The organism is Janthinobacterium sp. SUN137, assembly GCF_030587265.1.
Classification (GTDB): Bacteria; Pseudomonadota; Gammaproteobacteria; order Burkholderiales; family Burkholderiaceae_D; genus Janthinobacterium; species Janthinobacterium kumbetense.
In genome coordinates, this window is sequence record NZ_JAPWHZ010000005.1 from 171,751 (window position 1) to 402,436 (window position 230,686).

212 protein-coding genes, 2 tRNA genes, 1 other RNA gene and 1 pseudogene (2 of these 216 running past the window's edge) are annotated in these 230,686 nt (G+C 61.6%); 89 read left to right on the forward strand and 127 right to left on the reverse strand.

What is annotated here, in order from left to right:
- The 4 genes from O3298_RS24790 to O3298_RS24805 form a co-directional block, all read left to right on the forward strand.
- Nucleotides 1-1,142 carry the 3' portion of an FAD-dependent oxidoreductase gene (locus tag O3298_RS24790; protein ID WP_305060779.1) on the forward strand. The gene continues 628 nt to the left of window position 1, outside the view, so 1,142 of the gene's 1,770 nt are visible here — the last part of the coding sequence; its start codon lies beyond the left edge, outside the window; it ends in the stop codon at nt 1,140-1,142.
- Nucleotides 1,143-1,267: 125 nt separating this feature from the next.
- Nucleotides 1,268-2,833, forward strand: a complete 1,566-nt coding sequence (locus O3298_RS24795) for a phospholipase D family protein (protein ID WP_305060780.1) — start codon at nt 1,268-1,270, stop codon at nt 2,831-2,833.
- Nucleotides 2,834-3,063: 230 nt separating this feature from the next.
- Entirely contained in the window at nt 3,064-3,822 is a 759-nt protein-coding gene (locus O3298_RS24800) for a PEPxxWA-CTERM sorting domain-containing protein (RefSeq protein ID WP_305060781.1), read from the forward strand.
- Nucleotides 3,823-3,899: 77 nt separating this feature from the next.
- Nucleotides 3,900-4,745, forward strand: a complete 846-nt coding sequence (locus O3298_RS24805; protein WP_305060782.1) for a sterol desaturase family protein — start codon at nt 3,900-3,902, stop codon at nt 4,743-4,745.
- A gap of 85 nt (nt 4,746-4,830) precedes the next feature.
- Here the strand turns inward: O3298_RS24805 and O3298_RS24810 are convergent, their stop codons facing one another.
- The 15 genes from O3298_RS24810 to gyrA form a co-directional block, all read right to left on the reverse strand.
- Entirely contained in the window at nt 4,831-5,538 is a 708-nt protein-coding gene (locus O3298_RS24810; RefSeq protein WP_099665143.1) for a helix-hairpin-helix domain-containing protein, read from the reverse strand.
- A 164-nt stretch (nt 5,539-5,702) separates the two neighbouring features.
- Complete coding sequence (gene rfaE1 / locus O3298_RS24815) at nt 5,703-6,656, reverse strand: D-glycero-beta-D-manno-heptose-7-phosphate kinase (RefSeq protein WP_077400769.1); 954 nt, start codon at nt 6,654-6,656, stop codon at nt 5,703-5,705.
- Entirely contained in the window at nt 6,653-8,020 is a 1,368-nt protein-coding gene (locus O3298_RS24820; RefSeq protein WP_305060783.1) for a UDP-glucose/GDP-mannose dehydrogenase family protein, read from the reverse strand. Before O3298_RS24820 ends, rfaE1 begins: the two co-directional genes overlap by 4 nt.
- Nucleotides 8,021-8,159: 139 nt before the next feature.
- Nucleotides 8,160-9,335 (reverse strand): lipopolysaccharide assembly protein LapB, encoded by a 1,176-nt coding sequence (gene lapB / locus O3298_RS24825; protein ID WP_077400762.1) that lies wholly within the window; start codon nt 9,333-9,335, stop codon nt 8,160-8,162.
- Nucleotides 9,336-9,381: 46 nt separating this feature from the next.
- The gene (locus tag O3298_RS24830; RefSeq protein ID WP_077400759.1) at nt 9,382-9,684 is read right to left on the reverse strand and encodes a lipopolysaccharide assembly LapA domain-containing protein; all 303 of its coding nucleotides are present in this window, start codon (nt 9,682-9,684) and stop codon (nt 9,382-9,384) included.
- Nucleotides 9,685-9,808: 124 nt separating this feature from the next.
- Nucleotides 9,809-10,114, reverse strand: coding sequence for an integration host factor subunit beta (locus O3298_RS24835; protein WP_008446215.1), 306 nt, complete (start codon nt 10,112-10,114; stop codon nt 9,809-9,811).
- A gap of 17 nt (nt 10,115-10,131) precedes the next feature.
- Nucleotides 10,132-11,844: a 30S ribosomal protein S1 gene (gene rpsA, locus O3298_RS24840; RefSeq protein WP_071650172.1), complete on the reverse strand. Its 1,713-nt coding sequence runs from the start codon at nt 11,842-11,844 to the stop codon at nt 10,132-10,134.
- Between the two features lie 141 nt (nt 11,845-11,985).
- The gene (gene cmk / locus O3298_RS24845; RefSeq protein WP_305060784.1) at nt 11,986-12,654 is read right to left on the reverse strand and encodes a (d)CMP kinase; all 669 of its coding nucleotides are present in this window, start codon (nt 12,652-12,654) and stop codon (nt 11,986-11,988) included.
- Nucleotides 12,655-12,669: 15 nt separating this feature from the next.
- Complete coding sequence (aroA, locus tag O3298_RS24850; RefSeq protein WP_099665146.1) at nt 12,670-14,025, reverse strand: 3-phosphoshikimate 1-carboxyvinyltransferase; 1,356 nt, start codon at nt 14,023-14,025, stop codon at nt 12,670-12,672.
- Nucleotides 14,026-14,043: 18 nt separating this feature from the next.
- Nucleotides 14,044-14,949, reverse strand: coding sequence for a prephenate dehydrogenase/arogenate dehydrogenase family protein (locus tag O3298_RS24855; protein WP_305060785.1), 906 nt, complete (start codon nt 14,947-14,949; stop codon nt 14,044-14,046).
- 4 nt (nt 14,950-14,953) lie between these two features.
- Nucleotides 14,954-16,060: a histidinol-phosphate transaminase gene (gene hisC, locus O3298_RS24860; RefSeq protein ID WP_289906213.1), complete on the reverse strand. Its 1,107-nt coding sequence runs from the start codon at nt 16,058-16,060 to the stop codon at nt 14,954-14,956.
- 44 nt (nt 16,061-16,104) lie between these two features.
- Nucleotides 16,105-17,175: a prephenate dehydratase gene (gene pheA / locus O3298_RS24865; RefSeq protein WP_092612019.1), complete on the reverse strand. Its 1,071-nt coding sequence runs from the start codon at nt 17,173-17,175 to the stop codon at nt 16,105-16,107.
- A gap of 83 nt (nt 17,176-17,258) precedes the next feature.
- Nucleotides 17,259-18,350 (reverse strand): 3-phosphoserine/phosphohydroxythreonine transaminase, encoded by a 1,092-nt coding sequence (gene serC / locus O3298_RS24870; RefSeq protein WP_305060786.1) that lies wholly within the window; start codon nt 18,348-18,350, stop codon nt 17,259-17,261.
- A gap of 27 nt (nt 18,351-18,377) precedes the next feature.
- A complete protein-coding gene (locus O3298_RS24875) occupies nt 18,378-18,962 on the reverse strand; it encodes a DUF2059 domain-containing protein (RefSeq protein WP_289906215.1) in 585 nt (194 codons plus the stop codon).
- Nucleotides 18,963-19,069: 107 nt separating this feature from the next.
- Entirely contained in the window at nt 19,070-21,754 is a 2,685-nt protein-coding gene (gene gyrA / locus O3298_RS24880; RefSeq protein ID WP_251349945.1) for a DNA gyrase subunit A, read from the reverse strand.
- Between the two features lie 656 nt (nt 21,755-22,410).
- Here gyrA and ompA point away from each other — a divergent pair.
- The 7 genes from ompA (at nt 22,411) to O3298_RS24915 (ending at nt 27,301) form a co-directional block, all read left to right on the forward strand.
- Nucleotides 22,411-23,121: an outer membrane protein OmpA gene (gene ompA, locus O3298_RS24885; RefSeq protein WP_034782001.1), complete on the forward strand. Its 711-nt coding sequence runs from the start codon at nt 22,411-22,413 to the stop codon at nt 23,119-23,121.
- A 127-nt stretch (nt 23,122-23,248) separates the two neighbouring features.
- Nucleotides 23,249-23,944 (forward strand): bifunctional 2-polyprenyl-6-hydroxyphenol methylase/3-demethylubiquinol 3-O-methyltransferase UbiG, encoded by a 696-nt coding sequence (gene ubiG / locus O3298_RS24890; protein WP_305060787.1) that lies wholly within the window; start codon nt 23,249-23,251, stop codon nt 23,942-23,944.
- Nucleotides 23,945-24,012: 68 nt separating this feature from the next.
- A complete protein-coding gene (locus O3298_RS24895; RefSeq protein WP_305054426.1) occupies nt 24,013-24,717 on the forward strand; it encodes an HAD family hydrolase in 705 nt (234 codons plus the stop codon).
- Between the two features lie 83 nt (nt 24,718-24,800).
- Nucleotides 24,801-25,161, forward strand: a transfer-messenger RNA (tmRNA) gene (ssrA, locus tag O3298_RS24900).
- Between the two features lie 394 nt (nt 25,162-25,555).
- Entirely contained in the window at nt 25,556-26,233 is a 678-nt protein-coding gene (locus tag O3298_RS24905; protein WP_305060788.1) for a hypothetical protein, read from the forward strand.
- A complete protein-coding gene (locus tag O3298_RS24910) occupies nt 26,230-26,850 on the forward strand; it encodes a hypothetical protein (protein WP_305060789.1) in 621 nt (206 codons plus the stop codon). Before O3298_RS24905 ends, O3298_RS24910 begins: the two co-directional genes overlap by 4 nt.
- Nucleotides 26,851-26,860: 10 nt before the next feature.
- Nucleotides 26,861-27,301, forward strand: coding sequence for a hypothetical protein (locus O3298_RS24915; RefSeq protein WP_305060790.1), 441 nt, complete (start codon nt 26,861-26,863; stop codon nt 27,299-27,301).
- A gap of 212 nt (nt 27,302-27,513) precedes the next feature.
- Here O3298_RS24915 and O3298_RS24920 read toward each other — a convergent pair.
- Nucleotides 27,514-27,840, reverse strand: a pseudogene (locus O3298_RS24920) (helix-turn-helix domain-containing protein); the annotation flags it as partial.
- A gap of 888 nt (nt 27,841-28,728) precedes the next feature.
- Between O3298_RS24920 and O3298_RS24925 the strand changes: the two are divergent.
- Complete coding sequence (locus O3298_RS24925; protein WP_099665155.1) at nt 28,729-29,148, forward strand: hypothetical protein; 420 nt, start codon at nt 28,729-28,731, stop codon at nt 29,146-29,148.
- 13 nt (nt 29,149-29,161) lie between these two features.
- On the opposite strand, the gene O3298_RS24930 is transcribed toward O3298_RS24925, so the two are convergent.
- The 7 genes from O3298_RS24930 to O3298_RS24960 form a co-directional block, all read right to left on the reverse strand.
- Nucleotides 29,162-29,467, reverse strand: coding sequence for a hypothetical protein (locus O3298_RS24930; RefSeq protein WP_305060791.1), 306 nt, complete (start codon nt 29,465-29,467; stop codon nt 29,162-29,164).
- Nucleotides 29,468-29,541: 74 nt separating this feature from the next.
- A complete protein-coding gene (locus O3298_RS24935; RefSeq protein WP_289899977.1) occupies nt 29,542-29,910 on the reverse strand; it encodes a hypothetical protein in 369 nt (122 codons plus the stop codon).
- A gap of 13 nt (nt 29,911-29,923) precedes the next feature.
- Nucleotides 29,924-30,385 carry a penicillin-insensitive murein endopeptidase gene (locus O3298_RS24940; RefSeq protein ID WP_305060792.1) on the reverse strand — a complete coding sequence of 154 codons (462 nt, stop codon included), beginning with the start codon at nt 30,383-30,385 and terminating at the stop codon, nt 29,924-29,926.
- Between the two features lie 267 nt (nt 30,386-30,652).
- A complete protein-coding gene (locus tag O3298_RS24945; protein WP_305060793.1) occupies nt 30,653-31,105 on the reverse strand; it encodes a GTP pyrophosphokinase in 453 nt (150 codons plus the stop codon).
- 13 nt (nt 31,106-31,118) lie between these two features.
- Nucleotides 31,119-31,955, reverse strand: coding sequence for a hypothetical protein (locus O3298_RS24950; protein WP_305060794.1), 837 nt, complete (start codon nt 31,953-31,955; stop codon nt 31,119-31,121).
- Between the two features lie 107 nt (nt 31,956-32,062).
- Nucleotides 32,063-33,664: a sensor domain-containing diguanylate cyclase gene (locus O3298_RS24955; protein ID WP_305060795.1), complete on the reverse strand. Its 1,602-nt coding sequence runs from the start codon at nt 33,662-33,664 to the stop codon at nt 32,063-32,065.
- 197 nt (nt 33,665-33,861) lie between these two features.
- Nucleotides 33,862-34,104 (reverse strand): hypothetical protein, encoded by a 243-nt coding sequence (locus O3298_RS24960; protein WP_099665161.1) that lies wholly within the window; start codon nt 34,102-34,104, stop codon nt 33,862-33,864.
- Nucleotides 34,105-34,376: 272 nt separating this feature from the next.
- Here O3298_RS24960 and O3298_RS24965 point away from each other — a divergent pair, with 272 nt between their 5' ends.
- The 3 genes from O3298_RS24965 to O3298_RS24975 all read left to right on the forward strand — a co-directional run bounded on the left by O3298_RS24965 (nt 34,377) and on the right by O3298_RS24975 (nt 36,458).
- Complete coding sequence (locus O3298_RS24965; RefSeq protein WP_289899973.1) at nt 34,377-35,135, forward strand: hypothetical protein; 759 nt, start codon at nt 34,377-34,379, stop codon at nt 35,133-35,135.
- Nucleotides 35,132-35,374 carry a hypothetical protein gene (locus O3298_RS24970; protein ID WP_305060796.1) on the forward strand — a complete coding sequence of 81 codons (243 nt, stop codon included), beginning with the start codon at nt 35,132-35,134 and terminating at the stop codon, nt 35,372-35,374. Before O3298_RS24965 ends, O3298_RS24970 begins: the two co-directional genes overlap by 4 nt.
- 76 nt (nt 35,375-35,450) lie before the next feature.
- Nucleotides 35,451-36,458, forward strand: coding sequence for an SMP-30/gluconolactonase/LRE family protein (locus tag O3298_RS24975; RefSeq protein ID WP_305060797.1), 1,008 nt, complete (start codon nt 35,451-35,453; stop codon nt 36,456-36,458).
- Here O3298_RS24975 and O3298_RS24980 read toward each other — a convergent pair.
- Nucleotides 36,445-37,512, reverse strand: a complete 1,068-nt coding sequence (locus O3298_RS24980) for an SDR family oxidoreductase (protein WP_305060798.1) — start codon at nt 37,510-37,512, stop codon at nt 36,445-36,447. The two genes, O3298_RS24975 and O3298_RS24980, sit on opposite strands and share 14 nt — an antisense overlap.
- A gap of 96 nt (nt 37,513-37,608) precedes the next feature.
- Between O3298_RS24980 and O3298_RS24985 the strand changes: the two genes are divergently transcribed.
- From O3298_RS24985 to O3298_RS24995, 3 genes are all read left to right on the forward strand, one after another.
- A complete protein-coding gene (locus O3298_RS24985) occupies nt 37,609-38,523 on the forward strand; it encodes a LysR family transcriptional regulator (RefSeq protein ID WP_305060799.1) in 915 nt (304 codons plus the stop codon).
- A 78-nt stretch (nt 38,524-38,601) separates the two neighbouring features.
- Nucleotides 38,602-39,636, forward strand: coding sequence for a MerR family transcriptional regulator (locus tag O3298_RS24990; protein ID WP_305060800.1), 1,035 nt, complete (start codon nt 38,602-38,604; stop codon nt 39,634-39,636).
- Nucleotides 39,637-39,703: 67 nt separating this feature from the next.
- On the forward strand, nt 39,704-40,783 hold the full coding sequence (locus tag O3298_RS24995; RefSeq protein WP_305060801.1) for a hypothetical protein: 1,080 nt from the start codon (nt 39,704-39,706) through the stop codon (nt 40,781-40,783).
- Here the strand turns inward: O3298_RS24995 and O3298_RS25000 are convergent.
- Nucleotides 40,758-41,981, reverse strand: a complete 1,224-nt coding sequence (locus O3298_RS25000; protein ID WP_305060802.1) for a D-amino acid dehydrogenase — start codon at nt 41,979-41,981, stop codon at nt 40,758-40,760. The genes O3298_RS24995 and O3298_RS25000 overlap by 26 nt on opposite strands.
- Nucleotides 41,978-42,430, reverse strand: coding sequence for a helix-turn-helix domain-containing protein (locus O3298_RS25005; protein ID WP_305060803.1), 453 nt, complete (start codon nt 42,428-42,430; stop codon nt 41,978-41,980). Before O3298_RS25005 ends, O3298_RS25000 begins: the two co-directional genes overlap by 4 nt.
- 91 nt (nt 42,431-42,521) lie before the next feature.
- Between O3298_RS25005 and O3298_RS25010 the strand changes: the two genes are divergently transcribed.
- Nucleotides 42,522-43,721 (forward strand): MFS transporter, encoded by a 1,200-nt coding sequence (locus O3298_RS25010; protein ID WP_305060957.1) that lies wholly within the window; start codon nt 42,522-42,524, stop codon nt 43,719-43,721.
- 110 nt (nt 43,722-43,831) lie between these two features.
- On the opposite strand, the gene O3298_RS25015 is transcribed toward O3298_RS25010, so the two are convergent.
- From O3298_RS25015 to O3298_RS25030, 4 genes are all read right to left on the reverse strand, one after another.
- Nucleotides 43,832-44,527 (reverse strand): Crp/Fnr family transcriptional regulator, encoded by a 696-nt coding sequence (locus O3298_RS25015; protein ID WP_034759676.1) that lies wholly within the window; start codon nt 44,525-44,527, stop codon nt 43,832-43,834.
- Between the two features lie 155 nt (nt 44,528-44,682).
- Entirely contained in the window at nt 44,683-45,360 is a 678-nt protein-coding gene (locus O3298_RS25020; protein WP_170846465.1) for a response regulator, read from the reverse strand.
- A 3-nt stretch (nt 45,361-45,363) separates the two neighbouring features.
- Nucleotides 45,364-46,596 carry a GAF domain-containing protein gene (locus O3298_RS25025; protein ID WP_099665170.1) on the reverse strand — a complete coding sequence of 411 codons (1,233 nt, stop codon included), beginning with the start codon at nt 46,594-46,596 and terminating at the stop codon, nt 45,364-45,366.
- Between the two features lie 64 nt (nt 46,597-46,660).
- Nucleotides 46,661-47,242, reverse strand: coding sequence for a DJ-1/PfpI family protein (locus tag O3298_RS25030; RefSeq protein WP_305060804.1), 582 nt, complete (start codon nt 47,240-47,242; stop codon nt 46,661-46,663).
- 195 nt (nt 47,243-47,437) lie between these two features.
- On the opposite strand from O3298_RS25030, the gene O3298_RS25035 reads away from it, so the two are divergent.
- Both O3298_RS25035 and O3298_RS25040 read left to right on the forward strand, forming a co-directional pair.
- Entirely contained in the window at nt 47,438-47,776 is a 339-nt protein-coding gene (locus O3298_RS25035; RefSeq protein ID WP_305060805.1) for a hypothetical protein, read from the forward strand.
- Between the two features lie 68 nt (nt 47,777-47,844).
- Nucleotides 47,845-48,144 (forward strand): antibiotic biosynthesis monooxygenase, encoded by a 300-nt coding sequence (locus tag O3298_RS25040; protein ID WP_034781921.1) that lies wholly within the window; start codon nt 47,845-47,847, stop codon nt 48,142-48,144.
- Between the two features lie 8 nt (nt 48,145-48,152).
- Here O3298_RS25040 and pncB read toward each other — a convergent pair whose 3' ends face one another.
- The 3 genes from pncB to O3298_RS25055 all read right to left on the reverse strand — a co-directional run bounded on the left by pncB (nt 48,153) and on the right by O3298_RS25055 (nt 50,662).
- Complete coding sequence (gene pncB / locus O3298_RS25045) at nt 48,153-49,343, reverse strand: nicotinate phosphoribosyltransferase (protein WP_034781917.1); 1,191 nt, start codon at nt 49,341-49,343, stop codon at nt 48,153-48,155.
- 77 nt (nt 49,344-49,420) lie between these two features.
- Nucleotides 49,421-50,284 carry a cysteine hydrolase gene (locus O3298_RS25050; protein ID WP_305060806.1) on the reverse strand — a complete coding sequence of 288 codons (864 nt, stop codon included), beginning with the start codon at nt 50,282-50,284 and terminating at the stop codon, nt 49,421-49,423.
- A gap of 123 nt (nt 50,285-50,407) precedes the next feature.
- The gene (locus tag O3298_RS25055) at nt 50,408-50,662 is read right to left on the reverse strand and encodes a hypothetical protein (protein ID WP_099665176.1); all 255 of its coding nucleotides are present in this window, start codon (nt 50,660-50,662) and stop codon (nt 50,408-50,410) included.
- Nucleotides 50,663-50,801: 139 nt separating this feature from the next.
- Here O3298_RS25055 and O3298_RS25060 point away from each other — a divergent pair, with 139 nt between their 5' ends.
- The gene (locus O3298_RS25060) at nt 50,802-51,101 is read left to right on the forward strand and encodes a hypothetical protein (RefSeq protein ID WP_099665177.1); all 300 of its coding nucleotides are present in this window, start codon (nt 50,802-50,804) and stop codon (nt 51,099-51,101) included.
- Between the two features lie 18 nt (nt 51,102-51,119).
- Here the strand turns inward: O3298_RS25060 and O3298_RS25065 are convergent, their stop codons facing one another.
- Both O3298_RS25065 and O3298_RS25070 read right to left on the reverse strand, forming a co-directional pair.
- On the reverse strand, nt 51,120-51,626 hold the full coding sequence (locus O3298_RS25065) for a nuclear transport factor 2 family protein (RefSeq protein WP_289906236.1): 507 nt from the start codon (nt 51,624-51,626) through the stop codon (nt 51,120-51,122).
- 153 nt (nt 51,627-51,779) lie between these two features.
- Nucleotides 51,780-52,385, reverse strand: a complete 606-nt coding sequence (locus O3298_RS25070) for an FMN-dependent NADH-azoreductase (RefSeq protein WP_289913424.1) — start codon at nt 52,383-52,385, stop codon at nt 51,780-51,782.
- 134 nt (nt 52,386-52,519) lie between these two features.
- On the opposite strand from O3298_RS25070, the gene O3298_RS25075 reads away from it, so the two are divergent.
- A complete protein-coding gene (locus O3298_RS25075) occupies nt 52,520-53,434 on the forward strand; it encodes a LysR family transcriptional regulator (RefSeq protein ID WP_305060807.1) in 915 nt (304 codons plus the stop codon).
- A 58-nt stretch (nt 53,435-53,492) separates the two neighbouring features.
- Complete coding sequence (locus tag O3298_RS25080; protein WP_099665181.1) at nt 53,493-53,720, forward strand: hypothetical protein; 228 nt, start codon at nt 53,493-53,495, stop codon at nt 53,718-53,720.
- Nucleotides 53,721-53,723: 3 nt separating this feature from the next.
- Here O3298_RS25080 and O3298_RS25085 read toward each other — a convergent pair whose 3' ends face one another.
- From O3298_RS25085 to O3298_RS25110, 6 genes are all read right to left on the reverse strand, one after another.
- On the reverse strand, nt 53,724-54,035 hold the full coding sequence (locus O3298_RS25085) for a MerR family transcriptional regulator (protein WP_099665182.1): 312 nt from the start codon (nt 54,033-54,035) through the stop codon (nt 53,724-53,726).
- Between the two features lie 3 nt (nt 54,036-54,038).
- Nucleotides 54,039-54,965: a DnaJ C-terminal domain-containing protein gene (locus tag O3298_RS25090; protein ID WP_099665183.1), complete on the reverse strand. Its 927-nt coding sequence runs from the start codon at nt 54,963-54,965 to the stop codon at nt 54,039-54,041.
- Between the two features lie 130 nt (nt 54,966-55,095).
- Entirely contained in the window at nt 55,096-55,779 is a 684-nt protein-coding gene (locus O3298_RS25095; RefSeq protein WP_289918267.1) for a beta/gamma crystallin-related protein, read from the reverse strand.
- 159 nt (nt 55,780-55,938) lie between these two features.
- Nucleotides 55,939-56,919: a beta/gamma crystallin-related protein gene (locus O3298_RS25100; protein WP_305056839.1), complete on the reverse strand. Its 981-nt coding sequence runs from the start codon at nt 56,917-56,919 to the stop codon at nt 55,939-55,941.
- Between the two features lie 102 nt (nt 56,920-57,021).
- Nucleotides 57,022-57,885: a beta/gamma crystallin-related protein gene (locus O3298_RS25105; protein ID WP_305060808.1), complete on the reverse strand. Its 864-nt coding sequence runs from the start codon at nt 57,883-57,885 to the stop codon at nt 57,022-57,024.
- Nucleotides 57,886-58,064: 179 nt separating this feature from the next.
- Entirely contained in the window at nt 58,065-58,730 is a 666-nt protein-coding gene (locus tag O3298_RS25110; protein WP_099665187.1) for a beta/gamma crystallin family protein, read from the reverse strand.
- 189 nt (nt 58,731-58,919) lie between these two features.
- Between O3298_RS25110 and O3298_RS25115 the strand changes: the two genes are divergently transcribed.
- Nucleotides 58,920-60,314: an MATE family efflux transporter gene (locus O3298_RS25115; protein ID WP_289899957.1), complete on the forward strand. Its 1,395-nt coding sequence runs from the start codon at nt 58,920-58,922 to the stop codon at nt 60,312-60,314.
- Nucleotides 60,315-60,528: 214 nt separating this feature from the next.
- Nucleotides 60,529-62,739: a S9 family peptidase gene (locus O3298_RS25120; RefSeq protein WP_305060809.1), complete on the forward strand. Its 2,211-nt coding sequence runs from the start codon at nt 60,529-60,531 to the stop codon at nt 62,737-62,739.
- Between the two features lie 73 nt (nt 62,740-62,812).
- On the opposite strand, the gene O3298_RS25125 is transcribed toward O3298_RS25120, so the two are convergent.
- The 3 genes from O3298_RS25125 to O3298_RS25135 form a co-directional block, all read right to left on the reverse strand.
- Nucleotides 62,813-62,998 carry a CsbD family protein gene (locus tag O3298_RS25125; RefSeq protein ID WP_077400637.1) on the reverse strand — a complete coding sequence of 62 codons (186 nt, stop codon included), beginning with the start codon at nt 62,996-62,998 and terminating at the stop codon, nt 62,813-62,815.
- 174 nt (nt 62,999-63,172) lie between these two features.
- On the reverse strand, nt 63,173-63,805 hold the full coding sequence (locus O3298_RS25130) for a bifunctional 2-polyprenyl-6-hydroxyphenol methylase/3-demethylubiquinol 3-O-methyltransferase UbiG (protein ID WP_305060958.1): 633 nt from the start codon (nt 63,803-63,805) through the stop codon (nt 63,173-63,175).
- A gap of 73 nt (nt 63,806-63,878) precedes the next feature.
- Complete coding sequence (locus tag O3298_RS25135; protein ID WP_305060810.1) at nt 63,879-65,948, reverse strand: M13 family metallopeptidase; 2,070 nt, start codon at nt 65,946-65,948, stop codon at nt 63,879-63,881.
- Between the two features lie 138 nt (nt 65,949-66,086).
- Here O3298_RS25135 and O3298_RS25140 point away from each other — a divergent pair, with 138 nt between their 5' ends.
- Together O3298_RS25140 and O3298_RS25145 are read left to right on the forward strand one after the other, a co-directional pair.
- Nucleotides 66,087-66,914 carry an HDOD domain-containing protein gene (locus O3298_RS25140; RefSeq protein WP_305060811.1) on the forward strand — a complete coding sequence of 276 codons (828 nt, stop codon included), beginning with the start codon at nt 66,087-66,089 and terminating at the stop codon, nt 66,912-66,914.
- Nucleotides 66,915-67,135: 221 nt separating this feature from the next.
- The gene (locus O3298_RS25145; protein ID WP_289918256.1) at nt 67,136-67,387 is read left to right on the forward strand and encodes a flagellar protein FliT; all 252 of its coding nucleotides are present in this window, start codon (nt 67,136-67,138) and stop codon (nt 67,385-67,387) included.
- 429 nt (nt 67,388-67,816) lie between these two features.
- Here the strand turns inward: O3298_RS25145 and O3298_RS25150 are convergent, their stop codons facing one another.
- Nucleotides 67,817-68,980 (reverse strand): FimV family protein, encoded by a 1,164-nt coding sequence (locus tag O3298_RS25150; RefSeq protein WP_305060812.1) that lies wholly within the window; start codon nt 68,978-68,980, stop codon nt 67,817-67,819.
- A gap of 171 nt (nt 68,981-69,151) precedes the next feature.
- Between O3298_RS25150 and fumC the strand changes: the two genes are divergently transcribed.
- From fumC to O3298_RS25165, 3 genes are all read left to right on the forward strand, one after another.
- Complete coding sequence (gene fumC / locus O3298_RS25155) at nt 69,152-70,546, forward strand: class II fumarate hydratase (RefSeq protein ID WP_305060813.1); 1,395 nt, start codon at nt 69,152-69,154, stop codon at nt 70,544-70,546.
- A gap of 96 nt (nt 70,547-70,642) precedes the next feature.
- Nucleotides 70,643-70,864 (forward strand): RNA-binding S4 domain-containing protein, encoded by a 222-nt coding sequence (locus tag O3298_RS25160; RefSeq protein WP_071079051.1) that lies wholly within the window; start codon nt 70,643-70,645, stop codon nt 70,862-70,864.
- 124 nt (nt 70,865-70,988) lie between these two features.
- Nucleotides 70,989-71,273: a hypothetical protein gene (locus tag O3298_RS25165; protein WP_034759786.1), complete on the forward strand. Its 285-nt coding sequence runs from the start codon at nt 70,989-70,991 to the stop codon at nt 71,271-71,273.
- Nucleotides 71,274-71,277: 4 nt separating this feature from the next.
- Here the strand turns inward: O3298_RS25165 and O3298_RS25170 are convergent, their stop codons facing one another.
- The 9 genes from O3298_RS25170 to O3298_RS25210 form a co-directional block, all read right to left on the reverse strand.
- A complete protein-coding gene (locus O3298_RS25170; RefSeq protein ID WP_305060814.1) occupies nt 71,278-72,900 on the reverse strand; it encodes a DUF692 family multinuclear iron-containing protein in 1,623 nt (540 codons plus the stop codon).
- Nucleotides 72,901-72,917: 17 nt separating this feature from the next.
- Nucleotides 72,918-73,220 carry a DUF2282 domain-containing protein gene (locus O3298_RS25175; RefSeq protein WP_077400619.1) on the reverse strand — a complete coding sequence of 101 codons (303 nt, stop codon included), beginning with the start codon at nt 73,218-73,220 and terminating at the stop codon, nt 72,918-72,920.
- Between the two features lie 253 nt (nt 73,221-73,473).
- Nucleotides 73,474-73,674: a YjfB family protein gene (locus tag O3298_RS25180; RefSeq protein ID WP_034781856.1), complete on the reverse strand. Its 201-nt coding sequence runs from the start codon at nt 73,672-73,674 to the stop codon at nt 73,474-73,476.
- Nucleotides 73,675-73,731: 57 nt separating this feature from the next.
- Nucleotides 73,732-74,268, reverse strand: coding sequence for a molybdopterin-guanine dinucleotide biosynthesis protein B (gene mobB / locus O3298_RS25185; protein ID WP_305060815.1), 537 nt, complete (start codon nt 74,266-74,268; stop codon nt 73,732-73,734).
- Between the two features lie 120 nt (nt 74,269-74,388).
- Nucleotides 74,389-75,846: an alkaline phosphatase family protein gene (locus O3298_RS25190; protein WP_305060816.1), complete on the reverse strand. Its 1,458-nt coding sequence runs from the start codon at nt 75,844-75,846 to the stop codon at nt 74,389-74,391.
- Between the two features lie 130 nt (nt 75,847-75,976).
- Nucleotides 75,977-76,678 carry a general secretion pathway protein GspB gene (locus tag O3298_RS25195; RefSeq protein WP_305060817.1) on the reverse strand — a complete coding sequence of 234 codons (702 nt, stop codon included), beginning with the start codon at nt 76,676-76,678 and terminating at the stop codon, nt 75,977-75,979.
- Between the two features lies 1 nt (nt 76,679).
- Entirely contained in the window at nt 76,680-78,320 is a 1,641-nt protein-coding gene (locus tag O3298_RS25200) for an AAA family ATPase (protein WP_305060818.1), read from the reverse strand.
- 51 nt (nt 78,321-78,371) lie between these two features.
- Nucleotides 78,372-78,896, reverse strand: coding sequence for a hypothetical protein (locus O3298_RS25205; protein WP_099665198.1), 525 nt, complete (start codon nt 78,894-78,896; stop codon nt 78,372-78,374).
- Nucleotides 78,897-79,126: 230 nt separating this feature from the next.
- On the reverse strand, nt 79,127-79,414 hold the full coding sequence (locus tag O3298_RS25210) for a hypothetical protein (RefSeq protein WP_305060819.1): 288 nt from the start codon (nt 79,412-79,414) through the stop codon (nt 79,127-79,129).
- Between the two features lie 348 nt (nt 79,415-79,762).
- Between O3298_RS25210 and O3298_RS25215 the strand changes: the two genes are divergently transcribed.
- The 10 genes from O3298_RS25215 (at nt 79,763) to O3298_RS25260 (ending at nt 90,588) form a co-directional block, all read left to right on the forward strand.
- Nucleotides 79,763-80,635 (forward strand): BadF/BadG/BcrA/BcrD ATPase family protein, encoded by an 873-nt coding sequence (locus tag O3298_RS25215; RefSeq protein WP_251349905.1) that lies wholly within the window; start codon nt 79,763-79,765, stop codon nt 80,633-80,635.
- Between the two features lie 2 nt (nt 80,636-80,637).
- Nucleotides 80,638-81,372 (forward strand): GntR family transcriptional regulator, encoded by a 735-nt coding sequence (locus tag O3298_RS25220; protein ID WP_070282815.1) that lies wholly within the window; start codon nt 80,638-80,640, stop codon nt 81,370-81,372.
- On the forward strand, nt 81,369-82,481 hold the full coding sequence (gene nagA / locus O3298_RS25225; RefSeq protein ID WP_099665200.1) for an N-acetylglucosamine-6-phosphate deacetylase: 1,113 nt from the start codon (nt 81,369-81,371) through the stop codon (nt 82,479-82,481). Before O3298_RS25220 ends, nagA begins: the two co-directional genes overlap by 4 nt.
- Nucleotides 82,471-83,484: an SIS domain-containing protein gene (locus O3298_RS25230; RefSeq protein ID WP_071079063.1), complete on the forward strand. Its 1,014-nt coding sequence runs from the start codon at nt 82,471-82,473 to the stop codon at nt 83,482-83,484. Before nagA ends, O3298_RS25230 begins: the two co-directional genes overlap by 11 nt.
- A 132-nt stretch (nt 83,485-83,616) precedes the next feature.
- Nucleotides 83,617-84,876, forward strand: coding sequence for an ABC transporter substrate-binding protein (locus O3298_RS25235; protein WP_305060820.1), 1,260 nt, complete (start codon nt 83,617-83,619; stop codon nt 84,874-84,876).
- Between the two features lie 7 nt (nt 84,877-84,883).
- Nucleotides 84,884-85,753, forward strand: coding sequence for a carbohydrate ABC transporter permease (locus O3298_RS25240; RefSeq protein WP_099665202.1), 870 nt, complete (start codon nt 84,884-84,886; stop codon nt 85,751-85,753).
- Between the two features lie 12 nt (nt 85,754-85,765).
- Entirely contained in the window at nt 85,766-86,614 is an 849-nt protein-coding gene (locus tag O3298_RS25245) for a carbohydrate ABC transporter permease (protein ID WP_305060821.1), read from the forward strand.
- Nucleotides 86,615-86,640: 26 nt separating this feature from the next.
- A complete protein-coding gene (locus O3298_RS25250) occupies nt 86,641-87,963 on the forward strand; it encodes an MFS transporter (protein WP_305060822.1) in 1,323 nt (440 codons plus the stop codon).
- 14 nt (nt 87,964-87,977) lie between these two features.
- A complete protein-coding gene (locus tag O3298_RS25255; protein ID WP_305060823.1) occupies nt 87,978-89,111 on the forward strand; it encodes an ABC transporter ATP-binding protein in 1,134 nt (377 codons plus the stop codon).
- A 160-nt stretch (nt 89,112-89,271) separates the two neighbouring features.
- The gene (locus tag O3298_RS25260; protein ID WP_305060824.1) at nt 89,272-90,588 is read left to right on the forward strand and encodes a M48 family metallopeptidase; all 1,317 of its coding nucleotides are present in this window, start codon (nt 89,272-89,274) and stop codon (nt 90,586-90,588) included.
- Nucleotides 90,589-90,698: 110 nt separating this feature from the next.
- Here O3298_RS25260 and O3298_RS25265 read toward each other — a convergent pair whose 3' ends face one another.
- Nucleotides 90,699-91,820, reverse strand: a complete 1,122-nt coding sequence (locus O3298_RS25265; RefSeq protein ID WP_305060825.1) for an acyltransferase family protein — start codon at nt 91,818-91,820, stop codon at nt 90,699-90,701.
- Between the two features lie 249 nt (nt 91,821-92,069).
- Nucleotides 92,070-94,748, reverse strand: a complete 2,679-nt coding sequence (locus O3298_RS25270) for a TonB-dependent receptor (protein WP_305060826.1) — start codon at nt 94,746-94,748, stop codon at nt 92,070-92,072.
- Between the two features lie 388 nt (nt 94,749-95,136).
- Between O3298_RS25270 and O3298_RS25275 the strand changes: the two genes are divergently transcribed.
- Nucleotides 95,137-95,877, forward strand: a complete 741-nt coding sequence (locus O3298_RS25275) for a GntR family transcriptional regulator (RefSeq protein ID WP_034781815.1) — start codon at nt 95,137-95,139, stop codon at nt 95,875-95,877.
- A gap of 192 nt (nt 95,878-96,069) precedes the next feature.
- Here O3298_RS25275 and O3298_RS25280 read toward each other — a convergent pair whose 3' ends face one another.
- The 10 genes from O3298_RS25280 to rpsP all read right to left on the reverse strand — a co-directional run bounded on the left by O3298_RS25280 (nt 96,070) and on the right by rpsP (nt 103,451).
- A complete protein-coding gene (locus O3298_RS25280; protein WP_305060827.1) occupies nt 96,070-97,533 on the reverse strand; it encodes a carbon-nitrogen hydrolase family protein in 1,464 nt (487 codons plus the stop codon).
- Nucleotides 97,530-98,348, reverse strand: coding sequence for an AraC family transcriptional regulator (locus O3298_RS25285; protein WP_305060828.1), 819 nt, complete (start codon nt 98,346-98,348; stop codon nt 97,530-97,532). Before O3298_RS25285 ends, O3298_RS25280 begins: the two co-directional genes overlap by 4 nt.
- A gap of 78 nt (nt 98,349-98,426) precedes the next feature.
- Nucleotides 98,427-98,876 (reverse strand): CBS domain-containing protein, encoded by a 450-nt coding sequence (locus tag O3298_RS25290; RefSeq protein WP_305060829.1) that lies wholly within the window; start codon nt 98,874-98,876, stop codon nt 98,427-98,429.
- A gap of 81 nt (nt 98,877-98,957) precedes the next feature.
- The gene (locus O3298_RS25295) at nt 98,958-99,293 is read right to left on the reverse strand and encodes a DUF3579 domain-containing protein (protein WP_029496213.1); all 336 of its coding nucleotides are present in this window, start codon (nt 99,291-99,293) and stop codon (nt 98,958-98,960) included.
- A 225-nt stretch (nt 99,294-99,518) separates the two neighbouring features.
- Complete coding sequence (locus tag O3298_RS25300) at nt 99,519-100,478, reverse strand: CobD/CbiB family protein (RefSeq protein ID WP_099665209.1); 960 nt, start codon at nt 100,476-100,478, stop codon at nt 99,519-99,521.
- A 97-nt stretch (nt 100,479-100,575) separates the two neighbouring features.
- Entirely contained in the window at nt 100,576-101,235 is a 660-nt protein-coding gene (locus O3298_RS25305; protein ID WP_289918228.1) for a CoA pyrophosphatase, read from the reverse strand.
- Between the two features lie 78 nt (nt 101,236-101,313).
- Nucleotides 101,314-101,697 (reverse strand): 50S ribosomal protein L19, encoded by a 384-nt coding sequence (gene rplS / locus O3298_RS25310; RefSeq protein ID WP_035825414.1) that lies wholly within the window; start codon nt 101,695-101,697, stop codon nt 101,314-101,316.
- Nucleotides 101,698-101,831: 134 nt separating this feature from the next.
- A complete protein-coding gene (gene trmD / locus O3298_RS25315) occupies nt 101,832-102,578 on the reverse strand; it encodes a tRNA (guanosine(37)-N1)-methyltransferase TrmD (RefSeq protein ID WP_099665211.1) in 747 nt (248 codons plus the stop codon).
- Between the two features lie 50 nt (nt 102,579-102,628).
- Nucleotides 102,629-103,186: a ribosome maturation factor RimM gene (rimM, locus tag O3298_RS25320; protein WP_077400554.1), complete on the reverse strand. Its 558-nt coding sequence runs from the start codon at nt 103,184-103,186 to the stop codon at nt 102,629-102,631.
- A 13-nt stretch (nt 103,187-103,199) separates the two neighbouring features.
- Nucleotides 103,200-103,451, reverse strand: a complete 252-nt coding sequence (gene rpsP, locus O3298_RS25325; protein ID WP_010395524.1) for a 30S ribosomal protein S16 — start codon at nt 103,449-103,451, stop codon at nt 103,200-103,202.
- Nucleotides 103,452-103,739: 288 nt separating this feature from the next.
- On the opposite strand from rpsP, the gene O3298_RS25330 reads away from it, so the two are divergent.
- Together O3298_RS25330 and O3298_RS25335 are read left to right on the forward strand one after the other, a co-directional pair.
- A complete protein-coding gene (locus O3298_RS25330) occupies nt 103,740-104,174 on the forward strand; it encodes an NINE protein (RefSeq protein WP_305060830.1) in 435 nt (144 codons plus the stop codon).
- A gap of 136 nt (nt 104,175-104,310) precedes the next feature.
- Complete coding sequence (locus O3298_RS25335; RefSeq protein WP_099665213.1) at nt 104,311-104,937, forward strand: glycine zipper 2TM domain-containing protein; 627 nt, start codon at nt 104,311-104,313, stop codon at nt 104,935-104,937.
- Between the two features lie 87 nt (nt 104,938-105,024).
- Here the strand turns inward: O3298_RS25335 and O3298_RS25340 are convergent, their stop codons facing one another.
- The 6 genes from O3298_RS25340 to O3298_RS25365 all read right to left on the reverse strand — a co-directional run bounded on the left by O3298_RS25340 (nt 105,025) and on the right by O3298_RS25365 (nt 112,534).
- Complete coding sequence (locus O3298_RS25340; protein WP_305060831.1) at nt 105,025-106,815, reverse strand: acyl-CoA dehydrogenase; 1,791 nt, start codon at nt 106,813-106,815, stop codon at nt 105,025-105,027.
- A 92-nt stretch (nt 106,816-106,907) separates the two neighbouring features.
- Nucleotides 106,908-107,840, reverse strand: a complete 933-nt coding sequence (locus O3298_RS25345) for an electron transfer flavoprotein subunit alpha/FixB family protein (protein ID WP_077400542.1) — start codon at nt 107,838-107,840, stop codon at nt 106,908-106,910.
- A gap of 40 nt (nt 107,841-107,880) precedes the next feature.
- A complete protein-coding gene (locus O3298_RS25350; RefSeq protein ID WP_034759884.1) occupies nt 107,881-108,630 on the reverse strand; it encodes an electron transfer flavoprotein subunit beta/FixA family protein in 750 nt (249 codons plus the stop codon).
- A 256-nt stretch (nt 108,631-108,886) separates the two neighbouring features.
- Nucleotides 108,887-109,114 carry a sulfurtransferase TusA family protein gene (locus O3298_RS25355; RefSeq protein ID WP_010395510.1) on the reverse strand — a complete coding sequence of 76 codons (228 nt, stop codon included), beginning with the start codon at nt 109,112-109,114 and terminating at the stop codon, nt 108,887-108,889.
- A 235-nt stretch (nt 109,115-109,349) separates the two neighbouring features.
- Nucleotides 109,350-111,962, reverse strand: coding sequence for an alanine--tRNA ligase (gene alaS / locus O3298_RS25360; RefSeq protein WP_305060832.1), 2,613 nt, complete (start codon nt 111,960-111,962; stop codon nt 109,350-109,352).
- A gap of 119 nt (nt 111,963-112,081) precedes the next feature.
- Nucleotides 112,082-112,534: a Fur family transcriptional regulator gene (locus O3298_RS25365; RefSeq protein WP_305060833.1), complete on the reverse strand. Its 453-nt coding sequence runs from the start codon at nt 112,532-112,534 to the stop codon at nt 112,082-112,084.
- Nucleotides 112,535-112,692: 158 nt separating this feature from the next.
- Here O3298_RS25365 and O3298_RS25370 point away from each other — a divergent pair, with 158 nt between their 5' ends.
- A complete protein-coding gene (locus O3298_RS25370; RefSeq protein ID WP_305060834.1) occupies nt 112,693-114,750 on the forward strand; it encodes a TonB-dependent receptor domain-containing protein in 2,058 nt (685 codons plus the stop codon).
- Between the two features lie 137 nt (nt 114,751-114,887).
- Here O3298_RS25370 and ugpQ read toward each other — a convergent pair whose 3' ends face one another.
- Nucleotides 114,888-115,628: a glycerophosphodiester phosphodiesterase gene (gene ugpQ, locus O3298_RS25375; protein ID WP_305060835.1), complete on the reverse strand. Its 741-nt coding sequence runs from the start codon at nt 115,626-115,628 to the stop codon at nt 114,888-114,890.
- 197 nt (nt 115,629-115,825) lie between these two features.
- On the opposite strand from ugpQ, the gene O3298_RS25380 reads away from it, so the two are divergent.
- Nucleotides 115,826-116,956, forward strand: a complete 1,131-nt coding sequence (locus O3298_RS25380; RefSeq protein ID WP_305060836.1) for a sensor histidine kinase — start codon at nt 115,826-115,828, stop codon at nt 116,954-116,956.
- Nucleotides 116,953-117,840 carry a LytTR family DNA-binding domain-containing protein gene (locus tag O3298_RS25385; protein WP_305056863.1) on the forward strand — a complete coding sequence of 296 codons (888 nt, stop codon included), beginning with the start codon at nt 116,953-116,955 and terminating at the stop codon, nt 117,838-117,840. Before O3298_RS25380 ends, O3298_RS25385 begins: the two co-directional genes overlap by 4 nt.
- Nucleotides 117,841-117,845: 5 nt before the next feature.
- Here the strand turns inward: O3298_RS25385 and O3298_RS25390 are convergent, their stop codons facing one another.
- The gene (locus O3298_RS25390) at nt 117,846-118,172 is read right to left on the reverse strand and encodes a hypothetical protein (protein WP_070257487.1); all 327 of its coding nucleotides are present in this window, start codon (nt 118,170-118,172) and stop codon (nt 117,846-117,848) included.
- 167 nt (nt 118,173-118,339) lie between these two features.
- On the opposite strand from O3298_RS25390, the gene O3298_RS25395 reads away from it, so the two are divergent.
- Complete coding sequence (locus tag O3298_RS25395; protein ID WP_305060837.1) at nt 118,340-118,993, forward strand: hypothetical protein; 654 nt, start codon at nt 118,340-118,342, stop codon at nt 118,991-118,993.
- A gap of 4 nt (nt 118,994-118,997) precedes the next feature.
- Here the strand turns inward: O3298_RS25395 and O3298_RS25400 are convergent, their stop codons facing one another.
- On the reverse strand, nt 118,998-120,272 hold the full coding sequence (locus O3298_RS25400; RefSeq protein WP_305060838.1) for an MFS transporter: 1,275 nt from the start codon (nt 120,270-120,272) through the stop codon (nt 118,998-119,000).
- 107 nt (nt 120,273-120,379) lie between these two features.
- Between O3298_RS25400 and O3298_RS25405 the strand changes: the two genes are divergently transcribed.
- Nucleotides 120,380-121,282 (forward strand): LysR family transcriptional regulator, encoded by a 903-nt coding sequence (locus tag O3298_RS25405; protein ID WP_305060839.1) that lies wholly within the window; start codon nt 120,380-120,382, stop codon nt 121,280-121,282.
- A gap of 28 nt (nt 121,283-121,310) precedes the next feature.
- On the opposite strand, the gene O3298_RS25410 is transcribed toward O3298_RS25405, so the two are convergent.
- The 4 genes from O3298_RS25410 to O3298_RS25425 all read right to left on the reverse strand — a co-directional run bounded on the left by O3298_RS25410 (nt 121,311) and on the right by O3298_RS25425 (nt 123,895).
- Nucleotides 121,311-122,183 carry a hypothetical protein gene (locus tag O3298_RS25410; protein WP_077400518.1) on the reverse strand — a complete coding sequence of 291 codons (873 nt, stop codon included), beginning with the start codon at nt 122,181-122,183 and terminating at the stop codon, nt 121,311-121,313.
- A 19-nt stretch (nt 122,184-122,202) separates the two neighbouring features.
- On the reverse strand, nt 122,203-123,003 hold the full coding sequence (locus tag O3298_RS25415; RefSeq protein WP_034781755.1) for a hypothetical protein: 801 nt from the start codon (nt 123,001-123,003) through the stop codon (nt 122,203-122,205).
- Entirely contained in the window at nt 122,993-123,505 is a 513-nt protein-coding gene (locus O3298_RS25420) for a hypothetical protein (protein ID WP_305060840.1), read from the reverse strand. The genes O3298_RS25415 and O3298_RS25420 overlap by 11 nt, the downstream gene beginning before the upstream one ends.
- A gap of 96 nt (nt 123,506-123,601) precedes the next feature.
- Entirely contained in the window at nt 123,602-123,895 is a 294-nt protein-coding gene (locus tag O3298_RS25425) for a DnaJ domain-containing protein (protein WP_010395442.1), read from the reverse strand.
- Nucleotides 123,896-124,056: 161 nt separating this feature from the next.
- Between O3298_RS25425 and O3298_RS25430 the strand changes: the two genes are divergently transcribed.
- The 3 genes from O3298_RS25430 (at nt 124,057) to O3298_RS25440 (ending at nt 128,820) form a co-directional block, all read left to right on the forward strand.
- Nucleotides 124,057-125,823: a glutamine--tRNA ligase/YqeY domain fusion protein gene (locus tag O3298_RS25430; protein ID WP_305054377.1), complete on the forward strand. Its 1,767-nt coding sequence runs from the start codon at nt 124,057-124,059 to the stop codon at nt 125,821-125,823.
- A gap of 201 nt (nt 125,824-126,024) precedes the next feature.
- A complete protein-coding gene (locus O3298_RS25435) occupies nt 126,025-127,884 on the forward strand; it encodes a CHASE domain-containing protein (RefSeq protein ID WP_305060841.1) in 1,860 nt (619 codons plus the stop codon).
- Between the two features lie 189 nt (nt 127,885-128,073).
- On the forward strand, nt 128,074-128,820 hold the full coding sequence (locus O3298_RS25440) for a hypothetical protein (RefSeq protein WP_289913381.1): 747 nt from the start codon (nt 128,074-128,076) through the stop codon (nt 128,818-128,820).
- A gap of 87 nt (nt 128,821-128,907) precedes the next feature.
- On the opposite strand, the gene O3298_RS25445 is transcribed toward O3298_RS25440, so the two are convergent.
- From O3298_RS25445 to O3298_RS25460, 4 genes are all read right to left on the reverse strand, one after another.
- Nucleotides 128,908-129,147 carry a hypothetical protein gene (locus tag O3298_RS25445; RefSeq protein WP_029496207.1) on the reverse strand — a complete coding sequence of 80 codons (240 nt, stop codon included), beginning with the start codon at nt 129,145-129,147 and terminating at the stop codon, nt 128,908-128,910.
- 242 nt (nt 129,148-129,389) lie between these two features.
- A complete protein-coding gene (locus O3298_RS25450; RefSeq protein ID WP_251349881.1) occupies nt 129,390-129,614 on the reverse strand; it encodes a hypothetical protein in 225 nt (74 codons plus the stop codon).
- A 235-nt stretch (nt 129,615-129,849) separates the two neighbouring features.
- The gene (locus O3298_RS25455) at nt 129,850-130,110 is read right to left on the reverse strand and encodes a hypothetical protein (RefSeq protein WP_034759943.1); all 261 of its coding nucleotides are present in this window, start codon (nt 130,108-130,110) and stop codon (nt 129,850-129,852) included.
- Nucleotides 130,111-130,193: 83 nt separating this feature from the next.
- Nucleotides 130,194-131,111 (reverse strand): SDR family oxidoreductase, encoded by a 918-nt coding sequence (locus tag O3298_RS25460; RefSeq protein ID WP_305060842.1) that lies wholly within the window; start codon nt 131,109-131,111, stop codon nt 130,194-130,196.
- Between the two features lie 12 nt (nt 131,112-131,123).
- Between O3298_RS25460 and O3298_RS25465 the strand changes: the two genes are divergently transcribed.
- The 5 genes from O3298_RS25465 to O3298_RS25485 all read left to right on the forward strand — a co-directional run bounded on the left by O3298_RS25465 (nt 131,124) and on the right by O3298_RS25485 (nt 136,022).
- Nucleotides 131,124-132,149, forward strand: a complete 1,026-nt coding sequence (locus tag O3298_RS25465; RefSeq protein WP_251349880.1) for a CDP-6-deoxy-delta-3,4-glucoseen reductase — start codon at nt 131,124-131,126, stop codon at nt 132,147-132,149.
- A 71-nt stretch (nt 132,150-132,220) separates the two neighbouring features.
- Complete coding sequence (locus O3298_RS25470) at nt 132,221-133,492, forward strand: MFS transporter (protein ID WP_305060843.1); 1,272 nt, start codon at nt 132,221-132,223, stop codon at nt 133,490-133,492.
- Nucleotides 133,493-133,530: 38 nt separating this feature from the next.
- A complete protein-coding gene (locus O3298_RS25475) occupies nt 133,531-134,196 on the forward strand; it encodes a DUF1345 domain-containing protein (protein WP_099665226.1) in 666 nt (221 codons plus the stop codon).
- A gap of 224 nt (nt 134,197-134,420) precedes the next feature.
- Nucleotides 134,421-134,798 (forward strand): HPF/RaiA family ribosome-associated protein, encoded by a 378-nt coding sequence (locus O3298_RS25480; RefSeq protein WP_034781728.1) that lies wholly within the window; start codon nt 134,421-134,423, stop codon nt 134,796-134,798.
- A 258-nt stretch (nt 134,799-135,056) separates the two neighbouring features.
- Nucleotides 135,057-136,022, forward strand: coding sequence for a GGDEF domain-containing protein (locus O3298_RS25485; RefSeq protein WP_099389628.1), 966 nt, complete (start codon nt 135,057-135,059; stop codon nt 136,020-136,022).
- A gap of 1 nt (nt 136,023) precedes the next feature.
- Here the strand turns inward: O3298_RS25485 and O3298_RS25490 are convergent, their stop codons facing one another.
- Entirely contained in the window at nt 136,024-136,653 is a 630-nt protein-coding gene (locus tag O3298_RS25490) for a DUF5610 domain-containing protein (RefSeq protein ID WP_289913377.1), read from the reverse strand.
- Nucleotides 136,654-136,800: 147 nt separating this feature from the next.
- Here O3298_RS25490 and sbcB point away from each other — a divergent pair, with 147 nt between their 5' ends.
- A complete protein-coding gene (gene sbcB / locus O3298_RS25495) occupies nt 136,801-138,249 on the forward strand; it encodes an exodeoxyribonuclease I (RefSeq protein WP_305060844.1) in 1,449 nt (482 codons plus the stop codon).
- Nucleotides 138,250-138,393: 144 nt separating this feature from the next.
- Here sbcB and pyrF read toward each other — a convergent pair whose 3' ends face one another.
- Nucleotides 138,394-139,218 carry an orotidine-5'-phosphate decarboxylase gene (pyrF, locus tag O3298_RS25500; protein WP_305060845.1) on the reverse strand — a complete coding sequence of 275 codons (825 nt, stop codon included), beginning with the start codon at nt 139,216-139,218 and terminating at the stop codon, nt 138,394-138,396.
- A gap of 167 nt (nt 139,219-139,385) precedes the next feature.
- On the opposite strand from pyrF, the gene O3298_RS25505 reads away from it, so the two are divergent.
- The 5 genes from O3298_RS25505 to O3298_RS25525 all read left to right on the forward strand — a co-directional run bounded on the left by O3298_RS25505 (nt 139,386) and on the right by O3298_RS25525 (nt 143,185).
- Nucleotides 139,386-140,000 (forward strand): LemA family protein, encoded by a 615-nt coding sequence (locus tag O3298_RS25505; protein WP_034759964.1) that lies wholly within the window; start codon nt 139,386-139,388, stop codon nt 139,998-140,000.
- Between the two features lies 1 nt (nt 140,001).
- Complete coding sequence (locus O3298_RS25510; RefSeq protein ID WP_289899917.1) at nt 140,002-140,838, forward strand: YgcG family protein; 837 nt, start codon at nt 140,002-140,004, stop codon at nt 140,836-140,838.
- A complete protein-coding gene (locus O3298_RS25515; protein ID WP_099665231.1) occupies nt 140,838-141,359 on the forward strand; it encodes a TPM domain-containing protein in 522 nt (173 codons plus the stop codon). The genes O3298_RS25510 and O3298_RS25515 overlap by 1 nt, the downstream gene beginning before the upstream one ends.
- Nucleotides 141,360-141,446: 87 nt before the next feature.
- A complete protein-coding gene (locus tag O3298_RS25520; RefSeq protein WP_099665232.1) occupies nt 141,447-142,211 on the forward strand; it encodes an SDR family NAD(P)-dependent oxidoreductase in 765 nt (254 codons plus the stop codon).
- A 548-nt stretch (nt 142,212-142,759) separates the two neighbouring features.
- On the forward strand, nt 142,760-143,185 hold the full coding sequence (locus tag O3298_RS25525; protein ID WP_305060846.1) for a VanZ family protein: 426 nt from the start codon (nt 142,760-142,762) through the stop codon (nt 143,183-143,185).
- Between the two features lie 21 nt (nt 143,186-143,206).
- On the opposite strand, the gene O3298_RS25530 is transcribed toward O3298_RS25525, so the two are convergent.
- Entirely contained in the window at nt 143,207-143,485 is a 279-nt protein-coding gene (locus O3298_RS25530) for a hypothetical protein (RefSeq protein ID WP_143451371.1), read from the reverse strand.
- Between the two features lie 220 nt (nt 143,486-143,705).
- On the opposite strand from O3298_RS25530, the gene O3298_RS25535 reads away from it, so the two are divergent.
- Nucleotides 143,706-144,194: a hypothetical protein gene (locus tag O3298_RS25535; RefSeq protein ID WP_305060847.1), complete on the forward strand. Its 489-nt coding sequence runs from the start codon at nt 143,706-143,708 to the stop codon at nt 144,192-144,194.
- Nucleotides 144,195-144,288: 94 nt separating this feature from the next.
- Here O3298_RS25535 and O3298_RS25540 read toward each other — a convergent pair whose 3' ends face one another.
- Together O3298_RS25540 and O3298_RS25545 are read right to left on the reverse strand one after the other, a co-directional pair.
- A complete protein-coding gene (locus O3298_RS25540) occupies nt 144,289-145,416 on the reverse strand; it encodes a peptidase M24 (RefSeq protein WP_305060848.1) in 1,128 nt (375 codons plus the stop codon).
- 194 nt (nt 145,417-145,610) lie between these two features.
- Nucleotides 145,611-147,116 (reverse strand): dipeptidase, encoded by a 1,506-nt coding sequence (locus O3298_RS25545; protein WP_289913371.1) that lies wholly within the window; start codon nt 147,114-147,116, stop codon nt 145,611-145,613.
- A 214-nt stretch (nt 147,117-147,330) separates the two neighbouring features.
- Between O3298_RS25545 and O3298_RS25550 the strand changes: the two genes are divergently transcribed.
- Nucleotides 147,331-148,329, forward strand: coding sequence for an LLM class flavin-dependent oxidoreductase (locus O3298_RS25550; RefSeq protein WP_305060849.1), 999 nt, complete (start codon nt 147,331-147,333; stop codon nt 148,327-148,329).
- A 207-nt stretch (nt 148,330-148,536) separates the two neighbouring features.
- Nucleotides 148,537-149,757 (forward strand): MFS transporter, encoded by a 1,221-nt coding sequence (locus O3298_RS25555; protein ID WP_251349868.1) that lies wholly within the window; start codon nt 148,537-148,539, stop codon nt 149,755-149,757.
- Nucleotides 149,758-149,802: 45 nt separating this feature from the next.
- On the opposite strand, the gene O3298_RS25560 is transcribed toward O3298_RS25555, so the two are convergent.
- The 6 genes from O3298_RS25560 to O3298_RS25585 form a co-directional block, all read right to left on the reverse strand.
- Nucleotides 149,803-151,413 (reverse strand): M28 family peptidase, encoded by a 1,611-nt coding sequence (locus O3298_RS25560; protein WP_305060850.1) that lies wholly within the window; start codon nt 151,411-151,413, stop codon nt 149,803-149,805.
- A 150-nt stretch (nt 151,414-151,563) separates the two neighbouring features.
- The gene (locus O3298_RS25565) at nt 151,564-152,400 is read right to left on the reverse strand and encodes an HDOD domain-containing protein (protein ID WP_077400451.1); all 837 of its coding nucleotides are present in this window, start codon (nt 152,398-152,400) and stop codon (nt 151,564-151,566) included.
- 121 nt (nt 152,401-152,521) lie between these two features.
- Nucleotides 152,522-153,598 carry a BMP family ABC transporter substrate-binding protein gene (locus O3298_RS25570; RefSeq protein ID WP_099665240.1) on the reverse strand — a complete coding sequence of 359 codons (1,077 nt, stop codon included), beginning with the start codon at nt 153,596-153,598 and terminating at the stop codon, nt 152,522-152,524.
- Nucleotides 153,599-153,619: 21 nt separating this feature from the next.
- Nucleotides 153,620-154,549 carry an ABC transporter permease gene (locus O3298_RS25575; protein WP_305060851.1) on the reverse strand — a complete coding sequence of 310 codons (930 nt, stop codon included), beginning with the start codon at nt 154,547-154,549 and terminating at the stop codon, nt 153,620-153,622.
- Nucleotides 154,542-155,618: an ABC transporter permease gene (locus tag O3298_RS25580; RefSeq protein WP_099665242.1), complete on the reverse strand. Its 1,077-nt coding sequence runs from the start codon at nt 155,616-155,618 to the stop codon at nt 154,542-154,544. The genes O3298_RS25575 and O3298_RS25580 overlap by 8 nt, the downstream gene beginning before the upstream one ends.
- The gene (locus O3298_RS25585; RefSeq protein ID WP_305060852.1) at nt 155,611-157,125 is read right to left on the reverse strand and encodes an ABC transporter ATP-binding protein; all 1,515 of its coding nucleotides are present in this window, start codon (nt 157,123-157,125) and stop codon (nt 155,611-155,613) included. The genes O3298_RS25580 and O3298_RS25585 overlap by 8 nt, the downstream gene beginning before the upstream one ends.
- A gap of 440 nt (nt 157,126-157,565) precedes the next feature.
- On the opposite strand from O3298_RS25585, the gene O3298_RS25590 reads away from it, so the two are divergent.
- The 8 genes from O3298_RS25590 (at nt 157,566) to gluQRS (ending at nt 171,281) form a co-directional block, all read left to right on the forward strand.
- Entirely contained in the window at nt 157,566-158,378 is an 813-nt protein-coding gene (locus O3298_RS25590; protein ID WP_081922859.1) for an outer envelope protein, read from the forward strand.
- Nucleotides 158,379-158,456: 78 nt separating this feature from the next.
- Nucleotides 158,457-160,322, forward strand: a complete 1,866-nt coding sequence (gene tssF, locus O3298_RS25595) for a type VI secretion system baseplate subunit TssF (protein WP_305060853.1) — start codon at nt 158,457-158,459, stop codon at nt 160,320-160,322.
- Nucleotides 160,286-161,326 carry a type VI secretion system baseplate subunit TssG gene (gene tssG / locus O3298_RS25600; protein ID WP_305060854.1) on the forward strand — a complete coding sequence of 347 codons (1,041 nt, stop codon included), beginning with the start codon at nt 160,286-160,288 and terminating at the stop codon, nt 161,324-161,326. Before tssF ends, tssG begins: the two co-directional genes overlap by 37 nt.
- Before the next feature lie 78 nt (nt 161,327-161,404).
- Nucleotides 161,405-163,546, forward strand: coding sequence for a type VI secretion system Vgr family protein (locus tag O3298_RS25605; protein WP_305060855.1), 2,142 nt, complete (start codon nt 161,405-161,407; stop codon nt 163,544-163,546).
- Nucleotides 163,547-163,548: 2 nt separating this feature from the next.
- The gene (locus O3298_RS25610; RefSeq protein WP_305060856.1) at nt 163,549-164,847 is read left to right on the forward strand and encodes a DUF2169 domain-containing protein; all 1,299 of its coding nucleotides are present in this window, start codon (nt 163,549-163,551) and stop codon (nt 164,845-164,847) included.
- On the forward strand, nt 164,844-169,838 hold the full coding sequence (locus O3298_RS25615; protein WP_305060857.1) for a PAAR-like domain-containing protein: 4,995 nt from the start codon (nt 164,844-164,846) through the stop codon (nt 169,836-169,838). The genes O3298_RS25610 and O3298_RS25615 overlap by 4 nt, the downstream gene beginning before the upstream one ends.
- Nucleotides 169,839-169,844: 6 nt before the next feature.
- Entirely contained in the window at nt 169,845-170,249 is a 405-nt protein-coding gene (locus O3298_RS25620) for a hypothetical protein (RefSeq protein WP_289906299.1), read from the forward strand.
- 105 nt (nt 170,250-170,354) lie between these two features.
- Nucleotides 170,355-171,281 (forward strand): tRNA glutamyl-Q(34) synthetase GluQRS, encoded by a 927-nt coding sequence (gluQRS, locus tag O3298_RS25625; RefSeq protein ID WP_289918181.1) that lies wholly within the window; start codon nt 170,355-170,357, stop codon nt 171,279-171,281.
- Nucleotides 171,282-171,355: 74 nt separating this feature from the next.
- Here the strand turns inward: gluQRS and O3298_RS25630 are convergent, their stop codons facing one another.
- Nucleotides 171,356-173,581, reverse strand: a complete 2,226-nt coding sequence (locus tag O3298_RS25630; protein WP_305060858.1) for a TonB-dependent receptor — start codon at nt 173,579-173,581, stop codon at nt 171,356-171,358.
- 508 nt (nt 173,582-174,089) lie between these two features.
- Between O3298_RS25630 and O3298_RS25635 the strand changes: the two genes are divergently transcribed.
- Together O3298_RS25635 and bla are read left to right on the forward strand one after the other, a co-directional pair.
- Nucleotides 174,090-176,765, forward strand: coding sequence for a PAS domain-containing protein (locus O3298_RS25635; protein ID WP_305060859.1), 2,676 nt, complete (start codon nt 174,090-174,092; stop codon nt 176,763-176,765).
- Complete coding sequence (bla, locus tag O3298_RS25640; RefSeq protein ID WP_305060860.1) at nt 176,758-177,651, forward strand: class A beta-lactamase; 894 nt, start codon at nt 176,758-176,760, stop codon at nt 177,649-177,651. The genes O3298_RS25635 and bla overlap by 8 nt, the downstream gene beginning before the upstream one ends.
- Here bla and O3298_RS25645 read toward each other — a convergent pair whose 3' ends face one another.
- The 14 genes from O3298_RS25645 to O3298_RS25710 all read right to left on the reverse strand — a co-directional run bounded on the left by O3298_RS25645 (nt 177,652) and on the right by O3298_RS25710 (nt 195,815).
- Nucleotides 177,652-178,086: a DUF695 domain-containing protein gene (locus O3298_RS25645; RefSeq protein ID WP_305060861.1), complete on the reverse strand. Its 435-nt coding sequence runs from the start codon at nt 178,084-178,086 to the stop codon at nt 177,652-177,654.
- A gap of 39 nt (nt 178,087-178,125) precedes the next feature.
- On the reverse strand, nt 178,126-178,788 hold the full coding sequence (locus O3298_RS25650) for a hypothetical protein (protein ID WP_305060862.1): 663 nt from the start codon (nt 178,786-178,788) through the stop codon (nt 178,126-178,128).
- Nucleotides 178,789-178,884: 96 nt separating this feature from the next.
- Nucleotides 178,885-179,151: a PAAR domain-containing protein gene (locus tag O3298_RS25655; RefSeq protein WP_099665253.1), complete on the reverse strand. Its 267-nt coding sequence runs from the start codon at nt 179,149-179,151 to the stop codon at nt 178,885-178,887.
- A gap of 13 nt (nt 179,152-179,164) precedes the next feature.
- A complete protein-coding gene (locus tag O3298_RS25660; RefSeq protein WP_305060863.1) occupies nt 179,165-180,796 on the reverse strand; it encodes a DUF2875 family protein in 1,632 nt (543 codons plus the stop codon).
- 85 nt (nt 180,797-180,881) lie between these two features.
- Nucleotides 180,882-183,158: a DUF3274 domain-containing protein gene (locus O3298_RS25665; RefSeq protein WP_305060864.1), complete on the reverse strand. Its 2,277-nt coding sequence runs from the start codon at nt 183,156-183,158 to the stop codon at nt 180,882-180,884.
- Between the two features lie 18 nt (nt 183,159-183,176).
- Nucleotides 183,177-185,972, reverse strand: coding sequence for a type VI secretion system Vgr family protein (locus O3298_RS25670; protein WP_305060865.1), 2,796 nt, complete (start codon nt 185,970-185,972; stop codon nt 183,177-183,179).
- A gap of 242 nt (nt 185,973-186,214) precedes the next feature.
- On the reverse strand, nt 186,215-187,078 hold the full coding sequence (locus O3298_RS25675; RefSeq protein WP_305060866.1) for a hypothetical protein: 864 nt from the start codon (nt 187,076-187,078) through the stop codon (nt 186,215-186,217).
- Between the two features lie 73 nt (nt 187,079-187,151).
- Entirely contained in the window at nt 187,152-188,147 is a 996-nt protein-coding gene (locus tag O3298_RS25680; protein ID WP_305054351.1) for a PHB depolymerase family esterase, read from the reverse strand.
- A 124-nt stretch (nt 188,148-188,271) separates the two neighbouring features.
- Nucleotides 188,272-190,503: a TonB-dependent receptor gene (locus tag O3298_RS25685; protein ID WP_305060867.1), complete on the reverse strand. Its 2,232-nt coding sequence runs from the start codon at nt 190,501-190,503 to the stop codon at nt 188,272-188,274.
- A gap of 148 nt (nt 190,504-190,651) precedes the next feature.
- On the reverse strand, nt 190,652-191,458 hold the full coding sequence (locus O3298_RS25690; RefSeq protein ID WP_305060868.1) for an alpha/beta fold hydrolase: 807 nt from the start codon (nt 191,456-191,458) through the stop codon (nt 190,652-190,654).
- 116 nt (nt 191,459-191,574) lie between these two features.
- A complete protein-coding gene (locus tag O3298_RS25695) occupies nt 191,575-192,213 on the reverse strand; it encodes a TetR/AcrR family transcriptional regulator (protein WP_218965280.1) in 639 nt (212 codons plus the stop codon).
- Nucleotides 192,214-192,320: 107 nt separating this feature from the next.
- Nucleotides 192,321-193,277 carry a bifunctional helix-turn-helix transcriptional regulator/GNAT family N-acetyltransferase gene (locus O3298_RS25700; RefSeq protein WP_305060869.1) on the reverse strand — a complete coding sequence of 319 codons (957 nt, stop codon included), beginning with the start codon at nt 193,275-193,277 and terminating at the stop codon, nt 192,321-192,323.
- A gap of 74 nt (nt 193,278-193,351) precedes the next feature.
- The gene (locus tag O3298_RS25705) at nt 193,352-193,780 is read right to left on the reverse strand and encodes a hypothetical protein (RefSeq protein ID WP_305060870.1); all 429 of its coding nucleotides are present in this window, start codon (nt 193,778-193,780) and stop codon (nt 193,352-193,354) included.
- Nucleotides 193,781-193,859: 79 nt separating this feature from the next.
- A complete protein-coding gene (locus tag O3298_RS25710; RefSeq protein ID WP_305060871.1) occupies nt 193,860-195,815 on the reverse strand; it encodes a PKD domain-containing protein in 1,956 nt (651 codons plus the stop codon).
- Nucleotides 195,816-196,190: 375 nt separating this feature from the next.
- Between O3298_RS25710 and O3298_RS25715 the strand changes: the two genes are divergently transcribed.
- Together O3298_RS25715 and O3298_RS25720 are read left to right on the forward strand one after the other, a co-directional pair.
- The gene (locus tag O3298_RS25715) at nt 196,191-197,339 is read left to right on the forward strand and encodes a hypothetical protein (RefSeq protein WP_305060872.1); all 1,149 of its coding nucleotides are present in this window, start codon (nt 196,191-196,193) and stop codon (nt 197,337-197,339) included.
- Nucleotides 197,340-197,379: 40 nt separating this feature from the next.
- Nucleotides 197,380-197,898, forward strand: coding sequence for a hypothetical protein (locus O3298_RS25720; RefSeq protein WP_305060873.1), 519 nt, complete (start codon nt 197,380-197,382; stop codon nt 197,896-197,898).
- Between the two features lie 3 nt (nt 197,899-197,901).
- Here O3298_RS25720 and O3298_RS25725 read toward each other — a convergent pair whose 3' ends face one another.
- Nucleotides 197,902-198,618, reverse strand: coding sequence for an SDR family oxidoreductase (locus O3298_RS25725; protein WP_305060874.1), 717 nt, complete (start codon nt 198,616-198,618; stop codon nt 197,902-197,904).
- 151 nt (nt 198,619-198,769) lie between these two features.
- Between O3298_RS25725 and O3298_RS25730 the strand changes: the two genes are divergently transcribed.
- Entirely contained in the window at nt 198,770-200,074 is a 1,305-nt protein-coding gene (locus O3298_RS25730; RefSeq protein ID WP_289918140.1) for an MFS transporter, read from the forward strand.
- 56 nt (nt 200,075-200,130) lie between these two features.
- Here the strand turns inward: O3298_RS25730 and O3298_RS25735 are convergent, their stop codons facing one another.
- Nucleotides 200,131-200,544 carry an SMI1/KNR4 family protein gene (locus tag O3298_RS25735; protein WP_305060875.1) on the reverse strand — a complete coding sequence of 138 codons (414 nt, stop codon included), beginning with the start codon at nt 200,542-200,544 and terminating at the stop codon, nt 200,131-200,133.
- A 385-nt stretch (nt 200,545-200,929) separates the two neighbouring features.
- Between O3298_RS25735 and O3298_RS25740 the strand changes: the two genes are divergently transcribed.
- Entirely contained in the window at nt 200,930-202,510 is a 1,581-nt protein-coding gene (locus O3298_RS25740; RefSeq protein ID WP_034784508.1) for an isocitrate lyase, read from the forward strand.
- A gap of 366 nt (nt 202,511-202,876) precedes the next feature.
- Here O3298_RS25740 and O3298_RS25745 read toward each other — a convergent pair whose 3' ends face one another.
- The 10 genes from O3298_RS25745 to acs form a co-directional block, all read right to left on the reverse strand.
- Nucleotides 202,877-205,420: a S8 family peptidase gene (locus O3298_RS25745; RefSeq protein WP_305060876.1), complete on the reverse strand. Its 2,544-nt coding sequence runs from the start codon at nt 205,418-205,420 to the stop codon at nt 202,877-202,879.
- The gene (locus O3298_RS25750; RefSeq protein WP_305060877.1) at nt 205,353-206,447 is read right to left on the reverse strand and encodes an AAA family ATPase; all 1,095 of its coding nucleotides are present in this window, start codon (nt 206,445-206,447) and stop codon (nt 205,353-205,355) included. The genes O3298_RS25745 and O3298_RS25750 overlap by 68 nt, the downstream gene beginning before the upstream one ends.
- 2 nt (nt 206,448-206,449) lie before the next feature.
- A complete protein-coding gene (locus O3298_RS25755; RefSeq protein WP_305060878.1) occupies nt 206,450-206,710 on the reverse strand; it encodes a carboxypeptidase-like regulatory domain-containing protein in 261 nt (86 codons plus the stop codon).
- 17 nt (nt 206,711-206,727) lie between these two features.
- Entirely contained in the window at nt 206,728-207,567 is an 840-nt protein-coding gene (locus O3298_RS25760) for a serine protease (RefSeq protein ID WP_305060879.1), read from the reverse strand.
- Between the two features lie 1,513 nt (nt 207,568-209,080).
- Entirely contained in the window at nt 209,081-209,281 is a 201-nt protein-coding gene (locus O3298_RS25765; protein ID WP_305060880.1) for an AlpA family transcriptional regulator, read from the reverse strand.
- A 136-nt stretch (nt 209,282-209,417) separates the two neighbouring features.
- Nucleotides 209,418-210,284 carry a phage integrase N-terminal domain-containing protein gene (locus O3298_RS25770; protein WP_305060881.1) on the reverse strand — a complete coding sequence of 289 codons (867 nt, stop codon included), beginning with the start codon at nt 210,282-210,284 and terminating at the stop codon, nt 209,418-209,420.
- 1,002 nt (nt 210,285-211,286) lie between these two features.
- Nucleotides 211,287-211,925, reverse strand: coding sequence for a DUF4102 domain-containing protein (locus tag O3298_RS25775; protein WP_160309316.1), 639 nt, complete (start codon nt 211,923-211,925; stop codon nt 211,287-211,289).
- Complete coding sequence (locus O3298_RS25780; RefSeq protein ID WP_305060882.1) at nt 211,918-213,228, reverse strand: integrase arm-type DNA-binding domain-containing protein; 1,311 nt, start codon at nt 213,226-213,228, stop codon at nt 211,918-211,920. Before O3298_RS25780 ends, O3298_RS25775 begins: the two co-directional genes overlap by 8 nt.
- Before the next feature lie 231 nt (nt 213,229-213,459).
- Nucleotides 213,460-213,550, reverse strand: a tRNA-Ser gene (locus O3298_RS25785).
- A 184-nt stretch (nt 213,551-213,734) separates the two neighbouring features.
- Nucleotides 213,735-215,741 carry an acetate--CoA ligase gene (acs, locus tag O3298_RS25790; protein WP_289906323.1) on the reverse strand — a complete coding sequence of 669 codons (2,007 nt, stop codon included), beginning with the start codon at nt 215,739-215,741 and terminating at the stop codon, nt 213,735-213,737.
- A gap of 308 nt (nt 215,742-216,049) precedes the next feature.
- On the opposite strand from acs, the gene O3298_RS25795 reads away from it, so the two are divergent.
- The 6 genes from O3298_RS25795 to O3298_RS25820 all read left to right on the forward strand — a co-directional run bounded on the left by O3298_RS25795 (nt 216,050) and on the right by O3298_RS25820 (nt 221,383).
- The gene (locus O3298_RS25795) at nt 216,050-216,664 is read left to right on the forward strand and encodes a YqhA family protein (protein ID WP_077400355.1); all 615 of its coding nucleotides are present in this window, start codon (nt 216,050-216,052) and stop codon (nt 216,662-216,664) included.
- 105 nt (nt 216,665-216,769) lie between these two features.
- Entirely contained in the window at nt 216,770-218,311 is a 1,542-nt protein-coding gene (locus O3298_RS25800) for a fumarate hydratase (protein ID WP_099665278.1), read from the forward strand.
- Between the two features lie 66 nt (nt 218,312-218,377).
- A complete protein-coding gene (gene murI / locus O3298_RS25805) occupies nt 218,378-219,223 on the forward strand; it encodes a glutamate racemase (RefSeq protein ID WP_099665279.1) in 846 nt (281 codons plus the stop codon).
- 142 nt (nt 219,224-219,365) lie between these two features.
- Nucleotides 219,366-219,441 (forward strand) — tRNA-His (locus O3298_RS25810).
- Between the two features lie 406 nt (nt 219,442-219,847).
- Nucleotides 219,848-220,147 (forward strand): hypothetical protein, encoded by a 300-nt coding sequence (locus O3298_RS25815; protein ID WP_305060883.1) that lies wholly within the window; start codon nt 219,848-219,850, stop codon nt 220,145-220,147.
- 18 nt (nt 220,148-220,165) lie between these two features.
- Nucleotides 220,166-221,383: a hypothetical protein gene (locus tag O3298_RS25820; protein WP_305060884.1), complete on the forward strand. Its 1,218-nt coding sequence runs from the start codon at nt 220,166-220,168 to the stop codon at nt 221,381-221,383.
- Nucleotides 221,384-221,390: 7 nt separating this feature from the next.
- Here the strand turns inward: O3298_RS25820 and O3298_RS25825 are convergent, their stop codons facing one another.
- Nucleotides 221,391-221,840, reverse strand: coding sequence for a response regulator (locus O3298_RS25825; RefSeq protein WP_305060885.1), 450 nt, complete (start codon nt 221,838-221,840; stop codon nt 221,391-221,393).
- 289 nt (nt 221,841-222,129) lie between these two features.
- On the opposite strand from O3298_RS25825, the gene O3298_RS25830 reads away from it, so the two are divergent.
- The 3 genes from O3298_RS25830 to O3298_RS25840 all read left to right on the forward strand — a co-directional run bounded on the left by O3298_RS25830 (nt 222,130) and on the right by O3298_RS25840 (nt 225,937).
- Complete coding sequence (locus O3298_RS25830; protein ID WP_305060886.1) at nt 222,130-224,244, forward strand: TonB-dependent siderophore receptor; 2,115 nt, start codon at nt 222,130-222,132, stop codon at nt 224,242-224,244.
- 328 nt (nt 224,245-224,572) lie between these two features.
- The gene (locus tag O3298_RS25835) at nt 224,573-225,232 is read left to right on the forward strand and encodes a PEP-CTERM sorting domain-containing protein (protein ID WP_099665284.1); all 660 of its coding nucleotides are present in this window, start codon (nt 224,573-224,575) and stop codon (nt 225,230-225,232) included.
- 255 nt (nt 225,233-225,487) lie between these two features.
- Nucleotides 225,488-225,937, forward strand: a complete 450-nt coding sequence (locus tag O3298_RS25840; RefSeq protein ID WP_035825219.1) for a hypothetical protein — start codon at nt 225,488-225,490, stop codon at nt 225,935-225,937.
- 552 nt (nt 225,938-226,489) lie between these two features.
- Here the strand turns inward: O3298_RS25840 and O3298_RS25845 are convergent.
- From O3298_RS25845 to O3298_RS25865, 5 genes are all read right to left on the reverse strand, one after another.
- Nucleotides 226,490-226,855, reverse strand: coding sequence for a hypothetical protein (locus tag O3298_RS25845; RefSeq protein WP_289906328.1), 366 nt, complete (start codon nt 226,853-226,855; stop codon nt 226,490-226,492).
- A gap of 162 nt (nt 226,856-227,017) precedes the next feature.
- Nucleotides 227,018-227,590 carry a hypothetical protein gene (locus O3298_RS25850; RefSeq protein ID WP_305060887.1) on the reverse strand — a complete coding sequence of 191 codons (573 nt, stop codon included), beginning with the start codon at nt 227,588-227,590 and terminating at the stop codon, nt 227,018-227,020.
- Between the two features lie 167 nt (nt 227,591-227,757).
- Nucleotides 227,758-228,105, reverse strand: coding sequence for an energy transducer TonB (locus O3298_RS25855; RefSeq protein WP_077408994.1), 348 nt, complete (start codon nt 228,103-228,105; stop codon nt 227,758-227,760).
- A gap of 60 nt (nt 228,106-228,165) precedes the next feature.
- Nucleotides 228,166-229,926: a methyl-accepting chemotaxis protein gene (locus O3298_RS25860; protein ID WP_289906331.1), complete on the reverse strand. Its 1,761-nt coding sequence runs from the start codon at nt 229,924-229,926 to the stop codon at nt 228,166-228,168.
- A gap of 520 nt (nt 229,927-230,446) precedes the next feature.
- Nucleotides 230,447-230,686, reverse strand: the 3' portion of a protein-coding gene (locus O3298_RS25865; protein WP_305056923.1) for a hypothetical protein. It continues 225 nt past the right edge of the window; the window shows 240 of its 465 coding nt (coding positions 226-465); its start codon lies off the right edge, out of view; the stop codon is at nt 230,447-230,449.

Here is a 230,686-nt window from a genome sequence, read left to right on the forward strand (position 1 = left end):
CGCCGCAGGAATGGCCGCTGGTGGTCTGTCCGGACGGCAAGATCATGAAGAATCCCGGCAATGCGGCGCTGGGGCGCTGCCTGGGCATGCTGCCCGATTTGTCCGGCGACAAGATCTTTGACGTGCTGGTGGTGGGCGCCGGCCCTGCCGGCCTGGCCACGGCCGTGTATGCGGCTTCCGAAGGTCTCACCGTGCTGGCGCTGGAGCAGCGCGCGTACGGCGGCCAGGCGGGCGCCAGCGCGCGCATCGAAAATTATTTGGGCTTTCCCACCGGCATCTCTGGCCGCGCCTTGGCGGGGCGCGCCTATGTGCAGGCGCAAAAATTCGGCGTCGAAATCGCCACGCCGGCCAGCGCCGCCAATTTGCTGTGCGACACCTGGCCCCTGCGCGTCAACCTGTGCGACGGCACGCAGGTGCGGGCCCGCACGGTGGTGCTGTCGTGCGGCGCGCGCTATCGCCGCCCCTCGCTGGCCAACCTGAAAACGTATGAGGGACGGGGCGTGTATTACTGGGCTTCGCCCATCGAAGCCAAGCTGTGCCGGCAGGAAGAGATCATCCTGGTCGGCGGCGGCAATTCGGCCGGCCAGGCGGCCGTATTTCTCTCCGGCCACGCCGCCAAGGTCCACATGGTGATCCGCGGCGAAGGGCTGGCGGCCAGCATGTCGAGCTATTTGATCGAGCGCATCGCCGCCACGCCCAACATCACCTTGCACACGCACACGGAAATCATCGCCCTCGAAGGCGACGACGATGGATTGACGGAGGTGCGCTGGCGCAACAACCGCACGGGCGAGGAAGCCGCTTGCGCCGTGCGCCGCGTGTTTCTCTTCGTCGGCGCCGATCCGAACACGGACTGGCTGCACGACTGCGCCGTGGCCGTCGATGAACAGGGCTTCATCCGCACGGGCTTCGACGTCACGCGCGCCGAATGCCGCGCGCATGGCCATGCGTCGCATTTAGCCTACCCGCCGCCGGACTTGCCCGAGCGGGCTGCCCTGGAAACGAGCGTGCCGGGCGTGTTCGCCATCGGCGACGTGCGGGCCGGTTCCACCAAGCGCGTGGCCGCCGCCGTCGGCGAAGGGGCGGCCGTGGTGTCGCAGATTCACGGCTTCCTGGCGCGGTTGCCGGCGGGCTCCGCCTGAAAATCGTGCATTGTAGAAACTGCTACAATCGGCTGTTGCCATCCAGCTGAAAGAGTCCGCATGCCCCACACCGCCAAGCTTTCCTCGCGCCGCAGCATGCCCGCGGTCCGCTGACGGTGCGCCGCATGCTCGTCAAACTGTTGCTGCTGGCCACCTTGTTTACAGTGCTCAGCATCGCCGCCCTGTACAGCTACGGGCGTTTCGCCGAGCGGTCGCTGGGTGCGCCAGGGATGGCCTTGGCCGTGGCGGCGGATGCCACCCTACTCGACCGCGTGCTGGCGCCGCAGCTGGCGCAACGCCCGGGCCACAGCGGCACGGCGCTGATCGACGACAACCTGGAAGCGTTCGCCCTGCGCGCCCTGAGCGCGCGCGAAGCGGGCCGCAGCATCGACCTGCAATACTACATCTGGCATAACGACGTCACGGGACGCCTGCTCGTGCGCGAACTGCTGCGCGCGGCCGACCGTGGCGTGCGCGTGCGCGTGTTGCTCGACGATATCAACGCGCGGGGCCAGGACGCCGCCATCCTGGCGCTCGACAGCCACCCGCTGATCGACGTGCGCATCTTCAATCCGGGCCGCAACCGCGACGGCATCTGGCTGCGCGCCATGGAAATGGCCTTGCGCGCCGTCAGCCTGAACCGGCGCATGCACAACAAGGCCTGGATCGTCGACGGCAGGGTCGCCCTCGTCGGCGGACGCAATATCGGCGATGAATACTTCGATGCCGCAGAACAAGTCAATTTCCAGGATGCGGACTTGCTGCTGGTGGGCCCCGCCGTGCAGCAGACGAGCGACATCTTCGACCGCTTCTGGAACAGCCGCGCCGTCATTCCCATCAGCGCCTTGCACGCTGGCAAGAACGCGGGCGCTCCCGAATTGCAGGCCGTGCGCGCCCGCCTCGACGCGCTGACCGGTGAACTGGGTGCCTCGCCCTACCTGCGCCAGCTGACCGATGCGGGCCAGCTGCAAGCCCACCTCGATGGCCGCCTGCGCCTGCACTGGAGCACGCACGTGCAAGTGTTGTCGGACCCGCCGGAAAAAGCCGCGCCCGTGGCCAGTTTGCAGCGCAGCGAGCACTGGCTCATGCACAGCTTGCTGCCCCTGCTGACGGACGCGCGCGAGGAAGCACTGCTGACCTCGCCATACTTCGTGCCCGGCGCGGAACTGACGCAGACCCTGAGTGAAAAGGTTGCCGCCGGCGTCCAGGTCCAGGTGCTGACCAACTCGCTGGCCGCCACCGACGTTGCCCTCGTGCATGCGGGCTATGCGCGCTACCGCCAGGCGCTGCTGGGCGGCGGCATCGAGCTGTATGAATTGAAGACCCTGCACCGCAAGCGCATCAGCCTGATGGGGTCGAGCCGCGCCAGCCTGCATACCAAGGCCGTCGTGGTGGATGGCCAGCGCGGTTTCGTCGGCTCCTTCAACCTCGATCCCCGCTCGGCCCAGCTGAATACGGAAATGGGCGTGCTGTTCGACGATGCCGCGCTGGCGGCCGACATGCGCGCGCTGTTCCAGCATTCGACGGCCAGCGACACCAGCTACCGCGTGTTCCTCGACAACGGCGCCCTGCGCTGGTCCGATGCTACCGAAGAGCCCGCCAAGGTGTGGACGCACGATCCCGAAGCCGGCTTCTGGCGCCGCACGCTGGTGTCCGTGATGCGCTGGCTGCCGATCGAATCGCAGCTGTAGGCGTGCGCGGCATGTAAAAACTTTAATCCTGGCAAGATTACCATATAAAAATATTTGTTGTTTTCGAGACATGTTAGATGCTGTTTTGCCAAACGCTGCTATAATCGCTTCGACGGGACACCACCGCTGTCCCTGAAGTACCTTTCTCGCCCCTTCCGCGATTGAATAAACGTTGGCCAAAAGCTCGCCGACAGACTGCAACACTACCCTGTCACTTTTGGAGCTTTATCATGCGTAAAACATCTACCTTGCTGGTGCTGGCCGTCGCTTCCCTGTGCGTCACCACCGCCCAGGCCGCCACGACCAATCTGGTCAAGAATGGCGATTTCGAACTGACCAGCAACGGCACCTCGAAACAGCTGAACGAAGGCACGTACGCGCGCGCGGACCGCACCTACCTGAGCGACTGGTCCAGCAAAGGCTATAACTTCGTCTTGAACGGTAACAACATCGACGACACCAACGCCGCAACGGCGCTGGCCTTGTGGGGTCCGAATTCGTACAGCGGCCACGGCCCGCAAAACGGCCTTGGCGCCAGTCCGACAGGCGGCAATGTGCTGGCGGCCGACTGGGATTACTTTCCCGGCCCCGTCACGCAGCAAGTCAGCGGTCTGATCCCCGGCCAGGCCTACACCCTGAGCTTTTCCTACGGCGCGGCCCAGCAAGTGGGCTTCCGTGGCGATAACCTGGTCAATTACTGGGATGTGTCGCTGGGCAACAGCAAACAGCAGACCGCATCCCTGGCCAACGTCAGCCAGGGTTTCACGGGCTGGCACCAGGCCAGCATGACCTTCACGGCCACGGACAGCAGCGAATTGCTGTCGTTCATGGCCAAGGGCAGCCCGTCCGGCGCGCCGCCATTCATGCTGCTCGACGGCGTCTCGCTGGTGTCGGCCGTACCGGAACCGTCGACCTGGGGCATGCTGATCGGCGGCTTGGGCCTTCTGGGGTTCATGGCACGCCGCCGCAAGGCTGCTGTAGCAGTCTGAGCCGCCAGCGCGCGTGACAGAATCCGGACCAGCCCAGCTTTGTCCGGATTTTTTTGCTTCTTACCTGACGGAATGAAATGAGCCTGCTGCACACCCTGCAAACCCACCTGCCCGGCATCGCCATCGATGTGCTGCGCCTGAGCCTGTGGCTGGTGCTGCTAACCGTGATCTTCGTGCCGCTCGAGCGCTTCTTTGGCGAACGCCACGCGGGGCGCTCCCGCACGGAACTGTTCAGCGACCTGGGCTTTTATTTCATCAGCAGCCTGCTGCCGGCCGCCTTGCTGGCCGCGCCGCTGGCCCTGCTCGCCGTCGCCGGCCAGCACCTGCTGCCGGACGCCATCCCCGCCACCTTGTCTACCCTGCCCCTGTGGGGCAAGCTTCTGCTGGGCTTGCTGATCGGCGAAGTCGGCACTTACTGGGGGCATAGGCTCAGCCATGAAATTCCATGGCTGTGGCGCTACCATGCCGTGCACCACAGCACGGAACAGCTGTATTTCCTCGCCAATACGCGCACCCATCCCGTCGACATGGTCATCACGCGCCTGTTCGGCCTGACACCGCTGTATCTGCTGGGCCTGGCCGGCCCCGGCGCGGCAGGCAGCGCGGCACCCGTGCTCTTGCTGCTGATCGGCACCGTCTGGGGGTTCTTCATCCACGCCAACCTGCGCTGGCGCTTCGGCCCGCTGGAATGGCTGGTGGCCACGCCCGCCTTCCACCACTGGCACCACAGCAAGTTCGAACACATCAACCGCAACTATGCGTCGACCCTGCCCGTGCTGGACCGGGTGTTCGGCACCCATCACTTGCCGCGCACATGGCCCGATGCCTGCGGCATCGAGGCGCACATGCCGAAGTCGTTGGCCGGGCAACTGGCGGCGCCATTCCGGCCCACCGGCAAGCGGGAAGTTCCGGCCGCGGAATAAAAAAACCCCGCGCGGCCGGTACCACGCGGGGCTTTCTTCTCGTGCTGCGCGGCACCACCACGCAACACGCTTTACAGCAACACGCTTACTTTTTCTCGGCTTCTGCCTTCTTCGCGTCGGCAGCAGCCAGTTTGGCTTCCTTCTTCGCAGCCGCTTCCGCAGCCTTGGCTTCTTTCTTGGCCGCCGTTGCCGCTTTCTTCGCAGCAGCCGCTTCCTTCTTCGTTTCGGCAGCCGTTTTCACAGGGGCGGCATCGGCCGCGGCAGCAGCGGGAGCCGGCGCAGCAGCAGGCACTGCCTTGGCGGCGGCTTCTTTCTTGGCGGCAGCGGCAGCGGCCTTGGCTTCTTTCTTGGCGGCAGCAGCTTCCTTCTTCGCTTCAGCGGCCGACTTGGCTGGTGCCGCAGCGGTGTCGGTCGCAGCAGCTGGCTTCGGTGCGGCTTCTTTCGCTGCAACTTCCTTCACTGCAGCATCCTTTTTTGCCGGGGCAGCTTTCGCCGCCGGAGCGGGTGCCGCTGGCGCGCCGGACTTGGCCTGGCCATTCACTTGCAAGCCCGCTTCCGACAGTTTCACGGAGCTTTTCGGGCCGATACCTTTTACGCGGCTTTCGAAATCGGCCCAATCCTTGAAGGCGCCGCCCTTGGCGCGCTCATCGACGATGGCTTTCGACGTGACGGGGCCGATGCCCTTGACGCTGTCGAGTGCCGCCTGGTCCGCCTTGTTGACATCGACCTGGGCAAAGGCAAAGCCCATCGTCGCGATCAGGGTGGCGATGGCCAGCAGTATTTTTTTGAACATGGGTATCTCTCCGTGATGTGGTTTCAAGATGACTCGAACGCAAGGGAGGAACAGCGCCTTAACGGCTTAACGGCTGTAGCGTGATACGGTTGACAAGATGGGACTGCGGAACTGCGGGAAAACCTGCGCCAGATCAAACGGTCCGGCGCAGGCGATACAACATATTACTGCGAAAACAGCTCGTCGCGGGTGACGGTGGCAGTGCCCAGCTTGCCGACGACGATGCCGCCGGCGCGGTTGGCCGTGCGCACGGCGTCGCCCAGGGCCATGCCGGCCCCCAGCATGGCTGCCATGGTGGCGATCACCGTGTCGCCGGCGCCCGAGACGTCGAACACTTCGCGCGCATCGGTCGGCATGTGCAGCACCTCATCGGCCGTGTACAAGCTCATGCCTTCTTCGGAACGGGTCAGCAGCAAGGCGTCCAGGCCCAGTTGCGCGCGCATCTGCTGCGCGCGCTCCGTGAGTTGCTCCTCCGTATTCCAGCTGCCGATCACGCGGCGCAGTTCGGACTTGTTCGGAGTGAGCACTGACGCACCTGAATAGCGGCTGAAATCATCGCCTTTCGGGTCGACCATGACGATCTTGCCGGCGGCCCTGGCCGCCTTGATCATCTCGGCCACGTTCACCAGGCTGCCCTTGGCGTAGTCGGACAGGATCACCACGTCATAGTGGGGCAGCAGCGCATTGAACTGCGCCAGCTTGTCGCGCAGCACCGTATCGCTGGGCGCATCCTCGAAGTCGATGCGCAGCATCTGCTGCTGGCGGCCGATCACGCGCAGCTTGATGATGGTGGAAATGGCTGCGTCGCGCTGCAGATAGCTGTGGATGCCGCCGCCTTCGAGCAGACGCTCGACCTGGCTGCCGGCCTCGTCGTCGCCCACCACGCCGAGCAAGCTCGTCTTCGCGCCCAGCGCGGCCGCGTTGCGCGCCACGTTGGCCGCGCCGCCCAGGCGTTCCTCGCGCTTTTCGATGCGCACGATGGGCACGGGCGCTTCCGGCGAAATACGGCTGACGTCGCCGAACCAGTAGCGGTCCAGCATCACATCGCCCACCACCAGCAGGCGTACCTGGGCCAACGCGGCCGGCGCCGTCAAGGCGACCACCTCTTGGGCGCTCATGCGCGCGTCAGGATCGAGCGGCCGATCCCGTGGTATTCAATGCCATTCTCGGCCATGACGGCCGGCTCGAACAGGTTGCGCCCGTCAAAGACGACGGCCTGCTTCAGGCGCGCCTTGACCTGCTCGAAGTCGGGGCTGCGAAAGGCTTTCCATTCGGTCACGATGACCAGCGCATCGGCGTCCTGCAGCGCATCCTTCGGACTGTCGGCAAAGCGCACCTTCGCCAGTTGCTCCGGCGTCAAGTCCAGTTGCAGCACGCGGCGCGCCTCGGCCATGGCGACGGGGTCGTACACGGCCACCGTGGCGCCGCGCCCCAGCAAGTCGGCCAGCAGCACGCGGGCCGACGCTTCGCGCATGTCGTCCGTATTCGGCTTGAAGGCCAGGCCCCAGACGGCAAAATGCCGGCCCGTCAAGTCTTCGCCGAAGCGAGCGACCACTTTGCGGCCCAGCACCTGCTTTTGCTGGTCGTTGACGGCTTCGACGGCGCGCAGGATCAGCAATTCCTGGCCGTGGCCGCGCGCCGTGCGCTCGAGCGCCTGCACGTCTTTCGGGAAGCAGGAACCGCCGTAGCCGCAACCGGCATACAGGAAGCTGTGGCCGATGCGCGGGTCGGAACCGATGCCGTGGCGCACGGCTTCGATATCGACGCCCACCTTGTCGGCCAGGTTCGCCAGCTCATTCATGAACGAGATGCGCGTGGCCAGCATGGCGTTGGCAGCATATTTCGTGAATTCGGCGGAGCGCACGTCCATCCAGTAGGTACGCTCGTGGTTGCGGTTGAACGGCGCGTACAGGCTTTTCAGCAATTCGCGCGCGCGTTCGCCGTCCGGCGTGGCGTCGACGCCGATGACGATGCGGTCCGGGCGCATGAAGTCTTCGACAGCCGCGCCTTCCTTGAGGAATTCCGGATTCGACGCCACCGAGAACGTGGCGGCCACGCCGCGCGCATCGAGTTCGCCCTGGATGGCGACGCGCACTTTTTCGGCCGTGCCGACGGGCACGGTGGACTTGTCGACGATGACCTTGAAGTCCGTCATGTACTTGCCGATGCCGCGCGCGGCGGCCAGCACGTATTGCAGGTCGGCCGAACCGTCTTCATCGGGCGGCGTGCCGACGGCGATGAATTGCATCACGCCGTGCGCGGCGGCAGCCTCGACGTCGGTGGAAAAGGTCATGCGGCCGGCGGCGCGGTTGCGCGCCACGACTTCTTCCAGGCCCGGCTCATGGATGGGGATGCCGCCGCTGTTGAGCAAGGCGACCTTCTGTACGTCGAGGTCGAGGCAAAAGACGTCATTGCCCAGCTCCGCCAGGCAGGCGCCCGTCACGAGGCCCACATAGCCCGTGCCGATAATGGTGATTTTCATGGTTGTGCCGTATTTGTAATATATATATCTGACCTGCAAGTGCACAGCACAGGGTTCAGGGCGAGGCGCGGCGCCGAAGACAGTACGAATAGTACGGCGAGGCGCTGCAACGCAGCCATGGGCCCTGTGCTGGGCACGACTAATTCATGACGTTGAGTTCTTCCGTGCGGCGCGGCGGATAGGTTTCCCACTTGTTGCAGCCCGGGCAATGCCAATAGAACTGGCGCGCCTTGAAGCCGCAGTGGCTGCATTGGTAGCGGGCCAGCTTCTGCGTATAGCCGTGCACGAGGTTTTTCACCATCGACAGCTCCGACCAGATGGCGGCCGGCGCATCCATCATGCGCGCTTCCAGCAGTTTATCCAGGCCCAGCAAAGTCGGCGTGCGGCGCAGCTCGGCGCTGACCAGCTGTTTCGCCGCTTCCACGCCGTCGAGCTCGATGACGGCCTTGAAGACGACTTCGATCAGGTCGATCGACGACGCCTCTTCCAGGTAGGAGCGCAGCAGGTTGACGCCTTCCTGTGGACGGCCCAGCTTGGTATAACCGTCCATCAGGCGCTGCGCCACCAGGGCCACGTGCGGCACGCTTTGCTGCTCCACGCGGCGCCAGGTGGTCAGCGCGCCTTCCACGTCGCCGCGCGCCAGCAGCACGTCGCCCGTCAGGATGGTGGCGCGCACGCTCTTGCGGTCCGTCTGCAAGGCTTTTTCCAGCAGCGGCATGGCTTCGTCCGGCTTCATGTGCACCAGCGCGTCATGCGCCAGTTCGCAATAGAACTGGGCGATTTCCTTCTGGCGCGCGCCGGCGCCCGATTCCTGCAAGCCCACGGCCGCTTCGATGGCGCGTGGCCATTCCTTTTCGCGCTGGTAGATTTCCAGCAGCGCGCGGCGCGCCTGGGCCGCATATTGCGTGTCGACCAGGCTGTTGAAGGTTTCTTCGGCGCGGTCCAGCAGACCCGCCTTCAGGTAATCCATGCCCAGTTCATAGGCGGCATGGCCCTGCTGCTCCAGCGGCAAGTCCGGGCGCGCCAGCAAATTCTGGTGCACGCGGATGGCGCGCTCCGTCTCGCCGCGGCGGCGGAATAAATTGCCCAGCGCAAAGTGCATATCGGCCGATTCCGGGTCCAGCTTGACGACTTCGATGAAGGCGTCGATGGCCTTGTCATGCTGCTCATTGAGCAGGAAATTCAAGCCCTTGAAGTAATTGCGCGGCAGGCTGCGCGATTCTGACACCAGTTGATGAATGTCAACACGCGCGGCAATCCAGCCCAGCGCGAAAAACACGGGGATACCCAAGAGCCACCAGAGTTCAAAATCCATGCGATTGTTTTTATTCGAGTAAGAGAGATAGGAGCGATGGCGCCGCTTACTGCGCGCTCACGCTGTCCGGTTGCGGCTGGACATTGCTGGCCACGCCAACGGTTTGCAGCGCGGCAATGGTGGTTTTTTGCTTGCTCGCTTCGCGGCGGTGACGGAACACGGTCGGCGTCAGGGCCAGTACGCCCAGGCTGGCGCCGGCGACAAAAAAGCCCAGCAGCATCAGGACCAGGGGGCCGCGAATTTCATAATTGAGGAAAACATGCAGGTCGACAACCTGCGCATTCTTCAGCGCAAAACTGAAGAACAGGACGAAGAGAACACAGCCAACGATGGTGGAGATGATTTTCATCGATAGGTCCAAAGAAAGCTACACAAGGTGGTGTGAATGCCGACAGGGCATAAACTTAGAACATATTAACAAAAAAAAGCGGCATCCAAGGACGCCGCTCTTTGTGTCGCCTTCCAGCAGACGATTAATCCTCGATGATCGGTTGTCCGACCATCGCGTCCACCCGCTCGCGCAACTGTTTGCCCGGCTTGAAGTGGGGTACCCGTTTTTCGGGAACCATCACCTTGTCGCCGGATTTCGGGTTGCGGCCGATGCGCGGGGGCCTGCTGTTCAGGGCAAAACTGCCAAAACCGCGGATCTCGATACGCTGACCAGTCGCCAGGGCGTTGGTCATCGCATCGAGAATGGTCTTGACGGCATACTCCGCATCTTTCGCCACCAGCTGAGAATAACGCTCAGCGAGGCGGTTGATCAGCTCGGACTTTGTCATCTGCCGTATCCGCAGTCTTAGTTCTTGTTATCGAACTTAGCTTTCAACAAGGCGCCCAGGCTGGTGGTGCCCGAAGCTGCGTTGTTGTCGGTAGCTGCCATCTTCTGCATGGCTTCCTGGGTTTCAACGTTGTCTTTCGCTTTGATCGACAGTTGGATACCACGGGCTTTACGGTCGATGTTCAGAACCATTGCTTCGACGGTGTCGCCGACTTTCAGGTGCGTACCAGCATCTTCAACGCGGTCGCGCGAGATTTCGGAAGCGCGCAGGTAGCCTTCAACTTCTTCGGACAGTTGGATCACGGCGCCTTTAGGCTCAACCGATTTAACGGTACCGGTTACCAGCGAGCCTTTGTCGTTCATGGCTGCGAAGTTGTTGAATGGGTCACCTTCCAGTTGCTTGACGCCCAGGGAAACGCGCTCGCGCTCAACGTCGATGGCCAGAACGATGGCTTCCAGTTCGTCACCTTTCTTGAAGCGACGCACGGCTTCTTCGCCGGTTTCGGTCCAGGACAGGTCGGACAGGTGCACCAGACCGTCGATGTTGCCGGCCAGGCCGATGAACACGCCGAAGTCGGTGATCGATTTGATCGCGCCGCGGACTTTGTCACCTTTCTTATGGGTAACACCGAAGTCGTCCCATGGATTGGCTTTGCACTGTTTCATGCCCAGCGAAATACGACGACGCTCTTCGTCGATTTCCAGAACCATCACTTCTACTTCGTCGCCCAGTTGGACAACTTTGTTAGGAGCAACGTTTTTGTTCGTCCAGTCCATTTCGGAAACGTGTACCAGACCTTCGATACCCTGCTCCACTTCAACGAACGCGCCGTAGTCGGTCAGGTTCGTTACTTTACCGAACAGACGGGTGCTTTGTGGGTAACGACGGGACAGACCGGTCCAAGGATCGTCGCCCAGTTGTTTCACGCCCAGCGAAACACGGTTTTTCTCTTGATCGTACTTCAGGACTTTGGCGGTGATTTCCTGGCCAACCGTCAGAACTTCCGACGGGTGACGTACACGGCGCCATGCCAGGTCGGTGATGTGCAGCAGGCCATCGATACCGCCCAGATCCACGAACGCGCCGTAGTCGGTGATATTTTTGACGACGCCGGTCACGACCGTGCCTTCTTTCAGCGTTTCCATCAGTTTCTGACGCTCTTCGCCCATCGAAGCTTCGATGACGGCGCGGCGGGACAGAACCACGTTGTTACGCTTGCGATCCAGCTTGATCACTTTGAATTCGAGGGTTTTGCCTTCGAATGGGGTGGTGTCTTTGACAGGACGGGTATCAACCAGCGAGCCCGGCAGGAATGCACGGATGCCGTTGGTCAACACGGTCAGACCGCCTTTGACTTTACCATTGACGGTACCGACGACGATTTCGCCCGATTCCATCGCTTTTTCCAGAGCCAGCCACGAAGCCAGACGCTTGGCTTTGTCGCGCGACAGGATGGTATCGCCGAAACCGTTTTCCAGCGATTCGATCGCCACGGAAACGAAGTCACCAACTTTGACTTCCAGTTCGCCGTGGTCGTTCTTGAATTCTTCGACAGGGATGAATGCTTCGGATTTGAGGCCAGCGTTCACGATCACGAAATTGTGGTCGAGGCGCACGACTTCAGCGGAAATAACTTCGCCGGAGCGCATATCTTGACGCGACAACGATTCCTCGAAGAGCGCAGCAAAACTTTCCATACCGGTAGATTCGTTAGTTGTAACAGTAGACATAGGGTTCACACAGGTTATCCAGCAGAGATCGCACGATGCGACTTAAACTGGGTTAGGTTTTTGACACACCCGGACAGGCCAGGAGCCGTCAACGGGCACCACATAGCACGCACTACACATCAATACACGCTATTTTGCTGCTTATTTTGCAACTGCGGCATACCATTTCAACACGGTTTCAACAGCATCATCTGCCGTCATGGCCGAGGTATCGAGGACATGCGCCCCTTCCGCGGGGACCAGCGGCGCAATCGCACGGTGAGTATCACGTTCGTCCCGCGCCTGCAAATCCATCAGAAGGTCTTCCATATTAGCAGAAAAACCCTTGTCTATCAATTGCTTGTAGCGCCGTTGCGCGCGCGCCTCGACGCTGGCGGTCAGGAACACCTTCAATGGGGCATGCGGGAAGATCACCGTGCCCATATCGCGCCCATCGGCCACCAGGCCCGGCGTCTTGCGAAAGCCCAGCTGCAAACCGACCAAGGCATGGCGAACCGTTGGCAATACGGCAATTTTCGACGCCGTATTCCCCACTTCTTCGGCACGGATCTGCTCGGTGACATTTTCATGCGCCAGCAGGATCTCGCCGCCCGCAAAATGACAGGGCAAGTGTTCGGCCAGCTTGGCCAGCGCGTGCTCGTCGCGCAAGTCCGTGCCGCGGCGCAGCGCGCTCAAGGCCGTCAGGCGGTACAGCGCGCCCGAGTCCAGGTAATGAAAGCCCAGCTTGTCTGCCACGCGGTGCGCCACCGTGCCCTTGCCGGAAGCGGTAGGGCCGTCGATGGTGATGACTGGGATGTTGGAGGTCGGCATAGTGTTAGCAATCAATTAAATCAAAGTGTCTTTGGCAATCCCCGCGAAGGCGGCGAAATACTCGGGGAAGGTCTTGGCCACGCATTTCGGGTCGTTGATGCGCATCTCGTTGCCGCGGCGCGCGGCGCCGTCCAGCGAAGCCAGCGAAAAGCACATGGCCATGCGGTGGTCATCATACGTGTCGATGGTGGCGGCAAGAATCTGCGCCGGCGGCGTCACGCGCAGGTAATCGGCGCCCTCTTCCACTTCCGCGCCCAGCTTGCGCAGTTCCGTTGCCATGGCGGCCAGGCGGTCCGTCTCTTTTACGCGCCAGCTGGCGATATTGCGCAAGGTGCTGGTGCCGTCCGCGTACAGGGCGGCCACGGCGATCGTCATGGCCGCGTCGGGAATGTGGTTAAAGTCCATGTCGACGGCTTTCAGGACGCCGTTGGAACGGGCTTCGATCCAGTTCTCGCCCATGGTGATGGTCGCGCCCATCTGCTGCAAGGCTTCGACGAAGCGCACGTCGCCCTGGATGCTGTCGCGCCCCACGCCTTCCACGCGCACGGGACCGCCGCCGATGGCGCCGGCCGCCAGGAAATACGAGGCCGACGAAGCGTCGCCTTCCACGTGGATGGTGCCCGGGCTTTGGTATTGCTGGCCCGGCTGCACGGTGAACGACTGCCAGCCGTCATGTTCGACCGTCACGCCGAAACGGCGCATCAGGTTCAGCGTGATCTCGATGTACGGCTTCGAAATCAGCTCGCCCGTGACATCGATGGTGACGGCATGGTCGCGCGCCATCAACGGCGCCACCATCAAGAGGGCCGTCAGGAACTGGCTCGACACGTTGCCGCGCACGGCGATGCGCTGCGCGTGGATGTGGCCGCGGCGGATGCGCAGCGGCGGGAAGCCCTGCTCGCCCGTATATTCGATCTGCGTGCCGACGGCGTTCAGCGCGTCGACCAGGTCGCCGATCGGGCGCTCGTGCATGCGCGACACGCCGTGCAAGGTGTAGTCGCCGCCGATGACGGCCAGCGCCGCCGTCAGCGGGCGGATCGCCGTGCCCGCATTGCCCATGAAGAGGTCAGCCTCGTGGTGCGGGAATACGCCGCCGCAGCCTTCCACGTGGTGGATCTGGTGCGCGGTGGCCGGGTCGCCCTGCAACTCGTCCTGCGTCCATTTGACGCCCAGCGACGTCAGGGCCGTCAGCATGACGAAGGTGTCGTCGGAAGCGAGCAAGTCGACGATCTTCGTCGTGCCCTTGGCCAGCGCGGCCAACAGCAGCACGCGGTTGGAAATGCTTTTCGAGCCGGGCAAGCGCACCGTGCCCTCGGCGTGCATCACCGGCTTCAAGTCGATATGGTGGGGGTAGTGCTTGGTCTGGGTCATGCTGGAATCCTTGAGTATTTATTGTGCGGGCGCGGGAGCTTCCGCCGTCTCGATCGCCTCGATCCATTGCTGCCGCGCGTGCTGGGCGTTCGCGTACACGTCCTCGATGGCGGCGCCGTCGTGCGCGGCCAGGTGGGCGCGCAAGGTCGTCAACTGCGCCAGGTAGGCGTCCAGTTCGTGCAGCAGCGCCGGCTGGTTGGCCAGGCTGATGTCGCGCCACATTTCCGGCGATGAGCCGGCGATGCGTGTAAAGTCGCGAAAGCCGCTGGCCGCGTATTGAAACAGCAGGCCCGCGTGCGGTTTGTTGGCGATATCGTCGACCAGCGCAAAGGCCAGCAAATGCGGCAGATGGCTGACGGCGGCAAACACCTTGTCATGTTCTTCGGGCGTCAACGTGTGCAGGATGGCGCCGCAGGCACGCCAGGCGGCCGCCACGCGCTCGACGTCGTCCGCTGCGTTTTCCGCCAGCGGCGTGAGCACCACTTTCTTGCCTTGATACAGATCAATGATGGCGGCGTCGGGACCATTCGTCTCGCGCCCCGCGATCGGGTGGCCGGGCACGAACTGGCCCACCTTGCCGCCGAGCGCCGCGCGCGCGGCCGCCACCACGTCGCTCTTCGTGCTGCCCCCATCGGTGACGATGGTGCCGGGCTGCAGGTGCGGCGCGATGGATGCCAGGATGGGACCCGTCTGCGCCACGGGCGCGGCCAGCAGCACAAGGTCGGCGCCAAGCAAGGCTTGCGCCATATCGCCGCCGATTTCGTCGATGATACCCAGTTCGAGCGCGCGCACCATCGAGGCGGGCGAGCGGCCCATGCCGACTACGGTTTGAACCGCGCCCGCGTGTTTCAAGGCGCGCGCGAACGATCCGCCGATCAGGCCTACGCCAAAAATGACGACCTTCTTCAGTGCAGGCGTCGTCATGGCGTCAGGCCAGCGCTTTCGTCAGCGCGGCGATGAAGATGGCGTTTTCCTGCGGCAGGCCGATGGAAATGCGCAGCCATTGCGGCAAGCCATAGCTGCCCACGGGGCGCACGATCACGCCCTGTTTCAGCAGCGCCAGGTTCACGCGCGCGCCCGCTTCATCATCGTCGCCCACCTTCACCAGCACGAAATTGCCGTGCGACGGCACGTATTCCAGGCCCAGTTGCGCAAACGCTTCCGTAAACTGCTGGTAGCCGGCCGCGTTGTTGCGCGCGCTTTGCTCAAGGAATGCCTTGTCGTTCAAGGCGGCAATCGCGGCCGCCTGCGCCAGCGAATTGACGTTGAATGGCTGGCGGATGCGGTTCATCAGGTCCGTCAGCACCGGCTGGGCGATGGCGAAGCCGATGCGCAGGCCGGCCAGGCCATACGCCTTCGACAGGGTGCGCGAGACCACCAGGTTCGGATACTGGCGCACCCACGCCGTCGACTCGTACTGCTCGTCGGCCGACAGGAATTCGTTGTAGGCCTCGTCCAGCACGACGACGACATGCGCCGGCACTTTCTGCAGGAAGGCTTCGAGCTGCGCCGCCGTCAGGAAGGTGCCGGTCGGGTTGTTCGGGTTGGCGATGAAAATCAGACGCGTGTCGTCGGCAATCGCCGCCGCCATGGCGTCCAGGTCATGGCCATAGGCTTGCGCCGGGACGACGATGTGGCGCGCGCCCAGGCCTTGCGTGGCCAGCGCGTACACGGCGAACGAATACTGCGAGTACACGACGGATTCTCCATGCTGCACAAACGCGTGCGCGGCGATTTCCAGGATGTCGTTGCTGCCATTGCCCAGGGTGATCCAGTCGGCCGGCACGTCATAGCGCTTCGACAGCACGGCTTTCAAGTCGAAGCCGTTGGCGTCCGGGTAGCGGCCCAGGTCATCGATGGCGGCGATCATCGCCTGCTTGGCCGATTCCGGCATGCCGTACGGGTTTTCATTCGACGCCAGCTTGACGATGGCTGCCTCGTCGAGGCCGAATTCGCGCGCGACTTCCGCGATCGGTTTGCCGCTCTGGTAAGGGGCGATGGCGCGGACGTATTCTGGACCGATATTTTTAGACATGGTGTTCTTTAAAAAAGTGGGTGATTGTAAGAATAGCTACAGCTTCACAGGCTGACAGGATATGACCCCAGCACCTTGAAAAACGCCGCATTGCTTTGCAGCTCGGCCAGCGCCTGGGCGACGGCTGCGTCGTGCACGTGGCCCTCCACGTCGACATAGAAATAATACTCCCAGCTGCCCATGCGCGCCGGGCGCGACTCGAAGCGCGTCATCGACACGCCGTGTTTCGCCAGGGGCGCGAGCAACTGGTACACGGCGCCCGCCTTGTTCGGCACGGCCAGCACCAGCGACGTCTGGTCCTTGCCCGACGGCGCCGTCTGCAAGGTGCCAACGACGGCAAAGCGCGTGCGGTTGTGCGGGTCGTCCTGGATATGGCCCTTGACCACGCCCAGCTTGTACTGCGCGCCCGCCAATTCGCTGGCGATGGCCGCCACCGTGCCGTCTTCGCCGGCCATGCGGGCCGCCTCGGCGTTCGAGGCCACGGCATGGCGCGCGATGTGCGGGTAATTCTGGTTCAGCCACACCTGGCACTGCGCCAGCGCCTGCGAATGGGCGCAGATGGAGGTGACGCCATCCATGTTGCCGCTCTTCGTCATCAGGCTGTGGTGCACGGCAATCGCCACCTCGCCGCTGATGATGAGACTCGTCTGCAGCATCATGTCCAGGGTGCGGTTGACGGCGCCTTCCGAGGAATTTTCAATCGGCACCACGCCGAAATCCGCCGTTCCCGCCTCGGCGGAACGAAATACTTCGTCGATGGACGCGCATGGCAAGCCTTCCACGGCACTGCCGAACTGCTGGTACACGGCCTGTTCGCTGAAAGTGCCGGCCGGGCCAAGGTACGCCACGGTGACCCGTTTTTCCAGCGAGCGGCAGGACGACATGATTTCGCGGAAGATGGTCTGCACTTCGCGGTCGCCCATGGGGCCGGGATTGCGTTCGGCCACGCCGCGCAGCACCTGCGCCTCGCGCTCGGGGCGGAACACGGGCGCCTGCGTTTCAGCCTTCACGTGGCCCACTTGCTGGGCGATTTGCGCGCGGCGGTTCAGCAGTTCGAGGATTTGCGCGTCGATCGCATCGATCTGTTCGCGCAGCGGTTTCAATTTATCGGTCATGGTTGGTTTGTTTCGTCAGCTGTACTTCAATCATGGCCGCGCGGCCTGCGCCGGCGGCGGGCCGGCGCGGTCGTCTAGGCGACTCAGCGTCCGGCAAACTCGTTCAAATAGTTGACCAGGGCTTGCACGCCCTCGATCGGCATCGCGTTATAAATCGATGCACGCATGCCGCCGACGGACTTGTGGCCCTTCAGTTGCAGCAGGCCGCGCTGTTTCGCGCCGGCCAGGAATGCGTCGTTCAGACTTTCATCGCGCAGATAGAACGGGATGGTCATGCGCGAGCGGTATTCTGGGGCGACCCGGTTCTGGTAAAAGTCGTCCGCATCGAGCGCCGCGTACAGCAGCGCCGCTTTCTCAATATTACGCTGTTCCATGGCTGCAACGCCACCCTGGCGTTTGAGCCACTGGAAAACCAGGCCGGCGATATAGATGCCGTAGGTGGGCGGTGTGTTGTACATCGACTCATGTTCGGCCACGATGCTCCAGTCGAAGGCCGACGGGCAGATCGGCAGCGCCTTGCCCAGCAAGTCTTCGCGCACGATGACCAGGGTCAGGCCGGCCGGGCCGATATTTTTCTGCGCGCCGCCGAAGATGACGCCATATTGCGATACATCAATAACGCGCGACAAAATGTGCGACGACATGTCGGCCACGATGGTGGTCCCTGCCGGCACGCTCGGCGCCTGCTGGAATTCCACGCCGTCGATGGTTTCATTGGTGCAGATGTGCAGGTAGGCGGCGCCTGGCGTCAGCTGCCATTCGGCGACCGGCGGCACGCCCGTGAAACGGGCGGCCTTGGACGACGCGGCCACGTTGACGTTGGCGTACTTGGCCGCTTCCTGGATCGACTTGCCGGACCACGAGCCCGTGTGCACGAAGTCCACGGTGGCCGGCTGCTGCGCGGCCAGGCCCACCAGGTTCATCGGGATGATGGCGTTCTCGCCCAGGCCACCGCCCTGCAGGAACAGAATCTTGTAGTTGTCGGGCACGGCCAGCAGCTCGCGCAGGTCGGCCACTGCCTGCTGGTAGATGGAAATGAATTCGGGACCACGGTGGCTCATTTCCATCACCGACATGCCACTGCCATGCCAGTCCTGCATCTCGGCAGCCGCTTGCGCCAGCACTTCCTTGGGCAGGACGGCGGGGCCGGCGGAAAAATTGTAGATATGGGTCACGATACGGTCCTTGGCAAAATGGAAATCTTATTGGGGCGCCTGCGTGGCCGCCCGCATGACCTGGTCCAGCACCGCATTCACGCGCGGGATCAGCACGCGCTGGCTGATGGCCATCGATTCGGCAGACAGCTGCGGCATGGTGGCCAGCATCTTGCGGCCCAGCGGCGTCTTGTAGAAGGTCGTCAGCTGCTCGACTTCGGGCACCGTGTAAAAGCGCGCGTACAGGGGCACCATTTCGGCGGCCAGTTCGTCGATCAGGGTCGGGTCGGCCAGCACCTGTGTCAGGGTGGCGATGGCCAGGGGGATTTCTTCCTCGGCGCTGGCCAGCGCGCGCGCCTTGCGCTGCTCGTCCAGGTTCGGGTTGCTGCTGATTTGCTGCTGCGCCGACTGGCGGATCATGGCCGGCACCGATTGCAGCATCTGGTCGAAGATGTTGCGCGTCAGTTGCGGAAACTGCATCGCGTCGAGCATGCGCCGCACGGCCACCTTCATGGCGGGGCTGGGCGCCGCCTGGCGGGCGGGCGTGGCTTGCGTGCTCTGGGCCAGGGCCGGCAGGGTCGCAAGGAAGGCCAGCGAAAACGCGGCGAAGAAGGTGGCGACGATTTTTCTCATGGCATGCGGGACTTTACAAAAGCGGGGAACTATCTGGGGGTACGCAGGCTGGCGCCGCAACTGGCACGCCAACAGCAATTGGGGCTCCCGAAAGAGCCCCAATCATCTTACTCCGGCTGCGCCGGGTCGACAGGATCGGCCGGTTCAGCCGCTGCCGGCGCGGCCGCAGCCTCCTGGCCCGCCTCCGTCGTCAGCTCGACTTCGTCGATATCCGTCTCCACCACGCGCTGCAGGCCGGACAGCTTGGTGCCGTCTTCCACGGCGATCAGGGTCACGCCCTGCGTCGCGCGGCCCATCTCGCGGATTTCCGACACGCGGGTGCGGATCAATACGCCACCGGTGGTGATCAGCATGATTTCATCGCTGGTATCGACCAGGGTCGCGGCAACCACTTTACCGTTGCGCTCACTGGTCTGGATGGCGATCATGCCTTTCGTGCCACGGCCATGGCGCGTGTACTCGGTGATCGGCGTACGCTTGCCGTAGCCGTTTTCCGTGGCTGTCAGCACCGACTGCTGCTCGTTCTCGGCCACCAGCAAGGCGATCACGTGCTGGCCTTCTTCCAGGTTCATGCCGCGCACGCCGCGCGCCGTACGGCCCATCGGACGCACGTCGTTTTCGTCGAAGCGCACAGCCTTGCCCGAATCGGAGAACAGCATCACGTCGTGCTGGCCGTCGGTCAGCGCCGCGCCGATCAGGAAGTCGCCGTCGTCCAGGTCGACCGCGATGATGCCGGCCTTGCGTGGATTGCTGAAGTCCTTCAGCGGCGTCTTCTTGACGGTACCGAGGCTGGTCGACATGAACACATAATGGTCTTCCGGGAACGTACGGTTCTCGCCCGACAGCGGCAGGATCACGGTGATCTTTTCGTTGTCCTGCAGCGGGAACATGTTGACGATCGGCTTGCCGCGCGAATTGCGCGAGCCTTGCGGCACTTCCCACACCTTCAGCCAGTACATGCGGCCACGATCCGAGAAGCACAGGATGTAGTCGTGCGTGTTGGCGATGAACAGCTGGTCGATCCAGTCTTCCTCTTTCGTCGCCATGGCCTGCTTGCCGCGGCCGCCGCGCTTCTGCGCGCGGTATTCGGTGATCGGCTGGGCCTTCATGTAGCCCGTGTGCGACAGGGTCACGACCATGTCCTGCGGCGTGATCAGATCTTCCGTTTCCAGGTCGGTCGCGTTCAATTCGATCTGCGAGCGGCGCACATCCTTGTTGCCGGCGCCGTATTCGTTCTTCGCCGCCGTCATTTCGTCGGTGATGATGACGGTGACGCGTTCCGGCTTGGCCAGGATGTCGAGCAAGTCGGCGATATGTTCCATCACGTCCTTGTACTCGTTGACGATCTTGTCCTGTTCCAGGCCGGTCAGGCGCTGCAGGCGCATTTGCAGAATTTCCTGCGCCTGGTCGTCCGACAGCTTGTACAGGCCATCGCCCTGCATGCCATAGTGCTTCGGCAGGTTTTCCGGACGGTAGGCGTCGATGCCGCCTGGCGTCGAGCCGTCGCCCGTGCGGGCCAGCATTTCGCGCACGACGGACGAGTCCCAGGCCTTGGCCATCAGCTCGACCTTGGCGATCGGTGGCGTCGGCGCGGCCTTGATGATGGCGATGAAGTCATCGATGTTGGCCAGCGCGACAGCCAGGCCTTCCAATACGTGACCGCGTTCGCGCGCCTTGCGCAGTTCGAACACGGTGCGGCGCGTCACCACTTCGCGGCGGTGCGACAGGAAGCATTGCAGCATCTGCTTGAGGTTCAGCAGCTTCGGCTGGCCATCGACCAGGGCCACCATGTTCATGCCGAAGGTGTCTTGCAACTGGGTTTGCTTGTACAGGTTGTTCAGCACCACTTCCGGCACTTCGCCCCGTTTCAGCTCGATCACCACGCGCATGCCCGACTTGTCGGATTCGTCGCGGATGTCGGAAATGCCGTCGAGCTTCTTGTCGCGCACGTTTTCAGCGATGCGTTCCAGCAAGGATTTCTTGTTGACCTGGAATGGCAGCTCGTCGACGATGATGGCGATGCGGCCGCCATCCTTGCCGTATTCTTCGAAGTGGGTCTTGGCGCGCATGACGACGCGGCCGCGGCCAGTGCGGTAGCCGTCGCGCACGCCGGACACGCCATAGATGATGCCGGCCGTCGGGAAGTCCGGCGCCGGGATCAGCTCGATCAATTCATCGATCGTGCACTCGGGGTTGCGCAGCACGTGCAGCGCGCCGTCGATGACTTCGGTGATGTTGTGTGGCGGAATGTTCGTCGCCATGCCGACCGCGATACCGGACGAGCCATTGATCAGCAGGTTGGGGATACGCGTCGGCAAGACCGTCGGTTCCTTTTCCTTGCCATCGTAGTTGGGCTGGAAGTCGACGGTGTCCTTGTCGATATCGGCCAGCAGCTCGCTGGCGATCTTGTCCAGGCGGCACTCGGTGTAACGCATCGCCGCGGCGCCGTCGCCGTCGACGGAACCGAAGTTGCCCTGGCCATCGACGAGCATGTAGCGCAGCGAGAAATCCTGCGCCATGCGCACCAGCGTGTCGTAGATCGAGGCATCGCCGTGGGGATGGTATTTACCCATGGTTTCGCCGACCACGCGGGCGCACTTGACGTAAGGGCGGTTCCACACGTTGTTCATTTCATGCATCGCGAACAAGACGCGGCGGTGCACTGGCTTCAAGCCATCGCGCGCATCGGGCAAGGCGCGACCGACGATCACGCTCATGGCGTAATCGAGGTAGCTCTTGCGCATCTCTTCTTCGAGGGAAATAGGAATTGTTTCTTTTGCGAATTGATCCATTGGCGGTTCGACTGATCTCAGGCTGTGGTTAACTTATCTGTTACGCAATGTATGACGCAATACTGCATATCCTGGGTGGCTGTCGTCGTGGACGCCGCGCCGCGCGCTGCTGGCGCGGCCCGGCTTCCATGTCGCAGAGTGCCGGAACAAATCGGCGGGCTGGCGGCACGGTCAGTACGTGCACCGCAGTGGTACGAGCTGGCCATGCAGTGCCGCCGTGGGCATATGCCCGACACTCTTAACAGTCAAGCGCACGATTTTAGCATGCGCGCCCAGCTACCTGTACAAATTGGCCATACCAACAAGATTGGCAGTTTGCACGGGAGCCGTGCAGCCTGACCTTTCGATAATGCACAATGGCAATACCAGTTCAAGACACCTGCCCTTAAAAGAGGCAAAAAAAGCGATCAATTGTTACAGACGCGTTACAAATGGGCATTTTCGTTGCGCAAAAACAACGCGCGGTCTAAAATCGGGCAAGCTTTGATTTAACCACGGTCGTGCGCCCCTGATGCGTGTGGCAAAATGACTGGGAAGTTAATTGCTAGTTTCGCAATCTGAAACGAGCGCATATGGTCTACATGATAAAATCTTGGCACGTAGCACCAGTAGCGCAGTGTTGTTCTGCGGATATCACCCCCCGAAAGGAAAAAAGAATGAATAAATTTGTAACGCTGTTTTTCGCTGCATCCGCAGTGATTGCTGGCTCGGCTTCGGCCCAAACCCCAACCTCCCCACCATTCGCGCCAGTTACCACTGACATCAAAGCACCAAGCCCAAAAAGCGCTTACGTGCAAGATGCCCGCGGCGTGATCGTGCGTGACCCATTCGGCCTGTGCTGGCGTACCGGCTACTGGACACCTGCTGACGCAGTGCCAGGTTGCGACGTGCCACTGTGCGTAGAGCCAGAAACCCTGCAAGACGGCAAATGCGTGGCTCCTCCAGCACCAGTCGTACCAGCACCGGCACCAGTCGTTGTCGTACCAGTACCAGTCGTCGTTGCTCCTACCTCGGAAAAAGTCAGCTTCGCTGCTGATGCATTCTTCGATTTCGACAAAGCTACGCTGAAGCCAGAAGGCAAAGCCAAGCTGGACGAGCTGTCCGCACAACTGGGCGGCATCAACCTGGAAGTCATCATCGCTGTGGGTCACACCGACTCCGTCGGCACCGATGCTTACAACCAAAAACTGTCGGTACGTCGTGCTGATGCTGTCAAAGCCTACCTGGTCACCAAAGGCGTTGAAAGCAACCGCGTGTACACCGAAGGCAAAGGCGAAAAACAACCTGTTGCTGATAACAAAACTGCCGAAGGCCGTGCGAAAAACCGTCGCGTGGAAATCGAAGTTGTTGGTACCCGCAACAAGTAATAGCTGACCCCCTGGACTTGCCGCAAGTCATCGCGCAAGTCAAGAACAGCATGAAAAACCCCGCCACGGCGGGGTTTTTTTTCGTCCGTGGCTGCCCAATTGTAAAATTGCCGCTATTATTCGACCTATGAACGCCGACCCTCTCGAAATCCAAAAATTCAGTGAGCTGGCCCACCGCTGGTGGGACCCCACTTCCGAGTTTCGTCCCCTGCACGAAATTAACCCCCTGCGCCTGGAATGGATCAACGCGAAAGTGCCGCTGGCCGGCAAGCGCGTGATCGACATCGGCTGCGGCGGCGGTATCCTGGCCGAATCGATGGCCCGCAAGGGTGCCGACGTGACGGGCATCGACCTGTCCGACAAGGCTTTGAAAGTGGCCGACCTGCACAGCCTGGAATCGGGCGCCAAGGTGCGCTACAAGCTGATCGCCGCCGAAGCCATGGCCGAGGAAGAGGCAGGCCAGTACGACGTCGTCACCTGCATGGAAATGCTCGAGCACGTGCCGGACCCCGCCGCCATCGTCAAGGCTTGCGCCGCGCTGGTGAAACCGGGCGGCCACGTATTCCTGTCGACCCTGAACCGCAACCCGAAAGCGTACCTGTTCGCCATCCTGGGCGCCGAATACCTGCTGCGCCTGCTGCCGAAAGGCACGCATGACTATGACAAATTCATCACCCCGTCCGAGCTGTCGCAATACGTGCGCAGCGCCAGCCTGGACGTCAACAGCATGCGCGGCATGGGCTACAATCCGCTGACCAAGATTTACTCACTTAATAGCGATACCAGCGTCAATTATCTGGTGGCCTGCACCCGGCCGGTGTAACCATCACGCACAATACAAGGCGGCTGCGGCCGCCATTTTTCATTCCTACTTGACACACTTTGTCCGCCATGATCACTGACCATCTGCCAGCCCCGCGCGCCATCCTGTTCGACCTCGACGGCACCCTGGCCGACACCGCGCCCGACCTGGCGGCGGCCATCAACCTGCTGCGCGCGCGCGCCGGCCTGGCGCCGACCCCGTATGACGTCCTGCGCCCCACGGCCTCGGCCGGCGCGCGCGGCATGATAGTCGCGTCCTACGGCATCGGCCCAGGCGAAAGCGGCTACGAAGCCCTGAAAGACGGCTTTCTGAACAATTACGAAGCGGCCCTGGCCGTGGAAAGCCGCCTGTTCGACGGCATCCCTGCCCTGCTGGAAGGCCTGCAAGCGCTGGGCCTGGCCTGGGGCGTGGTCACCAACAAGGCCGCCCGCTTCACCGACCCGCTGGTGGGCCAGATCGGCCTGGGCGCCGCCGGCTGCGTGATCTCGGGCGACACCATGTCCCACCCGAAGCCGCACCCCGCCCCCCTGCTGGAAGCGGCGCGCCGCCTGGACCTGGCGCCGGCAGATTGCTGGTACGTGGGCGACGACCTGCGCGACATCCAGGCCGGCCGCGCCGCCGGCATGCGCACGGTGGCCTGCGCCTGGGGCTACTGCGGCCCCGTCGAACCGCAGCACTGGAACGCCGACCACCTGCTGGATACCCCGCATGCGCTGCTCGAGCTGGTCAGCGCGGTGGTGAAGGCGGCGCAGGCGCGGCAATTGGCGGCATAAATCGGCCTGCGCTTGATCTGGCACGCCAGCAAGCGAATGCACCATGCAAGAGTGGGCGGATTGCGCTACAATAAAGGTTCTGTGGGGACGACCTGGTTTCGACGTGGGTTGCAAAGCAGCGCAGGGCATACCGAGGGCGGGCTACCTCGTAAATACAACCTGAAAAAACTTAACTGCAAACGATAACTCGTACGCACTGGCAGCTTAATCGCTGTTAGCTCTAGAACACCTCGTCCCTGGGGTGGGCCGTCAAAAGCTCTAGAGTCATTTACAGGGACTCGTCGTATGCTGGGTTACTTAGCGTCCGACTAAATAATAGGTAACTCGCTTGCCCATAACGTGCACATCCGTGCTGGCTGAGTTAAATTAAATGATAGTGCTAAGTATGTAGAACTGTCTGTGGAGTGCTTGCGGACGCGGGTTCGATTCCCGCCGTCTCCACCACCGAATTGTTTAGAATCAAGTAGTTGCAAAAGAGAAAGCTGTCATTTGTTGGTGTATTTTGGGGCTATTTAAGCACTAGAATGACAACACAATGACAGCTTTTTTTTGGCCTAATAAAACATCCAGTAGCTCTCGGGCAGAGCCGAAGTTGCTATTTCGTCACGCGCATCCTGACGGACAAGTATTGGCCCCCCTGTCCCATCTGATGCATGTTTGACGTAGATTAAATACAAAGTGCTAGCATAGAATAACCTGCAAGCGTTGTCGAGATACACTATTAAACCTGCGCAAAAAGTTACAATATGTGAACTTTGGCGTTGGTCGACAGTGATAGACTTGCTTGAATCGCACTGCTGCGGTTTACAATCATTGTGTCAATTTAAGGTGGAGGAAAATGAACATTCGCATCCCGAAGAATAGATGGGAAGCCTTGGTCAGGCTCGCTGATATGTCAGCTGACGCTGTCAAGATTTTATTTGCCGAATTGGCAAAAGTACCTCCTCAAAAATTCGGTCCCGATTTACCCGATCAGATAGCAGAGAGTCTTAAAGGAAGTGGAATTGAAAATGTCTCCGTAATAGCAGATACGCTATTCTCGTTGATTCCCTTGCTAATTTCATCTGGCAAACCTGTAAACGAGGTTGTAGAAGAGTTATTGAATGCAATCCGAAACCAGGCTCCTTCCGGAAAAAATCTAGAAGAAGATAAAATAGAGCAACTTCGCGCAAATCTTCAAAAGCTATTACGTGTCCCATCTATATACATGGGAGCGAAAGCAACCAGTGTACTTACCGACAACCAATCTAATTTTCTGAGTGCACGGATACTGACTGATGTAAGACCTGTTTTTGAGTTGGAATCTACTGATGTGGCCGCTGCAGTTATTCTTCATAACTTGAAAATCAGCTTCGCATCACAAGGAGATAGTGAACGTGAGTTTTTTGTCTCTATGGATGCCGTTGACGTGCAAAGTCTAATTTCCACTTTACAGCGAGCCCAGCAAAAAGCGGATAAACTTCAGAAAATTTTTAATGAGACCAACTTATTATTAATTAATCCGGAGCGTATATGAGCGCGCTTGCCCAACGAACCTATCAAGCTTATTTTGATAAGAGGGAATGGTCGAATGGATCAATTCATAGTGAATGCACTGATGAAAATGGAGAATTTAATCTCCAACAATTCACTTACGACGAATGCAACGATGGTGAAATTGGATATAACGTTGAAAGTTGCTCAGCGGTTTCATCTCTGGCACTTACCGATCTTGCACTGGGCCTCAATTATTTTATTTCTTCGCCAACATTGCACTCTCATTACAGAAGTGCATCTGCCACTCCTTGGGTCGCAATAAAGAAAACTTTCCAACCACTAATCGTTGTTCCTATTACTAGAACTGAAGACTTGGCGGTTAAATTTTCCGTTTTGACCGAGTTATGGAGAAAAGATACTGAGTTTTCCTCCTCACCCGTAAGTATTGTCGAGCATGCAGCATATCGAGAAATCGTAAGCTGGGGCATGCGCGCCCTTCCTTTGATTCTTCGCGATTTAGAATTAAATGGCGGATACTGGTTCCAAGCACTACAAGAACTCACCAATATAAATCCTGTCCATCCTTCAGATGCAGGAAGGATAAAAAAAATGAAAGAAGCTTGGCTAAACTGGGGTCGTGAAAACAAGTTAATTTAATTAAAATAAAATGATAAAGAGTCCAAAATTTCCAAATTTAAATCCAAACAACCATGCTATCACCAGTCCACAAACGGAAGACTATAACTGCATAGGATGGGCGGCAGGAGACGTTGACCGTGTTTGGTGGCCTGTTAATCATCCATTGGGTTACTGGCCATTGCCTATACCTCCCGAATCAACGGTGCAAGCATTCATTGCAGCGTTCGCAACTTTGGGTTATAGACAATGTGCCAATGGAGATTTCGAAGCCAACTATGAGAAAGTTGTTTTGTACGTTGATGGGAGAAAAAAGCCAACTCATATGGCTCGTCAACTACGTGACGGCAATTGGACTAGCAAACTTGGTCCATCTTTTGACATTAGGCACTCCACACCAGCGGCTGTAAACGGCAGTGAATATGGCACCGTACATACATTCATGAAACGCCCATATCAACAAGCCATTTAGTTCATTTTATTTGAAAGGCCCACGTATGTGGGCTTTTTACTTTGTGCTTCAATTGAAGTGTCGGGGTCAGGCCCGACATTTTGACACAGCCTCAGCTTTTATAGAACTGGCGTCGTGGAATTCAACCTGCTTCGGAGCACAAAGCTATTAAGCTTTTGTCCGATTGCCAGTGTTCGTTTGCTCGCAGAATTGACCCACTCTGTTTGACCCGCCTTCCACTGCCTGGCAAACGCTGCCACGCGGTCGTATGACCCTGCATAGCCCAGCTCTTTCAGGTCCTCATGGATCTGCTTCAAATTGCGCCGCTGCTTACGCGGCTTAGTCGTCTCAGTCTTGAGCCACCCGGATAGCTGCACCGAGTATTTGTCTAATCCGCTAACTGATCGCCGCTCCGCATAGGAGGGCTCAGTGGTTTCCGATCGCAGATAGCGTCGGACGGTATTGCGAGAGATATCCAGTCGCCTGGCGATTTCTCGTATTGGGATCTGGTCACGAAGGTGCCAGCGTCGAATGATACCGAGTAGAGCCACGTTGATCACTCCGATCTCCTGCCGATAAGACAGGTGGAATTGTGCTACTAACGTGGGTCAGATTCCGTTGCAAATTCGTGGGGAAAGTGGGTCAATTTTCAGTGCAACTTAACAGGGGACGCCCCGCAGTCGAATAAGTTTGCATCTCAACACTCCATTTGTAGGGTTGCGAAAAGAGTACCATGGTTGCGCACCGGTGCTTTGTACATATTGATGACGTTATTGAGAGGCGAGACTGACTCAACCGCGATCCTCTACCGGTCGACCGGTGGAGCGCCCGAGAACGCCAAACGTTATCTGCTGCAGATGTGGTGTCATGAGGTTCTAAACGCCCACTGGGCAGAGGCTGCATAATGACAATGTGATTCCAACCTAAGCGCGGAAACCCGCATAATTGTTCAAATTCCGTGAGTTCGATTCCCGCCGTCTCCACCACTGAATAAATAAAAAGGGCTTCCCCGTTTTGGCGGGGAGGCCCTTTCTATTTATTCCATGCATGCAGAGCGCGGGCGTCGAATCCGCGTCCGGTACGGGCGCGGGGGTTTTGCGGGGGACGAGCACTGCTCGTCCGATAGCCGCAAAACCGGGTTGCGCTTGCAAGCGCAACCCTCTCCGATTCGTCTGACTAGGTTTTGCGCCGCAGGCGGTTTTTCCTAGCGACAACATGAACTGCTCAGGCCGTGTACGAATGGCGGACCTGCCCCTCGCCCTTTAGCCGGTAAAATCATACGCAAAGGTGGCCTGGCAAGCCACGCCGGCGCGAGAAAAAAATAGCAAGCAAGACTACAAACACGGCCAGCGAGCCATATTCAGCAAAGACAAGACTATCCAAGTAACCAAGCAGCAAGGCCACCTGATCGGGCACAATATCGAGGCCTTGGCAGAGAAACCCCAACCATGAAAATTGCTCGCCTCCTTTCCTCCAGTTTCCTCGTGCTAGCCGTAGCCCTCGTCGCCTATGGTCTTTTCGGCCTCTCCCGTTTTGCCTGGTACACCGGCGCATACTACGATGAGCGCATGATCTTGTTCGACCACGGCTTCTATCCTTTTGCGTGGGGTATCGCGCTGCTGCTGATGGGACAAATCGCCCGCTTGCACCATCGTCGACCGGCCATGCTTCTCGCCGCGGGTGCCGCACTGTTGCTCCTTGTCTGGAAACGAGCAACCGTGCCCGGTGCCATCACCAATCAGCAACTTTTCCCCGATCCAGCTTTACTGGAGGGAATGATTGTTACCGCTGTCGTGGTCTTCGTTTTGGCGCTGATAGACCGCCCCGTCGAACAAGCCATCCGCAAAGCTCTTGCTCGTACCCGGTGACCGGTCGCCCCCATTACTCCCCACACACCGCCCCACCCACCGCTCCCCCGATACTCAAGCCCGTCGACAAATCGAAACCAAAATCACAGCGATAGCCATCTTTCGGACGATGCCGGCACAGCAGCATGTCACGATTGCGAATGCGTATTTGCAGGTCGGGGCAGCCATCGCGCATATCCGGCCCGATGGCGTCAAACATGTCTTTTGCAGCGGCTCCCGTCAAACGAAACGCAACTTTGGTATCGCCCGCAACCGGTGCCACGGCATCGTCGAGATATGCGCCATAAATCGCGTACGCCCCTGAAAAATCCTTTTGCACGAATTCCCATACGGCCCTGGCCTGGTGCGCCAACAACAAGCACAGTAGCGCGACGAATAGCAGGCTAGCGCGCCTCAGCATACGGAGCCGCCGATGCTGCGCCCGGTCACCAGATCAAAGCCAAAGTCGCAATGATGGCCATCACGGGGATGATAGGAACAGCGCACTTCCGCCCGCTGGCGCAGGCGATATTCGCCATCCGCGCCGCATGCGTTGCGCAAGTCCGGCCCCATCGCATCGAATAGCTGCTTTGCCGCCTTGCCATCGATCCAGAATGCAATGCGCTTGTCTTTACCGGTCGACGGTTGCGGATCGCTCAGGCCTCCGCTATAGATGGCATAGCGGCCTTTGATTGACTGGTAAGAAAATAACCATTTGGGAGCGGACTGAGCCATGGCCATAGCAACGACAAGGAGCGGAAAAACAGCGAGAAGGCGTTTCATGTCATCCGTCCCGCTATTTAATCGTGATGTGAAAATGGTCGTCGTGATGTATGAGTGGTCTTATCCGGGGGATAGTAGGGTCATTAAAATAAATAACTTGGACAAAGCTGAATTCAAAAAATATGCGGATTAGCTGCGCCGTTGCATCGCGATCATATTGCGTGTCAAACCTTGTCACCACGCGCTCCATTTTATCTTTGCGAAACAATCGGACGTCGACATCTTTTCCGCTTCGATGGCTCGCATGGTTATGGTAAACAACGCCATCAGCCAGGCTGATATTTCCAAAACCAATTTTCCGGCTATCGATACCTTGCCATTGATGCTCGACCAAAAATAGTAGCGAAAGTAACTTGGGATGGGCATATTGTCCGGCACCATTGGGCGGTGTGCCATAGGTGTAATATCCCGCGCCTTCCGGTCTTTGCGGAAGATTAAAGTAGCCGCGTGCATCCCTTGGCTGCAATTCCAGCATGCGTGCTCCTGAATGTAACATCCCAGCGCTCAGTTCAAACCATGGCAACAAACAGTGCTCGCTGCACATCTTGATGCAGATGTTACGCACCGACGTCCCTGGCAGGAATCCTCGCGCCACGCAAAGAAATCTGCACACTCGACAATTTTTGCCGTTATACATCTTCTGAGCATTGCGAAGGATCAAATCCCTGTACGTTGATGGCGTTATCGCTAATTGCAGCCATGACGTTGAACCAGCACAAGGGTACCCCGCGCCACTTTGAGACTAAAGAACCTCCCCCAGCAAATACCCCATCGCCCTCCGATACTTCTCCACCCTCTCCAAATCCTTCCGCGTCGGCTCCCCTATCCTCGACAAATCGCTGTTCTCGGCCAGATCCGCCAGCTTGACGGCCTTGCCGACCGGATTCAGGGCCGCGCGGGCGATGAAATCGTCGTACGATTCGCCCGCGATCTTGGTCACGCCGCGCACGCCGTCGATGACTTCCCGGGAAAATCCTTCGCGCGCCAGGTCGTCGAAGGTGATTTTTCCATCGCTGTCTTCCACCACATCATGCAATACGGCGACAATTTGCTGGGCGCCAGGGGCGACGCGCAGCATGACGCGCAAGGGGTGGAGTATGTATGGCGCGCCGCCCTTGTCCGTCTGGCCGGCATGGGTGGCGGCGGCGATTTCAATCGCGCGTTCCAGGGTGCCGCGTCTTGCGTGTTCACTCATGTTTATTCCTTGTTCACTCCACGTTGGTTGCTGACCCCGTTGTGCGCCAGCCGCGGCGCTGCAAATGGCAAACGCTGCTGCACAGCAAGGCTGGCACCAGTAAATTGAACACCGGTATCAGCATCAGCAAGCACAGCAGCAGGCCCAGGGCAGCAATCGCCGGACGCTGTGCGCGGCGCAACGCCGCTTGCTGTTCTGCGCCGAGCACGTCTTCGGCCGCCGCGCCGTAAAGCATCTGCACGTTCCAGGCCAGCAAGTACGAGACCAGCACGCACATGGCCCACACGGGGATCAGCAGGGAAAGCAGCAGCAACAGGCGCCGCCAGACAGGGCGCGGGGCGGACAGCTCCAGGCCGGCCGGCGCTTGCCACGGGGCATAGCGGCGTGCCGCCACAGCCTTGGCCCGTTCCAGCAACAGCCAGCGCAGCGGCAGGCGCGCCGTACCGATGGCGCCGACGATAAAGACCATGACATAGAACAAGGTGGCCAGCGCCAGCAAGGCCAGGGCGATCTGGCCGATCGACAGCAGGGCCTTGGCGGCGCTGCCCAGGCCGCCGGCGATATTGCCCATCTGCGAGAGCGTGGCAGGCCCGTTGGCCAGTGTCCCGACGCCATCCATCACGCCCAGGCCCAGCAAGCCGGTAACCGACACCAGCGCCAGCATGGCGCTCAGCTCGACAAAAAAACGGCCGAAGCAGCCATACAACCCCAGCCACAGGGCCACGACCGCCATGCACCACAGCGCGGAGCGCCACCACAGCCCCGCATGACGCGCATCGCGCACTCCCAGGCCGATGCACGTGAAGGCTTCCCGCCAGGCCAGCAGCCAGGTTTGCAATGTTTGTGTCACGCTCAGGCGTACTCCGCAATGAAGGGGCGGATACGTCGATCCGGATGTTGCCGATTGTACATGGATCAGCCTGGCGCACGCGCCCCGCCCTCCGCCGTCAGCAATCGCTATCGAAACGCAAAAGCAGTCGCGGCCCGCTCGGCAGGTTCGCAAGGCGAGGCATAACAGACTTGATTTCTGCCGGATGCCTTGGCCTTGTACAGTGCCGTATCAGCAAGTTCAACCAGTTCGACCGCCTGGTTTTCCAGGTGCGTCGGCATGAAAGCCGCCACGCCGACGCTGACCGTCACCACGCCAAGGGGATTGCCCCGATGCTCGACGCCCAGCGATTGCGCTGCCTGGCGAACGCCTTCCGCCACCGCCAGGGCGCCCGGCAAATCCGTTCCAGGCAATAAAATGACCATTTCCTCGCCACCATAGCGTGCCGCCAGGTCGCCCGGCCGGCGCATGCTGTAGCCGACCACTTTGCCGATTTTTCTCAGGCACTCGTCGCCGGCCACATGGCCATAGATATCGTTGTATTGCTTGAAGAAGTCGACATCGATCAACACCAGCGCAAGCGAGCCGTCTTCACGCTGTGCACGGCTGAACTCGGCAAGCAGCGACTGGTCGAAGTGGCGCCGGTTCGCCAGCCCCGTCAATCCATCCTGGTTGGCAAGGCGGGCCAGGGTTTCATTGATCAATTCCAGCTCATTGCGCGCCTCGAGCAATCCAGCCTCGCTCTTGACCCGCAAATCGATTTGCCGCACCACGCGGTATCCGATGAAGGCAATCAGCAGCACCAGCACGCCACCCACCGCGTTCTGTAAAATCGTGTCGAGACGCCACGAAGCGAGGACTTCATCCTGTGACAGTGCGGCAGAGACCACCAGCGGATATTCCTCGACCCTTCGATAGCTATTGATACGCGTCACGCCATCGACGCCCGACTTGATCACGGCCGTGCCAACGGGACTTTTGGGCAAATAATCGTGGAACACGGGGAATTGCGAAATATCGCGTCCCAACAGGCTTTCATCGAAAGGCCTTCGCAATAAAAGAATGCCTTTTCCATTCGCAATGAAAATGGCGCCTTTTTTCCCTATCGAAAAGCGTTCATAAAACAGCCTGAAATAATTCATGTCGATGGTCGCCAGCGCCACGCCGCCGAAACTTCCGTCGGGCATATTGATTCGCCGCGATACCGTGACTATCCATTGCCCCGTTGATTTGCTGCGCACGGGAGGCCCGACATAGGGCCCCCTGTCCTCATGCGTTCGATGGTAGTTGAAATAATCTCGATCAGAATTATTCAGATTGCTCAACAGCGTTTTCTGCGAATTCACGAGCCAGCTGCCATCCCTCGCATAGATGAAGATGCCGTGTAACTGGCGCAGCTCGGCGACACGGGCGACCAGCAATTTGTGCATGCGGGCCAATTCGCTATCGGAAACACCGTCTGTTTCCACCCGCTCCACCAGTCCGACCAGCACCGTATCGGCTTCCTTGATGGTGTCATAGGCATGCTGCGCAACAGATTGCGCCAGATTGGCGCTTTCGCGGGCCGCCTCACTCAGCTGCACTTCCCGTGCGCGCAAGGTCATCCAGAACTGGATCGCCAGGAGCGACAGGCACACCAGCACGACAAATGAGATGGCCAGCGGCAGCAAGGAAAATCCACGGAAACCTGCTCCCAACAAGCGTGGCGGCAAGCTGCGTGACCTGATCATGGCGACACTCCCGGATTGACATGCCGCAAAGTGTGCACCAAATAGGCAGCAACATACTCACACATCGTCACAAACAAGATACAAAAAAATTACCACTGCACTTGCCAGGGAGCATGGATGAAGAATCACTTTGCCTGCTGCGCCATGGTGCTCGCTCTTTTCTCAACGACACACGCGGCTGACAGGCAGCGCCCGCCCTACCGCCGGCTCAACGGCACGTATTCCCCCGGCAAGCTGGCCACCTCCAGCGCATCGGCAAACGCCAGCAAGAACTTCGCCGGGCCATGGTCCGACACCAGCAGGGAGGCACCCTTGTGGCGCAGCAGTTTCAATACTTCCTGCTGGTGCGCCTGGTATTCGCTGGAGTGCCCGTAAAACGTTTGATACATCTCAAGGGTTTCCATGGCCTTGGCGGCCAGGATGAATTCGGGTTTGTCCATGATGTCTCCTCGTTGTCAGTACTGCCAAAACCACGAAAAAAACCTGCAAGACGTGCGGCCCATGCCGGTCGCACTGCATTGCGGCAACCACATCCGTATTTCCATCATACGCCTCAACCCGGCCATTGCGCCGTCCTGTCGCGCATCTTTTTCCATTCCGCCCGTCCTGCTACGTTACCGTGCATCCAGACCTGCGCCATTCCTCGCGTGCGCGCTAGCCGCACGCTCCCGCACATGGCATCATGCGCGTTACCCATTCACTCTGGCGACACATGGACCAATATCACTTCCTCGTTGGCGAATTCAAGAAAAATACCCCCTTCATTGCCGCCGCGGCCAGCGCGCAGCTGTTCGCCTGGTTCGCGCACATCGGCGAACCCGTCGAGCGCTACGGCAACAAGCGCGGCAAGATCGTCAAGTTCTCACAGCGAAATTACGAGAAGATGCTGTTCGCGCCAGAGACCGACGGCATCGGACTGCTTTCGCCGCGTCTCGTGCCGCCCGACGAAGCTGACGAGGCCGTCAACTGCGACGCGCAGGCCATGTATTCATCGGGCTCGGAGCTGGTTCTGTCCATACGCGCCAGCAAGCTTGCGCTGATGCCGTTGTTCGACGGTGCCCGGGCCATACCCGGCCTGTTTGAGCATTGCGAATATGTGTACTGCTACGCTGAAACGCAGGGCTATGGCACCGGCTACGCACTCGGCTACCGGCAGATCGATGAAGCCCATCCGATGACCTTTGGCACTCCTTGCCCCGCAAATAACTGGGCCGCCATCAAGCGGCGCGGGCTGCAAGATTCGCACCTGCGCGATGTATATCCGATCAATGGTTTCACGCAAGCCAGACTGGATGCGCTGCCGCCAGAGCGCCGGCAAGCGCTGCGCGACGCGATGCTGGCGTATGGCCGCTGCGAAGAGCATGCCGGCTTGACTTTCTGGTATCTGCCACCCGAGGAACTGGACGCCGCCCGCACCGCACTGAACGCACACGCCATGCTGGGCGCCTATATCAGCCACCGACACCCATGAGCACACATTTATCGCTGCACTGCTATCTGCAGGACGCCGCCGCCGAGCGGCCCCTGCCCTGCTCCGACGTGACCATCCACGCCGACCCGGCCACCCTGCGCGCCATCGCCCGCTTCCTGCTGGCCAGCGCCGACACCTTTGATCAGGCGCAAGACCGGGCCGGCATGCATGCCCATCTGCAAGACGAATGGGACGGCTGGCAGGACGACTTCCCCGACCTCGTCGTGGTGGCGGCCTAGGTGGCAACCTAGCCAGGCGCCTGCGTCGGCGCGCGTCGGGTAACATACGCCACCTTTGCCATACAGAGAACACCCGATGCCCCATTCCCGATACGCCCTGCCGTCGCTGCGCACGGCCGTGCTGGCCGCCGCGCTGGCCAACCTGTCCGCCTGCGCCAGCCCGCCCGCGCACGAAACGCTGTTCCTCGCCACCATCCTGACGCCCGCGCACTCCTTCACCAAGGGCATCGAAGGCCCGGCCGTGGATGCGGATGGCAATATCTATGCCGTCAACTTTGCGCGCCAGCAAACCATCGGCAAGGTCAGCCCCGGCGGCATGGGCGAGGTGTACCTGACCCTGCCCGGCACCAGCATCGCCAACGGCATCCGCTTCGGCAGCCGTGGGCAGATGTATTTGGCCGACTACATGGAACACACGATTTACCTGGTCGACCCGGCCACGCGCGCGCTCACCATCCACGCGCGCGAACCGCGCATGACGCAGCCGAACGACATCGCCATCACGGCCGACGACGTGCTGTATGCGAGCGACCCGAACTGGAAGGAAAACACGGGCCGCGTGTGGCGCATCGCGCAAGACGGCGCGGTGACCCTGGCGCTCGACACCATGGGCACGGCCAATGGCATCGAGGTCAGCCCCGACGGCAAGATCTTGTATGTGAATGAAAGCGTGCAGCGCAATATCTGGATGTACGACATCGCCGCGGACGGCAGCCTGAGCGGCAAGCGTTTGCTGATCAAGTTCGACGATTTCGGCATGGATGGCATGCGCGTGGACGTCGACGGCAACCTGTACGTGACGCGCTACGGCAAGGGCAGCGTGGTCAAACTATCGCCGCAGGGCCGCATCTTGCGCGAGATCAGCGTGCCCGGCGCCAAGCCGAGTAACATCACCTTCGGCGGCCCCGATGGCCGCACGGCGTACGTGACGGAAGTGGTGCAGGGACGGCTGCTGCAATTTCGCGTCGACCGCCCGGGCCTGGAATGGCAGCGGGCGCAGCAGCATAAAGTAAATGCGGCAAATGCGGCGGCAGCGGCGGCAGCCCCGCCACCGGCTGCCACGGAGTCCGTCAGCGCGGAATGACGCGCTCCGCCTTCAACTTCTCGAACAGGTTGAAGAAGGCGTCTTGCGTATCCTGGTAATCGGGGAAGCCGGCCTTGCGGCTCTTGCCCATGTCCGTCATCACTTCCATCGGCCGGCCCAGGTCGGCATCCGTATGCCACCAGGAAGCGAGGCGGCCGACATCCAGCTCGGCCAGATCATGCTGCTGCGCGATGGCGCGCCACTGGGCGGGGGCATCCTGCATGCGCCCGCCCAGCGGCGCCATCACCTCGGGCAGACCGGCCGCCGCGACGCCGAAATAGGCGGCCAGGCGCGGCCACAGCCACTTCCAGCGGAAGACGTCGCCATTGACGATATTGAAATCCTCGTTGCGCGCGGCCGGGCTGTCGGCCGCCCACGCCAGGTGGCGCGCGATCTGGCCCGCGTCCGTCATGTCGGACAAGCCGTGCCATTGCGCGGGCGAACCGGGAAAGACGAAGGGCTGGCCGCCGGCCTTGCACAAATTCGCATACACGGCCAGGGTCAGGCCCATGTTCATGGCATTGCCCAGCGCGTAGCCGATGATGGTGTGCGGGCGGTGCACGCTCCACGTAAATCCGTATTGCGCGGCCGCTTCAAACAGCCGGTCTTCCTGAGCATAGTAGAAATTCTCGACCGCTTGCCGGCCCTGCTCTTCGCGAAATGGCGTGACGGGCACGCTGCCCTTGCCATACGCATCGAACGGCCCCAGGTAATGCTTGAGGCCAGTGACCAGCGCCGCATGGCGCAAGTGGCCGGCCGGTCCCAGCGCGGCCAGCACTTTGGCCACCATGGCGCCATTGACGCGGATGTTTTCCTGCTCGTTTGCCTGACGTGCCCAGGCCGTGAAAAAGACGTGGCTGGCGTCCAGGCCCGCCAGGGCGGCGTTTACTGCCGCGCCATCCGTGGCATCCAATTGCAGGGAAGTGCAGCCTGCCGGCACGGGCGTGCGGCCGCGCGAGACGCCCGTCACTTGCCAACCCTGCGCCAGCAAGTGCTTGGCCAGGTTGCTGCCGATGACGCCGCTGGCGCCGATGATGAGAGCGTGTTTTTGCATGAGAGAAAGCCTCCGAAAGAAAAAACATCATATCCGCGACATCAATTCTTATTCGCGATACTATTTCCCTTTATTCATGAATAAAATTCGCGGATCATGTTTTCATCGGAACATCTCAAGGGCCTCACACCGTTTCTCGCCACGGCCGACGCGGGCAGTTTTACCAGGGCGGCCGAGCGCCTGCACCTGAGCAGCTCGGCCGTCAGCAAGAGCGTGGCGCGGCTGGAAGAACGGCTGGGCGTGCTGCTGTTCGAGCGCAGCACGCGCCGGCTGAAACTGAGCGACGCGGGCCGCGCCTACTACGCCACCTGCAAGCGCGTGCTGCAGGAACTGATGGATGCGGAAGACGTGCTGGCCGAACACGCGACGGAGCTGGCGGGCAAGGTGCGCATCGGCGTACCCGCCTCGTACGGGCGCCTGCGCGTGATGCCGGCGCTGCTGGAACTGTGCGCGCAGTATCCCCGCCTGCAGCCGTCGATCGCCTTCAGCGACCGCTTCGTCGACCTGTTCGAGGAGCGCATCGACATCGCCGTGCGCATCGGCGCGCCCTCGCACTGGCCGGCCGCGCTGGGGCAGATGCACCTGGGCGACGAACAGCTGATCCTGTGCGCCGCGCCCAGCTACCTGGCGCGGCGCGGCACGCCCGCGTCCATCGCGGATCTGGATGGCCACGACTGCATCGCCTACGGACGCGGCGACGGTTCGCCCATGCCGTGGGTCTTCCCTGACGGCGCCACGGGCGGGCAGGTCGAGCACCGCCTGGCGTCTCCCCGCATGACAGTGGGCGACGCGGAAGCGCGCACGGCCGCCGTACTGGCCGGCCTGGGCGTGGCGCAGCTGGCCACGTGGCTGGTGCACGAACACCTGGCCACGGGCGCCATCGTGGCGGTGCTGCCGGCACTGGCCACGCAAGGCTTGCCCCTGTACCTGGCGTGGCCGCTGGCACGCCAGCTGACACCGAAAACAGGCACCCTGCTGCAGGAACTGCGGCAGCGGCTGACGATCAGTTGATTCAGTTGAAAATTCCGCTTGACCCTGACGTTACGTCAGGTGTGATTCTGCTTGCACGCACCCGGAAAGGAGTACCCCATGCTGTTGAAAATCGGTGAACTGGCCAAGATGACAGGCTTGAGCATCCGCACCCTGCACCACTACGACAGCATCGGTCTGCTCTCGCCCTCGGCGCGCACGCAAGCTGGCTACCGCCTGTACCAGCACGGCGACATGGACCGGCTGCACCGGATCATGGCGCTGCGCAAGTTCGGGTTGTCGCTGGCCGATATCGCCAACGCCCTCGCCGGCCCGGACCTGCCTTTGCATTCCATCGTGGCGCAGCAGATCGCCATGCTGGAACGCCAGATCGCGCAAGCTTCCACCTTGCGCGAACGCCTGCGCACCCTGCAGGCGCAACTGGCGCAGGGGCAGGCGCCGGAACTGACCGAGTGGCTTACCACTATGGAGTTAATGACCATGTACGATAAATACTTTAGTCCCGAAGAACTGCAACAGCTGCCGCTGCTGACAGATAGCGCCGTGGAACAGGAATGGAAAGCACTGGTAGCGAGGGTGCGCGCCGTCAAGGAGGCGGGCGCCGGCCCCGGCGATGCGCAAGCACAAGCGCTGGCCACGGAATGGATGGTCAAGCTGGTGCGCGACACGGGCGCCCACCCGGGCCTGTTCGCGCGCCTGAACAGCATGCACGAGCAGGAACCATCGATGCAAGCGACGACCAGCGTCGATGCGGACGTGATGCAATTCATCATCGCCGCCTTCAATGCCTCGCGCATTGCGCTGTATCGACCTTTCCTCGATGAGCAGGAATATGCGTACCTGGTGGCCAACTACGGCAGGCGTTCGGGCGAGTGGCCGGCCCTGATCGCCGCCGTGCGCGCCGCCATGGATGCGCACACGCCGCCCACCGACCCGGCCGTGCTGCAGCTGGCGCGGCAGTGGCTGGACCTGTTCCGCTCGTATGCGGGCACGAACCCGGCCACGCAGCTGAAATTCCGCCAGGCGCACCAGCAGGAACCGCGTCTGATGGAAGGCAGCTTCGTCGACGGGGCCATGCTGCAATACCTGGGCGCGGCGATGGCCGTGGTGGCGCAGGAGCGTCCCGCCAAATAAGTTGACGTGTGGCATCTCGTGGGCGGGGCCATGTAGAATCGGCCTTCGCCCACGAGAGGAACAACCGATGCGCCGCTTTCTGTTTGCTTGCCTGACCCTGCCCGCCCTGCACGCCGCCATGGCGGCCGAGCCGCCCGTGCAAGGGGTGTGGCAGGGCACCGTGGGCAAGGCCAATATCGTGGCTTGCTTCAACCAGCCCAGCCCCACGCAAGGCGCGGACCGCAGCGGCAACTATTACTACACGCGCTACAAGACGCCGATCATGCTGGCCAAGCAGAACGGCAAGACGCTGTGGCAGGAACTCGACGCCAAGGGCGACACAACGGGCACCTGGTCCTTGAATGCGCCGCAAGACGGCAAAGTCACCGGCACCTGGGCGAACCCGAAAAGCGGCAAGACCCTGCCCCTGGCCCTGACCCTGCTGGAAGCGGCGGGCGACCGCGAGCATCCATCCTGCGCCAGCGATGCCTACAACCTGGCGCTGGAAGATTTTCCCAGCACCAAGACGAGCAAGCCGATCACCTTCGAAGGCAGGCAATACCGCAACCTGCAGGTGGGCGACACCATCACCGTGGAATTGATCGCGCCCGGCGATGGCGTGACAAAAATCAATGCGCAGCTGCGCGCCGTGCTGGCAAAAAATAAAAAAGACCTGGCCGACTTCTATGCCACGCGCCGCGAATACCTGGGCCGCAACGGGTTCACGACGGAAGACGAAGTGTATGCGGAGCCGACCTACTGGTCGCCGCGCTGGGTGACGATCAAGTTCTACCGCTGGGCTGCAGGCTATGGCGCCAGCGGCATCTCCATCAAATTCCGTACCTGGGACGTCAAGACGGGCCAGGAAACGGACGTGTGGAACTGGTTTGGCGCCAGCGCCAGCGATGGCGACGACAAGGCCGAATTGCCGGACCGCTTGCGCCAGGCCCTGTTCAAGGACGTGAAAATCGATGCCGAATGCAAGGGCACGGATTACGACGGCCGCGGCCGCTTCCACCTGTCCCTGAAGCCGGAAGGCGTATCGTTCTGGGAAGACTCGAACGGCAGCGGCTGCGAAAACGATTTTCTGCTGCCGTACAGCAAGGTCGGCCCCTTCCTTACCGTCAAGGGCCGCGCCGCGCTCAGCGATTTATTGCCGAAGAACTAAGCAGCACCTCTGCCACCATCTCCGCCGTGGCGGCCGCCAGGGTCCAGCCCAGGTGGCCGTGGCCCGTGTTGTAGTACACGCCCGGCGCCTTGCCCGGCCCCACTTTCGGCAGCATGTCCGGGAGCATGGGGCGCAAGCCCGCCCACGGGATCACCTTGCGCGTATTGACGCCCGGAAAACACTGCTCCACCCAGCGCACCAGCGGGCGGATGCGGTCGGCGCGGATGTCGTCATTGAAGCCATTGAACTCCGCCGTGCCCGCCACTCTGAGCCGGTCTTCGCCCAGGCGGCTGCTGACCAGCTTGGTCGCGTCGTCGAGCAGGCTGACCTTCGGCGCCGCCGCGCGGCTGGCTGCGTCGTCGAGCTGCACCGTGATCGAATAGCCTTTCACGGGATACACATTCACGTGGTCGCCCAGCGAAGCCGCCATGGCGCGGCTGGCCGTGCCCGCGCAGATGACGACGGCGTCGAACACGCTGCTGTCCTCGCCCACGCCCACGCTGACGCGCACCTTGCCGTGTTCGCGCGCCAGCTCCGTTACCGCAGTGCCATAGCGGCACACCACGCCCAGGCGGCCGCAGGCGTCGGCCAGGCCGCTGGTGAATTTGTGGATGTCGCCCGTGGAATCGCTGTCCGTGTAGTAGCCGCCGTAAAAGTCGCCCTGCAAGGTCGGCTCGATGGCGCGCATTTCCTGCCGCGTGACGGCGCGCCGCTCCAGTCCGCCCTGCGCCAGCAGGCGCGACACGCCGGCCGCCCGCTCGAAGCCGCGCCGGTCACGGTAGACGTGCAGGATGCCGGCGCGGCGATGATCGAAATCAATATGCTCTTCCTGCGCCCAGGCAAACAAGTGTGCGCGCGCAGTGATCGCCAGGCGCGCCGTGGCGATGGTGTTGCGCTCGTAGGCGGGCATGGCGGCAAGGAATTGCGCAAACCAGCTCAGCTTGTGCCAGCTGGGCCAGGGATGCAGCAGCAGGGGCGCGTCGCGTCGCGCCATCCATTTCAGGGCGTTCAAGATCGTTGCCTTGTGGTTCCACACTTCCGCGTGCGAGGCCGACAACTGCCCGCCGTTCGCATACGACGTTTCCATGGCGGCGTAGCGGTGGCGCTCGATCAGGGTGACATTGACGCCCCGTTTCGCCAGCGCGTAAGCGGTGGTGACGCCCGTGATGCCGGCGCCCAGCACAGCCACCCGCGTCATGGTGGCGACACCTTGTGCACGACGGTATCGCCCGCCTGCAAGACGCTGCCGTCCGGCGCCAGCACGTCCATCCTGCGCACGGGCAAGCCCGAACCGCGCTGCAGCAAGGTCGAATGCGCCTCGCCCGCTTCGAACAATTGCGCCTCGCTCCACTGGCGCAAACCGACGACGACGGGAAACAGCGCCAGTCCCTTGGCTGTCAGCACGTATTCCTGGTAAGCCGTGCCGTCCGAAGCGGGCGCGACCGTAAAGATGCCCTCTTCCACCAGCGTGTGCAGGCGGTCGGCCAGGATGTTCTTCGCCACGCCCAGGCTTTTCTGGAACTCGCCGAACCGGCGCATGCCGTCGAAGGCGTCGCGCACGATCAGGAGCGACCAGCGCTCGCCGATCGCGTCGAGCGCGCGCGCCACGGGACAGGGGTCGGTTTTCAGGCTCTTGCGCTTGGCCACGGGCATTCTCCAGGATTGAGTGGTTGCATTTTAAAACTTCCCGGCGTAGACTCCAACTGGTTTTAATTTGAAACCACCTACATACAAGCCCATGCGCGATACGACGACTCCCCTCACCACCTCACTTCCCCCTTCCCTCGTCTGGCTGTTTGCCACGGCGGCCGGCCTCAGCGTGGCCAATGTGTATTACGCCCAGCCCTTGCTCGCCACCCTGGCGCAGGAATTCGGCATGACGGAAGCGGCCAGCGGCATGGTCATCACGGCCACGCAGCTCGGCTGCGCGCTGGCCCTGCTGCTGCTGGTGCCCCTGGGCGACATGCTGAACCGGCGCCGGCTGACCCTGTTCCAGCTGGGTTTGCTGGCCATCTCCCTGGCGGCGCTGGGCTGCGCCCGCTCCACGGCCGCCTTGCTGGGCGGCATGCTCCTGGTCGGCTTGCTGGGGACGGCCATGACGCAGGGCTTGATCGCCTATGCGGCCAGCGCGGCGGCCAGCCACGAGCGGGGCCGCGTGGTCGGCATGGCGCAGGGCGGCGTGGTGATCGGCTTGCTGTTGGCGCGCACCCTGTCCGGCGTGGTGGCCGATGTGGCCGACTGGCGCACCGTGTACTTTGTGTCGGCGGCCATCGCCTGCGCCCTGCTGTTGCTGCTGTGGCGCAAGCTGCCGCCGGCGCAGCCGGCCAGCCAGCGGCTGGCCTACGGCGCCCTGCTCGCCTCGATGGCGGGGATGTTGATGCACAACAAGGTATTGCGCGTGCGGGGCACGCTGGCCCTGCTGATGTTTGCCGTCTTCAATATTTTCTGGAGCGCCCTGGTGCTGCCCCTGACGGCGCAAGGCTACAGCCATGCGGCCATCGGCGCATTTGGTCTGGTGGGCGTGGCGGGGGCGCTGGGCGCGGCGCGCGCCGGGGCGCTGGCCGATAATGGCCGCGCGCAGTGGACGACGGGCGCAGCCCTGTTGCTGCTGCTGGTTGCGTGGCTGCCGCTCAGCTTTGCGGGCGCGGCCCTGTGGCCCTTGCTCGTCGGCATCATCGCGCTGGACCTGGCGGGCCAGGCCATCCACGTGACGAACCAGAGCCTGATTTTCAAGCAGGACAGCGACGCGCACAGCCGCCTGGTGGCGTGCTACATGCTGTTTTATGCAGTGGGAAGCGGACTCGGTGCGATTGCCGCCACCAGCGTGTATGCGCTGGCGGGCTGGCATGGGGTATGCGCGCTGGGCGCGGCGGTCAGCTTGCTCGCCCTGCTGTTCTGGCGGCTGACCTTGCCTGCTGAAAAAACTGAGAGCGCCTAACAGAACCGTAGCGAGCGGCAGTGAGTTGCGGCTGAGAAGCGCAGCTGTGCGGACGCACAGTGAGCATCGGAGGCCGCAAATCGCGACGCGCAGTAGGTTATGTTAGGTGCTTAGTTCAGCATGGCCGTGGCGGAACCATGGCGGTAGGTTTTCAAGGCGTCCGGCTGGATCTGGATCAGCGAACCGCTGACTTTAATCAAATGCAAGTCCGTCAACTGGTGCAGCACGCGCGACAGGGTGGCGGGCGCCAGGTTCAGGAACGATGCCAGCAGACTTTTCTTCAGGTCCAGCTTGACCTCGTTCGAACGCTGCTGGTCCGACGCTTGCAGCAGGTACTCGACCACGCGCTGGGTGGCGTTCTGCACGGAGCAGCGCTCCACGTTGCGGATAAAACCCATCAGGTGATGCGACAGGCTGTTCATCATCTGGCGCGCGATACGGGGCGACTGGTCCAGCAGGCGCAGCAGCGCGTGCGGCGGAATGCGCAGCAGCAGGCAGTGCTCGAGCGCTTCGGCGCAGAACGGATACGGTTCATCGAGGAAAATCATGGCTTCGCCGAAACTCTGGCCCGGGCGGATCAGTTCCAGTACCTTGTCGGTACCTTCCATGGAAAACACGCTCAGCTTGACGAGGCCGAAGACCACCACATAGGCGCCTTCCGCCACTTCGCCCTTGCGGAACAGCACTTTGCCTTTTTCCACTTCGACGCGCACGACATCCTGGCGCAATTGCTCTAATTGCGAAGGGGAAATATGGCGAAACAGAGCCTGGCTCGATAGCAAGCCATCGACGTTGACCTTATGCATGACACTCTCTTATTAGATTAGCGAATGACTAAGAGTGTAATGCGCAGGCACGGTCAAGGCCATACGTCAAAGGAACTAGGGTTGTCTAGGCCGGAACGCCATGCAGATCAAACAATCGCGCATTCCTTGCGCACTATTTGCACTTTGTTTGATCTTTATTTGCTCAACTCGCGCTCGACGGCATACACGGCGATCTGCACGCGGCTGCTGAGCTTAAGCTTTTTGAGGATGTTTTGCACGTGGATTTTCACCGTGCTTTCGGCCACATCGAGCTGGCGCGCGATTTCCTTGTTGCTCAATCCTTGCGCCAGGCAAGCCATGGCTTCGCGTTCGCGCGGCGTCAGCTTGTCATAGTCGGCCTGGGGCGCGTTCTGCCCCGCGCGGAACTGCGACACGAGCTTGGCCGTCATGGCGTCGGCGATCACGGATTCGCCGGCGGCGGCGCGGCAAATGGCCTGGCCCAGCTGCTCGGCTTCGATATTTTTCAGCAGGTAGCCGCGCGCGCCCGCGCGCAGGGCCGCGCCCAGGTCGGCCGCGTTTTCCGACACGGTCAGCATCAGCACGACCATCTGCGGCAAGTCCTGCAAGATCAGCTGCAGCGCCTCGACGCCGGACACGCCGGGCATGTTCAAGTCCATCAGCACCACGTCGGGCCGCAGTTCGGCCGTCAGGCGCACGCCGTCCAGCCCGTTCGATGCCTCGCCCACCACCTGGAATTGAGGATTGCGCTGCAGCAGCAGCTTGACGCCGCTGCGCAGCAAGGTGTGGTCGTCGACCAGCAGGATTTTGATTGGTGCGTTCACTATGTTTGTGGCCTGATAGGGATAAGTCATCTGTTACGCGGCCTGGCGCCGGGCTGCCGGCAAGGCCAGCGAGATCGTCGTGCCGCCGCCGGGCGTGCTGTCGATGGCAAATTGCGCACCGAGCCGCTCGGCTCTTTCCTGCATGATACGCAAGCCGATCTGCAATTCCGTTTTCTTGTCGCGCAGGTTGGCGGCGAAGCCTTCGCCATCGTCACGCACCTGCAGCGCGAAATCGCGCCCGTTGACCACGCGCAGCGCCACGTTGCTCGCCTGCGCGTGCTTGCGGATATTCGACAGCGCTTCCTGCACGATGAACAGGATCTGCAGCTGCTGCTCGGGCGCCAGCGGCGCGCCATTGCCGCTCATGTCCAGGGTGCCGACGACGCCCGTCTGCAGCTCGAACTTGGCCAGCACTTCCGACAGCTTGCTTTCCAGGTCGCTGCCATGCCAGCGCGTGCGGAAATTGACCAGCAATTCGCGCACGTCCTGGTAGCTTTGCTCGACGCCCATGCGCATCAGCGGCAACACTTCGGCCGCTTCGTCGAGCTGGCCCCGGCGCACGGAATCGTCGAGCATCTGCACTTGCAGGCTGATGAAGTTGAGGCTTTGCGCGATGCTGTCATGCAAGCCTTCGGCCAGCAGGCTGCGTTCGCGCGCCACGGCGAATTCCTTTTCGCGCGCGATCAGGCGCTGGTTTTCGATGGCGATGCCCAGGCTCTGGCCCAGCGTTTCCAGCCAGCCCTGCTGCTGCGCATGCACGGCTTGCGGGCGCGCAAAGTGCAGCGAAAAACTGCCCACCACCTGGTCGCGCGCGAGGATGGGAAAGACGGCGATGGCGATAAATCCTTCGTCCTGGCAACGGTAGCGCTGCAAGGCATCGACCTGGCGGAAATCGCGGATCTGGATCACGCCCTGCGCCACGGCCGCGCCGCACAGGCAATCGTTGTTGCGGATGCAGTGTTCCTCTTCCACCATGGCGTCGGAAATGCCCTCGTGCACGATGATGTGCACGGTATCGTGCTGCGGATCGAGGATGCGCACGGTGCCCCCTTCCGCTTGCGCGAACTGCATCACGTGGCGCAGGAAGCCGCGGCACAGCGCATCGATGGCGTGCTGTCCCGCCAGCAAGGTGGAAATCTCGTGCAGGGTGGCCAGCTGGCGTTCCTGCGCGGCGCTCAGGCCCGACTCGGCTTGCGCCAGGCGGCGCTGGCGCCAGCGCGACGCTGGAAGTTGTTTGCGGGAAGATTGACTGCGCGGCGCATGCATGAAGAACTCGAATCTGAAAAGTGGTGCGCCCGGCAAGCGCTGCGGCTTGCCGGGCTGGTAAAGGTTACAAACGGATCTCGGTACCGAGCAGCTTGACGAACTGCGCCAGCCAGGCCGGGTGCGCGGGCCAGGCGGGCGCCGTGACGAACTGGCCATCCGTGACGGCGTCCGTGACGGCGATGTCGGCATACGTGCCGCCCGCCAGCTTCACTTCCGGCGCGCAGGCGGGATAGGCGGAAATGCGCTTGCCGCGGATGACGTCGGCGGCGGCCAGCAACTGCGCACCGTGGCAGACGGCCGCGACAGGCTTGCCCGCCTCGGCGAAATGGCGCACGGCGGCGATGACTTTCTCGTTCAGGCGCAGGTATTCGGGGGCGCGGCCGCCGGCGATCATCACGGCGTCATACTGGGCCGGGTCGATGTCGTCGAAGCTGGCGTTCAGGGTGAACAAATGGCCCGGCTTTTCCGTGTAGGTCTGGTCGCCCTCGAAATCGTGGATGGCCGTCTTGATCGTCTCGCCGCTCTTCTTGCCGGGACACACGGCATGCACGGTATGGCCGAGCATCAGCAGGGCCTGGAACGGCACCATCGTCTCATAATCTTCTGCAAAATCGCCGGTCAAAAACAGAATTTTCTTCGCTGCCATTTAGTTCTCCTATGAAAGATTGATCCCATATCCTTGCCTGCAGGACACACCGCAAGCCGTATCTTAGCGCGACTTGGCAACCATACTGGATATTTATCAAACTTTTGCGTCTTGATCGAGGATTTTACAGGCTGAGGCAGAATTTTTTACAGGCTGGCAGGTCAAACTCGGACGCCCCCACTCGAAAGCCTGGCCATGCACACCGCCACCAGCCCCCTTGCTGTGCCTGCCCTGATCCGCATCTTCGACCATTTTGCCGATGCGCAGCAGGCCCGCAGCGCCCTGCTCGACGATGGTTTCCCCGCGCACGCCGTGCAGCTCGACACGGTCGACGACGAGGCCGTCCCCACCGTCCCCATACAGGGCAAGGCCGCGTGGCGCGGCATGTTCCGCCTCGTCGTAGCCATCGGCAATGCGCAGGAACGGGAACGGGCGCACGCCATCGTGCAGGCGCATCACGGCTGCGATATCGACCAGCGCACGGCCAGCCACGCGGGCGGCCGGCGCGCAGGCGTCGCTACGCTCGCTGGCTGAGGCGCTCTCCCCCGCGCGGCCAAATTATGGCAAGATCAAGCTTCCTTCATTCCTCAGTGGAACTTGCCATGATTTTTGAAATTGCCCACATCCAGATCAAATCGGCCACGCACGCTGCCTTCGAAGCGGCCGTGACGAAAGCCATCCCCCTGTTCCAGCGCGCGCGCGGCTGCGAGTCGATGCGCCTCGAGCGCTCGATCGAAAACGGCGACGCCTACCGCCTCGTCGTGGGCTGGACGACGCTGGAAGACCATACCGTGCATTTCCGCGGCAGCGACGACTTCCAGGCGTGGCGCGGCCTGGTGGGCGAATTCTTTGCCGCCCCGCCCCAGGTCGAGCACATGAACACGGTAGTGACGGGCTTCTAGACAGGCACCTACACTGCCGGGTGGTGAAACACTTGCCGCAAGTAAGCGAGGAAAGTTTCATCCTTGCACAGGGTCTTGCCCGGCGAATCCGACAGTTTCGCCACGGACTGGCCATTGCAGCGCACCAGTTTCATGACGATGTTGAGCGGCGTCAAACCGACATCGTTGGTGAGATTGGTGCCGATGCCAAAGCCCGTCATGATGCGGTCGGCGAAGTGCTGGTACAGGGCAAACGCCTTGTCCAGGTCCAGGCCGTCGGAAAATACGAGGCGCTTGGTATTGGCGTCGATGCGCAGGGCCGCATAGTGGGCCAGCGCCTTCTCGCCCCACTCGACGGGGTCGCCCGAATCGTGGCGCAAGCCGTCGAACAGCTTGGCGAAATACAGGTCGAAGTCGGCCAGGAAGGCGTCCATTCCCACCACGTCCGTCAGGGCGATGCCCAAGTCGCCCCGGTATTCCTGCACCCAGTCTTCCAGTGCCGCCTTTTGAAAGTCGCGCAGGCGCACGCCAAACGACTGGAACGATTGCATGTATTCATGGGCCATGGTGCCGATCGGCACGATGCCGAGCTTTTTCGCCAGGTAGACATTCGACGTGCCCTTGAAATACTCGGGCACCTCGCGCGCCAGGCGCTGCACCACCTCGTCATGCCAGGCGCCGGAAAAGCGCCGGCGCACGCCGAAATCGGAAAATTCGAATGGATGCTTGCGCCTTGGCAGCTTGCCGAACTCCTTCACGGCCGCCACTTTCAATCCCAGGCGGTGGCGCCCTTCGCGCATGGCCGCATCGAGGTCGAAACGGCGGAAATACAGTTCGTTGATGATGTACAGCACGAAAATCTCGAAGCCCATCACGTGCACTTGCGGCCCGGCCGCGTGCACGAGCAAGGTGTCGCCATCCGTGCTGACGTCGATGAATTTTCGCTGGAAGCGGAACACCGTCAAGAAGTCGACGAAATCGCTCTTCATGAAGCGCAGGGTGCGCAGATAGGCCAGCTCGTCGTCGGCAAACGACATCGAGCATAAATGGTCGAGCTGTTCCTCCAGTTCGCCCTTCAGTTCGGCCAGGGGAAAGGCCGTGGCGTTGCGGCAGACAAATTCGTATTCGGTATGAGTATTCGGATGACCGTGCAGCAATGCTTGCCACATTGTAAATTTATACAGATCGGTTTCCAGCAAACTGCGCACTATCGGGGTCATGTGTGTTTTCTCCAACTTCCTGAAGCCAGAATAGTACGCCACTGCAAGCATTTCAGCAGGACACAATCGACAATGGCTCAGGCAATCGCATTCGCCTGCAGTTCGGGCAAGACGTCGGCAGACGTGGCCAGCCGCGCGCCGCGCGCTTGCATGGCGGCCAGGAAGTCGCGCTGCTGTGATGCAAAGCCCGTGACGGGGCTCATGCAGTCCGTCAGCAAGACCAGGCGCGACAGGGCCTGCCGTCCCTGCTGCGCTTGCAGGTAGTCGGCGATGTGCTCGGTGCTGGCTTTCACGCAATGGCTGCCCGCTTCGCCGGTGACATAAATCTGCTGCGCCGGCAGCAAGGTATCGAGGAAGGCGCGGTTGAGCTGGGTGGCGGCATCCTGCGGATCGGGCACTTCCGCCATGACGGCCGAGTAATGCTCGGTCCATGGGTTCGAACCCTTGCTCAGCTTGGCCACCACTTGCAGCCGCTCCACTTCCCACGCGTTGTAGGCGGCGCGTACGGCCGCATGGACATTCTGCCCCCAGCTGCCGATCTCGCAATGCACGGGCCACACCATCAATTGATAGCGCCCCGCTTGCTGCAAGGCATCCAGATAAGCCAGCGCGCGCGGCAAGGCGCCGCTGGCGGCGGGCAGGAACAGGCGGTCGCGCACCTGCTGCGCGCTGATCTGCGTAAATGGCGGCACGGCGCCGCCATCGCCCGTGCGCCAGAAGGCGGGGTGGGCGATGTCGTAGCGGTGGTGCGCGTCGAGCGTGATGCTGATCTGCGTCAAACCGCCTCCCCCTTCGCGGATCAATTGCGCCACGCGCAGCATATCCTGGTGGGCGCCGGGCACGGCCAGCGCCGGTGCGGCATCTGGCGGCAGCCATGCGGCGGGCAAGTCGCAAAAATCGTTTTGCGGATCGATGACGAGCAGGTGCAACTGGCGTTTCATGGCGGTCCTCTGGCGTGGCAATAGTTCGCATGATACGGGCAACTGCGCCGGCGCGCCTGCACCGGCTACGCCCGGACTGTGCTCACTCGCAATAACTTGCGCCGAAACAAGCCACGCGACGCTTCAGGGATGGAAGACATAGCGGCGCTGGCGCCGCTCGACAAGCTTGACGGCCACCTCGCCCGCTTCCGCCACGGCGTCCGCTTCCGTTGTAAACTGGTGGTCGGCCGATACCCGGCGCTTTTTCACCAGGTTGACCCGGTGCATGGGGTTGCGCGACGGGGCATAGATGGCGACGTAGGCGCCCCATAGCTTGCAGCCCCGCAAGGGTTCCGCCGTGTAATTCACCTCATAAAAATCAACATACTTTATCGGCACGATGTTCGCTCCAAAAATGACATGGCCGGACAGCTTGTCTCTACGGACTGACGCGGTAAAAAGGTAAAACCATGCGTTCACGCCTGCTCGGGATACCCGATGCGGCTTTGTTTTTATAACGCGGCATAGGAGAAAATGGATGAATGACTACCTCATCTTCATGCACGACGACACGGAAACACCGGTGGACGTCGCCACGCCGGCCTGGGAAGATTACTTCGCCATGCTCAGGGCCAGCGGCCGCTTCTGCGGCGGCAGTTCCATCGGTCCCGGTATCTGCGTGCACCGGTCCGGCCAGGCCAAACCGGTGACGCCACACTTGTCAGGTTATATACGTGTACAAGCTGAAAGTATAGACGATGCAAAAAAATTGTTAATCGGAAACCCCGTACTGAACGCAGGGGGGACGGTGGAAATCCGCGAGCTGCCGCGCGACTGACACGGCGTCGCCGGCCCCCTACTTTCCGGCCTCGGCCGCGGAATGCATGGACCACACGACGCTGAGGATTTTCCATTCGCCATCGCGCTTGACCATTTGCCACGCTTCCACGCCATAGTTGGACAATTTATTGCCGACGAGGAATTCGTAGTCGAAGTTGACCCACGCGACATGGCGGTCCTGGGTGATCTTGACGTTGTAGAATTTTTCTTCCGTGCGCTGCGGTTCGCGCTTGATGAAGTTGGCGAAACCGACATAGCCGGCCGCCCCGACGCCGTCGAAGTGGACGTCCGTCGTGTCGCGCATTTTCTTGATGAAATCGTCGTCGGCAGGCGAGGCGAACAGGATGTTCGTATGCAGCAGCAGCGACGACAGCAGCTTGACATCCTTGGCGATCAGGGCCGCCTGGAAGTCGGCGACGACTTTTTCGATGGCGCGGATATCTTCGGGCGTGGAAGCGTGGCGCCCCACGTGGGGCGGCGCCACGGGCGCAGTTTGCGCCAGCGCAATGCCTGCTGAAAACAAAGAACATCCGAACAATATTGCGCTTGCCAACTTGTGCATGAGGGACTTTCATGGCGAACCGCTCGCCGGGCCGGCACGGGGCGTGCCGCCGGCAAGCTTATGTCAACCATGGCAGATTGGCAATCCCCCTTTGGAACTAGAGGCGACCCTGATTCAGGCAGCCAGAGCTTCGATCGACGCGCGGCCCTTGGCAATCGCGCTGCTGACGGCTTCCTCGCCCATGGCCACGCCTTCGGCTTGCACGAACTCGATCTCGGTGATGCCGATGAAGCCCAGCGCCGTGCGCAGATAAGTGCTCAGGTAGTCATACGCGGCGCCGGGGCCTTCGCTGTAGACGCCGCCGCTGGCCGTGAAAATGACCGCTTTCTTGCCCGTGGCCAGGCCGACCGGGCCCGTCGCCGTGTACTGGAACGTGCGGCCCGCGCGCGCCACGTGGTCGATCCACGCCTTCAGGGTCGAGGGCACGGAAAAGTTGTACATGGGCGCGGCCAGCACCAGCACGTCGGCCGCCAGCAATTCGTCGACCAGGGTATCGGACAATTGCACGGCCGCTGCCGCGTGCGCGCTGCGCTGGTCGGCCGGCGTGAAGAAGGCGCCCATCACCTCTTCCGTCAAGTGCGGCACGGGCTGCGCCGCCAGGTCGCGTTCGACCACGCTGGCGCCTTGCGCGGCCAGTTTGGCGACGAATTCGCCGGACAATTGACGAGAAAGGGAACCGCTGTTGCGCACGCTGCTATTAATGTATAAGACCTTGCTCATGAAGTGCTCCTGTGAAAACGGGTGACGGGAATGGCCGCATCGCAGCCCTTGTACACAGCATAGTTCGGGTCTACCATCGAGAAAACCGTGTAAATATAAATGATTAGCATCGAATTTCTAGATATGGAGTCAGCATGAGAGAACCGGGCCAACCTTCGCTCGACCAGTTGCGCGTGTTTGTCGCCGTCATCGACGCGGGCGGTTTCGCCCACGCGGCGCGCCAGTTGCACCGCACGCAGTCGGTGATCAGCTACACCATCGCCAACCTGGAAGAACAACTGAACGTGGTGCTGCTCGACCGCGGCAAGCGCAAGCCCACCCTGACGGACGCGGGCAAGGCCCTGCTGGCCGACGCGCGCGCCGTGGCCCTGAAGGTCGACGGCATGCGTGCGCGTGCCAAGGCCTTGGCCGGCGGGCTGGAGGCGGAAGTGTCGGTGGTGGTCGACGTGATGTTTCCCACCTGCGTGCTGGTGCGCGTGCTCGAAGCGTTCCAGGCGCAGTTCCCCACCGTCGCCCTGCGCCTGCGCATCGAGGCGATGGGCGCCGTGGCGCAACTGGTGATGGATGGCAGCTGCCACATCGGCCTCGGTGGCTGGATGACGGCCACGGCCAGCGTCTTCGAGCGCCTGGCCGTGGGCCACGTGCGCCTGATTCCCGTGGCAGCGCCCAGCCACGCGCTGGCGCAGCTGGCAGGCCCGATTCCCTCCAACGTGGCGCGCGAACACGTGCAGCTGGTACTCAGCGACCGCAGCGTGCTGACGGAAGGCCAGGATTTCGGCGTGCTGGGATTGCGCAACTGGCGCCTGGGCGACCTCGGTTCCAAGCACGCGCTGCTGCGCGCGGGCCTGGGCTGGGGCAACATGCCCGAAGCGATGGTGCGCGACGACCTGGCGGAAGGCCGCCTGGCGCACCTGCCGCTGGCCGTCGACAATGGCGAAAATTACCCGATTTACCTGATCCAGCGCGCCGACACGCCGCCGGGCCAGGCGGGCAAGTGGCTGACGGAGCGGTTCGCGGAACAGTTGCCGCTACTGGCACAAGTCTTCTAGAAGCGCGCGCGGGCGGGTATCATGCGCGCATACATTGATCAGCATCAGAAGGAACCACATGGCCGGCATCGACGACTTCGTCAACAAACAAAAACCTGGCGCGCGCTTCGTCATCACGGCGCAGATGCTGCGCATGACGCCGCAGCAATTCGATTCGCTGGCGCAGGAATGGATGGAAGACGGCGGCCCCGGCTTCGACGTGGCCGGCATCCCGCACCGGGTGGTCGTCGACGGGCAGTTCTATATTGCCCGGCTCACCGTGCAGCGGCACGGCGAGCCGGCATAAGGCCTAATCGACGCCCAGCACGTGCAGGCGGCGCCGCAGGCGCGCCACTTCTTCCGACAAGTCGACCACCAGCGCGGCCAGTTCGGCGTTCGCGTCGAACACGGATTCGATTTCGTGCAGGCGGCGCGCGCGCACCAGGTCCAGGCTGGTGAAGCGCCAGGCCGTGAGTTGCCCCGCCGGCGGGCCATTTTGCAGCAGCACGCCCGTCTGCACGTGCTGCACCACCCAGTCCGGCTCCACGGCGCAGGCGCGCGCCAGTTCTTCCAGGCTCAGGGCACGGTCTTCGAGCAATTCGCCAATTACCTTGTTTGTCATGATTTACCCTCCCAGCTTCTGGCGCGGATTGAAAGCCATCTCGCGCGCCATGGTTGCATACAGTTCGCGCGCCTTGTCATCGTTCGCTGGCGGCAGCACCACTTCCAGCAGCAGATACAGGTCGCCCGGCTGGGCGGCGGGGATGCCCCGTCCCTTCAGGCGCAGCTTGCGCCCCGTCTGCGAATTGGGCGGTACGCTGACGGACACCGTGCCCGATGGCGTGGGCACGTCGATCTCGCCGCCCAGCGCCGCTTCCCACGGCGTGACGGGCACCGTCTCGAAGACGTCGCGCCCTTCCACCTTGTAGCGCGCATCGGGCCGGAAGCGGATTTCCAGGTACAGGTCGCCGGCGGGCGCGCCGCCGCTGCCCGGATTGCCCTGCCCCTTCATGCGCAGCTGCTGGCCCTCCGTGACGCCTTTCGGTATCGTCACTTCCAGCGTGCGTTCGCGCGTCACCACGTGGCCTTGCGCATCCGCCTCGGGCACGCGCATGACGATATGGCGCTTGGCGCCCTGGTAGCTGTCCTGCAAATCGATGGTGATGGCGGCGTGGCTGTCCTCGCCCTGCATCTGGAACGTGCTGTTGGCGCGGCGCCGCCCGCCCACGTGGGCGAACAGGTCGGCAAAGAAGTCGCTGTCGTCGGCGCCCGACGATTCGTAGCCCGCACCCCAGTCCGGCGGCGGTCGGAAAGGTTCTCCCTTGGGATGGCCCTGCGCGCTGCGCCCCAGTTCATCGTAGGCGGCGCGCTTTTCCGCGTCGCCCAGCACGCCGTAGGCTTCGTTGAGGGCCTTGGTGCGCTTGTCGGCGTCCGGCTCCTTGCTCACGTCGGGATGGTATTTGCGTACCAGCTTGCGGTACGCCTTCTTGATCTCGGCCTCGGTCGCCGTCTTTTCGACGCCAAGTTCCTTGTAATAATCCTTGTATTCCACCGTGCCTGCTCCCCATGGTTGAAGTGCCTATGGGAAGAGTACACGAATTGGCGCCGATGGCGCGTGCGCACAATACAACACCGCCCGCGGGACTGGGGTCGCGCGGGCGGCAGCAGGGAAGCGGAAACGCCTAGCGCACGCGGCGCAGCGAGGAAATGCGGCGGTCCAGGCCATGGTGCAGGCGGCCGTAGCTGCCTGGCCCCATCACCACGCAGCGGCCGCGGAAGTTGGCGTCGACGCAGAATTCCCAGCGGCCGTAATTGACGACGATCGATTCGGCGCGGTCGTTGAAGCCGTAGCGGCTCAAGTCATGCACTTCGCGGTCCAGGCGCACGGGTCGGCCGCGCATGCCCGCATCGGGGAACATCAGCACGGCGCCATTCATGTCGGGACGGTGGCCGCCGCCATGGCCGTGACCAGGATACGGGCGTTCCGGCTCCGGATACGGGCGGTTCGGCCGCGGCGGGTAGGGACGGTGATCGCCGCCGCCATGGCCCGGCCGGCCCACTTCGCGCACGGAGGAAACGGCGTCGTTCATGCCCGGCATGGTGTCGTAGCGGCCCGGTCCCAGGGTACGGCAGTTGCCACGGTAATTGGCGTCCTTGCACACTTCCCAGGTGCCCGAGCGCACGATGATGCTGGAGGTCTTGTCGTTAAAGCCCATGCGCGACAGATCGCCCGTATCGGAGCGCAGGGTGACCGGGCGGCCGCGGAAACCGGCATCCTCGAACAGGGTGATTTCGCCCGCCGATGCGGCAAGGGGGGCGAGAAAGGTGGCGGCGCACAGCAGCGCGGGCCGGAAAGATCGAACCATGACAACTCCAATACTGAGACATTTTCGCCAGTGTAGTCCAGGCGGCAGGCGGCGAGTGTAACAAAGGGCAAGCAAATGTCAGCACACGGCAGGGAATGTAAAAACCGCCTGGCGGGGTCAACCCGGCAGGCGGCCTGTCAGTACCGCGTCAAGACGCGATCAGCGCACGCGGCGCAGCGAGGAAATCTGGTTTTCCATGCTGTTCAGGCGGCCGTATTCTCCCGGCCCGATCACTTCGCAGCGGCCGCGGAAGTTCGAATCGCTGCACACTTCCCACTGCCCCTCGTTGACGACGATGGACGAGGCGCGGTCGTTGAAGTTGTAGCGCACCAGGTCTTCCGCATTGCGGTCCAGCGCCAGCGGTTCGCCGCGCATGCCCGCTTCGGGGAACAGCAGGACGGCACCGCGCTGCTGGTACTGCTGTTGCGGATACTGCTGCTCGTATTGCGGCCGCTGGTACTGCTGCTCATACTGCTGCTGGCGGCGCGCTTCGCGCTCGTCGACCATGCGCGCCGACGAGACGCGCCCATCGAGGCCGCGCCCCAGGTCGTCGTGGCGGCCGGGGCCGAAGATGCGGCACACGCCGTTGTAGTTCGAATCGCTGCACAGCTGCCAGTAGCCGTTGTAGATGACGATGCTCGTGGTGCGGTCGTTGAAGCCGATACTGACGAAATCGTCCGTATCGCGGTTCAGGCGCGCCGAGCCGCCATTCTGCCCCGCGCCCGAATACACTTCCAGGGTGCCGCCACGGCCATAGCCGCCATGGCCGCGGTCCGGATCGCGCCCGGGGCGTCCCGGATTGTAGCCGTCGCCGCGCCCCGATTCGCGCACCGAACTGATGGCGTCGTTCATGCCCGGCATCGAGCGGTACTCGCCCGGCCCCAGGGTCTTGCAATTGCCGCGGAAGCCGGCATCGGTACACACGTCCCAGGTTCCTGAACGCACCAGGATGCTCGATGTCTTGTCGTTGAAGCCAAAGCGCGACAAATCGTCCGTCGTCTCGCGCAGGTTCACGGCGCGGCCCCGGAAATTATCATCCTCGAACAAGGTGATATCGCCCGCATGGGCGGTTGCATGCGCCCCCAGCGAGAGCAGCAAGGTCGCCGCGCATGCCAGCGCGTGTTTGAAAGGGCCCGTCATGATTAACTCCATTCTTCATTCTTTGGTGATGATACGCCTGGCCAAAACGCCAGGGTGTTAGTGTAACAAATACAAGGCCTCGGCGAAGGCCCGGTCGCGCATTCAATACAGGCGACGCAGCGAGGAAATGCGCTTTTCCAGCGTCGCGCCCAGGGTTTCATACTTGCCCGGTCCCATGCGCTCGCAGGTGCCGCTGAACTGCGAGTCCGTGCACACTTCCCAGGTGCCTTCATGGATGGTCATGGAGGCGGCCTGGTCGTTGAAGTTCAGGCGCACCAGGTCGCTGACGTCGCGGTTCACCTGCAGCCCGGGGCCATTCAGGAACGCGCGGCCGTACAACACCACCAGTCCCTCGTTATTCTGCGGACGGTTCTCTTCGCGCGGATCGACGAGGCGCGCCGACGACACGCGCCCGCTCAGGCTGCCCAGGTCATCGTGGCTGCCAGGTCCGAACACGCGGCAGCTGCCGCGGTAGTTGGAATCGCTGCACAGCTGCCAGTAGCCATATTCGATGCGCGCGCTGCTGGCGCGGTCGTTGAAGCTGATGTCGACCAGGTCGTCGCGGTCCGCGTTGATGCCGGCAGACGCGCCGCGCTGGCCGCCGTCCGCATACAGTTCCAGCGCCGCGCGGCGGCCGCCGCTGCTGCTGCTGCCGCCGACTTCGCGCACGGATGAAATCTTGTCGTTCATGCCCGGCATCGAGCGGTAGTCGCCGCGTTCCAGCGTCTTGCAATCGCCCTTGAAATCGGAATTCGTGCACACTTCCCAGCTGCCCGACTCGACCTGGATGCTCGACGCGGCGTCATTGAAATTGACGCGCGACAGGTCATCGGTCGTATCGCGCAAGACCACCACCCTGCCCTTGAAATTATCGTCGGTGTACAGGCGGATCTCGCCGGCCTGCGCCGCGAGGTGGACAAACAGCGAACTGGCGCACAGCAGGGCAAAAGCGAACGGGCGATTCATGGGGCGGTCTCCGGTGGCGGCAAAGGCAAGTGATCGACATGACAACTGATGCCAGTGTAGCCATCCGTAGAAAAAACGGTGTAACAAAGTATGAGAAAAGGACAACAAATTGTTACCAAAAGCAATAACCGGCCCTGCGGGAGCCGGTTATTGCCATTTCGCTGACGCGCTGCCCCGCGTCAGCGCACTTCGCGCACCGACGAGATGCGGTTGCTCAGGCGCTCCAGGCTCGCGTATTCACCGGGTTCCAGGGTGCGGCAGCGGCCGCGGAAATCCACGTCCTCGCACACTTCCCAATAGCCGGAGCGCACGCGCACGCTTTGCACCGTGTCGTTGAAATCGCGTTCGCGCAAATCGGCCGAGGCATTGCGCACGGTCAAGCTGCGGCCGGCGAAATCGTCGCGGGTATAGAAGGTCAGTTCGCCGCCCAGCGAGCGCCCCGGCAAATGGCCGCGCTCGCGGTCGCGGTCACGGCGGCCGTCCCAGTCGCGCCCCCGGTCGCGGTCGCGGCCCGGATAACCATCCCAGCCGCCGCGCACTTCGCGCAGCGAGGTGATCTTGTTGGCATGGCCGTCCAGCGATGGATACTCGCCCGCCTCGAGCAGGAAGCAGGCGCCGCGGAAATCGGCTTCCTCGCACGCTTCCCAGCGGCCCGAGCGCACGCGGATGCTTTGCGTCGTGTCGTTGAAACGGACCTCTTCCAGGTCGGCGACGGCGTCGCGCACGGTGTGCGAGCGGCCGTGATAATCGTCGCGCGAATACAGCGTCAGTTCGCCTGCGCCGGCCAGTTCGGCCGTCATGGCGGCGCCCAGCAGCAGGGCGCAGTTCAAAGCTTTCTTCAACATGGTCTTACTCCATAGTCAGGGTACTGCGGTTGACTATTTGGTCATTTTGCCAAATAGAGCGCGCAGTCTATCCGCGACTGGCCCACTTAGCTGTAACAAATGATTACCGCGCGCTGCCCCCGGGGGCGGCACGGCGGACAAGCACGGCGAATGCCGGTAGAATCTTGTGTTTAGTCAAGCTTGCCGACCATGCCGCACACTACCTCGTTCACCCTGCCCGCCGTCCGTACTGAAATTTCTTCGCTGTGGAAGCTGGCATGGCCCATCCTGATCGGCCAGCTGGCCACCGTCGGCATGGGCGCGGCCGACGTGGCGATGACGGGCCATACGAATCCCGAGGAACTGGCCGCCGTCTCGCTGGGCGCGGCCATCTGGTCCATCGTACTCGTCACCGTGAGCGGCATCATGATGGCGATCAATACGCTGGTGGCGCATGAAATCGGCGCCGCGCGCCACGACCGGGTGCCGCACATCGTGCGCCAGTCGCTGTGGAAGGCGCTGCTCGTGGGCCTCGTGGCTTGCCTGCTGACGAACATGGCGGCGCTGGTGTTCGACCACCTGATGCTGGAGCCAAACGTGGCGGCCAAGGCCAAGCTGTTCGTGCACATCATCAGCTGCGCGCTGCCGCCGTTCGCCGCCTACCGCGCGCTGTACGGCTACAGCACCAGCATCAACCAGACCAAGCCCGTGATGGTCATCGCGCTGGCCGCGCTGGGCCTCAATATCCTCGTCAACTACCTGCTGATCTACGGCCACTGGGGCATGCCGAAGATGGGCGGCGTGGGCTGCGCCGTGGCCACCACCTGCTGCGTGTGGATGATGTTGCTGGCCATGCTGGCCTGGATCAAGATCGCGCCCGCCTACCGCGCCACGTACCCGTTCACGCACTGGGAAGGGCCGCAGTTGTCGTCCATCGGCCCCATGCTGCGCCTGGGCCTGCCCATCGGCGTGACCTACTTTGCCGAAGTGAGCGCGTTTGGCGTCATCAGCCTGCTGGTGGCGCGCTTCGGCGTGATCCAGGTGTCCGCGCACCAGATCGCCCTGAATTTCTCGTCCGTCGTCTTCATGGTGCCGCTCACGTTCGGCATCGCGCTGGTCACGCGCGTGGGCCACGCCGTGGGCGAAGCCAATCTGCGCCGCGCGCGCTTCATTTCGTGGGTGGGCGTGGCCATGTCGCTGACGGCGGCCATCGTCTCGGCCACCGTCATCACCGTGTTCCGCCACCAGATCGCGCAAGCCTACACGTCCGACCCGCAAGTCCAGGCCCTGTGCGCGCAGCTGCTGCTGTTCGCCGCCCTGTTCCAGCTGTCCGACGCGACGCAGGTGGCCACGTCCTGCGCCATCCGCGGCTACAAGGTGACGCGCCAGCCGATGCTGATCCAGCTGCTGGCCTTCTGGGGCTTCTCGCTGCCGATCGGCTACGTGCTGGGCCTCGCGCCAGCCGGCTTCCCCTGGTCGCCGGCCGAGCCGATGGGCGCCGCCGGTTTCTGGATCGGCCTCGTCACGGGTTTGACGGTCGCCGCCGTGCTGCTGACCTGGTACTTGAACCGGCTGTCGCTGCAACGCCTGCGCGCGGCGCATTGAAACAATGCATGGAACACAGGGCGGCGCGCAATTTATGCATGCCGCCCTCCCTGCTTCGCCATACAAAGCCCCAGCGCTGCACTCTTTCCGCCAAAGTAAAGAAGGCAATTGCCGGATTATTCCGTGGCTGGCCCTATCGCATTAAACGCCGTGCTCTGGTATCGTTTGCTGTCAAGCATCTTCTTGACATCCCTTTACAATCACCGAGACATCCATGCGTTTTATTCTTTGTTTTCTGGCCGCGATGGCCAGCGTTCCCGCATCGGCTGAAAAGCTGACCCTGGAACGCATCCACGCCGATCCGGCGCTGGCCGGCCCCGGCGTGCGCAACCTGAAGGTCTCGCCCGACGGCGAGCGCGTCACGTTCCTGCGCGGCCGCTCGGACAACCAGTTCCAGCTCGACCTGTGGGAATTCAAGCTGAAGGACAAGAGCACGCACCGCCTGGTCGACTCGAAGGCGCTGGTGCCGAATGAAACGATTTCGCCCGAAGAGCAGGCGCGCCGCGAACGCGAGCGCACGGCCAGCCTGAACGGCATTCTCAGCTACAGCTGGTCGCCGGACGGCAAGCAGCTGCTGGTGCCGCTGGCCGGCAATCTGTACCTGGTCGACGCGGCCCACCCGGACAAGGCGCGCCTGGTCGCCAAGGGCAATGTGCTCGACCCGAAAATCTCGCCGAAAGGCCGCTACGTATCGTTTGTGCGCGATCAAAACATCTATGTGATCGACCTCAAGACGAACAAGGAACGCCAGCTGACCACCGATGGCAAGGGCACCATCCGCAATGGCGAAGCCGAATTCGTGGCGCAGGAAGAAATGGGCCAGCGCACCGGCTACTACTGGGCTCCCGACGATTCCGCCATCGCCTATAAACGCTATGACGAAGCGCCCGTGCCCGTCGTGCGCCGCTTCGAAATCTTCGCCGACCGCACCGACGTCGTCGAGCAGCGCTACCCGGCCGCGGGCGACCCGAACGTGCTGGTGCAGCTGCTGATCGTCTCGCCGGAAACGGGCGCGCAGCGCCAGGTGGACCTGGGCACGAACCCGGACATCTATCTGGTGCGCGCCGACTGGAGCGCGGACGGCAAGTCGCTCGTGTACCAGCGCCAGTCGCGCGACCAGAAGACCCTCGACCTGGTCGCCGTCGATGCGGCCACCCTGGCGCAGCGCACCCTGCTGACGGAAACGTCAAAGACCTGGGTCAGCATCCATGACGACCTGCGCTTCCTGCCGAACGGCCAGTTCCTGTGGTCGTCCGAGCGCACGGGCCGCAACCACCTGTACCTGTACGACATGGGCGGCAAGCTGCTGCACCCGGTCACTTCCGGCGAGTGGGGCATCGACAGCGTGCTGGCCGTGAACCAGAAGACGGGCAAAGTCTACGTATCGTCGAACCGCGACGCCGTCATCGACAAGCAGACTTACGCCCTGGCCCTCGATGGCAGCACGGCCGACAAGCCGCAGCGCGTCACCAAGGCCGATGGCTGGCACGACACGACGTTCTCGCGCAATGGCGAAGTGTTCGTCGACACGTATTCCGACCCGGCCACGCCGCCGCAAGTGAGCATCCGCCGCCCGGACGGCGCCATGGTGGGCTGGCTGGAAGAAAACGCGCTGAACGCCAGCCACCCGTACTTCAAGTACAAGGCGGACCACCTGCCGACGGAATACGGCACCCTGAAGGCCAACGATGGCCAGACCTTGCACTATTCGATCGTCAAGCCGTCGAACTTCGACGCGGGCAAGCGCTATCCCGTCTACCTGTCGACGTATGGCGGCCCGCACTCGCAGCACGTGGCTCGCCGCTGGGGCAACAACTTCGACCAGTACATGGCGCAGCAGGGCTTTGTCGTCTTCCGCCTCGATAACCGCGGCTCGTCGCGCCGCGAGCGCGCGTTCACGGACGCCATCTATCACAACCTGGGCGCGGCGGAAGTGGCCGACCAGCTGGTGGGCATCGACTGGCTGGGCAAGCAAAGCTTCGTGGACGCGAAACGCATCGGCGTGTTCGGCTGGAGCTACGGCGGCTTCATGACCCTGCGCTTGCTGTCGGCCGCGTCCGACAAGATCGCCATGGGCGTTTCGGTGGCGCCCGTGACCGACTGGTCGCTGTACGACACCCACTACACGGAGCAATTCCTCGGCATGCCGAAGGAAAACGTCGATGGCTACAAGGCCAGCACCGTGTTCGCCCACCTGGACGGCCTGAAGTCGCCGCTGCTGCTGGTGCACGGCATGGCCGACGATAACGTCTTGTTCAGCAACAGCACGCGCCTGATCGACGCGCTGGTGAACCGCGGCGTGCAATTCGACCTGATGACGTATCCGGGCGCCAAGCACGGCATCTCGTCGCGCGCGGGCCAGCGCCACGTGTACAAGAAAATCGAGATGTTCTTCAAGCAGAACCTGGCCGATCCAGTGAAATAGGTTTGACCGGCATCAAATAAAAAACCGCCGCCTGTCTCGCGACAGGCGGCGGTTTTTTTATGCGTGCGCCAGATTACGGTTTGCGCGTGACGGTTTCCACCGCATCTTTCACATCGCCAACTTTCTTCTGCACTTTGCCTTCGACCTGGTTTGCCAGGCCCTTGGCTTGCTGTTCTTCGCTGCCGACGATCTTGCCAGCGGCTTCCTGGATTTTACCGCCGACTTCCTTCAGTTTACCTTCGACTTGATCTTTGTTCATGATGGATCCTCACTGTAGTTGGTACATCTGTTGTCCGGCCCCGAAGGGCCGGTACTGCGGCTCACACGCTGTTGCAAACTGCTTGCTGCGTGTCGATGTGTCCATACTACGGGGCGGGGGATCAATGCTCTGTACGGTTCCTAACACATGCTCAATTTGCGCCAATATCGGCGATCACGCGGGCTTGCGCCACACGGTGGCCAGCCACGGCTGCTGCTCGCGCGGCAAGCCCGGCGGGCGGTAGTACTGGTCGAGCAGGCTGAAACCGGCCGCCTGCACGTAGGCGGCCCACGTCTCCTCGTCGTGATAGCTGCCGTAGCGGGCGCCATTCCAGCCTTCCTGGTTCTGCCCGCGCGGATTCGAGCTGAACAGCACGCCACCGGGCTTCAGGCAAGCGTGCAAGGCGCGCAGCACGCCGGGCAAGACGGCGCTGGGCACGTGGAACAGCACGGCATTGGCAAACACGCCGTCGAAGTGCGCGGCCGGCAAATCGAGGTCGACGAAATCCTGCTGCCACACGGTGCAGCCGCTGTAGGCGCGCGCCATCTCGACGAAGCGGGGGCAGCCATCGACACCCGTGGCGTGATGCCCCATGGCCGTGAACGCCTTCAGGTCGCGGCCCGGGCCGCAACCGAGGTCGAGGATGGCCAGCGGCGCCGGCTTGCCGATGGCGTCCAGCAGCGCGGCGATGTTCTGGCTGACGTCGTGGTCGCGCGTGCCTTCGAAAAACTGCTCGGCGCTGGCGTCGTAATGGGCCAGGGTGCGGCCCGTGATGGCGTGGATGGGGTCTTGCGGTGGGCTTGGCATCATGGCGGTCCTGTCGATATGTTCCGCCATTTTACGCTGCCGACCAGCTCCCCGGCCGGCAGCGTCAGCACTCTTACCAGACGCGCACGCGCTGCTCCGGCGCCAGGTACAGCTGCTGGCCCGGCTGGACGTCGAAGGCCGGGTACCAGGCGTCGAGATTGCGCACGGTGGCGGCACGGTATTGCGCCGGCGCATGGCCATCCGTGAGGATCTGCTGGCGCGCCGCCGCTTCGCGCGCCTTGCTGCGCCAGCTGACGCCATAGCCCGTGAAGAAATCGCGGTCCGCGCCCGCCTGCAGCGGCTTGCCCTGCTGCGACAGGGTGAACGCATCGTGCGCGGCCGCCACGCCGGCCAGGTCGGCCAGGTTTTCGCTCAGGGTCAGCTGGCCATTCACGGCCAGGTCGGGGAATGGTTTGTAGGCCGCGAACTGCGCCACCAATTGCTTGGATGCCGTCTGGAAATGCGCCAGGTCGGCCGGCGTCCACCAGTCGCGCAGCTTGCCCTGGGCGTCGAACTGCGCGCCCTGGTCATCGAAGCTGTGGCTGATCTCGTGGCCGATGGTGGCGCCGATGCCGCCGTAATTGGCCGCATCGGATGCCTGCGGGTCGAAGAACGGCGGCTGCAGGATGGCGGCCGGGAAGTTCAGCGCGTTTTGCAGCGGCAGGTTGACGGCGTTGACCAGCTGCGCCGGCATGGCCCAGGCCTTGCGGTCGGGCGACTGGCTCAGCTTGGCCAGTTCCTGGCGATAGTGGAACTGTTCCGCCCGCTGCACATTGCCCAGCGCGTCGCCGCGCACCACGCGCAAGCCAGCATAACTGTCCCAGCGTTCCGGATAGCCCACGCCCACGTACAGGGTTTGCAGTTTTTCCTGCGCCTGCGCCTTGGTGGCCGGCGCCATCCAGTCCAGCTTGTCGATGCGGCGCGAGAAGGCGGCGACGATATTCGTCACCATCTCCTGCACGCGGGCTTTCGATTCCGGCGGGAAATAGCGTTCCACGTACAGCTTGCCGACGGCGTCGCTGAGGGCCGCATTCGTCGCGGCCAGCGCGCGCTTGCTGCGCGGCGACTGCTGCGGCGTGCCGCTCAGGGTGCTGCCATAGAAGGCAAAGCGCTGGTCGGCGGCCGCCTTCGGCAAGGTGGTGCTGAAATGGTTGATGGCGTGGAAGGCCAGGAAATCCTTCCACGTGGCCAGCGGCACACTCGCCACCAGCGCGGCACTGCCCGTCATGGCCGACGGATGCCAGACGATGAAATCCGTCTGCTTGCCCAGGCCCGCCGCCTGGAAGAAAGCTTGCCAGTCCAGGCCCGGCGCCTTGCTGGCGAAGTCGGCGGCGCGCCACGCGTTGTTGCCCTTGGCGACATCGGCCGAATCCTCGCGGCTGGCGTGGCTGGCGGCAATTTTCTGTTCCAGCGCAAACACGCGCGCGGCGCGGGCCGGCGCATCGCCGTAGCCGGCCTGCTTGAGCATGGCGGCGATATGCGCCTGGTAGCCGGCGCGCAAGCCCTGCATGCGGGCGCTGTCGTCCTGGTAAAAGGCACGGTCGGGCAAGCCCAGTCCGCCCTGCAGCAGGTAGGCGACATTGCGCGTGGTGTCGTTCAAGTCTTGCGCCACCCACAGGCCGAACAGGTTTTCCGTATAAAAATTGGTGGAATTGAGCGGGTCGACATCGGCGCGCAAGCTCTCGCCCAACGCCCGGGCCAGCCCTGCCTGGTCGCGTATGCCATTGATCTTGCTCAACAAGGGCTTGATCGGGGCCCAGCCTTTCGCTTCGATAGCCGATTCATCCATCCAGGAACGGTAAAAATCGCTGACCTGGCGCGCGGAGGCATCGGCCTGCGGCGCCGCCGCCAAGCCTTCGACGAGGGCGATGATGCGCTCGTTGGTCGCATTGGCGAGGATGGCGAACGAACCCCAGCTGCTGCGGTCGGCGGGAATCTCCGTGCCGCGCAGCCAGTCGCCATTCACGTAGTCATAGAAGTCGTCGCCGGGCAAGGCGGCGGGGACGGCGGCGCCAGCGACATCGGCGGCGGCCGGCTGGCCGTGCGCCCGGGCGGGCAAGCCGGTCAGCGAGACGCCGGCCAGGGCGAGGACGATGGCGGCCTGGACTGGCGTCCGGGACCAGGAAAAACGCAAACCGTGCATGGCGATCCTTTCGATGGAATAGTCAAAATCATAGCCTGTTTCCCATGCAAAAAGCATCCCGGAACTTTTTTGCATGCGGACAAAAAATCGGCCTATAGTTTCACGACCCCGTGCCGCGTGTACGCCAAGGAGATTGCCATGCAACTGGAAGCGCTGTTCCAGCAACCCCACGCCCTGCCTGCCGCCCCGAAGATCGTCGATGAACTGGTGCGCAGTTTCGACAACCCCGCCATCGCCACCGAAGACATCGCGCGCCAGCTGGGAGCGGACCCGGCCTTGAGCGCCAAGCTGCTGCGGCTGGCCAATTCAGCCTATTACCACGTCTCGCGCAGCATCGGCACGGTGGAAGACGCCGTGCTGATGCTCGGCTTTGTTACCGTGCGCACCCTCGTCATCAGCTCGGGCCTGGTCAGCGGCTTCAAGGCCGTGCCAGGCCTGAACCTGCCACAATTCTGGCGCTACAGCCTGCACAGCGCCGTGTCGGCCCGCTGGATCGCCAGGCAGACGGGCGACAACCAGGACCTGGCGTTCACCATCGGCATGATGCATGCGATCGGCCAACTGGTGATCCATGCCGCCATGCCCGAGCAAGCCATGCAGCTCGACAGGATCGCGCCACCGCTCGATGCGCGCCGGCTCGACGCGGAGCGGGTCTCGCTGGGCTATGACTATGCGCAGGTGGGTGCCGAACTGGCGCGCCGCTGGAAATTCCCCGGCGCCTTTGCCGACGCCATCGCCGCCTTTCCCGACCCGCTGGCCAAGGCGCCGCTGAACCGCCTGGCCGCCATCATCCACCTGGCAGCCTGGCGCGCCCGCATCGATGAAAACGCCCTGAGCAATGAAGAAATCATCGCCTGCTACCCCGGCAACGTGGCCGAAGCGCTGGGTTTGCCGCCCTCGGTACTGGTCGACAAGATGCCGCCGCCAGCCGAACTGAGCGCGGGATTGGAAGAACTCGTCAAATAGTGACAGGCGCCGGCATCGCCGACCCTGCACCCATGCGGGTTTGCGGGCGATTCCGGCGGATCGCCAAAATTATCCAAATTATTTTCACTTTTTTTTCAAAAACACCCTCAAGTTCCCGTCAAGCACGCCGTTAATCTAGACAAGCGGTAATCCATTCACTAGTTACGGGTGTGCTCATGACCTCCAACGACGTTCTCTCGATGTATGAAAATATTGCAGGAATGACCAATAAAATGGTCGTGGCCGCACGTTCGAGCGACTGGAATGACTTGGATGCCCTGGAAAACCAGTGCGCCAGCGCCGCCAGCACGGTCATGACGGGCAAGGTACCCGCCCTGGCCGGCGCCTCGCGCCTGCGCAAGATCGACTTGCTCAAGCAAATCCTGGCAAACGACCGCGAAATCCGCACCATCACGGAACCGTGGATGACGCAGCTGCCGAACGCCATGCAAGGTTCGCGCGCCCGCATGTAAGTCATATTGCAGCACCAGAAACGAAAAAAGCACCCGCGGGTGCTTTTTTTACGTCTGCCGCCTTGCCGGGGAGCGCGCCATCTGTGGCGTCGGAAAGCAAGGAGGGGAATTTGGAAGGCGAGCCCCAGGTATCTCCTGGCGTCGCCTCGCTGCCGGTTGCATCCGGCGTTCGCGAGCACATCGTCGGCATCGCGAACCGCTTCCAGACCCAGGCGTTTATGCAACGCTACACCTGTTTGCCGCGCCACACTATCGTTGGTGACTGCGCCAGGCTGGGGCTGTTTTGTCGTAGAGCAAGTCCACTGAATTAATCATATCACCATATTTAAGAAACAGGCAACACGCGATACAAGCATTTTTCTGTCTTTTTTCAATATCTTTTTTTATATCAAATTCCGGCACCGCCTTGTCGCAGCCATTGCAACATCATCAACGCGAGAACGGCTCCGGTTCCGGCTCGTCCGCCGCGTCCTCTTCCACCGCTTCCGTCAGCACGGGCACGTCCTTCTTCTTGCGGCCGAATGGCTTGCGCAGCAAAACCCAGTATTTCGACGGCGCACCCGGCCCCGTCGCCTGCTTGCGCTTGCGCACGACATACACGATGAGGGCCGTCAGCAACAGGAAGGCCAGGGTGCCGATACCCAGCCACAGCAAGCCGTTGCCGCCCGCCTTCTTCTCGGCTGCGGGCGCCGCGTGCAGGGGCTTGGGCTTGGCATGCGGCGCCTGCGCCTCAGCCGGCGCGGCAGCCGGCGCAGCGGCGGCAGCGGCGGCAGCAGCGGCGGCAGCAGCGGCGGCAGGCTGAGCCAGCGCCTGCTGCAAGGCGCCGATCTTGCCTTCCAATTCGCCGAGCTTGTCATTCAAAGCCGCGTTTTTCTCGTCCAGCGCCACGCATGCTTGCGCCTGCTCCATATTGGCTTGCGGCGCGCAAGCGGCGACGGGCGCCGTGGCGCGGCGCAACGGCGCCGGACGCAGTGCGGCAGCGGGCGGCGCGGGCGCGGCGGGCGGCGGCACGAACACGCGCGCCGGGCGCACCAGGCCCTCGGCGCGCGCGCGGGCCGCCAGGGCGGCGGCATCGGGCGACGGCGCGGCGGAGACGGCGCGCGGCAATGGCAACGGTTGCGGCACGGGCGCGGGCGCGGGCGCCGGAACGGCGGGCCTGGCTGGCGCGCTGACAGGGGCGACGACGGCGGGCGGGGCCGGCGTCAGCCACAAGGTGCCCAGGCGCACGACGGCGCCATTGCCACTGCCCAGCAATAAATACAAATGCACGTGGCCTGCCTGGATCGCTTGTCGCGTTGTCACGCGCACATAATGGCGCCCACCGCGCTCCAGCGGGCTGATGGTCAAGGTTTGCAGGGCCGGATCCATGCCGATGCCGCCGCCGCGGTACACATCGGGCGAAGCCAGGCGCACGGCCACGCCGCCGGCTTCCTCGGGCGCCAGGGCCGTAAGTTCGATCTCCGCCAGCAAGGGCTGGCCCACGTGCGACAGCACGGCCATGTCACCCAGTTCGGCCGCCATGACGGGCGGCAAGGCCAGGCTGGCGGCGGCGCACGCGATCAGGGACCAACGGGGAAAGATGCTGCTCTGCATGGACTGATCGCTTTGATAACAGGATAGGAAGGGGAACTCGCCTGTCTTTAACGGCAGGAAATCGCAAAAATATAGATGGGTCAGGGCAAAAATGATGCAATACAGCATCATCCTGTGCTTTTTTGACGCCTGGAGTACACTCGATCCACCTCTATCGATGAAAGGGATGCCATGAGTAGCAGAATCGAACGCGACAGTTTCGGCCCGATCGACGTACCCGCCGACCGGCTGTGGGGAGCGCAAACGCAGCGCTCGCTCGAGCACTTCCATATCTCCACGGAAAAGATGCCGCCCGAACTGATCGCCGCCCTGGCCACCGTCAAGCGCGCGGCCGCCCACGTCAACCTGGACCTGGGTCTATTGGATGGCAAGAAAGCCATCGCCATCACGCAGGCGGCCGACGAAGTACTGGCCGGCAAGCACGAGGCAGAATTCCCGCTGGCCGTCTGGCAGACGGGTTCTGGCACGCAAAGCAATATGAACATGAACGAGGTGCTGGCCAACCGCGGTTCCGAGCTGATCGGCGGCTTGCGGGGCGAGCGACGCCTGCTGCACCCGAATGACGACGTCAACCTGGGCCAGTCCTCGAACGACATCTTCCCCACCGCCATCCACGTGGCGGCCGCACTGGCCGTCGCCAACACCGTCTTGCCGCCGCTGCGCCAGCTGCGCGCCACGCTGGACGCGAAGGCGACGGAATTTGCCGACATCGTCAAGATCGGCCGCACCCACTTGCAGGACGCGACGCCGCTGACCCTGGGCCAGGAATTTTCCGGCTACGTGGCGCAACTGGACTTTGCCGAGCACATCATCACGGCATCGTTGCCGCCGCTGCTGCAGCTGGCCGCCGGCGGCACGGCCGTGGGCACGGGATTGAATGCCCACGTGGAATTTGCCGGCCGCATCGCGACGGAACTGGCGCGCCTGACGGGCCAGCCGTTCGAGACGGCCAGCAACAAGTTTGCCGCGCTGGCGGCCCACGACGCCTTGGTGGCCGCCCATGGCGCGCTGAAAACCCTGGCCACGGCCCTGATGAAAATCGCCAACGACGTGCGCTGGATGGCGTCCGGCCCCCGTTCCGGCCTCGGTGAAATTACCATCCCCGAAAACGAGCCGGGCAGCTCCATCATGCCGGGCAAGGTCAACCCCACCCAATGCGAAGCGCTGACCATGCTGTGCTGCCAGGTATTCGGCAACGATGTCGCCATCACGGTGGGCGGCGCCTCGGGCAATTTCGAGCTGAACGTCTTCAAGCCCTTGATTGCGCACAACTTCCTGCAAAGCGCGCGCCTGCTGGGCGACGGCATGCGCAGCTTCGACGAGCATTGCGCGCACGGCATCGCGCCGAACCGCGAACGCATCGCCGAACTGATGGAGCGCTCCCTGATGCTGGTCACGGCGCTGGCGCCGCACATCGGCTACGACAAGGCGGCGCAAATCGCCAAGCAGGCCCAGCATGAAGGCACGACCTTGAAGGAAGCGGCGCTGGCCCTGGGCTTTGTGACGGAAGAGCAATTCGGTGCGTGGATCGTGCCCCTGGACATGACGCGGCCCAACAAAAGTTAAGGCTCAGCCTGCATTCCTCCTGGCTTCATGTAAACTATGACCTTAGTTGACACCGTCATTAAGTGTTTAAAACACATCGTTGCAATAAGGGATACAATGCAAAAAGTAAGCTTTGATTTAACATCCGAGTTCGTCGAGCTGAACCAGCTGTTGAAGCTGGTCGGCCTGTGCGACAGCGGTGGCGCAGGCAAGGTCATGGTCGATAGCGGCGTGGTGAAGGTCGATGGCAAGAAGGAATTGCGCAAGACCGCCAAGATCCGCGCCGGCCAGGTCGTCAGCGTGGGCGATATCCGTATCACGGTCGTCGCTCCCGCTTGATGCCGGCATGGGGCGCGAAAGCAGCCCCATGCATCGAGCCGGCGCCCTGTCAGCCGGCTGCCTGGATCAAGCTGCAAACACGTCGTTATTGTCAGATAAATATCGATTGCAGAAGGGAAGCGCCATGGACCATCCCGAACAAGGTACGCGCAGCCAGGAACGCCTGATCGGCGACTTGCGCCAGGTAATAGAAAACGCGGAAGAATTGCTGCGTAACACAGACAAATACACCAGCAGCCTGTACCAGAGCGCGCGCGCCAGACTGGAACTGGCCCTCGTCGCGGCCACGGCCGAACTCGCCCGCTTTGAAGAAGAGCAAGTCACGCGCATGATGGATGCCACCCTGGCCGCGAATGCCCTGTACCGCGATCAGACGGGCGAAGCGCGCCTGCTGCGGGCCTTCGAATAACCCCTCACGCCGTCAACACCGCATGCGCCAGCCACTGGCGCAAGTGCGCGGCCAGGTCGAATGCCGGGTCCAGCTCGAACGCCGCATCGAGCGCGGCGCCAAACGTCTGCCCCTGCCTTAACGCCAGCAAGGCGGCATGCGCAGCCGCATCCAGTAGCAGCACCTGCGCCTTCCAGCGCGTCCGGCATACGAGCGCGCAGCTCGCCACCTGCATATCCTGCGGAAACCTCCCCTGCCCCTCTCCCTCCTGATGCGCCTGCCACAGGGCCGCCACTTGCCAATCCGATGCCAGCAAGGCGCAGGCGGGATGCAAGCTGAAACGCCGCGCTTCCAGCTGGTCGGGATGCAAGGCGGCCAGCGACTCGGGCGTCAGGCCCTGCGCATCGTCCGCGTAGTGGGCCAGGTGCACGGCCCATTCCAGGCGCGCCATGTCCGGCAGATAGGGCAAGTCGGCGACATGCGGGAAAGTGGCCAGAAAATCGGCGAAACGGGCGCCAAACTGGTTCAAATCGGCGCTATCGGATGGCATCTGCCGCCCATACGCGCGCGCCAGGCCACCCAGGAATTCCTCGCCCACCAGCGCCAGCACGACGGGATAGGCGTGCGCCAGGGTGCGGCGCCAGGTGGCGCTCATATTGCCACGGTACAGTGCAAAACGCTGCGACACCTGCTCGCCCGCGAACGGTGGCAATGTTGCCTCGGCATCCAGCAAGGCCGTGGCGAACGTTTGCTGGCCTGCCGCCAGCGCATCAAGCGACACGGGCGGCGGCGGGGACGGCAGCGCCGCTCCCTGCCATGGCGTTGGCGGCGCATGCCGCGCCAGCATGGCTTGCGCCTTGTCCGCCTCGCCCAGCAAGACATCGAGGGCGGGCAAGTCCGTATCCCATTCGACCAGTGTGGGCACGGCGCCGAAATGCTGCAAGGCGGCCGCATACAAGTCCCAGACGGGATCGGCCACGGCGGCGCCGTGATGGTCGATCACGGCATGCGGCGTTACCAGATGGCCGCCCAGGTGCAGCTCGCCCACGCTGCCCGGCGCGATGGACTGCATGGCCGTCATAGCGTCTTCGCCGTGATTGCACTGATTCACATACAGGTTATTGATATCGAGCAGCAGCCCGCAGCCGCTGCGGCGCGCCAGCTCCGCCAGGAATTGCGCCTCGCTCATGGCATCGTCGGCAAAACGCAGGTAAGTGGACACATTCTCCAGCAAGATCGGCCTTTTCAGCACATCCTGCACCCTCCCCACCCTGGCGCACAGCCAATCGAGGACGGCGCCATTCAAGGCCAGCGGCAACAGATCATTGAGTTGCTGCTGCGCCACGGCGCCCCAGCTCAGGTGTTCCGACACGAGGACCGGCTCGATGCGCTCGACCACGGCGCGCACGCGCTGCAAGTGACTCTCGGAAAAACCGCGCGCGGATCCCAGGCCCAGGCCCACGCCATGCAGGCTGATGGGGTAATCCTGGCGCAGGGTGTCCAATACATGGTTATCCCAGCCCGACGGCTGCAGATAATTTTCGGCGTGTACTTCCAGCCAGCCCACCCTGGGGCGGCGCGCCAGGAAGTCGCGGTAGTGCGCGGCGCGCAAGCCGACGCCGGCAAGCGCTTGAACTGACGGCGGCATGGGCAGGCGGCGGATGCTTACGGCTGCGTGGCTGGTTTTGCCGCCTTGCCGGCCTTGATGGGCTTGACGGAACCGCCCGCCTGTTCGCACGTGCCCTTGGCAACATACGTCCATTCCGTCGGCAGATTGTCCGCCTCCGCCTGGCCCGCGCAGGAGTGCGCGCCGTCGGACGAGGCGCAATCGTTCTGCCCTGCCTTGGCCACGCCATAACACTTTTCCTTGTCGCCAGGGGCGGGACCATCGTGCGCGGCCGCGTTGAGGGTGGTGCCGGCACAGATGCCCGCGAGGGCGGCGGCGATGAGAGCTTGACGTTTGTTCATGGGGAATCCTCTTGCATGGGTCAAAGTAATGGCACGCCCCGGGCTGCGCTGATGGGCAACGCGAGGTGATGGACGTCATTCTACTGAATCGGCCGTGCCATGGCGAACCATGGTCAATTAATCAACTTGACAGAGGCGGGGAGAAAAACGGAAGGAAGGCAGGCTGCAGACAAAAACGCCCACGCGCCACCGTCGATGACGGTGGTGTGGCCGTAAGTAATGCAAGCGCCAGACGGGCGCCGCGGGACTGCGCTCAGGCGGTCGTGTTGATGCGGTTGCCGAGGTGAGCCGGCAGACTTGGCGCCGACTGTACCGGTGGCAGCGCTGCCAGCAAGGCCGTGGCGGTCGAGCTTTGGATATCCTGGGCTTTTTTCAGGACAGTCAAGCCGACGGCTTGCCGCGTGCCTGTCTCCGCCATCGTGGTTGACAGTTGAGCAATGCTTCCGACGTCCATACGTTTCTCCAATGAGGTTCTACCCTTGTTAACGGATGCCGCCGGCAAACCTTTAGCTTATTTTTCCAGCTTATTTTCCAACTGCAGCAGCAGCCAGGCCAGCACGTGTTCGCGCGCATTCAAGTCCAGCCATTGCACGCCCTCGCGCAAATCGGTCGGCGCCGGGCTGTCCGACGCGACGGCGATCACATGCGGGTCATGCGGATACAGGGGTGCCTGCCCCACTTCCGGACGGAATACTTCCAGCTTGGGAATCGGGTCCGTCTTGAAGCCTTCGACCAGGGTCAGGTCTGCCGGCCCCATGCGGGCCAATTGCTGCGCCAGGCTGGGTTCCGGCGCGCCGCGCAGTTCATGCACGATGGCAAAACGGTACGGCGACGCCACCAGCACTTCCGCCGCACCGGCCAGGCGCAGGCGGGCGCTGTCCTTCTGCGGCGGCTCCAGCGCCAGGTCATGGTGGCTGTGCTTGACCAGGTTGACGCGCAAGCCGCGCGCCGCCATTTCCTTCACTACAAATTCCAGCAGGGTCGTCTTGCCGCTACCGGAACGGCCGATCACACCGAGTACCGGGTGTACGGGCATCGCATCGTGCATGGTCACTCCTTGATTGAGAAGGAATGATTATACGCAGCCCACCGGCGCCGCCGCCTGACGCAGGCGCCGCGCATCGCCCGACTCATCGCGCAACTCATCGCGCAAAACTCATCGCACAACTCAAGCGCCGCCGGATTTCCCGCCATTCCTGGCACTGGCGGGCCCCGGCTTGCCGCCCTGCCGCCGGCGCCTGCCCACCGGCTTCGGCGCTGCCGCTCCCGCCGCTTGACTCGCCGTTTTACTCGCCGTTTTACCATCCACCGCCTGCGCATTCCTCGCCCTGCGCGCCAATTGCCGGTGGGCGGCGATCGCGCCCGCCTCCGCATCGGACTGGAAGGGAACGGCGACAGCGGCGGCCAGCGCGCCATCCGGCGGGGAAGCAGGTGCCAGCGGGGCGAAATCCTGCGCCCGCACATCCGCTTCCCAGGCGGCGCGCTGCGCCTGCACGGCTGCGGGCACGGCAGGCGCAGCGCGCGGCTGCGCCAGGGTCAGCACGGCGCCCAGGCCGCTGGCGGCCGCCACGCGCGCACCCATCTGGGGCAAGGCGCCGTCGGCGGCGCGGCAAAAGCGCTGCAGGATGGTTTTGATAATCGACGCGTGATCGTAAACCTCGTGGCTGACGCTGCCAGGCGCGACCAGCGGCGACACGAGCAGCATGGGCACGCGCACGCCGTAGCGGCGAAACCCGGGGTCGTCGTCCACGGCGACGGGTGGCGGCACATGGTCGAAAAAGCCGCCGTGCTCGTCATAACTGAGGATGAGCAAGGTGCGCGCCCAGGCAGGACCGCGCGACAGGGCCTGGTAGACCTGCGCCACCAGCGCCTGGCCGGCGCGGATATCGGCCGGCGAATGGTCGTCATTATCGAAGAAATGGGGATCGATCCAGCTGACCGAGGGCAAGGCGCCCGCCAGCGCATCGCCGATGAAACCATAGCGGCGGGCGCTGGAGCCGAACGGTTCGTACATGTCGGACGAGCGGTAATGGTCGTCCGTCAGCGCCAGGCTCCAGGGCTTCCAGGCGGAATAGAACTTCCAGCTGACCTGGGCCCGCTCGAGGTGGCGCACGAAGGATTTGTTCGCATACAGGGGCACGCGCTTGCTGTCCTTGCTGCCGGCCGCCTTGCCGCTGACCGCATACAGGCGGTTTGGCCAGGTGGCGCCCGGCACGGAACTGTAGCAGCGGTCGCAGACGCAGAACTGCTGCGCCAGGAAATCGTACATGGGCAAATCGGCCCCGTTGTAGTAGCCCATGACCAGGTCGATGTCGGGGTCGCCCGGATGCGTTTGCGCATAATCGTCGACGAAGCCACCGTTATTGTTTTGCAATTGCTGCGCCACCGACATGCCCGTATGCGACGGGTCTTGCTGCGGGCCAAAGGCCGTACGCAGCAAATGGTGCACGGGGTAGCGCACGCCCGCATGCACGTTGGCATGACTTGCCTGCAAGCCATCGATATCGGTACGTCCGCCTTCCAGGCTCAGGTAACCAAGCATGTGGTCGAACGAGCGGTTTTCCATCATCAGCACGACGATATGGTCGATGCGCGCCAGGTTTCCCAGGCCCTGTGCATCAAGCATACCCTCGCCAGCAGTTGCGGCAGCAATCATCGGACCTCCCCGGCCGCGCTCACGGTCGCAGCGACCCTGGTTCGACCAGGCCTGGCCAGTATGGTTCAGCTATGGCGGCCCGGCCTTGATGCACAACAACTCAATATGGCACGCGGTAGCGGTAGCCCTTGAAACTGAAGATGGCCGCCTTCGGCTGCAACTTTTCCAGCACCAGGCCGGGCGCCAGCTCCTCGCCCTCGTGGCGCAAGACCTTGTCGATCAGCAACAGGCGGTCGGCCGGATTCTTCGAATAGATATAGCCGCCGATGGCGATGGCGGGGATTTGCCGCTGTATCGGCTCGGGCAAGTCGCGCATGCCGGGCACGGTCTCTTCGGCCGCCGGCGCGGGTGCGGGCATGGCCGGAGCGGGAGCGGGGACAGGCGGAGCGGCCTGGCCTGGCGTCTCCTGCTTCGGTTCCGGCACTGGCCTCGCATGGTGCACGGGCGCGGCGGTGGCCGCCGGTGGCACGGGTACGGGTACGGGCACAGCCACAGGCGCGGGCGCGGGCGCGGGGACAGCCGGCGGCGGCGCTGCCGGCAGCGGCGCGGGCACGGCCTGGGCAAGCACGGCAGGGGCGACGGCCGCAGGTGCTGCCGTGCCCGCTTGCCACGGCTGCCACAGGAGCAGCGCGGCAGCCACTGCCACCGTCACGCCGCCCAGCGCCAGCCAGACGGGCGCGCGCCGCGCGGCGCCGGATGCGGCGGCATCGTGCAGTTGCACTTGCGGTGCGTGGATCGACGGCAACTCGCCCAGTTGGCGCTCGGCTTGCGACTTTTTCAGTGCTTCAAGTATGTAGGACATCTTATTTCCCCGCCACCATCGCCGTCGCAGCGGGCGCTGCCACGGCAGGAGCCGCGCTGCTCAAGCGCGGCTCCGAATTGTCACCCAGCTGCATCAGGCGTATGAATGTTTTCGGGCCCGCCAGGCCATCGGCACGCAAGTTCTGGCGCTGCTGGAAAGCGCGCAGCAGACCTTGCATCTCGGCATCGAGCGGCAGATTGGCGGCCGGTGCAGGCAAGCCCTGCTGTTGCGCCAGGCGCTGTGCCAGCCAGTCCACGTCGGCGCCGCGGGCGCCCAGCGGCACTTCGTCGCGCCAGCTGCGCGGGGCACGCCAGAAGGTGGTGAAACTGCCGTCGCTGCGCTGGGCCAGCTGGGCCAGCGGCACGCTTTGTTGTTTGCCATCGAGCAGGACGGTGGCGTTCTCGTCCTGCACGCGCGTCAGCAGCGCCAGCTGCTCCACACCCTCCCCGTCGCGCAAGGCCAGCACGGCGGGACGGTCCAGCACGCGCAACTCGGCGATGCCGCCCCGGCTGTGCAGGCAGCGCAGGCCGGCGCGGGCGCCCGCCTGGCAAGCGTCACCGGCCGGCAACTGCTCGCCCCACAGACTGGCCAGCTGGCGCAGCACGGCGTTGCGGTCCGGCACGCTCGCCGGCGCAGGTACTGGCACGGATGCGGCGGCGGCCACCACGGAGGAGGCAACCGGCACAGAGGCGGCCACGGCAGGTGCAGGGGGCACGGCGGACGGGCGCGGCATGAAATGCCAGGCCAGCGCGGCCGTGACCACGGCGCCGGCCAGCACGCCGACCGCCACGTGCGGCCAGCGCAGACCCCGTCCGGCAGCCGACTTCCCCTCTTCCGCAAACACTTCCTCGGCGGCGCGGCGCAATATCTGGCGCGTCACCTGCGGCTGGTTTTCCACGTAGGCGCCCAGCAGCGCGCGGTCGCACAGCAGGTTGATGCGGCGCGGCACTCCCTTGCTCAAGGCATGGATCTGCGCCATCAAACGCGGCGCGAACGGCGTCTGCGCCGTGCTGCCCGCCACGGCCAGGCGGTGGCGGATATAGCTGGCCGTCTCGTCCGCCGTCAGCGAACCCAGGTGATAGCGGGCGATCACGCGCTGCGCCAGCTGTTCGAGTTCCGGCCGGGCCAGCATGGCGCGCAATTCCGGCTGGCCGATGAGTATGATCTGCAACAACTTGCGCTCGCTCGTCTCCAAATTGGTCAGCAAGCGCAGCTGCTCCAGCACGGCGGCGGACAGGTTTTGCGCTTCGTCAATGATCAGCACATTATTCTTGCCTTGCGCATGGCTGGCCAGCAAGTGCGCATTGATGGCGTCGACATAGCCTTTCACGCTGGCCACGCCGGGCGCCAGGGCGATGCGGAATTCCTCGCAGATCGACAGCAGCAATTCCTCGACGGACAGTTTCGGATTGAAGATGTAGGCGAGCTGGCAATTTTCCGGAATCTGTTCCATGAAGCAGCGGCACACGGTGGTCTTGCCGGCGCCGATTTCTCCCGTCAGCAGCACGAAGCCGCCGCCGCTGCCCACGCCATACAGCAGGTGCGCCAGCGCTTCGCGGTGGCGTTCGCTCATGAACAGGTAGCGCGGATCGGGGGCGATCGAAAACGGCGATTGCTTGAGCTGGAAATAATGCGTGTACATGGAGACCCTGCGGATGAAACGATCAAAATGCGCGGCGGCAAGCCGAACCCCTCATCGGGTGCGGGCGGGCGGCAACGGCTTGTATTTGGCGCAATACACTTTCGCCTTGCTGCGGAAGTAGACGATTTTACTGCCAGGCACGGAACCACGGACGGGAAAGGCGGAATTGTCGAGCTTATTGAAGCGCAGGCCCGAGACGCCGCGAATGGCCGGTTCCAGCTTTTCCGGCGTCGCGTCCGCCACCACGCCCATGAAGACGAGGGGACTGGTGTCGTCGCTGACGATCACGTCGGTAATCGGCGCGCCCCACAAGGTGGCGTCCGTGCGGAACCAGTAAGCGCCCCCCTCATGCTTGTAGGCGGGGCCGAAGGCCGTCAGCAGATACGCATAGAAAGCCTTGTTGTCGATCTGGTCGATGCACAGCACGGCATTGCCCACCACTTGCCCGAACGTGGATGGCGGCGGCTTTTGCTGCGCCAGCACGCCGGACACGGGCGTGCCCACGGCCAGCAGGGCGAACGCCGCCAGCAGGGCCGGCGCACGCCACGGGCGCGACAGTAAGCGACGCAGGCGCATGATCAGCGCTTGCGCTCTTCTTTCTTGACCTTCTTGGCTTCCTTCTTTTCCTTCATGGTCTTGGCCGGTTCCTTCTTGGCTTCCTTCTTGCTGTCCTGTGCCTTGCTCATTATCTACTCCATACCTGGGCGGAAATGCCTGGGCCATTATGACACTCCCCCATGAAAATGCCACCCGAAAAGCAAAACGGCCGCACAAGGCGGCCGTTCCAGTCGCGCGTCAGCGCACCATCAGTGCAGGCACAGGCGGCGGCGCGTCTTTTCGATCAGCGCCGCATCGTAGGGATACAGGTTTTCGATGAAGAACAATTCCGTTTCCGCTTCGTCGTCCAGGCACATTTCGATCATGACCGGGCCATCGCTTTCGCGGCCCAGGAAATCCTTCGGCCAGCGGTTCTTGCGGTGCGTGCGCATCAGTTCCATGCCCAGCGCAGCCAGCGGCGCCGACACGCCAGCGGCCAGCGCCTCTTGCTGCCAGTCGTCCCAGTAATCGCTCTTTGCTGCCTTGTCGTTCATCATGCTCTTCCAACTCAGGTGTAAAAGGCGGACTTTACTCTTCATGGCGTCCCTTGCCAAGCATGCGCGGAAGCAACACTACCGCGCGCGGCACAGACCAGTCTGAAAAAATTGGCATTAAACAAGGCCAATTTCAATACCATTCGGCAAGTATAAAAATCCCTTTATTAACAATCACTTGCAATCATGCCCTCGGGCATGCCGCGACAGCGCGCAACGCATTTGTTAATACCACTTAAATACCTGTTGACAAGCCATCGGGGCGACAATATAGTGCCTTCAGCTTTTTCGCCGCCCGACAAATAAAAGAACCGAGACAGGCGCAATCAACCAAACGCGGGACTGCACAACATGATCGAATACATAATCGGCGTCGACGGCGGGGGCAGCGGAACCCGCGTACGCCTGGCGCGCCTCGACGGCCAGGAACTGGCGCAGGGACAAAGCGGCCCATCCGGCCTGGGACTGGGCATCGAACGGGCCTGGACGTCCGTCGCGCATGCCGTCACCCTGGCCTTCCGCGCCGCCGGACTGGAACAGCCGCCGCTGCAGCGCATGGCCATCGGCCTGGGCCTGGCCGGCGTGCACAACAAGCAGTGGGCCGCCAGCTTCATCGAACACAATCCCGGCTATGCCGCCGTCGCGCTCGAATCGGACGCCCTGACCACCCTGCTGGGCGCGCATGCGGGCCAGCCGGGCGCCATCGTGGCCATCGGCACGGGCAGCGTGGGCGAAGTGCTGCACGCGGACGGCAGCCGCCATGAAGTGGGCGGCTGGGGCTTCCCCTCCGGCGACGAAGCGGGCGGCGCCTGGATCGGCATGCGCGCCATCAACCATGCGCAGCAGGTGGCCGACGGCCGCGTGCCCGGCAGCGCCTTCGCCACGGCCATCATCGATGCCTGCGGCGGCCAGCGCGACGCCATGCAGGTGTGGCTGGCGGCCGCCAGCCAGACCAATTTCGCGCAACTGGCGCGCTTGGTGCTCGAACACGCAGCCACCAATGCGGTGGCGCGCGCCATCCTGGTGGACGCGGGCCAGCAGATCGCCCTCATCGCCAGGGCCCTCGACCCGGCCGGTGCCTTGCCCGTGGCCCTGTGCGGCGGCCTGGCGGCGCCCTTGTCGAGCTACCTGCCGGCGGCACTGTTGCAACTGGTCGTGCCGGCACAGGGCGACTCGGCCGCAGGCGGCCTGCGCCTGATACGCAAGCACTTGCAGGAGCAATGACCATGCTGGCCAAACTGTCCGCCTTCAAACCCAATCCGGCCAGCGACACGCCGCTCTATATGCAGCTGGCGAACATGCTGTCGGACGGCATCGCCAGCGGCGACTGGCGCGCCAACCAGGCCTTGCCTTCCGAGCGCGTGCTGTCGGACATCCTGGAAATCTCGCGCGTCACGGCGCGCAAGGCCATCGACATGCTGTGCGACCGGGGCATGCTGACGCGCAAGCGCGGCTCGGGCACCTACATCACGCCCAAGCTGGAACAGCCGCTGTCGCGCCTGACGAGTTTTTCGGAAGAATTGCGCCAGCGGGGCTTCACGGCCGGCTCGCGCTGGCTGCAGCGCGACATCGGCGCGGCCGCGCCGCTGGAACTGCTGTCGCTGGGACTGTCGCCGCACATGCCGGTGGCGCGTTTGCGCCGCCTGCGCACGGCCGACGAAGTGGTGATGGCGATCGAAACGACCACCATCCCCGCCCTGTACATGCCGGACCCGCAGCAGGTCACCGATTCGCTGTACGGCTATCTGGAGTCGCGCGGCACCATCCCGATGCGCGCGCTGCAGCATATCCGCGCCGTGAACGCCACGGCGGAACAGGCCAAGCTGGCCAATATCAAGACGGGTGAAGCCATGCTGCACATCACCCGTGTCAGTTATCTCGACAACGGCGCAGCGGTGGAACTGACCCACTCGTATTGCCGCAGTGATTATTATGAATTCGTAGCGGAGTCGCGCAGATGAGCAGCACTATCAAAGGCAATATCCTTACCCCCGGCGGCTGGATCCACGGCGCCATCGCCTTCGGCGAGCGGGTCGACAGCATCACGGGCGATTCGCTCCACCCGTCGGGCAACAGCGACGATTACATCCTGCCCGGCTTTATCGACCTGCACGTGCATGGCGGCGCAGGCAAGGACATCATGGAAGGCGGCGAAGCCGTGTACACCATCGCGGGCATCCATGCGCGCCACGGCACCACCAGCCTGCTGGCCACCACCATGACGGCGCCGCCGGAAGACATCGACATGGCCCTGACGGCCATCGGCATCGCCGCCAACCACCGCCGCCCGAACACGGCGCGCGTGCTGGGCGCCCACCTGGAAGGCCCGTACATCAATTCCGGCAAGCTGGGGGCGCAGCCGAACTACGCGCGCGCCGCCAACCTGGCTGAAATCGAGCGCCTGCAAACCCTGGCCAAGCTGCGCGTCATCACCGTGGCACCGGAAATCGCCGGCCACCTGGACCTGGTGCGTGCCCTGGCCGACGCCGGCGTGCGCGTGCAGATCGGCCACACGCTCGGTTCGTACGAAGACGGCGTGGCCGCGCTGGAACATGGCGCCATGGGTTTCACGCATTTGTTCAACGCCATGAGCGGCCTGCATCACCGCGAGCCGGGCATGGTCGGCGCCGCCCTGGCGCACGCCGAATACGCGGAACTGATCCCCGACCTGCTGCACGTGCATCCGGGCGCCATCAAGGTGGCCCTGCGCGCCATCCCGCGCCTGTACTGCGTCACCGATTCCACCGCCGCCACCGGCATGCCGGACGGCGAATACATGCTGGGCCGCCACGCCGTGCAGAAATGCATGGGCGGCGTGCGCCTGCCCGACGGCACCCTGGCGGGCAGCACCCTGACCCTGGACCAGGCGCTGCGCAACCTGGTGGGACTGGGACTGGACCTGGCCGACGCGTCCAAGCGCGTGTCGACCAACGCCGCCGATTACCTGGGCCTGGAAGAACGCGGCCGGCTGGCCCCCGGTACTTACGCCGATCTGGTGGTACTCGATCGCGATCTCAAACTCAAAGCTGTGTATATAGAAGGAGAAATCTGTGACCTCAATGATGCTTAAAGAAGCCATTTCCGCCGCCGAATGCGTCGCCCTGCAACTGGCCAGCGACACGGAACGCTACGCGGAACTGGGCCGCAAATTGAGGAGCACCTCGTTCTCGACCGCGCTGACCATCGCGCGCGGCAGCTCGGACCACGCCTGCAACTACGTCGCCTACCTGATCATGGCGCGCCTGGGCCGCGTTGTCGCATCCCTGCCGATGTCGCTGGTGACCCTGAACAAGTCGCCGCTGGTGACGCGCGACACGCTGGCCATCTCGATCTCGCAATCGGGCCAAAGCCCTGACGTGGTCGAGCCGATCCGCTACTTCCGCGACGGCGGCGCCACCACCGTGGCCCTCGTCAACGACATCGACTCGCCGCTGGCGCACGCCGCCGAGTGGGCCATGCCCCTGCGCGCGGGCAAGGAACAAAGCGTCGCCGCCACCAAGAGCTTCATCACCAGCCTGGTCGCCGGCGCGCGCATGGTGGCCCAGTGGCAGAACGACCCCGAACTGCAGGCGGGCCTGGAAGCGCTGCCCGAAGCGCTGCTCGAAGCGACCCGCGTCGACTGGTCGCCCGCCATCGACGTGCTGGCGCCGGCACGCAACATCATGGTCGTCGGCCGCGGCATCAGCTTCCCCGTGGCGCTGGAAGCGGCGCTGAAATTCAAGGAAACCTCGGCCCTGCAGGCAGAAGCCTTCAGCGGCGCCGAAATCAAGCACGGCCCGATGGCCCTGATCGAAGACGGCTACCCGCTGCTCATTTTCGCCACGCGCGGCCCGACCCAGGCCGGCCTGCTGCAGCTGGCAACCGAGATGCGCGGCCGCGGCGCCAAGGTCTTGCTGGCGGCCCCCGCCGACGTGGCCGAGCGCGACCTGACCCTGCCCGTGGCGGCCACGCCGGACCTCGATCCGATCGTCGCCATCCAGTCCTTCTACGTGATGGCGGCCAAACTGTCGGCCGCGCGCGGCATGGACCCTGATGCGCCGCGTCACCTGAGCAAGGTCACCAAAACCAATTAAGCAGCAAGCGGCAGCTGCGCCCCCGGCACGGGGCGCGGCTGCCGTCCGTAGCACCCGAATATAAGCGATGGCAAGGGCATGTACCCGCGCCGCGGACTCATGGACATTGGAGCCTCGCGCTCCAGGATAAAAATGACGATCAAGAGACTGTTGGCGGTTGTTGCCTGCGCGGGCCTGCTCGCGCCGCAGGCATGGGCTGCCGAGAAAATCGAATTCTGGACCTTCAGCATGAAGCCCAAGTTCACGCCGTATTTCAATGCGGTGGTGGCGCGCTATGAGGCGCAGAATCCCGGCGTCAAGATCGAATGGATCGACTTCCCGTGGGACGTCATCCAGACCAAGCTGGTCACGCGCATCGTGGCCGGCACGCCGCCCGCGCTGGTCAGCCTGAACGTGCCCTGGGCCGACGAATTCGCGCGCGACGGCTTGCTCACGCCCGTCGATGGCCTGATCGCAGAGGCGCGCGCCAGCTACATTCCCAGCGCCCTGGCGGACTTGCGCTTCAAGGGCGGCACCTACGGTTTCCCCATGTACAGCAATGTCGCGGTAATCGCCTTCAATACTGCCATCTTCAAGCAGGCGGGCCTCGTGCGCGGCCCCGCCAGCCTCGATGAACAGCTGGCGTTCGCGCGCCAGATCGCGCAACGCACGGGCAAGGCCGGCATCGCCCCCGCCCTGTCGAAAATCGACGGCCTGTTCATGCAGCAGGGCCTGGCCGTGATTACCGACAACCGCGCCGTCTTCAATTCGCCGCAGCACGTGGCGCTGGTGCAGAAGCTGGCCGACACCTACAAGGTGGGCGGTCTGCTGAAGGAAAGCCTGTTCGCCGAAGATAACTTCCCCGCCGTGATCGACGCCTACAAGGGCGGCCGCCTGGGCATGCTGCTGGCGCCGCCGACGGCCATGCAGCGCATCCGCGGCGACGCGAAAGACATCTACGCCATCACCGACGTGGCGCCCGCGCCGCTGGGCCCCACCGGCATCGCCGACGGCGGCTGGCTGGTGCACTTCGCCATTCCGAAAGGCGTGCCGGCGCGCCAGTTGCCATTGGTCGGCAAGTTCGCGCGCTTCCTGACGAACGACGAGAACCAGCTGGCGTTCGCGCGCCAGGCCAGCGTCTTCCCCACCACGGTGAAAGCGGCGGCCGATCCGTTTTTCCTCGCCACGCCGACCAACGCGGGCGCGGCCGAAAAGGCGGTCGCCGCCGGCGCCCTGTCGATGGGCCACTCGCGCACCCTGTACGTGGCCGGCATCGTCGACTACGACGAGCTGCGCCGCTCGCTGGTAAAAGCCGTCGAGGCGGGCGTGACGGGCAAGCAGGATGTGAAGCAGGCGCTGGACCAGGCCGTCGCCATCTGGAACCGCAAGCTGGCCACCCTGCCGCGCCACTGAGGACACCATGACATTCTCCCACCGCCACACTCTGCAAGCCTGGCTGTTCCTGACCCCCGCCCTGCTGCTGCTGGCCGCCTTTTCCTTCTGGCCCGTCGGCTACGGCTCCGTACTGGCCTTCACCGACTACAGCCTGATACGCGAGACGCGATTCGTCGGCCTCGATAACTTCCGCTACATCTTCAATAACGAGATGTTTGTCTCGGGCCTGAAGAATTCGCTGATGTTCCTGCTGATGGTGCCCTTCGTGCAGGTGGGCGCCATCACCCTGGCAGTCTTGGTGAACAACCGCCTGCCCGGCATCCGTCTGTTCCGCGCCGCCTTCTACGTGCCCGTGGTGACGACCGTGTCCGTGGTCGGCATCATGTGGGGCTTCATGTTCCACGAGCAGGGCGCGCTGAACTACGTGATGCTGACCCTGAAACTCGTGAACGCGCCCGTGGGCTGGCTGTCGAACGACAGCCTGGCCCTGTTTGCCGTCATGTTCGTCACCCTGTGGCGCGGCCTGGGCTGGTACATGGTGATGTACCTGGCGGCGCTGCAATCGATTCCGTCGGACATGCAGGAAGCGGCCATGCTCGACGGCGCCAACCGCTGGCAGCGCTTCTGGAAGATCACCGTGCCCATGCTGCGCCCCACCATCATGCTGTGCTCCATCCTGTCCGTGCTGGCGGCCCTGAAGGCGTACCAGGAAGTCGACGTGCTGACTCAGGGCGGCCCCATGAATTCCACCTTCACGGCGCTGTACTACGCGTACGACCAGGGCCTCAAGCACTTGAAACTGCCGCGCGCGCTGGCCGCCAGCTTCGTCGTGTCCCTATTTTGCATCGGCATCGCCCTGCTGTGCCTGCGCTACCTCAAACCCAAGCACCGTTGACCGGGAATGACCATGCAAAAACGTTCCCGCCCCCTGAAAACCCGCCTGCAACGCTTTGGCCAATATGCGGGCCACTATGCCGTGCTGTGCGCGATCGCCGTCGTCTGCGTCTTCCCGTTCTGGTGGACCCTGGTGACGGCCATTTCCACGGAGGGCAATATCTTTGCCTTCCCGCCCACGTTCTGGCCGAAGGCGCCATCCTTCGACAACTTCATCGAAGTGTTCAACGCGATTCCCATCTGGTCATTCTTCAAGAACTCCGTGCTGATCGCCGTGTTCACCGTGTTCTGGAAACTGCTGCTGTGTTCACTGGCCGCGTATCCGCTGGCGCGCCTGAAATTCCGCGGCCGCAAACTGGTATTCGGCCTGATTCTCGCCACGCTGGTGCTGCCGTCGGAAGTAAACTTCCTCGTCAACTTCATCACCATCACGCAAATGAGCCTGGTCGACACCTACACGGGCGTGATCCTGCCCAACGTGGTGACGGCCGTGGCCATCTTGCTGCTCAAGCAGGCGTTCGAGGAAGTGCCGCAAGACCTGATCGACGCGGCCAGGGTCGATGGCGCCTCCGAATGGGTGATCTTCAGCCGCATCATGCTGCCGCTGATCACGCCGTGGCTGGCTACCGTCGGCATCCTGACAGCCGTCGAATCGTGGAATGAATACATCTGGCCGTCGATCGTCATGAGCAAGCCCGATGAATTCCCCCTGTCGGTGGGCGTGCTGTACTTGCGCGGCACCTTCGGCAGCAGCACGCGCGTGATCGCGGCCGGCACCCTGATCACCATCGTGCCGACCCTGCTCGCCTTCCTGTTTACCCAACGCTTCTTCATGCGCGGCATGGACGGCGCAGTCAAATGAAAACGTCTCTCGATAAGGAAGCCTCCATGCACGACAAGAGCACCAACATTGGCAAACGCAGCCCGATTTCCTGGGTGCCGACCTTGTACTTCGCCCAGGGCCTGCCGTTCTACGCCGTGGCCCTGGTGGCCGGCCTGATGTTCAAGAGCATGGGCGTGCCGAACGACCAGATCGCCCGCTGGACGGGCCTGATCGGCATTGCCTGGGGCATCAAGTGGATGTGGGGTCCCTTCCTGGAACTGGCGTCGAGCAAGAAGACCATGGTGGTGCTGTTCCAGTTCGCCGGTGGCCTGAGCCTGGGCCTGATCGCGCTGGCCCTGCAAACGCCGCTGTGGTTTGCCGCCTGCATCGCCGTGCTGTTCGTCGCCGCGCTGGCCTCGTCCACGCACGACATCGTCTGCGACGGCCTGTATATCGCCAGCCTGTCGGACAAGCAGCAGGCGGCCTACGCGGGCTGGCAAGGCGCCTTCTTCAACGCGGGCAAATTCATCTCGCTGGGCGGCTTGGTGATCCTGGCCGGCTACCTGGAGAAAAAAATCGGCATCAAGCCCGCATGGTCGGTGATCTTCCTGATCATCGGCGCCATGATGCTGTCGCTGGCCGCGTACCACCTGTGGGCGCTGCCGCAGGTGCGCAACGCGGCCGTGGCCGACAAGAGCGTGGCCGGCATCAGCCGCACGCTGTGGGACGTGCTGGTGGACTTCCTGAAAAAACCCGGCATCTGGGGCATGATCGCCTTCATCATCCTGTTCCGCGCGGGCGAGGCGCAAGTGCAGACCATCGGCCCGCTGTTCCTGCGCGAAGCGCGCGAACTGGGTGGCCTGGGCCTGTCGACGACGGAAGTGGGCGCCGTGTACGGCACGGCCGGCACCGTCGCATTCCTGCTGGGCAGCATCGGCGGCGGCTACTTCACCTCGTGGCTGGGCCTCAAGCGCGCCATGTTCTTCCTGATCCTGGCCATGAATTTGCCGAACCTGGTGTTTTATTACCTGAGCCACAGCATGCCCACCGATTTGACCCTGATCACAGCCGCGCTCAGCGTGGAGATGTTCGGCTATGGCTTCGGCTTCGTCGGCCTGATCCTGTTCATGATGCAGGTGGTCTCCGTCGGCAAGTACCAGACGGCCCACTATGCGTTCGCCACCGGCGTGATGCAGCTGGGTTTCGTGCTGTTCAAGATGATCAGCGGCGACATCCAGACGGCGCTCGGCTACAAGACTTTTTTCCTGTGGGTGCTGGTGTCGGCCGTGCCCGTATTGATCCTGTCGCGCTTCATGCGCATCGGACCGAAGGATGCCTCCGGCCAGACTGACACGGGCGCCACGTCCGCGCCGGCCAGCGCCAGCTAGGATAGAACCACTTCATGGCACATATCGCGTTAAAGAACATCGTCAAGCTGTACGACGACAAGCACCCGGTCATCCACGGCATCGACCTCGATATCCGCGACGGCGAATTCGTCGTCTTCGTGGGGCCGTCCGGTTGCGGTAAATCAACCCTGTTGCGCATGATCGCGGGGCTGGAAGACATCACGGACGGCGAGCTGCATATCGGCGGCAAGCTGGCCAACGATATCGCGCCGGCCGAGCGGGGCCTGGCCATGGTTTTCCAGAGCTACGCCCTGTACCCGCACATGACGGTATTCGAAAACATGGCCTTCGCCCTCTCGCTGGCGGGGCACAAGAAGGCGGAGGTGCGCGCCGCCGTCGAGCGCGCGGCCGAGATCCTGCAGATCACGCCACTGTTGAAACGCAAGCCGAAGGACCTGTCGGGCGGCCAGCGCCAGCGCGTCGCCATCGGCCGCGCCATCGTGCGCAAGCCGCAGGTATTCCTGTTCGACGAACCGCTGTCGAACCTCGACGCCTCGCTGCGCGTGCAGATGCGCGTGGAAATCTCGCGCCTGCACCAGGAACTGAAAACGACCATGATCTACGTCACGCACGACCAGGTCGAGGCGATGACCCTGGGCGAACGCATCGTCGTCTTCAACGGCGGGCGCATCGAACAGGTGGGCAGTCCGCACGCGCTGTACAACAATCCCGGCAACCTGTTCGTGGCCGGCTTCCTCGGCGCGCCGAAGATGAACTTCATCGCTTGCGCAGCCGTCGCCAGCGGCCCCGGTTCGGTGGCCGTGCGCCTGCCCGGCGGCGCCGTGATCGACGTCGAAGCACAGGGCGGGAACGTGGCGCCGGGCGACCAGTTGACCCTGGGCGTGCGCGCCGAGCATGTCGTCCTGCAGGACGGGGACGCTGCAGGCGACAACGTGATCGACGCGGCCGTCAGCCATGTCGAATACCTGGGCGACGTGGCCATCGTTTACGCCGGCATGGCGGGCGTGACCGAGATGCTGGCCGTCAAGCTGCCGGCCGAGGAAGGCTTGCGTCAGGCGGGCGACGCCATGCGCCTGCACCTGCCGGCGCAGCGCTGCCTGCTGTTCGATGCCGCAGGGCAAGCCCTAGCGCGCACGTTTGCCGCACCCGCTCAGCCGTTTATGTGACAATAGCCGCTTCGTATCATGCCGCTTCTGTTTGACTTATGCAGGCAGAACGGCAGAAATGTGTTTTTTCGAGCTTCCTTGCCCCTCTGGCAATGCCACTGCACGATGTTGCGGCTGCCAGTGCAGGTGCGTATTTTTGTTATTGATTGAAGGATAACCCATGTCCCAATTCCGTCTTGCCCGTCTTAGCCTGCTCCTGGCCGCCATCGGCCTGAATGTCCTGCCATCCCTGTCGCACGCGCAGGATGCCAAGCCAGCCGCCGCTGCGGGTGCGCCCGCCGCCGTGCCCGCCGACACGGTACGTCCTGAAGTGTTCAAGCTGCTCGATCCGGACGCCGTAAAGGCTTCGATGGATGCGAAAAACTATGCCGACGTGCAAAGCCGCATCGACCAGGCTGCCGCCATTCCCGCCCTGACGCCCTATGAATTGTTCGTACTGAACCGCCTGCGCGTGGCGCTGGCCTCGACCACCAACAATGCGACTATGGCCATGACGGCGCTGGAAGCGGTGATCGAATCGGGCAAGCTGGAAAAAAAGGTGCAGGGCGATTTCATCCAGGCACTGGCCAACTACCACTACAACGCCAAGGATTATCCGAACGCCATCAAGTGGTTCACCCGTTACCAGACGGAAACAGGCGATGTGGCTGGCGTGCGTCCCTACATCATCCGCGCGTATTACTTCAGCAATGATTTCGCGCGCGCGAAACAGGAACTGATGTCCGACCTGACGGCCAAGCAGCAGGCGGGCAAGACGCCGACCATCGAAGAACTGCAATTGCTGGCCAACACGGGTTCGAAAAGCAAGGACCCGGCCATCTACCTGGTCGCCATGGAAAACCTGGTGCGCTACTACCCGTCGGATGACTACTGGAGCGATTTGCTGAGCCGCACGCAAGGCAAGGCCGGCTATTCCGACCGCTTCGCGCTGGACGTGCTGCGCCTGCAATTCAAGGCCGTCGGCACCATGCCACCGCAAGATTACAGCGACATGGCTGAAATTGCCTTGCAGAACGCTTTCCCGACGGAAGCGAAAAAAGTGCTGGACACGGGCTTTGCCAAAGGCGTGCTGGGCACGGGCGCGAATGCTGCCAAGCACAAGAAACTGCGCGACCAGGCCAACAAGGCTGCCGCCGACGATGCGAAAAACATCGCCAGCGGCGAAGCGTCGGCCATGAAGAGCAAGGATGGCACGGGCTTGATCAACCTCGGCTACGCTTTCGTGACGATGGACCAGTTCGACAAAGGTATCGACCTGATCCAGAAAGGCATCGCCAAGGGCGGCCTGAAGCGTCCAGAAGACGCCAAGCTGCGCCTCGGCTATTCCTACGCCATGGCCGGCAAGAAAGACGACGCCATCAAGGTCCTGGAAACGGTCAAGGGCGGCGACGGCGTGGGCGACCTGGCCCGCTACTGGATCCTGTGGCTGAACCGTCCTGCCACGGCAGCGGCGGCACCGGCAGCAGCGGCACAGTAATTCCTGCGCCCTCAAGCAGACTCAAGGCAGTTCCCGGCTCAGGCCGGGGCTGCTTTTTTTTCGACCATCCACCCAAGAATGGGTATCGCGGCATGGGCTGACGTCAAGTTTCAGACCTTGATATAGATCTTGCGCTTGTCCATGCCGTAGGCGATCAGCCAGCACAGCAACATGAAGCTGACGGCAAACAGCATGGACCCCACGCGCGCCGGCACCCAGCCCGTAAACCACTGCTGGTACAGCCACTGGTACAGGTTGCCGCTGCCGATGCGCACGGTAAACGCGATAATCACGAGCACTTCCGACACCAGGTAGATGAACAGGGTGTTCTTGCCGAAGACTTCAAAGAAGTAAGTCCAGCCCGTCATTTGACGTACATCAATGATGAACATCAGCAGCGCCAGCAGCAGCAAGTCCAGGCCGATGCCCAGCATCACGTAAGAGCTGGTCCACAGCTTCTTGTTAATCGGAAATACCTCGTTCCAACACAAAGCCACCGCCACGCAAATGGCGCCGGCCACGGCCAGCTGATACAAGCTGGCGCGCAGCCGCGCCGGCGGCGTCTGGCGCAGGAAACTGCCCGCCAGGTAGCCGGCGATCACATTGACAATCGAGGGCAAGGTGCCGAGGATGCCTTCCGGATCGAAGGCGATGCCTTCGCCGTGGTACAAATGGCTGTCGCCCAGCAGGATCAGATCCAGCCTGGCCGGCGCGTTGCCGTGCAAGCTGTAGTCGCCAAAGCATGCCAGGATGGCCCAGTAGCCGAGCAAGGCGCAGGCGCTGAAGGCCAGCGCGCCCCGCGTCTTCCAGTAATGCAGGATCAGCGCGGCGGCCAGGTAGCATACGGCGATGCGCTGCAGCACGCCGGGGATGCGCGTGTGCGATAGGGGCGACCAGGCGAACTGGCCCGCGTCGTCGATCTTGAAGAAGGGGAACCAGTACAGCAGGAAGCCCAGTAAAAAGATCAGCGCGCTGCGCTTGCACAGCTTGGCCAGCACGGCGCCATGGCCCAGGTTTTCATACTTGCCCAGCGCAAAGGCCAAGGCATTGCCGACGACAAACAAAAAGCTGGGAAAGACCAGATCCGTCAGGGTAAAACCATGCCATTCGGCATGCAGGAACGGGGCGTACACGCTGCCCCAGTCGCCAGGCGTATTGACGACGATCATCAGGGCCACGGTCAGGCCGCGCAGGACATCGAGGGCGAGGTAGCGTTGAGGTGCAATAGTCATAATGATGCCATATAAAAAGATAAATATTCGCCCGCTGCTGGTAGAAGGGCTGTACCGCCGAAGGCTGGGTACGACGTACTGACAACCACCGATGGCGTAGCCTGCCACACGGTGACTGTTACTGAGTGGCAATAACAGAAACAACTCACCCACTCAGCAAAAAAGGCAAGGCCCTGATGCAGGGACTTGCCTTGAAAAGACCGAGGAAGGCCAGGCCCAGCACGTGTGCGCCAGGCCGGGTCGTCTTGCTTACAGCTTGGCGCGCAGGCCCAGGTAGAAGGTGCGGCCATTGCTGTAGAACGCGCGTGGCTGATCGCGGTTTTCAGCGTACATCTTGATGGTCGTGTTCGTCAGGTTAAGCGCATCGAACGTGACCGTGAAATGTTCGTTGATCTTGTAGTTGAGCGAACCGGCCAGGCCGCCAGCGCCCTCGACGTGCTGGCTGGCGCCACGATCCACGCCCGCCTTGTAGGACGAACGGTAGTTGTAGGCCAGGCGAGCGCTGAGGGCATTGGCTTCGTAGAAGGCCGTCAGGTTATACGTGCTGCGCGATGCGTTGACCAGTTCATCACCGTTATCCAGCTTGCCGTCGGCATAGGTGTAGTTGGCCAAAATACCGAAGTCGCCGAACAGCGGTTGCTGGTAGCTGAACTCCGCGCCCTTGTTCTTGCCGCTGGTATTGAATGGCGACGTGATCTGGTACACGGCGTCGGTACCGCGCTTGCTATTGTAATAAGTCCCGCTAACAGTTCCATTGGATACGACGGACTTCAAATCCATGTAGAACAGGCCCACCGAGAATGCCGATTTTGGCGCAAAGTACCATTCTGCGCTAATCTCAGCGTTGTCCGACTTGACAGGGTCAAGCTTGACGTTTCCGCCGACACCGCTCAATGCATCGTCGTTCAGCGATACCGAACCACCGAGCGCGCTGTAATCAGGACGGGCGATGGTACGGGCAACGGCGCCGCGGATGACCAGATCGTTGCGCACATCGAATTTGATGTTGGCGCTAGGCAAGTAGTCATTATAGGTGCGCTCAAACAAGTTCTGCGAGTACGGTTTCCAGTCGGAACCGACGATCGGGCCGCCGAGCTTGTTGACCAGGGTCGACTGCTTGGTCTGCACGGCACGCAGGCCGAAGTTACCGCTCCAGTTATCGCCGGTCAAATTGGCCATGGCATAGATGGCCGAGGTTTTTTCCTGCAGTTTGAATTCGTCTGTCCAGTTATGGCGTTGCACTGGATCGAGATTGCGGTTACCAGGGATCGCGGCCCAGGCGGCCAGTGCTGCACCGTCATACTTGAAGTAATTGCTCGACAGGTTGCCACCCAGATCCTTGCCGAAATCGCCAGGATACTGGGTACCATTCCAGACAGGGCCCGGATTGGAGATACCCAGAGGACCCGGTTTGGCATCAATCGGATGCTCGGCAGAACGCTTGTGATCGGTCAGGCGGCCCCCGAACTTGATCGAATCCCAGATGCCGGACGACAGGCGCAGTTCCGCGTCGATCTGGGCATATTTTTCCTGATCGACGGAACGCGATTCGCCACCGCCGATCCATGCCGTCGAACCTGGCTTGGTGGTGGTGCCGCCCGGATAGGAAACGCTGGCCGGGCTCATGCCGTTCAATTGATAGACCATGCCGCCATCGACGTTGTTCTGGTAGTAGACATCGTTGCGGTCATAGCCCAGGCCATGGGTCTTGCCCAGCTTGCCGGTCAGGGTCAGGTCCTTGGTGGCGCGGTACTTGAAGTTGAAATCGAGGTAGTACGATTCGCCGCCGGCATCAGGACGGTAGATATTGTCGACTTCGCCAGCGTTCTTGGCGAAGGTCGCGCCTGTCATGGTGCCGTTCTTGACCGTGTAGTTGGTCGGTATCTGGCCGTTCGGCACGCCGTCTTTCGTACTGTTGATCGAGTTGGCGGGCGCGGCCAGCCAGTTCGTGTTTTGATGCGGCGCCTTCAGTTGCGAATAGAAGCCGTTCACGTCCAGGGTCAAGTCCTTGCTGGGCTTGAATTCGATATCGAATGCGCCGCCTTCGCGGGTTTTCTTTTGCTCGAACAGGGTGGCGCCGATAAAGGTCGGCACTTTCACGCCGGCCAGTTCAGGACGGGCCTTGGCCGCAACGCTGTCTGCGGCAATCGGCGTGTAGCCGAGGATTTCCTGGCCATCGCGGCGCACGGTCGATTTTTGCGAAAAGCCCTGCACCATGATGCCCAGGGTATTGGTGTCGTTCTTCCAGTTTACCAGGCCGGAGAACTGCGGGTCGGTCTTGCCGGCCAGGTCATTGTGGAAAGCCTGGATCGAACCTTCAGCAGTGATCTGGTTCTTGAATTCCAGCGGACGGCGGGTGATCACGTCGATCACGCCCGAAACGCCGCCTTCAGGCAGGTCTGCCGTGGCGCTCTTGTGCACGACAACGGAGCTCACCAGTTCCGATGGCAGCAAGGAGAAGCTGCTGCTGCGGCCGACGTTGCCGCCGAATTGGTTCAGGACGAACCAGTCGCCCGTGCTGATGGCATGGCCGTTGAACAGGGTTTGCTGGAAGCTGGGGCTGGTGCCGCGCAGGCTGACGCGGTCGTTTTCGCCGAAGCCGCCTTCACCACCGGCCGACGATTGGGTATTCACACCTGGCAGGCGCTGGATCGCGTCAGCCACGTTACGGTCAGGCATCTTGCCGATATCTTCGGCCGTCACCACTTCCACCACGGAATCCGCATTGCGTTTTTGCTTCAGCGACTTTTCCAGCGAGGCACGCACGCCGGTCACCGTCACGGTAGCCACGTCGTCGGCGGCTGCTTCCTGCGCCTGTGCCGAAAAAGCCAGGCCGGCGACCATCACGGCAACGGCCGCGGCGATCGGCGTACGGCTACGCGATCCGGATTTCACGACGGCAGCTGCAGGTGTCAAATTGCGTTTCATGTACTCCCCCTTGATTTAGGCTCCAGGATTGGAACCTTTTCATTTTTAACGTAGGTCTTCTTTCCAGCCCGCCCACTCTCGCCGGCATGCTGCAGACCCTTCGGCACAACCACTTACAAAACCAATTCAACGCCAATATACTACTATCCAATACCAGAACACTACCAGTTGCAACTTTTTTTTTATAACGTTGTTTGAATCACACAGACCACTTTATCTAAATCAATCCGTAGCCCGTATGAGCGGCTTAAATACGGGGGAAGCCAGGCATAAATTGTTGGCCTGATAATTCAAATTGGTTTTATAACGGCCTTTTTTGGTATTATCCAGCGACACAAAACAGATACAGAGCGCGTCTGCAACGCGCCGTAACGGAGACCCTCAGCGTATGACAACCCTCGCTCACATCATGCAAGGCCTGGGGCAGACGAGTAGCCTGCCCCTGTACCAGCAACTGCAGCGCGCGCTGCGAGAAGCGATCGACAAGCGCATCCTCGGCCCAGAGGAAGCCTTGCCGGCCGAACGCCAGCTGGCCAGCGACCTGTCCGTTTCGCGCATCACCGTGCGCAAGGCCATCGATGGGCTCGTCAACGAGGGCTTGCTGGTGCGGCGCCCCGGCTCGGGCAATTTCATCAATACGCGCATCGAGAAAAACTTCGCCAAGCTGACCTCGTTTTCCGAGGACATGCGGGCGCGCGGACGCACGCCGCGCAGCGTGTGGCTCAAGCGCGCAGAAGGCACCGTCACGCCGGAAGAAGCCTTGCGCCTGCGGCTGTCGCCGGGCGCGCCCGTGTACCGCTTCCACCGCATCCGCTATGCGGACGAGGTGCCGATGTGCCTGGAATACGCGACCATCGTCGCCAGCTGCCTGCCGAACCTCGACGCTGTCGATATCTCCATGTATGACGCGCTGGAACAGGCGGGCAACCGGCCCGTGCGCGCCTTGCAGCGCCTCAGCGCCTTGTTGTTGACGGGAGAGCAGGCCAGCCTGTTGCAGGCGGAGGAAGGCGACGCGGGCTTGTCGGTGGAAAGGCTGGGCTTTTTGCGCGATGGCCGCGCCGTGGAATTTTGCCGCTCCTACTTCCGCGGCGATATGTATGACTTCGTGGCCGAATTAAGTACCAATTAATACCGGATGCGCGAATTTCTCAATACCAGATAACACCACTTATTGCAGTGCAATATATATGCCGGCATCGCGCCTATATATGCACGGCAATGGTGCAATAATCAACGGCGATTATGTGGCCGCCCGCGCAGAATATAAAAGAAGGCTGTGCAATACGGTTTTGCGCATTGCAACAAAACGTGGCGTTATACGTCAAACGGCGGGCGCGGCGCGGCGGCCCACGCCCAGCAGGATCACGCTTAGCGCCACGCACAGCCAGCCGAACAGCGGCCCCAGCCAACCGGCCCACGTGGCCACGGGCCGCGCTGCCGGCAGCGGCGCCAGCAAGGTGCTGCCCGGCATGGCGCTGCTGGCCCGCTCCGCCAGCACGTTCCCATACGCATCGCTGACCGTCAGCACGCCCTCGCGCGCCGCGCGCAGCACCGCATAACCGTTTTCCACACCGCGCACCACGGTCATGCGCGCGCCCATCCAGGCGTCCAGTTGGAAATCCCAGGCCGGCACCAGCATCGCTTGCGCGCCGGCCACGCCGTATGCCCGCCCCAGGGGCGCAAAATGCATGTCCTTGCAAATGGCCAGCCCCATGGCCTGCCCCGCCACCGGCTGCACGGCATACGCGTTGCCAGCAAGAAACTCGCGCTCGGGCGGCGCCAGATGATGCTTCTGATAGCTGACAGGCGCGGCGCCATCGGGCGCGAACAGCCAGGCCAGGTTGCGCCGCCCGGCAACGTCCTGCACGCCGATACCCAGGATGATCCACGCGCCCGTGCTGCGCGCCAGCGCCTGGAAGCGTTGCCGTACGGCATCCGCCTGTGCGGGTGCCAACACGGCTATCTTTTCCGGCAACAGCACCAGCCGGGCGCCCTGCCCGGCCAGTTGCCCGACGTGGCGCGCGTACTGGTCCCAGACGGCTTGCGCGCGCGCGGGCGGCGTGGCCGGACCGATAAAGTCATCGATGGCCACCAGTCCCGCCAGCGGCCCTGCCGGCGCCAAGGCCGGCGCGCCCTGCACGCGCCAGGCGCCGCCGGCGAACGCGGCCGCCAGCAGCAGCGCGACCGCGACCGCCGCTGGCGCATATGCGCGGCCGCCGGCCAGCAGCAAGGCCAGCGCGGATGGCGCCAGGCACAGCAAGAACAGCAGGCCGGGCACGTCCGCCAGGGCCGCCACCTGCAGCACGGCAAGGTTATCCGCCTGCGAATACGCGAGGCTGCCCCAGTTACCGTCGGGCAGCAAAGCCGCCATCACCGTATCGATGGCCACCCACAGCACGGGATACGCCAGCACCGTCCAGCCGGAGCGGTAGCGCAGCACGAGGCGCCGCGTGGCCAGCACCACCAGAAGCCACAGCAGTGCCTTGACGAACATCACGGCCAGCACGGCCGGCAAGGGCATGAGCAGGCGAAAATAGGCAACGTTCGATGACAGGCCCAACAGAGCTGCCAAAAACGTCATCCAGGCCGCATCGCGGCGCGACGAGCGCAGGGCCAGCCACAGCACGGGCAGCGGCGCGCACCAGGCCAGCCAGCCCAGCGGCTGCGGCCCCAGCACCCAGTACAGGGGCAGGCCCGCCGCCAGCGCGGCGACGGTTTGCAACAGGCGCTGGCGCAGCGCGGTGCCGCCGGCAGCCGGCGCAGACAAGGTATGGAGCATGGTCATGCTTTCAAGGGGAGCCAGATTTCCACGCCGCCGCTGCCGCTGACGGGATCGAAGTGCTGGTCGTAGCGTTCAAAATCGGGCGCGTCGGCCACTTCCAGGCCGGACCGGGGCAACCACTCGTTCCACACCGTGTGCCAGGTGGCGCGGATGGTGGAAATGTGGCCGCGGTGATGAAACACGGCATAGCGCCGCGGGGCGATGCGCAGCCGCGTCCAGCCGTCGGGGGACTGCGAAAAGTCGTTCACCGGCATGGCGCACAGGTAATCGAAATTGCCCGCATCATCATTGTTGCAGCACACGCCATACACGAGCTGGCCGGGCGCCGCATGGGGCAGGAAACGCTGCCACAGGGCGGGGATGCCGGCAACCGTTTCTGCGCGATAACGTTCGACGAGGCCCGCCACCAGCAAGGCGGGGCCAAGCTCGAAACGGGGTGCTTCCAGCGCCACGCCTGGCGCCACATCCAGTTTGATGGCCTCCACCAGCGCGAGGTTGGCGACATGGCGCTGGGCCCGCACCATTTCCGGCGTGCGCTGGAACTGCTCGCGGAAGGCCCGCGTAAATGCCTCGTGGGAACTGTAGCCAGCCTGCAGCGCGACGGCGAGGATGTCTTGCGCGCCCTGCGCCAGCGCGCGGGCCGCCTCGCTGAGCCGGCGCGCCCGCACATAGCGCATCACGGAATGGCCCGTGGCCAGGCCAAACGCGCGCGTCAGGTGACACGGCGAAGCGCCGCCCACGTGGGCGATGTCGCCGAGCGAGATATTCTCCGCATAATGCGATTCGATATACCAGAGTGCCTTGGCCAGATAGTGCATGGACGCTTCCCGTTGAACGAGCTGCGACTGTAGCATTTTCAGATCACGAGGATTTGACTGAAATTGCGCAATGCAGGCTTATTTGCGCGTGCGCTTTTCGTAAACCAGCTGGCCGCTGCTGATGCGCGCCAGTTCGGCCATTTCCTGGGCCAGGAAGGCGAGCAGGTCGTCGATGCTGACGACGCAGGAAAGCGCGCCCAGGCTGTTGACCACGGGCAGGCGGCGGATGCCGTTGACGCGCATGCGTTCGATGATGTCGTAGACGTCTTCGTCTTCGCTGGCCGTGAGCAGTTGCGCGCTCATGATGTCGCCCACCAGCAGGCTGGCGGGGTCGAGGCCCAGGGCGATGACGGAAATGACGATGTCGCGGTCGGTGAGGATGCCGATGGGAACGCGCTCGCCGTTCGGCTGTTCGGCCACGATCAGGTCGCCCACGTGGTGCTGGCGCATCAGCAGCGCCGCATCTTGCACGCTGGTGTCACGCTGGCAATGGATGGTGTGCAGGGTACAGATGTCGCCGATGCGCATGTCGCCACTCCGTTTGAGGCAGAGTGTCCACGCTACGCCAGCCCACCGTGGCGGGCTTGAGGCAAATCAATGGAGCGGTACTTACTTTTCTTCGGGGGGCGGCAGGAAGCAGGCTTCGACGATCTGCAGGTCGTTATCCTTGGCAAATTCGCGCACGAAGTGAAACGCCATCGGCTCGATCTCGCGCAGCTTCGTGTTGACGACCACCGACTTGACGCCATTGACGACGGTCGGGCGCACGTAGGGCGAATACTGGAGGTGCGCATTGCGCCCGCCGCCTTCGGGATTGAAACAGGACATCACTCCGCAAAGGCGCTCGGCCCAATCGCTGGGTCGGAATTGCTTGCCATTGCTGGTGAGACCAAGGATGAAGAACTCGTCTGAGAGTTCCCCTGTTTTTTGAGATAACTCGGCCATGTGGCTTGTCGGGACTGGATTGCGTGAATGGCCCCGGCGGGTAAGCCGGGCTGGTAATTCAACTACGTTTGCTGCGGTAAGCCAGTATTATATCTTATAGAAGACTTGGGTTCTACCTCGATCTGCCCTGACGATGCAAACAGGGGCCGGCACGCGTAACGCGCCAGCCCCTATTTTAACCTTGTTCCACGCGCCAGGCGCATGGATGGCGCGTGTGCGCCCGCGTCAGCCGAGGAAAACGGCGCCCGACATCAACAGCAGCAGCAGCATCCACAGCAGCAAGGCGCGCCAGACCAGGCCCACCGTGCTCTGCAAAGCGCGTGCGCCCGGCTCTTCGCCCGGCAGGATATCGCTTTCGCTGTCGCTGTCGTCGACGGCCATGTCGGGCGTGACGACCACGCGGGCCGCCGTTTCCGCCGGCGTGCCCAGGCGCACGCCCATGGCGCCGCCGCCGGCCGTCAGGATGATGCCGATGGCCTCGTCCTGCCAGCGCTGGGCGAAGTTGCGCCAGGCGTAGATGGCATCCTCGAAATTGCCGACCACGGCAAACGCCACGGCCGTCAGGCGCACGGGAATCCAGTCGATCAGGTAAAAGGCGCGCGCGGCGAACTGGCCGAACGCTTCATTGCGCATGTGCTCGGGCTCGTTCCAGGCACGCGCCAGGTATTCGGCCACGCGGTACATCACGGCGCAGGCAGGGCCCAGCGGCATGAGGAACCAGAAGAACACGCCAAACACATTGCGATGCGTGGTGATCAGGGCTTTTTCCACGGCAATGCGGGCGATTTCGCTCGCTTCCATGCCTACCGTGTCGAGCTTGGTCCACTCGGCCAGCAAGGTCCGCGCGGACGCCTCGTCGCCGGCGCTCAGGGCCAGCTGGATCGACGTGAAATAATGGCTGTAATGGCGAAAACCCAGGGTCAGGTAGACGATGAGGACATTCCAGACGAAGGCCAGGGGGGTCAGCTGGTAATGCCGCAAGAGCCAGTACACGCCGGCCGTCGGCACCATCAGCACGCCGATCATGAGGAACCAGCCCATGCGGCCGTGGTTGGCGTGGCCGGCATTGAACCAGGTCTCCATGCGCATTGCCAGGCTCTTGATTTCGGCGTAGATCGGATTGTCCGCGCGCAAAGGTTTGAGCTGCTCGATCAGCAATGCGCAAAGTATGGAGAGAAATGTCATCAATGGTCCTTTTTGTCTTTTTCAGCAATACCGCAATGCCCGCTACGATAGCGCAGTGCAGTGCTGGAATCAAACTTATTACGTGCGGGGTGCCATTTTACGCGCGCAAGAGGTGAAACAGATTGCGCAGCATGCCGGCGGTGGCGCCCCAGATGTAGAAGCGCTCGTAGGGCATGGCGTAGAACGAGCGCCGTCCGCCGGGCAATTCCACCGACAGGCGCTGGTGGTTGAGGCCGTCCATGAGGAAGGCCAGCGGCACTTCAAAGATTTCCGCCACTTCCGACGGGTCGGCGCGCAACTCGAACGGCGGCGTCACCAGGCCCACCACGGGCGTGACCTGGTAGCCGGTGCCCGTCAGGTAGTCGGGCAGGCAGCCCAGCACTTCAATGTGTTCGCGCGCCAGGCCCACTTCTTCTTCCGTTTCGCGCAGGGCCGTGGCCACGGGCGAACCGTCGAACGGTTCGCTGCGCCCGCCGGGAAAGCTGACCTGGCCCGCATGGCTGCTCAGGTGGTCCGTGCGCATGGTCAGCAAGATGGTCAAGCCCTGTGGCCGTTGCACCAGCGGAATGAGCACGGCGGCGCGCACGGGCACGGCGCGGGCGGACAGGAAATCCTGGGTAATCTCGGGCTGCCAGTCGGGTTGTTCGGCCAAGCGCTGGCGCAGCCAGTCCGGCGTCAGGCGTTCGGCGTCCAGCGCCGCCTCGCCGGCGATCGAATCGATGGCGAGTTGTTTGGGATCAAATGCGATGGTGGCCATGGCAGCTTGCCTCAATAGCAATTCAGAATAAAAAAGGGGCGCCGAGAGGCACCCCTTTTCCCAACGCAGACGCTGATATTACGCGCTTGCTTTCGCCACAACGCGGCGATTTGGCAATTTTTCTTTGATACGCGCCGATTTACCCGAACGCTCACGCAGATAGTACAGCTTGGCGCGGCGAACATCACCACGGCGTTTCACTTCGATCGAAGCGATCAGCGGCGAGTACAGTTGGAACGTACGCTCAACGCCTTCGCCGGACGAGATCTTGCGAACGATGAAGTTCGAGTTCAGGCCACGGTTACGACGGGAGATAACGACGCCTTCGTAAGCCTGGGCGCGCTTGCGCGTACCTTCGACTACGTTGACGCTGACGATAACGGTATCGCCTGGTGCGAAGTCAGGAATCGATTTACCCAGACGGGCGATCTCTTCTTGCTCTAATTGTTGAATCAAGTCCATTTTTATAACTCCGAAAACCATCATGCCGGCGCACTGTGGATAGCGCGCTATCCGCCCGGTAGAGGATGGGTATTACCAATTTGGGCAACATGCCCGGCACTGCAAAGCCACCCTGCTGGCCGTCCGAGGACGACTTACAGGCTGGCCAGGAATTTTTCGTCGGTCTTGCTGAGCAAGCCGGCGGCGCGCGCACTGACCAGCAGGTCAGGCCGCTTTGTCGCGGTCGCTTCCAGCATGCGCTGGCGGCGCCACTTGACGATCTCGGCATGATTGCCACCCATCAAGACGGGCGGCACGGCCATGCCTTCATAGCTTTCCGGCCGCGTGTAGTGCGGCGAATCGAGCAAGCCATTGACGAAGCTGTCCTCGATGGCCGATGCCTCGGTGTTCAAGACACCCGGCAACAGGCGGATCACCGCATCCATCAGCGCCATGGCGGGCAGCTCGCCGCCCGACAGGACGAAGTCGCCGACGCTGATTTCTTCGTCGACGCAACGGTCCAGCAAACGCTGGTCCACGGCTTCATAGCGGCCGCACAGGATCACCAAACCGGGTTCGGCTTTCAACTGCGTGACGCGCTCGTGCGTCAGCGGACGGCCTTGCGGCGACATGAACACCACGCGGGGCGCCGCCAGGCCGAGATCGGTCTGACGTTGCTTCGCGGCATTAATTGTCGCTTCGAGGGGACGGGCCATCATCACCATGCCGGGGCCGCCGCCATACGGGCGGTCATCCACGGTACGGTGATTGTCAGTGGTGAAATCGCGGGGATTCCACAGCGACAAGCCACATTTCCCCTGCTCGAAGGCGCGCCGGGTCACACCCGACTGCGTCAGCGCGGCAAACATTTCCGGGAACAGGGTCACGACATCAAATTGCATCGATCACCATCCTGCAAAGTTTGCCCGGCGCAAAGTTAAGCGCAGGCGGTTTAATAATCGAGGCCCCAGTCGACCGTGATCTTGCTGGCAGCCTTGTCAACGTTAATGACAAACTGGCCAACAAACGGGATCAGGCGCTCAGGCGCCTTTTCAACGGTCTCATCGGCAGTGGCGACGGGCGTAACGCGCAAGATCGACTGCGGACCATTGCTCATCATGTCGTGCACTGTGCCGAGGCACTCGCCTTGCAAATTCTCGACTGTCAGTCCGATCAGATCGGACCAATAAAATTCATCGGCCGACAGCGTCGGGAAATGGCTACGCGGAATTTGCACAGAGACGCCTTTCAGCGCTTCTGCGGCATCCCGCCCGACCACACCCACCAGCTGGGCCACGACGTCGCCGCCGTGTAACTTCGCTTGCCTGACTTGAACATCATGCAAGGTCGGTTTATCAAACCACCAGGTTTTGACGCTTAATAATGCATCCGCGTCGTCGGAGAAAGGAGTGATCCTGACCCCGCCAGCAATGCCATAAGCACCGGAGACATAGCCTACCTGTACCAGGTCATCGGGGACTTTCACCCCGGATGCAGTCTTGACCGTCAAACCAGTGATCTAATTAAGCTGCTGCTTTGTTGTTGCTAGCTACCAGGCGAGCAACGGTTGGCGACAATTGTGCGCCAACGCCTTGCCAGTAGGCCAGACGGTCTGCGGTGATACGCAGTGGAACTTCGCCACCTTGCGCCATCGGGTTGTAAAAACCGATACGCTCAATGAAGCGACCATCGCGGCGATTGCGCGAGTCAGTAGCGACGATGTTGAAGAACGGGCGCTTCTTGGCGCCTCCACGAGCTAAACGAATAACGACCATAATATTTCCAAAAAGTGTGCTGAGGCGGAAAAAGCCGCAAATTATAGCGCGCTTTACCGCCAGGCAGCAAGCGTTATGATGACGGGCGTGTAATTTGGGCTAATCAAACATTATGACCAGTCATGGCCGAAGACGCAATAGGCGCGTGCGTCTATCGTGCCTGCCATGCCACGTCCAGGCGATGATATTGCACGATAGCATCGCCTGCACGCTGCCTGAAAGTGCTATCGTTGCGGCAAGCAATGACCGATACTGGCAATCTTTACCGATGAGCAACTCTGGAGTCCCATGACCACCGCTACCATTTTGCAACAATCGCACAAGAACAAGGCCTTCACGACACTGCTGGCCTTCCTGCTGGGCATGCTGGGCGCCCACCGCTTCTACCTGCACGGCGCCAAGGACCGCTGGGGCTGGCTGCACCTGGCTGCCCTGCCCGCCTCGCTGCTGCTGCGCCAACTGCTTCCCGAAGCGGACTGGTTTTACCAGATATTGCCGCTGACCCTGTCCGCCCTGGGCGGTTTCCTGGAAGCGCTGGTGCTGGGCCTGATGCCGGACGACAAGTGGGACGCGCGCTACAACGCCGCCTCCAGCCGCCAGTCGGACACGGGCTGGCCCCTGGCCGTGGTGCTGGTCGCTACCTTGATGCTAGGCGCAGGCGTGCTGATCGCCACCATGGCGCGCCTGTTCGACTTGCTGTATACAGGCGGCGCCTACGGTTAATTTCCACCCGGAAATAGCATCGGATCGCGCCTGCCGCACGCACATGTAAGTGTTGGTAAGCAATCATGATTTTCCTCTATACTGCATTCACAATGCCGACATTACTGGCACATTCAACACCCCCTAGGAGAAGATCATGATTCGTCGCCCACTCATCCTCGCAGTCGCCGTCACGGCCCTGTTCAGCACCTCCGCCTTCGCGCAAAACCTGTCGCCAAAGGCGCAATACGCGTACGACACCAAGCAAGCCAACACGCGCTATGCGGACGACAAGAAACTGTGCGCAGAAGAAACCAGCTCGAAAGCCCGCATGCAATGCCTGCGCGACGCCAAGGGCGAATACGACCAGGCCATCATCAACGCCAAGGCCGCGCAAAAGGCGGGCAATTCGTATGCGGGCCAGAACAGCAAACCAGCCCAGCAGCAGATCTGCGCCGAGTGCGGCAAGGTGCTGGCAGTCAACGTCGCTGAAAAAGCGGGCGAAGGCGGCGCGCTGGGCATGATCGGCGGCGGCGTGGCCGGTGCCCTGCTGGGCCGCCAGGTTGGCGGCGGACGCGGCAAGGACCTGGCCACCCTGGCCGGCGCCGCCGGCGGCGCTTTCGCGGGCAAGCAAGTCGAAGGCCACATGAAAAACAGCAAGGTGTGGACCGTTACCGTGCAGTACGAAACGGGCGCCAAGGCCGACTTCGCATTCGACCAGGACCCTGGCCTGGCTGCTGGCGACCTGGTGCGCAATTCCGGCAACGGCATTGCCAGAAGATAAGCTTTTGAAAGAGTAAAAAAAAAGCGCTGGAGAGTAATCTCCAGCGCTTTTTTGCATTCAGCCAGCTTGCGCCGGCCAAGTTTCAACTTAAAACTGCTCTTCCGACAAGGCCATCACGCCCGCGCTGCCATCGATGATGGTGGCGCGCAAGCCTGGCGCCTGCGACAGGATGTGGTCGGCAAAGAAGCGTGCCGTGGCGATCTTCGCCTTGTAGAACGAAGCGTCGCCGCTGCCCTCTCCCAGCTTTTGCTGCGCCACCACGGCCGCGCGGGCCATTTGCCAGCCGCCCAGCACGATGCCGGCCAGTTTCAAATAGGGCACGCTGCCCGCGAACACGGCCTTGATATCCGTCTTCATGTTCGCCACCACATACTCGACTACGGCTTCCAGCGCGGCGCTGCCTTCGGCCAGGTGGCGCTGCATGGCCTGGAAGTCGGCGCCGGACAGTTCGCCCAGCTGGGCTTCCGTGGCGCGCACCTGGGCGATGATGGCTTTCGCCACGGCGCCGCCGTCGCGCACCGTCTTGCGGCCCACGAGGTCGTTCGCCTGGATGGCCGTCGTGCCTTCGTAGATGGTGAGAATCTTGGCATCGCGGTAATGCTGGGCGGCGCCTGTTTCTTCAATGAAACCCATGCCGCCATGCACTTGCACGCCGTCGCGCGTGACGTCTTGCGACATTTCCGTCGCCCAACCCTTAATGACGGGCACCAGGTATTCATACGTCGCCAGGCTTTCCGCGCGCACTTCCGCGTCCGGATGGTGGTGCGCCACGTCGCTGATGGCCGCGCCCACGTAGGCCAGCGCGCGCGCCGCCTCCGTTTGCGAGCGCATCGACATCAGCATGCGGCGCACGTCCGGGTGGTGGATGATGGAAACGGGACCCGGCGAACCGGCCAGGTCGCGCGACTGCACGCGGTCCTTGGCGAACGCCACGGCCTGCTGGTAGGCGCGCTCGGCCAGGCCGATGCCTTGCAAGCCCACGCCGAAGCGGGCCGCGTTCATCATGATGAACATGTATTCGAGGCCGCGGTTTTCCTCGCCCACCAGGGTGCCGATGGCGCCGCCGTGGTCGCCGAACTGCAATACGGCCGTCGGGCTGGCCTTGATGCCCAGCTTGTGCTCGATCGACACGCAATGGGCGTCGTTGCGCGCGCCCAGGCTGCCGTCAAGATTGACGAGGAATTTCGGCACGATGAACAGGGAAATGCCTTTCACGCCGGCGGGCGCGTCCGGCGTGCGGGCCAGCACCAGGTGGACGATGTTTTCCGCCATGTCGTGTTCGCCGTACGTGATGAAAATCTTCGTGCCGAAGACTTTATACGTGCCATCGTCCTGCGGCACGGCGCGCGTGCGCACGGCAGCCAGGTCGGACCCCGCTTGCGGCTCCGTCAGGTTCATCGTGCCCGTCCACTTGCCCGACACCAGGTTTTCCAGATACACCGCTTTTTGCTCGTCGCTGCCGGCCGTCAGCAGCGCTTCGATGGCGCCGTCCGACAGCAGGGCCACCAGGGCGAACGAGATGCTGGCCGAGTTGAGCATTTCGATGCACGGCGTGGCCAGCAGCTTGGGCAAGCCCTGGCCGCCGAATTCGGTCGGATGCTGCACGCCCTGCCAGCCCGCTTCGCCATACGCCTTGAACGCGTCCTTGAAGCCTTTCGACGTCGTGACTTGCCCGTCGTGCCAGAAACTCGGCTCCTTGTCGCTGGGGCCGTTCAAGGGGGCCACCACGCCGCCGCAGAACTTGGCGTTCTCTTCCAGCACGGCTTCGGCCGTGTCGGGCGTGGCGTCTTCGCAGCCGGGTAAGGTGTGGATTTCGGCCAGGCCGGCCAGTTCGTTCATCACGAACAACATGTCTTTCAGCGGGGCTTGATAGCTCATCTTCTTTTCTCCAAGAAAAAAGCCACGCGCGGCTCGCCGTGTGGGGCGGGCCGGCGTGGCTTTGTCAGTAACAAAACCGGAAGGGGTGTGACTTAACCCAGTTCTTTGACCAGTTGCGGCACGATCTCGAACAGATCGCCCACGATGCCGTAGTCGGCCACGGCAAAGATCGGCGCTTCCGGATCCTTGTTGATGGCGACGATGGTCTTCGAATCTTTCATGCCGGCCAGATGCTGGATCGCGCCCGAGATACCGACGGCGATGTACAACGATGGCGCGACGATCTTGCCCGTCTGGCCCACTTGCCAATCGTTCGGCACGAAGCCGGCGTCGACGGCGGCGCGCGAAGCACCCATGGCGGCGCCCAGCTTGTCGGCCAGCGGCTCCAGGATGTGGAAGTTTTCCGCCGAACCCATGCCACGGCCGCCCGACACGATGATTTTCGCGGCGGTCAGTTCAGGACGGTCGGACTTGGCCAGTTCGCGGCCCACGAAGGCGGACTTGCCCGCGTCGGCGACGGCGGCGACGGTTTCCGTGGCAGCCGAACCGCCGGTGGCGGCAGCGGCGTCGAAACCGGTGGTGCGCACGGTGATGACCTTGACCTTGTCGCCAGATTGCACGGTGGCAATGGCGTTACCGGCGTAGATGGGACGCTCGAAGGTGTCCGGGGAATCGACCTTGGTGATTTCCGAGATTTGCGCGACGTCCAGCTTGGCGGCCACGCGCGGCAGGATGTTCTTGCCGTAGGCGGTGGCTGGCGCCAGGATGTGGCTGTAGTTGCCGGCGATGGCCAGCACTTGCTCGGCCACGTTTTCGGCCAGGCCGTCGGCAAAATATGGCGCGTCGGCGACGATGACTTTCGTCACGCCGGCGATTTGCGCGGCGGCAGCGGCGGCGGCCGATGCGTTCGAGCCTGCGACGAGCACGTGCACGTCGCCGCCGCACTGGGCAGCCGCGGTCACGGTGTGGTGGGTGCTGCCCTTTAAGGTAGCGTTGTCGTGTTCAGCAATAACTAATGCGACCATGATATGTCCTGTAATTGTTCTGGGTAGACGGCAAAGCCGCTTAGATGACTTTGGCTTCGGTACGCAGCTTGGCGACCAGGGTAGCGACGTCCGGGACCTTGATGCCGGCCGAGCGCTTGGCTGGCTCGACGACTTTCAGGGTCTTCAGGCGTGGCGCAACGTCGACGCCCAGGTCTTCCGGCTTGACGGTCTCGAGCGGCTTTTTCTTGGCCTTCATGATGTTCGGCAAGGTCACATAGCGTGGCTCATTCAGGCGCAGGTCGGTGGTGATGATCGCTGGCAAGGTCAATGCCAGGGTTTCCAGGCCGCCGTCGACTTCGCGGGTGACGGTGACTTTACCGTCTTCCAGCACGACTTTCGAGGCGAACGTGGCTTGCGGCCAACCCAGCAGGGCTGCCAGCATCTGGCCGGTCTGGTTGCTGTCGTCATCGATGGCTTGCTTGCCCAGGATGATCAGTTGCGGCTGCTCTTTCTCGGCCAGGGACTTGACCAGCTTGGCCACGGCCAGCGGTTCCAGTTCAGTCGTCGTTTCCACCAGGATGCCGCGGTCGGCGCCGATGGCCATGGCCGTGCGCAGGGTTTCCTGGCACTGCGTCACGCCGCAGGAGATGGCGACCACTTCAGTGACCTTGCCGGCTTCTTTCAGGCGCATCGCTTCTTCCAGCGCGATCTCATCGAAAGGGTTCATCGACATTTTGACGTTGGCGGTATCGACGCCAGTGCCGTCACTCTTGACGCGGACTTTGACGTTATAGTCGACCACGCGTTTGACGGGTACCAAGACTTTCATAGCTATGCCTTTGGGAAATTATAAAAATGACGGATCAAGTGCTGATTGTGCGTTCGATTATAAGAGAAATTTGAATCTTGAACCGAATTTAAGCACGATCGTGCGATTTTTTGTTAGAGCAATCCATCTAAACTGTCCAGCTTTGAGGATTTCAGGGGAGTCCGCCGCTACGCTGCAAGGCAGCAAAAGGGCACGAAAGTGACGCACACGGCAGGGTATTCACCAGGCCGCGCCACGGCGGCCCCGGCTGGCAGAATTATTTGCGTTGCATCAGGAAGACGAATTCGGTACCCGTCTGCACATGCGACAGCAGGGCATTGCCCGTTTGCTTGGCAAAAGCCTGGAAGTCGCGCACGGAACCGGGATCGGTTGCCATGATGCGCAGCACTTCCCCGCTCTGCAGCTCTGACAAAGCCTTTTTCGCCTTCAGAATCGGCAAGGGGCAATTCAAGCCCCGCGCGTCGAGTTCTTTATGAAATTCCATAATCTCGGTATCAAGTAGTGTGTCGCTCATCATCAATATCCCGCCATTTTTGTTGTACTGATTTTCGACATACTACTCTAAATCAGGGGCATTGACGCGCTGCACCAAAATAGTTCATCGGCTGTTGTGGTGTCACAACGAGATTCCACACGGCAAAACGGCCCGCAAACACCGTCTGCGGGCCGTTTTCAAGGGGCTGTGGGGCGAAAACCCCGCATGGAGCCTAGCTTACGCCTTATTTCGCGCGTTCGCCGACCCAGGCCGGCACGCCGGCCAGGGCGTTCGCCAGGCCGCTCGGATCGGTGCCGCCCGCTTGCGCCATATCGGGGCGTCCGCCGCCTTTTCCGCCCACTTGCTGTGCAACGAAGTTCACCAGCTCGCCCGCTTTGACCTTGCCAGTCGCGTCGGCCGTGACGCCGGCGATCAGGCTGACCTTGCCGTCGGCCACGCTGGCCAGCACGATGGCGGCCGTTTTCAGCTTGTCCTTCAGCTTGTCCATGGTTTCGCGCAAGCGGGCCACGTCGGCGCCGTCCAGCACGGCTGCGAGCACCTTGATGCCGTTGACATCGACGGCTTGCGTGACCAGTTCATCGCCCTGGCCCGACGCCAGTTTCGATTTCAAGGCAGCCAACTCCTTCTCCAGCGCCTTCACGTGGTCCTGCACCTGGCCGATGCGGGCAGTCAGCTCTTCCGGCTGCGCCTTCAGGGCGTTGGCTGCCTCGACCAGGCGGCGGTTGATGGTTTGCACCAGCGCCAGCGCGCCCTCGCCCGTCACGGCTTCCACGCGGCGGATGCCGGCGGCCACGCCGCTTTCGGCGATGATCTTGAACAAGCCGATGTCGCCCGTGCGCTGCACGTGGACACCGCCGCACAGCTCTTTCGAGCTGCCGATGTCGAGCACGCGCACTTCGTCGCCGTATTTCTCGCCGAACAGGGCCATCGCGCCATGCTTGACGGCATCGTCAAACGACATCAGGTGCGCTTGCGTGGCACGGTTTTCCAGAATTTCCTTGTTGACAATGGTTTCCACGGCGGCGATTTGCTCTGCCGTCATCGGTGCATTGTGGCTGAAGTCGAAACGGGTCTTGTCCGGGTCGACCAGCGAACCCTTTTGCGCCACGTGGCTGCCCAGCACTTCGCGCAAGGCCTTGTGCATCAAGTGCGTGGCCGAGTGGTTGCGGATGGTGCGCGCGCGCTTGGCCGTATCGACTTGCGCCGAGACGGCGTCGCCCACCTTCAGCACGCCCGATTCCAGCACGCCGTGGTGGCCGAAGACGTCGGCCTGGATTTTCAGGGTGTCGCTGACGGCAAAGCTGCCGGTGCCCGAGGAAATCACGCCCTGGTCGCCCACCTGGCCGCCCGATTCCGCGTAGAACGGCGTGGTGTCGAGCACGACGATGCCCGCTTCACCGGCTTTCAGTTCAGCTACCTGCGTGCCGGCTGCATACAGCGCGACGACTTTGCTGCTGAACGTCAATTGATCGTAGCCGACGAAGGTGTTTTTCTCGCCCGTGTACTCGACCTTGCTGTCCTTGTGCGTCTTGCCGCCCTTGCGCGACAGTTCCTGGCTTTCCTTCAGGGCCGCGTCGTAGCCGGCCTGGTCGAACGTGATGTCGCGTTCGCGGCAAATGTCGGCCGTCAGGTCCGGCGGGAAGCCGTAGGTTTCGTACAGGGTGAAGGCGGTGGCGCCGTCGATGCCCGTGGCATCCTTGGCCAGCTGCGCTTCCAGCACTTTCATGCCCGTTTCCAGGGTTTCGCCGAAACGCTCTTCCTCGGCCTTCAGCATGTTAGCGACGTTGTCTTTCGCTTCTTCCAGCTCCGGATAGGCGCCGCCCATCTCGATGGCCAGGTCCGCCACCAGTTTGTAGAAGAACGGTTTCGTCTGGCCCAGCTTGTGGCCATGGCGCAAGGCGCGGCGGATGATGCGGCGCAACACATACGCGCGGCCTTCGCTGCCCGGGATGATGCCGTCGACGATCATGAAGGCGGCGGCGCGGATGTGGTCGGCGATCACGCGCAGCGACTTGTTTTCCAGGTCCGTGGCGCCCGTTTCGCGCGCGGCAGCCTTGATCAGGTGCTGGAACAGGTCGATTTCATAGTTCGAATGCACGTGCTGCAGCACGGCGGCCAGGCGCTCCATGCCCATGCCCGTGTCCACGCATGGCTTCGGCAACTTGTGCATGACGCCCGCTTCGTCGCGGTTAAACTGCATGAACACCAGGTTCCAGATTTCAATGAAGCGGTCGCCGTCTTCGTCAGGCGAGCCCGGCGGGCCGCCAGGAATGTCGGCGCCGTGGTCGTAGAAGATTTCCGTGCATGGACCGCATGGGCCCGTGTCCGCCATCTGCCAGAAATTGTCCGACGCGTAGCGCGAGCCCTTGTTGTCGCCGATGCGGATGATGCGCTCGGTTGGCACGCCAATTTCTTTTGCCCAGATATCGTACGCTTCGTCATCTTCGATGTACACGGTGACGGTCAGCTTATCGGCCGGCAAGCCATATACCTTGGTCAGCAGTTCCCACGCGTATTGAATCGCGTCGCGCTTGAAATAGTCGCCGAAGCTGAAGTTGCCCAGCATTTCAAAGAAGGTATGGTGGCGCGCCGTGTAGCCGACGTTTTCCAGGTCGTTGTGCTTGCCGCCGGCGCGCACGCAGCGCTGCACGGAAGTGGCACGCGTGTACGGACGGCTGTCCGTGCCCGTAAACACATCCTTGAATTGCACCATGCCGCTGTTCGTCAACAGCAAGGTCGGATCGTTGCCTGGCACCAGGGAGCTGGAACGGACGATGGAATGGCCCTTGGACTCGAAAAATTTGAGGAACTTGTCGCGGATTTCAGTTGATTTCATGTTTTTTTGGCAAAGAGTGGCGGCAGCTTTAAAGGGAAGATTATACGTGATATGGGGTGCGGCAATGACGGCGGGCCAGGGCATTGTTGCGCCCGTGCCAACATCGACAACCTGCCCGCTCAGGCCGGGTCGTGGTGGCTGGCGCAGGCGTGCGGTGCAGGTGCGGCCTTGGCCGCGGAGCCTGTGGCGCCGGCGGCCGCATTGCAGTCGGCGCAGCGGCCGTACAGGGTCAGTTCGTGGCGCTCGACGACAAAGCCTTGCGGCGCCATGCGCTTCAAGTCGCCCGGGCAATCATGCACGTCGAACACGCGCTGGCACGTGGTGCACTGGAAATGGTGGTGGTGGTGATTGGCGGCCGTGTTCGACTCATAGCGCGGGTTTTCACCCGGCAAGGTCACCACGTGCACCTTTTCTTCCAGCACCAGCGATTTCAAGTTGCGGTAAACGGTGGCAATGCCCAGCTGCGTCACCTGCAAGCTGGCCTGTTCGAGGATTTCCTGCGCCGACAAGGGGCGCTGGGCCGACTCGATGGCGGCTTGAATAGCGGTTTTTTGACGTGTTGTGCGTTCCATAGCCGACAGAATACACCATCCGCCTGACTCCCCTGCCCGGAAAAACTGTCACACAGTAATGATAATGGGTTATCATTATCATCTTCTGGCAGCCACCCCATCCGGCAATGGCCTGCCCCGACCCGTCAAACCGATCGCCGATAAAGGAATTCTTGCCCATGTCCGTCCGTCCTCACCAACCCACTCCCCTCGCGCTGGCCATCATGCTGGCCTTTGCCGCTCCTGCCAGCGCCGTGGCGCAGCAAGCGACAACCTTGCCCGCCGTGACCGTCTCGGCCAGCGCCCTGGCCCTGGGCAGCGACGACATGAGCACGCCCGTCACCGTGCTCGAAGGCGAGGAACTGGTGCGCGCCCGCGAAGCGACCCTGGGTGAAACCCTGGCCGGCCAGCCGGGCATCACCTCCAGCCATTTCGGCGCCGGCGCCAGCCGTCCCATCATCCGCGGCATGGATGGCCCGCGCGTCAAGGTGCTCTCCGATGGCGCCGAAGTGCAGGATGCATCGACCATCAGCCCGGACCATGCTGTCGCGGCCGAACCGATGCTGTCGGAACAGATTGAAGTCTTGCGCGGCCCGTCCGCGCTCGCGTATGGCGGCGGCGCCGTCGGTGGCGTGGTCAATGTGATCGACAAGAAAATCCCCACGCGCGTGCCGGCAAAAGGCTTTGAAGGCAGCGCGGAAGTGCGCGCCAACTCGGCCGCGCGCGAAAAGGCGGGCGCCTTTGAAGTCACTGGCGGCTCCGGCAACATCGCCTTCCACGCGGAAGGCGTCAAGCGCGACGCGAAGGAATACAAGGTCGGCAGCGGCTGGGAAGGCGGCTCGAAAGTGGCCGGCAGCTACAACAAGACGGACACGGGCAGCGTGGGCGTGTCGTGGGTGGGACAGCGCGGCTTCCTGGGCCTGGCCTTCACGAGCCAGCATGCGGAATACGGCTTGCCTGGCCACAACCACGAATTCGAAAGCTGCCACCCGCACGGCACGCATCTGCATTGCGGCGGCCACGAAGGCCACGGCCATGGCGATGAGGAAGAACACGACCATGACCACGAAGATGGCGCCGTTCCCTACGTGAAACTCAAAAGCGAGCGCTGGGACGTGCGCGGCGAATTGCGCGACCCCGTGCCCGGCTTCGCCAAGCTGCGCCTGCGCGCTTCGTTTACCGATTACAAGCACGATGAAATCGAAGGCACGGAAATCGCCACCACCTTCAAGAACAAGGGCCACGATGCACGCCTGGAAATGGAACACCATCCCGTCTTCGGCTGGCGCGGCGTGGTGGGCCTGCAAACGTCGAAACGCGATTTCTCCGCCCTGGGCGAAGAAGCGTACGTGGCGCCGACGGTAACGAAGAAACACGCGGCCTTCCTGGTCGAGGAATACAAGCTCGACCAATGGCGCTTCGAAGCGGGCTTGCGCCACGAATGGCAAGACATCACGGTCGACAGCGCCACCCTGCAAGACCGCAGCGCCAAGGGCACGTCCATCTCGCTGGGCGCCGTGTGGAAATTCGCACCGCAGTATTCGCTCGGTTCGACCATTTCCCGCACGCACCGTTTGCCCAGCGCCGAGGAACTGTATGCGCACGGCGTGCACATGGCGACGGCCACGTATGAGCTGGGCAATCAAAACCTGGGCAAGGAAACGTCGAACAATATCGACTTGACCTTGCGCAAATACGCGGGCGCCACGACCTTCTCGGCCAGCGCCTACCGCAACAAGGTGGATAATTACATCTTCGGCTCCACCCTGGACAGCCACGAAGGCTTCCAGCTGATCCAGTACGCCCAGCGCGACGCGACCTTCACGGGCGTGGAAGGCCAGATCCGCCAGCAATTGAACCCCATGTTCGGCGCCAGCGTGTTCGGCGATTACGTACGGGCCAAGCTGGCCGATGGTGGCGGCAACTTGCCGCGCATCCCGGCCCAGCGCGTCGGCGTGAAGGTCGACGCCAACTGGCAGGCATGGAGCGGCGTGGCCGAGTTCTACCGCGTGGGCAAGCAGGATAAAGTGGCAGCGTTCGAAACGGCCACGCCGGGCTACAACATGCTGAACCTGTCCGCCAACTACGACACGCGCATCGGCACGACGCCGGCCCAGTTCTACATCAAGGCGAATAACTTGACGAATGAACTGGCGTACAGCCACACCTCGTTCATCAAGAATGCGGCGCCTTTGACGGGGCGCAATATTGCAGCAGGCGTGCGCGTGACGTTCTAGTCGCACCTGACATAAGCTACTGCGCGTCGTGATATACGGCCTGCGATGCTCACTGTGCTGTAGCACAGCTGCGCTTCTCGGCCATATCTCACTTCCGCTCGCTACGCTTCTGTCAGTCGCTGTTGAGCTGGATGTTGTCAGCTTGCCTTGATCAGATCGATCCGGTCCGTACAAAACCCGTCCACCCCCCAGGCCAGCAGCTCGCTGGCCCGCTCGGGGGTGTTGACGGTGTAGCAAAACAATCCCAATCCCTCTTCCTTGACTTCCAGCGCCTGCGCGCGCGTCAGCTGCTGGTGGTCGCAATGCAGCGCCACCACGCCCAGTTCGCGGGCCGTCCGCGCCCAGCCATCCGGTATCTGTTCGACCAGCCAGCCGCGCGCCAGTTCCGGGGCCGCCTGGCGCGCCGCCTCCAGCGCCGCAATGCTGAACGACGATAGCAGCGGCAATAATTGCCCTGCAGCAATTTCCTGCGCAAAATGATCGCGCGTGGCCAGCGCCACGGTCTTGCCTGTCGGCATGTCGAAGCCGGGCGCCGGCTTGATTTCGATATTCATCCAGATGCGCTGCGCCTTGCAGTAATCCACCACGGCAGCGAAGGTGGGCACGCCTTCGCCCGCGAAAGCGGTGCCGAACCAGACGCCCGCCTCCATCGCCCCCAGCTGCGCGGCCGTGTAATCGTTGACAAGGCCGCTGCCGGCCACGGTGCGGCCCAGTTCGGGGTCGTGCACGACGACGGGCACGCCGTCGGACGCCAGCATGACGTCGAATTCCACGGCGCGGTAGCCGTAGGCCAGGCCGCAGCGCAGGGCGGCCAGGGTATTTTCAGGCGCCAGGGTGCCGCCGCCGCGGTGCGCCAGGGTGCGTGGATAAGGCCACATGATGCTTCCTTTATAGCAATTCCATGGATACAGACTGTCTTGCCATACTATTGCGTGCCTGCCTTGAAAAGTAAAGCGGCCCCGTTTGGCGATCCTCCGCGGCGAATGGCGGCGCGCCAGCCCCGTTTCGTCGCAGCCCGGTTGCGCCCAGGCTTGCGCTGGCACACAATGCCCCATCGCTACCAGCAGACACCACCATGAAAACCGACGCAACATCCGCCGCTGCGCCAGCAGCCAAGGCCAGGTCTCCGTACTACCGCATGCTGCCCGACGCGCGCTATGCGCTGGCGCTGAACGTGATTTGCGCACTGGTCATTACCTTCATCCTCAATCCGGGCAGCCATTTCGGGCAAAACCTGATCGCCTCGATGTGCATCGGCACGATCGCCTTCTTGCTGATCGACGGCATGCGCCTGACCCTGTGGGGCGAAGGCCAGCGGCCGAAATTCCTGCCCTTCATGCTCATCATCCTCATTTCCGTGCCCGTGGCGCAAATGCTGGGCCTGACCCTGTTCAGCTGGCTGACAGGCGTGGACGTGGGCGGCTTCGAAAGCCTGCTGCCTACCCAGATGATCAGCACGCTCGTATTCACCCTGCTGGCCACGGGCGGCGCCGTGCTGTTTTTCTCCAGCCGCGAAAAAATTGCCCGCCTGCAAATGGAAGCCGCCCAGGAAAAAGCCCGCGCCGAATCCGTGGCGCGCCAGGCTATGCAAGCCCAGCTGCAGCTGCTGCAGGCGCAGATCGAGCCGCACATGCTGTTCAACACCCTGGCCAACCTGCAGGGCCTGATCAGCTTTGACCCGGAGCGTGCCCAGTTGCTGCTCGACCAGCTGATCCAGTATCTGCGCGCCACCCTCTCCTCCTCGCGCGCCGGGGCCACCACCCTGGAGCAGGAATTTTCCCTGATGCAAGCCTACCTGGGCCTGATGTCGATACGCATGGGCGCGCGCCTGCGCTTTACGCTGGACTTGCCCGACACTTTGCGCCAGATCAAGGTGCCTCCCATGCTGCTGCAACCGCTGGTGGAAAACGCCATCCAGCACGGCCTGGAACCGAAGATCGAAGGCGGACACATCCACGTGCAGGCATCCACGGACGCTGGCGTACTGCTGCTCACCGTCAGCGACGATGGCCTGGGCCTCGACCATCCGGGCCAGACCAAGGGTACGCACCTGGGCATGGCGAATATCCGCGAACGCCTGCACGGCATGCATGGCGATGCCGCCAGCCTGTCGCTGACCGCCAACCATCCGGCAGGCGCGACCGCCCGACTGACACTTCCCCTTCCACCCACCATCACACCCACCATCACGAGCCACCTCGCATGAGTCCACATACCCCACGCGCGCCGCGCGCCCTGATCGCCGAAGACGAACCCATCCTCGCCGCCGCCCTCGCGCACGCCTTGCAACGCCTATGGCCGGAGCTCGACATCGTTGCCACTTGCCCCAACGGCGTGGAAGCCTTGCGGCAAGGCCTGGCGCTGCAACCCGACATACTCTTTCTCGACATCAAGATGCCGGGCAAGACGGGCCTGGAAGCGGCCGAAGAACTGGCGGAACAGTGGCCGGACGGCGTGCCTTTCCCCCACATCGTGTTTGTCACCGCCTACGACGAATACGCGCTGGCCGCCTTCGAACACGCGGCCGCCGATTACGTCTTAAAACCCGTCAACGATGCGCGCCTGGGCAAGACGGTGGAACGCCTGCAGCAACGCTTGCGCGACAGCGGCAGCGGAAGCGGCAACAACAACGCTACAGCTACAGCTACGGCTACGGCACGCCCAACGCCAGCGACTGCGCCAGCCGCCACGGCAGCCGAGTCCGCCAGCGACGGCAACATGGCCCGCCTGCTGAGCCAGTTGCAAGCCATGCTGCCGCCCGCGCCGCGCCTGCAAATGATACGGGCCGCCGTCGGCAACAGCGTGCGCATGATCGCCCTGGCCGACGTCGTGTATTTCGAAGCGCTGGACAAATACATCAACGTCGTGTGCCAGGACAGCGAAGCGCTGATACGCACGAGCCTGAAAGAGTTGCTGCCCCAGCTGGACCCGCAACAATTCTGGCAAATCCACCGGGGCACCATCGTCAACGCCAGCGCCATCGCCACGGCCGTGCGCGACGAGGCCGGCAAGCTGTCGCTGACCCTGCGCCAGCATCCGGCGCAACTGCGCGTCAGCCCTTTATATGCCCATTTGTTCCGCCAGATGTAAAACCGTTAATGCAGCTGGTGCTTCAAGTCCGATAATTCATCATGCACCTTGAGCACGGCGCTCTTCATTTCCGGCGTCACGCTGGCCGCCGTGCCGCATGCCCGCTTGGCGCGGTCGCCCAGCGATTCCATCTGGTCGACGGCTTGCCGGATGCGCGCATCGTCCTGCGTGTCGATGGCTTGCCGCACGGCATTCTTTTGCTGGTCCAGCTGGTTGATGCAATCCTTCAAGTCCATCGGCATGCCCTGCTGCTTGCCGCACAGCTGGGCCGCCTGGCCGATCGCATGTTCAATGGCGCCAAAGCGCCGTGCCACTTCCTTTACTTGCATCATGATGATCTCCTGTTCGCGTGGTGTCCGGGTTGGATCACCAGACTGGCGCAGGGTTCCCCGCCAGCCGCCATGGCATCGAAATTTCCACCTGGCACTTTTTTGTAAGCACTGGTGACATTTTAGATAATTATCAAATCCTTCAGATACATTGGCGTACCTGAACCACCATGCCCTCCATGACCTCGCCAACTACCCTGCCCCGCCGCGCTCCCAGCCTGCTGCTGATCGTCCTGCTGCACCTTGGCTTTGCGTATATCGTCTTGCAGTCGCGGCCCCGCGCCGTCATGGATGAACACTTGCCGCAAGGCCCGGCCATCGCCTGGCTGCGCCACACGCTGCCGGCGCCGCCCAAGCCGGTCCCCGTACCGTTGCCCGACGTAAAACCGGCCGCCGCACGCCCGCCGCGCCTGCCCGTGCCGGCGCCCGTCAGCCGCCCCTTGCCCGTTCCCGCCACCAAACAGGCGCCGGCGCCGGCAATGCCGGAAGCGATCACGGTCGCCGCGCCGCCCAGCGCGGCCGACATCCTGGCGCAAGCCAAGCGCGACGTGGGCAAGATCGATAAGGATTTGCGCAAGGAATTCCCGCAACGGGGTGGGGAGAAATTCGACGACACGGGCTTCAAGCGCATGCAGCAGGGATTTGCCGAGGCCTACGCGGCCGTGCCGCCGAAATGGTATGAAGCGTCAAGGATCGAGGAGATCGGCGCGAATGAGGCCAAGGGCAGCCGCACCTATAAAATCACCAGCGCGCTGGGCACCTTGTGCGTGACCACGCGCGCGGGCAAGCAGGGGGAAACGATGATCGGCAACTGCCCCAAGTAACCGCTCAGCCGACGGCTTCGCGCACGCCCAACGGCTGCAAATGGCGCAGGCGCAAGGCGATCAGCACGCCGCCGCCCAGGCACACGCCCAGCATGACGACCACGCCCGTCCAGCCGTCGAAGCCCCACATCATGCCCGAGGCGGACCCGATCAGGCTGGAACCCAGGTAATAGAACAACAGATAAAAGGCCGAGGCCAGCGCCTGCGGCGCGCGGGCGCGGCGGCTGACCCAGCTGCTGGCGACCGAGTGCGAAGCGAAGAAGCCGAAGGTGGCCAGCGCCATGCCGATGACGATCAGCGGCAGCGAGTCGAACAGGGTCAATACAATGCCGGACAGCATCACCGACAGCATGATCCACAGCACGCCCCGGCGCCCCAGGCGGTCCACCAGGCGGCCCGCCCAGACGGAACTGAAGATGCCGATCAGGTACAAAAAGGCCAGCAAGCCGACCGTGCTCTGGCGCAAGCCGAAGGGCGCGGCCAGCAGACGGTAGCCGATGTAGTTATACAGGCTGACGAAACAGCCCATCAGCACGAAGGCCAGGCAGAACAGCCACGGCAAGCCCTTATCCGAAAAATGCTGCTTGATAGCATGCGGCAAGGCATTCCAGCCCTTGGTGCTGGGCACGAAGTTCTTCGACGCGGGCAGGCTGCGCCAGAATTCCGCCGCCGCCAACACGCCGGCCACACCCAGCACGCCCAGGGCCCAGCGCCACGACAGGAAATCGCTGAGCATGGACGCCACCAGCCGTCCCGACATGCCGCCAAACGCGCTGCCGGCGATATACAGCCCCATCGACAAGCCCAGCGACGGCCCTTCGATTTCCTCGCCCAGGTAAGCCATGGCCACGGCCGGCATGCCGCCCAGAGCCACGCCCAGCGCGGCGCGGATCGCCAGCAGCTGCGCATAATCCTGCGCGAACGCAGACAAAATGGTCAATATTGCGGCGGAAAACATCGACGCCACCATCAGCGGCTTGCGTCCCACCCGGTCCGACACGGCGCTCAGCAGCACCAGCGAGATGGCCAGCAAGCCGCTCGACACGGACAGGGACCAGCTGCTTTGCGCCGGCGTCAGATGAAACTGGTGCGACAGCAGCGGGAACAGGGGCTGAATGCAGTACAGCAAGCTGAAGGTGGAAAAGCCGCCGAAGAACAGCGCGCGGTTGCTGCGCTTGAATTCGATGGAACCCTTGGCGATGGCCGTGCGGGAAGCGGGAGCGGCAGGCGAAAGCGCCGGAGTGGCGGCGGAGGCATAAGCGAGCGATGAATCAGACATGGCCGTGTTCGTGAAAGAAGCGAGTCTTCATCTTAGGATTGCCAACTCATATCGTCCAATATATATTTAAGGCCCAACTCATACTTTAAAACGATTACTGGACGAATATGGAACTGCGCCACCTGCGTTACTTTGTCGCCGTCGCCGAGGAGTTGCACTTCACGCGCGCGGCCGAGCGCCTGCACATCGGCCAGCCGCCGCTGAGCCAGCAAATCCAGGCGCTGGAAGCGGAATTGGGCGCGCAGTTGTTCGAGCGCAACAAGCGCTCCGTGCGGCTGACGCAGGCGGGCACGCTGTTCCTCGGCGATGCGCGGCGCATCCTGGCCCTGTCGGAGCAGGCGGCCGTGACGGCGCGCCGGGCCCAGCGGGGCGAAGCGGGCGAATTGCGCATCGGTTTTACCTTTTCCACGCCGTTCACGCCGTATTTCGCCACCGTCATCAACCGCTACCGTCAGCTCTTTCCGCACGTCACATTGACCCTGCACGAGATGGCGACATTGCATCAACTGGAAGCGATCTCGGGGCGGACCATGGACCTGGGCTTCGTGCGCCCGCCGGAAACGACGTATCCCTCCGATATCAAGCTGACGCAACTGCGCCAGGACCCGCTGTTCCTCGTGCTGCCCGTCGCCCACGCGCTGGCGGCCAAGGAGGCGATTGCCATTGCCGACATGGCGGGCGAAGGTTTTGTCATGTATCCCAAGGATGCGGGCACGGGGATTTATCCGCAGATCTTTCGCCTGTGCAAGGCGGCCGGCTTCGTGCCCCAGGTGGCGCAGGAAGCGGGCGAGGCGTCGACCATCATCGGCCTGGTGGCGGCCGGCTGCGGCATTTCCGTGCTGCCCGCCTCGTTCGACCGCATCCGCATGGATGGCGTGTGCTACCGCCCGATCGACGACCCGCAGGCGACGACCAGTCTGTTACTGGCGCAAAGGGAAGAAGAAACGTCGCCGCTGGTGGCGGCATTCGTGAAACTGGCCGAGGAAGCGGCGCTGGAAGGGGGAGCGTAGGCCAGCAGGCGCCGGCCCACGTACTGCATTACGAGTAGTCGGCGTCCAGCTCCGAACCTGCATAGTTTTCCAGGTCCTCGAACAGGCTCTTCATGCTGGCCCGCGTGAGGATTTTATGCACGACGGTGCAGCTGCGGCGGTACGAAGCGATGCGGTCAAGCAACACGGGATGGTGCTGCACGGGCACCTTGGCCACCAGGGCGGCCCAGCCTTCCTCGAAGTCGGGCTTGTTCTTGCGCACGGAACGCACGAAGCGTTCAAACTCCTTCTGCCCCGTGCGCGCGATGACGCGCCCGCCGCCTTCGATGGCGAAGATGATGGCCAGGGCGATGACGCCCTCGGCATTCAAATCGCTGTCGCTGACGGGGCCATTGTCGTGGTGGCGGCGCAGCCAGCCGGCCAGGCGCACGACGGCTTGCACTTCCTTGCGCTGTTGCAACTGCAACGCATACTTTTCATAGCCGGCCCAGTTCTGGTTCGGGTCGGCCTGGCAAATATCGATGAACAGCTCGCGCAGGCGCCGCTGCAGGTAGACGGGGTCCTGGTCGTATTCGCCGACGAGGGCGTCTTCCGGCAGCTGCGACAATTCCTTGATCAGGCGAAAGCCCACCTGGAACGCGTGCTCGGCGCCGTGCTCGACGAGGAAATCGAGCGCGGCCTGGTCGCCTTCATGCGTGACGGCCTGTTCCAGGCCCAAGGACACTCCGCCCACCGTCAAATACAGCGCTTTCTGGATGCCGTCGGCCGTGCGTTCATTCGTGAACTTCTCGGCCACCATGGCCGTGATGCCCGTCAATTCATCGGCCAGGTTCAGGGCCGCGTCTTCGCGCGGGTCGCCCGGCAACAGTTTGATGGCGCGCACCAGGCGCGGAAGATTCTCTACAACAATTGCTGGCAGCATTAGACGTTCCCTGCTTTCATTACGAGAAAATGCCCGTGCCCAGGCTGCGGCGCGTGCTGGAACGCGGCGCGCTGCGCGTGCTCGGCACTTGCTTGCGCAGGCGGTACAGCAATTCCTTGGTACTGCGCTGCAACATGGTCGGCTCTTCGTCCGGGTCGTCCGAGTATTCCGCGTCGGCCAGGTCGGCGCTGTGGCGGAAGTCGGGGAACAGTTCGAACAGCGAGCGGTCCCAGCCGTCTTCATTCGCTTGCGCCAGCTCGATGGCCAGCGGCACGACGTCGTTGTCGGACGAGGTCACGCCCGTCACGTACGGTCCCTTGATGACGATTTCGCCCGCCACTTCGAGGATTTCCTTCGGCGCCATCGAGAACAGGATGGCAAACGCCGTGGCGCCCCAGTCGGTGGCGGACGCTTCGAGCAGCAGCTCGCGGCGGCGCTCGGCGTCGTCGGTGGAAAACACCACGCCGTGGATGTGCGCGAACAGGGCTTCGGCGATGCGTTCCGGATCATCCTCGATCTGGTCGTCGCTCCAGGTGGCGGCGATGAAGGCCAGGCTGTCGGCCCAGGCTTTCGGCGGCACCAGCAAGGTCGCCAGCGACATCTTGCCGCCGTCAAAACCGGCCAGGTGCAGGGCCGTCACTTGCGGCGGGATGGCATTCAACACTTCCACCACGGCAAGATCGCCGTACTGGTCGGCCGCGTCGGCAAACGCCTGCTCGGCGTGGCCCAGCGAACCGGACAGCACCAATTCCGTGACCTGTTTCGTCAGCGCGGGAAGATTGCTCTTTTGATCCGCATTTTGCTTGTCATTATCTGCCATGGTCATCTCCATCCTGGTCAAACATCTGGGCGAAATCGTCGGTCGCTTCGTCTTCATCGTGCTCGTCGTCGCCGTCGTCATTGGCGGCCAGCTGGTCCAGCGACTGGTCGTCGTCGTCCCACAGGCGGGGATTCTTGTGCAGGAAGGCCGTGATGATGGCCTGACGCGCCAGGTCGGGGAAGCTTTCCTCGATGGCGGCGTACATCTTGGCCGCTTCCGGCGCAGCGCACGCGGCCATGGAAAACACGCGGGCCGTATCGCCGAATTCGTAATCTTCGCTTTCGGCCAGCAAGCCTTTCGGGTCGCTGAAGGTGACGTGGTCGACCAGCGCGAAGGCCAGCATGTTCACGTCTTCGATGCCGCCGCCGCTCGCGTATTCGCCCACCAGCGCGTCGACCATGCTCTTGTAGTTCTTGCGGTTCGGCGGGTCGCCGAGGATGCCTTCGATCTGGCCTTCCAGCTCGCGCGACTGATACGCGAATTCAGGGTGTACTCTTCTCATGCTGTGCTTTCCAATGTGATGCGCGGCGCTGGATTAACGGCGCCGTTGTTGTTGTTTTTCAAGTAATTCTGGCCGGCTGATGCGGGCCGCATCGATTTAATCGGCAGGTAATACTGTACCGTGGAGGCGGAACACGCCGCACCACAGGGCATAGGCTTCCGCTTCCGGATCGATGATGATGCGGTGGTTCACGCTCTGGTCGTATTCGGCGCGCTTGGCCGGGTCGGCCAGGATTTCATACGCCTTGGTGACGCTCTTGAAGCGCGCCTCGGCGCCGGGGGCCTGGTTGCGGTCGGGGTGGAAGCGCATGGCCAGCGAGCGGTAAACCTTCTTGATTTCATCGTCGCTGGCATTGGGCGCGACACCGAGGACGTTATATAAATTTTCCATAAAAGGCTCCGGGGTCACGTTTTTCTACTAATTAAAGGCGAATTATCCTATAGAACGGCGTCCGCGTCGCTTGCATGCCGGGAAATGGGGGCAAATACGTGCTTATAAAGCGCTTGCGGTACGGTAAAATGCTTTTTACTGTCACTCTTCCGCATTGATCAATGAGCAACGATAAACCGAATAACGCCGCGCCGGCGCTGGCGCCCAATTTCTTGCGTAACATCATCGAAGCCGACCTGGCTGCCGGCGCCCATGTGCGTCCCGGCCTGCCCCAGGTGATCACGCGTTTCCCGCCGGAGCCGAACGGCTACCTGCACGTGGGCCACGCCAAGTCGATCTGCGTCAACTTCGGCCTGGCGCGCGATTACGCCGGCCAGTGCAACCTGCGTTTCGACGACACCAATCCGGCGAAGGAAGAGCAGGAATACGTCGACACCATCATGGACAGCGTGAAATGGCTGGGCTTTGACTGGGAACCGAAGCAGGCCGATGGCCAGAGCCACCTGCACTACGCGAGCGACTATTTCGACCAGTTGTACGCGATGGCCGAATACCTGATCACGGCCGGCTTCGCCTATGTCGACAGCCAGAGCGCCGAAGACATGGCCGCCAACCGGGGCAATTTCGGCCAGGCCGGCAAGAATTCGCCGTTCCGCGACCGTCCGCGCGACGAATCGCTGGCCCTGTTCCGCGCCATGAAGGCGGGCCAGTTCAAGGATGGCGAGCACATCCTGCGCGCGAAGATGAGCGAAGATGCCATGAGTTCGCCGAACATGAACTTGCGCGACCCGGCCATCTACCGCATCCGCCATGCGCACCATCACCGCACGGGTGACGCCTGGTGCATCTATCCGATGTACGACTACACGCACCCGATCTCGGACGCGCTGGAAAACATCACGCATTCGATCTGCACCCTGGAATTCCAGGACCACCGCCCATTCTATGACTGGCTGCTGGAAACCCTGTCGGCCGGCGGCTTCTTCCAGCAACCCGTGCCGCACCAGTTCGAATTCTCGCGCCTGAACCTGACCTACATCGTCACCAGCAAGCGCAAGCTGCGCCAGCTGGTGGAAGAAAAAATCGTCGACGGCTGGGACGACCCCCGCATGCCGACCCTGGTGGGCATGCGCCGCCGCGGCTACACGCCGGAAGCGATTCAATTGATGTGCGAACGCACGGGCGTGACGAAATCCGACGGCTGGATCGACTACAGCGTGCTCGAAGGCTGCCTGCGCGAAGACCTGGATCCGAAGGCGCCCCGTTCGGTGGCCGTGCTGCGTCCGTTGAAACTGATCATCGACAATTTCCCTGAAAACGACAGCGTGGAATGCACGGCGCCCGTGCACCCGCACTTCCCGGAACGGGGCTTGCGTACCTTCCCCATCTCGCGCGAGCTGTGGATCGAGGAAGACGACTTCATGGAAGTGCCGAACAAGGGCTATTTCCGCCTGTATCCGCCGATCGACGACAAGCCGGGCAGCAAGGTGCGTTTGCGCTACGGCTACGTGATCGAGTGCACGGGCTACGACAAGGATGCGGACGGCAAGGTCATCGCCGTGCATTGCACCTACTTCCCGGACAGCAAGTCGGGCACGGAAGGCAGCGCCAATTACAAGGTCAAGGGCAATATGCACTGGGTCAGCGCGCCGACGGCCATTCCCGCCGAAGTGCGCCTGTACGACCGCCTGTTTACCGACCCGCAGCCGGACGCGGGCGGCAAGGACTTCAAGCTGGCCTTGAATCCGCTGGCCAAGGAAGTCGTGCAGGCGTGGCTGGAACCGGGCGCGGAACTGGCCCAGCCGGAACAGCGCTTCCAGTTCGAACGCCACGGCTATTTTGCGGCCGACCGGGTCGACAGCCAGCCGGGCAAGCCCGTCTTCAACCGCATCGTCACCCTGAAAGACAGCTGGCAGCCCGCCAAATAAGGGCTGGACGGCACACGAAAAAAACCGCTGCGGCGGTTTTTTTTCGTTTCAAAGAGAAATATTGCCTGTTGACTATATTCACGATAGTTTTGTATATTAGGCAGCTATTGAGCAATTTGCAATTTCAATAGTCCTTGTGCAACTGAGTACAGCCACCACCACACAGGCGGCACCCGATTCCTCTTCCTGATGCGGATGGCGATGTCTTCTACTGCCGGCGAACACCCCTTAGCTGCTGAAAAAAGACCGCTGTGGCTGTTCGGCTTTGTCGTGTCGACAATGGTGGGCCTGCTGTTCTACATGGCCGCTTCGCTGTCGATCGAAAGCGATGCCAGCGAACAATTCAACAATCTGGCGCGCAACACCCAGAAAAACATCGAATCGCGCACCAAGTCGTATGCCAACCTGCTGCGCGGCACGGCCAGCCTGTTCCAGGCCAACGAACACGTGAGCCGCGAGCAATTCCACCGCTACGTGGCTAACATCGCCCTGCAACAGAACTATCCGGGCGTGATGAATCTCAATTACAGCCAGGAACTCGACGAGACGCAGCGCCCCGCTCATGAAACGGTCATGCGGCGCGACTATCCGCCCGGGCGCGACGGCTATCCGGCGTTTGCCATCCATCCGCCCGGCCCGCGCGCCCAGTATTCCGTGCTCGTATACATCGAGCCGATCGCCAGCGCCCCGGAAAAGTATGGCTACGACATCGCCTCGCGCCCGCAGATCGCCGAAGCGCTGGCGCAGTCGCGCGATTCCGGCCACATCAGCAATTCCGGCGTGCCCGTGCCGATGGACGGCCGTCCCCAGTTGACGGGCATGGCCATGCGCCTGCCCGTGTACCGTTTCGGCATGCCCGTCGAGACGGTGGAGCAGAGGCGCGCCGCTTACCAGGGTTCCGTCGGCATCGGCTACGACCTGGTGACGATGATGCGCAGCGCGCTGGCCGACATGCCGGTACGCAACGTCCGCCTGACCCTGTTCGATATCGGCCCGCAGGCGCTGCAACAGCGGGACGTGCCGCTGCAGTTGCCGCACGACATGCGCCCCATCTTCGACAGCACGGCGGCGGGCATGCATGCGCCATGGTGGCAGCCCGGCAGTTCGGGCCGCTACCTGAGCAGCACGCTGCTGATCGAGCACAATGGCCGCGCCTGGCAAGCGCTGTTCAGCGTGCGCAAGAGCGACCTGTATTCGCGCTTCGACGCCTTCCTGCCGTGGCTGGCCCTGCTGATCGGCTTTGCCAGCACCATGCTGCTGTATGTACTGTTCCATACCCTGGCGTCGTCGCGCCGGCGCGCCATCCAGATGGCGACGGGCATGACGGAGGAATTGCGCGCCAGCCAGATCCGATTGCAGCTGTCGCACCAGAAACTGCGCCGCCTGGCCGCGCATGCCGACCAGATCAAGGAAGAAGAGCGCAAGCGCATCGCGCGCGAAATTCACGACGACCTGGGACAGAATCTGCTCGTCCTGCGCATCGACGCCGACATGCTGGCCTCGCGCACGCAGCGCCGCCACCCGCGCCTGAATGCCCGCGCCCGTTCGACCCTGGAGCAGATCGACGCCACCATCAAGAGCGTGCGGCAGATCATCAACGACTTGCGCCCTACCGTGCTGGACCTGGGTGTGAATGCGGCCGTCGAATGGCAGGTGGCGCAATTTCGCCAGCGCACGGGCATCGCCTGCGAAGTGAGCGAAAGCCATGACGACATTTGCCTCAGCGACCAATGCGCGACGGCCCTGTTCCGCATCCTGCAAGAGTCGCTCAGCAATATTTCCCAGCATGCGAATGCCAGCCGCGTGCAAGTCAAGCTGGAAAAGTGCCGCGATACGGTGTCGATGAGCGTCAGCGACAACGGCGTGGGCGCGGCCATCGACGGGCGCAACAAGCTCGGTTCGTTTGGCCTGGTGGGGATAGAGGAACGCATCAAGTTGCTAGGTGGCACTTTTTACATCGAAAGCAGCCCCGGCGCCGGCATGAGCGTGCACGTCAGCGTGCCGCTGGGCGCGGACGCCACCGCGTTTCCCTACGAGGAAGAAAGCCGGGCCAGCGGCTGACCGGCACGCGCCCCGCATGAATCAAGCTCAGCTTGCATATTTCGTAATAAGATGCAATATTGATGTAGAACAACTTAGCGCCTGCCCGCCATGGGCAAGGCATTCCTCGACTACTTGCCAGGAGTACACACCCGCCGCTTTCCCTTGTTTCACCGTATTTCCCACAACGCTCTTTACCAAAGGACATTCATGGATACGAACGACAGTTTCAAGGCTATTGCCGATTTGAATTTGGACGCGATCAAGGTCAAATTGATGCACCGGGAGTCAGGCGAAGGATGGAGTCTGGAGAAGGCCAACGCGGTGGAATTCGAATACCGCCGCTTCCTGATCCTGATGAAACAGTTTCCGCAAGAAGAGACGGCGCCCTTGATGGATGTCGATACCTTCTGGCACTACCACATCCTCGATACCCTGAAATATGCGGCCGACTGCGAACAGGTGTTCGGCTACTTCCTCCATCACTTCCCCTACATCGGCTTGCGCGGCGAAGACGACGAAGCGGCGCACCATCGCGTGGGCGAGCGCATGAAACAGTTGTATGAACAAACGTTCGGGGAAGATTATATCCGCGCTGAAACAGCGTATTCGGGACGTGCGGTGCAGGAGACGGCTTACTCGGGCCGCGCCGTGCAAACGGCATTTTCCAGTGCGGCGGTGCAAGCGACGGCTTACTCGGGCCGCGCCGTGCAAACGGCGTTTTCCAGTGCGGCAGTGCAAGCGACGGCTTACTCGGGCCGGGCCGTGCAAACGGCGTTTTCCAGTGCGGCAGTGCAGGCGACGGCGTATTCGGGCCGCGCGACCGGGGCTGCCAACACCGCATTTTCCAGCGCCCCTGCCTCACTGGCCGCAGCGGTGGTCAAGTCGTCCTCGACTGGCCTGGAAATGGGGCGCTTCTATGTCGATCGTCCGGTGCTGAACCGCGACCCGCAATAGAAAAGCGGAAAACAGATGTGGCTGCCGCACGCGGCAAGCCTGACGTACCCAGACGGCACCTCTCAGTTTGCCGTCTGTCAGGCGCTCTTAGGCAGCCATCAACTCGCGCAGTTCACGAATGCTGAAATCGCTGATTTCATGCATGCGGATGAGGATCGTGGCGCCGATCGGCAAGGTATTGTGACGAATCTTGCTGATGACCGGTGGCGCCACTTCCAGGGCTCGCGACAAGGCGGCATCGTTTTTCAGTTGCAGCTTGTCGATGATCGCATCGAGGACGCGATTCGGGTTGTAGGTAGGCAAAGAGGTAATTTGTTTGAGAGACATGATCGAAAATCCGTACTTGTTGTATTAGAGCAAAAAGAAACCGAATGTCTCTTCTGCAATAATTCAGGGTAAACACACTAAAAAGCGCCATCACTTATGCGGCTTTTACGCCGCAAACAATATAATACACGCTATTGTTGATTTTTGCGTAACTTAACGCAAAATTGTGATAATTGAAGAGAATTGACGCACTTGGAATGTGCTAGAGGATAACTCAAATTGGAAAAATTTGCTGCAAGTCATCAATTTTTACGATGAGCAACACCGCTATGCATGAGCCAAGCTATGGCCATGAGGGCGCTCAGGCGCGCCATTTCGGCAGATAGATGCCAGCCTTGCGCGGCCACGCCGGCCGGGGTGGCAAGCGGGCACGTGCCCGAAACGGCATCCACGCGGCACCAGGCCAGTTGCCGGCGGATTTCATCGGGCGGCGGCGGCGGCTGCAGCGCACGTTCGCGACGGCGCATGTAAGCGCGTACCTGTTCCTTGCTGGGGTGACTCGTAGCTCGCATGGCTCGCTCCTGCTGACGGGAAACAGCGTCACGCTATGCAGAGCCCGCCACAAGAGCCCAGACGCGTGACGACATTGCTCACCATATCGCCAGCGCGCCATGACGCGTTTGCGCTGCGTCAAAGGTCACGGCCCCGGTGTTGCGCCGAGACCCGTACTGCGCCATGGCCCCGGCGGCCAGGCCCATATTCTTATTTCTTTTGCTGGCGCACGCGCTGCTGCTGCTTTTCCTGCGTTTGCTGGCGATTCTGCTTGCGCTCGAACAAGGTGACCGCATCTTTCTTGGCTTGTTCGACGGTACGCATTTCCTCATGCGCATCGTGCGGGACAAAAAATTCGGCGTCCTGCGCGGCCACGACGAGCTTGATGGCGGCCTCGTCGTCGAGGTCGTACAGTTCCGTCAGGACGGTGGTGACCTCGTCCAGGTATTCTTCGTAAGTGAGGGTGCTCATGCTGTAGTCCTTAAGTGAGTGGCGCAGCGCGGGAACGGCGCGCTGCGCGCCGGCCCAGCAAAGTGCGCAGATAACCGGCCATTTTACCCGATGCCGGCGCCATCGGCTGCCATCGCCTGCAAGGCATCGGCCACGCGCGCGTAGCGCAGGCGCACGCCCAGCTCGCGCTTGAGGCGGGTATTGTGCAGGCGGCGCGATTCGGACATGAACGACAGCAACATCGGCGTGACCACTTGCCGCAGCTCGGACCGCGGCAGGCGCGGCGGGCGCGGCAAGCCGAACGTATCGGCCACGGCATCGAAATACTCGGCCATCCTGAGTTCGCTGTCATCGCTGGCGTGATACACGCGTCCCGGCTTGCCCCGCCACAGGGCCCGCTCGATGACGCGCGCCAGGTCATCGGCATGGATATGGTTGGTGTACACATCGTCGCTGGCTTCCAGGGCTGGCGTGCCTTCGCGCAAGCGCTTCAGCGGCAGGCGGTCTTGCGCATAGATGCCCGGCACGCGCAGGATGGCCACGCTGGCGCCGCGGCGCGCGCCCCAGCCGCGCAAGACCTGTTCGGCGTCCACGCGCCGCTTCGCGCGCGCATTCGCCGGCGCCGTCGGCCGCGTCTCATCGACCCAGGCACCGCCGCAATCGCCATACACGCCGCTGGTACTCACATACACCATGCGTGCATGCTCGGGTAAAATGGCGACCAGATTGCGCGTGCGCCGGTCCAGCAAGCCCGACGACATGGGCGGCGCCAGGTGCACGACCATCGTCGCCAGTCCCGCCAGCCGTTTCAGGCTGGCGCGCTCGTCGAGGTTGGCCACGATGGGCACGGCGCCGGCCGCCCGCAACTGCGCGCAGCGCGCTGGCTGGCTGGTGACGGCAAAGACGCGAAAGCGCGCGCGCAGCAGGGGCAGCAGCCGCATGCCGACGTCGCCGCAGCCCAGGATCAGCAAGCGCGGCAAGCCTGACGGCTTGCGCAAAGAGTGCATTAACATATTTTTCATCTCAAGGATTGTATGACTTTTCAAATTACTGTTCAGCCCAGCGGCCACCAATTCAGCTGCGAAGCGGACGAAACCGTCCTGTCGGCGGCGATACGCGCCGGCGTCGGCCTGCCGTACAGCTGCAAAAGCGGCGCCTGCAGCTCCTGCAAGGGCAAGATCGTGTCCGGCAGCGTACAGCATAAGCCATACCAGGCCCGCTCCCTGACGGAAGATGAAGCGGCGGCCGGCTACTCGCTGCTGTGCTGCGCCGTGCCCCAGGGCGACCTGGTGGTGCAGGCGCGCGAAGTGGCGGGCAGCAGCGACTACCCGATCAAGAAAATGCCGTCGCGCGTGACCACCATCGAAAAAGTCGCGCCCGACGTCGTCGTGCTGACCCTGCAATTGCCAGCCAGCGAGCGCCTGCACTACCGCGCCGGACAGTATATCGAAATCATGCTGCGCGACAACAAACGCCGCAGCTACAGCATGGCCAGCGCGCCCGTCGAAGGCGGCCCCGTGAGCCTGCACGTCCGCCACATGCCGGGCGGCCTGTTCACCGACCAGGTGTTCGGCAGCATGAAGGAGCGCGACATCCTGCGCTTCGAAGGCCCGATGGGCACCTTCTTCCTGCGCGAAGATTCCGACAAGCCCGTCGTGCTGCTGGCCTCGGGCACGGGCTTCGCCCCCTTGAAAGCCATCGTCGAGCACATGATCAACGAGCAGTCGCCGCGTCCGATCACCCTGTACTGGGGCGGCCGCCGTCCGCACGACCTGTACATGGACGCCCTGTGCCGCCAGTGGGCCGCCGACTTGCCGCAGTTCACCTATGTGCCCGTCGTGTCGGACGCGCTGCCGGAAGACGCGTGGCAAGGCCGCACGGGCTTCGTGCACCAGGCCGTCATCGCCGACTTGCCGGACATGTCCGCGTATCAAGTGTATGCCTGCGGCGCACCGATCGTCGTCGAGTCGGCCAACCGCGATTTCGTGCAATTGTGTCAATTGCCGGCCGACGAATTCTACGCGGACGCCTTCACCACGGAAGCTGACCTGGCCAAGTAAGCATCCAGACAGCGGGGTGCTGCTGGCGCGGCATCCGCTGCCGCTCCACCCCGCTGTTTCCTGGAAATTTCATGTCTCTCGCCTCTGCCGGCAACGGCTTCAGTATCCTGCGTCACCGCAACTTCGCCTGTTATCTTTCCGCCCGCGTGCTGGGCACGGTGGCCGTGCAGATGCAAAGCGTGGCCATCGGCTGGCAGGTGTACCAGATCACGGGCAGCCTGTTCGACCTGGGCTTGATCGGCCTGGCGCAATTCGCCCCCTTCCTCGTGCTCATCTTGCCGGCCGGCCACGTGGCCGACCGCTACAACCGCCGCAACATCATCGCGTGGTGCCTGGCGGCGCAACTGGCGTGCGCGCTGGCCCTGCTGGCGTTTACGTTAAGCAATATTTCCATCGTCTGGCCCGTGTTTGCCGTGCTGGTGCTGTTCGGCAGCGCGCGCGCCTTCATGATGCCGGCCACGCAAGCCGTGCTGGTCAACATGGTGCCCACGCAACACTTCAGCCGCGCCGTCGCGCTCAGTTCATCCAGTTCCCACGTGGCCATCATCCTGGGGCCGACTTTGGGCGGCTTGCTGTACTACTTCGGCCCCAAGGTCGTGTATCTGATCTCGTCCGCGCTGCTGGTCGTGTCCGTCCTGCTGATGCGCGCCACCACCCCGGCGCCGCAAGTGGTGAAACGCGAACCCGTCAGCTGGCATACCCTGCTCGAAGGCTTGCGCTTCGTCTGGTCGAAGCCCATCGTGCTGGGCGCCATTTCGCTCGACCTGTTTGCCGTGCTGTTCGGCGGCGCCACGGCCCTGCTGCCGGCGCTGGCGCATGACGTGCTGCATGCCGGACCCAGCGGCCTGGGCTTGCTGCGCACGGCGCCGGGCGCGGGCGCCGCCCTGTGCTCGATCGCGCTGGCCATGTTTCCCATCACGCGCCGCGTGGGCGCGTGGATGTTCGGCGGCGTGGCCGTCTTCGGCCTGGGCACCCTGGTGCTGGGCAGCACCAGCTATTTCCCGCTGGCCCTGGCGGCGCTGTTCCTGATGGGCGCCGGCGACATGGTCAGCGTCTACATCCGCCACCTGCTGGTGCAGTTCGAGACGCCGGACGAGATCCGCGGCCGGGTCAGCGCCGTGAACGCCGTCTTCATCGGCGCCTCGAACGAGCTGGGCGAATTCGAATCGGGCTTGACGGCCGGCTGGTTCGGCCTCGTGCGCGCCGTGCTCTTCGGCGGCGCCGCCACCCTGGCCGTGACGGGCGTGTGGGCCGTGCTGTTCCCCGTGCTGTCGCGCATGGACCGCTTTCCCCACCACGAGAAGGAAGCGGCCGCCAGGACGGCCACCGCGGAGAGCGCATAAGGTCTAAGATGCGCTATCCCCACTGACGAATCCGCACCATGAAAATCACGCTTCCATTCCACGGCTTCATCCGCAGCCGCCCCCACCTGAGCATGGCCACGGCCATCGGCGTGGCGGCCGGCCTGCTGCTGCCCGCATCCTGGCAACAGATGACGCGCCTGCTGACGGCGTGGAATGTCGCCGTCTGGTTCTACCTGGCGACGATGGCCTGGATGATGATGCGCGCCAACCACCACAAGGTCAAAGCCATGGCGGCGCGCCAGGATGAGCGGGCGGCAACCGTCCTGTCGGCCCTGTCCGTCGCATCCGTGATGAGCCTGGTAGCCATCGTTTCGCAGCTGTCCTCGATGAAAGACATGGCGCCGGACGAGCGCGCGCTGCATTACGGCCTGACGATCCTCACCCTGGTCGGTTCCTGGTTCCTCGTCGGCACCCTGTTCTGCTTCCACTATGCCCACCTGTACTACCAGGCCGATCCCGCGCTGCGCCCCCTGAAGTTTCCCGACGACGAGCAAAGCCCCGATTACTGGGATTTTCTGTATTTCGCCTTCACCATCGCCGTCGCCGTGCAAACGTCGGACGTTTCCGTGCAGACGCGCATGATGCGGCAAATCGTGCTGGGACAATCCGTGCTGAGCTTTTTCTTCAACCTGGTCGTGCTGGGGCTGTCGATCAATATCGCGGCCGGTCTCATCAATGGCTGAGGGTAAATAATTTCGTAGTGGAAACTTGACCTGGCTGAAGGGTTAAGCTCATCTTAATCGTGCGCACCCTCTTGAAATACTGGAAAGAGGAGTAAGATAAGTCATGCACAGGGATCAAGTGCATGAGGCAAGAACCAGGCGCCGACGCGCCCTGGCAGCGGGTTTGACCACTGCCAAGCAAGGCGCCTGAGATGGGTTTTTTTTGAATTGACAGGAGTAAGCATATGCAAATCAATATTCATACCGACAGCACCATCGCCAACACCGCTGGACTGAACGAACATGTGCAATCCGTACTTGAAAGCGCACTGAACCGCTTCCGCGACAACCTGACCCGCATCGAAGTCCACATCAGCGACACGAATGGCCCGAAAGGCGGCGCCGACGATATCCGCTGCGTCATGGAAGCACGCGTTGCTGGCTATCAACCGATCGCCGTGACCGAACAGAACGCCACCGTGCATCAATCCGTTGCCGGCGCCACCGACAAACTGAAACGCGCCATCGATAGCGCCCTGGGCCGCCTGCAAGACAGCAAGCGCCACGCCACCGGCAAGAATGCCGTGATCGATACGGCCGAAGCGGAAGAAACCGCCGAGTAATCCCCACCTGCAGGATTTCCAGAGACCAAGGCAGCCGTTCAAGGCTGCCTTTGCACATCCGGCCCGCCTTTCGCGCGCGGCAACATCCATAACAAAACCGCAAGCATTCCTGCGTATTGACGCGGCAATGAAATAATTGTCGTATTTCTCACAGTAAGTGACCTCAAGCAAGCCTTTGGCGTTACAGCCAAGGCCGCTTTACGCTATCATGAAGCTACCGGCCCCCTGCTCGCGCGCCGGCTTTTTGAAAGTGTGATTGTGGAACAGATCGGCAACTTCGGCGCTTCAGGCTGCAACATCGGCGATTTACAGCTATTTCGCGATGGGGCGGATAGCCAGACGGCCGCCATGCTGGCGCCCTGCCCCGTGATGCGCCTGGAAGCGGGCGAAGCCATTGCCGACACGCAAGGCGCCAGCCTGTACATCGTCCTGCGCGGCTCGCTGGCCGTGGCCGCCGACACCCACACGGGCATGGACGATGGCACCGTCAGCAAGGTCTTGCCCGGCGAAAGCGTGGGCGAACAATCGGTGCTCGATGAAGCGAGCAACCTGGCCGCCATTTCCGCCCTGGAAGAAACCGACTTGCTGGTGATCGACGCGGCCATCGTATGGGAATTGATCGAGCAGTCGAACGGCCTGGCGCGCAACCTGCTGCGGCTGCTGTCCTTCCGCATCCGCGCCGCCAATGCCCTGCTGCGCCGGCGCCAGAAACTGGGCGAATTCTACCGCCAGCTGTCGATGGTCGACAGCCTGACGGGCTTGTACAACCGCGCCTGGCTGACGGATTTACTGCCCAACATGATCGTCACGGCCCACGCCAGCGGCTCGCCCCTGTCGCTGGTGATGATAGACCTCGACCATTTCAAGCGCTTCAACGACACGCACGGCCACCAGGCGGGCGACCAGGCACTGCGCATCGCCGCGCAAGTGCTGGGCGCGGCCCTGCGGCCCACGGATTTTGCCGTGCGCTACGGTGGCGAGGAAATGATGGTGATCTTGCCCGACACCAACGAACACGTGGCCTTGCGGGTGGCCGAGCGCTTGTGCGAGCGCATGCAGCTCGCCGTCATCTTCGCTGACATGCGCAGCGCCTTGCCGCACATCACGGGTTCCTTCGGCGTGGCCAGCCTGGCGGCCGAACAGGACGACCATGCGCTGATCGCCGCGGCCGACGCGGCGCTGTATCGCGCCAAAGCATCGGGCCGCAACAGGGTCATGCTGTAGTTCAGGCAGCCTTGCTGTCGGCCGGCTTGCTGGCATCCGGCTTGGCGGCATCATCCTTCTTGCTGCTGTGCGCAGCGATGAAGTCGGCATAGCCCTTTTGCACCAGCTCGTACGTCTTGTCGATATTGCCGGCGATGTCGCCATTCAGCACTTTCAAGCCGCCCAGGATGTCGCGCGCTTCCTTAAAGCCTTTTTCCATGCCGCCGCTGATGGTGTCCATGAACTTGGTCAAGGCCGTATCGTCGTCCAGGCCGGGATTCTGTTTCTTGAAGGCATCAAAAAAACCTGTCGACAGCGATACAATGCGGTTCGCCGTCGCTTCGGCGCTGTTATCCTGCGAAGCCGCGTTCTGGATCGCGTCCTCGCCGTACTGGCCCTTCAGCGCTTCATTGATGTTGGTGATGGCCGTCTTGTACAGCAGCGCCAGCGGCTCGTTCTCGGAACCGATCGACACGTTCAGCGACGCCTGCATGATGGAAGCGTTCAATTGCAGCTTGGTGCGGTCATTCACGCTCATTTCAGCGTTGACGCCGTCCTTTTGCTGGACTTTATCGTCCTTGCCGGCAACGCCCGTACTGACGGAAGTCACGGAAGGGGTGGAATTGCCGCTTGCGGCGATGGGAATTGACACGATAGACCTCCTTGAACGGGCAATGTATGCCACCATGCGGGAAACGCGATGATGACCATCCTCTCGTGTAGTATCGGCAGGTTTTCAGAAAACTGTAGCAGCGGCCGCTTTTGGCGGCCCGGATAACCAATCAAGCAACGACCATCAATGACTAACCAGACCTTTCTTTGGCACGACTACGAAACCTTTGGCGCCCAGCCGCGCCGCGACCGCCCGGCCCAGTTCGCCGCCATCCGCACGGATGCCGACCTCAACGAGATCGGCGAACCCATCATGCTGTATTGTCAGCCTGCCAATGATTTCCTGCCCGACCCGCAATCGTGCCTGATCACGGGCATCACGCCGCAGCAGTGTCTGCAGCTGGGCGTGCCCGAACACCAGTTCGCCGCCACCATCGAAGCGGCCTTTTCGGAGCCGGGCACCATCGGCGTGGGCTACAACACCATCCGTTTCGACGATGAAGTCACGCGTTTCCTGTTCTGGCGCAACCTGATCGACCCGTATGCGCGCGAATGGAAGAACCATTGCGGCCGCTGGGACATCCTCGACGTGGTGCGCATGACGCACGCGCTGCGCCCGGAAGGCATCGAATGGCCAAAGCGCGACGATGGCCAGACCAGTTTTAAACTGGAACACTTGAGCAAGGCCAATGGCCTGGCCCACGAAGCGGCGCATGATGCACTGTCCGACGTGCGCGCCACCATCGCCCTGGCACGCCTGATCAAGGAAAAGCAGCCGAAACTGTTCGAATTCTGCCTGGCGCTGCACAAGAAGGACAGGGTCGCCAGCGAAATGGGCATGCACCTGGCCGCCAGCGAGCGCCAGCCTTTCCTGCACGTGTCGGGCATGTTCCCCGCCGAACGGGGCTGCCTGGGCGTCGTCTGGCCGCTGGCCACGCATCCGAGCAATAAAAATGAAATCCTCGTCTGGGATTGCGCCTACGACCCGCGCGAGCTGTTCCAGCTGGACGCCGACACCATCCGCACGCGCCTGTTCACGCGCAAGGACGCCATGCCGGAAGGCATGACGCGCCTGCCCGTGAAAAGCGTGCACCTGAACAAGTCGCCCATGCTGGTCGGCAATTTAAAGACCTTGTCGCCCGCCATGGCCGCGCAATGGGGCATCGATCTGGACGCGGCGAAGGTCAACGCGCAATTCGCCGCCGCGGCGCCGAACATGGATGCCGTCTGGGCCGAAGTGTTCCAGCGCCCGGGCGCGAATGCCGCGCTGGACGTGGATGAGGATTTGTACAATGGTTTCGTCAGCAACGATGACCGCCGCCTGCTCGAATCGCTGCGCCGCGACACGCCGGCCAAGCTGGCCACGGCCCGCCCTTCGTTTGCCGACGAACGCCTGCAGGAACTGCTGTTCCGCTACCGCGCCCGCAATTTCCCGCAAACCCTGAGCGAAGCGGAAAGCCTGCGCTGGGAACAGCACCGCGCCGCCCGCCTGTTCGACGGCGACGCCGGCGCCCGCACCATCGAAATGCTGTTTACGGAAATCGACGTGCTGTCGGAATCCGTCGATGAGCGGGGCGAGGAAATTCTGGGAGAACTCTACGATTACGCGGAGATCGTTGCCCCGCAGCGCGATTAGTCGCACCTAACCAAACCTACTGCGCGTCGGTATAGGTGGCCTGCGATGCTCACCGTACTCCAGTACGGTTGCGCTTCTCGGCCACCTCTCCCTTCCGCTCGCTACGGTTTTGTTAGGCGCTGTGAGGCTGACTGTATATCGTTTTTAAACCGAACGGTGCGCGTTGATCGCATCGCGCGTTTCAATGGCCACGCGGCGCGCCGCGTCGGCGAAATCTTCGCCCGCTTGGGGCGTGGCGTAGATGATGGCGCGCGACGAGCTGATCATCATGCCCATGCCGTTGGCCGTCTGGCCCGCGCCGACGGTGGCGGCGATGTCGCCGCCCTGGGCGCCGATGCCCGGCACCAGCAGCGGCATGTCGCCGACGATGGCGCGCACCTGCGCCAGTTCTTCCGGGAAAGTGGCGCCGACGACGAGCGCGCACTGGCCGTTTTTATTCCACTTCTCGGCCACCAGGCGCGCCACGCGCTGGTACAGGGGCACGCCGTCCGTGTCGAGGAATTGCAGGTCCGAGCCGCCCGGGTTCGACGTGCGGCACAGGATGATCACGCCGCGGTCTTTCCACGCCAGGTAGGGATCGAGCGAATCCTCTCCCATGTACGGATTCACGGTAACGGCGTCGGCGCCGTAGCGCTCGAACGCTTCGCGCGCGTATTGCGTGGCCGTCGCGCCGATGTCGCCCCGTTTCGCGTCGAGGATCAGCGGGATGTGCGGATAGTTCTCGCGCACGTAGCGGCAAATGTCTTCCAGCTGCTTTTCCGCACCCAGCGCGGCAAAATACGCGATCTGCGGCTTGAAGGCGCAGGCCAGGTCGGCCGTGGCATCGATGATGCGCGTGCAAAAGGTGGTGATTCCATCAGGCAGGTCGCGCAGTTCGGCCGGCAGTTTCGCCAGGTCGGGGTCCAGGCCCACGCACAGCAGGGAATTATTGGCCGTCCACGCGGCGGATAATTTATTGATGAAATTCACGGCACACCTTCTCTATATTCAGTTGCAAACCCCGTATTGTAACGCGGCGCAGGCTTGCCACGGCGTCACAAGGCGGTCGGGGCCGGCGGCCGGCGCTTATTAAACCGACATTACGGGCCGTTTCAGGTATATTTGCCTCACCTCCCTTACTCTGCACGGAACCCATCATGCAAATCACCAATCAATTCACCAAATGGCTGCGCCTGGCGCTGAGCGTCACCGTCCTGGCCGGCATCCTGACGGGCTGCGGCTACAACGACTTCCAGAGCAAGGATGAAGCCACCAAGGCCGCCTGGGGCGAAGTGGTCAACCAGTACCAGCGCCGCGCCGACCTGATCCCCAACCTGGTCAATACCGTCAAGGGCTATGCCACGCACGAGCGCGAAACCCTGGAAGCGGTGACCAAGGCGCGCGCCGCCGCCACCAGTTTCCAGATCACGCCCGAAGTGCTGAACGACCCGGCCGCGTTCGAGAAATTCCAGCAAGTGCAGGGGCAGCTGTCGTCGGCCCTGTCGCGCCTGATGGTGGTGTCCGAGAAATACCCGGACTTGAAAGCCGACACCAGCTTCCGCGACTTGCAGTCGCAGCTGGAAGGCACGGAAAACCGCATCACCGTGGCACGCCAGCGTTACATCGTTGCCGTGCAGGATTACAACGTGCATGCGCGCAGCTTCCCGAACAACCTGACGGCCATGGTCTTCGGCTACAAGGTCAAGCCATCGTTCACGGTGGAAAATGAAAAAGCCATCTCGACCGCACCGACCGTCAACTTTGGCAAATAAGATGAAAGCCTGGTCCTATCTCGCGGCGCTGGCGACGGCGCTGCTGCTGTGGACGATGCCGCCAGCCGGCGCACAGGGCTTGCAGCCCGTGCCGCCGCTGGCCGCGCGCGTGACGGACAACGCCGGCATGCTGGACGCCAAGCAAAAGGCGGCGCTGGAAGGCGTGCTGGCCGATTACGAAGCCAAGACGGGCAGCCAGATCGCCGTGCTGCTGGTCAAGAGCACGGAACCGGAAGCCATCGAGCAATACAGCATCCGCGTGACGGATGCCTGGAAGCTGGGCCGCAAAGGCGTCGATGACGGCGTGCTGCTGATGGTGGCGAAGGACAACCCCTCGTCCCTGCGCCGCCTGCGCATCGAGGCGGGCCGTGGCGTGCAGGGCGTGCTGACGGATGCGCAATCGAAACGCATCCTGCAAGACGTGATCGCCCCCCATTTCAAGCAAAACGATTACTACGGCGGCCTGGTGGCCGGCGTGGGGTCGATTGCCACCCTGCTGAACCAGGAGCAATTCCCCGCTGCGGCGCAGCAGAAGGCGCCAGCCACCGTGGAAGCGGGCGGCATGACTTTCTGGCTGCCGCTGCTGTTCTTCGGCTTCCTCGTCGTGCTGACCCTGTTCCGCTCGCGCGGCGGGCCGACGCGCCTGCAGCGCGGCAGCAACTGGTCCAGCGGCGCCACGGGCGTCGTGCTGGGTAGCATCCTCAGCCAGGCGCTGAACAACCGCGGCGGTGGCGGCTTCGGCGGCGGCGGCGGTTTTGGCGGTGGCAGCAGTGGCGGCGGTGGTTTCGGTGGCGGCGGCGGCGGTTTTGACGGCGGCGGCGCCTCGGGAGATTGGTAATGACGAAACAACTGACATTCGGACAACGCTGCGGACGGGCCTTGAAACATTTGCGTGGCACGCCGGCGACGGCGCGCCACGCCTTTCCGGAACGCACCCTGAAAGCCATCGAGACGACGATTGCCGACGGTGAAGCGATGCACCAGGCGGAAGTGCGCCTGATCGTCGAAGCGGCCCTGACGCCGGGCATGGCGTACCAGGGCGTGAGCAACCGCGAGCGGGCGCGCGAACTGTTCGCCCAGTATGGCGTGTGGGATACGGAAGACAACGTCGGCGTGCTGATCTACATCAACCTGGCCGAGCACCAGGTCGATATCGTGGCCGACCGCAACGTGGGGCGCCGCGTCACGCCGGAACAGTGGCAAGCCGTGTGCCGCACCATGACCAAAGGGTTCAAGGATGGCAATTACCACGACAGCACCCTGGAAGCGCTGGCGCAGCTCAATACCCTGCTGCAAAGCCACTTCCCCGCCAACGGCACGCGCGGCAACCAGTTGCCGAACGAGCCCATCCTCCTCTGATTCCTGCCCAGGGATTAAAATCTGCCCATTGCCGCGCGGGCTGGTGTTCCTGGCAGCGCGGCCCCGATACCCCGCCGAGGAGCACACATGAAATTAGTCAATAAAACCGCCATCGTCACGGGCGCCACGCAAGGCATCGGCCTGGCTTGCGCCACCCGCCTGATCGCCGAAGGGGCGCAAGTGATGCTGGTCGACATCAAGGAAGAAGGCGCACAGGCGGCCGCCGCCCTCGGCCCGCAGGCGCGCTTCTTTTGCGCCGACGTCAGCCAGAAGGCGGACGTGGACGCCATGCTGAAGGAAACCCTGGCGCAGTTCGGCCACATCGATATCCTCGTCAACAATGCGGGCGTCACGCACGCGGCCGACTTCCTCGACGTCTGCGAAGACGATTTCGACCGGGTCATGCGCATCAACCTGAAATCGATGTTCCTGTGCGGCCAGGCCGTGGCGCGCGAAATGGTCAAGCGCAACAGCGGCTGCATCATCAACATGTCCAGCGTGAATGCGGAACTGGCCATTCCGAACCAGGTGCCGTACGTGGTATCGAAGGGCGCCATCAACCAGCTGACCAAGGTCATGGCCCTGAACCTGGCCTCGCACGGCGTGCGCGTCAACGGCATCGGGCCGGGCACCATCCTGACGGAACTGGCCAAGCAGGCGGTGCTGTCGAGCCCGGAAGCGCGCCACACGATTTTGTCGCGCACGCCGCTGGGCCGCTGCGGCGAACCGGAAGAAGTGGCCGGCATCGCCGCCTTCCTGGCCAGCGACGACGCCACCTACATGACGGGCCAGACCATCTATGTCGATGGCGGGCGCATGGCGCTCAATTACACGGTGGCCGTGAAGGAATGAAGGCAGGCGCGGTAAGTTATATCAAAAAAGAATAATAGTTATCCGAAAAGATCATTAGACACATATCGTGCAACGCAGCATAATGCACCTGTCTCCACTATTCTCCTCCAAGAAAATAGTTTTAAGCCCGCTTTCACCAGCGGGCTTTTTTTTCGCTATCAGTCTTGAAACATGGCTATTCTTGCCATGCTCCACACTCTTTCCGACAATTTGCGCTGCCGCAAAAAAATGTTGCGGCGTGTCATCAGGCCGTCATGTTCGCCCCCTATACTTGCTTCATCTGCTGTACAGGCAACCGATATGCCTGACTACAGACAGGTGTGCCGCGATGGCACACCACTCCCCTTTCATGACCGTGGCGGGCGCCCGCAAGGCGCGCGACATGGTAAGTACCGAGCAACTCTCAACTCTTGACCCATTTCATTTGGGTTTTTGGCCCGCGCCCCCGCGGGCCTTTTTTTGCCTGTCCAGCAAGCTCTTGCGCAAAAACACGGTGGCCCGCCCTGCCCATGATATTGTGGCGTCCTTTCCACCTGTCCTGACGCCTCATGCCCGTACCCTTGCCCGAACTGTGTTTTGCCGACCGCTACGAACGCCTGCGCTACCGCACCGCGCTGGTGCTATATGTGCTGGTGATCCTGATCGGCGACATTCCCGGGGTGCGCGCGGACGTGGGCCAGTATGCGTCGGGCGGCGTGCTGCATTCCTTCGGTTATGGCGTGCTGGCCCTGATCCTGTTCAGCGGCACGGGCGGCGGCATGGCGCGCCGGGCACTGCTGTCGGTGCTGATGGTGGCGGCCATGGGCGCGCTGGACGAATTCATCCAGAGTTTCCTGCCCTACCGCCATGGCGCCGTCAGCGACTGGGTGGTCGATGTCACGGCTGCGGCAGCAGTCTGCCTGCCGCTGTATTTCCTGTGGCCGAAAATGGTCGCCGCTGCCCTTGGCAAGGACGCGCCGCTGCCCGACGCCTGAACGGGGGATGGCTCGCGCCCGTCAGGCGCGGTCCGCTTCGCTATCCTGTAGTGCCAGCCGCAACTGTCCCTGGCCCCGCTTGCCCAGGCGCCGCATCAGGGCGCGCGTCTCGCGCCGGCTGCCGGCCCCCATGGCGCGTGCCGTATCGCGCTGCATCTCCAGCAACTGTTCCGAGCGCGCCAGCCGCACCAGGCCATGCAAGGCCTGGGCCAGCACATGGCGCGCACGGACATCGTGCGCAGTGCCGCCGATGGCCAGCACCAATTCATCGATCAGTTTTGCTGTAGGGCCAGATGACATTTTTTCTCCCGATTGAACAGTGAGGAAACGTGCAGCCGCACGAAGTGGTAATTGCCAGCATCGTTTATACCAAGCACGGCAATTAGACACTTGATCTAGCTCAATCGACAATGACGGCCGCCGAACATCCCTGTTCCGCCGTGCTCTTACATGCAGCAATCGCCGCCATCCGCATCACCGCGGGTGCCGATCCTGAGTGTGCGACCATGAGGAGACCAAGATGAGATCAAAAACCACCCTGCTGCTGACCGGCCTGACATGCGCCTTGCTGGCAGCCTGCCATTCCACGGACAAGACCAGTCTGGCGCGCAGCAATAGCGGCGAAACCTATGCCGCGCCGGCCGGCACGACGCCGCAAAGCAGCACGGCCAGCACCGCCAGCAGCACGGCCGCCGATACCAGCAACGCCCAGAGCAGCATGAGCAGCGACATGCGCAATGACGCGAACCAGTCCACCATGAACATCAGCTCGGCCACGGTGCAGTCGATAGAAACCGTGCCGCGCAGCATGGACCAGGGCAGTGGCGACATGCAGGCGGGCACGTCGGGCACGGCCGGCAGCACCTCGGGGGCGGCGGGCAACATGCTGTACCGCGTCACCTTGCGTCTGGACGACGGCACGACGCGCACCTTTGTGCAAAACACCCAGCCCGCCTTCCAGATCGGCGACAAGGTCAGCGTGCAAAAAGGCGTGATGCAGCGCTATTGATCGGTATCAACGCTGGCCGGCGCTGGCCGATTTCCTCCACGCCTGGCCGCATTTGGCACGCACTTGATACGCAGTTGGCACGCAGTTATCATTTTCAAGCCAAGGCCAGGGTCAGCGGCCGGCTGCGCCCCTGCACCAGGGCCGAGGGCCAGGCCGGGTCATGCGTCAGGTTGTGCAATTGGCTGCCGTCGAGCAAAAACGTGTCTTCCACCGTACTGCCGGGCAGGCTGGGGTGGAAGGCCAGCGCCATGCCCCGCTTGAGGATGATTTCCGTGTGCGCGCCGGCCGCCACTTCGGGCGCCAGGTAGCCGTGGATGCCGCCCTGCCGGCTGGTGCGCACCGTGTCGGGCTGGCCTGCATACGCGTAGGCGCTGTCGAGCGCGTGATACACCATGCTCAGCGCATGGCCCGTTTCGCAAGCATCGAGCGCCACCGCTTCCAGCGCCAGCATGGCCGCATCGGCATCGTCCATGACCACCGCCACGCCATCGGCGCGATGCTGCGCCGGGCCGAAGCGCCGTTGACGGCTGAGGCTAGCGCACAGGCCGAAACGCCGCGCGCACAGGGCCAGCACGGCTTGCGGGCCCAGCTCCACCTGGGCTGGCGGTGCGCGACGATACCGCTGTTGACGCTCCGCCCCGCTGACCAGCACGTGCACGGCCTGCAAGCCCCGCAGCCACAACGCCCGCGCGCAGGCGGCAGCCAGTTCCAGCTCGCTCCAGTCGGGGCGGGCCTGGCGCAACGCATCCGCGGCCGCGCGGGCAGCCAGCTGCCCCACCTGCCGGTAGCGCAGCTGTTCCGATTCCAGCAGCACCAGACGCTCTTCGCGCAAAGCTACGGGCAGGCTGCGTTCGTGCAAGCCCGGCCGGTCGGACAGGACCGGCGCGCCCCCGGCCGCATGCTGCACGAAATGCTCGCGCAATTCATACAGCTGCGGCTGCATCCAGGGCGACACTTGCCACGTCCATGGCCCGCGCACTTCTTCCTCGCGCATGCGCATGGCTTCGGCTTCGTCCGTCAAGATATAGGCGGCGTCGCGCGTCACCAGCACTTCCGCGCAGCCGCACTCGGCCGTATGGTAGTGGCTGTTCGACGCGCCCGCCGTGGCCCACGCAAACCAGTCCCCGCCGCGCAGGCGCACGGCGCCAGCACGCTGGTCTTCCAGCCAGCCCCGCATCTGCGCCAGCTTGTGCGCCACTTCCAGTTCCAGCGGCCAGTTCATGACCGCCCCTCGTGCGGGCGCCGGCGCGGCGCCACGCCACCTGCCCTGCCTGGCACCAGCCGGGTCTCCTGTTGTGCATGCATAGCTGCTCCCTTCCTACATGGAAACGTAAGACCGGCGCCCCCATCAAAAGTTCAGTGCCCGGATGCGTCTCAGGCTTGCAGTCTATGACTTCCCTCTGTTTTTGCAAGCCGCTATTTCGCCAGCTCGATCAGGACAGCCGTGTACATCTGCAGATTCAGCAGCAGCTGTTTTTCCGTGATGAACTCGTGTTCGGAATGCCCCGTGTACACGGTGTGCGGCATGGCCGGACCGAAGCTGACGGCGTTCGGGAACAGGCGCGAATTGGTGCCGCCGCCGATGGCGACCGGTTGCGGATGCGCGATGCCCGTGTAGTGCCCGAACACGGACAGCAGGGTGGGAATCTGCGGCGCGTCCGTCTGCAGCCACGGTTCGCCGATCTGCACCTGCAGGGTAGCGGGTACCTGGCGCCGCGCCTTCCAGCCATCGAAGGCGGCCGTCACCTGCTGCTGCAGCACGGCCGCAGTCTTGCCTTGCGGACGGCGCAGGTTGATGTTCAGTTCCAGCGCGCCGCCATCTTGCTTGAGCACGGTGGGCGCTACCGTCATCGGCCCCATGAAGCCGTCGCGGTAAGCGATCTGGCCGAAGCGCTCGCCGTAGATGCCGGTGCCCACCAGTTCATTCAAGAACGACAGCATGTCGGCCGCCTGCGTGCCCTGCCAGGGCTGCACGGCCAGCGCGTCGGCCAGCATGCTGATGGCGTTGACGCCGTCTTCCGGCTTCGACGAGTGGGCCGACACGCCCAGCGCCGTTACCGTCAAGGTATCGCCAGTGCGCGCGTAGCTGTAGCGCACGCCCTGCTGGCCCTGCGCGCGGGCGCGGATGGCCGCTTCCAGCGCGGCCGGCGCGTGGTCGATCACGGCTTGTGCGTCTTCCGGGATCTGGCTGCCGAAAAAGCCGCCCGCCAGCTTCGCCAGCACGGGTCCGCCCTTGGCCGGCAAGGCCGTGCGCGGCGGCAGGGTCAGCTTGATGGAACCGTAGCCCTTCTCGGCCGTCACCACCGGGTATTCCGCATCGATGGTGATGTTGACCTGCGGCGGCGTATGGGTTTTCAGGAACTGTTTCAACGGTTCCCAGTCCGATTCCTCGGCCATGTACACGTACAGTTCGATGCGCTTGCTCAGCGGCACCTGCTTGTCCTGGATGGCTTTCATCGCATACAGGGCCGTGGCGATGGGCCCCTTGTCGTCTTCCGTGCCCCGTCCCAGCAGCTTGCCCGGTTCGCTGCTGCGGTCCAGCTCGAACGGCGAACGGGCCCATTTCGCGGGGTTCACAGGCTGCACGTCGCCATGCGTGATCACGCCCACCCGTTCGCTGCCGCTGCCCATGCCGATGATGAGCACGTGGCCGTGATCCTGGAAATCGAATCCCAGGCGCTGCGCCTCGGCCGCCAGGTAGCGCTTGAAGCCCGTGTGCTGTGGATTGTCGGCAAAGGGCACAGCCGGGTCGGCCACCGTGTTGTAGCTGATCATCTTCGCCAGGCTGGCGATCAGCGGTTCCGGATAGGTGGCCAGCGCGTAGCGGGCCGTGTCCTGCGCCTGCTGGCTGACGGGCGCGGCGTGAACGGAGGGCTGCAGCAGCAGGCTCATCAAAGTCAGCAGGATGGGTTTCTTGAACATGGAGTGGCGCATAAAGTGGGGAGGCCAACTCTAGCATCGCCCGCACCGATTTCCAATCGATACGAGTTTTTTACCGATCAGTACGCAAATTCCCGATTCGCATTATCATGTGCACAGCCTGTCATCCCTGCCGCTTCCAAGGCCGACCCTACTGGGGTCAGGGGATAGACAAATCGTCCATTGTGATTTTCCACCACGTCCCGATATCGCTACCATGATTCCATTTTCCATACTCGACCTGGCCCCCATCGCCGAAGGCAGCGACGCCAGCCAGTCGTTCAAGAACACGCTCGACCTGGCGCAGCACGGCGAACGCTGGGGCTACAACCGCTACTGGCTGGCCGAACACCACGGCATGCCCGGCATCGCCAGCGCCGCCACGGCCGTCGTGATCGCCCACGTGGCGGCCGGCACCAAGACCATCCGCGTGGGCGCGGGCGGTGTGATGCTGCCGAACCACTCGCCGCTGGTCATCGCGGAACAGTTCGGCACCCTGGAAGCGCTGCATCCGGGCCGCATCGACCTGGGCCTGGGCCGCGCGCCCGGTTCCGACCAGACGACGGCGCGCGCCCTGCGCCGCGACCTGCAGTCCGATGCGGAACAGTTCCCGCAAGACGTGCTGGAATTGATCGACTACATGTCCGACGAGCCGCGCCAGCGCGTGCTGGCCGTACCCGGCAAGGGCGCGAAAGTGCCCGTGTGGATACTCGGGTCCAGCCTGTTCGGCGCCCAGCTGGCCGCCCACCTGGGCTTGCCATATGCATTCGCCTCGCACTTCGCGCCGCAGATGATGATGCAAGCCGTGGCGTATTACCGCGAACACTTCAAGCCGTCAAAACAATTGGCGAAACCATACGTGATGCTGGGCTTTAACGTGTTTGCCGCCGACACGGATGAGCAAGCGCACCTGCGCGCCACGTCGATGCAGCAAGCGTTCGTCAACCTGCGCACGGGCCGCCCGTCGCGCCTGCAGCCGCCCGTGCCCGGTTATCTGGAGCAATTGGGTCCGCAGGAACGCGCCATGCTCGATTCCGTCCTGTCATGCACGGCCATCGGCGCGCCGGACACCGTCAAGGTGAAGATGGCCGCCTTCATCGCCGAAACGGGCGCCGACGAGCTGATGATCACTTCGCAGATCTTCGACCACCAGCACCGGCTGCGCTCGTATGAAATCACGGCGCAGGTGCATGCGGAGCTGGCGAGCGCTCGTTAAGTTTTAACTCTCCCTGGTATATCCCCCTATACCCTTTTCCCGGCCGTCGGCAACGATCGCCGGGATTTTTTTGCCTAGCGTGTTTAGCTGCCGTTTTGCCTGCCGTCTTGTCTCCCCCCTGCCGCAAAATCGGCCCTGCCCGGCAGGAAATGTGCAGCCCCGCTATCATGCTCATCCAAAAGCATTATTCCAAGAAAGCTGTACCGCATGAAATCTGCAAGCTCTTCCGTCGATGCCAGCACCCTGCTGAGCTCCACCCGCATCCTGTTGTTCGCCCTGTCCGCCGGCGTGCTCGTCGCCAGCCTGTATTACGTGCAGCCGCTCACGTCCATGCTGGCCGCTTCGTTTGGCGTCAGCGTGCCGCAAGCCGGTTACCTGGTCACGGCCACGCAGATCGGCTACGTGCTGGGCATCGTCTTCCTCGTGCCCCTCAGCGACGTGCTGAACCGCCGCCAGTTGCTGACGTGGATGCTGATCGCCAAGATCGGCGCCCTGCTGCTGGCCGCTACCAGCCAGAATATTATCGTCTTTGCCATCGCCAGCGTCTTGATGGGGATCACGTCCAGCGCATTGATGGTGGTCACGGCCATGGTGGCGTCGTATGCGCCGGATCACAGCCGGGGCCGCATGGTGGGCACCGTCATGACGGGTTTGTTGCTGGGCATCTTGCTGGCGCGTACCGTGTCCGGCACGGTGTCGCAGATCAGCGGCGGCTGGCGCACCGTCTACGTGCTGGCCGCCATCGTCGTGGCCGCCCTGCTCGTCATGCTGCGCCGCATCCTGCCAAACGAGGCGCCACGCGGCAAGCTGCAATACGGAAAATTGATGGCCTCGCTGGCCGACATCATCCGCCAGGAACCGCTGCTGCGCCAGCGCGCCCTGTTCTCGGGCCTGGGCCTGGGCACCTTCAGCGTGTTCTGGACAGGGCTGACCTTCTTGCTGAGCGGCGCGCCGTATCACTACTCGGAAATGCAGATCGGCCTGTTCGGCCTGGCCGGCGCCACGGGCGCCTTTGCGGCCAACACGGCGGGCCGCATGGCCGACCGCGGCTACGCGCGCCAGGCCACCTGGCTGCTGGCCGTCGCCTCGATCGCGGGCTGGGCCTTGATCGGCTTTGGCGCCCATTCGCTGGTGCTGTTGTTGATCGGCATCGTCCTGCTGGACATGGGCGTGATGGGCTTGCAAGTAACGCACCAATCCATCATCTATAAACTGGCGCCGCATGCGCGGGCAAGGGTCACCACTGTCTTCATCGCGGGCGGCTTCATCGGCGCCTCGGCCGGTTCGGCCCTGGCCAGCGCCAGCTTTGCCGCCGGCGGCTGGCCCGCCCTGTGCATGGTGGGCGGCGCCATGCCATTGCTGATGCTGCTGGTGTGGAGCAAGTACCGCCACACGCAGCGCCGGCTGGAACGGGCAAGCGCCACCTGAACCAGCGCGAAAAAAACCGCTCGGCCGAGCGGTTTTTTTACGTCCTTACTTCGCCGGCGCGCGCGCCTTGCCGAACGCATCGCCCGCCTTCCAGGCCGGCATCGTCGCGCCATTTGCCACGGCTTGCCCCAGGTTCAGCGTAAATTGCGCCTGCTGCGTCATGCCGGACAAATCCCAGCTGGCATCGTACTCATCGGTGACCTGATGGTAGCGGGGGCCGTAGGCGGCCGCCTTGGCTTTCGATGCCTCGACATCCTTGATGTACTCGCGTCCGCCATTGATGGAAAACGCGGGCACGCCCGCCTTGGCAAAACTAAAATGGTCGCTGCGGAAATAACCGCCCGCCAGGTCGGGACGGGCCGCCGCGATATGCATGCCCATGGCTTTGGCCACCGTGGCGGCGATCGCGCCCAGTTCCGTGCGCTCGCTGCCCTGCGCGCCGATGTCGTGCGTGGCGCCCACGAAATTCAAGCTGTCGAGGTTCAGCGCGGCCGCCGTCTTGTCCAAAGGCCACAGCGGGTCGGCCGCGTAGGCGGCGCTGCCCAATAACCCTTGCTCCTCGGCCGCCACCCACAGGAAGATCTGCGTGCGCTTCGCGGGTTGCTTGACGGCTTCCTGCGCCATGGCCAGCAAGCCGGCCGTGCCCGACGCATTGTCGACGGCGCCGTTGTAGATCGTGTCTCCGCTGTCTCCCTGCTTGCCCAGGTGGTCCCAGTGTCCGCTGTAGATGACGGCTTCATCCTTCAGTTTCGGGTCGGTGCCCGGCACCATGCCGGCGATATTGAATTGCTCCACCTTGCGCACGGCCGATTTCATCTCGCCCGACAGTTTGGCGTTCAATGCGACGGCCTTGAAATCCTTGTTTTCCGCCTGCGCGCGCAAGGCGTCCAGGTCCTGCCCGCCAGCCGCAAACAGACGGCGCGCCGCGTCTTCCGCGATCCAGCCCTGCAGCGGCGTGCCGGCCGTGCGGTCCGCCAACTGGAAGCGCTCGCTGCCGCTCCAGCTGTTCTGCACCACGCTCCAGTCATACGAGGCGGACGGTTTCGTGTGGATCAGCAACACGCCAGCGGCGCCCTGGCGCCTGGCTTCCTCGAATTTGTAGGTCCAGCGGCCGTAATAGGTCAGCGCCTTGCCGGCGAAGCGGTTCGGATCAAGCGCGGTCGGTTGCGGGTCGTTGACCATCATGACGACGATCTTGTTTTTGACATCGACACCCTTGAAATCGTTCCAGCCTTCTTCCGGCGCCGTGATGCCGTAGCCGACGAACACGAGCGGCGCATCGAAGGTATGCGCGGCAACGGAGTCGCCCGTGGCCCAGACCCAGTCCGGGCCGAACGCCAGCGGCACGGCCTTGCCGCCCGCCACGGCTTGCAGGCTGCTCTCTTGCGGCAAGGATTTCACGCCGGCAATTTGCACGCTCTGGCGGTAGCTGTTGCCGCGCACGGGTTGCAGCCCGGCCATCTGCGCCTGGGTTTCCAGGTAAGCCACCGTCAGGTCGGCGCCGCGCTGGCCCGTGCCCCGGCCTTCCAATAAATCGTTGGACAGGAAGGCCAGGTGGGCGCGCAGGGGCGCTTCCTGCACGATGGGCAAACCGGTAGCGGCTTGGGCGGAAAACGCCAGCGCAGTCAAGGCGAGGGAAGAAAACAGCTTCTGCATAATATCCTTTGGGTAAGAGGAGGAAAGCGGTCCGGCGGATGGCCGAGCCGGCGATTGTATGCCATGGGGAAAGATGGATCAAAATGCGGACGAAAAAAATCCCCGCGGCAAGGGCGGGGATGGGCGATGGAAGCTGCGTCAGACCAGCAATTACACGAGCAAGGCCGCCGCCAGCGATTCGATCTCTTCCGCCGATTCGTCGAGGATGGTGTGCAAGGTGCTGCCGCCGATGCCGAAGTCGATCTTCGCGGCCGCCTGGCGCCGCGCGGCGCTTTCCGGCGGATGCAGGGGCGAGCCGACAGGCGACAGATCGTTGGCCAGCACCAGGGTCGCGCCCAGGGTGCGGGGCGGGAACGGGCTGCCGCCATGCCACATGCCTTCCACGGCCTGCAAGACCATGTCGGGCACCTGCAGCTGGCGCAGCACGCCGCGGCCGATCAGCTTTTCGCCGTATTCGATCCAGTCTTCGGTATTATCGTCCAGCAAACCAGGATATTCCTCGGCGCGCGACAGCAGATAAAAGCCGCCCACTTCGTGCACGATGGCGGCGAACATGGCCGTTTCCACATCGACATGCGTAACTTTCCGCGCGATCACCTGGCTCAGCGCGGCCACGTGGGCCGTGTGTTCCCACAGCTTGGCCGCCTTGGCGCGCAATTGCGGGTCCGTGATCTGGCTGCCCAGCTGGCGCACGATGACGGACGCCACCATCGATTTCAAGGTGGCAAAGCCCAGGCGCGAGACGGCCGCGCGCACGTTGGCGATTTCATTGCCGGAACGGTTGTAGGCGGCCGAGTTGGCCAAGGCCACGACCCTGGCCGACAACAGCGGCTCGGCCATGACCATGCGGGCGGCCGCTTCGATATGGCAATCGGGGTCGTCCAGCGCTTCCTGCAGCTTCAAGGTGGCCTTGACGTTGGCGGGGAACGTCAGCTCGCCCTTGCTCGCTTGCAGCGCGATAATCTTGAATACTTCCAGTCTATCCATGGGTCAATCTCCGGTACGGGCTTGTTCAAGCTCTGCTCTGTGGGTGGGCCGGGAACGCGCATGTATCCCCGGCCCTGCTCCCGTTTCCGGCAATATTACAGCAAGTTTATACTCAAACCTATTACTTTCCGGAAACTTTCCCTGCCACGCCTTCGACAAAATAATCCATCTTCGTCAGCGCTGCATCGTCCAGCACGCCTTTGTCCAGGCGCACTTTGCCATCGTTATCCTTGATCGGCGCGCTGAAAGGATTGAGCTTGCCAGCTACCAAGTCTTTCTCGCGCGCCAATACAAACTGTTTCACATCGGCGGGCACGGCGGCGTTGATACCTTCCAGCTTGACCATGCCATCCTTGATGCCGCCCCAGGTGCTGCTGGACTTCCACGTGCCGTCCAGCACGGCTTGCGCCTGCTTCGTATAGTAGTCGCCCCAATGGTGGGTGACGGCGGCCAGCTGCGCCTTCGGACCGTACTTTTTCATGTCCGAATGGTAGGCGATCGCATACTTGCCCTTCTCTTCCGCCGCCTGCACCACGGCGGTCGAGTCCGTGTGGTGGGTGACCACGTCGGCGCCCTGGCCGATCAGGGTGATGGCCGCGTCGCGCTCCTTGCCCGGGTCGAACCAGCTATTCACCCACACCACTTTCACTTCCGCCTTGGGGTCGACGCTGCGCATGCCGCGCGTGAAAGCGTTAACTCCCTGCAACACTTCGGGGATCGGGAACGCCGCCACATAACCAGCCACATGGGTCTTGCTCATCTTGCCCGCCAACACGCCTGCCAGGTAGCGGCCTTCATAAAAACGCGCATTCGTGTTGGCCACGTTGACGGCGGTCTTGTAGCCAGTCAGGTGGATGAACTTCACATTAGGAAATTGCTTCGCCACTTTCAAGGTGGGATTCATGTAGCCGAACGAAGTCGTGATGACGAGCTTGCTGCCCGTTTGCGCCAGGTCGCGGATCACCCGTTCCGCATCGGCGCTCTCCGGCACGTTTTCCACATACTTGGTGGTGATCTTGCTGCCCAGCGCCTTTTCCATTTCCTTGCGGGCCAGGTCATGCTGGGTGGTCCAGCCCGCGTCGCCGATGGGGCTGATATACACGAAGCCGACATTCAGCGGCGCCGTCGCGGGAGCGGCGGCCATGACGGGCATCAAAACAGCACTGCAAACGGCGGCGCATACTAGTTTCTTGGACATGGTTTTCCTTGTGGTGAGTGATTAATTTCCGGGATTGAAATTTTTCCCCAACGAAGCGGGCATGTTGAGCTTGATGTAATTGGCATTGCTGGAAATGAGCACCAGCACGACGATGGCCGCCAGGTAGGGCAGCATCGACAGCAGTTGCGACGCGATGGGCACGCCCAGCGCCTGCGCGTGGAAGGTCAATATCGTGATGCCGCCGAACAGGTAGGCACCGCCCACCACGCGCGCCGGGCGCCAGGTGGCAAAGGTGGTCAGCGCCAGCGCGATCCAGCCCCGCCCCGCCACCATGCCCTCGACCCACAGGGGCGTGTAGACGAGCGACAAAAAGGCGCCGGCCAGGCCGCAGCAGGCGCCGCCGAACAGCACGGCCGCCAGGCGGATGCGCCGCACGGGATAGCCGAGCGCATGCGCGGAAGACGGCGACTCGCCCACGGCGCGCAGCACCAGGCCCGCCCGCGTGCGGTACAGGAACCAGGCGATGGCCACGCACAGCAGCAAGGACAGATACACCATCGCATGCTGGCGGAACAGGGCCGGCCCCAGCACGGGAATGTCTTCCAGGTAAGGGATGCCGAAGCGGCCATTCTGCAAGCTGTTGCCCACATACTTCAAGCCGATGTACGTGGACGCGCCCGCGCCGAACAAAGATAAAGCCAGGCCCGTCGCGTACTGGTTCGTGCCCAGCCATACGGTCAGCCAGGCAAAGAAGCCGGACAGCAGCATGCTGGCGCCCGCTCCCGCCAAGAAACCCAGGGTGGGACTGCCCGTATTGACGGCCACGGCAAAGCCCGTGATGGCCGAGACCAGCATCATGCCTTCCGCACCCAGGTTCACCACGCCCGCCTTTTCATTCACCAATAAACCGAGGGCGGCCAGCATCAGCGGCGTGCCCGCATTGATGCTGGCGGCGATCAGGGGCGCGATGGTGAAAGCCAGGTTATCCATGTTTCCTCCAGCGCAATTTGTATTGGATCAGCACGTCGCAAGCGAGCAAGGCGAACAGCAAGATGCCCTGGAACACGCCCGTGATCGCGCTGGGCAAGCCGAGGCGCGATTGCGCCAGTTCGCCGCCGATATAAAACAGGGCCATGACGAAGCTGGAGAAAATCACGCCCACGGGATGCAAGCGCCCCACGAAGGCGACGATGATGGCGGCAAAGCCGTAGCCGGGCGAGACCGTGGGCGTCAACTGCCCCATCGGCCCCAGCACTTCGCACGCACCCGCCAGGCCGGACAGGGCGCCGCAGATCAGCAGGGACGACCACAAGGTCTTGCGCGAGGAAAAGCCCGCATAGCGGGCCGCGGCGGGCGCCATACCGCCCACGCGCAGGCGAAAACCCGAAATACTGCGCGACAGATACAGCCAGCCGCCCAGCGAGGCCAGCAAGGCGAACACGATGCCGATGTGCAAGCGCGTATCGCTGATCACCATCGGCAGCAGCAAGCCATCGGACAGCAGTTTCGACTGGGGAAAATTAAACCCTTCCGGGTCGCGCAGCACGCCATACACGAGATAGCTGAGCAGCAATTGGGCGATATACACCAGCATCAGCGAGACGAGGATTTCGCTGGCGTTGTAGCGGTCACGCAGCCAGGCCACCAGGCCCGCCCACACCATGCCGCCGGCCATGCCGGCCAGCAAGGACACGCCGATGATGGCCGCGCCGCCGACGCCGTCATCGAGGTACAGGGCGGCCGCGCCGCCGCAGATGGCGCCCAGGGTCAGCTGCCCTTCCGCGCCGATGTTATAGATGTTGGCGCGAAAACAGATGGCCAGGCCCACGGCGATCAAGAGCAGGGGCGCCACCTTGATGCCCAGCTCGGACCAGCCATGCGCGTCGCGCAAGGGTTCGACAAAGAAGACGGCCAGGCCGGCCAGCGGATCGTGTCCCAGCGCAAGAAACAACAGCGCGCCGCACAGCACCGTGAGCAGCACGGCCAGCACGGGCGACAGCCACGACATCAACCGCGACGGTGTGGGACGGGCTTCCAGCCGCAAGGCGAACTTAGCCATGGATGGCCTCCTGCGGCCACAGCCCGCTCATCCATTGCCCCACCTGCGCCACGCTGGCTTCGCCCACGTCCAGCGACGGTGAGATCTTTCCCTTTGCCATCACCAGCAAGCGGTCGCTGATATCGAACAATTCATCGAGTTCCTCCGACACGACCAGCAGCGCGCAGCCCGCATCGCGCAGCGCCAGCAATTCGGCGCGGATTTGCGCGGCCGCGCCCACGTCCACGCCCCAGGTCGGCTGCGCCACCACCAGCACGGTGGGTTCGCGCATGACTTCGCGTCCGACTATGTATTTCTGCAAGTTGCCGCCCGACAAGCTGCGCGCCAGCGCCTGCGGCCCGCCCGCCTTCACCTGGAAGCGGGCGATGATGGCGGCCGCCCGCTGCGCGATGACCTTGTGGCGCACGAAGCCGTGGCGGATGGTGGCGGGGGTCTGCAAACTCAGCAGCACATTGTCGGCCAGCCCCATGTCGGGCACGGCGCCCCGTCCCAGCCTTTCTTCCGGCACGAAGCCGAAGCCCAGGGCGCGCCGGCGTCCCGGCGGCAAGCGGCCCGCCGGCGTGCCGTTCAGCACGATGCTGCCGGCGGCCGCGCGCATGTCCTCGCCCGACAACGCGGCCAGCAATTCCTGCTGGCCATTGCCGGACACGCCCGCGATGCCGACGATCTCGCCTGCGCGCACGTCGAAATTGATATCCGTCAATTGCGTGGCGAACGGGTGGCTCTTCGGCAGGTCCAGCTGCCGCACGCTCAGCATGGCGGCGCCCGGCGTGCGCGCCACGCGCGTGACGGCGTGAGGCTCGGCGCCGATCATCATGCGCGACAGGCTAGCCGCCGACTCTTGCGACGGGTCGCACACGCCCGCGTTCTTGCCGGCGCGCACCACCGTGCACGTGTGGCACAGGGCGCGGATCTCGTCGAGCTTGTGGCTGATATACAGGATGCTGCAGCCTTCGGCCGCCAGCTGGCGCAAGGTGGTAAACAGTTTTTCCACGGCGCCCGGCGTCAGCACGGACGTCGGTTCATCGAGGATCAGCAGTTGCGGCTTGGCCAGCAAGGCGCGCACGATTTCCACGCGCTGGCATTCGCCGACGGAAAGCGTGTGCACGTGGCGCTGCGGTTCCAGGTCCAGGCCGTACTGGCGCGCCGTCGCTTCGATGCGCTGCGCCAGCTCCGCCATGTTGGTACCGGCCGGCAAGCCGAGGGCGATGTTTTCCGTCACGGTGAGGGTGTCGAACAGGGAAAAGTGCTGGAACACCATGGCGATGCCGAGCGCGCGCGCGGCCGAGGGGTTGGCGATCTCGACTTCACGGCCATTCCACAGGATGCGGCCGCCGTCCGGTTGCACGGCGCCGTAGATGATTTTCATCAAGGTCGATTTGCCGGCGCCGTTTTCGCCCAGCACGGCGTGGATCTGTCCGGACGCGACGGTGAGGCAGATGCCGTCATTGGCCACCACGGCCGGATAGCGCTTGCTGATATCGAGTAATTCCAGGCGTGCCGTCATTGTTTTTTTCGTGCCTCGCTGCAAGGTCGCCGGCATCGTCGCCGGTGGAGAAATTCAAGCTGTTGTCTCTATCGTATCGGCATCCGCGGCGCTTGGGGGATGGCGCGGCGGCGCGCATTTCTATTTCCACAAAAAAACAACACCTGTATACAATTTTGAAAAAAATTATCAGCTTTACAGCGGCCGCCTTGCCCCGCAAGGGCGAGAAGGTGCGATGATTATATGCAAGAACTGATAGTAAGTATGCAGATAAGACATATCGCCCGACGCGGCGCTTCTCGCATCATGGATTGAACGGCGCGCAATATGCCCCATCGCAGCGCTTCATGCGGGCTACGCCCCCTGCTATTTCATTTCCCGTTTTCCAACACCGCCATCAGGAGCCGAAAGTGCCAAAAATCATACCGTGTCTGTTGCTCTGCCTCACTACCACCCTGGGCATGGGCGCGACCGCCCAGGCTGCCGAATGGAGCGATACCGCGCTGAGCTGGCGCGCCGGCAATGACTACCGCGAGCCGTTCAATCCGGACGACATCAAGAAAAATATCTTTGCCATCACGCACGCCAGCGGCTACAAATACGGCAGCAACTTCGTCAACCTCGATTTCCTCATGTCCGACAGCAAGGACCCTGGCGCGCTGGGTAAAACCTCCGGCGCGCAAGAGGCGTACCTGGTCTACCGCAACACCATCGACATCGGCAAGGTGCGCGGCAGCGACATCAAGTTCGGCCCCGTGCGCGGCGTCGGCGTCACCCTGGGCTTCGACGTCAACACGAAAAATGACGTCGGCTACAACTCGCGCAAGCGCATGCTGGTGGCCGGCCCCACCCTGATGTGGGACGTTCCCGGTTTCTTCAACACCAGCCTGCTGTTGCTGCGCGAAAGCAACGCCCCCAGCGGCGCCTTCCCGCCCATCTCGCAGGTGACGGGCCGCTACACGTATAAAACGCACGCCATGCTGACGGGCGCCTGGGGCATCCCCCTGTCGCCGCTGTTCTCGTTCGAAGGTTTCTTCAATCTCATCGATTCAAAAGGCAACGATGAAGTGGGGCGCAAGACGGCGGTGGAAACGAATATCGACATGCAAGTGATGTTCGACGTGGGCGCGGCCCTGGGCAGCGCCAAGAACACCTTCCGCGTGGGCCTGGAATACCAGTACTGGAAGAACAAGTTCGGCAACTCGCCCGCCACCACGGGCAACGTGGGCCAGACGGCGAAGACGCCGATGATACGCGCGGAGTACCATTTCTAAAATTCATTGTTACGCATCAACACACACGGTCGCGCCTGATGCCAGCATGGAGCTTTCCTGCTGGCGGAGAGCGCGACCGTGGAACAACTATTGCCGTATTACGAGCGTGAGCTGGGCCTGTTCCGCCAGTACACGCGCGAGTTTTCCAGCCGCTATCCGAAGGCGGCTGGGCGCCTGCTGATCGCCGGCGAGACATGCGAAGACCCGCACATCGAGCGCCTGATCCAGTCCGTCGCCCTGCTCACGGCCAGGGTCGCCAAGCGCCTCGACGACGCCTATCCGCAATTTACCCATTCCCTGCTCGACACCCTGTATCCGCACTATCTGCGGCCGTTTCCCTCGTGCTCCATCGTGCGCATCGCCGCCGACGAAGCACCGGGCGGCGGCCAGCTGGCCCAGCTTGCGCATGTGGCGCGCGGCACGGTGCTGCGCTCGCAGCCGGTGCAGGGCGTGGCTTGCAAGTTCACCAGCGCGTATGACGTGACCCTGGCGCCGCTGACCATTTCTCGCCTGCATTTTTCACCGCTCCTCGACGCGCCGCCCGGCCTGCGCCTGCCCGCCGGCGCCAGCGCCTTGCTGAGCATTCAGTTCACCAGCAGCAGCGAACAGTACCACCTGGACCAGGCCGGCTTTTCCAGCCTGCGCCTGTTTGCCGATGGCGAACCGTCCGTGCGCGCCGCCCTGCTCGACGCCCTGTTCCTGCACGGCGCGGGCGCCTACGTGGCGCTGGACGAACACGGGCCGTGGCAAGCCGTCAATGGCACCTTGCTGGCGCCGGCCGGCTATGCGGACGACGAGGCGCTGATCCCCATTTCCGCCCGTTCGCACCCGGCCCTGCGCCTGCTGACCGAATACTTTGCCTTCCCGGAAAAATTTCACTTCATCGATATCGGATGGTCGCTGCTGGCGCCCCTGCTGCCGAAACAGTGCCGCCAATTCACCTTGCACCTGCCGCTCAAGGGCGTGCGCAGCGACAGCCACGAAGCGCGGCTCTTGTCCGGCGCCAGCCGCGACAACCTGCTGCTCGGCTGCACGCCCGTCGTCAATTTGTTTGCCAAGTCCGGCGTGCCGATCCGCCTCACGCATACCGAGCCCGACTACGCCCTGGTGGCCGATGCCACGCATGCGTTTGCCTACGACATCCACAGCATCGAAGCCGTCACCGTGGTGCGCAAGGATCAGGCCGGCGATCGCCTGAGCGCCTTCCTGCCGCTGTATGCCTCGCTGCAAGGCGCCCAGGGCGAATATGACCAGGAGCGTGGCCAGGAGTATGGTCAATACTGGCTGGCGCGCCGCGACGAAGCCGTGGCCGCCATCAGCCCCGGCCATGAAATGCGCCTGAGTCTGATCGACCCGCAATTCTCCCCGGACTGCGCGGCCAGCGCCACCGTCTCGACGCAGCTGCTGTGCAGCAACCGCGACTTGCCCACGCAGTTGCATTACGGCTTGCCCGGCGGCGACCTGCTGGCCGAAGACGTGCCCGACGGCATCCCCGCACGCTTCCTGCGCAAACCGTCACCGAGCATGCGCTTTCAGGCGGACACGCACTGGCGCCTGATTGCACACCTGTCGCTCAATTACTCGAGCCTGACGCAAGCGGGCCTGGGCGAATTCCAGAAAATGCTCAGTCTGTACGACCTGCCCCGCTCGCCCGCCACGCAGCGCTTGATCCAGGGCATCGTCACGCTCGAACACGGCAGCACGCGCGCGTGGATGCCCACCGTACCGTTTCCCACCCTGATGCCCGGCATCGCCATCCGCCTGGGCATCGACGAGCAAGCGTTCGTCGGCAGCAGCATCTATATTTTTGCCCAGGTGCTGCAGCGCTATTTCGCCCTGAACAGCCAGCTCAACTGCTTTAGCCAACTGACGCTGCGGTCCCAACGCAGCGGCGAGGAAATCCTGCGATGCCCGGAACGCAGCGCCGACGCCACGCCAGCGTGATCCAGCAATTGCTCGACGCGCCGCAGCGCTTCGAGTGCTTCCAGGCGCTGCGCCTGCTGCTGGCCTGGCTGGCCGCACACGGCGTCGACGAGCCCACGGCGCTGGCAAAGTTCGTGCGCTTCGACAATAGCGTCTCGCTGCGCTTTCCCGCCAGCCAGGTCGAGGCGCTCACGACCGGCGGCATAGCCGATGCCGATGCCCTGCTGCAAGCGCTGCTGTCCGGTCAGGGCCAGCCCATCCACCTCACGCCCGCCTTCATGGGCCTGCTGGGTTGCCAGGGCAGCTTGCCCAGCCACTATTCGGAGCGCATCGCCGCGCACCAGCATAGCGAACGCGAGAATGGCCCGCGCGCTTTTCTCGACCTGTTTTCCAGCCGCGCCGTCGCCCTGTTTTACCAGGCCTGGCAAAAATACCGCATCGAACAAGCCGGCCATGCCAAGGACTTCCTGTCGCGCCTGCTGGCCCTGGCCGCTTGCCGCCCGGGCCAGCACGAGGCGGCGGCCGGCCTGTACAGCGGCTTGCTCCAGCAACACGACGTCTCGTCCATCGTCATGGCGCGCATCCTCGGCGACCATTTCGGCGTGCCCTGCCACATCGACGAGGCGACGGGCGCCATGGACGTACTGGCGTCGCGCGAACAAACGGCGCTGGGCAGAGAAAACGCCGTGCTGGGCCAGCGCGCCCTCGTCGGCGGGCGCTGCCGCCGTCCCGACCTGGCCGTGCGCCTGCGCCTCGGCCCGCTCACGGCGCAGCAGCACGCCAGTTTCCTGCCCCGTGCCCCGGCCAGCCAGGCGCTGCGCCACATGCTGATGCTGTTCGGCCAGCCGCTCGTGCGCTACGACATCGTGCTGGTGCTGCGCGCCAGCGAGGTGCGGGGGGTGGCGTTGACGGCCGCGCCACAAGGCGGCCTCGGTTGCAACAGTTTCCTCGGCGATACGGCAGCGCCGCGCCACCGCGATGACATGCACTACGAAATGCAATTGATGCCCTCATTCAACGATTGAACCTTGCGGCCGCGCAAAAACGCCTGTGTTCGCTATTGCTACAGTCGGCCAACGATCCCTACCGTGAAGCGATGCACGATGAGCCAGTTCCCCGATACGACGGCGGCATGGACGGCAATAACGGGCGACATGCAGGGCCAACGCCTGCTGCGCCTGCACTTTCCGCAGGGCGATGGCCCCGCCGGTATCCAGTTCCTGGCCAACAGCCTGGCCGCGAGCGAAAGCCTGTCGCGCGACTTTTCCTATGTGGTGGAAGTGCTGTCCGAAAATGCCAGCATCGCGCTCGACAAAGTGATGGGCAAGATGGTGACCGTCGACCTGGTGCGCGAAGACGGCACCTTGCGCTACTTCAATGGCTACGTATTTGAATTTCGCTTCCTGCGCACGGACGGCGGTTTTGCGTTTTACGAAATGGTGCTGGAACCGTGGCTGTCGCACCTGCACTTGCGCCAAAACAATGTCGCCTTCCACGGTTTGACGGTGGCGGCGCTGACGGACAAGGTCTTCGATGATTACCTGATGCGCGACTACAAGCTGGCCGCCGGCGGCCCGGATCCCGCCATCACCTACACATGCCAGCACAACGAGAGCGACCACAACCTGCTGCACCGCCACTGGGAACAACTGGGCTGGCACTACCGCTACGAACACCGCCTTGACGGCCACACCTTGTGGCTGTCGGACGACAGCACATCCGGCAAGCCCATCGATGGTGAACTGAGTGAAATCCCCTTCCAGCATCAGGCCGGCTCCCTGGAAGACGATGGCGTGCATCAATGGAGCACCGTGCGGCGCATGGCGCCAAGCCAGATGACGGTAGCCAGCTTCAATTTCAAGAACCCGCGCAGCGCCCGCGCCAGCCGCGACTCGCTGAACCGGCAGGGCGCCGTGCCATCGCTGGAAGTATATGAAAACACGGGCAGCTACGGTTTTAAAAACATCGACGATGGAGAACAGCTGGCCCGGCGCCGCATGGAAGAGCGCGACGCCCAGGGACAGCTGTTCGAGGCGCAAGGCAACGATCGCACGGCGCAACCGGGACGCTGGTTCACCCTGGGCGGACATTTCGACAACGCAGCCAGCGAATACCTAATCCTGTCCGTGCACCACTACGCCAGCAACAACTATCAGCAAGGACACGGCGCCACTTCGCACTACAGCAACACCTTTACCTGCATCGCCCGCGCCATCCCCTGGCGCCCCGGCCGCAATTTCCATAGCCGCGAACCGAAGATCTACGGCGTGCAAACGGCCACCGTCGTCGGGCCGCCCGGCGAGGAAATCCACACGGACGGCTACGGGCGCGTGAAGGTGCAATTCCACTGGGACCGCCTGGGTACCTTCGACGACAAGAGTTCGCCGTGGATACGGGTGATATCGAACTGGGCCGGCCCGAATTTCGGCCACATCAGCCTGCCCAGGGTGGGCATGGAAGTGGCCGTGCAATTTCTCGACGGTAACGTCGCCATGCCCCTCATCATCGGCTGCGTCTACAACGCGCGCAACATGCCGCCGTGGGAGCTACCGGCGAACAAGACGCAGAGCGGCATGCTGAGCCGTTCCTCAAAGAAAGGTTCGACCGCGCACGCCAACGCCTTGCGCTTCGAAGACCGCAAGGATGCGGAAGAGCTGTGGCTGCATGCGGAAAAAGACCAGCGCATCGAAGTCGAGCATGACGAATCGCACTGGGTGGGCAATGACCGGCGCAAAACCGTCGACCGCGATGAAACCGTGCACGTCAAGCGCGACCGCACGGAAACGGTGGACCACGATGAAGACATCACCGTGCACAACAACCGCCGTGAGCGCGTCGACCATGACGAACACATCGACATCGGCGACAACCGCCGCGAACACGTGGGCGGCAACGAGCAGGTGCAGATCGACGGCCACCGCTCGGAACGGGTGACCCTGGCCAAGGACGAAACCATCGGCCTGGCCAAGGTGCTGACCATCGGCGCCGCCTACCAGACCACCGTCATCGGCGCCATGAACACCACCGTGGTGCTGGCGCAGGCCGAGCAGATCGGCCTGGCGAAAAGCGTCATCGTCGGCGCCGACAGCACACTCACGGCCGCCGACTCGCACACGATGACGGTGGGCACGTCCAGCATCACCATCACGCCGGGTCGCATCGAACTTGTTGCCGATGAAATCATCATCCGCGGCAGATCGAAGGTACAGATCCATGGCGATGACATCGACAACAATCCGGGCTGACGATGAACGACGCCGGCACAGCCCATTTCGATATTCCCAACCTGCTGTTCGACAACCGCACGCCGCATGCAGCCAGCCAGTTCGACATGCTCGACCAGTTTGGCGCAGCCTTCCATGTGGTGGTGGTGCGCATGGGCTACACGCTTGGCCCCTGCGGCGCGGACGGCCTGGCCAGCCTGCTGCCCATGGCGCGCCAGTCGCCGCTGGCCACGCAAGACCTGCATCTGGACGACGACACGCAGGCGGGCACCGTGCAGGAAAGCGACTTCGCGCCCTATAAACCGCGCTGCGACGTGATCGTCAATGGCGTGGCGCACGCGCCGCGCGGCCAGGCGATGCCGCAATTTCTCGTCAACCTGAAGGTGCAATCGGAAAAGAAGACCCTGATCGACAAGACCCTGCAAGGGTGCGGCGAACGCGCCTTCCGCAAGAAAGCCGTCCTCACGCGCCTGGTGCAAGGCTGTGCCCGCATCGCCACCGTGGGCTTGCTGCGGCCCAATCCGTGGCAGCTATCTGCACCGTTAGCGTTCCTGCAATTGCCGCTGCACTATGCCTACGCGTATGGCGGGCAATGCCGCATCGAGGCCGATGACTGCAACGCGGCGGCGCACGACTCCTGCCAGGCCAATCCCCTGGGACGCGGTTTCGCGCGGCACTGGTACCTGGATGGAAAACATATCGATGAGGTGCCCGCGCCCCGTATCACGCAGCCATCGCTGCCGTGCACGGCCGCCCAGTTCTGGCAAGGCGCCGGCGGCAAGGAACTGCCACCGCCAGCGGGGCTGGCCGTTATCGGCCGTGGCTGGCTGCCGCGCCGCGCGCTGACCGGCAACATCGTCGTCAAGGATCAATGGGATGCCGACGACATCCCCGCCCTGCCGGAAGACTTCGATTTCGCGTACTGGAACTGCACGCCGCCCGACCAGCAATGCCCGCATCTGGCGGGACTGGAACAATTCAGCTTGACCAATCTGTGCCGTCACGACCATCGCTCGGCCCGCATCGACCCGCGCGGCAACACGGTGCTGCGCTTTTCCCTGCCTCGGCAGGTGCTGTGTTTGCTGCTGGCGGACAAGAACGACCAGTTGCTCGTCTGGCGCCTGGCCATCGATACGGTGCTGGTCGATCCCGAGGCGGGCACCGTGGAACTGGTGTGGCGCGCCATCGTGCCGGCCGACGCGGGCCAGGTCGCGTCGCGCCTGCTGCACGTGATGGAGCCGGCGCAGATCGCCCGCATCGAACTGCTGGAGCAAGCGCAGGAAGCGCTAAGCGAAGCCGCCGGGCAAGGCAAGAAACCATGACGAATGAAACCGTCACCAAGGCCTCGCGCTTCTATTGCGTCAGCCTCAGCCCCGACATTTGCAAGACGCCCGTCGGCTCCAGCACGCCACCTATTCCCTACAACATCATCGGCGAATTTTCAGAGGCGCAAAACGCCTCGCCCAACGTCAAGTCGCACAGCGAGCCCGTCATCCTGCACCAGCGCAGCATCATTCCCACCGTCAAGGGCGACGCGGCCGGCAAGGCGGGCGGCGTCAAGAGCGGCACCGTCGGCAAGCAGGTCGACACCAAGGTGGCCAGCCCCATCCACCGCGCCAACGGCGCCAGCCTGGTGCAGATGGGGCGCGAAGTGTGGATGAATTCGCGCAATACCGTGGGCAAGATTTATGAACGGGGTGGGGAGGCGGCGAAGCCCATGCTCAAGGAACTGAAGGCGGCGATACGGGAAGCGGCACAAGATTACAAGGATCATGGCTCCAAGAAAATGCATGGCGCCGCCGAAGATCTGGTAGACGTGGGCGGCACCGTCCTGACAGGCAGTGCCGTGCTGGGTGTCGCCGGACTGGGCGCTGCGGCAACCGGCGTTGGCCTGCCGGCAGCTGCCGCGATGGAAACAGCGGCAGCAACTGGCGCGGTTACCGGCACGACGACCGTTGTGACAGGCACGGCCATGGAAGCGTCGGCCACGGTACTCGACCAGGCGGCCGATTACATATTGACAGGCAAGACCCCTGATTTACTCAATACGGCCTCGGACATCGTCACGAATGCGGCAGGCACATTACTGCAAACAGCGGTGTTCAGCAAGATTCCTGGTGGAAAAATACTGAGCAAATTCCTCGACAAAAAAGCGGCGCCGACCATCAACAAGGTGAAGGACAAGCTGGTCGGAAAAAAGCCGGACAAGCCACCACCCAAGCTCGACAAACCGCCCCCGAAAAACGGCGGCGACGACGGCAAGAGCCGTGGCAAGAAAGAACCGAAATCGGAGCCGCCTTCCGACTGCTGCCCCAAGGATAGCGGCCCCGCGAAAAAAACCGTCAAGGGCCGCAAGCCCGTGCATTTCGGCACGGGCCAGGAAATCCTGTACCAGACGGATTTCACGCTCGAACGCAGCATCCCCATCGCCTGGACGCGCTGCTACCGTTCCGGCGCCGAATGCGAAGACGGGGGCTTGCTGGGTGCGCGCTGGTCCACGCCCTACACCACCAGCCTGTCGCTGTGCGAGGCAGGCATCGTCTACCACGACGACAGCGGCCGCGCCCTGCGCCTGCCTGGTTTGGAACCGGGCCAGCGGCACGACAGCCGCAAGGAAGGTTTTACGCTCACGCGCGACGGCGCCGACACCTTTACCGTGCTATGGCGCGACGGCAGCGTCGACCGCTATGCGCGCGCCGAAGGCGGCTGGCTGCCGCACGGCTACGACGGCGTCAACGCCATGCAGGCCCCGTCCGCACCCATCGCCACGCAGCGCTTTGCACTCGTGCGTAGCGAAGGGCGCGACGGACGCGGCATCAGCATCGACCGCTTGATCGATACCAAGCCGGGCGAAGTGCTGCTGCGCCTGCGCAGCGACGATGGCAGCGTGCTCGAAGCCATGCGCGGGGAGTCGGAAAAGGCCATCCACATCGGAAGAGTCGACGAGGTGTTGCCAGACGGCAGCCGCCTCTGCCACGTCCGCTACGCCTATGCCGTCGAGACGAACGATACCCTGGCGCCCTTCGCGCCGCGCCACAACCTGATCAGCCAGTCGAATGCGCTCGGTGACACGCGTTGCTACAGCTATCGTCACCACCTGCTCACGTCGTGCAGCAGCTACACGGGTTTTAGTTACGAGCTGGAATGGATCAGCCTGGACGCGCTGCGCGCCCGCTGGAGCGGTTCCCCCTTGAGCGAGCAGGAGCTGGTCGAACGTTTCCCCGTCACCCTGGCCAACAGTTACCAGGCGCGCGCCATCGCCACGCTCGCCCAGGACGGCAGCGAGCACACGCGCATCGATTATGTGGACAACGACACCAGCCGCGTCACGGAAAACGGCGGCGTCCTCGAATACACATTCGACGCCAACTGGCTGGTCACCGAAGTGCGCCGCGTCATCGATGGCAAGGCTGCCTCGCTGGGCCGGCGCGAATGGGATCGCGATGGCATGCTGCTGGCCGATATCGACGCCAACGGCGCCGCCATGCGCTATGCCTACGATGCAGCCGGCAACCTGACCCGCAGCACCGATGCCAAGGGACACAGCAGCAGCATCGCATACGATGCTGGAAATCAACCTATCGCCTTCACGGATGCGCTGGGCAACACCACCCTGCGCGAATACGACGCGGCAGGCCGTCCCGTCAGCATCACGGATGCATTGGGCCACGTCACGCGCTATCGCTACGACCAGCGCGGCCAGTTGGTGGAGCTGATCGACGCCAGGGGCGGCAGCAAGCATTTTCAGTACAACCGTCAGGGCTGGCTGACCGCCTACACGGACTGCTCCGGCCATACCAGCGAATACCGCTACGATGCGCTGGGGCGGCTGGAAGCGGCCCGCGATGCACTGGGCCATACCACCCGCTATGCCTATGACGCGCTGGGCCGGCTGATCCGTCTCACGGCGCCCGATCAAACCCGGGAGCAATACGCCTACGATGGGGACGGCAATCTGCTCCTGCACGTGGATGCGGCCGATCAGCAGACGCGCTACCGCTACAACGGCCAGGGCTTGCCCGTCGAACGCACGGACGCCATCGGCCAGACTTTGCAGTATCGCTACGATGGCGCGCTGCAACTAACGGAATTGATCAATGCCAAGGGCGAAAGCTACCGGCTCGCGTATCACACGGAAGGCTGGCTGACGTCGGAAACAGGCTTCGACGGCAAGCGCACCGAGTACAGTTACGACCAGGCCGGCAACCTGACCGCCACCGAGTGCGGCAGCAAGCGCACGCAGTTGCTGCGCGACGCGCTCGGTTTGTTACAAGTCAAGACCACGGCGGATGGCGTGGTGCGCTACGCCTACGATGCGCTGGGCCGCCTGACGGCCGTGTCCGCGCCACAAGCCGAACAGCGCTTTGTCCACGACGCGCTGGGCCAGCTGATCGAGGAGCGCAGCGCCTGTTTCCTGCAAGACTTGCCAGCGACGGCACGGTTGCCGAACGCCCCGCGCGTACCGGACGCCAGCTTTGTCATGACGCACGCCTATGACGAACTGGGCAACCGTATCCAGACGGTCTTGCCGAACGGTCGCCGCATCGATACCTTGCGCTACGGTTCCGGCCACTGGCATGGCGTACTGTGGCAAGGCAAGGCCGTGGTTGACGTGGAGCGCGACAAGCTGCACCGGGAAAAGCAGCGGCAGCTGGGCAGCAGCGGCTTGCTGGCCACGCGCCAGTACGACCCGCAATCGCGGCTCACCCAGCTGACCCTGGCACGCGGCGCCGATGCGCCCGCCCCTGTGCGCGAACGCCGCTTCGACTACGATGCGCAAGGCAACCTGACCACTATTTTCCAAACGGGTTCCACGGCTGCCGGCCCGCTCGGCAAACTCAGCTACGCCTATGACCCCGTCGGACAGTTGCTGTCCGCCGTGCAAGCGGGCCTGGCCGAACATTTCGCCTTCGACCCGGCAGGCAATCTGGTCGACACTGCGCCCGCTACCGGCAACGTCCTGCAACGCTACGGCGATACGGAATACGACTACGACGAGCAAGGCAATGCCACCGGCAAGCGCTTCCATCCACCGGGCAGGGAATCGACGTGGAGCGACCTGGCGCTTGAATACGACGCCGAAAACCGCCTCAGCCACACCACCAGGACAGAACGCCAGTCGCGCCACCACGCCCGCTATTTTTATGACGCCTTCAGCCGCCGCATCGCCAAGCGGGTAGAAGAAGCACACTGGAGCAATCGGCAGGACATCACCAAAGACCAGCCCGCACGCACTAGCGCCGCCACCACCTTCTTCGTCTGGGACGGTGACACGCTGGCGCAGGAACTTGGGCACGACGAGACTGTCACATATTTGTACGAGCCGGACAGCTTCGTGCCGCTGGCCAGGATCAGTTCGCCAACCTGCCGCCAGGCAAGTGCGGTCTACCTGCCGCGCATCGCACAGTGGGATTTACCCGCCACCCGGCACGACGTCGAACTGCAGGCAGCCATTGCGCAAGAACAGGCGGACATTGAAGCGCATCATGTATCGGCATGGCAAGGTATCCAGGCAGCAGCCGGCGACGCGGCAGCATGCGACCGCATCACCCACTACCACTGCGACCACCTGGGCACGCCACGCGAGCTGACGGATGCGCAAGGAAACGTGGTCTGGAGCGGGCGCTACAAGGCTTGGGGGCGCTTGCTTTATGTGGAAGGGGAAATCGAGCAGCCGCTGCGGTTTCAGGGGCAGTATGAGGATCAAGAGACTGGACTGTTTTATAACCGATATCGCTACTATGACGCTGGCATTGCAAGGTACTTGACGCAGGATCCGATAGGATTATTAGGAGGGCTGAACGGATATACTTATGTTCAATCACCAACCCAATGGATCGATCCACTGGGTTTGTCTGCTGGATGCCAAAAAAATACACCTTGCGACCCTTGCGCTGGGAAGGATCCTGCATCCGAAGCAAGGGCAACTCAAGGAACAGCAACATACCCAAACAATCCTTACGCTTTTGTAGATACTTATACCAATATGGTATTAAAAAAGGGGACAATTTTATATTCCTTATCACCAGGAGCAGCACCAGGCTTTGGCGTCACAAATCATACCCTAATGAAATCAGCCGGCGACGTAAAGAAGTATCATGAGCTAACCCAGGTAACCGCAGGGAAAGATAGCATGGGCAATCCACGATCTATGAGGACAGAAGTACAAGTCTATCGCGTAAACAAAGATATTTGCGTAGCAAAAGGAATAGCAACAGCAAATACACAATTTGGTAGCGGTGGCGCAACACAATATTACGTTTCCCCATCAGACATAAGCAGCCTCACCCCTGGAATAAGAAGAAAGATATAAATTCAGATGAAAAATAAAAAATACTGGAAAAACAATGGAACTAAAGAAAATCCCACATACGACTTCATATATCCTAGGTCATGGAGTGAAGAAGAAATACTTGAAGAAAATAAAAGAAATATTGAAAAAATAAAAAATAGAAAATGCGAATGGGTAGATCATCTGGAACATATGCCAAAAAATATAATGATCGCACTAATAAATGAGATGGAAAAAGGAAATATACTAAAAAGCATAAGCAACAATAACTGGCCAAACAATGGAAGCATTGTAGTTAGCTTCAGAGATAAATTTCATGAGGAAAATAAAAAATTATCTGGAATTCAATGGCGAGAATTAAATGATCCCCACTATTGCAAAGAGGAGATAGCAGAGATTTTCAATAAAGTAGAGTATTTACTAATTAACTAACCTGTCGCCCGATTTGACACACCTCGTTCGCTCCCCGATACTGGACTCCAACCATAGCCAACTTCACAAGCGCAGACTACCTGTGTAGCGCTTGCGCCAGCACGAATGAACAGTTCTCACCTCGCCGTCCCCTACATCGGCCGCTTCGCCCCCTCCCCCTCAGGCCCCCTGCACATGGGTTCGCTCGTTGCCGCCATGGCCAGTTATCTCGATGCGAAGGTGCATCAAGGAACGTGGCTGCTGCGCATCGAGGATCTGGACTATGACCGTAATGTCGAGGGTGCCGATCTGGGCATCCTGGCCAGCCTGCAACGCTGCGGCATGCAGTGGGATGGCGAGGCGACGTGGCAGAGCAAGCGCTTGCCGCTGTACGAGGCGGCGCTGAAGCAGTTGCAGGACGATGGCCTCGTGTATGCGTGCGGCTGTTCGCGCAAGGAAATCCAGGATTCGGTACTGCAGGCGGGTGGCCCCAAGGGTGGGGCCGCCGTGTATCCGGGCACTTGCCGCCATGGCTTGGCGCCGGGCAAGGCGGCACGGGCCTTGCGGCTGCGGGTGCCGCAGGGAGCCGAAGCCGTGTACGCCTTTGCCGACCGCTGGGCGGGTCCGCAGCGGCAGGACCTGGCCAGCGAGGTGGGCGACTTCATCGTGCTGCGCGGCGATGGTTACTGGGCGTATCAGCTGGCCGTCGTGGTCGACGATGGCGCGCAGGGCATCACGCAGGTGGTGCGCGGCGCGGATTTGCTCGATTCCACGCCGCGCCAGCTGTATCTGCAGGATGTGCTGGGCTTGCCCCACCCCGGTTTCCTGCACGTGCCTGTCGTCACGAACGACAGCGGCGAAAAGCTGTCCAAACAGACGGGCGCCCTCGCCTTTGATACGGCAAGCAATGCCGCCGACCTGCTGGCGTCGGCGCTGCTGCCGGCGGCCCGCTTCCTCGGCCTCGACGTGCGTGCCGACAAGGTGGAAGACTTCTGGCGGCAAGCCATTCCCGCCTGGGCGCAGCGGCTGGCGCAGCTTCCCGAGCATCCATAAAAAAACCCGCCGCGGCGAACCGGGCGGGCAGCAATGCAGGCGCCAGCACATGGCCGGCACCTGGTATCAGGCAATTAGAAGTTGCCCTTGAACTGCACACCAAACTGACGTGGCTCATTGATGAAGCCCGTGCGGTTGTTGAAGTCGATGGCGCCCGTGATACGCTGGGTGTCGGTGATGTTGCGGCCAAAAACGGCCATTTCATACTTGCCGGCATCCCAGGTGTAGCCCACGCGCAAGCCACCTTCGACCATCGGCTTGCCGGTGAACTCGGTGGACTCGTACAGGAAGAAGTTGATCTTGCTGCGGTAAGCCCAGTCCGTGAAGACGAAGAATTCACCGTTTTCCATCGGGATCGAATAACGGCCCGTGGCGGTAACCGTCCACTTCGGCGCTTGCGGCAACGGATTGCCATTGATGATGGCGAAGCCGGCGGCGTTTTTCGGATCGGTCACGGTGCAGCTGCGGCACGGGGTTACCGACAGGCTCGGGTCCTTGATTTCCGTGAAGTTATAGCTGCCGCCCAGGGACATCTTCAGGCTAGGCGTGACAAAACCTTCCAGTTCCAGTTCCGCGCCGCGGCCATTCGTCTTGGCTGCATTGATCAAACGCGTCACGTTCGCGGTGCCGCCCACGACCGTCAGTTGCTGGTTCTTCACCTGGTAGTCGTACACGCTGAACGCGACGCGGGCGCGGCGGTTGAACAGGTCGGCCTTGATGCCCGCCTCAACCGAGGTGATCGTTTCCGCATCGGCCACGGTCACAGACACATCCTTGCTGGCTGGCGCGATACTTGGCGCGCGGAAACCGGTAGCGATACGGCCGTAGAAGTTCACGTCCTTGTTGTACTTGTAGGTACCGCTCAGGTCCCAGTTGACCTTGGCTTTGCTGACATCGGCGCTGGTCGGGTTGATTTGCGGGACGTTGGTCGCAATCACCGTGTTGAAATCCTTCTTGTCCTTGGTGTAGCGCAAGCCGGCACGCACCATGAAGTCATCGTTGACGGCGTAGTTGACGGAACCGAAGGTGGCCCAGGCACTGTTTTTCTGGCGGCTGGCCAGGTGCGAAACGAGCGCATGGTCGCTACCGCCGAAATTATCCGTGTAGCCGTTGGCATCTTCATTGAAGTAGTACACGCCAGCCTGCCAATTGAGCGGACCGGCATTTTTCGATTCGGCGCGGAATTCTTGCGAGTATTGTTTTACGCTGCTGATGCCGCCAGCCGTTTCAACCGGGAATGGAATCTTTGGCACCATGCCCGGCGCGCCACCGTCGATGTCGCCATGCGACACATACTTGCCCACGCGTTCGAAACCGGTGATCGAGTACAGCTTCACGCCGTCGAGTTCCCAGCTCAGGCGAGCGCTGGCGCCATTGGTGCGCAGTTCCTGGAAATTCAAGGCATCGGTGTAGGATTTGGTCGGATTGAAACCGTCGACCAGGTCATTCGTGCCCAGCTTGATGGCGTTGGCGAAGAACACGCGCGCGCTGCCCGTGGTGCTGCGCTGATGCACATTGAACAGGGCGTTGAACGTGCCGTTCGGCGCATACATCAATTGCACGCGTTCCGCGTGTTCGTTGTAGCCGTCCAGCGCATTTTTCTGGCCCGTAAACGTGTTGTCGACGTAATCGTCGCGGTGCTGGCGCAAGGTCGAGACACGCATGGCCCATTCTTTGCTCAGCGGCACGTTGACGGCGCCGTCGAAATTGGTGGTGTTGTGCGTGGCGGCGGAAACGTTGTAATAGCCTTCAACCTTGTCCAGGTTCGGCTTGACGGATTCGAACTTGACCACGCCGGCAGGCGTATTGCGGCCGAACAAGGTGCCTTGCGGGCCGCGCAGCACTTCCACGCCAGCCACGTCGAAAATCGGATAGCCCTTGAGGATAGGATTTTCTTGCACGACATCGTCGTAAATCAGGGAAACAGGTTGCGATGCAAAGATGTTGAAGTCGGTATTGCCGTAGCCGCGGATGTAGAAGCGGGGGAAAGTGCGGCCATTCGACGATTCCACGTTCAGGCTCGGCACTTTGCCGGCCAGCACGCGAATGTCTTGTCCACCGGACACCAGCACGTCGAGCTTCTCGTCGCGCAGCAGCGACACGGAGACGGGCACGTCGCGGATATTTTCCTTGCGGCGCTGCGCCGTCACGGTCACGGTTTCCAGCTGGCTGGCGGCAGGGGTCGTATCAGCAACGACTTCATCAGCATAAGCCGAGCCGATAGGCAAGGCAGCGGACAGTGCCAGCATAGCAGCGCTTTTGGCGCACAAACGCTTGTGCATCTTGGACATCTTGATCATGTTGTTTCCCAGAAGTTTAAAAAAGAATTGCGAAACCTGTCTCCGGGTTATGTACGGCGCTGGATGATCGTTTGCACCATTTCGGTGCAACAGCGCGAGCGGATGTCTCTCCGCTCTCGGCGTCACTGGCTCTGCCCTGGCTGTCGTCCAAGCTGACAGCGGTTCTGGCCGCATCTCCGGGATGTCTGATGAACACCAACTTTTAAGTAAGGCGCCAATTTAATTCAAGCGCCTTATGCGCTGCAAGAATATTGTTATGTAAAATATTCATTCATCAACATAAAGGCCAGACTAGTGGTTATTCAGCCACAATAGCGTGCTCGCCTTGCTATTTCCTCCGATGCCATGCCGCGTGACGCACCTTTTCGCCAGGCCAGCCGAAAGCGGAATTGCTGCCCTGCGAGACAGCCCCGAGGGTAAAAATAGTTGTAATATCGCCAGAATGAAGTTGCCAGGCCGCCCCATTCCAGTGCGGCACCGGCCCCCTGCACCATCATCGATAGCCTCCATGCCAGAACCCAGCCAGCCCAGCAACGCCGTCCCGTCCTCCACCGTCGCCGCCCAGGCGGCGCATCTGCTGCTGAGCGCCCATTGCGACATCGTCTGGAGCACGAAAACCTTCGGCCTGTTCGATGCCGACCAGCCGTCCTGGCGCGCCTTCACGGGCCAGACCGAGGCCGAACTGCTGGGCCGCGGCTGGGTCAATGCCCTGCATCCGGACGACCGCAACTTGCCTTACGTCATGCCATCGCATTTGACCAGCGTGTTCGAAGCGGAATACCGGCTGCGCCACGTCAGCGGCGCCTACCGTAACATGCTCGTGCGCATGTTGCCCGTGCTGGCGCCCGACGGCAGCATCGTTGAATGGCTGGGCTCGCATAGCGACGTGACGCGGCAACGGCAGACGGAACAGCGGCTGCGCCTGGCCATGCAGGGCGGCCGCATGGGCACGTGGGAGATCGACCTGGGCAGCGGCAGCATGGCCGGCTCCGACGCCTTCAAGGCGAACCTGGGCCTGCCGCCTGACAGCCGCATCGATTACGCGCAACTGACGGGCGCCATGCTCGACGGCGACCTGCAGCATTGGCAAACGGTGGTGCACGCGGCCATCGCCAGCGCCAGCGATTTCGAAATCGACATCCGCGTGCGCTGGCCCGATGGTTCACTGCACTGGGCGCACATGCGCGGCACCTGCGCCAGCGATGGCGCCGGCAACGTGATCGCCCTGTCCGGCATTTCGCTCGACCTGACAACCAGCAAGCAGAACGAGGAAACCCTGCGCCTGACCCTGGCGGCCGGCGAAGTGGCCACCTGGAACTGGGACATCGTGGCAGACCGGGTCACGGCCGACAGCAATATGGCGCGCTTGTTCCCCGTCAATGCCGATGCGGCCACGGCGGCGCCGCTGGCACGCTACCTGGACATCATCCATCCCGATGACCGCGAGCAAGTCAGCGCGCAGATTGCCCAGGCGCTGCAGGCGCACACGCCGTTCGAGGCCAGCTACCGCGTCGGCGCCGGCGATGGCCAGTACCGCTCGGTCATCGCGCGGGGCCGTGCGGAATACGCGCCCGATGGCACGCCCCTGCAATTGCCCGGCGTCCTGCTCGACATCACGCGCCAGAAACAGGTGGAAGATGCGCTGCGCCGCAGCGAGGAACGCTACCGCACCCTGATCGAGCTGATGGACCAGGCTTTTTGCGTCATCGAAATGCTGTACGACGAGCAAGGCCGCCCCATCGATTTCCGCTACCTGGAAGGCAACCCCGCCTTCGTCAAGCAGTCGGGACTGGACAATGCCATCGGCAAGACCATCCGCAGCTTCGTGCCCGACCACGACCAGCACTGGTTCGACATGTACGACCAGGTCGTCAAGACCGGCGAGCCCGTGCGCTACGAAAACGAAGCCGTGGCCATGGAGCGCTGGTTCGAAGTCTTCGCCGCGCGCCTGGGCGGCCCCGGCAGCCGCCTGCTGACGGTATTGTTCAGCGACATCAGCGAGCGCAAGCGTTCTGAGCAGCAATTGCGCCAGCTGGCCGACAACCTGTCCGAAATGGACCGGCGCAAGACGGAATTCCTGGCCACGCTGGCGCACGAACTGCGCAACCCGCTGGCGCCCATCCGCAACGGCTTGCAAATCATGCGCCTGGCCGCCGACAAGCCCGCCACCGTGGCGAGAGTGCGCGACGTGATGGAGCGGCAAGTCAATCAGATGGTACATCTGGTCAACGATTTACTGGACGTGGCCCGCATCACGCGGGGCCAGATCGAACTCAAGCTGGAACGCGCGGACTTGAAAACCATCATCGCCAGCGCCGTGGAAACGAGCATGCCGCTGATCGAGGCCAGCCGCCATCAATTGCAGGTACAAGTCGATGAGCAGGCGCTGCCGCTAGAGGCCGACCCCACGCGCCTGGCGCAAGTGCTGGGCAATTTGCTCAACAATGCCGCCAAGTACACGCCGGCCGGCGGCCAGATCAGCTTGCGCGCGCGGCGCGATGGCAACGAGGCATTGATCGAGGTCACGGACAGCGGCGTCGGCATCCCCGCCGAGTCGATCACGACCGTGTTTGACATGTTTACGCAGGTGGGGCAAAACATGGGCCGCGCGCAGGGCGGGCTGGGCATCGGCCTGTCGCTGGTGCGGCGCCTGGCCGAGTTGCATGGCGGCAGCGCCACGGCGGCCAGTCCCGGCGCCGGCCTGGGCAGCACCTTCAGCGTGCGCCTGCCCCTGCTGGCGGAGGCAGCGGCAGCGCCCGCAACAGTGGCCACGCCCGCCAGTGCCGCCGGCGGTCCGCATTTCCGCGTGCTGGTGGTCGACGACAATGTCGATGCGGCCGATACCCTTGCCGCCGTGCTCGACATGATGGGCCATGCCACGCAAGTGGCCCACGACGGCGCACAGGCCCTGGCCGTGGCGCCGCAATTTTTACCGGACGTCATCTTCCTCGACATCGGCTTGCCCGGCATGAACGGCTACGAAGTGGCGCGCGCGCTGCGCCGGATACCGGCCGGCGCCAACGTCGTGCTCGTTGCCTTGACGGGCTGGGGCGCCGAAAACGACCGCAGCCAGTCGAGCGCGGCCGGCTTCGACCACCATCTGACCAAACCGGCCAACCTGCTTGCCATCGGCGAACTGCTGGCCACCCTTTCCACTCCAACAACACTGACCGACCATGACTGAATCCCTGAACCACGTCCGCCGCCACCTCCTGCTGGCCGGCGGCACCGCCCTGCTGTGCCCGACACCGCTGCTGTTTGCCGCGCCCGCCACCGGTATCGCCGCCGCCCAGACGCAGCTGGCCGCGCTGGAACAGGCCGCAGGCGGACGCCTCGGCGTTGCCGCCTGGCGCCACGGCAGCGAACAGCGCGTTGCCTATCGCGCCGACGAACGCTTTCCCCTGGCCAGCACCTTCAAGGCCATGCTGGCGGGCGCCGTGCTGGCCCGCAGCGTCAGCCAGCCGGGTTTGCTGGATCAGCACGTGCGCTACGAGAAAAAAGAACTGGTCACGTATTCGCCCATCACGGAAAAGCATCTGGCCGACGGCATGAACGTGGCCGACCTGTGCGCCGCCACCTTGCAGTACAGCGACAATAGCGCGGCTAATTTCTTGATGAAAATATTGGGCGGACCGCAAGCCGTGACGGCGTTTGCGCGCAGCATCGGCAATACGGTATTCCAGCTGGAACGCTGGGAAACGGAATTGAATAGCGCCATTCCCGGCGAAGTGCGCGACACGGCCAGCCCCGCGTCCATGGCGCACAGCTTGCAGCAATTGTTATTGGGAAATAGTTTGCCAACACCGCAGCGCCAGCAACTGGACGCGTGGATGCGCGGCAACACGACGGGCGACAAGCGCATCCGCGCCGGCGTGCCTGCCGGCTGGCAGGTGGCGGATAAAACGGGTTCGGGCGCGTATGGCAGCGTCAACGACATCGGCGTCGCCTACCCGGCCAGCGGCGCGCCGCTGATCATCGCCGTGTACTACACGCGCGAACAGAAAAAAGCGGACACGAACCAGGACATCATCACGGCCGCCACGCGCATCGTGGCCGCCGCATTGACGTAATTACTTCGGCAGCGCGGCCATGAAGCCTGCATACGTGGACCAGGCGGGGTCGGCCGCGCTGCGGATTTCAATCGGGAACTTTGGACGCGGCGCCAGCGCCTTGTTCAGGCGATTGAAGAATTCTTCGCCCGACTGCGTGTAATAAATCCATTCGCGCAAGTTCTCGCCCGTCGACACCAGCGCCAGCGTGGCGAAGCCTTCCTCTTCCACCACGGGCGCCAGCGCCGCTTCCAGCTCTTCCATGTGCTCGCGCTCGTTCGGCGCGGGCATGCCCGTCTCGTCCTCATAACGCCAGGCGATGATGATGCGGTCCGGCTGCGACGACAGATCCCAATCGTCATGGAAAGTGTCGACATAGCGGTAGATGATGGCCATCTCGTCGCTATGCGTGACGATGGTGCCCCAGCTGCGGGCGGAAGTGGAATTTTCGTTCATGGTTGCAACAGTCAAAAAAAACAATCGAGGGGGCGCAGCTTACAGCACTGGCGGGCAAGTCACATTCCACGCGTCATACTGGGCGCCGCTCTTGCGCAGCCAGACGCGGGCGTAGCTGTCGCGGTCGCTCTTGAACACGAGCGCATAGCGCTCTTCGGCGCGCGGTGCGGCGGCGCCCACGTCGACGGCCGCCAGCGCGAACTTCAGCGCGCGCAACGGAGCGCAGGCCGTATTGCCCGCCATCAATAAGCGCGCCCGCTCCAGCAGCGGCTTCTGGTACAGCAACACGCCTTCCAGTTCCGCATCGGGGACGCGCTGCAGCATGCGCACGGGTTCGGCCACGGCGCGGCAAGTGCCACGGTCGAGCCAGGCGTAATACTCCATACCCGCCTCCTGCCAGCGCGCCAGCTTACCCTCGCCGTGCAGCACGAACTTGGTGCGCTGCGTACGGCACAGCGCGCCATGACCGCGATACGGCGCCGTTTCCACGCTGCCCACCACTTCGCTGCCGCGTCCGCCCACCACGGGCACGCTCTCGAACACGGTGCGCGCAGCCGGCTCGCCCGGATATTGCTGCGCATAAAACTCCAGCAAGGACGCGCGCTGCTGCGCATCCACCGCCACCGCCTCGGCGGCACTGGCAGAGAGGCACACAGCCGACACTACGCACAGCGCCAAGGGGCGCACGATATATCTAGGCATGGATCCAGGCATGGCATTCCTTCATCGACGTTCAAGGGCGGGTATCGCCCAAGCGCAGATTATATAGTTACCAGGAAATACCAGGAGGAGCGGACGTCAGGACGTGCGGAAGCTGGCGCCGCCAGCGAGCAACTTGGCGCCACAGGTGGTGCTATCGCCTTCGAAGGCGATAGCGATGCCATTGATGCTGTGCCGGGATGAGCCGCTGGCAATCTTGCAACCCTGATGTCCCTTGATGGGGCAGCTGCACAAGTCCCCGACGCAGGCGACAGGAATCCCATTGACCGTAAAATGCGTGGCGGCACAACTGAGCACCTTGCCGCCGTGCGAAGTGGCGTCTCCCAACCGGATGACCTTGCGCATGCTGCCTCCAGAATCATTGTCCCGCCTGGCTTTCCAGGATGGCTTCCACCGATGGCGCCGCGTAGTTTGCGGGGTCGACGGCTGGCGTGATACGGCTGCGGAAGATATCGCCGCCGGCATCCTGTTTCTTGCGGGTTGCGTCCGATGGCGGCGTGATGAAGATGATGCTCGCCTCGTTATTGTCGCGCAGATTGATCGCCGCACTGGCGCCACCGTCGCGATAGCTGCCCAGCACGCCGATGGCCATCTGCACGAACCAGGTGGCCGCACCGGTATTGCCCAGGCGATGATCGGTATTGATGAACTGCGCGCTCTTGCCGCTGTCGATTTCCGGGCCGCCCTGTGCCGCGTAATCGTGCAGCATGCTTTCCAGTATCAGCAGCTGCTCCGGCTGCTTGCCCGTACCGGCCACGATGCGCGCCGGCCCCTTGCCGCGTTCCGCTTCCGGCAAGGTCTGCAGCGCCTGCTGCCAGCCCGCATTGAGTATCTTCTGGCGCGCATCACGCCGCGTGACGGGCTTGCCTTCCTCATCCGTAAATTTGACGAATACGGGCCGGTGCACGAAACCGAACGAGGGCAAGCGGTCGAAGGTTTCCATCTGTTCCCGGTTCCATGGAATGGGGAACCACGGCGTCGGTTTCCAGTTGCGCGGCGGACGATTTTCCCATGGGTTTAGTTTATCGAAGGTATGCAAGCCCACGCCGCGGATATCGGGCCGCTGAGCGAAGGCGGCGGCGGCGGCGAGCCATTCGGCGACGGTGGGTTGACGAGGTATGGAAGGAAAATCCGCTCCTAATTCCTTATCTGGTTTCGCCAGAGATTCCATCAATTGATAATACATCGCTCTGAATTGCTCTTGTACAAACTTATTTCCGGGGTCGCCCCATATCGCTGGCCGCAAAAGTTCAACACGTTCGCGCCGTGCCAGCACAAATGCCACGGTGGTATCGGGCATATCAGGTATGTAATATCCGTCCTGCAACATCTTTACATCCCCTTTCGCGCGAATACCATCTCTCGTCCCTGCACTATCATCTGCCATCAGAACCACGTATGGCACATCAGGATGGGTATCAAAAAACTCAAATATGTTCAGTAGCAATTGATCAGGATGTTCAGCCAGACTCCAGGGAGCTATCGAAAACAGATGCCATGCCATGCCGGAAGTCCCCGCGCTGGCAATCAATCCCGCCATCGGTACTCCAGCTTCAGGCTGTTGCTTAGAATCACGAATTGGTGGGCCAGCATAAAATGACGGCACTCCCCAATACAACGGTGTAAAGTTGATTCCATTCTCCATCGCATCGTATGCACGCCCTCCGCTCACCCCGTTTTTATCCAAGGCGCTCCACGCGTACTTGCTCTTATCCTGTTCTCTGATAGAAGTAAAAGCGCTTCCTTCTTGTAAGGCATCCCATAGCTTGGCTTGCCGATACCTATCAAAGGTCACACCAAGGCCTATCACTTCCAAGACGTATTCATCCCGTGATGTCGTACCATCTACACTCTCTTTCTGAACCTGCGCAGATTTCTTTTTTGATGCTGACTCTCGCTCATTTGCTTGTGCCGACACACTGACCCACCTAACAAATAGGACAAGAAACAGTACTAGCAATGGAATACCAATCCAACGAACGACGGTCATGATGACCTCCTGTTCTAACTATTGAGTGGTATCGCTCTTCAGTTAATCGCAGAGCGAGCAAAAAAGTATAGCAATCTAAAATCATTCAAATTTTCGACTTCTTGACGTCAGAAGTTTTTTTCCCGCTTTTAGTCTCTGATATGACGATTTTCCACAAAGGCCCTGTCAGCAACGGTAAATCAGCGGGTAAAACACCTGAGTTGTAATAAGATATGTTCCCTTTAATTACATTTTTTCTCCAACTATTTTCCGTATCAAAATACATACGAAAAGTCTCAAGAAACTCGGACCATAAAAGGATTCCTGGCCGTCGTTTTCCGCCTTCATACGATATCTTCACCCGCCAATCCGCCACCGCACATAGATATGCATAGAACTGCGGATCAGAACTGGCCTTGCCGCTGCCAATCGCCACGTCATATGCGGTCACTTGGCTATGATTCTTCGCGCTACCGATAATGGAGCTATGAAAAGACTTGGCGCTAACCTCCCGCTGCCAGCGCAACCGTGCCTCATTCGGACTTTCCTGGATGGTTGCCAAGACATTTCCTTCCGTGTAGCGTGTAGCGGCAATGACCTTGCGTTGATCGAGCGGCCCTTTGCCATCGAGTTTCTTTTCCTTGTTATAGGCAGTCGTCATCAAGCCCAATTCGGCCCCGCGTATGGCTTCATCGCGCTCTGGAAACCGGCGATAACCGGCCGGATCCGGGCGATCCTCGGCGGTTGTGTGCAGGCCGCTCCCGCTGGTAAGTGCCACTGATGCATCGCAGGGATCGACTTCCTCCACAGGTCCCTGATCTTCCGCTTTACGGTTTCGCATCATGGAAGTTTTGGGAATATTGGGCGTATCGATTGGCGAGGTACCGCGCAAATCGGCCGGCACCGGCTTTTTCAATGTTTCGCCAGTGATGGTGCGTATGCCGTTACGCTGTTCCGTCTTGCTCAACCTGGTATTGATAGGCCAGGCCACCGCCTTGTGTTGTGCACGGTATTTTCGTAATGAAACATCGACGTGTGCCTGTTCGCTTTCTGTCGTGAGGCGCAGTGGAAAATCAAAAGGCGGTGGCTTGCCTACCAACGACACCGTGAACTTTCCAGTGGCAGGATCCAGCCTAGTCTTGTTGCTGAATATTCGTTGATAAAATCTGCTGCCCAGTTCCGCCAGCGCATTACGTACCTGCTCGCGCTCCACGATGCGGGTATGTCCAGTAAAAACACTATTTCCATCGATACTGGACGTCTCATCTTCCTCTATGAGTTCACTTCCCATTGCATAATCCGGCACGCCATCCCACCCTATGCCCTGGATGTTGTCCAGCGCCACTGTCATATCTTCAGGGCAAAAATACAGATAGACTTTGCGGCGATTGTCGCGGTCGTCTGCACTCTGCCAGCGGCTGCCGACCATGCCACGATATTCGTCCTTCTTCAGGTCGGCAAACGACGGCTTGCATGCCTGGCCGTTGCCCTTCGCCACGCCGGTAACTATATTCGCCAAGGTCTTCAGGCGCGCGCCCATGGTCTGCGCACCACTGAGCAAATGGTAATAGGACTTCATTGCGACATCCTCGCCGCCGTCGAACCAGGCGGCACCTCGCATCAACAGGGGCAGGCTGTCCACCAGGCTGTACGGCGGATGCGTGAGTATCAGATTATCGGCCGGCGCCAGTCCCTTTTCCATCAGCATGGCTTGCGCCAGCAGCGACAGCAGGCAACCCTGGCTATGTGCAACGATGCTGACGGTGTCTTCCGCGTCATAATCGCGGATCATGGAAATGAGTGCGGCCAGGCGCTGCGCCGCCAGCACCATGTACATGCGCCCGGGCGCCGTCCTCAGGGGCCGCAAAGCATCGCCCATGGGATCCGCAGGTGCATAGATCCCCGGACGCCACATGTCGGGTAAGCTGCTGGTGGCGTTGCCGAAAGGACCTCCTTCCTTGGACAGGTCCTTGTCGAGGCGGTTGCCGTAGCGGTCGACGAACTGGCCGTTGATATTGCTGCATTTCACTCCCACTTCGCGGTAGCCCCAGTAAAATGGAATCACGGGACTGTTGGTGTCCTTGGCAATCGTGCGCTTGAAGAAGACGGCGTCGGGATCGTCTTCCAGCCTGTCCTTGTCCGCCGCCACGGGCATGCGGTAAGACGCGGCCGTAAAGCCGCGACCCAGCCTTTGCGTCAGTCCTTCGCACAAGCCCTCTTCCACCGCCTTGTAGCTGACGCCCACATCGTTGACGCCATGAATGACGATGATATTGCCCGGCAGATTGCGGCGTATCTTGACCTTCTTGCACACGCTGCGTTCGCAATGCAGGATCGCCACATCGTCGCCCACGACATACGGCACTGTCGGATAACTGCCCATCGCACTCTCCTGGCGTCATCAATCCTTGTTGTTGAACACTTCGATGGCGGCCAGATGCATCGCCGTGCGCTCCAGCACGTCCGTCTTGCCGCGCCCATCGCTGCAGCCATCCGTCGCTGAACCATCGCCCAGCTTCACTGCAAAGTGCGCCTGCGGCGCCAGCTGCGGTTCTTGCGGCACGCCATCGACGGGACTGTCGTCGCCCTCGTATTGAAAAATGAATTGCTGGTCGGTCTTGCCCTCGGCAAAGTTTGGCAATTGCACCGCCATGCTCTGCGGATCATTGAAAACGAAGTTGGGTGCATTGAAATTCAGCGGCGACTTGCTGCCGAAGGTGATGCCATCGGCGATGCGGATAAAGGCGCCGTGCTTGGAGATCAACACGATTTCATCGGCCATGCCCGTCAGCTTGCCGTCGCTGGCCGTCAGTTTCAGGTTTTTCCCCGCATTCAGTTCCATGTCGTCATGCTGGCTTTGCAGCAGGAACTTGCCATGGTGCGCGATGGCGCGGATGCCGTCCGCATGGGAAAACAGCGATATGCCCTTGCCCGCATTCACGCTATAGCGCTGGCCCGCGACCGTTTGCAGATGCTGCTGCGCCACCGTATCGATATTGCTGGCGGCGTAGCTGACGATGGCCTTCGAACTGGCAAAGCTGATGCCGGCGGGCGCCGTGACGGCAATCGCCGCCGCACCGCCCAGTTCGGCGCGGGGCTCCGTATTGCTGCCGCCTTCCCAATTTTTTAAACTTTGCTGCAATGCCTGCTGCGCCTGGTCTTCCTGTTCCAGTGCCTGATGCGCCACCGCATAGCTGCCCAGCGAGCGAAACAATTCCAGGCAGTTTTCCATCAGGCCCAGATATTCGCTGCGCGCCATATGGCTGCCATCGCCATTCAGGCGCTTCCAGGCCGAAATCAGCATGCCCTTGCCCGCCCGCATAGCCATTTGCTCGTCGGTACGCAACTCGGCACCCTCGCCGCGCGCCGTGCCCTGGCCGTTGCGCCTATCCTGCGTCAGCCAGCCCAGGTTGAGCTGAGTGGAACCATGATCGCTGGCAAGCTGGGCATTGATTTGCCCATGGACATCATCAAAACGCAGCTGGTTGCCACGCGTGCCCTTGATTTCGCGGCTCTTAATGCCGGACAAGTAACGGTTACCGGGCAAGTCGCCTGCCTTGCTCAGGGCGATCGGCTGCGCGTTGTGGTTGTACAGCTGGCCGACGACGATAGGCCGGTCCGGATCGCCCCCCAGAAAGGCCAGCAGGACTTCGCTGCCCACGCGGGGCAAGCCCAGGTAGCCGCATTGCTGCATGCTGCCAGGTCCGTTCCCCGCCCAATTCGACGCGACGCGTATCCAGGCCGAATCGGCATCCGTGTCGGAGGCGCCCGTGCCGCCCGCATGCTCGTGGTCCAGCTTGCGCGTGGCGGGAAAACGAACCTTGACCCGGCCCATCGCGTCGCAATGAACTTCCTCATTCGCCGGTCCCACCACCACGGCGCTTTGCATGGCGACTGACGGCAGGTCGATGCGCGTGTCATAGGATGGGACGATGGGCACGCCGCGCCGCACGGCAGTCAGTGCAATATGCATGCGCAGGGGGCCATCATCCACCGCCGCCGCCAGTTCGCGCTGCGGCAGCGCTATGTCATCGGCCAGCCAGCGGTTGCGCGCAAACAGGCGTGCTACCCTGGCGGCAAGCTCTCGGGGTAGGTTATTTTGCGCTGCCACCTGCAGCGATGTAACGACAAAATCACGCTCGGCCGCCGGCAAGGCGTCAATGTCCGGGTGCTCGGCCAGGCTGAAGTATTCGCCCGGGCACAGGTCGCGCACGCTGCCTTCGGCATGAAAGCAATGGCTCTCGTAATCGTGCTGCTGCATGGCCAGCATGCCCAGCTGGCACAAGGCCTCATGATCGATGCCCGCGCGCGGCGGCAGCACGCGGTAATCATCAAGCGTGGCGGCAACGGCATTGCCATGCATGCCCTGCTGTCCACGCCCCAAGGCATCGGCAGTCATGAACGGCCGCGCGCGCGGGTGTTCTTCATTCCAGCTATGGCGCGTTACCTTGCCCGCCTGCAGCTTGCGCACTTCGCTCCACGACGTCAGGGTGTCGCGCTGTTCCGTCGCGCGGTCCGCGTGATAGCGCACGGTATCCGCCATGTTTTTCCGCAAGCCATCGGCATGGTTGAATAGCACCAGGGTATGCGCCGGCTCGGCATGCGTATCCGTATTGCCCGCCGCACGAAAAAACCAGGCGACGCCGCTACGCTTGAGCAAGCGGCGCACGAAGGCTGCATCGGATTCATTGTGCTGCATGACAAATTCACGCTGCGGATACATTTGCGCCTCGAAGAAATCGGCAAATGCATACTGGAAGGCGTGCGCCAGCACGGTATTGCTGCGTATCCACTCGTCGAGCAGGGTCTTGACGATCTCGATATCCGTCAGGCGCCGGAAGACGCGCGTATTGCAGCGCTTCTCCATGATGGCGAAGGCATCCGTCAGCACCAACTGGTAGCTGGCCAGCCCACCGTCGCTGTCGCCGGCACTGGCTTGCGTGACGAGGCCGCAGATACTGCGCAGCCTGCCCTGATCCGTCACGAGATCGATGGCGGCGGGCAAGGCAATCAAACTACTGAGCGGCAAGTCGGCATGCGTCGAAACACACAGCACACGGTACTCGATACCGCCACAGATCGCCTCGCTGCCGGCGATACGCTGTGGTATCAGCACGCCGGCGGGCACCTTGGGCGAGACACCCAGGCGCAGGCGCAAGGGACGCTGGGCACCAGATATCGACTCGTCACCGTCCATGGAGTTCTCCTCATTCGCACTTGCATTTAGAGCCTATCCCAGTAGATGAATACATCTCCCGCTGGCGCGCCTCAGAAGCGGGGACTGCGTTGATCGTCGTTGCGTGGCTCGCCACGCGTCCTCCTCACGCCTTGTCCGCGCTCCTGATGTGCTGCCAGCAGAAGACGCTCCCTACTGGGATATGCTCTTAATCAAGCTGGAGAACCGACAATGCCATGAGATTGCAAGGAAATACTTGATATTTAGTAAGAATCCGCCAAGGTTCCCACTACTTCCGTCAAGCTTTGCCGCTTGGCCGCCAGCGCCGCATCCGCCAGGCTCCATTGCTCCAGCCGCAACGCATACGCGGGCGTCATCATCCAGCCGAACACTTCCGCCTTGTCTTCCTCGGGGCCGTAGGCGGCGTACAGGCTGACGAGGCCCGGCTGCGGGTGGCCCAGGTTCTGGAAGCCCTTGCCATAGGCCGTGGCGCCGCCCTGGCCGTAGGCTGTGCCGGGCGGGTTCAGGGCCAGCCAGGCTGGGTCGCGGTAATAGAAATCGTTGAACAGCCGGTATTCGATGAAGTGGTAGTACTCGTGGTGCACGCGCAGCTCCATGCCGGACGGACACATCGCGGCCAGAAGGTTGTCGGCGTAGACGACACTGTCGATTTCCGGCGCCGGCATGGCCAGGCGGCGCTGGCCGTCCACGCTCAAATCCTTGACCAGGACGATGTGGCGCAAGCCCGTGCGCGCGAAGACGCCTGCCGGATAGCGCTCCATGGCCGGCAAAACGATGCTGAGCAGCAATTGCAGCCCGGCACGGTCTTGCTCCGACTCCGTAAAGGCGTGCGCCGCGCTGCCGGGCATGGACAAGGTCCAGGCGGGCGCCAGTTGCAAGGCCGCCAGGCGCGCAGTGGCGATCGCCTGCAACTGCGCCACGCTGGCGTCCCTGGGCGCGACGGGCGCATAGCGCACATTCCAGTCGCATTCGCTGCGCATGCTGTCTTGCTGGGCGGCGCGCTCGAACGCCAGTGCGTAGGCCGCCGATGGGGCGGGCGGGCCGCCACTGGCGCAAGCGGACAGCAAGGCGAAGGCAAGGCAGGACAGCAGGCGGCAAGCGGGCATGGGATTTTTCACAGGCATAAAAATGGGGCGCAATCGCGGCGCCCCATTCTACAAGCTTCAGTTCCCTACGCCATCAGCGCTGGTAATTCTTGAAGAAATTCCAGCTGATCACGGTGGCGTCCGGGCCCAGCTCGTCGCTGAATGGCCAGCCGGGAGGGCCGCCGCTCCACGCGTGGTTCATGCCCTCGACCGTGTACTTTTGCGCGATGACGGCGCCGTTGTGCAGGTAGGTGTCGATGGAATAGCTGCGGCCATACGGCACGGTCTGGCGCACGATGCTGTCGGCACGGTAGCGCACGCTGTCATTGTCGAGGCCATCGTCGCCGTAATCGCTGGTTTGCAGGAATTGCTCGATGGTTTGCTCGCCGTTGATCGGGTTAACGACGATATCGGAAGTGCCGTGGAACACCATCGTCGGCATCAGCCGGCGCGGCGACCCCGAGCAGCGCCAGGCATCCTTGCCGCGCACTTTCGGATCGAAGGAACTGCCGTTGAACAGGGAGTCGGCGGCCGTGACCATGCCCGTGGCGCCCTTGTACATGCCGCCCGAATGCACCATCACGGCGGCGAACACGTCCGAATAGCAGGCCGCCATGATGGACGCCATGGCGCCGCCGGCCGAGATGCCCGTCACATACACGCGGCTGTCCTGCACCGCATACTTGCTCTTGACCTTGTTCAAGATGCCCATCAGCACGGCCGGTTCACCCGTGCCCCGCTCCTGGTTCAGCGGCAACATGAAATTCCAGCAGCGCATGGGGTTGGCCGTGACGTTCTGGCGCGGATAGACGACGATGAAATTCTCGCTGTCGGCCAGTTCGTTGTAGCGGCTGACGGCGGCCATGCTGTTGGGCTCGGAGCCGCAGCCGTGCAGCATCAACACGACGGGCAGCGGCGTGTTCGGATTATAGTTGCTCGGTAGCCAGACCTGATACTCGCGCGAGCCCCACAGGCTCGCATACAGGCCGAAGTCCCACTGGCCGGCTGCGGCCGGCAGCGCGGCCAGCAAGCCGCAGGCGGCGATGAGTGCAGATAATAAGTGACGCAGTTGCTGATTCAGATGTGCCATGCCAGTCTCCTGATTATTATTAAGGACGAAAACAGCGACAACAAACCGGCTTGATGCATATCAAGCCGGCACTAACGACCAGCGAGGCCGGACCCGGCGGGTCCAGCCCCGATAGTTGAGAACCTTAAAATTTGTAGCCTGCCTTGGCGATGATCTGGCGCGGCGGGCCATAGAAGCCGTCGAGGATGAACAGCGCAGGAATGTTGTAGCCATCCGTGCGATAGCGTTTATTGCCCAGATTGCTGCCATGCAAGCTAAAGGTCCAGTTCTTCGGCGCTTCCCAGACGACGCCAGCCGTCCACATGCTGTAGCCGCCCTGCGCCAGCACTTCGCTCAAGTCCGTGGTCGGATACACCTTGCTGCGGTAGCCATAGCCGACCATGCTGCGCAGGGCGCCGCCGAACACGTCGCGGTCCGTGCGCGTCAGGTTCAAGCCCACTTGCCGGCGCGGCGTATTGCTGAACTTTTGCGTATCCGCAATGTTCTTGCCGCCGCTCATGAACTCGTCATAGCTGGCGTTCAGCAAGGCGAGGAAGCCGTTGACTTCCCACTGACGGTTCGGCCGCCACGAAAATTCGAACTCGGCGCCTTTCACGGTGGCCTTGCCCGCATTCGTGAAGTCGCCATAGAAACCGGGCAAGCCGCCCGGCTGCACGTAGCTGGTGAAGACGGACAACTGAATATCCTTGTAGCGGTTGTAGAACAGGGCCACGTTGGCGTCGAAAGTATCGTCCGGCGCCGCGTACTTCATGCCCACTTCCAGCGCATCGAGTTTTTCATCCTTGTACGGGCGCGCGGAATCGGGCACCACCAGGTTGTTGGCGCGCACGTTGTAGCCGCCCGACTTGAAGCCGCGCGACAAGTTGCTGTAGAAATTCGTCGTCTTCGACGCTTCATAGCGCACGGACAGTTTCGGCGAGGTATTGCTGACCGACAAAGACTTGTCGAAATCGGCCGCCGTCTGGATCGGCCGCGTAAAGCTCACGTCGGCAAAAGCACGGTTGAGCACGATGGCGCGCTTTTCCTCGCGCGTGTGGCGCAAGCCCGCATTGATGCTCCATGCCTTGCCCACGGGCCAGGTCCAGTCCGTGTACAGCGCCGTGCTGTCCGTCTCCACCGTGCTGACGGCGGCCTGGAACTGGCGGCCCAGGAAATTGTTGTAGATGCCGCCGCCGGCCGTGCCTTCGAAGCGGTACAGGCCGATCACGCCGGCGCCATAGTCGCCGCTGTAGGACGCCTGCAATTCCAGGCTTTTCTGCTCGTCGCGCGAGTCGCCGAACACGTCGGCGATGGGCTGCGGCAAGCCGTCGAAGTCGATGGTTTGTTCGGACGTGCTGCGCCGCTTGGCGCCGATCACTTTCACGGACCAGTCGTTCGACAAGGTGTAGTTGGCCACCAGCGAACCGCCTCGGTTGTGCGTGAAGTTGTTGCCCGGCATGCCGCTCTGGATGTCATACGCATCCGTGCTGGCGGGCCGCTTGAGCGGGTCGAAGGCGCTCACGCCCATGCGCTGGAAGCCGCGCACGCCCGATTTGTCGTCCGTGGCGTCCAGGCTCAGCACGACGGTCAAGGGGATGTCTTGCGGGAAATAGCCAACGGACAGGCGCGCGGCCGTGCTGTCCTGGTCGCTGACCTGCTCTCCGTTAAACGTGTTGCGGCCGAAACCGTCGCGGTCCAGCTTGGCAGCCGCGAGGCGCGCGCGCCACGTGCCATTCTCATTGGCCACGTTGAAGGCGGCCTTGAAGTTGCGCTGGTTGTAGTTGCCGATGCCCACTTCCGCCGAGGCGCCGTTTTCCTTCGCCAGCGGACGCGAAATGTATTTGATGGCGCCGCCGATGGTGTTCTTGCCATACAAGGTGCCTTGCGGGCCGCGCAGCACTTCGATGCGCTGCACGTCGAACACATCGAGCAGCGCGCCTTGCGGACGGGCCATGTAGACGTCGTCGAAATAAATGCCCACGCCCGGGTCCACGCCCCAGACGGGGTCGGCCTGGCCGACGCCGCGGATAAACGCCGTCAGGGTGGTGTTCGTGCCGCGCGAAGCGTACACGGTCAGGTTCGGCACGCGTTCCTGCAAGTCGGCCAGGTTCTGGATATTCGCCCGTTCCAGGGCCTTGGCGGAAAACGCCGTGACGGCCAGCGGTACGTCCTGCAGGCGCTCTTCGCGGCGGCGGGCGGAGACCGTCACGGTTTCCATGCGTTCTTTCGCATCGCTGGCTTCGCTGGCGCTCTGGACACTGGCGGCGGCGGACGCGGCGGCCTCCTGCGCCAGGGCCTGGGTGGAAAAGCTGAAGGCGCCGGCAACGGCGAGGGCGACGGATAAGGGTTTCAAAGCGGGTTTCAAAGCAAGTTTCATAGCGTCTCCAATGTCAGGCTTGCTTACCGCCAGGGAAAACGGCCGGATTCCAGAATCGCAAGACGTAACGGTACCCGCGCGCAAAAAGCGTGCACCTGCCCTGCGATGACTGTGTTCCGGCCCTCGGCCCGTGCGGCGAGTGGCCTGTTTATTTTGAATTTATGGTAAGGAAGGACTGCAACAAGGTATTCACACGCTGCGCCTGGTCCAGGGGCGTGGCGTGGCGCGAGTTCGCGATGATCTCGATCTCGCACTGCTGAAACTGTGCGGCAAAGGCCCGCTTGCTGGCGACGGGCGTGTAATCCTGGTCCGCCGCCATGATCAGGACGGGCATGGCCAGGGCCTGGAAGTGAATGTCGATATCCCAGTGGAAAATGGCGTCCAGCGCGGCCAGGTAGGCGCGCTTGTCCATGCCCGCCATCTGCGTGGCGAAGCGCTCGACGAGGGCTTGCTGTTCAGGATCGGGAAACAGTTTCTTGCCAATGATCTTGCCCATGGCTTTCAAGCCGAAGGTGGCGATCACCGTGCGGCGCAGCCAGTAGGCAAACAGCAGCGCGGCCGGTTTGCTGCCCTGGAACGGCTGGGAATTGATCAGGCACAAACTGGTGACCCTGCCGGGGGCGCGGTTGGCCATTTCCAGGCCCACCATACCGCCCAGGGAAAAGCCGACGATGTGCGCGCGCGCCACGTCGAGCTGGTCCATCAGGTTGAAGAGGTCGTTGGCGAAGTCGCCGATCTGCCAGTCGCCGTTGGGCGCCGGACTGGCGCCATGGCCGCGCAGGTCGGGCACGATCAAGCGATGGCTGCTGCCGAGGGCGTCGATTTGCGGGCGCCAGTCTTCAGCGCAGGAACCGAGGCCGTGCAACAAAAACACGGGATCGCCCTGCCCTGCCTGTGTGCCGGGACCGAGGTCGAGATAATGCAATGGAACATCGGATGTCGTGTGACGTCGCATTCTGTCTCCTTGCTGTTGAACATGCTTTGTGTTCAGGTGCAGGAATATATTTTCCTGCTGTTGGAAAACATAATACGGAATCCGAATTCCGATTTCAAGTTAAATCGGTAAATATCTCAAGTCAGGTAATTTAAAGCAACACGTACCAGCTCATCTTCCAGCGCGGCCGCCGACAGGAAGGACAGCGAACCCGACAACACGTGCTGGTTCAGGATGCCCAGCAGCACGGGCGGCACCACCATCATCGCCTGCGTGGGATTCGGATGGCGGATGCTGGCCGACTTGCTGGCCAGCACGGCAACCGTGCGCTGCGAGATCAGATGGTTGATCTGGTGTACCTTGTCGCGGAACTGCGCATCCTGCGAGCAGCGCGTGATCAGGGCGCGCAGCACGCCGCGCCGGCCCATGTTGACGGCCACGAACATGGCCACCATGGCGCGGATGAAGTCTTCCAGGCTGCGCCCTTCCCACTGGCGCAGCTCCGTCAGGGTTTCGACCTTTTCCACCATGTCGGAAAAAAAGCGCTGCAGCAGCAAGCGGCTCAAGGTGTCCTTGTCGCCCAATAAGCGGTAAAACGTGCCCACCGAGGTTTCCGCCAGTTTTGCCAGGTCGGCCACGCCGATTTCATCGAAACGGTTTTCCGCCAGCAACTGTTCCCCTACCAGCAGCAAGCGCTCGAAGGCCAGCTTGCTGCGCGCCTGGGTGGGCTCGGGTGGAACGATCAACTGCGGGAAGGGCATCGGGAAGGAAGGCATGCGGCGTCGGCGTCTCGGAATAGTGGAACCTAAGTTCCGTTATGGATGCGCGTATTGTAACGCGGGAGACGGCCGATGGGGAGCGCCGCGTGGCGCCCTCGCGTGCACTAGCGGCCCTGCCACTCCATGTAGACGTCGGCGCGCTGGTAATGGGCGTCGCCGGCGGGCCGCGCCACGTGCGTAAAACCGCTGCTTTCATACAGGCGGATGGCGGGCGCCAGCTTGCTGTTCGATTCCAGGAACAGCAATTGCGCGCCGCTGGCCTCGAAGGCGTCGAAGGCCCGTTCGATCAGGCGGCGCGCGATGCCCAAGCCCTGGCACTCGGGGGTGACGGCCATCTTCGACAGCTCGATGCTGGCGTCGCCGGCGCGGATCAGGGCGCAGGTGCCGACGATGCGGCCATCGAGGCGCGCGAGGAAGATCTGCCCGCCAGCGTCGAGAATCGAGCGCTGCGGGTCGGACAGCACCTTGTCGTCCAGCGCCTCGACATAGAAATACCGCTCCAGCCATGCGATGTTCAGCCGTTTGAAGTCTGCCGCGTATTGCGGCTCGTAATCGATGATTTCCACGGCGGCCCGCTCGCGCTGGCGCCGGCAGGCGGCGATCGTTTCGCCGAAACCTTGCGCCTGCAGGCGCGCTTCGGCCCGGTCCAGGCTGGCCATCAGCTGCGGCGTACTGTGCTCGAAGACGCTATCGACGGCCGCGCGTACATCGTCCCACAGGGGCGCCATGTTGCGCAGCAACGCTTGCCCGGCGTCGGACAGCGCCAGCAGCCGGCGCCGCTCATCCCTGGCGTCCGGCATCTCCGCCACCACGCCGGCATCGAGCAGCTTGCGCCCCAGCTGCACCACCACCGGATGCGTCTGCCCGATCTGCGCGGCCAGGGCCGTGATCGCCGTCGGGCCGTTGTCGCGCAGCAGCAATAACAAAGGGAAACAGCGCGACGTCAGCTCGACGCCGGCGGCCAGATAGCTGGTATCGACGCCCGCATACAGTTGATCGGAAAGACGGCGCAGGCGGCTGGCCAGCATCAGGGAGCCGTAGGTTTGCAAGTTGGAAGACATGTTGGGCGGGATATATGTAAGTAGTTACGTATACCCTAACGTAAACGGGCTTTCCAGGTCAAGGGCAGGCTTGCCTAGTCCTCATCTTCCGCCAGCGCCTCCTGCAGCCTGGCTTGAAACACGGTCTCGACCAGCTCTTCCAGAGTCGGCCACACCTGCGTCAGCCAGCGCTTGCCCTCTGCGCTCACCGCCACATACGGCGCATCGCGCGTGGCGCAGGCCAGGCCGATGGCGATGACTTGCCCCGCATCGTCCAGGCCGCCCGCGATCATGGCAGCGATGGGCAAGGCGATCAGGTCGGCGGTCAGATGCGGACGCAGCAGACAGGCGGGCGCGATGATGGCGAACGATGCTTCCACGTAACTCCAGCAGTTGGTGGGCCAGTGGGCGGCTTTGACGGCGTCGAGGAAGGCCGCGTCACTCAAAGCATCCGGATGGGCTTGCGCCCGCGCATAAAAAGCGGCCAGGGCGACGAGTTGTGGCGGGGAAGTCCAGGTGGGCATGGGGTAGGAGGCAAGGTGGGCTGGCGAACGCGGAACCGAAGTCCGGCGTTCGCCATATTACATCACTGAGTTACATCACTTAGTTTGACGTGAAGTCGGCGTTATAAACGAAAGACTGCCCCGTTTCCGCCACAAAGAACTTGTAGCTCAGTTTAGCCGTTGCGCCATTCGTCTTGGGCGACACCAGCGAGAAGGTGGCGCTGCTGCCGGCAGGAATGACCTGGCCCGACACCAGACCGACGATGGCTGGAACGACCTTGCCGGTACTGTCGACGGCCGTCACATTGGTAATCATGAAGTTCGTCCCGGCGGCGGCCACCTTGAAGGTATCGACCGTAAAGTTGGCTGTACACGATCCCGAGCACGACTTCTGTACCGTCGCATTGGCGAGGTAAGGCAAGTCGGCCTTCGTGTCGACCGGACCGGCCCCATTGTCCTGCACCTGGTATAAATTGAGCAGATTCGGCGTCGCCGTTACCGTGACATTATCTTCGCCACTATTCACCGAGCCATCGTTGACGATTAATGTCGCGACATAATCACCGGCCATATCTGCGACAAATGTCGGCTGCGCGGCAGTCAGCGATGACAGCACGGCCTTGCTGCCGAAAGGCTTGCTCTTCAATTGCCAGCGGTATGTCAAGACATCGCGTTCTACATCTGTACTGCCAAGTCCCGTCAAACGCACGGTCGTTCCTGGCGCGACAACCTGGTCCATGCCCGCATTGGCCATCGGCTCCGCATTGGTCGAGCTTGCAGTCGCAATAATGGTGGCGGTTGATGGTGCACTGTCGACCGTACCGTCATTGACGACAAGGCTGACGACATAGGTTCCCGGCACATTCGCCCAAAATCTGCTGACTGCCTGGCTGCGGTACCATTCGCCGGGAAATGGCTGCAGCATGCTATTTGGCGGCACGGAGATGAACGTCCATTTATAGCTGAGATTGTCGCCGTCCGCATCCGAACTGCCCCTGCCATCGAGGGTCACACCATACGCACCTGCCTGCACACGCTGATCCACCCCGGCATTCGCCACCGGGGCGGCATTCGTGGACGTCGCCGTAATCGTGACGCTCATTGAATCGCTCGATGTCGTTGCGTCCCACACACGCAACGTGGCGACATACGTGCCAGCCTTGTCGGCGATAAAAGAGGGTTTCACCAGCGTTGCGGACGACAACGTGGCAGTACTCCCCACAGGACGGTAAGTCAGGGTCCAGTAATACGTCAGGGCATCGCCATTCGCATCGGAACTTGCGCTGCCATCAAGAATGACGGTGCTCCCCTTGAGCACGTTCTGCGCCACGCCCGCATTGGCCAATGGCCGGGCATTGCCGACAACCGCCGTCGTCGTCACGAAAGCAGGCGCACTATCGACCTTGCCATCGTTGACAACCAGGCTCAGTTCGTAGGCACCCGGCAAATCCACGCCGACATACGGACGCACGGAGTTTGCATCCACGATCCGTACAGTACTGCCGGCAGGCTTCGATACCAGGCTCCATTTATAGGTGAGGATATCGCCATTCGCATCGCTGCTTGCGCTACCATCCAACATGATACCCATACCCGCAACAATGGTCATTGACTGCCCCGCGTTAGCGACAGGCGGGGCATTGGCTACCGACGCGGCAACCGTCACCGACGACAGCTCGCTGCTGATCTTGCCATCGCTGACCAGTAAGGTGGCCACGTACACACCCTCCACATCAGCGGTAAAAGTCGGTTTCACGGCAGATAAGGAATCCAGGACAGCGGCGCTGGATGCAGGTTTGAAGCTGATCACCCATTTGTAGGTCAAGGCATCGCCATTCGCATCGGAGCTGGTGCTCGCGTCCAAGGTCACGACGCTGCCGACCACCACGCTTTGGGCGGGCCCGGCCTGCGCGACGGGCGCCGTATTCGCCACCGGAATGGAAGGGGTAACGGGTGGCACGACTGCGCCGCCATTGTCCGCCGCGTCATTACTGCCGCCGCCACAGGCCGACAAGGCAGCAAAAGCCAGCGCACAAAATAAAATTCTACTATTCACGTGATATTCCGATCAGGTTAATGACATTTCACTCGACCCGAATTATTCACGATAAGTAAAAAATATGATAGGCAACCGCTGAATTGAACGGCATAAAAATATATTAATTCCAGCGCCGCCTTCTTATTATCCATTTCAAGTAAAGAAAAAGTAATCGCACCACAACCATCGACCAACTTTCATTTGTAACGACGAGTCACTACAGACCGTCGAATTGACAAACACGAAAACAAGGACGATGCATTTTGATCGAAAAGAAATCTGCCACCATCAATAAAATCATGGGCGGCACAGGTCATAATTGCAGCTCATCGCGATCATTTCATTCATTCCATGCCATCATCATTCGCACACTGGAAAGCCGAACTTTTAATTGTGGGCAACATCGTCCAGGACGACGACAACGCCACGCCGCCCGATGAAGCCCAGCAACGCTTCCAGCGCTACTGCGCCATGCTCGACGCGCTGACGGGCAAGGAAGGCGCGCAATACGCACTGGCCATCTTTCAATCCGTGCAAGCCGAACACGATTACGGCGCCTATCAGATAGCCAACCGCGCCGCCTGGCGCTACGGCGAGACGGCGTATTGCATGGCACTGCTGCATGAACTGCCGCGCCTGATCGCCACAGTTCCCGACTGGGCGGGCGAGTTTCTCGTCGGTATCGCCAATGGCGCCGGTACGCCCCACGCCTCGGCCATCAACTGCTTCAACGCCCTGCTGGCCGGCGCGCCGCCCGCGCCTCAGGCGCTGATCGCGGCCTTTATTGCCGAGGAAGAAGACGATGGCTGGTTCGAGCATTGCCCTGGCGTGCTGGGCGCCATTGCTGGCGAACGCTACGCGGGCATCATGCCTGGCCACGCTGGCGCCCCCGGCTACCAGCTGTTCCTGCTGCCCGGCGAAGGCGGCGCCCTGCCCTGGCAAGCCGCGCTCGACTGGGCCGCGGCGCGCGGCGCCTGCCTGCCGACGCGCAGCGAACTGGCCTTGCTGCACGCCAACTTGCGCGACGCCTTCCCGGATGCCTGGTACTGGTCGTCGGAAGCGGACGCCATCCTGCCCCGCCTGGCCTGGAGCCACGATTTCGATAACGGCACCCAATACAACTTTCGCAAGACCTACAGCGGCCGCGCCTGCGCCGTGCGCCGGGTCGAATTGGCGCCATCGGCGACCGCACCCGTCCCCTTGCGGCAGGGCGAACGCTATGCCGGCCTGATTCTCGGCAAGGATGGCGCGCCCGACTACCATCTGCTATTGCAGCCGGACAAGCTCGAGCCGGAGTACGACTCGTGGCAAGCCACATCAGACTGGGCCGCCAGCCTCGGTCACAGCTTGCCCAACCGGCGCGAGCAGACCTTGCTGTATGCGACATTGAAAGAGGCGTTCCGGCCAAACTGGCACTGGTCGAGCGAGCCGGGCGACATCGAAGACGAAGCCTGGTGCAAGGACTTTGACACGGGCGTCGCCTATCTGACTTTGCGCGAGTTCGACGGCTACGCGCTCTGCGTGCGCCGGGTGCTTGTATAGTGCGCGTTTGCTCAGCCGAGCTGTCCCATCAAGGAAAACCATGCTGTTATCACTCGACGATCCTCTCTGGCCCACCCTGGAAGGCGGCTACCGCATGCCTTACGACGTGGCCGAGGCGCTCAAGGCCATGCAGGCGGGCGAAGACGTGTGGCATGAGCTGTGGGAAGAGCTGCACCACCAGGGCGATGTGGGCGTCGCCTCGTATGCGGCCGTGCCCCAGCTCGTCGCCATGCTGGGCGGCGCGCAAGCGCGCGAGGAAGATTTCTATGCGCTCATCGCCCTGATTGAAATCGAGCGCCACCGCCAGCACAATCCGCCTCTGCCGGACTGGCTGGCCGACAGCTACCGCGATGCCTGGGCGCAACTGCCCGCCATCGCCGCGCGCGACTTGCAGGGCCAGCTCGACCCCGTCATGCTGGAATCCGTGTTCGCCGTGCTGGCCCTGGCCAAGGGCAAGCTGCGGCTGGGCGCTGCCCTGATGCACATGGATAGCTCGGAAGTGGACGAGTGGCTGGAAGAGCGTCTCGGCTGGTCCGAGGTCTACGGCAAGGACGCGTAAGAGTCAGAAACGCTCGTCGCGCAGCGCCGGCATCACCAGTTCGCGCACGAACGAGGCGTTCGACAGGTTCAGCAGCATGCGCACGACGGCAACGACGTCATGCACGGGTATCAGCTCGCCTTCGCCGCGCGCGCTAGCGTCCGCCAGCGGCACGGATAAGCCATCGTAGGTATTCAGGTAGCCCAGTTGCAGCGCCGTCACGGCCAGTCCCTGTTCGCGGAAACCTTCGCGCAAGGCGTCAGCGATGCCGTTCAGGGCGAATTTCGACGCGCTGAACGTCACTTCCGGGCGGCCGCTCTGGCGCAGGCCGGACGTCGACCCCGTTAGTATCAGCTGCGGCTTGCCACTGGCCAGCAAGCGCGGCACCAGGCGCTTGAGCAGCAAGATCGTCGCCGTGATATTCGTATTGACCATGTCGACGATGGCGTCGTCCGCATCGCCGAGGAAAGTGTAGTCGTCGCTGAAGGCCTTTTCTTCCCACACGCCCAGGTTGTAGATCACCGCGTCCAGCGCGGCCGGCGCTGCACGCGCGATGCGTTCGACCGCCTCGGAGGGTGCAGCCAGGTCCGCCGCGATCCATTGCAGTTGCGTGCCCTGGCCGGCGGGCAAGTCGGCAGGTTGCTGGCGCGATACGCCGATGACGGCATGTCCGTCAGCGAGCAAACCGTCCACCAGCGCGCGTCCCAGGCCCCGGCTGGCGCCCACAATCATGATGTGCATACTGTGTCCTTTGCAATGAAGTCAACGCCGATGATAGCGGCGTTGTATTAAGCACAGCTGAGGCGGCTCCCCCTCCCCCCGCATTTACTCACGCGGCGGAATTGCGTATGCTAGGTCTGGCAATCTCCCATAACACACAAGAACGAGACACATGCCTACCTCCGACACCGCCGCAAGCAACGCCGCAAGCCGTCCCCTCACCCAGCAAGACTACAAGACCCTGTCCTTGGCCGCCCTGGGCGGCGCGCTGGAATTCTACGACTTCATCATCTTCGTCTTCTTTGCCAACGCCATCGGCCAATTGTTCTTCCCGCCGGAAATGCCGGAATGGCTGCGCCTGCTGCAAACCTTCGGCATCTTCGCCGCCGGCTACGTCGTGCGCCCGCTGGGCGGCATCGTCATGGCCCACTTCGGCGACTTGCTCGGCCGCAAGCGCATGTTCACCCTCTCCATCCTGATGATGGCCGTGCCGACCTTGCTGATCGGCCTGCTGCCCACGTATGCCACCATCGGCCTGGCCGCCCCGCTGCTGCTGCTGTTGATGCGCATCTTCCAGGGCGCGGCCGTGGGCGGCGAAGTACCGGGCGCCTGGGTGTTTGTCTCCGAACACGTGCCCAGCCGTTTCACGGGCTTTGCCTGCGGCGTGCTGACGGCGGGCCTGACTGTCGGTATTTTGTTGGGCTCGCTCGTGGCGACGGGCTTGAACACCGTCTACACACCGGCAGAAATCACCGATGGCGCCTGGCGCTATCCGTTCTTGCTGGGCGGTATCTTCGGCTTCGGCGCCATGTATCTGCGCCGTTGGCTGCATGAAACGCCGGTGTTTGCGGAAATGCAGCAGCGCAAGGCGCTGGCGACGGAAATGCCCTTGAAATCCGTGCTGCGCAGCCACCGCGGCGCCGTCGTCGTGTCGATGCTGCTGACGTGGATGTTGTCGGCCGGCATCGTCGTCGTCATCCTGATGACGCCTGCCCTGCTGCAAAAGATCCACCACATCGCGCCGCGCACCACCCTGGTGGCCAATACCGTGGCGACCCTGTGCCTGGCCTTCGGCTGCATCATCGCCGGCATGCTGGCCGATCGCCTGGGCGGCAAGCGCGTGATCTTCGTCGGTTCCGTGCTGCTGGCCATTTCCACGTACATTTTCTACACCACCGTCGGCACCCGCCCCGACCTGCTGCTGCCCCTGTACGCCATGACGGGTTTATTTGTCGGCGTCGTCGGCGCCGTGCCCTACGTGCTGGTGCAAGCGTTTCCGGCCCAGGTACGCTTCTCGGGACTGTCGTTTTCCTACAACTTGTCGTACGCGATTTTCGGCGGCCTGACGCCCGTGGTCGTGACCCTGATGCTGAAGAACAACGTGCTGGGCCCCGCCTATTACGTGATCGGCGTGTGCGTGGTCGGCATGCTGACGGCCCTGTTCATCAAGGATCAGCGGCAGACGGTGGGACGCTAGACTCGGGCAGCGCACGGGCTTGCCTCGTGCGCTGCAGCAGTTGCCCCGGCAAGCGATCAGGAAAATAGCAATAGAAAGTCTTCAAAGGAGTTTGAAATCTTCCGCCAGTAATCATCGTCCCACAAGATGACGGATGGTGCGCCCCGGACGCCCCTGAAATCGAGACAGAATGGACTGCCGTCACCGGCCATGCCGAAACAAATGATTTCTGTAAAATCAACGATGTCCGGCATGGCTCCCGGGCCAGCACTGCCGCTTCCAGGCTCTCCATAGCAGCCATCGCCGACGAAATACGCCCCAAGCTGCGCTGTCCGGGCAGTCAATTCGACGGCATCCGTATAGATGTGCGCCAATTCCGTCTGCAGGACGCGACCGAAAGAATCGAGTTCCTCCTTCAGCCTCAAATTGCAGAATCCTGCCGCATCCCGATACCTTGCCGCAAAAGCAATATACTCGACGGGTAAATCCATACCGTTAATCTGCATCGCTGACGTTACCTTTCACAAGCGGAGCATGATATTAAAACAAATGTACCGCTACGCCACCTTCGGGTGGCTCCTTTCGCCCCGATTTGTCGCGCTGCACCAAAATCTGAAAAGGCGTTTCACATCGCGGGATTTCAAACGGCAGACTCATCCATTAATGCTCTCACTTTTTGAAAATTCATTTCACATACTGAAAAATCATAATTAAGTCGTTGAAAAAGAACGATTAAATTTAAGTTATATGTCTTATATAAGACTTGAAGATCGGCGCGAATCGGCCTACTATTTAGTCATGCAGTTTGCTTCGACAAGACGTTGTGGCGCACTCGGCGATTTTCTCAAACATAGCTTTTCTTTTTAGGAGATTCACATGTCCCAATATCAAGACGACATCAAGGCTGTTGCTGGTTTGAAAGACCAACAAGGTAGCGCCTGGAACGCCATCAATCCCGAGTCCGCCGCCCGCATGCGCGCCCAGAACAAGTTCAAGACCGGCCTGGACATCGCCAAGTACACGGCGAAGATCATGCGCAACGACATGGCCGCCTACGATGCGGACCCATCCAAGTACACCCAGTCGCTCGGTTGCTGGCATGGTTTCATCGGTCAACAGAAGATGATCTCGATCAAGAAGCACTTCAACAGCACCGACCGCCGCTACCTCTACCTGTCCGGCTGGATGGTCGCCGCCCTGCGCTCCGAGTTCGGCCCGCTGCCGGACCAGTCGATGCATGAAAAAACCGCCGTCTCGGCCCTGATCAAGGAGCTGTACACCTTCCTGCGCCAGGCCGATGCCCGCGAACTGGGCGGCCTGTTCCGCCAACTGGACGCGGCCCAGGGCGATGCCAAGCAAGCCATCCAGGCGAAGATCGACGGCCACGTGACCCACGTCGTGCCCATCATCGCCGACATCGACGCCGGTTTCGGCAATGCCGAAGCGACCTATTTGCTGGCGAAACAGTTCATCGAAGCGGGCGCCTGCTGCATCCAGATCGAAAACCAGGTATCCGACGAGAAACAATGCGGCCACCAGGACGGTAAAGTCACGGTGCCGCACGAAGACTTCCTGGCCAAGATCCGCGCTATCCGCTACGCCTTCCTGGAACTGGGCGTGGACGACGGCATCATCGTTGCCCGCACGGACTCGCTGGGCGCCGGCCTGACCAAGCAGATCGCCGTCACCAATGAACCAGGCGACCTGGGCGACCAATACAATTCCTTCCTCGACTGCGAAGAAGTGTCGGCCGACGCGCTGGGCAATGGCGACGTCATCATCAAGCGCGAAGGCAAGCTGTTGCGTCCGAAACGCCTGCCGAGCAACCTGTTCCAGTTCCGCGCCGGCTCCGGTGAAGAGCGTTGCGTGCTCGACTGCATCACCTCCTTGCAAAACGGCGCCGACCTGCTGTGGATCGAAACGGAAAAACCGCATATCGCGCAAATCGGCGGCATGGTCAGCGAAATCCGCAAGGTCATCCCGAACGCCAAGCTGGTGTACAACAACAGCCCATCGTTCAACTGGACCCTGAACTTCCGCCAGCAAATCTTCGACGGCATGAAAGCGGCAGGCAAGGACGTGTCCGCCTACGACCGCGCCCAGCTGATGAGCGTGGAATACGACCAGACGGAACTGGCGATCGCCGCCGACGAGAAGATCCGCACCTTCCAGGCCGACTCGGCCCGCGAAGCCGGCATCTTCCACCACCTGATCACCCTGCCGACCTACCACACGGCAGCCTTGTCGACGGACAACCTGGCCAAGGAATACTTCGGCGACCAGGGCATGCTGGGCTACGTGGCCGGCGTGCAGCGCAAGGAAATCCGCCAGGGCATCGCCTGCGTGAAACATCAAAACATGTCCGGCTCGGACATCGGCGACGATCACAAGGATTACTTCAGCGGCGAAGCGGCGCTGAAGGCGGCAGGTAAAGACAATACGATGAACCAGTTCTGAGGTTTTGGTTTGGTTGTAGAGTGAAAAAAACCCGCTTTGGCGGGTTTTTTTGCGTCTGAACGAGAGGGGGATTCAAATCATAGGTCAGAACCCGCATATGTCCTAGATTACAACAATTTGAATTTTCAACATAACCCCAAATATACCCCTCCTAGCTAAAATGCATTAGCTAGGAGGGAAGTCTCTGCTCGACCATTGAACTAAACCTGCAGAACCGGATTGACGCGGCTTTCACCGCTGCTAGCAGCTTTGTAACATGGTTGCTGCAATCAAAATCACCGATCTATGATATGGCCATGGTTGTCGATCAAACAGACAGGCTTATCCAAAACAACTTCGCTCTGGCAAAAATTATTCTAGCTATGTCTAAGTACGCACCTTAGTTGCAGCCCTAACACCTATTCTGGATGATATTTCTTGATAAATGTTGGTTTGAATTGCTTCCGCGACTTCGAAAGTTACAACGAGTGCATATGGAACCGGGTCAGGTGCGCCTCCTTGCGCTTTGGATTCCACGCGCAATCTAAGCATATCACCATCCAAGATCGGGACAGCATCCTGTCCCTCAAAGATCTCATGCACTACAGTACCACGCTTCGTCATATCAATTGGCGGCTGTGAATCGGCAACCCGCTTTGCGCCAATGGGAAATCCTTCTTTATCAGCAGGCTTAAACTCTAATGCAGCAGACCTATAATTTTGCTCCCCTTGTAAAAGCGGAGAAATCCAAGACAACGTTACCGTAAGCCTCCTGATCTCCTTACTACCAGATAAACCTGGAGGCAGGGGAAACTCAAACAGCTCCGCCTTTTCTGCCGCGATTGATCCAGTCCCCACCAAAGTTACCCGATGTTCAGTACATCCGAGCACTTTTTCAAAGTCGGAACGACCATAACCCAACATTCGAGTAATATTTGAACGACGATTTTGCCACTGCTTGCCACTCTGCGGTTGAATAACGGACTCCAAAAACTCTCCTGCTTTTCCCCAACTCGCAGAATGCAGCAATAATGCTTTCAAAAGACAGGGTAGATGTCTCTTGCTTATGGAAAATCCAGGATTTAATAGCTGCATCTCTTGCAAAACATTATAAATCTTAATTGCACCCCGAGTTGTTAATGCTGCTGCATTACTCGTCCCAACAATTCTAGTCGTGGCGTTAATTGATTTCGAACTAGCAACCTCCTGCCCAAAATATTTTGCTGCAGCACTTGGCTCAAAAATCAACTCCCCAGCTCGATTTTCATATGAATAAAGGGCGCGACCACCATTGTGTAAAATATCTGGCTTCACGGAACGCCTATAACCAAGTCCCATACCATTTATTAAACTAGGGAAGTCCGCCGATTCAAATGGGTCCAATAAAAATGGATTTTCAATTACCGAAGAAGCGTCAGCATGAAGAGCCCCTACAGTAAGAGCATTCACGGATTCTGCAGGCGAAAAAATTGTTCTTTTCGCGAAGCCATCTTCCATTGCTTGAACAAAGGCTTTTCTACGGTCTTCCACACTTAAAGCCCGAATTTTAGAAATCGAAATATTATCGCGTAAAACAATTCCATTTTTTATATTCCCAGAGCTAACAATAAATAGCAAAGAATACTTCCAAGAAAGATAATCAATAAGACGCGCCCATGCCGAAACTGCACCAACAAATGGGCGATTAACGTCACCCAAAGATATGTTTATGATACATATCTCCTTCAGGTCACTGTTTTTTGTTTCAACAATGTCTTTTACCGCATTAAGAATAAGCCCAATCAACAATTTGTCTTGTCGAGTAGTTTCAACTCCAGATCTATCCGAGGTACTTAGCAAGCAATGTAAATAAAGCTTCCGAGGGACAATCTCTTCATCCAACGGAATATCTCCATGAAGAATCAAGGATGCCATCGCCGTTCCATGGTTCCTGGTCTGCACAGGTGAAGTTGCTTGCAAGTTATCGGGATCGTGAACTATAAGTCTTCCTTCTAGCAACTGATGTTCTGCAATGGGCACGCCGTCAAACAATGCGGCGACAGGATTCGCTAATTGCAATTCAGAATTTAGAACAAACTCTTCCTCTTCAGAATAATCGCCATCAAAGGCGCCAACACTCATGGATTGGGGCCTAATATATCCGACTTCATCAATCCGCAACAAAGCAGACTCAAAGTTCCTCAACTTCTCTATCTCGCTCTTTTGTATTTCTATCAGCAAACCGTGATACCTAATTTCCGATATCGTTACCACATCCAATATTTTTGCATTCGCGCGCACTATAGCCGCGCTAAGATTTTTTCTAGACTTTTCATCCTTTGAGATTTCACCATAGAAAATTGCCTCTATTTCCAATCTCACAGAAAAATCTTCGTCACTTATTGATTCAAGATAATCCAATGTCTCATTTGGCAAGCGGTCTTTTTCACCCCAACGTCGAATATCTCTAAGGTGTGAAAATAAATCATTCCACTCTTTTTTACCATCGGGGATTTTCCCATCAATATAATTCTTCCACATGCCTAGCAAGGCGTCTAGGGATTTCTGATCCGGCGCGGTAAGATATAACCGGCCATCCAGAGCAGTTTCTTTTCCATCACGCTTATGGAAATCTTGATCTGCAGCAATCTCTAGGGAGTCCTCACCGACCCACTTCAGCCCCAATTTCTCTACTGCCTTCTTAAAATTTGCTTTAGGCTGGGCCAGTTCAAAAACGATCGTTTTTTCTGGATACAGACCTTCCGTATCCGAGGATATAAGCTTCTCGTCTGGACTTTTTGAAAGTATTGCTCTTAGTCTATCGAATTTATCACCAAGACGATCTTTTTGCCTCTCTATACTAGGGAAAGCTATACTTATAAATTTAGGTGTCCCTTTTTGGCGAATCGTCGCAGTTGCTTTTGGAAGAACTAACAGAGGAAGGCTGGTCATAAGCTGGCGTAGTGAGGTTCATTCCAAAACGGCGCTTTAAAAAAGATAGCCGCGCGGAAACAATTTCTTCTAGTGTAACGGAAGATTTGTTCAAAAGCCATCTACGCTTCACATCAAGTAAGAATTGTTCGATATCCGAATAGCTTAGGCCGGCCAATTCGCTAGTCAAAAGTCGTGTTTGCGAAGTGAACGGCACACGCAAACTAGCTTCAAACCCATGTAACAGGCTAGGAATTTGCTTTGGAGTTGGAGCCTTTAGTTCTAAGCGAAGCTCGAAGCGCCTCCAGGCAGCTCTATCAATAAGTTCACCATGATTAGTTGCCGCAATAATAACATTATGACTTGGTAATGCATCGATCTGAAGAAGCAAAGAACTCACAACTCGTTTGATTTCTCCAGTTTCATGAGCGTCTCCACGCTCCTTTCCTAAAGTATCAAACTCATCAAAGAAAACTACGCAAGGCTTCGATCGAACAAAATCAAAAATCCTTTTAAGTTTAGCTGATGTCTCCCCAAGAAAACTACCAATTATGGACTCGTACTTCAACGTATAAATCGGCAAACCCAATTCAAAAGCGATCGCGTTTGCCAGACTTGTTTTACCATTTCCCGGAGGACCAGCTAACACCACTTTGCATCTGGGTTCAAGTCCGTTATTTTTTAAAAAAACGCTATTTAGTTGCTCCTCAATAAGCTCTTGACAGCTTTCTCGAACAGTATCATCTAAAAACAGCTCGTTAAGTCCCCGTTGAGGAGTACCTTCGTGTAATAATTCAATAACATCATGAGGAACCATAGCAGTCTCTGCGCTATGCCTCTTTGAAGGGAAAAGAGAGGGTTGCGCAGAGCGACGAACTACACCTTTATCTTTACTAACTTCATAGATTGACCATAACTTTTCTGCCAGAATATGATGCTTCTTAGCATGTTCTTCTGCAACAATCGCCTCCACTGTTGTCCTAATAAGTTTATCATCGGCAAGTGCCGCAGCTCTGATTAGATTTACTACTAGATCACTTCGTGCCATTTTTAATAATGCATCTTAATTATTGGCGCAAATCGCTCTGCGCTGAATTCTGATAACCTTGCCATTCCGTGCAACCCAGATTTTGTAGTTGCAGTTAAAGAGAAATTTCCGCAAGGAGCGACCAATCTAAATTTACCCTCCACGCCAGTAATACTCGCGATATCATGAACTTCACTCTCTTCAGAATGAATTGTTACATATGCTCCCGCAACCGGTTTTCCAAGCTCATCAAGAACGCAGCCTTCCACAAGATCTTTGCTCATGACTCCCTCCAGTACAATTACTTCAAAGCATCAATAAAGGCCAAGGTTTCGGTGGTAATCCGAACACCCGAATTACCTAAGGATGCTTTACCGGTCCCGCTCGAATGAACACCTACAACAATCGGTATATGATTTTCTTCTTCATAGACCCATATAGGTGATCCACTCTGGCCACCCTCAGTATCCACATCATAATAAATCTTCGACGAGGAGACTTTTAATATTCGATTAGCATGATGAAGTTGTATTTCGCCCGCACGGCTACCTGGATATCCAGATATATTTACCATACTATCAGTTAAAAAATCGTCTGATTGACATCCTATTGAAAAATAGCCTAAAATCGAACCAATATCTTCCTCAAGCAATATTGCACCATAATCGCAGTTTTCATCTTCATCATCGACCCATTTCTTAGGAGCTCGGAAATTAGTGGAGGTAAAGAATTTTTCTGGACTAGTCGTTTCAGAACGACCCGGAAAAACCTTTACCGAAGTTACCCACCCTCCGTCGCTTTTATCATATACACAATGCCCTGCCGTAATGATTAATTTTGGACCAGCAATCCAGCCGGTACCTAAATATCTATTCCCACTAGCCGACATCATTTCGAGCGAGCAGATCATTCGCCAAGGATACATCTCCGGCTCAGCAATTTCCACGCGGCGATCATTAGTACCGAGTATTGACTGCCCGAAACCTTGCCGTTTTAATATAGGTTCGGTTTTTTTTCCTTTTACCAGCACCAAATTATCGTTTAAGTTAATTAAATAACCTTCATCCCCAATTAACCCGGTTCGACGATCTTCATAAAATTTTTTCACCTTTTCCCGTACAGCATCGTGGTTGCTTGCCATTAAATTTCGCAATTTTTACCCTTTCCAGGTAGTTGGTCCAATGCGCCAAAGGTTGCCCTCACATATGGCAAAGTATTTTCTTCATCATACACCTAGCCATCTGTCAATGCCATATTTCTTCAACACTCCGCAAGCTTCGCTGTCCAAAGCTCCCTGCCCGGCGACTATCCACCACCTGTGTACTTGAGAGCAGGCAACGTACTTGTTCGTATGCTGCACAATACGAGTTCGGCTGACTTAAGTATTGGTAGAGCTATTGCTGAATGGATTACAACTAAGCAAAACAAGCTAGCATCTAACGATCAAAGGAAACACATGGCCACGCTTCAAGAATACACTACCAAGATCGCAGAACTGCAACAACTTACAGAAGCAGGGTGTAAGAACGAACTAGCAGGCGCGAAAGTACCAATTACTGCCATTATGTAGGACAATAGTCTAAACACTAACGACCTTAAGTAAACCAAAACGGAGACTGTCACGTCCACCTCTCTGTCGCAGTAAACTATCGCGATAATGCAACTAGCGAAACCTGTCCACTTCTGACTTATTTCTCTATACTTGAGAAAATTGGTGGAATATATTTACGAAAAAATATGACCTGCAACTTTACCAACTGAATAAAGCTCGCTTTCGCCCTTTACTCATCCTTCAATATTCCAAATAATATTGAAATTTTATCAGTGTTGCGAAATAACATTTTTCACGATGGAAGCCTTGTTTCTAAGAACTCAAAGATAGGTATAAATGTGGTTTTTCGCATGATCATTGATAGCGCGAACCTTTTAACTAATGCAAAGACTGTCTGGGATGGCATATATCATGACGAAATTTCATATTATGTTACGAAAATTGACATAAAAACTTCAAGAAATAACAAATGAGGTAGTCCACGAGTGTAAAAAATCATTCATCAATGGCACAACTCTTGCAATACCTCCTTCGCCGAAGGAGTTATTGTAAATATTTGTTTTTATGTAAATTTCAGGAAATTAATATTTAATTTTCCGCTACAACCACGAAAAATACAGTCAACCAGACCAAATTGTGTAGTGGGGACAGGTCCAGTTTCGGTTTTTTGTGTACGGCGCAAACTTGCTATTGACGGAATTTCACTGGTCATACTGGGCTTGCGGTCATTAGCTGCACTAAGACCGTCGACGCGAACGCCGAAACGTCAACTCAACCTATTGCGACCTGACCTGCACGCTGTACAAACAAGATTACTCGACGCAACTATTAACCATTTTCATATTGTGGTATCGAGACAAACCTCAAACTATCAATCTGTTTTAAGGCAATACAGCATTTTAACAGCACGAGGGGATGGCCACCGCTGCGCAGCGTCATACACGGGCCTGAGAAGCATCCACTGTGCAATCCAAACCCGCTGACGATCCATGGCGCAACGACCTAAATAAATGCGATAAGTGCTAGTCATATCAATAACGCCCTCTGGTTACCTCTTACGAGGGTGGGGCGCTTCTGATCCAGAAGTTGCTCAACCTCTTATTCAGACACCCCGACGGCTGGCATCAATACAGCGCTGCTGCCATTGAGCGATCTCTTCCGCGTCCCAGGCGATAGACTTGGGACCGATAGGAATAGGTGCTGGCAACACGCCTGCCTTCACCTTGCGCCAGATTGTGGCGCGGGACCAGCCGGTGGCCTCGATGACCGCAGGCAAGCGGAGGAATTTTTTAGTCGTGGTCATAAGATTCTCCTTCGATTGATGAACAGCAAACAATGGAAAGTCGTGCCGACTCTCCGCGATCATTCCGGCAGCGCCAGCGCTGCCCCTTCTGTATCTCTTCTATTCCATGCGCTGCGGCCCTGATACAAGTGGGGGGTCATCTCCCCAGGTAGATAGACGTGACCTGTTGACGGCCATGCCCCATCTCCGTCGAAATCTTCAGCCGCGCAGCGTTATTCGCCAACTTTTGTGAAGCATCCAGCTGTCTCGAACTCAGGCCGCCACAAGCTGGACAAGGTCGGCCGGTCAACTCGGCATAGCGCCGCTGCGCGTACTCATGGCGCAGCCCATGCACGCCATGGATGCCAGCCTTGTCGCACTGGGCACGAAAGCGGTTCAACTGGTCCCGATAGCGCAACTGCGCCGGAATCAAGCTGCCTTTTCCCGCCAGTGCCTTGGCGGCTTCCAGCACTGCGCGCTGCTGCATGGTGACTATCGGCACCTCCCGGTACTTGCCGCCCTTGGTCCAGCTATCCTGCAACCGCAGGATGTTCCCGCCATCGGCCCATCCCGGCTTGATCTTGATGCTTTCCTCGCGCCGCAAACCAAACGCCGCCTGTAGCTGCAGGGACATGCGCGCATACGGATCGTTCACGCGGGCCAGCGTGTCGGCGTCCAGCACCTTCGCCTTCGAGACATTGGTGACAAACACCCGCTCCGCGATGCCGTATTCGCCGTTGGTGCGCGCAATGATGTTCTCCTTGCCGATCTTCTCGGCCCACCAGCGCAAGGCGCTCATGCGATTCTTGATCGTGCCGGTACTGATACCATCCTGCTTCCACTTGTCGAGCAGCGCCGCCACGTGCTTCGGTTTCAGGCTGTCCACGCTCATATGCTGAAAGCCCCGTTCCGCCAGGTCGTTGGCGCACAGGTTTAATAGGCGCTCGCGGTCGGCCTGCGTCGCAAAGCTGCCATCCCGGTTGCGGTGACACAGTTGCTTGAGCTGGTAGTTCAAGTCGCGCATGGCAAAGTCATCCTTCCGATCATTGGTTTTTACATCGATGCCGCGTGGTGTAATCCTGTCAGGTAAGTGTTTCTGGCCACCCTCACTGCCTCGGCAGAAAAGGTTGAATCAAGGGCCTCGGGACACCACTCCCGTGTATGCGGTTGCTGTTACTGCCTGCCCGCGCCGCATGCGCGTGTGGCACCGCTGCGCGCTCCCGGAGGGAGCCGCCGCAGCAGGGACCAATCACCCAGGGTCCATGGAGTGCACATCGTGCACGGATCAACTTCTATTAATCAGCCCGTAGCGGGCAAAGGACATCGCAGGGCTTGCCTGCTATGCGGAGCGCCTGGCCCCATCACTGAACAACATCACGCGGTGGAATTCCGCTTGCCGCCTAGGCCTATGCCGTCGGCGGTGCGTCGTCACTGGCAGCACGCCGCCAGTAACGACGCGCGCACGTAGCCATGGCATGTGACGGCATGCATGCCAGCATCGCACTCGCGGTGACGATACTGGCGGCTCTGAAGCACACGCGCTGGCGGCGGCCGCGATGGCATCGCATCGCTGGCATTTCTGCTGACGGTGCGGCTTGCGGCAAAGCCATGCTGTGCTTTATAGGGTTCGCTACCTCGCGGGGTATGCGAACCAATCAGGGCAGGAGTCTTGCTCCTGTTTGAAGGAGCGCCCATCGGGCGCAATCATCCAGGCAATCCGTCTTGCGGATTGTGGGATATGAAGACGCTGAAGGCAGCGCTTTATCGTGCCGAGATGTGCATGCTTCTGCATGGCCCGGCGATATATATGTCTAGCAGAAACTGCTAGGTATCATGGTGGCGGGTAACGACCGCAACGCCTATGCCGCTAAGCACAGGTACATGCTCGATGCATGCCCTCGTGGGAGCGATTCCCACATAAGAGAGCTTCATTCTATGCCTGCTATCGACGTTTGCAAGTGGTTCGTTTCGTCAAGTGCGCTTTTCGTAGTACGCAGAATTGGAACCCGGTCAAAGACTCCGATAACTACTGCATGTTGTCGCCCTGGCGACGTACCCGCCTCCTTGACTCCTTCATCGCACTAACCAATTGGTCCATGCTCATACCGTTACGTAAATAACTGGCAGCGAGCGCCGTCGCGACACCCTCCAACTGACGGGAGACGACCTGCAAACCAGCCTGTTCAATTTGCCGAATGGCTGCTTGCTGGATACTGTGCTGTGCTTCACTGATGGAAATGCGCTGCAATGCCGGAAATAAGGCGGTTTCGAGGTGACGGATAGCGAGCAGGGTCGCCCGCCGAATGCTGGTCTGCACATGGCCCCACTCCGGCTCATCGAATATTTCGTCGATTGGAATAGGCTTTGGCAGTGGATGCAATTTTTCTCGATTGAATTCTGTGTGCGGGTCCTGCTGCTGCTCCAGCAGCTGATGCGCTGCAAGCCTGTGTTCTCTCGCTTTGGCAATGGAAACTTCAGGGTACCGGCCAAAAGTCAGAACGCTTTCGCCACCGCTTTGCTGGAGATACTTCATGCGCCAGACCTTGCTGCCGCTGGGCTGCACTGCGATGTACAGACCAGCCCCATCGAATAGTTTGTATATTTTGTCCTTCGGAGCAGCTTGCTTAATAAGCTCATCCGTGAGGCGCAATACATACTTAGACATGGTGCCCTCCTGTTCCACCATCCCGGCTGAATTCGCCACTGACCAGCGTTAATCTGGGTATCAGCGGCGGCGCTCCCTTGCCGCTGACGGCATCGATGTAGTCGGCCCAATCCTGCATCATCCGGCGCCGTTCCGCCAGGAACTGCGCCCGGTCATAGGCGCTGGCCACCTTGTCCTTCGGTGCATGTGCCAGTTGCCGGTCCACGACTTCATGCCGGTAGCCCAGGCGCTCCTTGATGGTGCTCATGGCCAGCGCCCGGAAACCATGGCCAGTCATCTTGCCCTTGTATCCCATGCGTCCAAGCGCCACCAGTATCGTGTTGTTGCTGATCGGCTTTTCGTGGTCGCGCTGATTCGGGAACAGGTACTTGCTGCGGCCCGTGATCGCGTGCAGTTCGCGCAGCAGCTCCAGCGCCTGGCGCGACAGGCATACGTGATGGTTGGTCATATCCGGATTGACGGTCAGCTTGCCACGCTTCATGCGCTGCCATGGAATGATCCACTCGCCGCGCTCCAGGTCAATTTCACTCCAGGGCGTTTCGATCAACTCGCTGGTGCGCACAAAGCACAGCAGCATCAGCCGCAGCGCAATGCGGGTCGGCGCGAACATGCGTGCTTCGTTGCGGTCCAGAATGGCCAGAAACTGCGGTAGTTCGTCGGCGTTGATGGCGGCGAAGTGTCCGGCGCGGACGGTCTTCAACACATCCTTCATATCGGTGACCAGATTGCGCTCTGTGAATCCGCATTGAATCGCGTAGCTGAAAATTGACGCACATAGCGCTCTCAGGCGATGGGCGACTTCACTTGCGCCACGCTCCTCGATCTTGCGCAGTGCGGCGATCAGATCGCGGTGCTTTATCTCATCGATCGGCATGCGGCCGATGGCTGGGAAGATGTCCGCTTGCAGGCGCTGGATGGTGTTCTGGGCGGTGCGTTCGCTCCACGTCGGCACTTTATTGCCGTGCCACTCGCGCGCGATTTTTTCGAAGGTGTTGGACGCCTTATCCTTTGCCAGGCGTTTGGCATCGTCGCGATGCTTGGCGGGGTCGATTCCTTGCAGCATCAAGCGCCGCGCAGCCAAGCGCTTTTCACGCGCATCCTGCAACGTAATTTCCGGATAAGGACCAAACGTCAGTGCGTTCTCCTTGCCGTTGGCCTGGCGAAACTTCCAGCGCCAGATGCGAGACCCGCTCGGCATGACTTCCACGAACAGGCCGCCGCCGTCGGACAGCTTGTATGGTTTATCCTTTGGTTTGGCGTTTTTGACCTGGAGTTCGGTCAGCGGGACAATGAGCTTTGCCATGGTGGTCTCCTTCGCAAATGCGTCTGGAACCACTATAGGACAGTTATGCGGGAATGGCAGTCAAGGATGGGGGAATCCGGCCCGGAGCATTCCCTCAAAAAAGTTGGATATCCTGAAATGCCTTGGCACATCCCGAGACGCTGAAAAACGAAAAAACCGCTTAGAATCAAGGCTCTAAGCGGTTTTTGAGGGACTTCCTGAGACGTCCTGATCTTACTTAATTACTATCCGTGGCGGAGAGAGGGGGATTCGAACCCCCGATAGGCTATGAACCTATACACGCTTTCCAGGCGTGCGACTTCAACCACTCATCCACCTCTCCTGCAGGCAATGCGTCTACTTGCTCGCATTGCGTACTATTTCTCGCTTGTCGCGAAGCCGCAGATTATAGCAAAGATTCTACGGACTGCCAAAGTTATTTACCGTGGGGTAAAAGTTAAAGCTGGCAACGACAAGCAGCAGCCCAACAGAGGCCATGGTCGGCCCCCGCAGGGACCGACCTTTCATTACGACGCTTCCTTCAACTGCTCCAGGATGGCCGGGTTTTCCAGGGTCGAGACGTCTTGCGTGATCGTCTCGCCCTTGGCCAGCACGCGCAGCAGGCGGCGCATGATTTTGCCGGAGCGGGTTTTCGGCAGGTTGTCGCCGAAACGGATTTCCTTCGGTTTCGCGATCGGGCCGATTTCCTTGCCGACCCAGTTGCGCAGCTCCAGGGCCAGCTTCTTCGCTTCCTCGCCGGTCGGACGCGCTTGCTTGAGCACCACGAAGGCGCAGATCGATTCGCCCGTCGTGTCGTCCGGACGGCCCACCACGGCGGCTTCGGCCACCAGCGGATTGGCCACCAGGGCCGATTCGATTTCCATCGTGCCCATGCGGTGGCCGGACACGTTCAGCACGTCATCGATGCGGCCCGTGATGGTGAAGTAGCCCGTGTCCTTGTTGCGGATGGCGCCGTCGCCTGCCAGGTACATCTTGCCGCCCAGTTCTTCCGGGAAGTAGCTGGACTTGAAACGCTCCGGGTTGTTCCAGATCGTGCGGATCATCGATGGCCATGGGCGTTTTACTACGAGGATACCGCCCTGGCCGTTCGGCACGTCCTGGCCCGCTTCGTCGACGATGGCGGCCATGATGCCCGGCAATGGCAGGGTGCAGGAACCGGGGACCATCGGCGTCGCGCCCGGCAACGGGGTGATCATGTGGCCACCCGTTTCCGTTTGCCAGAAGGTATCGACGATCGGGCATTTCTCGCCGCCGATATGCTTGTAGTACCACATCCACGCTTCCGGATTGATCGGCTCGCCGACCGTGCCCAGCAAACGCAGGCTGGTCAGGTCGTAGTTGCCTGGATGGACTTTCGGGTCCACGTCGGCCGCCTTGATCAGCGAACGGATGGCCGTTGGCGCCGTGTAGAAGATGCTGACGTTGTGCTTCTTGATGGTTTCCCAGAAACGGCCCGCGTTCGGGTAGGTCGGGATGCCTTCGAACACCACTTGCGTGGCGCCTACGGCCATCGGGCCATACGCGATGTAGCTGTGGCCCGTCACCCAGCCGATATCGGCCGTGCACCAGAAGACGTCGTCAGGCTTGATATCGAAACTCCACTTCATCGTCAGCGCGGCCCACAGCAGGTAACCGCCGCTCGAGTGCTGCACGCCCTTCGGCGTGCCGGTGGAACCCGAGGTGTACAAGATGAACAGTGGATGCTCGGCATCGACCCATTCCGGTTCGCATTGCGCCGACTGGCCTGCGACCAGGTCGTGCAGCCATGTGTCGCGGCCAGCCACCATCGGCAAGTCGCTGCCCGTGCGCTTGTAGACGATGACGTTTTTCACGGTATCGCAGCCGCCCAGCGCCAGCGCTTCGTCGACGATGGATTTCAATGGCAACTTCTTGCCGCCGCGCAATTGCTCATCGCCCGTGATGACGGCCACGGCGCCCGCGTCGATGATGCGCTCCTGCAAGGATTTCGCGGAAAAGCCGCCGAACACGACGGAATGGGTGGCGCCGATGCGCGCGCAGGCTTGCATTGCAGCAACGCCTTCGACGGACATCGACATATAGATGATGACGCGGTCGCCCTTGGCGATACCCTTGGATTTCAGGCCGTTGGCGAACTTGCAGACTTTTTCGTGCAGTTCTTTATAGGTAGCCTTGGTAACGGTGCCGTCGTCCGCTTCGAAGATGATGGCCGTCTTGTCGCCCAGGCCATTTTCGATGTTGCGGTCCAGGCAGTTGTACGACACGTTCAGCTGGCCGTCTTCGAACCATTTGTAGAACGGAGCATTGTCTTCGTTCAGGGTGCGGGTGAACGGCTTTTTCCAGCTCAGGTTTTCGCGCGCCAGCTTGGCCCAGAAGCCTTCGTAGTCGGTTTCCGCCTCTTTCACCATGGCCTGGTACGCGGCCATGCCGGAAATGGTGGCTTGTGCGGCAAAGGCCGCCGATGGTTCAAATACGCGCGACTCTTCTGGTCCTTGCTGCTGCGTGCCCTGTCCTTGGTTTTCTGTAGCGGCCATGCTTGTCTCCAGTGTAGTAATTGTTTGCTAACACGATAAGCGCCATGTCTTACGGACGCCTTACATTGCGCATTTTCTGCAGCGTTTTCCTCCGTCAAGGCTAACCATAAGCGCCTTCGGCGATGGGCGTCAAGGGGACGCCGTACAGTATTTTCACTGGGAAAATGCCTGGCGCGCCGAAGCTTCAATACCACTTTGTCTTTCATCAAACCCAATAATACAGAGCAAGGCCATGCGCAGTAATCGACAGCAAGTGTAAAATGTCGGGCATGCCAAAAATTGGTATTTACTCCCCCAGGAACCCCTACATGATCGACCACCTACCACCGTCTGCCAAACATACCAAGCTGCATCCATTGTCCGCCTTCATCTTCATGTCGCGCTGGCTGCAGTTGCCGCTGTACCTGGGCCTGATCCTCGCACAATGCGTGTATGTCTTCCATTTCTGGGTGGAATTATCCGACCTGATCGGCGCCGTGTTCGGCAATGATGCAGCCCTGCAGCACGTACTGACGGCCGTCGCCGTGCCCGGCAGCGCCCTGCCGACCAAGCTGAACGAAGCGACCATCATGCTGGTGGTATTAGGCCTGATCGACGTGGTCATGATTTCGAACCTGTTGATCATGGTCATTATTGGCGGCTACGAAACCTTCGTTTCGCGCATGCACCTCGATGACCACCCAGACCAGCCGGAATGGTTGTCGCATGTAAATGCTTCCGTACTGAAGACGAAATTGGCGATGGCCATCATCGGTATCTCGTCCATCCACCTGCTGAAGACTTTCATCAATGCCAACTCCTACAAGATGGAAGTGATCATCGCGCAGACGGTGATCCACATGGTCTTCATCATTTCCGCCATGGCGATCGCGTACACGGACCGCATCATGACGGTGACACAGAACCAGGCACGACCGCATTAAACCCGAAGCCCATGGCTGCCAGCAGCGGCCATGGGCTTTGTCATTCCAATGCAGTAACTAGTATTAGTAAAGAGTCTTACCCTTCTTATCTACCGCGAGAACACCATGACTGTCATAAAGCAAGAAGACCTGATCGAATCCGTCGCCGCAGCGTTGCAGTACATTAGCTACTACCACCCTGCTGATTACATCGAACACCTGGCGCGCGCCTACGCGGCCGAGCAAAGCCCGGCGGCAAAAGATGCGATCGCGCAAATCCTGACCAATTCGCGCATGTGCGCGGAAGGCAAACGTCCGATTTGCCAGGACACGGGTATCGTCAACGTCTTCCTGAAAATCGGCATGGGTGTGCGCTTCGAAGGTTTCAGCGGCACGGTTACCGACGCCGTCAACGAAGGCGTGCGCCGCGCGTACAACTTCGACGACAACAAGCTGCGCGCCTCCATCGTGGCCGACCCGCATTTCGACCGCAAGAACACCAAGGACAACACGCCAGCCGTCGTGCACATGGAATTGGTTGAAGGCAATACCGTCGACGTGAAAGTGGCTGCCAAGGGCGGCGGTTCGGAAAACAAGTCGAAAATGATCATGATGAACCCGTCCGACTCGCTGGTGGACTGGGTCATGAAGACCGTGCCGACCATGGGCGCCGGCTGGTGCCCGCCAGGCATGCTGGGCATCGGCATCGGCGGCACGGCCGAAAAAGCCATGCTGATGGCAAAAGAGGTGTTGATGGAAGACATCGACATGTTTGAGCTGAAACAACGCGGCCCGCAAAATAAACTGGAAGAATTGCGTATCGAGCTGTGCGACAAGATCAACTCGCTGGGCATCGGCGCGCAAGGCCTGGGCGGCCTGACGACCGTGCTCGACGTCAAGATCATGATGCACCCGACACACGCCGCGTCGAAGCCCGTCGCCATGATCCCGAACTGCGCCGCCACGCGCCACGGCCACTTCGTGCTGGACGGCTCGGGCCCTGCCTACATGGAACCGCCATCGCTGTCGTCGTGGCCGGAAGTGCACTGGACGCCGGACACGGAAAAATCCAAGCGCGTCGACCTGAACACCCTGACGAAGGAAGAAGTCGCTTCGTGGACGCCGGGCCAGACCTTGCTGTTGAACGGCAAGATGCTGACGGGCCGCGACGCCGCGCACAAGCGCATCCAGGACATGCTGGCCAAGGGCGAAGAATTGCCGGTCGACTTCAAGAACCGCGTGATTTACTACGTCGGCCCGGTCGACCCGGTGCGCGACGAAGTGGTCGGCCCGGCCGGCCCGACGACCGCCACGCGCATGGACAAGTTCACCGACATGATGCTGGAACAGACGGGCCTGATCGCCATGATCGGCAAGGCCGAACGGGGTCCGGTCGCCATCGAATCGATCCAGAAACACCAGTCGGCCTACCTGATGGCCGTGGGCGGTTCCGCCTACCTGGTGTCGAAAGCCATCAAGGGCGCGAAAGTGCTGGGCTTTGCCGACATGGGTATGGAAGCCATCTACGAATTCGACGTCGTCGACATGCCGGTGACGGTGGCCGTGGACTCGAAAGGCACCTCCGTGCACAACACGGGCCCGAAAGAGTGGCAGGCGAAGATCGAGCAACTCAATAGCGTCAGCAAGATTCCCGTGACGGTCGCTTAAACAAGCACTACCATTAACGCCGCGCGGCAACACAGCGCGGCGTTTTTTTATCCTCTTCGGCTTTATATGACTTCTATTGCAAGCAATGCCCGCCCGGACGCCCCCATCGGCATTTTTGATTCCGGCGTGGGCGGCCTGTCGGTACTGCGCCATATCCGCGCGCAGCTGCCGCAGGAAGACCTGATTTACTTTGCCGATTCCGGCTATGCCCCGTATGGCGACAAGACGGAACAGCAAGTGATCGACCGTTCGCTGGCGATCACCGCCTTTTTATTGCAGCAAGGCGCGAAGGCGCTGGTCGTGGCATGCAACACGGCCACCATCGCCGCCATCAAGGCGCTGCGCGCGCGCTACCCCGACCTGCCCATCGTCGGCGTCGAACCGGGCTTGAAACCGGCGGCAGGCATCAGCCGCAACGGCAAGATCGCCGTGCTGGCCACGGAACGCGCCTTGCGCGGCGACAAACTGCTGGCCTTGCGCGAGCAGGTGAGCGCCGCCACGGGCGCCACGTTCATCTTGCAGCCCTGCATCGGCCTGGCCGACCGCATCGAGCAATGCGAGCTGGGCACCGATCCGCTGGACGCCACCAGCGCCATGCTGGAACGCTACATCGCCCCCATGCTGGAACAAGGCGTCGACACGCTGGTGCTGGGCTGCACGCACTACCTGTTCGTGCAGGACGCCATCGAACGCACGGTGCGCGCCCACACGCAGGAACAGATCACCCTGGTGGACACGGGCGACGCCGTGGCGCGCCAGCTGGCCCGCCTGCTCGATGCGGCAAGCTTGCGCCGCATCAACAACGACGCGCCACGACTGCAAGGCTACACGACGGCCAAGGTCGAGTCCCTGGCGAAAGCCTTCGCCGGTTTGCTGGACTTGCACCCGCCCGTCGAACACCTGTCCGTGTGAGCTGGGTGAGCAAAAGCGACCGTTTTCATGCAATCTTTCGATTCTTTAAAAAAGACTGCATTTAGATTTGCCACTTTGCCGAGTTCTTTGTATAATTCGGCACCTGTTCAGCAAAACAGCTAAACAGGTAAGTAAGACAGTGGTGGCTGTAGCTCAGTTGGTAGAGTCCAGGATTGTGATTCCTGTTGTCGTGGGTTCGAGCCCCATCAGCCACCCCACAGAATAATGAAGAGCCCGGTTTTCGAACCGGGCTTTTTCTATTTCAGAGCCAGTTCTATCATTGCCACGAGTCACTGCGCCTCAAGCACTGCCTGTCCATACTAGTTATCTTGTGTTGACCAGCATCTTCACCATGCCGACAAGTAGAAGCGCCGGTCTCGCCGATGTCAAAGCTCCACCTTTCCCTGCTCGGCTAGACTATGCCGCCACAACAGCACACCAGGCATTGCCCTTCCGGAAATCCCCCCCATTTAGTGGCTACCTGCTCCCCATTTTTTCACACGCACCGCCCCAAGCAACACAGCTCACCCAACCGCTCCAGTGGCCAACTCATCTGCGCGACGCAATGCAGATAAAGTAAAGAGCTTACAAGCGCTCCGGCCTTGCAGCGCATTGGCGAACCATATGGATGGCTGCGAGAGGGATGCGGGATACTCAAGTGACAATGCAACAATGCTTGCATCGCCTCGCGCACAAAAAATTATCGGCGATGGCGTTGCTGCCTACCATGACCATTGCGATGTTTGCCACATCGGGGGATTCATTGCAAACTTCAATCCAGTAAAAAATCTCAGCATTATTTCTAATGAACGATACGAGATTCAATCGATAACCTCATTTCATTTATCTGGAAAAGATGCTTTCCTATCCTTGAAAATTCAGCTAACTTACCAGATTATCATTCACCCGCCACCTCCCCCCTAAAAGAACGGACTATCTAACGTGAGCAGCTTATTTACAGGCATACAATCATGGTTCGAGAGCAAGAATCACGGACGTTATCTGGCATTGATTTTAAATGAAATTGGAAATCGCAAACCGGAGCCGCTGCTAGCTTTCGTGGCGAAAGCATGCAAAATCAACCGAGCAACATTGAAAGGTGCAACCTTTCAGAGCGAATACAGTTTCAGGGGCAGTAAAGGAGTACGCCGCGCAGACCTCGCGATCTTCCTGAAAGACGAAGAAAAATTCCCAGCTATCCTGATCGAAATAAAGTATCACGACAAACCTATCAAAGAAACCGAAACCAAGCCCGCACAACTTGACGACTACGTCGCCTGGAAGGATGAGCATCCTGATCGAAAGGTAATGATATTGTCACGCGAATTGTTTTTCGCCACTGGCTGTATTACAAGAAGATGGGGAGATCTGGCGCGAGAGCTACGACCATATTGCGTCAAATCAGATCTTATAGCCATGCTGGTCACTTATCTCGAAGAACAAGGAAACGTCATGCAAGATATAAATAACAAAAATTTGATCGGTTTTTTCAAGCGCCTAGTTTGCAGTAGCCGCAATGCCGGTACGCTGGCGAACAATCTTGACGGCCCGGCAGAATTCAGCAAATTTCTTTCCAATATGCGCTTATTGGCCGTCACGTTTGACCACCAATTCAAAAGCGCATGGAACAACGCCATCGAAAATAGCGACGATACTGAATTTACCAACGGCACCAGAATTGCCACTATTGATTTCCGGATAGTAAATCGGACAAGTACCAAAAATCAAAGCAAAGCTTTTGAAGACGACGATGACAAGCAAGGTTGGCTATCCCAATCAGTCAAAAATGGTGGAAGGATCATCGCCTTTGCGCGTCATGCACTGGGTCATGGCCATGGCAAGTACATGCGCATTGAGTATGGCTTCATTTTTGACGTGGAACCGGGCGACGATACTGCTGTTAGCTTATATGCCCAAGCCCATGGAAGTCTCTTTGGCACCGACTCAGCCACGCCGCATATTTTTCACCAACAAAAAATTAATCTTGAGCATGTCACAAAGTACGCAGAAGTAAACGGTGAAAAGACTGAAATGAAATTGAACAAACTGCTCGGAAATGTCATTGATGAGCTGCTGCTGGATCCTAGCAATCTCTTCAACCAGCAAAAAGAGGCACTTGAGTCGTTGAAAAAATCCTTGGCTGCAGGCCGGGATTTCTAGTCAATCCTTAAGCAGTTGCCAGCACCGACTGCACCGTCGTCGCCAGGTCTTCCAGACGTACGGGTTTCACGAGGAAGTGGCGAAAGCCAACGGCCAGCGCGTCGTCCATGTACATGGGCAGGCTGTGGCCGGTGACGGCGATCAGCACGGCGTTGGCCGTTTCGGGGTTGTGGTGCAGGCGGCGGCCGATTTCGATGCCGCTGATGCCGGGCATTTCGATGTCGAGGTAGACGGCGTCGGGCACGCACAGCTTGACTTGCTCGACGGCCATCTGCCAGTTGCGCACCACCACCGCGTGGTGGCCCAGCGCTTCGAGCAGCATGGCCAGCGATTCGCCCACTTCCTGGTTGTCGTCGACCACCAACAGATTCAATTTGCGCGCAGCACTTGCCGGCTGGTCGCCCTGGCGGCGTTCCACGGGGGGATTGCCTGGTGTCGTTTCAGTTGTCTGGCTCATTGTACGTTCACGTCTGACGGCTGCAAAAACGGGAGTATACAAGAAGCGCGCGCAATGCCGCCGCACCCGAGCACTGGTGCCAAGCGGCAATCAAGACCGCCCGCTGTACCGCGCCAGCAACACTTCCCCACCCTGCGGGCAGGCATACCATCACTACGCAATATTCGCAATTGACGGATAAAATGAGAATCATTATCATTCTTATCCCCTTGCGCAGGATGCCCACGCCACGATGTTGTCGCGCCGCCCAAAATGCCCGCGCAACCATTGTCCCTACGGAGATCCATGCATGGCCGCCACACTTTCCCCACTGCCTTTTTCGCTGCGCCCGTGCGCGCTGGCCATCGCCCTCGCTTGCCTGGGCACGTCGCTTGCCGCGCAGGCACAGGACGCCAATACGGCCAGTACCGCCAATGACGCCGGCCCCATCCTGGAATCCATCCAGGTCAGCAGCAACCTGCTGGGCACCAGCATGGCCGCCAGCACGAAGAATTTCGCGGGCGCCCGCACGGTGGTGCAAAAGGATGACATCGAAAACTCGGGCGCGACCAGCCTCAGCGACGTGATGCGCCGCATTCCCGGCGTGCAGATCAGCGACAACTCGGGCAGCGCCGGTAGCGCCATTTCCCTGAATATCGGCGTGCGCGGCCTGGCCGGACGCTATTCACCGCGCAGCACGGTCTTGCTCGATGGCATTCCGATGTCGGTCGCGCCGTATGGCCAGCCGCAACTGTCGTTCGCACCCGTCAGCCTGGCCAATGTCGAAACGGTCGACGTGGTGCGCGGCGGCGGCGCCGTGCGCTTCGGCCCGCAAAACGTGGGCGGCATCATCAACTTCAAGACGCGCCGCGTGCCCACCACGCCAGGCATCACGGGCGACGCCACCGTGCGCTACAACTCGTACAGCGAAGTGGGCCACAACACGCAGGCCAGCGTGTTTGCCGGCACCCAGCTCGACAGCGGCCTGGGCCTGGCCGTGCTGTATTCCGGCATCCGCGGCAGCGACTGGCGCGTGGGCAGCGATGAGAAGGTCAACGACTTCGCCCTCAAATTCCGCTACGACCTGAGCCCGACGGTCGAGGTGTATGGCAAGCTGTCCTACTATGACGTGACGTCGCGCACGCCGGGCGGCCTGACTGCCGCGCAATACAAGCAGGACCCGTTCCAGAACACGCGCCCCACCGACTTCTGGAGCGGCGAGCGCAAGGCCTTCGACATCGGCTACCTGAATGCCATTTCCGGCACGCAAGAATTCGAGGTGCGCGCCTACTACAACAAGAGCTCGCGCGAAAGCACACTGATCAGCGGAAAAAACCTGGGCCACCAGCCGCGCAACTATGAAACGACGGCCATCGAACCGCGCTACACGCAGCGCTTCATGACCGGCAAGGTCTCGCAGGACGTCACCGTCGGCTACCGCTACCTGGTCGAACGGGCCGATGAAAGCATCTACAACGTCGTCATCGCCAGCGGCGTGCAGCAGGCGCCGACGCGCTTCGCCAACAACTCCACCGATGCGCAAGCCGTGTATATCGACGACAAGATCGCCATCGACGCCTGGCGCATCACGCCGGGCGTGCGCTACGAGCACATCAAGACGGTGCGCTTCAACCACTTGCCGACCGACCAAAAGATCGAGTTGCTCAACAACAAAGCCCTGCCGTCGCTGAACGTGGCCTACTTGCTCAACAACAACGTCACCCTGTTCGGCAATTACAACAGCTCGTTTGGCGCCGTGCAAAATACGCAGCTCAATGCGCAATCGAGCAAGAACCCGCTGCAGCCGGAACTGGCGAAAACCGCCGAGCTGGGCGCGCGCTGGAAGAGCGGCCGGCTGTCGGCCGAGGCGACCTTGTTCAACATCAAGTTCGACAACCAGATCCAGTCCGTCGGCGGCGGCGAGAACGTCGTCTTCTACAACGTGGGCGCCACGCATCACCGGGGCCTGGAATCGGCCGTCGACTACCACTTCGACCAGTCCGGCCCGCTGGCCGGCTTGAACGCCTACGCCACCTACACCTACACCAAGGCCACCTTGCAGGATGGCGTGAACGCGGGTAATGACGTGCCCTTCTATTCGCGCACCACGGACACCGTCGGCGCCCACTACCAGCTGGGCGCCTGGGGCTTCGACCTGTCGAGCAGCCACCAGAGCCGCCAGTTCGCCGACGAGGCCAACACCGTGGCGGAAAACCTGGCCGGCAGCGTGGGCGTGATTCCCGGCTTCCGCACGTGGAACACGCAAGTGAAATGGAAAGTACCGGGCCAGAACGGCCTGGAACTGGTCGCCGGCGTCAACAACCTCGCCGACAAGCGCTATTTCACGCGCACCTCGGACGGCAACCTGGGCAAGCTGGTGGGCGCGCCGCGCATGGTTTACCTGCAAGGACGGCTGGCGTTCTAGTCCCGCGCACGTCGCGGCTATGGTATCAATAGCCGGGCGCACACGCGGGCGGCACGCAAAAAAACCTGCATCGTTGTTGTTTCGATGCAGGTTTTTTTACGTCCCGATGTCACAAAAATACTCCAGGGCAAGCAGCCTCAGGGTCGCGCTCACCCTGCGCCAGCACTGCAATTGGTTCACCATGGAAATTAATGCAATTTTGAACACGAATGATTTCACAATTACAAATATTTTTATCGTGCAGCAGTTTTTTTCGTGAGTTTTAGTGATATTCTTTAAATGTCATTTAGGAAATGAAATTAACTTTTAAATAATATAACGGACCCACATGAAAATGCCTGCTACCCTCTTCAAGATCGCCGCGCTGGCCTCCCTGATCACTGCCGGCGGCGCCAACGCCGCGACAGAACTGGTCGTCAACGGCAGCTTCGAAAGCAATGCCATCACCACCCCGTTCGCACAATTGAGCGCCGTGACGGGCTGGACCTCGTCCGTCAGCGGCAATACGGCCTTTGAAATCCAGAAGGGCGCCACGCAAGGCGGCCAGAGCGGCTTCAACCCCGTCGCTGCCGCCGGCACGCAATACCTGGAACTCAACGCCGAGCGCCTGACGTCCGTGTCGCAATCGCTCGCCACCACGGCCGGCGGCACGTATGCGCTGTCGTTTGCCTACTCGGGCCGCCCGAATACGCCAGGCGGCGCAAGCAGCCTGATGAACGTCTACTGGGGTTCGACCCTGCTGACGCCAACGGCCCTGGTCGGCAATACCACCGGCGTGTGGCAAACCTACAGCCAGAACGTCACCGCGCTCGGTTCGTCCACCTTGCTGCGCTTCGAATCGATCGGCCCGGCCTCCGCGCCAACCTATGGTTCCTACCTGGACAACGTCTCGGTGACGACGGCCGTGCCGGAACCGGAAAGCTACGCCATGATGCTGCTGGGCCTGGGCTTGCTGGGTTTCATGGCACGCCGCAAGACTGCCGCCTGAGTCTGAAGTCGTCGTGCAACAGCCGCTCCGCCACCAGGCCGGGCGGCTTTTTTATGGCCCAAACGGAAGCATAATTCCCAGGAAATGTTGCCAAAAAGAATTAAATTGACGCTACAATAGCGGGGTATCAAGCAATGCCAAGCATCGCTCCGCCAGGGCCACTACCCCGCCCTGATCATCAGCACGCATTTTTTGAACAGGATGACTGGCGCTGCCGGGCCCGATCACGCTCCCGGCACGGCCACCACACGCACCATGTCTGCAGAAAAAACCATTACCGAAACGAGTTCCTACGGCAAGGAAACGCCCGTGGGACGTCCCGACATCGATGGCCGCGCCGGCATTTTCGTGCCCACGGCGGAATTTGACATCGACAACACCACCACCATCCGCAAGGGCGCGGGCATTGTCGGCTTCGGCAACCTCGATGGCACCCTGACCGTGTATTTCGAAGCGAACCGTTTCGACGAAAGCAATCTGCACAAGTGGGAACACAAGGCGCGCAAGGCGTATGACCGCATGGTCATGGGCGCGCCCACGGTGTCGAAGGCGAAAATCGATGCGCGCATGCTGGAACAGGTCGGCATCATCGATGGCATGGGCATCAATCTCAAGCATCCGGAACGCCTGACGCACTGGCTGGCGATCTCGAACGTGCCGGACACGGCGCCGGAAGAGCCTGTAGTGCGCTGGAAAAACCGCTAAGTAATCCTCAGGGAATTATTGTGAAGTTATGACGAACAGAACCGGATGCCATGCAAGGCGCCCGCTGCGACGCAGTGCGAGCACTGCTAGCAGTGGGCAACACCGCAGAGCGCCGGTTATAGAAGTCAGAAATCGGAATAATTTATTGGGGGGTTACTCAGGCAGTCGGAGAGCGAGGCGGGGCGCCAGGCACGAGGTGTTGTCCTACATCGTGGCGGACATTCATCCGATGCCCAAAGGCATCGAGTCATCCTATGATGAAAGCCTGACCACACCTCACACCACTCAGGAGTACGACATGTCCCGCCTCATCCCGATCAGCTTTGGCGCCTTGCAAATAGGTCTGGCAGCGGCGGCGATGTACATCCTGTGCTCGGCGGACGTGCTGCACCAGAGTTCCGTGTATTTCCACTGAGTTCATATTACGTCACAACTCTCACCAAATTGTAGCGAGCGGCAGTGAGTCGTTGGGGAGAAGCGCAGCTGTACTTTAGTACAGCGAGCATCGCAGCCCGCGAATCGCTACGCGCAGTAAATTTGGTGGGATGTTGACTAGCGGCGGCCGTAGTAGCGTCCGTGCCCGCCCCAGCCGCCGCGGTGTCCACCGTAGCGCCCAAAGCCAAACATGAAGTCCAACCCGATCGATACGGGCGGATTGTAATAATACGGTTGCGGCGCGTACACGGGCGCCGGCACATACACGGGCTGCTGCACGTACACCGGTTGCTGCTGCACATACACGGGTTCATTCGTGTATTCCACGCGCGATGACTGCACCGGTTCGGACGAGACCGTATGCCATTCATAGGGATTGTAAGCCCCCTGAGGCGCGCGCGAACCGTAATACGCGGGACCGGGTGGCGCCACGACGCAGCCCCCCAGGGCGGCCAGCGAAATTACTGCCAACAGGGTTTTCATTGCAATTCTCCTCGGGTACCAATACTGGTGTACTACCTTAATTAAGTACTATAAGAAATTACGCCGCGCTTTGCTGTGCTTTTACCGATTGTTACACCCCGACGCACGCCGCAACATGAAGTGTCGCAAAGCCGCCACAAACGGCGCGCGCGGCATGTTTCCTCAAATAAACGGTATCGCACAGGTATCGATGGCCTTGCCGGCCGCATCGTAGCGCTGCACGCACACCTGGTAGCGCACGCCGTAATCGAGCTCCATCTGCTCGACCTTTCCATACTTCAATTTCCAGCTGGGCTGCACCTGTTGCCGGCCAGCCAGCGCGGCCACATCCTGCGGAATCGCCATCGCCGTCTGCGTCTCACCCAGGCGCGCATCCTGGCGCCGCGCCACGTCGATAGCCACGCTCACGGCCAGGTCGACGCCGCCGTCCGCATACTGCAAAGCGGGCGCGCCGCGCTGCGCCCGCATCACGCCCCAGGCGCACGGCTTGCCGCCCGCCTCGCATTGCTTCAGCTGCGCCAGCGGAAAATACTCAGGGGCAATCTTGCCATCCTTGATGGGCCAGCTGGTGCGCACGCCGTCGCGCTTGCCCGTCAGGGGATTGTCCCAGCTCAGGCTATTGACGACGGCCACGGTCTGCCCCGCCTGCAAGCCCACGGGCGTGCCCAGCGAGGCGCAGGCGGAAAGCAGCATGCCGGTGGCGGCCAGGAAAGAAAGTGTCAGGATGCGCTGCATGGTAGGCCTCTTGTGGTGGGAGATCCCGAAGGTATGTTTCGAGGGTAACAGAATCGGCGGCGACAGTGCCGTTGGCTGGCGCACATAACACTACGGGCGGCACCCTTGCAGGCGCCGCCCGTAGCGGAGAGCTCATGCCGGGAGCCAGGCTCCCGGCAATAGGTGGATCAGTCCAGCTTCCAGGCGTAGTCGACCTTGGTCCAGGTCTGCGCTGCGGCGCCATCCTTGGTGCCCGGCTTGAACTTGCACGCGGACAGGGCCTTGATGGCGGCCTTGTCCAGGTTCTTGAAGCCGCTGCTCTTCTCAACTTTCGAATCGGCAACGCTACCATCGGCATTGACCAGGAAGGACATCGTCACGGTGCCCTGCTCTTCGTTCATCAACGAAGCTTTCGGATAGTCGGCCTTGCAATTCTTGGCATCGAACGACGCCGGTACCTCGGCAGCGAAGGCTGCGGAAGAAACGGACACCAGCAAGGCTGCTGCAACACTCATCAAACGCTTATTCTCAAACATGTGCTTCCCCATGATTATCAGATACGGTAATTACAACTTCCTGTGCGCTGTTGGCCGCGCTTAAAACTCTTCCCACTCGTCATTGCTGCCAGCGCTTGCCGCCTTGCGCGGCGCCGGAGCAGCCACGGGAGCTGCCGCTTCCGCCTTGCGTGCCAGCGATTTCACCGGGCGTAATGCGGGCGCCGGCTTGCGCGCGGCAACCGGCGCAGCCACAGCCGCCACGGGGGCCGGTACATACGCTGCCGGTTTCTCTTCGCCTTCGACCAGTTTGAAGATGCTGACCACGTGGGCCAGTTCGGCCGCCTGGTCTTGCAAGCTTTGCGCCGCGGCGGCAGCCTGCTCCACCAGGGCCGCATTTTGCTGCGTCATGCCATCCATCTCGATGATCGACAAGTTGACCTGCTCGATGCCGGCGCTTTGTTCTTGGCTGGCACTGGCGATCTCGCTCATGATGTCGGTGACGCGGCGCACGCTGTCGACCACTTCGCCCATCGTCACACCGGCCTGGCCCACCAGACGCGTACCGCGTTCCGTCTTCTCGGCCGAGTCGTCGATGAGGATCTTGATTTCCTTCGCGGCGCCAGCGGAACGCTGGGCCAGGTTGCGCACTTCCGACGCCACGACGGCAAAGCCGCGGCCTTGTTCGCCGGCGCGTGCCGCTTCCACGGCCGCGTTCAGCGCCAGGATGTTGGTCTGGAAGGCGATGCCATCGATCACGCCGATGATGTCGACAATTTTCTTCGCCGATTCATTGATCGAGCTCATGGTGTCAACCACCTGCGACACCACTGAGCCGCCCTTCAGGGCCACGTCCGACGCCGTGGCGGCCAGCTTGTTGGCTTCCCGCGCATTGTCCGCATTCTGTTTCACGGTCGAGGTCAGCTCTTCCATGGCCGACGCCGTTTTTTCCAGCGCGCTGGCCTGCATTTCCGTGCGCGACGACAGGTCGATATTGCCGTCGGCAATTTCACGCGACGCCGTGCCGATAGTTTCCGTACCGACACGTACCTGGCCGACGATGCCCACCAGGCTGTTGCGCATTTCCTTCATTTCCGCCAGCAGGCTGGAATTGTCCGATGGCTGCGTGTGGATGCCGATCGACAGGTCGCCATTGGCGATGCTGCCGGCGATCGATGCCGTGTAGTCAGGCTCGCCGCCCAGCTGTTTCAGCAAGCCGCGGGTGATCACCAGTGCCGCCGCCACGCCCATCGCCACGGCCAGTACGCCGAGGATGATCATGAACAGGCGCGCGCTGTCGAAGGCCTTGCGGGCGTCCGATTGCATCTGCTCATTGAGCTTGTCTTCCAGCACGGCCAGTTGCTCCAGCGCTTCCATCCATTTTTTCTGTACCGGGCGGATTTCCTTGATCATCACGCGCGTGGCGCCTTCCGCATCGTTGGCCATCCACAGCGCGGACGCCTTGGCGATGGCAGGCATGGCGGCGGCTTCGTATTCCTTGATCGAGGTCAGCAGGGCTTTTTCTTCAGAAGTCGACTCGACGGCGAATTTCTCTTCGAGCTTCTTCTGCGTTTCCTGATAGGTGCTGGTCTGCGTCTTGATACGCGCCATTTCCGGCTCCATATCGCTCGCGTCGGTCATCAGGGTCAGGATGCGCAGCGAGGTGATGCGGTCGCTGACGTTGCCACGCATGTCGATCACCAGGCGGGTGACGACGTTGTTGACATTGATCACGTGATCGAGACGTTCCTGGATTTGCGCCATGCGCGCGATGCCGAGAACGGTCACGGCCACCAGCAGAACCAGTACCAGGGCGAAACCCAGGCCCAGGCGGGTACCAACCTTCATTTTTGCTAAATTCATTTCGGCTCTTCGTAAATGAAACTATTGATAAGGATTTTTGCCCGGCACGACAAGACGAAGGCTGCGCAACACCGGCATCCGCCCTTACCCATTGGTATGCTGGCGGTATCCGGCCGCACGCAGCCTGGGGTACTTCCTGGTCTACAACAGCCCTGAAAACCACCAGTGACTGCGAATGCAAATTTGTTCCACGGACTGAATTTTTGACACCGATGATGTGAGATCAACATCAAACATTCATATGAGAAATATTTGTCTATAATCAATTATAGGTGTAAATTTTGCCTCAAAGCAAGCAATAAGTACCTGAATAAATGGCTGATTAACTTTCTTCGGGGAAATGGCAACAACGCCGTTTCTTGCCCCATAGAAATGCCCCACGACAGTGCGGCCGTGCGCCGAAACAGCGCATTTACAACACATGGCATAGCCATATGACATCGTTTCGGAAGTGGTATTCAGAGGAGGGGGTGGTGCGGACAATACCAGTGCACCGGGGTACCGGTATAGACAAGTTTGCTCAGCGGTCCCAGCTGCAATGCATCACATAGGCATGACGCTCTGTGCCAAAGACAAAGACGCTCCAGATGGCGCCCAATTGAGCGGCCAGGCTGCGCTGGCCAGACGATACCAGTTGATACCAGCGGGGCGCACTGCCCAGCAGTTCGGCCAGTTCGTTCTCGAAACCATCGAACAGGCGCGCGTCGAGCGGCTGGCGGTCGGCCTCGCTCGCCGGGTGCAAGCGCTCGAGCAGCCACTG

Coding starts and splice junctions, on each gene's coding strand:
- O3298_RS25370 (WP_305060834.1), top strand. CDS start 112,693: ATGTCCGTCCGTCCTCACCAACCCACTCCCCTCGCGCTGGCCATCATG.
- O3298_RS25385 (WP_305056863.1), top strand. CDS start 116,953: ATGAGTCCACATACCCCACGCGCGCCGCGCGCCCTGATCGCCGAAGAC.
- O3298_RS25030 (WP_305060804.1), bottom strand. CDS start 47,242: ATGGCAGCGAAGAAAATTCTGTTTTTGACCGGCGATTTTGCAGAAGAT.
- O3298_RS25270 (WP_305060826.1), bottom strand. CDS start 94,748: ATGAAACGCAATTTGACACCTGCAGCTGCCGTCGTGAAATCCGGATCG.
- gyrA (WP_251349945.1), bottom strand. CDS start 21,754: ATGGATCAATTCGCAAAAGAAACAATTCCTATTTCCCTCGAAGAAGAG.
- pheA (WP_092612019.1), bottom strand. CDS start 17,175: ATGACCGATAAATTGAAACCGCTGCGCGAACAGATCGATGCGATCGAC.
- O3298_RS25120 (WP_305060809.1), top strand. CDS start 60,529: ATGCGTTTTATTCTTTGTTTTCTGGCCGCGATGGCCAGCGTTCCCGCA.
- O3298_RS25230 (WP_071079063.1), top strand. CDS start 82,471: ATGATGCTTAAAGAAGCCATTTCCGCCGCCGAATGCGTCGCCCTGCAA.
- O3298_RS24805 (WP_305060782.1), top strand. CDS start 3,900: ATGAGCCTGCTGCACACCCTGCAAACCCACCTGCCCGGCATCGCCATC.
- O3298_RS25240 (WP_099665202.1), top strand. CDS start 84,884: ATGACATTCTCCCACCGCCACACTCTGCAAGCCTGGCTGTTCCTGACC.
- trmD (WP_099665211.1), bottom strand. CDS start 102,578: ATGCAATTTGATGTCGTGACCCTGTTCCCGGAAATGTTTGCCGCGCTG.
- O3298_RS25690 (WP_305060868.1), bottom strand. CDS start 191,458: ATGCGACGTCACACGACATCCGATGTTCCATTGCATTATCTCGACCTC.
- O3298_RS25205 (WP_099665198.1), bottom strand. CDS start 78,896: ATGCGCCTGCGTCGCTTACTGTCGCGCCCGTGGCGTGCGCCGGCCCTG.
- O3298_RS24810 (WP_099665143.1), bottom strand. CDS start 5,538: ATGTTCAAAAAAATACTGCTGGCCATCGCCACCCTGATCGCGACGATG.
- O3298_RS25085 (WP_099665182.1), bottom strand. CDS start 54,035: ATGACAAACAAGGTAATTGGCGAATTGCTCGAAGACCGTGCCCTGAGC.
- O3298_RS24970 (WP_305060796.1), top strand. CDS start 35,132: ATGAGCACACATTTATCGCTGCACTGCTATCTGCAGGACGCCGCCGCC.
- acs (WP_289906323.1), bottom strand. CDS start 215,741: ATGGCCGCTACAGAAAACCAAGGACAGGGCACGCAGCAGCAAGGACCA.
- O3298_RS25590 (WP_081922859.1), top strand. CDS start 157,566: ATGGGCGCGACCGCCCAGGCTGCCGAATGGAGCGATACCGCGCTGAGC.
- O3298_RS25130 (WP_305060958.1), bottom strand. CDS start 63,805: ATGCCAAGCCCACCGCAAGACCCCATCCACGCCATCACGGGCCGCACC.
- O3298_RS25250 (WP_305060822.1), top strand. CDS start 86,641: ATGCACGACAAGAGCACCAACATTGGCAAACGCAGCCCGATTTCCTGG.
- O3298_RS24835 (WP_008446215.1), bottom strand. CDS start 10,114: ATGACAAAGTCCGAGCTGATCAACCGCCTCGCTGAGCGTTATTCTCAG.
- O3298_RS25620 (WP_289906299.1), top strand. CDS start 169,845: ATGAAAAATAAAAAATACTGGAAAAACAATGGAACTAAAGAAAATCCC.
- O3298_RS25470 (WP_305060843.1), top strand. CDS start 132,221: ATGTCTCTCGCCTCTGCCGGCAACGGCTTCAGTATCCTGCGTCACCGC.
- O3298_RS25555 (WP_251349868.1), top strand. CDS start 148,537: ATGAAATCTGCAAGCTCTTCCGTCGATGCCAGCACCCTGCTGAGCTCC.
- O3298_RS25830 (WP_305060886.1), top strand. CDS start 222,130: ATGGCCGCCACACTTTCCCCACTGCCTTTTTCGCTGCGCCCGTGCGCG.
- O3298_RS24905 (WP_305060788.1), top strand. CDS start 25,556: ATGAACATTCGCATCCCGAAGAATAGATGGGAAGCCTTGGTCAGGCTC.
- O3298_RS25605 (WP_305060855.1), top strand. CDS start 161,405: ATGAGCCAGTTCCCCGATACGACGGCGGCATGGACGGCAATAACGGGC.
- O3298_RS24980 (WP_305060798.1), bottom strand. CDS start 37,512: ATGCAAAAACACGCTCTCATCATCGGCGCCAGCGGCGTCATCGGCAGC.
- bla (WP_305060860.1), top strand. CDS start 176,758: ATGACTGAATCCCTGAACCACGTCCGCCGCCACCTCCTGCTGGCCGGC.
- O3298_RS25705 (WP_305060870.1), bottom strand. CDS start 193,780: ATGCCCACCTGGACTTCCCCGCCACAACTCGTCGCCCTGGCCGCTTTT.
- O3298_RS24940 (WP_305060792.1), bottom strand. CDS start 30,385: ATGCTGGAATTGCAGCCAAGGGATGCACGCGGCTACTTTAATCTTCCG.
- O3298_RS24925 (WP_099665155.1), top strand. CDS start 28,729: ATGAAAATTGCTCGCCTCCTTTCCTCCAGTTTCCTCGTGCTAGCCGTA.
- O3298_RS25290 (WP_305060829.1), bottom strand. CDS start 98,876: ATGCGCATCGGCGACATCTGTACCCTGCACACCATCCATTGCCAGCGT.
- O3298_RS25655 (WP_099665253.1), bottom strand. CDS start 179,151: ATGCGCAAGGTCATCCGGTTGGGAGACGCCACTTCGCACGGCGGCAAG.
- ubiG (WP_305060787.1), top strand. CDS start 23,249: ATGAACGCCGACCCTCTCGAAATCCAAAAATTCAGTGAGCTGGCCCAC.
- pncB (WP_034781917.1), bottom strand. CDS start 49,343: ATGACCCCGATAGTGCGCAGTTTGCTGGAAACCGATCTGTATAAATTT.
- rpsP (WP_010395524.1), bottom strand. CDS start 103,451: ATGGTCGTTATTCGTTTAGCTCGTGGAGGCGCCAAGAAGCGCCCGTTC.
- O3298_RS25075 (WP_305060807.1), top strand. CDS start 52,520: ATGAGAGAACCGGGCCAACCTTCGCTCGACCAGTTGCGCGTGTTTGTC.
- O3298_RS24995 (WP_305060801.1), top strand. CDS start 39,704: ATGCGCCGCTTTCTGTTTGCTTGCCTGACCCTGCCCGCCCTGCACGCC.
- O3298_RS25845 (WP_289906328.1), bottom strand. CDS start 226,855: ATGAAAACCCTGTTGGCAGTAATTTCGCTGGCCGCCCTGGGGGGCTGC.
- O3298_RS25460 (WP_305060842.1), bottom strand. CDS start 131,111: ATGAAAAATATGTTAATGCACTCTTTGCGCAAGCCGTCAGGCTTGCCG.
- O3298_RS25220 (WP_070282815.1), top strand. CDS start 80,638: ATGCTGGCCAAACTGTCCGCCTTCAAACCCAATCCGGCCAGCGACACG.
- O3298_RS25355 (WP_010395510.1), bottom strand. CDS start 109,114: ATGGAATTTCATAAAGAACTCGACGCGCGGGGCTTGAATTGCCCCTTG.
- O3298_RS25530 (WP_143451371.1), bottom strand. CDS start 143,485: ATGTCATCTGGCCCTACAGCAAAACTGATCGATGAATTGGTGCTGGCC.
- O3298_RS25350 (WP_034759884.1), bottom strand. CDS start 108,630: ATGAAAGTCTTGGTACCCGTCAAACGCGTGGTCGACTATAACGTCAAA.
- O3298_RS25300 (WP_099665209.1), bottom strand. CDS start 100,478: ATGACATTTCTCTCCATACTTTGCGCATTGCTGATCGAGCAGCTCAAA.
- O3298_RS25535 (WP_305060847.1), top strand. CDS start 143,706: ATGAGATCAAAAACCACCCTGCTGCTGACCGGCCTGACATGCGCCTTG.
- O3298_RS25835 (WP_099665284.1), top strand. CDS start 224,573: ATGAAAATGCCTGCTACCCTCTTCAAGATCGCCGCGCTGGCCTCCCTG.
- O3298_RS25070 (WP_289913424.1), bottom strand. CDS start 52,385: ATGAGCAAGGTCTTATACATTAATAGCAGCGTGCGCAACAGCGGTTCC.
- rfaE1 (WP_077400769.1), bottom strand. CDS start 6,656: ATGAGCGCCCAAGAGGTGGTCGCCTTGACGGCGCCGGCCGCGTTGGCC.
- O3298_RS25095 (WP_289918267.1), bottom strand. CDS start 55,779: ATGGTTCGATCTTTCCGGCCCGCGCTGCTGTGCGCCGCCACCTTTCTC.
- O3298_RS25645 (WP_305060861.1), bottom strand. CDS start 178,086: ATGAACGAAAATTCCACTTCCGCCCGCAGCTGGGGCACCATCGTCACG.
- O3298_RS25145 (WP_289918256.1), top strand. CDS start 67,136: ATGACCAATAAAATGGTCGTGGCCGCACGTTCGAGCGACTGGAATGAC.
- O3298_RS25170 (WP_305060814.1), bottom strand. CDS start 72,900: ATGCCGCCGTCAGTTCAAGCGCTTGCCGGCGTCGGCTTGCGCGCCGCG.
- O3298_RS25695 (WP_218965280.1), bottom strand. CDS start 192,213: ATGCCTTCCTTCCCGATGCCCTTCCCGCAGTTGATCGTTCCACCCGAG.
- O3298_RS25795 (WP_077400355.1), top strand. CDS start 216,050: ATGATCGACCACCTACCACCGTCTGCCAAACATACCAAGCTGCATCCA.
- O3298_RS25520 (WP_099665232.1), top strand. CDS start 141,447: ATGAAATTAGTCAATAAAACCGCCATCGTCACGGGCGCCACGCAAGGC.
- O3298_RS25345 (WP_077400542.1), bottom strand. CDS start 107,840: ATGGTCGCATTAGTTATTGCTGAACACGACAACGCTACCTTAAAGGGC.
- O3298_RS25110 (WP_099665187.1), bottom strand. CDS start 58,730: ATGTTGAAGAAAGCTTTGAACTGCGCCCTGCTGCTGGGCGCCGCCATG.
- O3298_RS25150 (WP_305060812.1), bottom strand. CDS start 68,980: ATGCAGAGCAGCATCTTTCCCCGTTGGTCCCTGATCGCGTGCGCCGCC.
- O3298_RS25285 (WP_305060828.1), bottom strand. CDS start 98,348: ATGCACTATCTGGCCAAGGCACTCTGGTATATCGAATCGCATTATGCG.
- O3298_RS25210 (WP_305060819.1), bottom strand. CDS start 79,414: ATGATGAACGACAAGGCAGCAAAGAGCGATTACTGGGACGACTGGCAG.
- O3298_RS25390 (WP_070257487.1), bottom strand. CDS start 118,172: ATGATGCAAGTAAAGGAAGTGGCACGGCGCTTTGGCGCCATTGAACAT.
- gluQRS (WP_289918181.1), top strand. CDS start 170,355: ATGAACAGTTCTCACCTCGCCGTCCCCTACATCGGCCGCTTCGCCCCC.
- O3298_RS24935 (WP_289899977.1), bottom strand. CDS start 29,910: ATGAAACGCCTTCTCGCTGTTTTTCCGCTCCTTGTCGTTGCTATGGCC.
- O3298_RS25260 (WP_305060824.1), top strand. CDS start 89,272: ATGTCCCAATTCCGTCTTGCCCGTCTTAGCCTGCTCCTGGCCGCCATC.
- O3298_RS25580 (WP_099665242.1), bottom strand. CDS start 155,618: ATGGCTAAGTTCGCCTTGCGGCTGGAAGCCCGTCCCACACCGTCGCGG.
- O3298_RS25765 (WP_305060880.1), bottom strand. CDS start 209,281: ATGACCACGACTAAAAAATTCCTCCGCTTGCCTGCGGTCATCGAGGCC.
- O3298_RS25755 (WP_305060878.1), bottom strand. CDS start 206,710: ATGAGCAAAGATCTTGTGGAAGGCTGCGTTCTTGATGAGCTTGGAAAA.
- O3298_RS25395 (WP_305060837.1), top strand. CDS start 118,340: ATGCCCTCCATGACCTCGCCAACTACCCTGCCCCGCCGCGCTCCCAGC.
- sbcB (WP_305060844.1), top strand. CDS start 136,801: ATGACTAACCAGACCTTTCTTTGGCACGACTACGAAACCTTTGGCGCC.
- O3298_RS25235 (WP_305060820.1), top strand. CDS start 83,617: ATGACGATCAAGAGACTGTTGGCGGTTGTTGCCTGCGCGGGCCTGCTC.
- O3298_RS25455 (WP_034759943.1), bottom strand. CDS start 130,110: ATGAGCACCCTCACTTACGAAGAATACCTGGACGAGGTCACCACCGTC.
- O3298_RS25610 (WP_305060856.1), top strand. CDS start 163,549: ATGAACGACGCCGGCACAGCCCATTTCGATATTCCCAACCTGCTGTTC.
- O3298_RS25115 (WP_289899957.1), top strand. CDS start 58,920: ATGCCGCACACTACCTCGTTCACCCTGCCCGCCGTCCGTACTGAAATT.
- O3298_RS25000 (WP_305060802.1), bottom strand. CDS start 41,981: ATGACGCGGGTGGCTGTGCTGGGCGCCGGCATCACGGGCGTCACCACC.
- O3298_RS24820 (WP_305060783.1), bottom strand. CDS start 8,020: ATGAAAATCACCATTATCGGCACGGGCTATGTGGGCCTCGTGACGGGC.
- O3298_RS25040 (WP_034781921.1), top strand. CDS start 47,845: ATGATTTTTGAAATTGCCCACATCCAGATCAAATCGGCCACGCACGCT.
- O3298_RS25840 (WP_035825219.1), top strand. CDS start 225,488: ATGTCTGCAGAAAAAACCATTACCGAAACGAGTTCCTACGGCAAGGAA.
- O3298_RS25275 (WP_034781815.1), top strand. CDS start 95,137: ATGACAACCCTCGCTCACATCATGCAAGGCCTGGGGCAGACGAGTAGC.
- O3298_RS24990 (WP_305060800.1), top strand. CDS start 38,602: ATGCTGTTGAAAATCGGTGAACTGGCCAAGATGACAGGCTTGAGCATC.
- O3298_RS25505 (WP_034759964.1), top strand. CDS start 139,386: ATGCAAATCACCAATCAATTCACCAAATGGCTGCGCCTGGCGCTGAGC.
- O3298_RS25380 (WP_305060836.1), top strand. CDS start 115,826: ATGAAAACCGACGCAACATCCGCCGCTGCGCCAGCAGCCAAGGCCAGG.
- O3298_RS25675 (WP_305060866.1), bottom strand. CDS start 187,078: ATGCCCGCTTGCCGCCTGCTGTCCTGCCTTGCCTTCGCCTTGCTGTCC.
- O3298_RS24945 (WP_305060793.1), bottom strand. CDS start 31,105: ATGAGTGAACACGCAAGACGCGGCACCCTGGAACGCGCGATTGAAATC.
- O3298_RS25680 (WP_305054351.1), bottom strand. CDS start 188,147: ATGGCACATCTGAATCAGCAACTGCGTCACTTATTATCTGCACTCATC.
- O3298_RS25245 (WP_305060821.1), top strand. CDS start 85,766: ATGCAAAAACGTTCCCGCCCCCTGAAAACCCGCCTGCAACGCTTTGGC.
- O3298_RS25575 (WP_305060851.1), bottom strand. CDS start 154,549: ATGGATAACCTGGCTTTCACCATCGCGCCCCTGATCGCCGCCAGCATC.
- O3298_RS25195 (WP_305060817.1), bottom strand. CDS start 76,678: ATGTCCTACATACTTGAAGCACTGAAAAAGTCGCAAGCCGAGCGCCAA.
- O3298_RS24985 (WP_305060799.1), top strand. CDS start 37,609: ATGTTTTCATCGGAACATCTCAAGGGCCTCACACCGTTTCTCGCCACG.
- aroA (WP_099665146.1), bottom strand. CDS start 14,025: ATGACCCAGACCAAGCACTACCCCCACCATATCGACTTGAAGCCGGTG.
- O3298_RS25760 (WP_305060879.1), bottom strand. CDS start 207,567: ATGGCAAGCAACCACGATGCTGTACGGGAAAAGGTGAAAAAATTTTAT.
- O3298_RS25190 (WP_305060816.1), bottom strand. CDS start 75,846: ATGCTTGATGCACAGGGCCTGGGAAACCTGGCGCGCATCGACCATATC.
- O3298_RS25855 (WP_077408994.1), bottom strand. CDS start 228,105: ATGTTTGAGAATAAGCGTTTGATGAGTGTTGCAGCAGCCTTGCTGGTG.
- O3298_RS25615 (WP_305060857.1), top strand. CDS start 164,844: ATGACGAATGAAACCGTCACCAAGGCCTCGCGCTTCTATTGCGTCAGC.
- cmk (WP_305060784.1), bottom strand. CDS start 12,654: ATGCCGACCTCCAACATCCCAGTCATCACCATCGACGGCCCTACCGCT.
- O3298_RS25560 (WP_305060850.1), bottom strand. CDS start 151,413: ATGCAGAAGCTGTTTTCTTCCCTCGCCTTGACTGCGCTGGCGTTTTCC.
- O3298_RS25400 (WP_305060838.1), bottom strand. CDS start 120,272: ATGTCTGATTCATCGCTCGCTTATGCCTCCGCCGCCACTCCGGCGCTT.
- O3298_RS25685 (WP_305060867.1), bottom strand. CDS start 190,503: ATGAAACTTGCTTTGAAACCCGCTTTGAAACCCTTATCCGTCGCCCTC.
- O3298_RS25565 (WP_077400451.1), bottom strand. CDS start 152,400: ATGGATAGACTGGAAGTATTCAAGATTATCGCGCTGCAAGCGAGCAAG.
- rplS (WP_035825414.1), bottom strand. CDS start 101,697: ATGGACTTGATTCAACAATTAGAGCAAGAAGAGATCGCCCGTCTGGGT.
- O3298_RS25660 (WP_305060863.1), bottom strand. CDS start 180,796: ATGACCGTCGTTCGTTGGATTGGTATTCCATTGCTAGTACTGTTTCTT.
- O3298_RS25200 (WP_305060818.1), bottom strand. CDS start 78,320: ATGTACACGCATTATTTCCAGCTCAAGCAATCGCCGTTTTCGATCGCC.
- O3298_RS25265 (WP_305060825.1), bottom strand. CDS start 91,820: ATGACTATTGCACCTCAACGCTACCTCGCCCTCGATGTCCTGCGCGGC.
- O3298_RS24910 (WP_305060789.1), top strand. CDS start 26,230: ATGAGCGCGCTTGCCCAACGAACCTATCAAGCTTATTTTGATAAGAGG.
- O3298_RS25175 (WP_077400619.1), bottom strand. CDS start 73,220: ATGAACAAACGTCAAGCTCTCATCGCCGCCGCCCTCGCGGGCATCTGT.
- O3298_RS25020 (WP_170846465.1), bottom strand. CDS start 45,360: ATGACTTATCCCTATCAGGCCACAAACATAGTGAACGCACCAATCAAA.
- O3298_RS25365 (WP_305060833.1), bottom strand. CDS start 112,534: ATGGAACGCACAACACGTCAAAAAACCGCTATTCAAGCCGCCATCGAG.
- O3298_RS25475 (WP_099665226.1), top strand. CDS start 133,531: ATGAAAATCACGCTTCCATTCCACGGCTTCATCCGCAGCCGCCCCCAC.
- O3298_RS24855 (WP_305060785.1), bottom strand. CDS start 14,949: ATGACGACGCCTGCACTGAAGAAGGTCGTCATTTTTGGCGTAGGCCTG.
- O3298_RS25440 (WP_289913381.1), top strand. CDS start 128,074: ATGGATACGAACGACAGTTTCAAGGCTATTGCCGATTTGAATTTGGAC.
- O3298_RS24795 (WP_305060780.1), top strand. CDS start 1,268: ATGCTCGTCAAACTGTTGCTGCTGGCCACCTTGTTTACAGTGCTCAGC.
- O3298_RS25550 (WP_305060849.1), top strand. CDS start 147,331: ATGATTCCATTTTCCATACTCGACCTGGCCCCCATCGCCGAAGGCAGC.
- O3298_RS25725 (WP_305060874.1), bottom strand. CDS start 198,618: ATGCACATCATGATTGTGGGCGCCAGCCGGGGCCTGGGACGCGCGCTG.
- O3298_RS25420 (WP_305060840.1), bottom strand. CDS start 123,505: ATGAGAAGAGTACACCCTGAATTCGCGTATCAGTCGCGCGAGCTGGAA.
- O3298_RS25775 (WP_160309316.1), bottom strand. CDS start 211,925: ATGTCTAAGTATGTATTGCGCCTCACGGATGAGCTTATTAAGCAAGCT.
- O3298_RS25650 (WP_305060862.1), bottom strand. CDS start 178,788: ATGCCTAGATATATCGTGCGCCCCTTGGCGCTGTGCGTAGTGTCGGCT.
- O3298_RS25430 (WP_305054377.1), top strand. CDS start 124,057: ATGAGCAACGATAAACCGAATAACGCCGCGCCGGCGCTGGCGCCCAAT.
- O3298_RS25445 (WP_029496207.1), bottom strand. CDS start 129,147: ATGTCTCTCAAACAAATTACCTCTTTGCCTACCTACAACCCGAATCGC.
- O3298_RS25255 (WP_305060823.1), top strand. CDS start 87,978: ATGGCACATATCGCGTTAAAGAACATCGTCAAGCTGTACGACGACAAG.
- O3298_RS25295 (WP_029496213.1), bottom strand. CDS start 99,293: ATGGCCGAGTTATCTCAAAAAACAGGGGAACTCTCAGACGAGTTCTTC.
- O3298_RS25700 (WP_305060869.1), bottom strand. CDS start 193,277: ATGTCTTCCAACTTGCAAACCTACGGCTCCCTGATGCTGGCCAGCCGC.
- O3298_RS25720 (WP_305060873.1), top strand. CDS start 197,380: ATGCTGTTATCACTCGACGATCCTCTCTGGCCCACCCTGGAAGGCGGC.
- O3298_RS25060 (WP_099665177.1), top strand. CDS start 50,802: ATGAATGACTACCTCATCTTCATGCACGACGACACGGAAACACCGGTG.
- nagA (WP_099665200.1), top strand. CDS start 81,369: ATGAGCAGCACTATCAAAGGCAATATCCTTACCCCCGGCGGCTGGATC.
- O3298_RS25800 (WP_099665278.1), top strand. CDS start 216,770: ATGACTGTCATAAAGCAAGAAGACCTGATCGAATCCGTCGCCGCAGCG.
- O3298_RS24875 (WP_289906215.1), bottom strand. CDS start 18,962: ATGAGAAAAATCGTCGCCACCTTCTTCGCCGCGTTTTCGCTGGCCTTC.
- O3298_RS24975 (WP_305060797.1), top strand. CDS start 35,451: ATGCCCCATTCCCGATACGCCCTGCCGTCGCTGCGCACGGCCGTGCTG.
- O3298_RS25770 (WP_305060881.1), bottom strand. CDS start 210,284: ATGCGCGACTTGAACTACCAGCTCAAGCAACTGTGTCACCGCAACCGG.
- O3298_RS24965 (WP_289899973.1), top strand. CDS start 34,377: ATGGACCAATATCACTTCCTCGTTGGCGAATTCAAGAAAAATACCCCC.
- O3298_RS24955 (WP_305060795.1), bottom strand. CDS start 33,664: ATGATCAGGTCACGCAGCTTGCCGCCACGCTTGTTGGGAGCAGGTTTC.
- O3298_RS25860 (WP_289906331.1), bottom strand. CDS start 229,926: ATGAATTTAGCAAAAATGAAGGTTGGTACCCGCCTGGGCCTGGGTTTC.
- O3298_RS25665 (WP_305060864.1), bottom strand. CDS start 183,158: ATGGGCAGTTATCCGACAGTGCCGTATGTCGTGGGCGACGATGTGGCG.
- O3298_RS25160 (WP_071079051.1), top strand. CDS start 70,643: ATGCAAAAAGTAAGCTTTGATTTAACATCCGAGTTCGTCGAGCTGAAC.
- hisC (WP_289906213.1), bottom strand. CDS start 16,060: ATGTCTAAAAATATCGGTCCAGAATACGTCCGCGCCATCGCCCCTTAC.
- O3298_RS25510 (WP_289899917.1), top strand. CDS start 140,002: ATGAAAGCCTGGTCCTATCTCGCGGCGCTGGCGACGGCGCTGCTGCTG.
- O3298_RS25305 (WP_289918228.1), bottom strand. CDS start 101,235: ATGGCCACCATCGCATTTGATCCCAAACAACTCGCCATCGATTCGATC.
- O3298_RS25525 (WP_305060846.1), top strand. CDS start 142,760: ATGCCCGTACCCTTGCCCGAACTGTGTTTTGCCGACCGCTACGAACGC.
- O3298_RS25540 (WP_305060848.1), bottom strand. CDS start 145,416: ATGAACTGGCCGCTGGAACTGGAAGTGGCGCACAAGCTGGCGCAGATG.
- O3298_RS25335 (WP_099665213.1), top strand. CDS start 104,311: ATGATTCGTCGCCCACTCATCCTCGCAGTCGCCGTCACGGCCCTGTTC.
- O3298_RS24895 (WP_305054426.1), top strand. CDS start 24,013: ATGATCACTGACCATCTGCCAGCCCCGCGCGCCATCCTGTTCGACCTC.
- O3298_RS25740 (WP_034784508.1), top strand. CDS start 200,930: ATGTCCCAATATCAAGACGACATCAAGGCTGTTGCTGGTTTGAAAGAC.
- O3298_RS25280 (WP_305060827.1), bottom strand. CDS start 97,533: ATGACCATGCTCCATACCTTGTCTGCGCCGGCTGCCGGCGGCACCGCG.
- O3298_RS25545 (WP_289913371.1), bottom strand. CDS start 147,116: ATGTTCAAGAAACCCATCCTGCTGACTTTGATGAGCCTGCTGCTGCAG.
- O3298_RS25405 (WP_305060839.1), top strand. CDS start 120,380: ATGGAACTGCGCCACCTGCGTTACTTTGTCGCCGTCGCCGAGGAGTTG.
- O3298_RS25515 (WP_099665231.1), top strand. CDS start 140,838: ATGACGAAACAACTGACATTCGGACAACGCTGCGGACGGGCCTTGAAA.
- alaS (WP_305060832.1), bottom strand. CDS start 111,962: ATGAAATCAACTGAAATCCGCGACAAGTTCCTCAAATTTTTCGAGTCC.
- murI (WP_099665279.1), top strand. CDS start 218,378: ATGACTTCTATTGCAAGCAATGCCCGCCCGGACGCCCCCATCGGCATT.
- O3298_RS25105 (WP_305060808.1), bottom strand. CDS start 57,885: ATGAATCGCCCGTTCGCTTTTGCCCTGCTGTGCGCCAGTTCGCTGTTT.
- O3298_RS25850 (WP_305060887.1), bottom strand. CDS start 227,590: ATGCAGCGCATCCTGACACTTTCTTTCCTGGCCGCCACCGGCATGCTG.
- ompA (WP_034782001.1), top strand. CDS start 22,411: ATGAATAAATTTGTAACGCTGTTTTTCGCTGCATCCGCAGTGATTGCT.
- O3298_RS25635 (WP_305060859.1), top strand. CDS start 174,090: ATGCCAGAACCCAGCCAGCCCAGCAACGCCGTCCCGTCCTCCACCGTC.
- fumC (WP_305060813.1), top strand. CDS start 69,152: ATGAGTAGCAGAATCGAACGCGACAGTTTCGGCCCGATCGACGTACCC.
- O3298_RS25135 (WP_305060810.1), bottom strand. CDS start 65,948: ATGCACGGTTTGCGTTTTTCCTGGTCCCGGACGCCAGTCCAGGCCGCC.
- O3298_RS25080 (WP_099665181.1), top strand. CDS start 53,493: ATGGCCGGCATCGACGACTTCGTCAACAAACAAAAACCTGGCGCGCGC.
- O3298_RS25450 (WP_251349881.1), bottom strand. CDS start 129,614: ATGCGCCGTCGCGAACGTGCGCTGCAGCCGCCGCCGCCGCCCGATGAA.
- O3298_RS24830 (WP_077400759.1), bottom strand. CDS start 9,684: ATGAAAATCATCTCCACCATCGTTGGCTGTGTTCTCTTCGTCCTGTTC.
- O3298_RS25035 (WP_305060805.1), top strand. CDS start 47,438: ATGCACACCGCCACCAGCCCCCTTGCTGTGCCTGCCCTGATCCGCATC.
- O3298_RS24915 (WP_305060790.1), top strand. CDS start 26,861: ATGATAAAGAGTCCAAAATTTCCAAATTTAAATCCAAACAACCATGCT.
- O3298_RS25140 (WP_305060811.1), top strand. CDS start 66,087: ATGCAACTGGAAGCGCTGTTCCAGCAACCCCACGCCCTGCCTGCCGCC.
- O3298_RS25825 (WP_305060885.1), bottom strand. CDS start 221,840: ATGAGCCAGACAACTGAAACGACACCAGGCAATCCCCCCGTGGAACGC.
- O3298_RS25100 (WP_305056839.1), bottom strand. CDS start 56,919: ATGACGGGCCCTTTCAAACACGCGCTGGCATGCGCGGCGACCTTGCTG.
- O3298_RS24800 (WP_305060781.1), top strand. CDS start 3,064: ATGCGTAAAACATCTACCTTGCTGGTGCTGGCCGTCGCTTCCCTGTGC.
- O3298_RS25815 (WP_305060883.1), top strand. CDS start 219,848: ATGGATGGCTGCGAGAGGGATGCGGGATACTCAAGTGACAATGCAACA.
- O3298_RS25425 (WP_010395442.1), bottom strand. CDS start 123,895: ATGGAAAATTTATATAACGTCCTCGGTGTCGCGCCCAATGCCAGCGAC.
- O3298_RS25435 (WP_305060841.1), top strand. CDS start 126,025: ATGTCTTCTACTGCCGGCGAACACCCCTTAGCTGCTGAAAAAAGACCG.
- O3298_RS25125 (WP_077400637.1), bottom strand. CDS start 62,998: ATGAACAAAGATCAAGTCGAAGGTAAACTGAAGGAAGTCGGCGGTAAA.
- O3298_RS25730 (WP_289918140.1), top strand. CDS start 198,770: ATGCCTACCTCCGACACCGCCGCAAGCAACGCCGCAAGCCGTCCCCTC.
- O3298_RS25780 (WP_305060882.1), bottom strand. CDS start 213,228: ATGGCAAAGCTCATTGTCCCGCTGACCGAACTCCAGGTCAAAAACGCC.
- O3298_RS25050 (WP_305060806.1), bottom strand. CDS start 50,284: ATGAAACGCCAGTTGCACCTGCTCGTCATCGATCCGCAAAACGATTTT.
- O3298_RS25735 (WP_305060875.1), bottom strand. CDS start 200,544: ATGGATTTACCCGTCGAGTATATTGCTTTTGCGGCAAGGTATCGGGAT.
- O3298_RS25670 (WP_305060865.1), bottom strand. CDS start 185,972: ATGGACGGTGACGAGTCGATATCTGGTGCCCAGCGTCCCTTGCGCCTG.
- rpsA (WP_071650172.1), bottom strand. CDS start 11,844: ATGTCTACTGTTACAACTAACGAATCTACCGGTATGGAAAGTTTTGCT.
- O3298_RS24960 (WP_099665161.1), bottom strand. CDS start 34,104: ATGGACAAACCCGAATTCATCCTGGCCGCCAAGGCCATGGAAACCCTT.
- O3298_RS25025 (WP_099665170.1), bottom strand. CDS start 46,596: ATGCATGCGCCGCGCAGTCAATCTTCCCGCAAACAACTTCCAGCGTCG.
- mobB (WP_305060815.1), bottom strand. CDS start 74,268: ATGCACGATGCGATGCCCGTACACCCGGTACTCGGTGTGATCGGCCGT.
- tssG (WP_305060854.1), top strand. CDS start 160,286: ATGCCCGGAACGCAGCGCCGACGCCACGCCAGCGTGATCCAGCAATTG.
- O3298_RS25410 (WP_077400518.1), bottom strand. CDS start 122,183: ATGCTGCCAGCAATTGTTGTAGAGAATCTTCCGCGCCTGGTGCGCGCC.
- O3298_RS25480 (WP_034781728.1), top strand. CDS start 134,421: ATGCAAATCAATATTCATACCGACAGCACCATCGCCAACACCGCTGGA.
- O3298_RS25750 (WP_305060877.1), bottom strand. CDS start 206,447: ATGGCACGAAGTGATCTAGTAGTAAATCTAATCAGAGCTGCGGCACTT.
- O3298_RS25415 (WP_034781755.1), bottom strand. CDS start 123,003: ATGGCAGATAATGACAAGCAAAATGCGGATCAAAAGAGCAATCTTCCC.
- ugpQ (WP_305060835.1), bottom strand. CDS start 115,628: ATGTGGCCTTATCCACGCACCCTGGCGCACCGCGGCGGCGGCACCCTG.
- O3298_RS25585 (WP_305060852.1), bottom strand. CDS start 157,125: ATGACGGCACGCCTGGAATTACTCGATATCAGCAAGCGCTATCCGGCC.
- O3298_RS25010 (WP_305060957.1), top strand. CDS start 42,522: ATGCGCGATACGACGACTCCCCTCACCACCTCACTTCCCCCTTCCCTC.
- O3298_RS25015 (WP_034759676.1), bottom strand. CDS start 44,527: ATGCATAAGGTCAACGTCGATGGCTTGCTATCGAGCCAGGCTCTGTTT.
- O3298_RS25180 (WP_034781856.1), bottom strand. CDS start 73,674: ATGGACGTCGGAAGCATTGCTCAACTGTCAACCACGATGGCGGAGACA.
- lapB (WP_077400762.1), bottom strand. CDS start 9,335: ATGGATTTTGAACTCTGGTGGCTCTTGGGTATCCCCGTGTTTTTCGCG.
- O3298_RS25165 (WP_034759786.1), top strand. CDS start 70,989: ATGGACCATCCCGAACAAGGTACGCGCAGCCAGGAACGCCTGATCGGC.
- O3298_RS25330 (WP_305060830.1), top strand. CDS start 103,740: ATGACCACCGCTACCATTTTGCAACAATCGCACAAGAACAAGGCCTTC.
- O3298_RS25745 (WP_305060876.1), bottom strand. CDS start 205,420: ATGACCAGCCTTCCTCTGTTAGTTCTTCCAAAAGCAACTGCGACGATT.
- O3298_RS25465 (WP_251349880.1), top strand. CDS start 131,124: ATGACTTTTCAAATTACTGTTCAGCCCAGCGGCCACCAATTCAGCTGC.
- O3298_RS25630 (WP_305060858.1), bottom strand. CDS start 173,581: ATGATCAAGATGTCCAAGATGCACAAGCGTTTGTGCGCCAAAAGCGCT.
- O3298_RS25215 (WP_251349905.1), top strand. CDS start 79,763: ATGATCGAATACATAATCGGCGTCGACGGCGGGGGCAGCGGAACCCGC.
- O3298_RS25340 (WP_305060831.1), bottom strand. CDS start 106,815: ATGAGCTATCAAGCCCCGCTGAAAGACATGTTGTTCGTGATGAACGAA.
- O3298_RS25570 (WP_099665240.1), bottom strand. CDS start 153,598: ATGTCCAAGAAACTAGTATGCGCCGCCGTTTGCAGTGCTGTTTTGATG.